172 protein-coding genes and 3 tRNA genes (1 of these 175 only partly in view) are annotated in these 214,316 nt (G+C 62.8%); 90 read left to right on the top strand and 85 right to left on the bottom strand.

Translation table 11 applies throughout. From position 1 onward, the window contains the following. The 5 genes from IG627_RS08625 to can all read right to left on the bottom strand — a co-directional run. Positions 1–413: the start of a TonB-dependent receptor gene (locus tag IG627_RS08625; protein WP_193191948.1), read on the bottom strand. 1,924 nt of this gene lie to the left of the window's left edge; 413 of the gene's 2,337 nt are visible here — the first part of the coding sequence; its start codon is at positions 411–413; its stop codon lies off the left edge, out of view. 370 nt (positions 414–783) lie between these two features. Further along, on the bottom strand, positions 784–1,557 hold the full coding sequence (locus IG627_RS08630; RefSeq protein WP_193191949.1) for a glycerophosphodiester phosphodiesterase: 774 nt from the start codon (positions 1,555–1,557) through the stop codon (positions 784–786). A gap of 134 nt (positions 1,558–1,691) precedes the next feature. Then, entirely contained in the window at positions 1,692–2,204 is a 513-nt protein-coding gene (locus IG627_RS08635; RefSeq protein ID WP_193191950.1) for a flavin reductase family protein, read from the bottom strand. Between the two features lie 224 nt (positions 2,205–2,428). Beyond that, complete coding sequence (locus IG627_RS08640) at positions 2,429–4,087, bottom strand: FAD-dependent oxidoreductase (protein ID WP_193191951.1); 1,659 nt, start codon at positions 4,085–4,087, stop codon at positions 2,429–2,431. 92 nt (positions 4,088–4,179) lie between these two features. After that, on the bottom strand, positions 4,180–4,836 hold the full coding sequence (can, locus tag IG627_RS08645; RefSeq protein WP_193191952.1) for a carbonate dehydratase: 657 nt from the start codon (positions 4,834–4,836) through the stop codon (positions 4,180–4,182). Positions 4,837–4,974: 138 nt separating this feature from the next. Between can and IG627_RS08650 the strand changes: the two genes are divergently transcribed. Next, positions 4,975–5,154 carry a hypothetical protein gene (locus IG627_RS08650; RefSeq protein WP_193191953.1) on the top strand — a complete coding sequence of 60 codons (180 nt, stop codon included), beginning with the start codon at positions 4,975–4,977 and terminating at the stop codon, positions 5,152–5,154. A 190-nt stretch (positions 5,155–5,344) separates the two neighbouring features. After that, positions 5,345–5,842 carry a GNAT family N-acetyltransferase gene (locus tag IG627_RS08655; RefSeq protein WP_193191954.1) on the top strand — a complete coding sequence of 166 codons (498 nt, stop codon included), beginning with the start codon at positions 5,345–5,347 and terminating at the stop codon, positions 5,840–5,842. Positions 5,843–5,967: 125 nt separating this feature from the next. Here the strand turns inward: IG627_RS08655 and IG627_RS08660 are convergent, their stop codons facing one another. The 6 genes from IG627_RS08660 to IG627_RS08685 form a co-directional block, all read right to left on the bottom strand. Further along, entirely contained in the window at positions 5,968–6,753 is a 786-nt protein-coding gene (locus IG627_RS08660; RefSeq protein WP_193191955.1) for an energy transducer TonB, read from the bottom strand. 92 nt (positions 6,754–6,845) lie between these two features. Beyond that, positions 6,846–7,265, bottom strand: coding sequence for a TonB system transport protein ExbD (gene exbD / locus IG627_RS08665; RefSeq protein ID WP_193191956.1), 420 nt, complete (start codon positions 7,263–7,265; stop codon positions 6,846–6,848). Positions 7,266–7,268: 3 nt separating this feature from the next. Further along, positions 7,269–8,006: a tonB-system energizer ExbB gene (gene exbB, locus IG627_RS08670; RefSeq protein WP_226864861.1), complete on the bottom strand. Its 738-nt coding sequence runs from the start codon at positions 8,004–8,006 to the stop codon at positions 7,269–7,271. Positions 8,007–8,102: 96 nt separating this feature from the next. Then, a complete protein-coding gene (locus IG627_RS08675) occupies positions 8,103–8,450 on the bottom strand; it encodes a DUF3325 domain-containing protein (RefSeq protein WP_193191958.1) in 348 nt (115 codons plus the stop codon). After that, entirely contained in the window at positions 8,447–10,069 is a 1,623-nt protein-coding gene (locus IG627_RS08680; RefSeq protein ID WP_226864862.1) for a PepSY-associated TM helix domain-containing protein, read from the bottom strand. The genes IG627_RS08675 and IG627_RS08680 overlap by 4 nt, the downstream gene beginning before the upstream one ends. Continuing rightward, complete coding sequence (locus IG627_RS08685; protein WP_193191959.1) at positions 10,066–10,344, bottom strand: hypothetical protein; 279 nt, start codon at positions 10,342–10,344, stop codon at positions 10,066–10,068. The genes IG627_RS08680 and IG627_RS08685 overlap by 4 nt, the downstream gene beginning before the upstream one ends. A 258-nt stretch (positions 10,345–10,602) precedes the next feature. Here IG627_RS08685 and IG627_RS08690 point away from each other — a divergent pair, with 258 nt between their 5' ends. The 11 genes from IG627_RS08690 to IG627_RS08740 all read left to right on the top strand — a co-directional run bounded on the left by IG627_RS08690 (position 10,603) and on the right by IG627_RS08740 (position 40,486). Then, positions 10,603–11,118 carry an RNA polymerase sigma factor gene (locus IG627_RS08690; protein WP_193191960.1) on the top strand — a complete coding sequence of 172 codons (516 nt, stop codon included), beginning with the start codon at positions 10,603–10,605 and terminating at the stop codon, positions 11,116–11,118. Positions 11,119–11,280: 162 nt separating this feature from the next. Beyond that, positions 11,281–12,309, top strand: coding sequence for a FecR family protein (locus IG627_RS08695; RefSeq protein ID WP_193191961.1), 1,029 nt, complete (start codon positions 11,281–11,283; stop codon positions 12,307–12,309). A 295-nt stretch (positions 12,310–12,604) separates the two neighbouring features. Beyond that, on the top strand, positions 12,605–13,120 hold the full coding sequence (locus IG627_RS08700) for an RNA polymerase factor sigma-70 (protein WP_319024530.1): 516 nt from the start codon (positions 12,605–12,607) through the stop codon (positions 13,118–13,120). 133 nt (positions 13,121–13,253) lie between these two features. Continuing rightward, positions 13,254–13,478 (top strand): FecR/PupR family sigma factor regulator, encoded by a 225-nt coding sequence (locus IG627_RS08705; protein ID WP_193191963.1) that lies wholly within the window; start codon positions 13,254–13,256, stop codon positions 13,476–13,478. Positions 13,479–13,780: 302 nt separating this feature from the next. Further along, entirely contained in the window at positions 13,781–14,047 is a 267-nt protein-coding gene (locus IG627_RS08710) for an MbtH family protein (RefSeq protein WP_193191964.1), read from the top strand. Further along, complete coding sequence (locus tag IG627_RS08715; RefSeq protein ID WP_193191965.1) at positions 14,044–14,793, top strand: thioesterase II family protein; 750 nt, start codon at positions 14,044–14,046, stop codon at positions 14,791–14,793. The genes IG627_RS08710 and IG627_RS08715 overlap by 4 nt, the downstream gene beginning before the upstream one ends. Next, the gene (locus IG627_RS08720) at positions 14,771–15,472 is read left to right on the top strand and encodes a 4'-phosphopantetheinyl transferase family protein (protein ID WP_193191966.1); all 702 of its coding nucleotides are present in this window, start codon (positions 14,771–14,773) and stop codon (positions 15,470–15,472) included. The genes IG627_RS08715 and IG627_RS08720 overlap by 23 nt, the downstream gene beginning before the upstream one ends. Before the next feature lie 92 nt (positions 15,473–15,564). Next, on the top strand, positions 15,565–23,313 hold the full coding sequence (locus tag IG627_RS08725; protein ID WP_193191967.1) for a non-ribosomal peptide synthetase: 7,749 nt from the start codon (positions 15,565–15,567) through the stop codon (positions 23,311–23,313). 3 nt (positions 23,314–23,316) lie between these two features. Then, positions 23,317–26,415: a non-ribosomal peptide synthetase gene (locus IG627_RS08730; RefSeq protein ID WP_193191968.1), complete on the top strand. Its 3,099-nt coding sequence runs from the start codon at positions 23,317–23,319 to the stop codon at positions 26,413–26,415. A 128-nt stretch (positions 26,416–26,543) separates the two neighbouring features. Further along, the gene (locus tag IG627_RS08735) at positions 26,544–33,083 is read left to right on the top strand and encodes a non-ribosomal peptide synthetase (RefSeq protein ID WP_193191969.1); all 6,540 of its coding nucleotides are present in this window, start codon (positions 26,544–26,546) and stop codon (positions 33,081–33,083) included. Then, positions 33,083–40,486, top strand: coding sequence for a non-ribosomal peptide synthetase (locus IG627_RS08740; protein ID WP_193191970.1), 7,404 nt, complete (start codon positions 33,083–33,085; stop codon positions 40,484–40,486). Before IG627_RS08735 ends, IG627_RS08740 begins: the two co-directional genes overlap by 1 nt. A gap of 191 nt (positions 40,487–40,677) precedes the next feature. On the opposite strand, the gene IG627_RS08745 is transcribed toward IG627_RS08740, so the two are convergent. Together IG627_RS08745 and IG627_RS08750 are read right to left on the bottom strand one after the other, a co-directional pair. Then, the gene (locus IG627_RS08745) at positions 40,678–43,113 is read right to left on the bottom strand and encodes a TonB-dependent siderophore receptor (RefSeq protein ID WP_193191971.1); all 2,436 of its coding nucleotides are present in this window, start codon (positions 43,111–43,113) and stop codon (positions 40,678–40,680) included. Between the two features lie 210 nt (positions 43,114–43,323). Then, positions 43,324–44,616, bottom strand: a complete 1,293-nt coding sequence (locus tag IG627_RS08750; RefSeq protein ID WP_193191972.1) for a lysine N(6)-hydroxylase/L-ornithine N(5)-oxygenase family protein — start codon at positions 44,614–44,616, stop codon at positions 43,324–43,326. Between the two features lie 130 nt (positions 44,617–44,746). Between IG627_RS08750 and IG627_RS08755 the strand changes: the two genes are divergently transcribed. Next, entirely contained in the window at positions 44,747–45,625 is an 879-nt protein-coding gene (locus tag IG627_RS08755) for a hypothetical protein (RefSeq protein WP_226864863.1), read from the top strand. Positions 45,626–45,711: 86 nt separating this feature from the next. On the opposite strand, the gene fhuF is transcribed toward IG627_RS08755, so the two are convergent. Beyond that, positions 45,712–46,485 carry a siderophore-iron reductase FhuF gene (gene fhuF / locus IG627_RS08760; RefSeq protein WP_193191973.1) on the bottom strand — a complete coding sequence of 258 codons (774 nt, stop codon included), beginning with the start codon at positions 46,483–46,485 and terminating at the stop codon, positions 45,712–45,714. Between the two features lie 126 nt (positions 46,486–46,611). Between fhuF and IG627_RS08765 the strand changes: the two genes are divergently transcribed. From IG627_RS08765 to IG627_RS08790, 6 genes are all read left to right on the top strand, one after another. Next, a complete protein-coding gene (locus tag IG627_RS08765) occupies positions 46,612–48,285 on the top strand; it encodes a cyclic peptide export ABC transporter (protein WP_193191974.1) in 1,674 nt (557 codons plus the stop codon). 348 nt (positions 48,286–48,633) lie between these two features. After that, on the top strand, positions 48,634–49,356 hold the full coding sequence (locus IG627_RS08770) for a hypothetical protein (protein WP_193191975.1): 723 nt from the start codon (positions 48,634–48,636) through the stop codon (positions 49,354–49,356). An 82-nt stretch (positions 49,357–49,438) separates the two neighbouring features. Further along, complete coding sequence (locus IG627_RS08775; RefSeq protein WP_193191976.1) at positions 49,439–50,380, top strand: phospholipase A; 942 nt, start codon at positions 49,439–49,441, stop codon at positions 50,378–50,380. 199 nt (positions 50,381–50,579) lie between these two features. Then, a complete protein-coding gene (locus IG627_RS08780; RefSeq protein WP_193191977.1) occupies positions 50,580–51,623 on the top strand; it encodes a phospholipase A in 1,044 nt (347 codons plus the stop codon). 176 nt (positions 51,624–51,799) lie between these two features. Continuing rightward, positions 51,800–52,204, top strand: a complete 405-nt coding sequence (locus tag IG627_RS08785) for an NUDIX hydrolase (protein ID WP_193191978.1) — start codon at positions 51,800–51,802, stop codon at positions 52,202–52,204. A gap of 265 nt (positions 52,205–52,469) precedes the next feature. Next, positions 52,470–54,488 carry an aminotransferase class I/II-fold pyridoxal phosphate-dependent enzyme gene (locus tag IG627_RS08790; protein WP_226864864.1) on the top strand — a complete coding sequence of 673 codons (2,019 nt, stop codon included), beginning with the start codon at positions 52,470–52,472 and terminating at the stop codon, positions 54,486–54,488. A gap of 171 nt (positions 54,489–54,659) precedes the next feature. Here the strand turns inward: IG627_RS08790 and IG627_RS08795 are convergent, their stop codons facing one another. After that, on the bottom strand, positions 54,660–56,123 hold the full coding sequence (locus IG627_RS08795) for a M23/M56 family metallopeptidase (RefSeq protein ID WP_193191980.1): 1,464 nt from the start codon (positions 56,121–56,123) through the stop codon (positions 54,660–54,662). Then, entirely contained in the window at positions 56,116–56,517 is a 402-nt protein-coding gene (locus IG627_RS08800; RefSeq protein WP_193191981.1) for a BlaI/MecI/CopY family transcriptional regulator, read from the bottom strand. The genes IG627_RS08795 and IG627_RS08800 overlap by 8 nt, the downstream gene beginning before the upstream one ends. 296 nt (positions 56,518–56,813) lie before the next feature. Here IG627_RS08800 and IG627_RS08805 point away from each other — a divergent pair, with 296 nt between their 5' ends. Beyond that, the gene (locus tag IG627_RS08805; RefSeq protein ID WP_193191982.1) at positions 56,814–57,188 is read left to right on the top strand and encodes a YbaN family protein; all 375 of its coding nucleotides are present in this window, start codon (positions 56,814–56,816) and stop codon (positions 57,186–57,188) included. Here the strand turns inward: IG627_RS08805 and IG627_RS21175 are convergent. From IG627_RS21175 to IG627_RS08830, 5 genes are all read right to left on the bottom strand, one after another. Beyond that, positions 57,185–57,886 carry a UTRA domain-containing protein gene (locus IG627_RS21175; protein ID WP_193191983.1) on the bottom strand — a complete coding sequence of 234 codons (702 nt, stop codon included), beginning with the start codon at positions 57,884–57,886 and terminating at the stop codon, positions 57,185–57,187. The genes IG627_RS08805 and IG627_RS21175 overlap by 4 nt on opposite strands. Before the next feature lie 177 nt (positions 57,887–58,063). Beyond that, a complete protein-coding gene (gene phnX / locus IG627_RS08815) occupies positions 58,064–58,873 on the bottom strand; it encodes a phosphonoacetaldehyde hydrolase (RefSeq protein ID WP_193191984.1) in 810 nt (269 codons plus the stop codon). 13 nt (positions 58,874–58,886) lie between these two features. After that, the gene (locus IG627_RS08820; RefSeq protein WP_193191985.1) at positions 58,887–59,471 is read right to left on the bottom strand and encodes an HD domain-containing protein; all 585 of its coding nucleotides are present in this window, start codon (positions 59,469–59,471) and stop codon (positions 58,887–58,889) included. Next, entirely contained in the window at positions 59,455–60,639 is a 1,185-nt protein-coding gene (locus IG627_RS08825; protein WP_193191986.1) for a TIGR03364 family FAD-dependent oxidoreductase, read from the bottom strand. Before IG627_RS08825 ends, IG627_RS08820 begins: the two co-directional genes overlap by 17 nt. Positions 60,640–60,667: 28 nt before the next feature. Further along, the gene (locus tag IG627_RS08830; protein ID WP_226864865.1) at positions 60,668–61,993 is read right to left on the bottom strand and encodes a DUF5690 family protein; all 1,326 of its coding nucleotides are present in this window, start codon (positions 61,991–61,993) and stop codon (positions 60,668–60,670) included. 242 nt (positions 61,994–62,235) lie between these two features. Here IG627_RS08830 and IG627_RS08835 point away from each other — a divergent pair, with 242 nt between their 5' ends. Continuing rightward, entirely contained in the window at positions 62,236–64,824 is a 2,589-nt protein-coding gene (locus tag IG627_RS08835) for a TonB-dependent receptor (RefSeq protein WP_193191987.1), read from the top strand. A 171-nt stretch (positions 64,825–64,995) separates the two neighbouring features. Here IG627_RS08835 and IG627_RS08840 read toward each other — a convergent pair whose 3' ends face one another. Then, positions 64,996–66,654: an acyl-CoA dehydrogenase family protein gene (locus IG627_RS08840; protein WP_193191988.1), complete on the bottom strand. Its 1,659-nt coding sequence runs from the start codon at positions 66,652–66,654 to the stop codon at positions 64,996–64,998. 390 nt (positions 66,655–67,044) lie between these two features. Here IG627_RS08840 and IG627_RS08845 point away from each other — a divergent pair, with 390 nt between their 5' ends. Together IG627_RS08845 and IG627_RS08850 are read left to right on the top strand one after the other, a co-directional pair. Next, a complete protein-coding gene (locus tag IG627_RS08845) occupies positions 67,045–67,938 on the top strand; it encodes a Kelch repeat-containing protein (RefSeq protein ID WP_193191989.1) in 894 nt (297 codons plus the stop codon). Positions 67,939–67,964: 26 nt separating this feature from the next. Continuing rightward, positions 67,965–69,122, top strand: coding sequence for a glycoside hydrolase family 18 protein (locus IG627_RS08850; protein WP_226864866.1), 1,158 nt, complete (start codon positions 67,965–67,967; stop codon positions 69,120–69,122). Positions 69,123–69,176: 54 nt separating this feature from the next. On the opposite strand, the gene holA is transcribed toward IG627_RS08850, so the two are convergent. The 3 genes from holA to leuS form a co-directional block, all read right to left on the bottom strand. Continuing rightward, positions 69,177–70,178, bottom strand: coding sequence for a DNA polymerase III subunit delta (gene holA / locus IG627_RS08855; protein WP_193191990.1), 1,002 nt, complete (start codon positions 70,176–70,178; stop codon positions 69,177–69,179). Positions 70,179–70,184: 6 nt separating this feature from the next. Beyond that, a complete protein-coding gene (locus IG627_RS08860; RefSeq protein WP_193191991.1) occupies positions 70,185–70,709 on the bottom strand; it encodes an LPS-assembly lipoprotein LptE in 525 nt (174 codons plus the stop codon). A 98-nt stretch (positions 70,710–70,807) separates the two neighbouring features. Then, entirely contained in the window at positions 70,808–73,405 is a 2,598-nt protein-coding gene (leuS, locus tag IG627_RS08865; RefSeq protein ID WP_193191992.1) for a leucine--tRNA ligase, read from the bottom strand. A 185-nt stretch (positions 73,406–73,590) separates the two neighbouring features. On the opposite strand from leuS, the gene IG627_RS08870 reads away from it, so the two are divergent. The 3 genes from IG627_RS08870 to IG627_RS08880 all read left to right on the top strand — a co-directional run bounded on the left by IG627_RS08870 (position 73,591) and on the right by IG627_RS08880 (position 75,372). Next, complete coding sequence (locus tag IG627_RS08870) at positions 73,591–74,040, top strand: zinc ribbon-containing protein (protein ID WP_193191993.1); 450 nt, start codon at positions 73,591–73,593, stop codon at positions 74,038–74,040. Further along, a complete protein-coding gene (locus tag IG627_RS08875; RefSeq protein WP_226864867.1) occupies positions 74,040–74,819 on the top strand; it encodes a YdcF family protein in 780 nt (259 codons plus the stop codon). The genes IG627_RS08870 and IG627_RS08875 overlap by 1 nt, the downstream gene beginning before the upstream one ends. Before the next feature lie 139 nt (positions 74,820–74,958). Continuing rightward, positions 74,959–75,372, top strand: a complete 414-nt coding sequence (locus tag IG627_RS08880; protein ID WP_319024531.1) for a hypothetical protein — start codon at positions 74,959–74,961, stop codon at positions 75,370–75,372. Between the two features lie 91 nt (positions 75,373–75,463). Here IG627_RS08880 and IG627_RS08885 read toward each other — a convergent pair whose 3' ends face one another. The 6 genes from IG627_RS08885 to miaB form a co-directional block, all read right to left on the bottom strand. Continuing rightward, entirely contained in the window at positions 75,464–76,381 is a 918-nt protein-coding gene (locus IG627_RS08885; protein WP_193191994.1) for a TIGR01777 family oxidoreductase, read from the bottom strand. Positions 76,382–76,574: 193 nt separating this feature from the next. Next, positions 76,575–78,167 carry an apolipoprotein N-acyltransferase gene (gene lnt / locus IG627_RS08890; protein ID WP_193191995.1) on the bottom strand — a complete coding sequence of 531 codons (1,593 nt, stop codon included), beginning with the start codon at positions 78,165–78,167 and terminating at the stop codon, positions 76,575–76,577. A 118-nt stretch (positions 78,168–78,285) separates the two neighbouring features. Beyond that, positions 78,286–79,185 carry an HlyC/CorC family transporter gene (locus IG627_RS08895; RefSeq protein WP_226864868.1) on the bottom strand — a complete coding sequence of 300 codons (900 nt, stop codon included), beginning with the start codon at positions 79,183–79,185 and terminating at the stop codon, positions 78,286–78,288. 37 nt (positions 79,186–79,222) lie between these two features. Beyond that, the gene (ybeY, locus tag IG627_RS08900; RefSeq protein WP_319024532.1) at positions 79,223–79,723 is read right to left on the bottom strand and encodes an rRNA maturation RNase YbeY; all 501 of its coding nucleotides are present in this window, start codon (positions 79,721–79,723) and stop codon (positions 79,223–79,225) included. A 10-nt stretch (positions 79,724–79,733) separates the two neighbouring features. Next, complete coding sequence (locus IG627_RS08905; RefSeq protein WP_193191997.1) at positions 79,734–80,753, bottom strand: PhoH family protein; 1,020 nt, start codon at positions 80,751–80,753, stop codon at positions 79,734–79,736. A 551-nt stretch (positions 80,754–81,304) separates the two neighbouring features. Continuing rightward, on the bottom strand, positions 81,305–82,696 hold the full coding sequence (gene miaB, locus IG627_RS08910; protein ID WP_193191998.1) for a tRNA (N6-isopentenyl adenosine(37)-C2)-methylthiotransferase MiaB: 1,392 nt from the start codon (positions 82,694–82,696) through the stop codon (positions 81,305–81,307). Positions 82,697–82,865: 169 nt separating this feature from the next. Between miaB and IG627_RS08915 the strand changes: the two genes are divergently transcribed. After that, positions 82,866–83,198 (top strand): DUF1820 family protein, encoded by a 333-nt coding sequence (locus IG627_RS08915; protein WP_193191999.1) that lies wholly within the window; start codon positions 82,866–82,868, stop codon positions 83,196–83,198. 145 nt (positions 83,199–83,343) lie between these two features. On the opposite strand, the gene IG627_RS08920 is transcribed toward IG627_RS08915, so the two are convergent. Beyond that, the gene (locus tag IG627_RS08920) at positions 83,344–83,769 is read right to left on the bottom strand and encodes a VOC family protein (RefSeq protein WP_193192000.1); all 426 of its coding nucleotides are present in this window, start codon (positions 83,767–83,769) and stop codon (positions 83,344–83,346) included. A gap of 124 nt (positions 83,770–83,893) precedes the next feature. Between IG627_RS08920 and IG627_RS08925 the strand changes: the two genes are divergently transcribed. The 5 genes from IG627_RS08925 to IG627_RS08945 all read left to right on the top strand — a co-directional run bounded on the left by IG627_RS08925 (position 83,894) and on the right by IG627_RS08945 (position 89,083). Next, a complete protein-coding gene (locus IG627_RS08925) occupies positions 83,894–84,196 on the top strand; it encodes a putative quinol monooxygenase (protein ID WP_193192001.1) in 303 nt (100 codons plus the stop codon). Positions 84,197–84,321: 125 nt separating this feature from the next. Then, positions 84,322–85,695, top strand: a complete 1,374-nt coding sequence (locus IG627_RS08930) for a hypothetical protein (RefSeq protein WP_193192002.1) — start codon at positions 84,322–84,324, stop codon at positions 85,693–85,695. Further along, complete coding sequence (locus IG627_RS08935) at positions 85,692–86,480, top strand: hypothetical protein (RefSeq protein WP_193192003.1); 789 nt, start codon at positions 85,692–85,694, stop codon at positions 86,478–86,480. The genes IG627_RS08930 and IG627_RS08935 overlap by 4 nt, the downstream gene beginning before the upstream one ends. Positions 86,481–86,621: 141 nt before the next feature. After that, positions 86,622–87,413 carry a UDP-2,3-diacylglucosamine diphosphatase gene (locus tag IG627_RS08940; protein ID WP_193192004.1) on the top strand — a complete coding sequence of 264 codons (792 nt, stop codon included), beginning with the start codon at positions 86,622–86,624 and terminating at the stop codon, positions 87,411–87,413. Beyond that, a complete protein-coding gene (locus IG627_RS08945; protein ID WP_193192005.1) occupies positions 87,410–89,083 on the top strand; it encodes a lysophospholipid acyltransferase family protein in 1,674 nt (557 codons plus the stop codon). The genes IG627_RS08940 and IG627_RS08945 overlap by 4 nt, the downstream gene beginning before the upstream one ends. Positions 89,084–89,174: 91 nt before the next feature. On the opposite strand, the gene IG627_RS08950 is transcribed toward IG627_RS08945, so the two are convergent. The 4 genes from IG627_RS08950 to IG627_RS08965 form a co-directional block, all read right to left on the bottom strand. Beyond that, on the bottom strand, positions 89,175–90,464 hold the full coding sequence (locus tag IG627_RS08950) for an aminotransferase class I/II-fold pyridoxal phosphate-dependent enzyme (RefSeq protein ID WP_193192006.1): 1,290 nt from the start codon (positions 90,462–90,464) through the stop codon (positions 89,175–89,177). Positions 90,465–90,572: 108 nt separating this feature from the next. Continuing rightward, complete coding sequence (locus IG627_RS08955) at positions 90,573–91,433, bottom strand: DUF6279 family lipoprotein (protein WP_193192007.1); 861 nt, start codon at positions 91,431–91,433, stop codon at positions 90,573–90,575. Positions 91,434–91,505: 72 nt separating this feature from the next. Beyond that, positions 91,506–92,729 (bottom strand): substrate-binding domain-containing protein, encoded by a 1,224-nt coding sequence (locus IG627_RS08960; protein WP_226864869.1) that lies wholly within the window; start codon positions 92,727–92,729, stop codon positions 91,506–91,508. Between the two features lie 369 nt (positions 92,730–93,098). Continuing rightward, the gene (locus IG627_RS08965) at positions 93,099–94,367 is read right to left on the bottom strand and encodes a substrate-binding domain-containing protein (RefSeq protein ID WP_193192009.1); all 1,269 of its coding nucleotides are present in this window, start codon (positions 94,365–94,367) and stop codon (positions 93,099–93,101) included. A gap of 444 nt (positions 94,368–94,811) precedes the next feature. Here IG627_RS08965 and nagK point away from each other — a divergent pair, with 444 nt between their 5' ends. The 4 genes from nagK to IG627_RS08985 are packed head-to-tail and all read left to right on the top strand — an operon-like array spanning position 94,812 to position 99,395. Beyond that, positions 94,812–95,759 (top strand): N-acetylglucosamine kinase, encoded by a 948-nt coding sequence (gene nagK, locus IG627_RS08970; RefSeq protein ID WP_193192010.1) that lies wholly within the window; start codon positions 94,812–94,814, stop codon positions 95,757–95,759. A gap of 53 nt (positions 95,760–95,812) precedes the next feature. After that, positions 95,813–96,856 carry a glucosamine-6-phosphate deaminase NagB-II gene (gene nagB-II / locus IG627_RS08975; protein ID WP_226864870.1) on the top strand — a complete coding sequence of 348 codons (1,044 nt, stop codon included), beginning with the start codon at positions 95,813–95,815 and terminating at the stop codon, positions 96,854–96,856. Between the two features lie 24 nt (positions 96,857–96,880). Beyond that, positions 96,881–98,005 carry an N-acetylglucosamine-6-phosphate deacetylase gene (gene nagA, locus IG627_RS08980; RefSeq protein WP_319024533.1) on the top strand — a complete coding sequence of 375 codons (1,125 nt, stop codon included), beginning with the start codon at positions 96,881–96,883 and terminating at the stop codon, positions 98,003–98,005. 49 nt (positions 98,006–98,054) lie between these two features. Next, positions 98,055–99,395, top strand: a complete 1,341-nt coding sequence (locus tag IG627_RS08985) for a sugar MFS transporter (protein WP_193192012.1) — start codon at positions 98,055–98,057, stop codon at positions 99,393–99,395. 479 nt (positions 99,396–99,874) lie between these two features. Here IG627_RS08985 and IG627_RS08990 read toward each other — a convergent pair whose 3' ends face one another. Then, positions 99,875–100,921 carry a LacI family DNA-binding transcriptional regulator gene (locus IG627_RS08990; protein WP_193192013.1) on the bottom strand — a complete coding sequence of 349 codons (1,047 nt, stop codon included), beginning with the start codon at positions 100,919–100,921 and terminating at the stop codon, positions 99,875–99,877. A gap of 346 nt (positions 100,922–101,267) precedes the next feature. On the opposite strand from IG627_RS08990, the gene pgi reads away from it, so the two are divergent. From pgi to IG627_RS09050, 12 genes are all read left to right on the top strand, one after another. Beyond that, positions 101,268–102,932: a glucose-6-phosphate isomerase gene (gene pgi / locus IG627_RS08995; protein WP_193192014.1), complete on the top strand. Its 1,665-nt coding sequence runs from the start codon at positions 101,268–101,270 to the stop codon at positions 102,930–102,932. Between the two features lie 23 nt (positions 102,933–102,955). Beyond that, positions 102,956–104,773 carry a phosphogluconate dehydratase gene (gene edd, locus IG627_RS09000; protein ID WP_193192015.1) on the top strand — a complete coding sequence of 606 codons (1,818 nt, stop codon included), beginning with the start codon at positions 102,956–102,958 and terminating at the stop codon, positions 104,771–104,773. 51 nt (positions 104,774–104,824) lie between these two features. Beyond that, on the top strand, positions 104,825–106,285 hold the full coding sequence (gene zwf / locus IG627_RS09005) for a glucose-6-phosphate dehydrogenase (protein WP_193192016.1): 1,461 nt from the start codon (positions 104,825–104,827) through the stop codon (positions 106,283–106,285). Between the two features lie 16 nt (positions 106,286–106,301). Then, positions 106,302–107,012, top strand: a complete 711-nt coding sequence (gene pgl, locus IG627_RS09010; RefSeq protein ID WP_193192017.1) for a 6-phosphogluconolactonase — start codon at positions 106,302–106,304, stop codon at positions 107,010–107,012. Between the two features lie 54 nt (positions 107,013–107,066). Next, a complete protein-coding gene (locus IG627_RS09015) occupies positions 107,067–107,690 on the top strand; it encodes a bifunctional 4-hydroxy-2-oxoglutarate aldolase/2-dehydro-3-deoxy-phosphogluconate aldolase (protein WP_193192018.1) in 624 nt (207 codons plus the stop codon). Positions 107,691–107,771: 81 nt separating this feature from the next. Then, complete coding sequence (gap, locus tag IG627_RS09020; protein WP_193192019.1) at positions 107,772–108,806, top strand: type I glyceraldehyde-3-phosphate dehydrogenase; 1,035 nt, start codon at positions 107,772–107,774, stop codon at positions 108,804–108,806. Positions 108,807–108,887: 81 nt separating this feature from the next. Then, positions 108,888–110,324 carry a pyruvate kinase gene (gene pyk, locus IG627_RS09025; protein WP_193192020.1) on the top strand — a complete coding sequence of 479 codons (1,437 nt, stop codon included), beginning with the start codon at positions 108,888–108,890 and terminating at the stop codon, positions 110,322–110,324. A gap of 430 nt (positions 110,325–110,754) precedes the next feature. Then, positions 110,755–113,415 carry a TonB-dependent receptor gene (locus tag IG627_RS09030; protein ID WP_193192021.1) on the top strand — a complete coding sequence of 887 codons (2,661 nt, stop codon included), beginning with the start codon at positions 110,755–110,757 and terminating at the stop codon, positions 113,413–113,415. 64 nt (positions 113,416–113,479) lie between these two features. Next, positions 113,480–115,018 carry a tryptophan halogenase family protein gene (locus IG627_RS09035; protein WP_193192022.1) on the top strand — a complete coding sequence of 513 codons (1,539 nt, stop codon included), beginning with the start codon at positions 113,480–113,482 and terminating at the stop codon, positions 115,016–115,018. A gap of 54 nt (positions 115,019–115,072) precedes the next feature. Then, on the top strand, positions 115,073–115,753 hold the full coding sequence (locus IG627_RS09040) for a DUF6445 family protein (protein ID WP_193192023.1): 681 nt from the start codon (positions 115,073–115,075) through the stop codon (positions 115,751–115,753). 225 nt (positions 115,754–115,978) lie between these two features. After that, on the top strand, positions 115,979–116,695 hold the full coding sequence (locus IG627_RS09045) for a SapC family protein (RefSeq protein ID WP_193192024.1): 717 nt from the start codon (positions 115,979–115,981) through the stop codon (positions 116,693–116,695). Positions 116,696–116,819: 124 nt separating this feature from the next. Further along, entirely contained in the window at positions 116,820–117,851 is a 1,032-nt protein-coding gene (locus IG627_RS09050; RefSeq protein ID WP_193192025.1) for a sulfite exporter TauE/SafE family protein, read from the top strand. Between the two features lie 178 nt (positions 117,852–118,029). On the opposite strand, the gene IG627_RS09055 is transcribed toward IG627_RS09050, so the two are convergent. The 11 genes from IG627_RS09055 to IG627_RS09105 form a co-directional block, all read right to left on the bottom strand. Further along, positions 118,030–118,104, bottom strand: a tRNA-Gln gene (locus IG627_RS09055). Between the two features lie 38 nt (positions 118,105–118,142). After that, positions 118,143–118,219: transfer RNA gene (locus IG627_RS09060), tRNA-Met, on the bottom strand. 148 nt (positions 118,220–118,367) lie between these two features. Next, a complete protein-coding gene (locus tag IG627_RS09065; protein WP_193192026.1) occupies positions 118,368–119,282 on the bottom strand; it encodes a DMT family transporter in 915 nt (304 codons plus the stop codon). Positions 119,283–119,409: 127 nt separating this feature from the next. Beyond that, complete coding sequence (gene ychF, locus IG627_RS09070; RefSeq protein WP_193192027.1) at positions 119,410–120,501, bottom strand: redox-regulated ATPase YchF; 1,092 nt, start codon at positions 120,499–120,501, stop codon at positions 119,410–119,412. A 66-nt stretch (positions 120,502–120,567) separates the two neighbouring features. Then, positions 120,568–121,167, bottom strand: a complete 600-nt coding sequence (pth, locus tag IG627_RS09075; protein ID WP_193192028.1) for an aminoacyl-tRNA hydrolase — start codon at positions 121,165–121,167, stop codon at positions 120,568–120,570. Between the two features lie 5 nt (positions 121,168–121,172). Then, positions 121,173–121,805 carry a 50S ribosomal protein L25/general stress protein Ctc gene (locus tag IG627_RS09080; protein WP_193192029.1) on the bottom strand — a complete coding sequence of 211 codons (633 nt, stop codon included), beginning with the start codon at positions 121,803–121,805 and terminating at the stop codon, positions 121,173–121,175. A 389-nt stretch (positions 121,806–122,194) separates the two neighbouring features. Further along, positions 122,195–123,124, bottom strand: a complete 930-nt coding sequence (locus IG627_RS09085; RefSeq protein ID WP_226864891.1) for a ribose-phosphate pyrophosphokinase — start codon at positions 123,122–123,124, stop codon at positions 122,195–122,197. A gap of 290 nt (positions 123,125–123,414) precedes the next feature. Then, positions 123,415–123,489 (bottom strand) — tRNA-Gln (locus IG627_RS09090). 14 nt (positions 123,490–123,503) lie between these two features. Then, positions 123,504–124,382: a 4-(cytidine 5'-diphospho)-2-C-methyl-D-erythritol kinase gene (gene ispE, locus IG627_RS09095; protein WP_193192031.1), complete on the bottom strand. Its 879-nt coding sequence runs from the start codon at positions 124,380–124,382 to the stop codon at positions 123,504–123,506. A 56-nt stretch (positions 124,383–124,438) separates the two neighbouring features. Beyond that, positions 124,439–125,065 (bottom strand): lipoprotein insertase outer membrane protein LolB, encoded by a 627-nt coding sequence (gene lolB / locus IG627_RS09100; RefSeq protein WP_193192032.1) that lies wholly within the window; start codon positions 125,063–125,065, stop codon positions 124,439–124,441. Continuing rightward, a complete protein-coding gene (locus tag IG627_RS09105) occupies positions 125,049–126,848 on the bottom strand; it encodes a tetratricopeptide repeat protein (protein WP_193192033.1) in 1,800 nt (599 codons plus the stop codon). Before IG627_RS09105 ends, lolB begins: the two co-directional genes overlap by 17 nt. Before the next feature lie 275 nt (positions 126,849–127,123). On the opposite strand from IG627_RS09105, the gene hemA reads away from it, so the two are divergent. The 3 genes from hemA (at position 127,124) to prmC (ending at position 130,440) form a co-directional block, all read left to right on the top strand. Then, a complete protein-coding gene (gene hemA, locus IG627_RS09110) occupies positions 127,124–128,401 on the top strand; it encodes a glutamyl-tRNA reductase (protein WP_193192034.1) in 1,278 nt (425 codons plus the stop codon). Beyond that, a complete protein-coding gene (gene prfA / locus IG627_RS09115) occupies positions 128,398–129,480 on the top strand; it encodes a peptide chain release factor 1 (RefSeq protein ID WP_193192035.1) in 1,083 nt (360 codons plus the stop codon). Before hemA ends, prfA begins: the two co-directional genes overlap by 4 nt. Positions 129,481–129,612: 132 nt before the next feature. Further along, complete coding sequence (gene prmC, locus IG627_RS09120) at positions 129,613–130,440, top strand: peptide chain release factor N(5)-glutamine methyltransferase (RefSeq protein ID WP_193192036.1); 828 nt, start codon at positions 129,613–129,615, stop codon at positions 130,438–130,440. A gap of 43 nt (positions 130,441–130,483) precedes the next feature. Here the strand turns inward: prmC and IG627_RS09125 are convergent, their stop codons facing one another. Together IG627_RS09125 and IG627_RS09130 are read right to left on the bottom strand one after the other, a co-directional pair. After that, entirely contained in the window at positions 130,484–132,079 is a 1,596-nt protein-coding gene (locus tag IG627_RS09125) for a succinylglutamate desuccinylase/aspartoacylase family protein (protein WP_193192037.1), read from the bottom strand. A gap of 140 nt (positions 132,080–132,219) precedes the next feature. Then, positions 132,220–133,590: an MATE family efflux transporter gene (locus IG627_RS09130; RefSeq protein ID WP_193192038.1), complete on the bottom strand. Its 1,371-nt coding sequence runs from the start codon at positions 133,588–133,590 to the stop codon at positions 132,220–132,222. A gap of 71 nt (positions 133,591–133,661) precedes the next feature. On the opposite strand from IG627_RS09130, the gene IG627_RS09135 reads away from it, so the two are divergent. The 3 genes from IG627_RS09135 (at position 133,662) to IG627_RS09145 (ending at position 137,316) form a co-directional block, all read left to right on the top strand. Further along, the gene (locus IG627_RS09135) at positions 133,662–134,291 is read left to right on the top strand and encodes an HvfX family Cu-binding RiPP maturation protein (RefSeq protein ID WP_193192039.1); all 630 of its coding nucleotides are present in this window, start codon (positions 133,662–133,664) and stop codon (positions 134,289–134,291) included. Positions 134,292–134,409: 118 nt separating this feature from the next. Then, on the top strand, positions 134,410–135,975 hold the full coding sequence (rhlB, locus tag IG627_RS09140) for an ATP-dependent RNA helicase RhlB (protein WP_226864871.1): 1,566 nt from the start codon (positions 134,410–134,412) through the stop codon (positions 135,973–135,975). A gap of 183 nt (positions 135,976–136,158) precedes the next feature. Continuing rightward, positions 136,159–137,316 carry a hypothetical protein gene (locus IG627_RS09145; RefSeq protein WP_193192040.1) on the top strand — a complete coding sequence of 386 codons (1,158 nt, stop codon included), beginning with the start codon at positions 136,159–136,161 and terminating at the stop codon, positions 137,314–137,316. 73 nt (positions 137,317–137,389) lie between these two features. Here the strand turns inward: IG627_RS09145 and cysZ are convergent, their stop codons facing one another. From cysZ to gatC, 5 genes are all read right to left on the bottom strand, one after another. Beyond that, entirely contained in the window at positions 137,390–138,223 is an 834-nt protein-coding gene (cysZ, locus tag IG627_RS09150) for a sulfate transporter CysZ (protein ID WP_193192041.1), read from the bottom strand. A 31-nt stretch (positions 138,224–138,254) separates the two neighbouring features. Further along, a complete protein-coding gene (locus IG627_RS09155; RefSeq protein ID WP_193192042.1) occupies positions 138,255–138,554 on the bottom strand; it encodes a PA4642 family protein in 300 nt (99 codons plus the stop codon). Positions 138,555–138,643: 89 nt separating this feature from the next. Further along, positions 138,644–140,107: an Asp-tRNA(Asn)/Glu-tRNA(Gln) amidotransferase subunit GatB gene (gene gatB, locus IG627_RS09160; protein WP_193192043.1), complete on the bottom strand. Its 1,464-nt coding sequence runs from the start codon at positions 140,105–140,107 to the stop codon at positions 138,644–138,646. 2 nt (positions 140,108–140,109) lie between these two features. After that, on the bottom strand, positions 140,110–141,588 hold the full coding sequence (gene gatA, locus IG627_RS09165; protein WP_193192044.1) for an Asp-tRNA(Asn)/Glu-tRNA(Gln) amidotransferase subunit GatA: 1,479 nt from the start codon (positions 141,586–141,588) through the stop codon (positions 140,110–140,112). 31 nt (positions 141,589–141,619) lie between these two features. Then, a complete protein-coding gene (gene gatC / locus IG627_RS09170) occupies positions 141,620–141,907 on the bottom strand; it encodes an Asp-tRNA(Asn)/Glu-tRNA(Gln) amidotransferase subunit GatC (RefSeq protein WP_193192045.1) in 288 nt (95 codons plus the stop codon). Positions 141,908–142,275: 368 nt separating this feature from the next. Here gatC and IG627_RS09175 point away from each other — a divergent pair, with 368 nt between their 5' ends. From IG627_RS09175 to IG627_RS09210, 8 genes are all read left to right on the top strand, one after another. Beyond that, complete coding sequence (locus IG627_RS09175; RefSeq protein ID WP_091386284.1) at positions 142,276–143,310, top strand: rod shape-determining protein; 1,035 nt, start codon at positions 142,276–142,278, stop codon at positions 143,308–143,310. A gap of 506 nt (positions 143,311–143,816) precedes the next feature. Then, positions 143,817–144,611 carry a rod shape-determining protein MreC gene (gene mreC, locus IG627_RS09180; protein WP_319024534.1) on the top strand — a complete coding sequence of 265 codons (795 nt, stop codon included), beginning with the start codon at positions 143,817–143,819 and terminating at the stop codon, positions 144,609–144,611. Next, on the top strand, positions 144,598–145,077 hold the full coding sequence (gene mreD / locus IG627_RS09185; RefSeq protein ID WP_193192046.1) for a rod shape-determining protein MreD: 480 nt from the start codon (positions 144,598–144,600) through the stop codon (positions 145,075–145,077). Before mreC ends, mreD begins: the two co-directional genes overlap by 14 nt. Positions 145,078–145,176: 99 nt before the next feature. Further along, positions 145,177–145,800: a Maf family protein gene (locus IG627_RS09190; RefSeq protein WP_193192047.1), complete on the top strand. Its 624-nt coding sequence runs from the start codon at positions 145,177–145,179 to the stop codon at positions 145,798–145,800. Continuing rightward, positions 145,797–147,287: a ribonuclease G gene (rng, locus tag IG627_RS09195; protein ID WP_193192048.1), complete on the top strand. Its 1,491-nt coding sequence runs from the start codon at positions 145,797–145,799 to the stop codon at positions 147,285–147,287. Before IG627_RS09190 ends, rng begins: the two co-directional genes overlap by 4 nt. Positions 147,288–147,365: 78 nt before the next feature. Further along, complete coding sequence (locus IG627_RS09200; protein WP_319024535.1) at positions 147,366–151,517, top strand: YhdP family protein; 4,152 nt, start codon at positions 147,366–147,368, stop codon at positions 151,515–151,517. A 68-nt stretch (positions 151,518–151,585) separates the two neighbouring features. Continuing rightward, the gene (gene msrB / locus IG627_RS09205; RefSeq protein ID WP_319024536.1) at positions 151,586–152,122 is read left to right on the top strand and encodes a peptide-methionine (R)-S-oxide reductase MsrB; all 537 of its coding nucleotides are present in this window, start codon (positions 151,586–151,588) and stop codon (positions 152,120–152,122) included. 77 nt (positions 152,123–152,199) lie between these two features. Then, a complete protein-coding gene (locus IG627_RS09210) occupies positions 152,200–153,036 on the top strand; it encodes a hypothetical protein (protein ID WP_193192049.1) in 837 nt (278 codons plus the stop codon). A gap of 137 nt (positions 153,037–153,173) precedes the next feature. On the opposite strand, the gene yjgA is transcribed toward IG627_RS09210, so the two are convergent. From yjgA to IG627_RS09270, 12 genes are all read right to left on the bottom strand, one after another. Next, positions 153,174–153,686 carry a ribosome biogenesis factor YjgA gene (gene yjgA, locus IG627_RS09215; protein ID WP_193192050.1) on the bottom strand — a complete coding sequence of 171 codons (513 nt, stop codon included), beginning with the start codon at positions 153,684–153,686 and terminating at the stop codon, positions 153,174–153,176. Positions 153,687–153,766: 80 nt separating this feature from the next. Then, a complete protein-coding gene (gene mgtE / locus IG627_RS09220) occupies positions 153,767–155,134 on the bottom strand; it encodes a magnesium transporter (RefSeq protein WP_226864872.1) in 1,368 nt (455 codons plus the stop codon). Between the two features lie 325 nt (positions 155,135–155,459). Beyond that, positions 155,460–155,729 (bottom strand): HPr family phosphocarrier protein, encoded by a 270-nt coding sequence (locus IG627_RS09225; RefSeq protein ID WP_193192051.1) that lies wholly within the window; start codon positions 155,727–155,729, stop codon positions 155,460–155,462. A 22-nt stretch (positions 155,730–155,751) separates the two neighbouring features. Then, positions 155,752–156,654, bottom strand: coding sequence for an RNase adapter RapZ (gene rapZ / locus IG627_RS09230; protein WP_193192052.1), 903 nt, complete (start codon positions 156,652–156,654; stop codon positions 155,752–155,754). Positions 156,655–156,766: 112 nt separating this feature from the next. After that, positions 156,767–157,228, bottom strand: a complete 462-nt coding sequence (ptsN, locus tag IG627_RS09235) for a PTS IIA-like nitrogen regulatory protein PtsN (RefSeq protein ID WP_193192053.1) — start codon at positions 157,226–157,228, stop codon at positions 156,767–156,769. A gap of 3 nt (positions 157,229–157,231) precedes the next feature. Beyond that, positions 157,232–157,522, bottom strand: coding sequence for a ribosome hibernation-promoting factor, HPF/YfiA family (hpf, locus tag IG627_RS09240; protein ID WP_193192054.1), 291 nt, complete (start codon positions 157,520–157,522; stop codon positions 157,232–157,234). 324 nt (positions 157,523–157,846) lie between these two features. Then, complete coding sequence (locus tag IG627_RS09245; RefSeq protein WP_193192055.1) at positions 157,847–159,295, bottom strand: RNA polymerase factor sigma-54; 1,449 nt, start codon at positions 159,293–159,295, stop codon at positions 157,847–157,849. Positions 159,296–159,636: 341 nt separating this feature from the next. Then, on the bottom strand, positions 159,637–160,362 hold the full coding sequence (gene lptB / locus IG627_RS09250; RefSeq protein ID WP_193192056.1) for an LPS export ABC transporter ATP-binding protein: 726 nt from the start codon (positions 160,360–160,362) through the stop codon (positions 159,637–159,639). 85 nt (positions 160,363–160,447) lie between these two features. Then, positions 160,448–161,008, bottom strand: a complete 561-nt coding sequence (gene lptA / locus IG627_RS09255) for a lipopolysaccharide transport periplasmic protein LptA (RefSeq protein WP_193192057.1) — start codon at positions 161,006–161,008, stop codon at positions 160,448–160,450. Next, entirely contained in the window at positions 160,995–161,561 is a 567-nt protein-coding gene (gene lptC / locus IG627_RS09260) for an LPS export ABC transporter periplasmic protein LptC (RefSeq protein WP_193192058.1), read from the bottom strand. The genes lptA and lptC overlap by 14 nt, the downstream gene beginning before the upstream one ends. Beyond that, positions 161,561–162,115 (bottom strand): KdsC family phosphatase, encoded by a 555-nt coding sequence (locus IG627_RS09265; RefSeq protein WP_319024537.1) that lies wholly within the window; start codon positions 162,113–162,115, stop codon positions 161,561–161,563. Before IG627_RS09265 ends, lptC begins: the two co-directional genes overlap by 1 nt. A 266-nt stretch (positions 162,116–162,381) precedes the next feature. Further along, a complete protein-coding gene (locus IG627_RS09270) occupies positions 162,382–163,353 on the bottom strand; it encodes a KpsF/GutQ family sugar-phosphate isomerase (RefSeq protein WP_193192060.1) in 972 nt (323 codons plus the stop codon). 386 nt (positions 163,354–163,739) lie between these two features. Here IG627_RS09270 and IG627_RS09275 point away from each other — a divergent pair, with 386 nt between their 5' ends. The 5 genes from IG627_RS09275 (at position 163,740) to hisD (ending at position 168,296) form a co-directional block, all read left to right on the top strand. Next, positions 163,740–164,378 carry an MlaC/ttg2D family ABC transporter substrate-binding protein gene (locus tag IG627_RS09275; RefSeq protein ID WP_193192061.1) on the top strand — a complete coding sequence of 213 codons (639 nt, stop codon included), beginning with the start codon at positions 163,740–163,742 and terminating at the stop codon, positions 164,376–164,378. A 257-nt stretch (positions 164,379–164,635) separates the two neighbouring features. Continuing rightward, positions 164,636–164,869, top strand: a complete 234-nt coding sequence (locus IG627_RS09280; protein WP_193192062.1) for a BolA family protein — start codon at positions 164,636–164,638, stop codon at positions 164,867–164,869. Positions 164,870–164,897: 28 nt separating this feature from the next. Then, complete coding sequence (gene murA / locus IG627_RS09285; RefSeq protein ID WP_193192063.1) at positions 164,898–166,160, top strand: UDP-N-acetylglucosamine 1-carboxyvinyltransferase; 1,263 nt, start codon at positions 164,898–164,900, stop codon at positions 166,158–166,160. A 175-nt stretch (positions 166,161–166,335) separates the two neighbouring features. Further along, positions 166,336–166,965 (top strand): ATP phosphoribosyltransferase, encoded by a 630-nt coding sequence (gene hisG / locus IG627_RS09290; protein WP_193192064.1) that lies wholly within the window; start codon positions 166,336–166,338, stop codon positions 166,963–166,965. 23 nt (positions 166,966–166,988) lie between these two features. Next, a complete protein-coding gene (gene hisD, locus IG627_RS09295) occupies positions 166,989–168,296 on the top strand; it encodes a histidinol dehydrogenase (protein ID WP_193192065.1) in 1,308 nt (435 codons plus the stop codon). Between the two features lie 17 nt (positions 168,297–168,313). Here hisD and IG627_RS09300 read toward each other — a convergent pair whose 3' ends face one another. Beyond that, entirely contained in the window at positions 168,314–168,748 is a 435-nt protein-coding gene (locus IG627_RS09300) for a nuclear transport factor 2 family protein (RefSeq protein WP_193192066.1), read from the bottom strand. A 29-nt stretch (positions 168,749–168,777) separates the two neighbouring features. Next, positions 168,778–169,926, bottom strand: coding sequence for a S1C family serine protease (locus IG627_RS09305; RefSeq protein ID WP_193192067.1), 1,149 nt, complete (start codon positions 169,924–169,926; stop codon positions 168,778–168,780). A 137-nt stretch (positions 169,927–170,063) separates the two neighbouring features. On the opposite strand from IG627_RS09305, the gene sat reads away from it, so the two are divergent. Beyond that, on the top strand, positions 170,064–171,254 hold the full coding sequence (sat, locus tag IG627_RS09310) for a sulfate adenylyltransferase (RefSeq protein ID WP_226864873.1): 1,191 nt from the start codon (positions 170,064–170,066) through the stop codon (positions 171,252–171,254). 85 nt (positions 171,255–171,339) lie between these two features. Here the strand turns inward: sat and IG627_RS09315 are convergent, their stop codons facing one another. Beyond that, the gene (locus IG627_RS09315) at positions 171,340–171,798 is read right to left on the bottom strand and encodes a YhcB family protein (RefSeq protein ID WP_193192068.1); all 459 of its coding nucleotides are present in this window, start codon (positions 171,796–171,798) and stop codon (positions 171,340–171,342) included. A gap of 180 nt (positions 171,799–171,978) precedes the next feature. On the opposite strand from IG627_RS09315, the gene zapE reads away from it, so the two are divergent. The 14 genes from zapE (at position 171,979) to IG627_RS09385 (ending at position 186,838) form a co-directional block, all read left to right on the top strand. Then, entirely contained in the window at positions 171,979–173,103 is a 1,125-nt protein-coding gene (zapE, locus tag IG627_RS09320; protein WP_193192069.1) for a cell division protein ZapE, read from the top strand. Positions 173,104–173,199: 96 nt separating this feature from the next. After that, a complete protein-coding gene (locus IG627_RS09325; protein ID WP_193192070.1) occupies positions 173,200–173,871 on the top strand; it encodes an ABC transporter ATP-binding protein in 672 nt (223 codons plus the stop codon). Further along, positions 173,868–176,387, top strand: coding sequence for an ABC transporter permease (locus IG627_RS09330; RefSeq protein ID WP_193192071.1), 2,520 nt, complete (start codon positions 173,868–173,870; stop codon positions 176,385–176,387). The genes IG627_RS09325 and IG627_RS09330 overlap by 4 nt, the downstream gene beginning before the upstream one ends. Positions 176,388–176,454: 67 nt before the next feature. Further along, on the top strand, positions 176,455–177,558 hold the full coding sequence (locus tag IG627_RS09335) for a type 1 glutamine amidotransferase domain-containing protein (protein WP_193192072.1): 1,104 nt from the start codon (positions 176,455–176,457) through the stop codon (positions 177,556–177,558). Positions 177,559–177,577: 19 nt separating this feature from the next. Next, entirely contained in the window at positions 177,578–178,258 is a 681-nt protein-coding gene (locus IG627_RS09340) for a response regulator transcription factor (RefSeq protein ID WP_193192073.1), read from the top strand. Then, complete coding sequence (locus IG627_RS09345) at positions 178,259–179,518, top strand: sensor histidine kinase (RefSeq protein ID WP_193192074.1); 1,260 nt, start codon at positions 178,259–178,261, stop codon at positions 179,516–179,518. It begins immediately after the preceding gene. Positions 179,519–179,621: 103 nt separating this feature from the next. After that, the gene (rplM, locus tag IG627_RS09350; RefSeq protein WP_193192075.1) at positions 179,622–180,050 is read left to right on the top strand and encodes a 50S ribosomal protein L13; all 429 of its coding nucleotides are present in this window, start codon (positions 179,622–179,624) and stop codon (positions 180,048–180,050) included. 14 nt (positions 180,051–180,064) lie between these two features. Further along, positions 180,065–180,457 carry a 30S ribosomal protein S9 gene (gene rpsI / locus IG627_RS09355; RefSeq protein ID WP_193192076.1) on the top strand — a complete coding sequence of 131 codons (393 nt, stop codon included), beginning with the start codon at positions 180,065–180,067 and terminating at the stop codon, positions 180,455–180,457. Between the two features lie 304 nt (positions 180,458–180,761). Continuing rightward, the gene (gene petA / locus IG627_RS09360; RefSeq protein WP_193192077.1) at positions 180,762–181,361 is read left to right on the top strand and encodes a ubiquinol-cytochrome c reductase iron-sulfur subunit; all 600 of its coding nucleotides are present in this window, start codon (positions 180,762–180,764) and stop codon (positions 181,359–181,361) included. After that, a complete protein-coding gene (locus IG627_RS09365; RefSeq protein WP_193192078.1) occupies positions 181,358–183,559 on the top strand; it encodes a ubiquinol-cytochrome c reductase in 2,202 nt (733 codons plus the stop codon). The genes petA and IG627_RS09365 overlap by 4 nt, the downstream gene beginning before the upstream one ends. Before the next feature lie 113 nt (positions 183,560–183,672). Beyond that, entirely contained in the window at positions 183,673–184,299 is a 627-nt protein-coding gene (locus IG627_RS09370) for a glutathione S-transferase N-terminal domain-containing protein (RefSeq protein ID WP_193192079.1), read from the top strand. A gap of 75 nt (positions 184,300–184,374) precedes the next feature. Continuing rightward, positions 184,375–184,770, top strand: coding sequence for a ClpXP protease specificity-enhancing factor (locus IG627_RS09375; RefSeq protein WP_193192121.1), 396 nt, complete (start codon positions 184,375–184,377; stop codon positions 184,768–184,770). 136 nt (positions 184,771–184,906) lie between these two features. Then, positions 184,907–186,106, top strand: a complete 1,200-nt coding sequence (locus tag IG627_RS09380; protein WP_193192080.1) for a GGDEF domain-containing protein — start codon at positions 184,907–184,909, stop codon at positions 186,104–186,106. A gap of 117 nt (positions 186,107–186,223) precedes the next feature. After that, positions 186,224–186,838: a Yip1 family protein gene (locus IG627_RS09385; protein ID WP_193192081.1), complete on the top strand. Its 615-nt coding sequence runs from the start codon at positions 186,224–186,226 to the stop codon at positions 186,836–186,838. On the opposite strand, the gene IG627_RS09390 is transcribed toward IG627_RS09385, so the two are convergent. The 13 genes from IG627_RS09390 to IG627_RS09450 form a co-directional block, all read right to left on the bottom strand. Continuing rightward, positions 186,835–187,464: a TetR/AcrR family transcriptional regulator gene (locus IG627_RS09390; RefSeq protein WP_193192082.1), complete on the bottom strand. Its 630-nt coding sequence runs from the start codon at positions 187,462–187,464 to the stop codon at positions 186,835–186,837. The genes IG627_RS09385 and IG627_RS09390 overlap by 4 nt on opposite strands. 87 nt (positions 187,465–187,551) lie before the next feature. Beyond that, positions 187,552–188,850, bottom strand: a complete 1,299-nt coding sequence (locus IG627_RS09395; RefSeq protein ID WP_193192083.1) for a serine hydrolase domain-containing protein — start codon at positions 188,848–188,850, stop codon at positions 187,552–187,554. Positions 188,851–188,879: 29 nt separating this feature from the next. After that, positions 188,880–190,868, bottom strand: a complete 1,989-nt coding sequence (locus tag IG627_RS09400; RefSeq protein ID WP_193192084.1) for an amidohydrolase — start codon at positions 190,866–190,868, stop codon at positions 188,880–188,882. Between the two features lie 14 nt (positions 190,869–190,882). Beyond that, positions 190,883–193,243, bottom strand: a complete 2,361-nt coding sequence (locus IG627_RS09405; protein WP_226864874.1) for a TonB-dependent receptor — start codon at positions 193,241–193,243, stop codon at positions 190,883–190,885. 229 nt (positions 193,244–193,472) lie between these two features. Further along, positions 193,473–194,798 carry a 3-carboxy-cis,cis-muconate cycloisomerase gene (gene pcaB / locus IG627_RS09410; protein ID WP_193192085.1) on the bottom strand — a complete coding sequence of 442 codons (1,326 nt, stop codon included), beginning with the start codon at positions 194,796–194,798 and terminating at the stop codon, positions 193,473–193,475. Positions 194,799–194,801: 3 nt separating this feature from the next. Then, complete coding sequence (pcaF, locus tag IG627_RS09415) at positions 194,802–196,019, bottom strand: 3-oxoadipyl-CoA thiolase (protein WP_193192086.1); 1,218 nt, start codon at positions 196,017–196,019, stop codon at positions 194,802–194,804. 239 nt (positions 196,020–196,258) lie between these two features. Beyond that, a complete protein-coding gene (locus IG627_RS09420) occupies positions 196,259–197,713 on the bottom strand; it encodes a 3-oxoacid CoA-transferase (protein WP_193192087.1) in 1,455 nt (484 codons plus the stop codon). Positions 197,714–197,741: 28 nt separating this feature from the next. Beyond that, a complete protein-coding gene (gene pcaG, locus IG627_RS09425) occupies positions 197,742–198,290 on the bottom strand; it encodes a protocatechuate 3,4-dioxygenase subunit alpha (RefSeq protein ID WP_226864875.1) in 549 nt (182 codons plus the stop codon). Then, a complete protein-coding gene (pcaH, locus tag IG627_RS09430; protein ID WP_193192088.1) occupies positions 198,280–199,017 on the bottom strand; it encodes a protocatechuate 3,4-dioxygenase subunit beta in 738 nt (245 codons plus the stop codon). Before pcaH ends, pcaG begins: the two co-directional genes overlap by 11 nt. Before the next feature lie 51 nt (positions 199,018–199,068). Beyond that, positions 199,069–199,563 carry a 4-carboxymuconolactone decarboxylase gene (gene pcaC, locus IG627_RS09435; RefSeq protein WP_193192089.1) on the bottom strand — a complete coding sequence of 165 codons (495 nt, stop codon included), beginning with the start codon at positions 199,561–199,563 and terminating at the stop codon, positions 199,069–199,071. After that, positions 199,466–200,275, bottom strand: coding sequence for a 3-oxoadipate enol-lactonase (gene pcaD / locus IG627_RS09440; RefSeq protein ID WP_193192090.1), 810 nt, complete (start codon positions 200,273–200,275; stop codon positions 199,466–199,468). The genes pcaC and pcaD overlap by 98 nt, the downstream gene beginning before the upstream one ends. 108 nt (positions 200,276–200,383) lie before the next feature. After that, positions 200,384–201,301: a pca operon transcription factor PcaQ gene (gene pcaQ, locus IG627_RS09445; protein WP_193192091.1), complete on the bottom strand. Its 918-nt coding sequence runs from the start codon at positions 201,299–201,301 to the stop codon at positions 200,384–200,386. Continuing rightward, the gene (locus IG627_RS09450) at positions 201,294–202,193 is read right to left on the bottom strand and encodes a helix-turn-helix domain-containing protein (RefSeq protein WP_193192092.1); all 900 of its coding nucleotides are present in this window, start codon (positions 202,191–202,193) and stop codon (positions 201,294–201,296) included. Before IG627_RS09450 ends, pcaQ begins: the two co-directional genes overlap by 8 nt. 167 nt (positions 202,194–202,360) lie before the next feature. On the opposite strand from IG627_RS09450, the gene pobA reads away from it, so the two are divergent. The 6 genes from pobA to IG627_RS09480 all read left to right on the top strand — a co-directional run bounded on the left by pobA (position 202,361) and on the right by IG627_RS09480 (position 209,915). Further along, a complete protein-coding gene (gene pobA / locus IG627_RS09455; RefSeq protein WP_193192093.1) occupies positions 202,361–203,530 on the top strand; it encodes a 4-hydroxybenzoate 3-monooxygenase in 1,170 nt (389 codons plus the stop codon). A gap of 382 nt (positions 203,531–203,912) precedes the next feature. Beyond that, on the top strand, positions 203,913–205,310 hold the full coding sequence (locus tag IG627_RS09460; protein ID WP_193192094.1) for an aldehyde dehydrogenase: 1,398 nt from the start codon (positions 203,913–203,915) through the stop codon (positions 205,308–205,310). 61 nt (positions 205,311–205,371) lie between these two features. Next, complete coding sequence (locus IG627_RS09465; protein WP_193192095.1) at positions 205,372–206,205, top strand: p-hydroxycinnamoyl CoA hydratase/lyase; 834 nt, start codon at positions 205,372–205,374, stop codon at positions 206,203–206,205. 108 nt (positions 206,206–206,313) lie between these two features. After that, positions 206,314–207,816, top strand: a complete 1,503-nt coding sequence (locus IG627_RS09470) for an AMP-binding protein (RefSeq protein WP_193192124.1) — start codon at positions 206,314–206,316, stop codon at positions 207,814–207,816. A 78-nt stretch (positions 207,817–207,894) separates the two neighbouring features. Further along, positions 207,895–208,371, top strand: coding sequence for a MarR family winged helix-turn-helix transcriptional regulator (locus IG627_RS09475; protein ID WP_193192096.1), 477 nt, complete (start codon positions 207,895–207,897; stop codon positions 208,369–208,371). Between the two features lie 209 nt (positions 208,372–208,580). After that, entirely contained in the window at positions 208,581–209,915 is a 1,335-nt protein-coding gene (locus IG627_RS09480) for an MFS transporter (protein ID WP_226864876.1), read from the top strand. Positions 209,916–209,977: 62 nt separating this feature from the next. Here the strand turns inward: IG627_RS09480 and IG627_RS09485 are convergent, their stop codons facing one another. Continuing rightward, positions 209,978–211,954, bottom strand: coding sequence for a M48 family metallopeptidase (locus IG627_RS09485; RefSeq protein ID WP_193192097.1), 1,977 nt, complete (start codon positions 211,952–211,954; stop codon positions 209,978–209,980). Positions 211,955–211,957: 3 nt separating this feature from the next. Next, positions 211,958–212,554, bottom strand: coding sequence for a LemA family protein (locus IG627_RS09490; protein WP_193192098.1), 597 nt, complete (start codon positions 212,552–212,554; stop codon positions 211,958–211,960). 350 nt (positions 212,555–212,904) lie between these two features. On the opposite strand from IG627_RS09490, the gene IG627_RS09495 reads away from it, so the two are divergent. Then, complete coding sequence (locus IG627_RS09495) at positions 212,905–214,095, top strand: acetyl-CoA C-acyltransferase (protein ID WP_193192099.1); 1,191 nt, start codon at positions 212,905–212,907, stop codon at positions 214,093–214,095. The last annotated feature ends 221 nt before the right edge of the window (positions 214,096–214,316 follow it).

Raw genomic sequence — 214,316 nt, forward strand, 5'->3', positions numbered from 1 at the left:
GCGAAGGAAGTGGAAGAACCGGAGGAAATGGTCGATATGGGCATTTCGTCGATGTAGTAACTCACCGTGGGCGCCACGCCGGTAACCGAGGAGATGCCGCGGATATTGAGCTTGGTGCGCCCGGGGCCGGAGGACTTGAACGAGAGTGACGGCACCGATGCGGCGACATCTTCAAAGTCCTGGATACCGGCCGCCTGCAGTTTCTCCCCGGAGACGGCGCTGATACTCAGCGGTATCTCCTGCAGTGAGGCCTCGCGCTTGGTCGAAGTGACGACGACTTCTTCCAGTACGGCCTCTTCCGCCGCAGCGCCGGCCGGCAGCCACAGGCCTATCGCCAGGCCGGGAGCAGCCACGGCAGCGGCGAGCGGTTTCAGGGGGAATCGCAGGGAACTTCCGTTTTGATGATCTTTCATGATTTCTCCGGGCGTCTTTTTATCTTTCTGATTTTTGAAGATGTTTCCCCGAATGGAATCGTTCATACCACAGCTTCCATTTTGGGTATGTCCTGACTTTTCAGTATTTTTTGAAATGGCCCTCCGGTGCGTCCGTTGTTCGAGAATATTGGAGTTTATGGATGCGGGCAATTGGCGATGGCATCGTTCCGCCATATGACGTTTATTGCTTTACTTGTGACACTGAAATAAACCGGGCGCCCCAGTGGAAAGGAGTGACGGAGTCGAAGGGGGGTGCTAATTCAAAGTTGCGCCTGCAAACTTATACCGGCCTATAAATGCCGGTATCTTGTGTCGTTCTTTTTTTGGGGATCAGGGCTGCCGATTTCTATTACGGTGCCTGCGAAATATCGCTGTCACCCGTCTGCAGCTGCTGCACCAGCGCATCGGTGGTAATACACGCATTGTATTCCATGACCAAGTGCGGTTCGTCGGTAAAGACGCCGTCCGCGCCCATGGCGGCGACCAGGGCCAGGTCATCGGAGTTGTTGACGGTAAACACATAGCTCTTCAGGCCGCGTTTTTTCGCGTCGGCGATCAGGTTCGCGTCGGCGAAGTCCAGGCTCAGGTGCATCGAGTAGGCCTTGAGCGGTTCGGCACAGGCGGCCAGATCCAGGGGAATACCGGCCAGCAGTACACCGCGGCGGACTTCCGGCAGCAGTTGCAGGCTCTCGTAGACCTGGCGGTGATCGAAGGAGGAGATCAGGTACTGTTCGAAGGAGGCGCCGCTGTCGCAGACGTAGGATTCCAGCTCCGAGGCCACCAGTGCCGCGCAGTTGTTGCCCTTGATCTCTATATTCAGCTGCGCATTGTTGCCCACCAGTTCCAGCACTTCGCGCAGTGTCGGCACCCGGCCGCCGCAGGGCAGCAGCTTCTCGCGCAGGGCTTGGGGACACATGTCGGTGAGCAGCTCGCTGCCGGCAATCAGGCGCCCCAGGCGGCGGTCGTGCTTGACCAGCAGCTGGCCGCCAACATTCCAGATATCGATCTCGATACCGTCGACATCGAATTCCAGCGCGTGCGCTATGGCCTGCAGGGTATTCTCCGTGGCCCGCTGGCGGTAGCCGCGGTGGGCGAAACAGAAGAGGGTGCCGGGTGTCTGCATGAATCTCTGCCCCGATAGCTTGATCGGCTTCAGCCTGCCTATGAAGTATGACGCCGGGATTACAGTGCGACCAGTGAGCTGGTTGTTTTTAGATCAATTGGCACTAAAAGTGGCCTTCAGGTGTGCTGGGGGGGTCAGTCACCGGCCAGGGCGCGGTAGCGGCCGCGGTGGAATACCAGCGGTTCGCCGCCGCCGGCGGTGAACTCCAGCACCTCGCCGAGCAGTATCGTGTGGTCACCGCCGTCGATGCACTGCACCCGGCGGCAGTGGAAGTAGGCCGCGCAACCTTCCAGTTGCGGTATCCCGTCCGGGCCCGTGCGCCAGTGCACCTGGCCGAACTTGTCGGCGCCGCGGCCGGCGAAGAGGTTGGAGATATGCTGCTGGTCGGCCTTCAGCACATGCACCGCGAAGTGCTCCTGGCCGGTGAAGGCCTGGTAGCCGAGTGCCTGTTTGTCGATGCTCCACAGCACCATGGCCGGATCCAGGGATACGGAGTTGAAGCTGTTGACGGTCATACCCGCCGGCTGGCCGGCCGCATCCCGGGTGGTGACTACGGTGACACCGGTCGCGAAGTGGCCCAGGGTGTCGCGCAGGGCGCGACCCTGATCGGCCGAGGGAGTGAGGACTTGGCTGCTTTCTGTGGTCATACCGTCGTTTAATTTTTGTGCAAAATCTGTGCTGGCGGCCATTCTACGGCAAAAGTGCCCTTATTGCGCGTTTTGCCTCCGGGTTTGCGCGTGGTCTCCGGGCTTGTGTGTTGTCTCCGGGATCGCGCTTGGTCTCCGGAATTGTGTGCTGTCTACGTAGGGGGCGCCGTGCGCACCACCTAAGGACCGAAGTGGACTGCGGGCCCGCGGCGCTCCCTACGGCATTATTCGGCCATCAGGGGCGCACACTCGGCGGTCAGCTGGTCCCGAGCGGCAATGCCGGCGCCGGTCAGGGCGAAGCCCAGCAGGCGGCCGTCGGCACCGCGGAATTCCGCCCGCACGCCGCTCTCGGCGCTGTCGATATGCCAGCTGCCTTCGGCGCCGGGGCGCGGCGGGCAGACGGTGGTGGGGCGCAGGGTGGTCTTGACCGCTACCGGTATGGCGCCGTAGTGCACCGGCGTCGGGGTGCCGGCCAGGGTTTTGGCCAGGGCGCGGGCGCAGGCCATCAGCGGCGCGACAAAGTAGAGGAGATGGCCATCCACCTCGGCGCAGTCGCCGAGGGCGTAGATATGGGCATCGCTGGTCCGCAGCTGGCGGTCGACCGCGATACCGCGCTCGACCTTCAGGCCGGCCGCCTCGGCGAGGCCGGTATTGGCCTGCAGGCCCAGGGCGGCCAGGGCGATATCCGCCTCTATACACTCGCCGTTGTCCAGCTGTGCGCGAATGCCGCTGTCACTGCGCTCCAGGCGCGTGACCCGGGCATTACCGTGAAAGCGCACGCCGTGGCTTTCCAGCGTGCGCTGGATATCGCGGCCGGCGGCTTCCGGCAGCAGGCTGGCCAGGGGCCAGTCGAGCGGATCCACCATCTGCACCGCGAAGCCGGCCTGGGTCAGGTCGTTGGCGAACTCACAGCCGATCAGGCCTGCGCCCAGCAGCAGCACGCGCTTGCGCCCTACCATGGCGGTGCGGAAGCGGTGGTAGTCGCCGAGACTGTTGATGCGGAACAGGCGCGAGTGGCCGTCGCCGTCGATGGCGGGCAGGGCCCGACAGCCGGCGCCGGTGGCCAAGACCAGCTTGCGGTAACGCAGTTCCGCGCTGTGGCTGCCGTTCTCTGGCACCAGGGTCAGGACTTTCGACTCGGCGTCTATATCGGTCACGTGGGTGTGTACCAGAATCTCCGCATTCAGCTCCCGCGCCATCTCCTCGGCGGAGGCGCTGGCCAGCTGCTGCGGTGTCTTGCCGTGGGCAAGGGAGGCCGACAGCAGCGGCTTGGAGTAGAGGGTGCCGTCGTCGCCGGTGATCAGCAGCAGCGGTGTCGACTGGTCCAGTTTGCGGAACTCGCGGGCCAGGTTGTAGCCGGCGAGACCGGTGCCGACGATCACCACCGGCTCGCCGCCGGAGGGAATTTCACCGTCGGCGGGCACGGTGGGTGCCGGTGCCGGCTCGGCCCCGGACACCAGCACCATATCGAACTCCTCCTTGCCCACGCCGCACTGGGGGCAGTTCCAGTCCTCGGGGATATCCTCCCAGCGGGTGCCCGGGGCAATGCCGTCCTCCGGCCAGCCCTTGGATTCGTCGTAGACCCAGCCGCAAACCATGCACTCCCAGATGCGGTAGCCGTCGCCCTCAGCGGGCGCGCTCGGTGCTGTGGCAGTGGAATCCCGTTCGCGCGCGGCGAGAGGAGCCGTCTCCTGCGGCTGTTGATCCGGCGTTGCCGCGACCATGTCGAAGTCCTGTTTGGCCGCACCGCACTCGGGGCAGCACCAGTCGTCGGGGATGTCCTCCCAGCGGGTGCCGGGCGCTATACCGTCCTCGGGCCAACCCTTGGCTTCGTCGTAAACCCAGCCACAGATCTGGCATTCCCAAACGCGGTAATCGGCCATTGTTCCCCCGGTCATCTATAGAAAACCCGGCGGCGGCCGGGTTGACGAAAAATCTGGACGGGGAATATTAAGGAAAATATTCGGGGAAGTCGCTACTCGTTGTCGCGCTGGGCGATATTGGTCAGCGCACTGTGATAGACCTCGGCGATCTCCCCGGGATGGGTCATGGAGATACCCAGGTCCGTCACCAGGCCGTCCTTGAGGCCGTAGACCCAGCCGTTGACCGACAGCTTCTGTCCCGAGCGCCAGGCATCGCGCACTATGGTGGTCTGGCACACGTGGATCACCTGCTCCAGCACGTTCAGTTCGCACAGCAGGTCGGTGCGCTCCTGCTGCTGGAAGAGGTCGATCAGCGTGTGGTGCTTGTCGCGCACATCCTGGATATGGCGCAGCCAGTTGTCGATCAGCCCCAGCTGCTGGTTGTGCAGCGCCGCCTGCACACCGCCGCAGCCATAGTGGCCGCAGACGATGATGTGTTTGACCTTGAGGATTTCCACCGCGTACTGCAATACCGACAGGCAGTTGAGATCCGTGTGCACCACCACGTTGGCCACGTTGCGGTGTACGAACAGTTCTCCCGGCAGCAGGCCGACGATTTCGTTGGCCGGCACCCGGCTGTCGGCGCAGCCGATCCACAGATATTCGGGGGATTGCTGTTCGGAGAGTTTGAGGAAGAAGTCCGGTTTCTGTTCGCGGGTGGCGAGAGACCAGTGTCTATTGTTTTGTAAGAGATGCTTGAGCGGGCGCAAGTTGGGATTCCTAATGTGACTGTTTGTCCATTAGGCTTGCAGCATAGCGACTTTGTTGGCGGTGGCCAAGCGACTTGTTCGTGAATTCGGGCACGGCAATCTGTTAGTCTGGGAGCTTAACCTCGCAGGGTGGAAGCCATGGGTAGAAGAAGAGTTCGCGCAGCCGGTAAGCGCCGGCGTATTTCCTACCGCGCCAGCCCGCTGTGCCGGCATAGGATTCGCGTGCGCTGGTTGCTGGCGCAGCGCACCCGCCTGCGCAACTACCTGCACCGCTTTGACGAGAATGTTGTAGCGGATGAGTCTGAAACCGGGGACTAGTGGGCCGTGCGGAAAGTTGTGTAACAGTTCGCGTCGCCAAAGCGCCCAGCTCTGCGTTGAGAAAGCTTGAAATAACGCTGCTATTCCTGCGCTTTCTCGCCTTGATCTGAACGCTTTGGCTGTGCTCTTTTGTTAGCGAACTTCCCGCACGGCCCACTAGCAGGAAACTACACAAAAATTGGAAATACCGATGACCGACACAGTAGCGGCAACCACCACCCTGATTGCGGACTACCGCAATGATCGGCACGCACGGGATATCCTGGCGCTGATGGAGGAGTATGCGCGCGATCCCTTCGGTGGCGGCGAGCCGCTGTCCGATTATTGTCGCGAGCAGTTGCTGCAGAAACTGGCCGACATTCCCGGCGCCTTCAGCGTGCTGGCCTACCGCGGCGGCCGGCCAATGGGACTGGTCAACTGCTTTATGGGTTTTTCCACCTTTGTGTGCAAACCACTGGTGAATATTCACGATGTGATTGTCAGCGAGAGTGCGCGCGGCAGCGGCGTCTGCACGGATATGCTGGACCTGGTCGCGCGCGAGGCGAAAAATCGCGGCTGTTGCAAGCTGACCCTGGAAGTGCTGGAGAAAAACCTGCCGGCGCAGATCGCCTATCGCAAATGTGGGTTCAGGCCCTACGCGCTGGATGAGGAATATGGCCAGGCGGAGTTCTGGCAGCGCTATCTGTAGCTTCATGAAAGGCGCTGCCAGTTTTCAATCCCGGGATGGCGGGCGGTGTATCCGGCCATTCGGCCGACATTTATCAATCTCTTCACCAGCCGGTATGTTCTGAACCGGTGTCGGAAAGGTTGGCATCAACGGTTCAAAAAGAATTCCACCGGCACGACAAATTCCAGCGTATCCCCCTTTAACGCTTCTGGCGGCTTGGGCAGGGGTTGGGCCCGCTCTATCAGCGCCAGGGCCTCCCTGTCCAGCAACCGGTACCCGGAGCCCTGATCAATGCTTTTCTCCAGCACCCTGCCATCCCGGTCCATGGTGAAGCGCAGATAGGTAACGCCCTCCTGGCGGTAGCGGCGGGCGCGGGTCGGGTAGCGCTTGGCCTCGTTGAGCCTGAGCATCAGCTGGTTCTGCCAGCTCGGTATGCGGCTTGCATCGAGGCCGGGGGACGGCACCCCCCTGACTGGCGCCGCGGCTACATCGTCTACCTGTGGAGCCTCCTGGGATGCGCTGGGTGGAGGGGGCGACTCTTCCGGCGGTTGCGGATCCTCCTCTTCCGGGGGGGCCTCTTTGGGCGGAATGACTGCCTCCGCTTTTTCGACTTCGGGCACCGGTTCCGGTTCGGGCTCCGCCTTCTGAGGTTCCGGCTCTGGCGGCGGGGTTTCTTCGGGCCGCTCATTATCTACGGGGATTTCTGCCGGTTGTGGCGGAGCCGCGGGGAGAGGCGCCAGCTCCACCACCATGGCCGCTGCCGGCGGTGCGCTGACTTCAGGTGCCGGTGAGGATCTCAACCACCAGGCGAAGGGTACGGCGTAGACGGCCAGCACTATCAACAGGGATGACAGCCAGCGCGCCGTTTCTTCGCCGATGAAAGGTTTTTTCGCAGTGGGGCCAGTCCGTCGGCCGGTGTAAATAGCGGGCACTATCGACAGCGGAATGGGAGAGGTTGGCGCGCTTCCGTCTACCGGGCGCGGGCCTGTCAGCGGGGGGCGCGATCTGTGCGCCGGGCGTCCCTTCACGAACTGCTTCCTTCCCGGGCCACCAGGGCCACTTTCAGGTAGCCCACTTCACGCAGCCGGTTCATGGTCTGTATCAGGGTGTCGTAATCCACCGTCTTGTCGGCGCGCAGGAAAATACGCCGCTCGGTATTGCCGTCGGCGGCCGCCTGCAGGGCTGCAGGCAATTCCTCCAGAGTCACGGGCTCATTGCCCAGGGCCAGGCTGTGGTCGGCGTTGATGGTCAGGTACAGAGGTTTGTCCGGCTCGTGTCGGGGTTCCGCCGTGGCGGCGGGCAGGTCGACTTTGATGTCCACCGTGGCCAGGGGGGCGGCCACCATGAAAATGATCAGCAGAACCAGCATCACGTCGATAAACGGTGTCACGTTGATCTCGTGGTTTTCTACCAGTTCGTCGTCGTGGCGTATCCGGGCGGGCATCTTCTAGTCTCCGCTCAAGGCTGACTGGCCGCCCGTCGCGTGGCGGCTCAGGTCCCGGGATACCAACCGCAATACGGCGGCGGAGGTGTCGCCCACCAGTGCCTTGTAAGCGGCGATGCGGCGCGCGAAGTGGTTGTAGATCACCACTGCGGGGATGGCCGCCACCAGGCCCAGCGCCGTGGCCAGCAGCGCTTCCGCGATACCGGGCGCCACCACGGCGAGGTTGGTGGTCTGGGTTTTGGAAATACCGATAAAGCTGTTCATGATGCCCCAGACGGTGCCGAACAATCCCACAAAGGGTGCGGTGGCGCCGATGGTGGCGAGAATGCTGGTCCCCCGGGTAATCTTCCTCCCGCTGGCCGCTTCAAGACGTTCGAGGCTGGAGGCCACCCGCTCCTTGACCCCGTCCGCATCTGCCAGGGTGTCGGTGGACAGGTGCAACTCGTCGGCAGCGGCGCGGGTCAGTTCTGTATTGCCCTCGCCTCCCTCCAGTTGCGCATGCGCTGCCTGCAGGCTCCGGGCACTGGAGACCACCGCCAGGGTCTGAAACTGTCGCCTGAGTAAAAACCGCAGTTCCCGGGTCTTGGCCACCAGTACCGTCCAGGTGGCGATGGATGCCAGTGCCAGGCCGATCATCACCGCCTTCACCACCCAGTCTGCCTGCTGGAACATGCCCCAGGGACTCAGGTCGTGGGGCAGGGTGGCCTGTGCCTGGGCCGCAGCGCTGGAGGAAAACAGCAAGGCCGTCAGGGAAAACAACAGACAAGTTTTAGAAAAGCCTGGCCGTGAATTGCGACAGGTCATTCGCACTCCTTCGAGTTGGTTACAGAACATCGTTTAAATGCCGGGCCAGATTACCGGCCCTGACATCAGCAGGCCGGCAATTCCGCAGGCGCCAGTGGAATAAATAAGCCAGCGGGGGCGGTAGGTCATCAGGCCGATAACCGCCAGTGTAACGGCGCTGAGAGAACCCAGCAGGGCCACCAGTCCGAAGCCCCAACCCCCGGTGATCACCGATACCATTGTCGCCAGGGCCAGCAGCAACCACCCGCTCCGGCGCAGCCAATTGCGCTTTTGTACAAGCCGGGAGTTGGCGCCCAGTTGCAGGGCGTGGCGCTCCATGGCCAGGCACAGGCAGCCCACGGCGGCGAAAGCCAATGTAATGAGGGGCAGTGCCGGGATCACAGGCTTTCTCCCATGGCCGTTCGCGGGCTGTATTGCCTCGCGGTTTCCGGTGCCTGCCACAGCCGCCGGGCGGCCCAGGCAAACGCCAATCCGAATCCGAGTGTGGTCAGGTCGAAGCCGGCGAAAGTCCAGTCCCCGGCGGCCAGGCTCTGGCCCAGGTGGCTGTCGCTGGTGAACAGGTTGAGCAGCGGCAACAGGCCGAATGCGCCGGCGGCGATGGCGAACTGCTCCGCCCAGCTGCGTGCCGGCGGGCGCAGGGCGGCGTGGATCAGCATCGCCAGCCAGGCGAGAAACATCGCGTGCACTTCCCAGCCGGCGCGGTCGGCCAGGTCCAGGGGCAGCAGGCGATTGGCCCAGAAGTAGGCGGCGATGCCGATCGGCAGGCCGGCCACCACGCCGGCATTGAGTCTTTCCACCAGCAGCAGCCCGGCGCCCGGTCCGCCGGCCCTGCGCGCCGTCTGCTGGCGTCGCTTGATCGTCCACAGTACCAGTCCGCTTGCGGCCATGGCCGAGCCCAGCAAACCGGAAAAAAAGTAGAGCCAGCGCAGCAATGGGGGTGCGAACAGGCCCTCGTGCAGGCCGATCAGCAGGTCGCGGGCGCCCTTGGCGGCGGAGTTCGCGGTCGCCGTGGCGGAGGGGGGCTGTGTGTGCAGCAGCGCGCCGCTGGCGCCATCGAAGACCAGCTGTTCGCGCCCGGTGCTCACGGAGTCGTCGGTATTCTCGTGAAACAGCACCCGCGCATTGCGGTCCCCGGGATGGCGGATATCGATAAAGAGGATGCGGCCTTCACCCCAGCGGCGCTCCGCAGTCGCGATCATCGGGCCGAGGGGCGCGAGCGGGGCGGCAACGCCCGCCGGTTCGAGTAGCCCGGGTGGGTCGAAGGCGTCGGCGATAAACTGCTGCCGCCCTTTGGGATCGGTGCCGTAATATGCCGCCACTACTAATGGCATCAGGGAGAAGCCCAGAAGGATAAGGCCGGAGTAGGTGATCATCAGGTGAAAGGGCAGGGCGACTACGCCCAGCGCGGTATGGGCATCCTGCCAGGCGCGCCGGCCCTTCCCCGGACGGAAGGTAAAGAAATCCCTGAAAATCTTTTTGTGGATGATCACACCGGTGATCAGCGCCACCAGCATAAACAGAGTGGCAAAACCGACGACGGGATTCGACAGGCTGCGGGGCAGGTAATGCAGCCGCCAGTGCATCTGGTAGAGCAACTGGCCGCCGCCGGTGTCCCGGGCGGTGAATGCTTCCCCACTGGTGGCGTCCACCGTCAGCCGGCTGCTGGAGCTGCTGGCGCCCTGCCAGAAGAACTGCGGGTAGGGGGTATTGCGATCCGCGGGCAGGGTGATGAACCAGCGCTCTGCCGCCGGTGCCTCCCGCTGCAGCCGCGCCAGTAGTACTGTGACGGTATCCGCCGCGGGCAGGTCGATCTGGGGAGCGGGCAGTTCCGGCTGCATCCAGCGATCGATCTCGGTGTCGAAATAGCCCGCGGTGCCGGTCAGGAATATGAAATAGAGCACCCAGCCCAGCGCCAGCCCCGCCCAGGTGTGCAGGCCGGTCATCGACTGGCGGAAGCCCAGTGCGGGGACGGCGACTTGCGAATTCTCGGTACCCTTCAAAGCAGTTGCCCCCGCAGCAATAATCCGCTGGCGGCCAGTATTCCGCTGGCCAGCAGCAGTTGCAGCCAGGCCCGCACCGGCCGGCGCAGGGCGAAGACCCAGATTACCGCTACCGCGTAACAGGCGAAGCCGAGCAGGTTACCCGCCAGTACGGCTTCGCCGAGCGGGACAGGCAGCAGGCCCACCAGGAAGATGCCCGACGCCGTCGCCAGCGCATAGCCCCCGAGCAGGGCGGGCGCAGCCAGGGCGAGCAGTCGCCATCCAGTCAATTCCATCAGTTGCCAATCCGTATTTCCAACAGCTTGTTGGGGCTTTCAGATAATTGAGCCTTCATCTGGAAGCTCAGGTGTTTCTGTCACGCCAAAACAACGAATGAGCTGCAGAAAATTACAAAATTTTTTCGAGAAACCCGACCACGTCGGTGACCAGTTAGTATTGCAACGATACGAAGTCGTCTATAAAATGAAAATCATTATCATTTGTGGTGGGCGAGATGCCCTCCTGGCAATTGGACAATTTGGCGGCAACCCACCATGCAGGATGCACAGATACTCAACCTGTACACGACACACCAGCGGGACCTGCTCAGCTACGCCAGCAGTATTGTGGGTGACGACGGGCGCGCTGAGGATATCGCCCAGGATGCCTATATGCGCTTCAGCACAGCCATGTCGGACGAATGGCGGAGCAACCCGGTGGGTTACCTCTTCCGCATAGTGCGCAACCTGGCGCTGGATTGCCGTCGTCGCGCGCAGTTTGAAAAGGCGCTTTTTTCACACAATGTGGACGATATTGTCGAGGCCATACCGGCGGAGAAATCGGCGCCGGAGCAGGAAGTCATGGCCCGCAATGAACTGGAGCTATTGCAGGAGGCGATGGATGAGCTCCCGGAGCGCACCCGAATGGCGGTGGAGATGCACCGCCTGGGGGGCTACAAACTGCGCGAAATAGCCGCCCACATGAATATCTCTGTCTCCATGGCACAGTACCTGGTCAAGGAAGGTATCAAACACTGCCAGCGGCGCCTTTCCTCCACTGCTTCCGCCTGATTTCCCCGAACTGCCCGCTATGGCCTTTGGAAAAAAGGCCTGATGGTACGTCCTTAAAATGACAAGCCTGTTTCTGGTGCCGAAACATCCGTATGGTATGCGGGCCCGGTATGTCGAGAGCGGCGAGTGCGGGCGGGGCAAAGTGGCAGAGTGAAAAGACCTATGACTGATCAATCCGAGCTGGCCAAAGCTGAAGATGAGGCCGCCAACTGGGCCGTGTTGCTGGCGGATGATCCGGAAGATGCTGAACTGGTGAGGGCGTTCAGTGCCTGGCTCGATTCCAGCGCCCTGAATGCCGAAGTCTGGGCGCGCACTCTGCGTGTCCACAGGGGGATGGCCGCACTCTCCCCGGCCACGCGGGATCGGTGGCCCGAGACCGCATCGGTGGGGCAGCGAAAAAAAATACCTGTCGATTCCGATGCAATGCGACGCGACGCAAAAGGAATCGCCCATTTCTGGCGGGCCCTGTCCCGCAAAGCGAACTGGCTGCCTCTCGCGAGCCTGGCGGTGGCCGCCTGCCTGACCCTGGCGCTTTTGCCGCAGCTCACCCTGAGATTATCCGCCGACTTTTTCACAGGTACCGGTGAACAGCGGAGCCTGTTGCTGTCTGACGGCAGCAGGCTGTTTCTCGCCCCCGAAAGCGCCGTGGATATAGCCTACTCCGACGGCGGGCGTTCCGTGCGGCTGCTCGAGGGCAGCGCCTTCTTCGAGGTGCAGCCCGATCCCGGCCGCCCCTTTTCCGTGGATGCGGGAGGAACGCGCACCACGGTTCTCGGAACAGCCTTCGGTGTCGATAGAACCGATGCTGGTGCGGTTGTCAGCGTGGTCCACGGGTGCGTGCGGGTGGAGGACAGGAGTGTTTCCCCTGAAGTCTCGGATAACCTCGGCGCCGGCGACCGGCTGGCGGTCACCCGCGGGCGGGGTGCCAGCCTGACTCGGGCCCTGCCGGGGGAGATGGCGCTGTGGCGCAGAGGGGAGCTGATTGCGCGCAACCTGACGATCAGCGAAGTTGTGGAATCCTTTCGCCGTTATTACAGCGGTGTGATTTGGGTGGCGGAGCCCCTCGCCAGCCAGCGTGTCACAGGCTTGTACCGTCTCGATGATCCCATCAATACCCTCGCCGAAATGGCCGAGGCCCACGGCGCGACCGCGCGGCAACTGAGTCCCTGGCTGCTGGTGCTCAGTCACTAATACCCACATAGAAATGTAATCTGGAGTTTGTGACGAACTCCACTTCTCCGCTTGGAAAATTGATTTCCCCGTTCGTCTATCGAGGTGGAAGCGGATATCGGACGTCAATTTTTCAGCTGTCCGAATAAAATGTTTCCATTCGCAGAGAGTGTGTTCGAGCACGCATGCTTTTCCCGAGCTGCCAATAAAAAAGCGCGAGCCATTGATTCGGCGCGGGGAGCTGTTTACAATGAGAATGATTATCATTTCTAAAGCGCCCTCGTGCGATCCGAGCATGAGGCAGGAGGACCTAACGGTGCGCAAAGACGAGCAGTTCCCGGATCTCGCGGATACCTTTGTCGCTCATCGCAGTCAGTTGTGCCAGGCCGCGGCCAGAATACTGGGGAGCCGGGACAGGGCCGAGGATGTGGTGCAGGACGCCTACCTGAAGGTCATGGAGGCGAAGACGGTTTTTTCGGTCAAGGAGCCTGCGGCCTATGTTTTCCGGATGGTGCGAAACCTGGCCATAGACCACTACCGGCGCAGTACGCTGGAGTCCAATGTGTTCGCGGTGGAAGAGGCCGGCCAGGGAGTGCCCTCACCCGCGGGAACCCCCGAAGCCATTTCCATCGGCCGCCAGGAATTGAACCTGGTTGCCCGCGCGCTGGGGGAGCTGCCGGAGCGCACCCGGCGGGTCTTCGAGTTGTACCGCATGGGTGGCCATACCCAGCGGGAAATTGCCAAAATGCTGGGCGTTTCTCCCACGCTGGTCAATTTCATGATCCGGGATGCCCTGAATCACTGTCGCAGTGCACTGGAATCCGCTTCCTGAATCAGGAGCGGCGATGTCTCCGCCGGTTGCACCTGTTGCTATAATCACCCGCACCTGTTTGTGAGCGCCTTAACAGGGGCGATGCTGAATCGTCGAACAGGTATAGCTTGATTGACCAGACGGTGGGTGCGGTATGACAGATATTGAATGCGGCGATGCGGCGTGGAACCAGGCCGTGGACTGGCTTATGCGCGAGCATGAGGAATCCCTGGATGATGCAGCTCGCGAAGCCTTGATCGACTGGCTGGCGTCGCCGGCACACCGGAAAGCCTATGAGCAGGCCCGCACCCTGTGGCTGGTGACCGGACTGGTGCCGACCAGCGATGAGCAGAGTGATCCGCCTTCCGATGACGATTGAGTAGTATTTAACGCTCAGTATCGATCCGCGCGCCGGTTTGCAGCCGGCAGTGGTACCTTTCTTCGACCTTCCCCTGTCTTCAGTTTTTCACCCGAATACAGATTCCGGCTTTGTATCCGCATCCCTGTGCCCGCTGCGACGAAAAAATGTCGTGATGCCGCTTTGGATGCGGAGAGCGGATCTCATCATTTCTCCCGATAATTATCTTCTCCCCTAAATTCTCATCGGCCTCGCTCGTCATCTGATTCAGATACCGACAGGGCGGCACAGGGGTGCCGACCCGCTCAGAGTGAGGAATAGCGATGACATCCACCAGTTGTTTCGACCGTGAAGACGAAACCTTCATCCTACTGGTCAACGGCGAGGAGCAGTACTCCATCTGGCCCCACTGGAAGCCCGTGCCGGGCGGCTGGACTGCCGTCGAGGGCGTGCAGGGTGACAAGGAATCCGTACTCGCCCATGTGCGGGAAACCTGGACGGATATGCGCCCCCTGTCGCTGCGCCAATGGATGGACGAACAGGCTGAATCCGCCGGCGCAAATGAAAGCGCTGCCGGGGCGGCCCAGTGAGTTCAGCGCGCCCCGCGCTGGATCTCTTCTGCCTGCCCTGTGCGGGTGCCAGCGCCACCATGTACCTGCGCTGGCGGCGCCAGTTGCCGGCCTGGATCCGCGTATTGCCGCTGGAGCTGCCGGGCCGTGGCAGTCGCCTGGGTGAGCCCTTTGTGGAGGATTTCCGCGCGCTGGTGAGTCTGCTCTGCGAGGAGATCTATCTCCGCGCACCCGGCCGCTGGGCCATTTTCGGACACAGCATGGGTGCGCTGCTGGCCTTCGGCGTCGCCGCGCGCCTGCAGCGGTTGCGGGCCACTGCGCCGGAGATGCTGATCGTATCCGCGAGCCCGGCGCCGGCGCACCGGGATCCGCAGCGCTACCCCGACACCCTCGACGAAGCCGCGCTGATCGCCGACCTGCGCCGACAGGGCGGCACGCCGCCAGCGGTATTCGACAGCCCGGAATTGCTGCGCATGACGCTGGATACCCTGGCTGCGGATTACCGGGTTTGCGAAAGCCTCGACAGCCGGCCGGGCGCGCCGCTGCAGATCCCGGTACAGGTATTTGCCGGGCGCGACGATGCGATAGCGCCGGCCGCGGTGGAGGCCTGGCGGGAGGAGACCGAGAGCGAATTTTCCCTGCAGTGGTTCGACGGGGGACATTTTTTTATTCGCCAGCAGGAGGCCCAGTTGCTGCAGGCGCTCGAGCGGCGCCTGCGCAGGCTGGTGCGGGAGGAGGATCGCCTTGCGGCCCCTGTGTCTGCCTGATGCCCTTCCCGGAAGCATCGAGGCCTGGCTGTTGCCACTGGACCTGGCAGCGCCGGTCGCCGCCGAGGACTGGCAGCTGCTCGACCAGGGCGAGCGGGCGCGGGCACAGAAGCTCGCGCGGCACGAGGACCGCGTGCGCGCCGTCGCCACCCGCGCCTCGTTGAAAAGGTTGCTGGCCGCGCGCCTGCAGTGGGAGCCTGCTTCGCTGCAATTTGAAGCGGGCCCGAATGGCAAGCCGCGACTCGCGGAGCCGCGCGCGCCGGTCTTCAACGTATCCCATTCAGGCAGCTACGCCCTGATCGCGATCGGCGCGTCGGAGGCTATCGCCACCCTGGGGGTGGATATCGAATGGCACAACGGCGATCTGCGCCTGGACGCGCTGGCCGACTACGCCTTTACCGCGTCGGAGCGGGCATTCCTGCACGCTTGTCGCGAACCCGGTGGAGACATCCCGGCGCCGTTTTTTTTCCGAAGCTGGGTGGCGAAGGAGGCCGTGCTGAAGGCCGTGGGAGTCGGTATCCCTGAGCACCTGCACAGGGTATCCGTGCACAGCTGCACGGGCGGCGAGCTGCGGGTGCGACACGACATGGAAGGCTGGCTGCCATTGTGCGGGCACGGCCTGGAGGCGCCGGACAATTATTCCGCCGCTATTGCCTGGCAGCTGGCAGAAGCCGCATGAACTGAAAACCTCACTCTCCCGACAGGCGCGATTTCGGAATCGCCGCGACGCGATAACCGGGCAACAAAAAACTTTTCCGCTGAGAGTTAAAGATGGATATGAAAACCGAAGCGCAGACAGATTTTTCCGCGGCTGCCGAGCCGGGCGACTTTCACGATTTGCGCAACATCGTCGATCACCTGCGCAGCCTGGCGGCGACGCGGCCGCGGGATATTGCCCTGGTGGTGGCCGCCGAGCGCGATGGTGTGGCGGTCGATACGCCGGTTACCTATGCAGAGCTGGATGCGCGGGCGCGCGCCCTGGCCGCGCGCTTGCAGCGAAATTTTGCACCGCAGGATAGGGCGCTGCTGTTGTTGGATAATGACGACCATTATGCGGTGGCCTTTTTTGCCTGCCTCTACGCGGGCCTGATCGCCGTACCGGTATTTCCGCCGGAGTCGGCGCGCCGGCAGCATATCGCGCGCCTGAGCGGCATTGCGGACGACGCCGGCGCTCGCTGCATTCTCACCAGCGGCGACCTGCTGGCGCTGGTCGGCCCGGCGATGGCGGCCTTCGGCGATGCGGACATCATCGCCGTCGACCGGGTGGATACCGCCGATGCAGATCAATGGAGCACCCATTCCCCCGGCGGTGAGCAGATTGCCTTTCTGCAGTACACCTCCGGATCCACCTCGGCCCCCAAGGGGGTGATGGTGAGCCACGACAACCTGATCGCCAACGAGCGGGCCATGGCCCGGGCCATGGCGACTTCCGCCGATGACGTTTTCGTCTCCTGGCTGCCCCTGTTCCACGATATGGGCCTGATCGGCGGGCTGCTGCAGCCCATCTACCGCGGCGGCAAACTGGTATTGATGTCGCCGCAGTTTTTCCTGCAGCGCCCGGCCCGCTGGCTGGAGGCGATATCCCGCCACCGCGGCACCGTCAGTGGCGGGCCGGATTTCGCCTATCGCCTCTGTGTCGACCGCCTCAAGGAGGCGCAGATAGCGCGCCTGGATCTCTCCAGCTGGCGCGTCGCCTTCTCCGGCGCCGAACCGGTGCGCCACCAGACCCTGGACGCCTTTATCTCGCGCTTCTCTGCGGCGGGCTTTGCCGCCTCTGCGGCGAATCCCTGCTACGGCCTGGCGGAGGCCACCCTGATGGTGAGCGCCAGTGAACCGGGTTCGGGTATGGGCACGGTCAATTTCGACGAGCGCAGCCTGCAGCAGGGAAAGGCACTGCCGGATGCCAATGGGCAGACGCTGGTGGCCTGTGGCCGCGTGGTGGAGGATCACCTGGTCAGCATCCGCGACCGGAGCAGCGGGGAGGCCTGCGCCGACGGCACCCTGGGGGAAATCTGGGCCGGCGGCCCCAGCATTGCACAGGGCTACTGGAACAGTCCCGCCCAGACCGCGGAAACCTTCGTCGAGCGCGACGGCGGGCGCTGGCTGAAAACCGGCGACCTGGGGTTTATCCACCGGGACCAGCTCTATGTGGCCGGTCGGGTGAAAGACCTGATCATAGTGCGCGGCCACAACCTCTACCCGCAGGATATCGAATCCGCCGTCGAGGCCAGGGTGTCCTCGGTGCGCAGGGGCCGCGTCGCCGCCTTCGCGGTGGCGGGGCCGGATGGCGAGGGCATAGGCCTGGCCGCGGAGGTTTCCCGCGGCGTGCAGAAGCGGGAATCGGTACAGGCGCTGGTGCAGGCCCTGGGCGAGGCGGTGAGCGAGACCTGCGGCGAGCCGCTGACGGTGGCGGTGTTGCTGAACCCGGGCGGCCTGCCGAAAACTTCCAGCGGCAAGCTGCAGCGCAGCAGCTGCCGCCAGGGCTGGGAAGGGAAAAGCCTGGATGCCTTCGGAATCTATGAGTTCGGGAAGTTTGCGCTGGGCGGCGAAGCGAGCGCGGATGGCGACCGCCCCCGGGACCGGGAAGAAATCGCACTGGCCGAAATCTGGGCCGGGTGCCTGGGGTTCACCGACAGCGCTGCTGTCCGCCGCGACACACACTTTTTTGCCGCCGGCGGCAGCTCCCTGACGGCGGTGCAGGTCGCCGCCGCCATAGAGGCGCGCTGGCAGATCGCCTTTTCGCCGCGCGCCCTGTTCGAGTGCCCGCGTCTCGGTGACTGCGCGGCGGAAATCCGCCGCCGCTCCGGTGGAGCCGCGGCCGAAGCTGTGCGAATACCGGCGCGGGATAGCGGCGGGCAGTCGCAACCGCTGTCGCCGGCGCAGCTGCGCCAGTGGTTCCTGTGGAAGCTGGACCCATCCGGCAGCGCCTACCACATACGCGGTGCCCTGCACCTCGCCGGAGCCCTCGATGCCGATGCCATGGCCGAGGCCGTGTCTGTCCTGGGTGGGCGGCACCCATCCCTGCGCACGGAATTCATCGAGGGTGAGGACGGCGAGGTGCGCCAGCGGGCCAGATCCGGGGCCGGGCCGGCGCTGCAATTTGTCGATCTGTGCGGCGCCGCCGATGCGGAGGCGCGGGCCGGGGAACTGCTGCACCAGCTCGACGGCGAGGCCTTCGACCTCTGCCGCGGCCCCCTGGCCCGCATGCTGCTGATCCGCCTCGATGGCGACGCGCATATCCTGGCCCTGGTGATGCACCACATAGTGTCCGACGGCGTGTCGACGCAGATTCTCCTGGATGAGTTGGCACTCTGTTACCGCGCGGCCCTGGATAGGGCTGAACCGGCGCTGCCGCCAGTGGACCTGGAATACACCGATTACGCCCACTGGCAGCGGGAGTGGCAGGGTAGCGACACGCGCGAGCGCCAGCTGGATTACTGGCGTACTCAGCTGGGCAGTGAACACCCGCCGCTGCTGCTGCCCGTCGACCACGCGCGCCGGTCTTCGGCCGCTTCCAGCGGTGAAGGGGGCTACCGCGCCGCACGGCACCATTTCCTGATTCCCGACAGCCTGCAGGCGGGCCTGCGGCGCCTGGCGGAGAGCACCGATACCACCCTGTTTATGGCGCTGCTGGCCGCCCTGCAGGCGCTGCTCCACCGCCATAGCGGCGAGGGCGATATCCGCGTCGGCGTGCCGGTCGCCAACCGCCCCCGCCCCGAGCTGCGCCAACTGGTGGGACTCTTCGTCAACACCCTGGTGTTGCGCAGCCGCATCGACGGGCGCACCAGCCTGCAACAGCTGCTGGCACAGGTGCGGGAAAGTGCCCTGGGTGCGCAGGAAAACCAGGACCTGCCCTTCGACCAATTGGTGGAGGCGTTGCGCCCGGAGCGCAGCGCCGCCCGCAACCCCCTGTTCCAGGTGATGTTCAACCACCTGCGCGAAGACCGCGGGGCCTTCAGTCGCCACACCGGCCTGGCCGCCACGGACTGGCAGATGCCCGCCGGGGACGCCCAGTTCGAACTGGCACTGGACACCCGCGAAGGCGCCGACGGCCACCTCAGTGTCACCTTTACCTATGCCGCCGAGCTGTTTGAGCCGGCCACCATCGCGCGTCTGGCGGATCACTACCTGCTGTTGCTGGGAGCCCTCAGTGCGCAGCCGCAAGCCGCGCTCGGCGATATCGACCTGCTGGGCGAGGCCGGGCGGCGGCAGCTGCGCGAGTGGGGCCGCGGCGAAGCGCGTTGCGCGGACGTGCAGCCGGTGCAGCGACTGGTCGAACGGCAGGCGCGGCAGACTCCCGATGCGGTGGCGGTGGAGTTCGGCAGTGAACAGTGGAGTTATGACCAGCTCAATCGCCGCGCCAACCGCCTGGCGCACCAACTGATCGAGCTGGGTGTCGGGCCCGAAGTGCGGGTGGGTATCGCCGCGCAGCGCTCGCTGGAAATGGTGCTGGGCCTGCTGGCGATCCTGAAGGCGGGCGGCGCCTATGTGCCGCTGGAACCCGAGTATCCGCTCGAGCGGCTGACGCGAATGATCGAGGGCAGCGGCATAGAACTGCTGCTTACCCAGAGTCATCTGGTCGCACAGATGCCGGAGAGAGAGGGGCTGCAGTTGCTGGCGCTGGACACCCTGGACCTGGGTGGCGCGCCCGATGGCAATCCGCAGGTGGCGCTGCACGGGGAAAACCTCGCCTATGTGATCTACACCTCCGGCTCCACCGGTGAGCCCAAGGGCGCGGCCAACCGCCACAGTGCGCTGCACAACCGCTTGCAGTGGATGCAGGACGCCTATGCCCTCGACGGTGCGGACCGGGTGCTGCAGAAAACCCCGTTCAGTTTCGATGTCTCCGTGTGGGAATTTTTCTGGCCGCTGGTGACCGGGGCGCGCCTGGTGATGGCGCGACCGGGGGAGCACCGCGAACCGGCGCGACTGGTGGAGCTGATCAGGGAGCGGGGTATCACCACCGTCCACTTCGTCCCCTCCATGCTGCAGGCCTTCCTGGAGGAGAGCGGCGTGGAAAGCTGCGGCAGCCTGCGGCATATCGTCTGCAGCGGCGAGGCGCTGCCGGCACAGGCGCAGGAAGCGGTGTTTGCGCGCCTGCCCCGGGCGGCACTGCACAACCTCTACGGCCCCACCGAGGCGGCCATCGATGTCACCCACTGGACCTGTCGCCGGGGGGCTGCCGGCACCCCGCCCATCGGCCGTCCGATCGCGGGGCTCGAGACCTGGGTGCTGGATGCCGATCTCAACCCGGTGTTGCCGGGGGTGACCGGTGAACTCTACCTGGGCGGCGCGGGGCTGGCCCGCGGCTATCTTGGGCGCGCGGACCTGACCGCCGAGCGCTTCGTGGCGGCGCCCGGTGCCGGTGTCGGCGAGCGCCTGTACCGCACCGGTGACCTGGTGCGCTGGAACGGCGACGGACAGCTGGAGTACCTGGGCCGCGTCGATCACCAGGTGAAAATCCGCGGCCTGCGCATCGAGCTCGGCGAAATCGAGGCGCAGCTGCTGGCGCAGGCGCCGGTGCGCGAGGCGGCGGTGGTGGCCGCTGGCGAGCGGCTGCTGGCCTATGTGTCGACCAGGTCCGGGCAGGCGATCGACAGCGCGCAACTGCTCGCCCGACTCGGCGAACAGCTGCCGGATTACATGGTGCCCGCCGCCCTGCTGGAGCTGGAGGCGCTGCCGCTGAATGCCAATGGCAAGCTGGACCGCAAGGCGCTGCCGCCGATAGAGCCTGTGCGCCGCGCCGCTGCCGAAGCGCCGCAGGGGGAAACCGAGCTGGCCCTGGCGGCCCTGTGGCAGCAGCTGCTCGGCGCCGGGCCCGTCGGCCGGCAGGACCACTTCTTCGAGTTGGGCGGTCACTCGCTGCTGGCCGCGATGCTGGCCTCGCGGGTGCGCCAGTCCATGGGTCGGGAGCTGGCCCTGCGCAACATCTTCGAATACCCGACCCTGCAACGCCAGGCGGAACACCTGCAGACCCTGGTGCCGCTGGCGCCGGGCGATGAGCCGCCGTTGGCGCCGCTGGAACGCGGGGCGACAGTGCCGCTGGCCCCGGCCCAACAGCGGCTGTGGCTGGTGGAGCGCATGGCCGCGGCCGGGCAGGCGCCGGCGTACAACATGGCCGGGGCCCTGCGCCTCCATGGCGGCCTGGACCTGTCCATACTGCGGGCCGCGCTCGACACCCTGGTGGCGCGCCACCAGGCACTGCGCACCGTTTACCCGGAAGACGACGAGGGCAACCCGGTGGCCGTGATCCGGGATGCGGCGCCGGTGGCGCTGCCGGTGGCGGACCTGTCCGGCGCGCTGAAAGGGGACCTTTTTGCCCGGGGGGGCGCTCAGGCAGATGCCGTGGAGCGCGCGCTGGCAGAGGAGGCCGCGCGCCCCTTCGACCTGGCCCGCGGCCCCCTGCTGCGCTGCCGCCTGCTCCGGTTCGGCCCCGAGCGCCACGCGCTGTTGCTGTGCGTGCACCATATCGCCTTCGACGGCTGGTCCGAGGGCGTGTTCGCGCGGGAATTCGCCACCATCTACCGCGACCTGAGTGGAGGTGCGGCGCCGGCGCTGCCCGCGCTGGCGGTGCAGTACGCGGACTACGCCCTGTGGCAGCGGCGCAGGCTCGAGGCCTCGGCCGGGCGGGATGCGCACTTCTGGCGCGACTATCTCGACGGCGCCCCGGCGCTGTCCACCCTGCCGCCGGAGCTGCCGGAGGATACGGCGGGCGCCGGTGGCGGCGCCGCCCCGGAGGTGGATATCCCCGGCGGGGCGGGCGCGGCCCCGCCACGCCTGGGGCGGGCCAAAGACAGTTCCGAATTCACGCTGCTGCTGGCCGCTTTCTCCGCCCTGCTGCACCGGCGCGCCGGTGCGGACGACCTGGTGATCGGCACCGACCTGGCCGGGCGCGACCATCCCCACCTGGAAGACCTGATCGGCTTCTTCGTCAATGTGGTGCCGCTGCGCTCGCACCTGCAGCCGGGCCTGAGCTTCGCCCAGTGGCTGGACAGGACCCGCGAGAGCAGCCTGGCCGCCTTCGACTACCGCCATGTGCCCTTCGACCAGATAGTGGAGCACGCCGGCGCGCCGCGCAGCCGCGGCAGCAATCCGCTGGTACAGGTGCTGTTCGTCATGCAGAACACGCCGCGCAGTCACTTCGAGATTCCCGGCCTTTCCATCGAACTGGTGCCGGCGGCTGTCGCCACGTCCAAATTCGATCTCGCGGTGTTTGTCCGCGGGGACGCCGGCGGATTCCGCGCCCCGTGGGTCTACGCGACGGCTCGCTACCGGCGCGAGACCATCGGGCGCGTCGCCGAAGACTGGTACCAGTTGCTGCTGCGCGTCGCCGCCGAACCGGAGGCGCCGCTGGAACAACTGCTGCCCGCCGCGGTGCAGCCGCCGCCAAGTGGCGCTCCCGCATCTCCCGGTGACAAGACGGGCAAGGGCGGCAGGAGCGCCAAGCTGGACAAACTCCGCAGGATCGCCGGCGGCGGGGTCTGCGAGGCCGCCGCTGCGCCGGCGCAGATAGCGACTTCATTCCTGCAGCCGGGGCGGGAATTTCCGCTGGTAGTCGAGGCCGGCGGCCCGGATATCGACGCCGTCGCCTGGGCCGGGCAGCAGCGCGCCTTTATCGAGACGGCGCTGCGTCGCCACGCCGGCATCCTGTTCCGTAATTTCGGCCTGGAGACGCCGCAGCAGTTCGAGGCCTTTGCCGAAGCCATGGAACCGGGGTTGCACGGCAGCTACGGCGACCTGCCGAAAAAGAAGGGCGGCCGCAACATCTACCGCTCCACCCCTTATCCCGAGCGGCAGATGATCCTCTACCACAACGAGAGCTCGCACCTGGAGCGCTGGCCGCGCAAGCAGTGGTTTTTCTGCGAATTGCCGTCGCGGGTCGGCGGCGCCACTCCCATCGTCGACTGCCGCGAAATGCTGCGCCGACTGCCGCCGCCGCTGGTGGAGGAGTTCGCGCGGCGCGAACTGCTGTACGTGCGCACTTTCCTGCCGGGGCTGGATGTCAGCTGGCAGGACTTCTTCAAGACAGACAGCCGCGCGGAAGTGGAGGCGCGACTCGCCGCCGCGGGCACCGATTGGCGCTGGCTGGACGAGCGCACGCTGCAGACGCGCAGCCGCTGCCCGGCGGTGATAGTGCACCCGCTTACCGGCGAGCGGGTCTTCTTCAACCAGGTGCAACTGCACCACGTGAGCTGCCTGCTGCCCGAGGTGCGCGAGGACCTGCTCGACCTGGTCGGGGCGGAGCGCATGCCGCGCCAGGTGTACTTCGGTGATGGCGGCGCCATCGATGACGAGACCATGGCCGTCATCGGCCGCGCCTACGAGGACTGCGCGGTGCGCTTCGACTGGCGCCGGGGCGATGTGGTGATGCTCGACAACATGCTCGCCGCCCACGCCCGCGATCCCTACGAAGAGCCGCGCAGGATCGTTGTCGCCATGGGGGACATGGTCGAGCGCGAAATGCTGGCCGGTACCCGCCCGGCCGCCCGAAAAGATAAAGAAAAGTCAGTGGAGGTCTGAGGCGTGGAAGCCGCAATCGAAAATTTATCCCATAGCAGCCCGCTCGGTCCCGAACAGCGCGCACGGCTCGCCTGCTGGGGCGGGGAGGCGCGCGCGGAGCGCGCAATCCTGGTCATGGAAATCGAACTGGAGGCCGGCTTGCCGGCGGCGCGACTGCGCAGTGCCGTGGAGCAGGCGGTGCGCGAGCACCGGATACTGGCCGCGACCCTCTGCCGCCAGCCCGGTTTCCGCGGTCTGCGCCTGCGCGCGGGGGGGGCGTCGGCGCCCCTGCACTGGTGCGAGGTCGGCTCGTTGCAGGCGGCGCGGGCAAGGGCCGTCGAGCCGCTGGACCTGGACGGCGGGCAGCTGCTGCGCGCCCTCTTCGCAGCGGAGGAGGGCGGCGGTGCAAGACTGCTGCTGGCCGTCAGCGCGCTGGTGGCCGACAGCGGCAGCCTGGCGGCGTTGGCCGCACAGATCGGCGAGTGCCTGGACGGTGCCGACCGCGGGGACAGCCGCGCGCGCTTCCAGTACGGGCAATACCTGCAGTGGCGGGCCGAACTGGAGGCGGATGCCGATGCGCCCGCCGGGCGCGACTACTGGGCGCGGCGGTTGCGGGATCTCGACGCCCTGGCCGCGCCGCGACTGGTCTACCGGCGCGACTGCCCGCCGGCGGGAACCTATCTGCACCTGCGCGGCCAGCTGGACGCCGCCGCGATGGCGCGCATCCATCAGCAGGCCGAGCGGGCCGGGACCACGGCGGAAGTGCTGCTGCAGACCGCCTGGTGGCTGCTGCTGGCCCGCTTGAGCGGCAACTTCCGCTTCACTGCCGGCTGGCTGCACGACTGCCGGCAGGACTACGAGCTGATGCAGGGCGCCGTCGGCGTCTTCGAGAAGCTGCTGCCGGTCTCCGTCGCCGGCGGCGAGGAGGAATCCTTCGCCCAGTGGCTGGCGCGTGCCGCGACCATGGCCGCCGCCCATATCGAGGCGCAGGAATACTGCCCGCTGGAGCCGACGGAAACCGGCGGGCATAACGCGGTCGGCTTTGCCTATCGGGAGGCGCCGTCACGGGCGGGATCGGAGTGGGGGCAAAGCGGCCTGCGCTCGGTTGCGCTGCCCGGTGCAGCGCCCGGCTTCGAGCTGGCGCTGGAGCTGGAAGTCACCGCGGAAGGTGCCGGGCTCTGCCTCTGTGCCGACAGCGCCCTCTACCCGCAAGCGGCGATCGAACATCTGCTGGAACAGTACATCACCCAGTTGCTGGGTGCGCTGGAAAGACCCCACAGCGCCGTCGCCGACCTGCCTTGGATGGGCGAGGCGGAACTGCGCCGGCGGGGTCCCGGATGGTGCGGCGCGGAACTGGATCTTGGGCCGCGCAGTATCGGCGGGCATATCGCCCGCTGGGCGCGGCAGACACCCGATGCCCCGGCGGTGGCCTGCGGCGACCTGTGCCTCAGCTACCGGGAACTGGATGCCCGCGCCAGCCGGCTGGCCCACTGGATGCGGGCGCGGGGCGTGACCCCAGGGGCCCTGGTGGCCCTGGAGTTGCCGCGCTCGCCGGACCTGGTGGCTGCCATGCTGGCGACCTGGCGGGTCGGCGCCGCCTACCTGCCCCTGGATCCCGGCTGGCCGCAGGCCCGCCGTGAGCAGGTGCTGGCCGATGCCGAGCCCGCCTTGGTGGTGGCGGCGGCGCCGGTGCACCTCGACACCTTTCCGAACCGGCCCCTGGGTCACCGGCCGCAACCGCAGGACCCGGCCTATGTGCTCTACACCTCCGGTTCCACCGGGCGCCCCAAGGGCGTGGAGATCGGCCAGCGGCAACTGCTGAACTATGCCGCGGCGGCATCCGCGGAGATGGCGCTGGCCGACTGCCGGCGCTGGGGGCTGGTGACACCGCCGACCACCGACCTGGGCAATACCGCGCTGTTCGGCGCCTTGTTCAACGGCGCCTGCCTTGCGATCGCCACCGAGGAAGAGGTGCGGGATGGGGCGGCCTTCGCCGGTTTTGTGGCCCGCCACCAGATCGATGCGCTGAAGATGGTGCCCTCGCACCTGGAGGCACTGCTGGAGTGCGATGCCCCGAAGCTGCCGCGCACCCTGGTGCTGGGGGGCGAGGCCGCGCCGCGCGGCCTGCTGGCGCGAATCGCCCAGCTGGCGCCGGAGTGCGTCATCTACAACCACTATGGCCCCACGGAGACCACCGTGGGTGTCGTGGTGCACCGCGTCTATCCCAGCGACTACCCCGGCGAGCCGCTGCCCGAAGCGCAGCCGCTGTCGCGGGTGCTGGGCAACAACCGCGTCTACCTGCTCGACAGAAAGCTGCGCCCGGTGCCCACCGGCGCCCAGGGAGAGGTGTATATCGGCGGCGCGCAATTGTGCCGCGGCTACCTGAACGGAGCGGGTGATGACAGCGCCTTTGTCGGCGATCCCTGGCGGGCCGGGCAGCGACTGTACCGCAGTGGCGACCTGGCCTGGGCCCTGCCCCGGGGGCTGCGCCTGGCCGGCCGCGCCGACCACCAGGTGAAGATCCGCGGTTTCCGCGTGGAACCCGCGGAAGTGGAAGCCGCACTGCTCGACCTGCCCGGCGTGCGCCAGGCGGCGGTGATCGCGCGCGACGCCGCCGGTGCCGCGGAACTGGCCGCCTTTGTGGTGACCGACGGGGGCGAGATGCCCCGGCGGGAACAGCTCGCCGACCGGCTGCCGGCGCAGATGCTGCCGGCACAGCTGGTCGCCGTCGCCGACCTGCCGCGCCTGCCCAGCGGCAAGATCGACCGACGCGCCCTAGCGGAACTGGCGGCAGCCGGGCAGGGGGCAGCGGCAGAAATGTCCCCGGCCGAGGCCGGCGGCGCCGAACCAGCCACCGAACTGGAAGCGGCCCTGTGCGCCTTTATGGCCGCGCTGCTGGGACGCGAACGCCTGGCCGCAGACGCAGACTTTTTCGAGTCCGGCGGCCACTCCCTGCTGGTGATCCGGCTGGTGGCGCGCATTCGCAAGGTCTTCCTGATCGAGGTGGAGCCGGGACTGGTGTTCGAACACGCCAGCCCCCAGGCGCTTGCACGGGCCCTCTGCGCCGCGGGCGACGCCGCGGCGCTGGAGCAGCTGGCCGCGGCGCAGGGCGCGCAAATCTGAATCGTAACTACCTATCCCCCGGTGCCAGTAAGAGAGGCCTGGGCGGCAGCGCCTTCGCATCAGGCTTCGCATTTTTTCTGAGCCCGAGGGATAGATAGTCACCCTGAATCATTTTCAAGGAATCGGTAATGAAAAATAACGCCGCAATCAGAACACTGGCAGACAGCGGTGAGACCGCGCACAGCGATGTGCCCGCGCGGCGGGTGGTCGAGGGAGATCCGGTGGCACTCTCCTTTTCCCAGGAGCAGCTCTGGTTCCTGCAGCGCCTGGAACCGGAACTCACCGCCTATAACCTGCCGCGGGTGTTCCGCCTGCGCGGCGCCCTGGATAGCGACGCGTTGGAGCGCGCCTTTGCGGCGGTGATCGAACGGCACGGCGTGCTGCGCACGCGCTTCTTCGAGCGCGACGGTGTGCCGCTGCAGCAGCTGGAAACGACCGCGCCCTTTGCGCTGGAGACCCTCGACCTGTCGCACTGCGCGGCCGACGAGCGCCGCACCCGGCTCGACGCGGCGGTGGAGCAGGTGGTGTCCCGGGTCTTCGACCTGGGGCGGGCCCCGGCGCTGGCGGCGCGCCTGATCAAACTGGGTGACCGGGAGCATGTGCTGGCGCTGTGCCTGCACCACATCGTCTCCGATGCCTGGTCGAACCCGATACTGGCCCGGGACCTGGGCCAGGCCTACCGGCGCGCGCTGGACAGCAGCGGCGCGGTGCATTTCGATCCCTTGCCGCTGCAATACGCGGATTGCGCCCTGTGGCAGCGGGCCCGCGCCGAGGCCGGGGAACTGGAGCGGCATATCGACTACTGGAACGGCTACCTGGGCGAGGAGGTGGCGCCGCTGGCGCTGCCGCTGGACTTCCCGCGCCCGCTGGAGCAGCGCTTCGACGGCGCCGCGGTCCCGGTCGAACTGCCCCCGTCCCTCGCGGCGGCGCTGCTCGAGTTCTGTCGCGCCGAGCGCTGCACACCCTTCGTGGTTCTGCTGGCCGCTTGGCAGGCACTGTTGGCCCGCTACACCGGGCAGGGCGACTTTGCCGTCGGCGTCCCCTCGGCGGGGCGGCAGCGCGAGGAGATGCAGGACCTGATGGGATTCTTTGTCACCACCCAGGTGTACCGCGCGCGATTGCCGGCGGGCATGACCCTGCGGCAGCTGTGCCGGCAGGTGCGGGGGGATGCGATCGCGGCGCTCAACCACGGTGAGGTGCCGCTGGATACACTGCTCGCCAACCGCAAGGACCGGCGCGAGCCCGGCCGCAGCCCGCTGTTCCAGGTGCTGTTCAGTGCGCAGATGGCCGACGGCGCGGCGACTCTGGACCTGCGGGGACTGGCGGCGGAAGCGCTGCCGCTGCCCCACACCAGTGCCAAATACGAACTGTCCCTGGATCTCAATATCGGCGCCGATGGCGTGCGCGGACAGCTGGAATATGCCACGCACCTCTTCTCGGAGGCGACCGCGCAGCGACTGGCGGGCTACTACCGGCGCCTGCTGGAAGCCCTGGCCGCCGATGCGGACCAGCCCCTGGACCGGCAGGAGTTGCCGGGCGCGGGGGAGCGCACACAGCTGCGGCAGTGGGGGGCGGCCGGGGCGCAGTTCCCCGAGGCGATGCCGGTGCAGCGGCAGATAGAGCGGCGGGCGCGGGAAAACCCCGATGCGGTCGCACTGGTATTCGGCGAGGAAACACTGACCTACGGGCAGCTGAACCGGCGAGCCAACCGCCTGGCCCACCACCTGATTTCGCTGGGGGTAAAACCGGAGGTGAAGGTGGGCCTGGCGGTGGAGCGCTCCTTCGAGATGCTGGTGGGCCTGCTGGCAATCCTCAAGGCGGGCGGTGCCTATGTACCGCTGGACCCGGACTATCCGCCCGAGCGACTGGCCTACACGATCGGGGACAGCGGTATCGAACTGCTGTTGACCCAGAGCCACCTGCGCGAACGCCTGCCGCTGCAAGAAGGGCTGCAGCTGCTGGAACTGGATACGCTGTCGCTGCAATCCGGGCCGGACAGCAATCCGGACATCGAGGTGCGCGGCGACAACCTCGCCTATGTGATCTACACGTCGGGTTCCACCGGCAGGCCCAAGGGGGCGCAGCTGTGCCACCGCAATATCGCGCGCCTGCTCAGTGCCACCGATCACTGGTTCCATTTCGGCAGCGGCGATGTGTGGACGCTGTTTCACTCCTACGCCTTCGATTTCTCCGTCTGGGAAATCTTCGGCGCCCTCTGCACCGGTGGCCGGCTGGTGATAGTGCCGCACTGGGTCAGCCGCTCGCCGGAGGACTTGCTGCAACTGCTGCGCCGCCAGCGGGTGACGGTGCTCAACCAGACACCCTCCGCCTTCGGCCAGTTGATGAGTGTGGCGGGTCTCTACGATGCACCGCTGGCCCTGCGCGCGGTGATTTTCGGCGGCGAGGCCCTGGAGCCGGAGATGCTGCGGCCGTGGATCGAGCAATGGGGCGATGGCGACGCCGGGGCGGGCGGTCCGCGCCTGATCAATATGTACGGCATTACCGAGACCACCGTGCACGTGACCTTCCGGCCGATCACCCGTCGGGACCTGGGGGCGCGGCGCAGCCCCCTGGGCGCGGCCATCCCCGACCTGGGCCTGCGGGTACTGGACGGCGCCATGAACCTGGTCGCCACCGGAGTGCCCGGCGAGCTGTACGTTTGCGGCGACGGGCTGGCGCGGGGCTATCTGCAGCGCCCGGACCTGACCGCGGAGCGCTTTGTGGCGGATCCCCAGGGGACGGCGGGCCAGCGCCTGTACCGCACCGGCGACCTGGTGCGCTGGAACGGCGACGGACAACTGGAATACCTGGGGCGCATCGACCAGCAGGTGAAAATCCGCGGCTTCCGCATCGAACTGGGGGAAATCGAAACCCGGCTGCTCGCCTGCCCGGGTGTGTGCGATGCGGTGGTCATCGCCGCGGACGACCGGCTGGTGGCCTATGTCTGCGCCGGCGCAGGGGAGGCGGTCGACCCGGCGCAGCTGCGCGCGCGGCTCGGCGAGGCACTGCCGGACTATATGGTGCCCGGCGCCATCGCGCAGCTTGAGCGGCTGCCGCTCAATGCCAACGGCAAGGTGGACAGGAAGGCGCTGCCGGCGGTGGCCATCGCATCCGGCGCCAGCTACGAGGCGCCGCGGGGAACGACCGAGGAAACCCTGGCGCGCATCTGGGCGACACTGCTCGGCGTGGAGCGGGTGGGGCGCGCGGACAATTTCTTCGAACTGGGCGGCCACTCGCTGCTGGCCCTGAAGCTGCTCGAGCGCATGCGTGCCGAGGGCATGACCGCCCAGGTGCGCCACCTGTTCCAGCACCCGCAGTTGGCGGATTTTGCCGCCGCGGTGACCCGGGGTAACAAGCACAGTGAAATTGCGGTGCCGCCGAACCGGATTCCCGACGGCTGCAGCGCCATTGCGCCGGAGATGCTGACACTGGTCGAGCTGGATGCGGACGAGATTGCGCGCATCGAGGCGGCGGTGCCGGGGGGCGCCGCCAATATCCGGGATATCTACCCGCTGGCGCCGCTGCAGGAGGGCATGCTGTTCCACCACCTGCTGGACAGCGAGGCGGACGCCTATGTCACCGCGCACACCCTGGCCTTCGACAGCCGCGAGTGGCTGGAGCGGTTTATGGCCTGCTTCAATCGGGTGATAGAGCGCCACGATATCCTGCGCACCGCCGTGCTCTGGGAGGGACTGGGCGGACCTGTACAGGTGGTCTGCCGCCAGGCGCCCCTGCAACTGGAGTGGCTGTCGAATGATGCCGGCGACAGCGCCGTCGCGCAGCTGGATGCCCGCGCACACCCGCGCCGCCACAGGATCGATGTGCGGCGCGCGCCCCTGTTCCACGGGGTGGCGGTTTTCGATGCGGCCAGTGAGCGCTGGCTGCTGCGCCTGCTCGGCCACCACCTGGTGCGCGATCACACCACCATGGAGTGCATTATCGAGGAGATTGCGCTGATCCAGCGCGGGCGGGACGCGCAGTTGCCACAGCCGCTGCCCTTCCGCGATTTTGTCGCGCGCTCGCGCCAGCGGGGCGGCGACGCGGCGCAGCGGGCCTTCTTCACGCGCATGCTGGCGGATGTGGAAGAGCCGACGGCGCCCTTCGGCCTGGTCGATATCCAGGGCGATGGCAGCGATATCGAAGAGTTGCAGCTGCCACTGGAGCGCGGCCTGGCACAGCGCATCCGGCAGCAGGCGCAGCGCTGCGGCGTCAGTGCCGCCAGCCTGTTCCACCTGGCCTGGGCCCTGGTGCTGGGCAGGACCGCCGGCCGCGACGACCTGGTCTTCGGCACCGTACTGTTCGGTCGCCTGCAGGGCGATGCCGGTGCCGAGCGGGCCTTGGGCATGTTGATCAACACCCTGCCGATCCGCATTCGCCTGCGCAACCGCGATGCCCGGCAGGCGCTGCGGCAGACCCAGGAGGCGCTGACCGAGCTGATGCAGCACGAGCACGCCAGCCTGGTGCAGGCGCAGCGTTGCAGTGGCCTGCCCGGCGGCACGCCGCTCTTCTCCAGCCTGCTCAACTACCGCTACAACCAACGGGAGGAGGTGCGCGGCGCGCACTTCTGGGACGGCATGGAATTGCTGCAGAGTGAAGACCGCACCAACTACCCGGTGCTGATCAACGTCGACGACCTGGGGGACGGCTTCCAGCTGGTGGCGCAAGTGGCCGCCAGCGCCGGCGCCGGGCGCCTGTGCGGCTACCTGGTGGCGGCTCTCGGCGGCCTGGTGCAGGCACTGGAGTCGGATTCCGGGCACAGAATCTCCGAACTCGAGCTGATGGACGGCCCGGAGCTGCAACAGCAGCAACGCTGGGGCCGCCCCGCCGTTGGCGAGGTGGCAACGGACACGGTACAGGGGCTGATCGGGCAACAAGTGCGGGAGACCCCGGAGGCGCCGGCGCTGATCGTCGGCGACAAGGTCTACAGCTATCGCGAACTGGACACCCGCGCCAACCGCCTGGCGCGGCGCCTGATCAGAATGGGGGTGGGTCCGGAGGTGCGGGTCGGGCTCTCGGTGGAGCGATCCGCCGACTCGGTCGTCGGGCTGCTGGCCATCCTGAAGGCGGGCGGTGTCTATGTGCCGCTGGATGCGGAATTTCCCCGGGACAGGCTCAAGTACATCGCCGAGAGCAGCGATATCCGCGTGCTGCTGACCCACAGCCACCTGCAGGCGCGCTTCCCGACCTGTGCCGGCCTCGCGCTGCTGTCGCTGGACGGGCTGGACCTGAGCGGCGAATCCGCCGCTGACCCGGGCATCGCGGTGCATGCCGACAATCTCGCCTATGTGCTCTACACCTCAGGCTCCACCGGCCTTCCCAAGGGCATAGAGATGTCCCACCGGGTGCTGTCGCAGTTGACGCAGTGGCAGATGCAGCGGCTGCCGGGTGCGCCGCGGACACTGATGTTTGCCTCCCCCTGTTTCGATGTGGCCTTCCAGGAGCTGGCCAGCTGCCTGGCGGCCGGCGGCGCACTGGTGCAGACCCGCGAGGAGGAGCGGCGTGACTTCGGTCTGCTGCTCGAGCTGATTGCCCGCCACTCGGTGGAGCGGATCTTCCTCCCGTTTGCGGTGCTGCAGCTGTTTGCCGAGGCGGCGCTGGCCTCGGGTGCGTGCCTGCCGCAACTGAAAGAGGTCATCACCGCGGGTGAGCAGCTCAAGCTCACCCGCCCCCTGCGCGACTGGCTGCAGCGGGAGGGGCAGATCCAGCTGGTCAACCAGTACGGCCCCACCGAATCCCACGTGGTCAGCGATTTCCCCCTGCCGCGGGATTATGTACAGGACCCGGCGCGGGAGCTGCCGCCCATCGGGCGGCCGGCCTCGGGCGCCTGCCTGCGCGTGCTCGACGGGTCGCTGCGCCCGGTGCCCCAGGGGGTGCCGGGGGAGCTGTATATCGGCGCTGCGGCGCTGGCGCGCGGCTACCTCGATCGCCCGGCCCTGACCTGCGAGCGCTTCGTGGCGGACCCCTTCGATGACAGGGGCGGCCGCCTCTACCGCACCGGTGACCTGGTGCGCTGGAATAGCGACGGGCAGCTGGAGTACCTGCAACGTATCGACCACCAGGTGAAGGTCCGCGGCTTCCGCATCGAGCTCAGTGAAATCGAGACCCAGCTCCTCTCCCAGACAGAGGTGCGCGAGGCGGTCGTCGTCGCCCAGGGCGATCCCGGCGCCGCGCGCCTGGTGGCCTATGTTTCGCCGGTGGCGGGGCAGTGCATAGACACGGTGCAACTGCGCCAGCGCCTCGGCCGCACTCTGCCGGATTACATGGTGCCGGGCGTGATGCTGGTGCTGGACAACCTGCCGCTCAACGCCAATGGCAAGGTGGATCGCAGGGCGCTGCCGGAACCGGAACTGGCCCCGGTCGCCAGCTACGAGGCGCCGCGGGGCGAAGCGGAGGAAACCCTCGCGGCTATATGGACCGAAGTATTGGACGTGCAGCGGGTGGGGCGCCAGGACAACTTCTTCGAGTTGGGCGGGCACTCGCTGCTGGCGGTGCAGTTGGCGGCCCGCGTACAGGCCTCGCTGCGTATGAAGCTGACCATTCGCGACATCTTCACCCATCCATCCCTGGCCGATATGGCGGCCCTGGTTGCGGACAGTGCGCAGCCGGAAAAAATCGACGAATCCCTGTCGGAAATCGATGCTTTTATCGACAACCTGGAAGCAGTTTGATGAGCAGTTCCATCACCCAACGTATTGCCGAGCGTTTTGCCGGGCTCAGCCCCGAACAGCGGCGCGCGGTTTACCGCAAGATCAGCCAGGAGGGGCTGGTAATCGGCCAGTTCCCGATTCTCGAACGGGACGCGTCGTCGCGGAACCCTTGTCCCGCCTCCTATGCCCAGGTGCGCCAGTGGTTCCTGTGGCAGCTGGACCCGGACAGCAGCGCCTACCATATCAGCGGCGCACTGTGGCTCAGGGGTGCGCTGGATGGAGAGGCGCTGCGGGCCAGCTTCGACGCGCTGGTGGTACGACACGAGGCACTGCGCACCCTGTTCCGCTCGGGAGACGACGGGCAGGTCGAACAGGTGATTCTTGCCGAAGCCCGCGCGCATATCGAACAGGTCGACCTGCGCCAGGTGGACGCGGAGGCCCGCGACCAGCGGCTGCGCGCGGAAATCCGGCGACTGCAGCAGACTCCCTTCGACCTCGAAGCGGGACCGCTCCTGCGGCTGGGGCTGATCCGCGAGTCGGCGGATGCACAGCTGCTGGTGGTGGTGATGCACCACAGTATTTCCGACGGCTGGTCGATACCGGTGATCGTCAGCGAGTTTTCCGAAGAGTACAGGGCGCGGGTACAGGGGCGGGAAGCGGCGCACCGCCCCCTGCCGGTCCAGTACGCCGACTACGCGCTGTGGCAGCGCAACTGGCTGGAGGCGGGGGAGAAGGAGCGCCAGCTGGAATACTGGCGCGCGCATCTGGGCGGCGAATTCCCGGTACTGCAACTGCCCGCGGACCACCCGCGCAGCGCCGACGGCCGCTACCGCGCGGCGCGCCACAGGGCGGCCGTGCCCACTGCCCTGGCGGAGGGCCTGCGCGCGCGCGCGGCCGCCGCGGGGACCACTCTGTTTACGGTGTTGCTGACTGGATTCCAGGCGCTGCTGCACCGGTACAGCGGCCTGGGCGATATCCGTGTCGGTGTGCCCATCGCCAACCGCCACCGGGTGGAGATCGAGGGTCTGGTGGGCTTCTTCGTCAACACCCAGGTGCTGCGCAATATCGTCGACCCGCGCACCAGCCTGCAGCAGCTGCTGGAGCGCGCCGGGGAGGCGGCACTGGGTGCCCAGGGCCACCAGGACCTGCCCTTCGAGCAGCTGGTGGAAGCGCTGGCGCCGGAGCGCAACCTGAACGCCAATCCCCTGTTCCAGGTGATGTTCAATCACCAGAGACAGGGGCGGCAGACACTGGATTCGCTGCCGGGACTGGCGCTGGAAAGTTGCGAGCTGGAGGCGGGGGCGGCACAGTTCGAACTGACCCTGGATACCCGCGAGGATGCCGAAGGAAAGCTGAGCGCCACTTTCACTTATGCGGCGGAATTGTTCGAACCCGCAACCGTCGAGCGCATGGCCAGCCATTACCTGCTGCTGCTCGAGGCGCTGGCCGAAGGGCCCGAATCCGCGCTGGGCGATATACCGCTGCTCGGTGAAGTCGAGCAAAAGCAGCTGGCGCAGTGGGGCGTCATGGAAAATTCCCACGGCGAACTGCCACCGGTGCACCGCCTGATCGAGTGGCAAGCGCGGGAAAATCCCGATGCCGAGGCGCTGGTTTTCGGCGGTGAAACACTGAGTTTTTCCGCACTCAATACCCGCGCCAATCGCCTGGCGCACCAGCTGATTTCCCTGGGCGTAAAACCGGAAGTGAAGGTGGGTATCGCCACCGAGCGCTCGCTGGAAATGATCGTCGGCCTGCTGGCGATACTGAAGGCGGGCGGTGCCTATGTGCCGCTGGAAACGGATTACCCGCGCGAGCGCCTGGCCTGGATTATCGAGGACAGCGGTATCGAACTGCTGCTGACCCAAACCCATGTACGGGCGCGTCTGCCGGTATGCGAAGGACTGCGGCTGCTGGACCTGCAGCCTCTTGTAGGAGCCTGCCTGCAGGCGCATATTCCCGGAGCCAGCCAGTCATCCCATTGGCCCGAAAACAATCCTGCGGTGGCCGTCCACGGCGAAAACCTCGCCTATGTGATCTATACATCGGGCTCCACCGGCCGCCCCAAGGGCGCGGCCATACGCCACAGCGCCCTGGCCAGCTGTATGGTCTGGATGCAGGAGAAATACCAGCTGACCCGCGCAGACACGGTGCTGCACAAGGCCCCCTTCGGCTTCGACGTCTCCGCCTGGGAAATCTTCTGGCCGCTGACCGCGGGCGTGCGCCTGGTGGTGGCCAACCCCGGCGACCACCGCGATCCCGAGCGCATCATCGACCTGATCCGCCGGCACAAGGTCACTGCGCTCAACTTCGTGCCGGCCATGCTGCAGGCCTTCCTCGCCCACCCGGGTATCGAAGAGGAAACAAAACTCCGCTACGTCATCTGCGGCGGCGAAGCCATGCCCGCCGCGACCCAGCGCGAGGCGCTCGAGCGGTTAAAAGGCGTCAGCCTGCAGAACCTCTACGGCCCCACGGAAACCACCATCCACGTCACCCAGTGGACCTGCAGGAACGACGGCCGGGGCCAGGTGCCCATAGGGCGCCCCATCTCCGCCACCAACGCCCATGTGCTGGATGAATCCCTGAACCGGGTACCCCAGGGCGTGGCCGGCGAACTCTATATCGGCGGCGAACTGCTCGGCCGCGGCTACCTGAACAGGCCCGACCTGAGCGCGGAAAGATTCGTGGCCAATCCGTTCGGCGAGGGCGAACGCCTCTACCGCACCGGCGACCTGGTGCGCTGGAACGGCGAGGGCCAGCTGGAATACCTGGGGCGCATAGACCACCAGGTAAAAATCCGCGGCCTGCGCATCGAGCTGGGCGAAATCGAGGCGCAGCTGCTGGCGCAGCCGGAAGTGTGCGAGGCGGTGGCGGTGGCGAAAGACAACCACCTGCTGGCCTATGTCTCCGCCAAGGCGGGAAGGGAGATCGACAGTGCGCAACTGCGCGAACGCCTCGGCCAGACCCTGCCGGACTATATGCTGCCGGCCGCCATCGTCGAGCTGGGGCGGCTGCCGCTGAATGCCAACGGCAAGGTGGACCGCAAGGCGCTGCCGGATGCGGAACTGCAATCCGCGCGCTACGAAGCGCCGCGGGGCGAAACCGAGCAGACCCTGGCCGGCATCTGGGCGGAACTGTTGAATGTGCAGCGCGTCGGGCGCAACGACAATTTCTTCGAGCTGGGCGGGCATTCGCTGCTGGCGCTGACACTGCTGGAGCGCATGCGCGCAGCGGGCCTGGCGGCGCAGGTGCGCAGCCTGTTCCAGCGGCCGCGGCTGGCCGATTTTGCCGCGGCAATCGGGCGCGACGGGCGCGGCGAAGTGGCGGTACCGCCCAACCGAATTCCGCGGGCGTGCGATGCCATCGCGCCGGAGATGCTGACATTGGTGGCACTGGATGCGCAGGAGATAGCGCGCATCGAGGCGGCGATACCGGGGGGCGCCGCCAATATCCAGGATATCTACCCGCTGGCACCGCTGCAGGAGGGCATGCTGTTTCACCATATGCTGGATGGCGAAGCGGACGCTTACGTCACCGCGCATATCCTTGCCTTCGATCGCCGCGAACGGCTGGAAGCGTTTATGGCCAGTTTCAACCGCGTGATCGAGCGCCACGATATTCTGCGCACCGCGGTGCTCTGGGAGGGGCTGCGCACTCCGGTGCAGGTGGTCTGCCGCGAGGCGCCACTGCAGACGCAGTGGCTGCCGGGGGATAGCAGCGCCGGGCAACTGAAAGCCCATATTGAATCCGAGTACTGCCGCATCGACGTGCGCAGGGCGCCGATGATGCGCGCGCTGGCCGCGCCAGAGGCGGACGGCAGCCGCTGGCTGCTGGGTCTGCCGGGCCACCACCTGGTGATGGATCACACCACACTGGAGCGTATCGTCGAAGAGGTTGGGGCCATTCAGCGGGGCGATGGCGGCGATCTGCCGGAGCCGCTGCCCTTCCGCGATTTTGTCGCCCGGACGCGCCTGGGTGTCAGCGAGGCGGAACACGAGGCTTTCTTCAGTGAAATGCTGGGCGATGTGGGGGAACCCACGGTGCCCTTCGGCCTGCTGGATGTGCGCGGCGATGGCCGCGATATCCTGGAGGCATCCCTGCCAATTTCCGCAGACCTGGCCGCGCGGCTGCGCGAACAGGCGCAGCGCCGCGGCGTCGGTGCGGCCAGCCTGTTCCACCTGGCCTGGGCCCTGGTTCTGGGCACTATTTCCGGCAGGGATGATGTGGTGTTCGGCACTGTGCTGTTCGGGCGCATGCAGGGGGGCGAGGGCGCAGAGCGGGCCCTGGGCATGTTTATCAACACGCTGCCGATTCGCGTCCGCCTGGGCGCACGCCCCGTGGCGGAGGCCCTGCGCCTGACCCACGCGGCGCTGAGCGGGCTGCTGGAGCACGAGCACGCGAGTCTCGCGCAGGCACAGCGCTGCAGCGGACTGCCCGGCAGCGCGCCGCTCTTTTCGGCTCTGCTCAATTATCGTTACAACGAGCGCTACAACGAGGGCAAAGACGGTGCGGGCGGCGGGGAGATCTGGGAGGGGGTGGAGTCCCTGGGCAGCCAGGAGCGCACCAACTATCCCCTCGCTATGTCGGTCAACGATCTCGGCTCGGGATTTGAGCTGGTGGCGCAGGCGCACAGCTCCGTGGGGGGGCAGCGGCTGTGCGAGTACCTGTGTGCGGCGCTCAGCGGTATCGTCGCGGTGCTGGAGCGGGACCCGCAGCGGGCACTGGCGGAAATCCAGCTGCTCGGCGAAGTCGAGCAAAAGCAGCTGGCTCAGTGGGGCGTCATGGAAAATTCCCACGGCGAACTGCCACCGGTGCACCGCCTGATCGAGTGGCAAGCGCGGGAAAATCCCGATGCCGAGGCGCTGGTTTTCGGCGGTGAAACACTGAGTTTTTCCGCACTCAATACCCGCGCCAATCGCCTGGCGCACCAGCTGATTTCCCTGGGCGTAAAACCGGAAGTGAAGGTGGGTATCGCCACCGAGCGCTCGCTGGAAATGATCGTCGGCCTGCTGGCGATACTGAAGGCGGGCGGTGCCTATGTGCCGCTGGAAACGGATTACCCGCGCGAGCGCCTGGCCTGGATTATCGAGGACAGCGGTATCGAACTGCTGCTGACCCAAACCCATGTACGGGCGCGTCTGCCGGTATGCGAAGGACTGCGGCTGCTGGACCTGCAGCCTCTTGTAGGAGCCTGCCTGCAGGCGCATATTCCCGGAGCCAGCCAGTCATCCCATTGGCCCGAAAACAATCCTGCGGTGGCCGTCCACGGCGAAAACCTCGCCTATGTGATCTATACATCGGGCTCCACCGGCCGCCCCAAGGGCGCGGCCATACGCCACAGCGCCCTGGCCAGCTGTATGGTCTGGATGCAGGAGAAATACCAGCTGACCCGCGCAGACACGGTGCTGCACAAGGCCCCCTTCGGCTTCGACGTCTCCGCCTGGGAAATCTTCTGGCCGCTGACCGCGGGCGTGCGCCTGGTGGTGGCCAACCCCGGCGACCACCGCGATCCCGAGCGCATCATCGACCTGATCCGCCGGCACAAGGTCACTGCGCTCAACTTCGTGCCGGCCATGCTGCAGGCCTTCCTCGCCCACCCGGGTATCGAAGAGGAAACAAAACTCCGCTACGTCATCTGCGGCGGCGAAGCCATGCCCGCCGCGACCCAGCGCGAGGCGCTCGAGCGGTTAAAAGGCGTCAGCCTGCAGAACCTCTACGGCCCCACGGAAACCACCATCCACGTCACCCAGTGGACCTGCAGGAACGACGGCCGGGGCCAGGTGCCCATAGGGCGCCCCATCTCCGCCACCAACGCCCATGTGCTGGATGAATCCCTGAACCGGGTACCCCAGGGCGTGGCCGGCGAACTCTATATCGGCGGCGAACTGCTCGGCCGCGGCTACCTGAACAGGCCCGACCTGAGCGCGGAAAGATTCGTGGCCAATCCGTTCGGCGAGGGCGAACGCCTCTACCGCACCGGCGACCTGGTGCGCTGGAACGGCGAGGGCCAGCTGGAATACCTGGGGCGCATAGACCACCAGGTAAAAATCCGCGGCCTGCGCATCGAGCTGGGCGAAATCGAGGCGCAGCTGCTGGCGCAGCCGGAAGTGTGCGAGGCGGTGGCGGTGGCGAAAGACAACCACCTGCTGGCCTATGTCTCCGCCAAGGCGGGAAGGGAGATCGACAGTGCGCAACTGCGCGAACGCCTCGGCCAGACCCTGCCGGACTATATGCTGCCGGCCGCCATCGTCGAGCTGGGGCGGCTGCCGCTGAATGCCAACGGCAAGGTGGACCGCAAGGCGCTGCCGGATGCGGAACTGCAATCCGCGCGCTACGAAGCGCCGCGGGGCGAAACCGAGCAGACCCTGGCCGGCATCTGGGCGGAACTGTTGAATGTGCAGCGCGTCGGGCGCAACGACAATTTCTTCGAGCTGGGCGGGCACTCGCTGCTGGCCATCCGTCTCGTCGAGGCGGTGCGCAGGCAGGGCGCTCCACTCGCGCCGCTGGGGCTGGCCGATCTCTATGGGCGACCGACACTGAAGGAAATGGCCGCAGCACCAGGGCAGATGTCGGGGGAGTCGTCGGGGACAAAGGGCGGGATTGTCCGCCTCAACAGCGGTGGCTCCGGCAAAGCACCACCGCTGATCCTGATCCACGACGGCTTCGGCAATATCCTCGATTACCTGGACCTGGCCCGCAAGCTGGATCACTGGTGTGACGTTATCGCGCTGCCCTTCGAGCAGAAACCCGGGACCAGTTGTTGTGAATCGCTGCTGGATCTGGCCGGGATACATGCGCAGACCATTCTCGACAGGGACCTGAAACCGCCCTACAGAATCTGCGGTTGGTCCCTGGGTGGCGCACTGGCACCGCTGGTTGCGGGCATTCTGGAACAGCGTGGCCAGCCGGTGGAGTTTGTCGGCGCTATAGATCCCTATGTGCAACCATCCACCCCGATCGGAAAAGATGGTGGCCAACCGGACCTGCCGGGTTTTCTCGCCTCCCTGGTGCGCAACCCCGGGCAGCTGGCACAGTGGGACAGCGCAGAAATTCGCGCGCGCGTCGCCGAGAGCGGAGACTCGAGTGCGGAGATTGCCGATCTGTGCGAGGCGCTGCTGGCGGAAATCGACCCGTCACAACTGCGGGAGCCGGCGAAGCTGGGCGGCGAATCGCTGGCGCAACTGTTTATTACCGGGCGCGCGCTGGCAGATCCCGCCCGGGTGACTATAGAGCCGGTACCACTCGGCGTTCCGGTGACCGTCTGGTGGGCGCAGGATCGTCCGTCGCGGGACCGTGTCCGTTTTGCCGAGTGGCTGCAGTTGACGGTCGACAACCGCGAGGTTGCGGGGGATCACTTCGAGGCAGTGCGGTTGCCGCAAACCCTGGATGGTATTGCGAAGGTGTTGAGGGAACTGTCCGGTAATTAACTCGCCAATCCACATAGGGGGCGCGGCGCGACACGACTGTGTCGCCCGACCCGATTCCATCGCGCGCAATTTTTCCGGTATTTCAGCAACGACATCCATACAGACCGGGGAGATCTGTATGGATGTCGATTTATTGAATTGATGGGGGAGGCCCCGGCGGGAAATTGCCGGGGCCTGGGGGAGAGGGGAGTTTAGAAGTCGACCTGTGCACCCACCTTGAGGGTACGCGGTGCACCCTGCTGCAGGTAGCTGCTCTCCGGTGTGGTTACCCAGTAGGCCTCGTCTGCGACATTGTCCAGATTCATACGCAGCGTGAGCGCGTTGCCGGCCAGCTGTGTCTCGTAGCGCGCGCCGAGGTCGAACAGGGATACAGAATCCAGGTCCCACTGATTCAACTGGTCGAGCGGACGCTGGCCCACAAAACGTGTACCCGCGGTAATGGTGAGGGGCAGGTCCGCAAAGCGGTACTCGCCGTACAGGCTGGCCTGCTGGTCGGCCACGCCCGGAATGTCATTGCCATCAAGGAAGCCGCCGGTGGTTTTCTCGGCCTTGGCATCCAGCCAGATGGCGCTGGCGTTCAACAGCCACTGGGGGCTCAGGCGGAATTTGCCGGAAAGCTCCAGACCCTCGTAGCGCAGTTCGCCATCCTGGGTGAAGACATTGTTCGCGTTGGTGTAAGTGAGCCCCCGCTGCAGTCGGAAGAAGGAGGCGTTGGCCGACCAGTTTTCCCCTTCTGCCTTGGCACCTATTTCGCGCTGCTGGGTTTCGAGCGGGTCGAACACCTCAAAGGCATTGGCGGCGCTTGCGGGGGCGGTCGCGCCCTGTTGCAGGGATTCTATGTAGCTGGCGTAGGTGGACAGCCAGGCCACCGGGCGGTAGACGACGGCCGCCGTCGGAGTGGTGGCATCGCGATCGTAGTCGTCGCCGCCACTGAGGTTGTGGACCAGCAGGTTGCCGCGGCGCAGGCCGAGTACGATATCCAGGTCGGTGCCGAAGTGCAGCGTATCGGAAAGGAAGGTCTCTGTTCGTGTCACGCGGCTGTATTCCGTGGCGGCTTTCTTGTAATCCACCTCGTAAAACGGATTGGAGAATTCCTGCGGATTGTCGAGATTGCCTGAGCCTATATCGGCGCGCTGGTAATCGTCGCCGGACCAGAAGTTGCGGGTTTTGGTATAGGCCAGGCCCGCAGTCACTTCGTGCTGAATTGACCCGGTTTCAAACTCGCCGCTCAACTGCAGCTGGCTGTCCGAGCTCTTGAAGCGGTTGGAATAGCTGATCAGGCGCGCCGAGTAGTCGCCCGCCGTATTGGCATAGAGGGTGGGCGTCATATATTCGCGGCCGTTGTCCGAGGTGCGGTGGGAGAGTGAAAGATCCCAGGTCTCGGCAAACTGCCAGCTCAGGTCGGTACCGACGGTTTCATGTACTGAACCGTAGCGCGAGTAGCTGGGTGCCAGGCGCTTGCCGCCATCGATCGGCGACAGGGGCGCTCCCACCACTGTGTCGACCGCGCCGCTGGCGTTTGGCAGCAGGGCCCAGTAGCCCCCCTCGCGGCTGTGCTCGCCAACCAATGCGTCCACCTGCCAGACCAGCCCGGGCGCTATGTGCCAGTCCAGGGCCAGGGATCCGGAATGGCGCTCCGATTCGCCATCGTCGATATAGGTGTCCCCACTTTCCCCAACCAGGTTGACCCGGTAACCGAAATCGCCGTCGGCACCCAGGCGCCCACCGATGTCGCCGTGAATCAGGAAGAGACCGCTGTCCATCGCCTGGGTGTTCAGGCTGAGTGTCTGCTCCTCGGTGGGGCGCTTCAGCACATAATTGATGATGCCGCCGGGCTGCCCGAAACCCGAGAGGAAGCCACTGGCGCCCTTGAGAATTTCCACCCGCTCCAGGTGTTCGAGGGGCAGGTCGCTGGCGCGCAGGCGGACATTGGAACCGTCGAGTTTCTGCCCGGTATCGCCGTCCACCATAAGGCCGCGAATGGCCAGGTTGTTGTTTTCGGTAACACTGTTGTCGGGCATCAGGCTGATGGAGGCATCGCCCTTGGTGACATCGGCCAGTGAGCGCGCCTGTTTGTTTTTGATCAGTTCCCCGGAAAACACCTCGATGCTGTAGGGAGTGTCCTTGAGGGATTTCTCGCCCAGGGCGCCGGCGCTCGCACTCTCCACGCGGTAGGCGGTCGCCGCGGCACCCTGACCATTATCTTGCGCCACCGAGGCATTAACCTTGATCGGGGGCAGGGCGGTGGCGTCATCGGCAGCTGTCAGGCTGACCATGTTGCCGTTGATCCGATAGCGAAGTGCCGTGCCGGCCAGCAACCGGTTCAATGCCTGTTCTGCAGACAGGTTTCCGCGCACAGCCGAAGCCCGCTTGCCACTGACCAGGCCACTGCTGGCTGATACCTGCAGGCCGGACTGTTGTCCGAACTGAATCAGAGCCTCACCGAGTGCTTGTGCCGGGATCTTGTAGGCGTGGGATTGGCTGCCGGCACCGGCCGTGGAACTGGCGGTTGTATCTTGCGCCAGCGCACCCGGAGCAGCAATGCCCAGGGCGGCGGAAATACACAGTGCCAGTAGGGTCGGCTGTGTATGCAGGCGTGATTTGGCGAATGGCGTTTTCTGGTTCATGTCTTGCGAGTGGCCTTGTTGGTGAGTCGAACTATCAGGTGATAACGATACTTATTGTCATCCCTCCAGCTGTATCAACGAACGGCTCTCCCGCTTTTCCAATATCTTTCATTAAAAATGCATTGAGCGATACGGGGTGCCGCGAGCAGTAACGAGGAGGGGCTTCCCCGCGTCGTTCATGACGGCGCGGGGGCAGGAGTTGAGAAACAGTCAGGCGTTAACCGCTTTTTTAGTGGGGGGTTCCTGGTTGATCCCGATCTCCTTGATAAGGGCTGCGCCAATTTCCCGCGAGCGCACGGCCAGAATCGACAGCAGTGTGTCACTGATACCGTGGCTGGTTTCGCTGGCACCCTGGACAAATACGGCGGGTTTGAATTCCGACGTACTCTGCAGGCGGTAGTGACGGTCTACCGTGAAATCCGCGAGGTAGGGAGCCAGGGGGGCGAGCAGATCCCGGTGTTGGTTGCGGGTGTAACCAGTGGCCAGGATGACCGCATCGTAGCTCGCGCTCTGCACTTCGCCCGTATCCCTGTTGAGCAGCTGGAGCTGGATGCCGTCATCGTTGGCGAGAACGGCACGGGTCTCAGTGTGGGTAAGCAGGCGGTGGCGCGCATTGCCCGTCACTTTCTGGGTATAGAGGATGTCGAAGATCTGGTCTATCTGGTCGATATCCGGCGCGGCATAGTTGGTGTGCCGGAACTCGTCGAGCAGGCTGGCCCGCTCCTCGGGGGTGCGGCTGTAGATGTAGTCGGTAAATTCGCTATTGAAGATCTCGTTGACAGAGGGGCTATCGTCCGAGGGGTGCATGGCGCGCCCGCGCATGATCAGGTCCACCTGGGCTGCGTTGGGGCGGCCGTGCAGGTCCAGGAAGATTTCCGCCGCGCTCTGCCCCGCGCCGATCACGGCAATCCGCTGCGCCCGGTCCAGTTTTTCGATACGGCCCAGGTAGCGGCTGGAGTGGAATACCCGCTGGTCGCTCTTGAGGGGCCGGAAGCAGTCGGGGATATTGGGTGCGCCGCCGATACCGAGTACCAGGTTCTGGGTCAGGCGCTCGTGCGTACTGCCGTCCGCGTCGCGGCTGGTGACGCGCAACAGGGATACCTGGTTGCGGAACATTTCCGGCGCTATCTCCACCACCTCTTCGCCGTAGGCGCACTGGTTGTCGAAGTGACTCGCGGCCCAGGCGAGATAGTCATTGAATTCATAGCGGCTGGGGAAGAAGGTTTTCAGGTTGATGAAATCCTGCAGTCGACCCTTTTCAAACAGGTAATTGACGAAAGTAAAGCGACTGCTCGGATTGCGCAGTGTGGCCAGGTCCTTCAGAAAGGATATCTGCATATCCGTGCCTTCCAGCAGCATATCCTTGTGCCAGGCGAAATTTGGTTGCTTCTCGAGGAACAGGGTATCCAACTGACGCCCCATTTGCCGTTGCTCTTCCAGGGCAATGGCAAGGGCAACATTGGAGGGCCCGAATCCGATGCCGATCAGGTCATGTACGTTCATTCATTGGTCCTTTCTGATTTCGCGATCCCGTTTCCACAAGCTGACGAAGCGGAGTCCTGAATGTTTAGGCTAAACACGCAAGTCCTTTGTTCGTCTACGCAGGCATCACCCATGGCGAGAAAATCTGGCAATGCCTATATCGAAAAAGAAACTGGTTTACGTCTGGTCACTGAGGAACGCGGCCGCCGACAGGGCCGGACAATTTATTGAGTACAAGCAGGGGACGCGCTACATGATGTCCCCGCTGGAGTACCTGGTGGACCAGCTCAACACGACGGAGCTCGGGGATCGCTACTCCCTGGAGGCGGTGATCCACGATGACGACGAGCAGTCACCCAGGGACAGGGCGGCGCTCGCGGACTATGGGTTTGCGCCGGGCGAGGGCACTTCGTCGGGCGGACAATGGTTTTTCCCCGGGGAAATGGCCGTGCGCGGCCGGCGGGTGACCGAGTTGATGATCTCCATTCCCTCTGCATATCGAAAGCTGCCCCTGAATGACCCGGGACGGCCAGCGGCCAAGAGTGCTTTCGAGAAGTCGCTGCAGGACAGGCTGTTGGATCTGGATGCCGACCTGGTGCTGCTCGATGGCCTGCTGGTGATCCTGGATGAGCTGGTGCGCCCCGGGAGCCTTTACCACCGCAGGGTTGCCAATATCCACCCGGGTATTACCCGTCTCGAGTCGCCCTACGAGCGCCGCGGCGCCTGGGCGACCCTGGATGCGCTCTACGGTGCGCGCGGGCAGAAAGTGCTCGACTGGCAGACGATGGAAACAGCGGAAGTCTCGCCGCTGCTGAAGACGGGGGCCTCCTTCCACTATGTGGATAACGGCATCGACTCCGGCGAGGTGATTGCCGATGTGCTCAGTACCGACATAGATCCGCAGGACACCATCCTCGAACTGCGCTGGAACAACTTCCACAACAGCCTGTTTCCCGCGCTTGTCCGGGGGCTGGAGATTATGGCGCAGGGCGCAACCACCGGGGCGAGCCTGGAAGAGCTGGCGAGCTGACCTGAGTACTGCTGTTTCGGCAGGAAAAAACTGAGTCCGGATGGCTGGCCCGCTGCATTGGTATCGGCGCCTTCCCGGCAGCTGGCTCAGCCGGTAGAACACTGCTCCATCTGTCGCAAACGGGGGGATAAAGGGCAGGCGCTGCAGTGCTCTTTGCCGGGCAGCAGATGGTGGAGGCAGCATTGGCGGTGGAGCCTGGTGACGCTCTGGCGGCCATCGGCCAGTGTCATCTGCGCGGTTTTCCGCTGGCCAAACAGCGGGTTGCGCTGCCCCAGGGACCAGGTCCGCTGTTGCAGCAGATAGTCTCTGTCTTCCTCGATCCGTGTCGCCAGCCCGATGGTTGGAGCCATTGCCGCCGCCTGCTCCAGGGTTGCATCCAGGCGGCGGGCTACGCTGCCCCATAAGATCTTGCCGGGCAGGCCGGCGGCCTGTGACAGGCGGAGGACCAAGGGGGTCAGGTGAGCGGCGAACAGGGTGGCATAGCGGCAGGCTGTATTCTGCCCGACCGCGCTGCGCCCTGAATGGGGAACGATGATACGTCGGGGTAGCCCCCGCCCATCGATATCGACGGCGGCGTCCCGGTATCCCACCGGGAAAACATGCCCCAGGACTGTCGCCGCAACCGCTACCGGCGGCACCAGCAGCGCGGTGTATTGCAGCATCCAGGCGGAGGCAACCGGGCGCAGGTCCCCAGTTCCGAGGAAATCCGCCTGGCGGTAAAGCAGTGTTTCGAGGGCATCGGTGGTGCCGAGCAGTTCCTGCAGGCGGATCGTGCCGGGTGGCTGGGCTTCGCTGCAGGCCAGTCCCTGCCCGTAAGTGGCGAGAGGGCCGCGGAATATGGGTTTCAATATCTCGATCATGGGGCTTCCACCGCTCGTCTGACTCGCTTGCATCAGTGACGGTTGGATAGGGTGGGCGTTTAGTGGCTAAATTATTGGGGCACCTGTTCGTCAGTTGGATAGTTCATTGCCAATTGCGAGGTCGCCGTGTTTTCTTTCCTTATTCGCCGCTCCCGCGGCCTGTTGCTGGCCGCGGCCACTGCCAGTGTGGTCTCCGGTATCTGCGGCGTGTTGCTGGTATCGCGTATCAATGCGGCGCTGGCGGTAGACAATTCCACCGCTACCATGGCCTGGATATTTGCCGGTCTGGCGGTGGCGGTGATGCTGAGCCGGACCCTTTCCTCTGTTTTGTTCGAGCGCCTCGGCCAGCATGCACTGGCGGAGTTGCGCCGCTATATTTCCTCCCGCGTTATCGCCGCGGATTTCCGGCGCCTGGAAATTCTGGGTGGTCCCAAGGTGCAGTCCGCCCTGTCGGAGCACAGTACCAACGTGGCGCAGTTTTTTGTCAGCATGCCGGCCATTCTGACCAATTCCGTGATCGTCATCGGGTGTATGGTCTACATGGCCATATTGTCCTGGCAGATATTCCTGGCTGCAGTGGCGATGATCGGTCTCGGCTCCGTGGGATATCACCTGGCGCACCTGCGCGCGATCCGCCACTTGAGCGTGGCGTCCAGGGAGCAGGATCGCCTCTTCAGCCACTTCCGTTCCCTGGTGGAGGGTGCCAAGGAGCTGCGTCTGCACGCGGGCAAGCGGCGGGCCTTCAGCGAGGATCTGCTGGGGCGCTCCGTCGAAGCGGTTCGGCGCAGCCGCTCGCTGGGTATGTCGATATTCGTCGCCTCCGCCAGCTGGGGTAATTTCCTGGTCTACGCCTTTATCGGCCTGGTGCTGTTCGTACTGGTGGGGGATGTGCCGGAGCGCAACCGGGTGATGACCGGTTTCGTACTGGTTTTCCTCTATATGGTGATACCGCTGGAGGCCCTGCTGCTGAATATTCCCCGCGCCAACCTGGCCAGGGTGGCGGCGGCGCGCATCGAGGAGATCACGCGGGATATTCCCGGAGCTGACGCAGACGATAAGCCGGACTCCTCCCGACTTCCCGCCGAACTCGGCAGCCTGGAGATTCGGGGTGTCACACATCGCTACTATCACGAACAGAGCGATGAAGTCTTCGAGCTGGGACCGCTCGATCTGGAGTTCCGTCCCGGCGAAGTGACTTTCCTGGTGGGGGGCAATGGCAGCGGCAAGACCACCCTGGCAAAACTGCTGGTGGGGCTCTACGCACCGGAATCGGGTGAATTGGTGCTGGACGGCAAGCCCATCGACGATATCAACCGGGACAGGTACCGGCAGATTTTTTCCGCCGTATTTTCAGATTTTCACCTGTTTGAACGGTTGCTGGACCTGGAGGGCGGAGACCTGGACGAGCGCGGGAATCGCCTGTTGCGTCGCCTGCATTTGCAGCACAAGGTACAGGTCTGCGATGGCGCTTTCACCACCCAGGCGCTGTCCCAGGGCCAGCGCAAGCGCCTCGCCCTGGTGGCCGCCTACCTGGAAGATCGTCCCTTCCTGGTTTTCGATGAGTGGGCTGCGGACCAGGACCCGGTTTTCAAGGACGTCTTCTATCGGGAGCTGCTGCCGGAGCTGAAAGCAGAGGGAAAGGCCGTTCTGGTGATATCCCACGACGACCGGTATTTCCACCTCGGCGACCGCCTGCTCAAACTGGAGCACGGGCAGCTCTCTGTTGCGGAGAAGTCTGTATCCTGCGAGTCGCCAAATCCCGAAACCGGTGGCCAGGCATCGGTCGGCTCCGTTGGCTGACCCACTGTAAACTTTTTCTGCCGCGAGCAGGGTTCGACATCTGCAGTAAAGCGGCGAATATGTCTCGATACTTCTTCTGGCTTTTGACAAGCAGATGGCGGAATTCATGAGATAGAGAACTGTGGCTGCAATTCGGGTCGCGGCGGACTGATTTAATATTTCGATGCCCGCTAGAAAAATATTTCACTTTATCGGTAGTGGCTGTAAAGCTGGCGCCAAACGCGGCGCAAATTTTCCCCCCTTGTGCAATACTTTTTGCTGAGGTGAGTTCGGTGTTACGCACTGCCAATCGGTGCATCGAAAAATGCATTAAATTGGTGCGCGCAGTGAACAGGGAGGAAGTCTGCAATGCGATTGAACTCGACACTGGCGCAGGGACGCTACCAGTACAGCTGCGACGGTCGCGAAATGCCGGTGAGGGACAGCTGGCAGTTGGGCGAGGACGACGAGGGTCGGCGCACCCTGGTCAGTCAGCGCCTGGTGGGCGACCAGGGTTTCGGTATGGAGGTGCGAGCACTCTTGTGCGAGGGCCTGGTGCGTGAGTTCCGGGTCAACTGGCGCGATGAGGTGGACGAAGTGAATGCCCACTATCGCCTGTGCAGCGCCGACGGCGAAATGCCGCAACTGGGTGACACCATCGAAGCCAACTGGACAGGCCCCAATGGCCCGCAGCAGTCCTACGTCGAGGGGCGCGGCCGCTTGCTGTTCCCGCTGATGCGCATCTTTATGGGGCCGCTGCTGCTGAAGCTGGAGCAATTCCGCGAGGGGCTGGAAGTGGTCACTCCGGATATTGTCGATCCCTCCCAGCGCGGCAAGTTGCTGGCGCCGCGCGTCAGCCACCGCAGCGCCAGGCCCATGGCCGGTGATGCCGCCTCCCAGGGGACCCAGGAACTGGGTGCCGACATCAGCGCCTATATCTACCAGGGTGATGAGGCCGAGCGCGACGCCCACTGCTATGTGGACCGCCGTGGTCTCCTGGTCGGCTACGACTGGCCTTCCAGCACCGGCCGTCTGTGGCAGGTGCGACTGCGGGATCTGGAGTGGTCACCGCAATTGGCAGGTCTCGCATAAAACCCTTAGTGCAAAGGCAGGAAAATCGGACTCAGTAAGTCTAATATTTTTGGGTAGTTGGCTTTAACAGGGAGTAAAAGCCATGCCTTCTGCCTATCAGTTGGGGCGCTGGATTTGCCTGCTTACTCTGTTCCTGCTGCCGATGATTGGCTATGGACGCGATCTGTTGCAGGAGGAAGTGGCGGAACCGGAGCCGGAAGCGAGCGATACCCGGTCAGGTCAAAGCGAGGCACCGGGCGCGGGTATTCCTGTCAGCGACCGGGTCCAGGCAGTCCACGAGGCCTCAAGCAATCCCTTCTCTTTGGCTTCCCACAAAACCAATTACGTATTGCCGGCATCCTATAACGATACCCTTGGTGAGGGGGAAACTCCGGACGCTGCTCCCACAGATTGGAATTCGCTCGAAATAGAATTTCAGTTGTCGGTTCAGGTACCCGTTTGGAGTGGCGTTCTGGGTGAGGCCTCCTTTGTCAGTCTCGCCTATACGAACCGCAGTTTCTGGCAGGCCTATTCAAGTTCCGCTCCGTTTCGAGAATCCAGTCATGAGCCTGAAATCCTGGTGACCTGGCTCAGCGACTGGGAGCTGCTCGGCTTTCAGTGCGTGGCCAGCCAACTGGCCATCAGCCATCAATCCAACGGCCGTGGGGATCGCCTGTCGCGGGGTTGGAATCGCGTCTACGCCAACTTCATCTTCGAACGAGACGATTTTTTCCTGTCCTTTAAACCCTGGTATCGGATTCCAGAAAGTGCGCCCGGAGACGACAACCCGGATATGGAATTCTATATGGGCAACTTTGAGCTGGAGGGCGGATATCGAAGTGGCGGCTTTGGCGCGTCTCTGATGCTGCGCAACAATCTGCGCGAGGAAAACCGGGGTGCCGTCGAGCTGCGCTGGACCTTCCCCGTCGGGCAGAGAATACGGGGATACCTGAAGTATTTTAACGGCTACGGTGAAAATATGATGAATTACGATCAGTACCAGCAGTCATTCGGAATCGGGGTCGAGCTGGCACAGGGATTTTAGCTTCGGCGCCAAAGAAGGCGCCGTGCAATAACGACAGCCAGCAGCCCCATTTATCTTGATCCCTGACGGGCATTCCCCGCTTCGGCAGTGTAAGCTTGCGGCGAATTGATCAGAACTGCTGGGAGATCGCCCTTTGTCGCGTCGCAGGTCATTTCACGGACTTACTCTCTTACTATTTTGTATTTTCCCGTTTGCCGCAATGGCACAGGAGGAAGAGCCGTCTGCGCATACCGACGGGGTTGAGGCGCCGCCTTCTGAGTTGAGCCCGGAAAGGCGGGAGGAGATCTGCCTGCGCGAGCAGCTGCTGGTAGCGCCCGCCAGCATTACGCTGGAAGAGATGCGCCGTTTCTGTGCGGAGGAGGCGCATCTCGCCCCGGAGGAACAGGTGCCCAAGCCGGTATTCGCCACAGTGCCGGAGCCGGAGGAGCCTCCCGTCGACGAGCTGCGGGTGAGCGAGCGCGCCCAGGCCATCCGCGATGCGGCCAACAACCCCTTTACCCTCGCTTCCCACAAGACCAATTACCTGTTGCCGCTGGTCTACAACCCGTCGCCGAACGAGGCCGGCCTGGAAGATATTGACTTGCCGGATGGCGAGTCCATTGACCTGGACAAGGTCGAGGTGCAGTTCCAGCTGTCGGTACAGGTGCCGGTGTGGCGCGGATTCCTGGGCCAGGCGTCCTTTATGAGTGTCGCCTACACCAACCGCAGTTTCTGGCAGGCCTACAACTCCGACGACTCCGCACCCTTTCGCGAGACCAACCACGAGCCGGAGTTGATCATGACCTGGCTGAACGACTGGAGCCTGTTCGGCTGGGAGAATGTGGCCAACCAGCTGGCGATCAACCACCAGTCCAACGGCCGCAGCGAGCCCCTGTCGCGCAGCTGGAACCGCATCTACGCCAACCTGATCTTCGAGCGCGACTGCTACTCCATCGGTTTCAAGCCCTGGTACCGGATTCCGGAAAAACGCGAGGAGGACGACAACCCGGATATCGATGACTATATGGGGCACTTCGAGCTGACCGGTCGCTACCGCAGCGGCGGCCACAGCCTGTCGCTGATGTTGCGCAACAACCTGCGCTCGGACAATCACGGCGCGGTGCAATTGTCCTGGGGTTTCCCGATCGGCAACCGGGTGCGCGGCTACATTCAGTATTTCAACGGCTACGGCGAGAGCCTGATCGACTACGATGAGTCGGTACAGACGTTGGGGTTCGGTTTCGAATTAGCCCAGGGGTTTTGAGGTGAATGCGGAATGCGGAATGCGGAATGCGGAACGATGAATACTGATAAACCTGCCTGTGCGACTTGCTCTGTTCCCGCGACTCCAAAGTGCGAGCGCGGCCTGCTCTCGGGCGGTACCCTCGATCTCCGAGCGCGTATTCCGCATTCCGCATTCATCATTTCGCATTCTGCACAATGAGCTTCGAAGATACCTATCGCCTCAGCGCCCACGCGGTAATCACCAACGAAATGGGAGAGGTGCTGCAGCTGCGCGCCACCTATGCGGACAGGAGCTGGGGCCTGCCCGGCGGCGCCCTGGATCCCGGCGAGACGGTGCACGAGGCGCTGTTGCGCGAGTGCCGCGAGGAGCTGGGGCGGCAGGTGAATATCGACTACCTGAGCGGCGTCTACTACCACCGCGTCTACAGCTCCCACGTGTTTATCTTTCGCGCCCACTTTGCCGATTCGGCGCCCATTACCCTGTCCGACGAGCACTCGGAAATGGGCTATTTCCCGCTGGAGCAGTTGTCGCCGGTACAGCTGCAGCGGGTGCGGGACTGCCTGGACTTCGATGGCCGGGTGCGCAGCGCAAAGTTCTAATTTTGTCTGCTTCAGTGGCAGCAGATCTGGTCTGTTTGTCACCTTTTGGCAAATAACGCTAAATCCCACCGCTTCGCGGAATTCCCCCGCGGCCTCCTTTAGACTTTCCTCCCCTGGCTCGCGAGTCACTCATTTCCGGTGCTCCGTTGGCGGCCGGTGAAAAATGAAAAAGCAAATAAAATCAAAAGGTTAACAGGACGAGACAGCAGCCCGTGGGAAGATTCGGGCTATGCTGATGGATAAGACTATGGGTTTGGAACTGAAAATGCCTGATCTGGGCAACCTGAGTGAGAGCGCACAGCCGCTGGAGTGCCGCGTGGCCCTGATCAGCGCCGATCGCCAGCTGGCGGGCGACTGGGTCAATGCGTTGAATGCCACCGCCGCGCAACACGAGAATCCCTTTGGCCTGCGCTTCGAGGCGGTCACGCCCGCCGGCGCCGAGCGCCTGGTGCGGGAAGAGGGCAAGCTGCAGGCACTGATCGTCGACGGCGGCAGCGACGTCCAGGGGCTGCAGGCCGCCGACGATCTGGCGGACAAGGTGCACGGCCTGCGTTCCCAGATCAATATCTTCCTGGTGGCGCACGGTGCGCTTGCCGGCGCCGGCGCCGAGTCCCAGGCGGATAGCCCCAGCCCCCAGTCCCTGGCCAACCTGCGCCAGCGCTTCGACGAGCTGTTCGACCGCCGCGAGGGCAACTTCAACCATATGTTTCGCCTGGTGCAGGCGTTTATCGCCCGTCGCGCCTCCACGCCCTTTGCCGACACCCTGAAGGAATATGTCTTCAGCGCCCGCGACGCCTGGCATACCCCCGGCCACTCCGGCGGCGACAGCCTGCGCAACAGCCCCTGGGTCGGCGATTTCTACCGCTTTATGGGCGAGCATGTGTTCAACACCGATCTGTCCGTATCGGTGCAGGTGCTCGACAGCCTGCTGGAGCCCCACTCGGTGATCCAGGAGGCCCAGGACCTGGCGGCCCAGGCCTTCGGCGCCCGCCACACCTTCTTCCTGACCAACGGCACCTCCACTGCCAACAAGGTGGTGATACAGCAGATACTCGGCGGCGGTGGCAAGATCATCGTCGATCAGGCCTGCCACAAGTCGGTGCACCACGCGATCGTCATGAACCGCTGCGAGCCGGTGTACCTGAAGTCGGTGCTGCACCCGGAGTTCGGCATTTACGGTCCGGTCAAGCGCGCCGATATCGAGGCGGCCCTGGACGAGCACGGCGATGCGCGCCTGCTGGTGATCACTTCCTGCACCTACGACGGCCTGCGCTACGACCTCAAGCCGATCATCGATTACGCCCACGAGCGCGGCGTCAAGGTGCTGGTGGATGAGGCCTGGTATGCCCACGGCTATTTCCACCCGGCCCTGCGCCCGACGGCGCTGGAGTGCGGCGCCGACTATGTGACCCAGAGCACCCACAAGATGCTGTCGGCCTTCTCCCAGGCCAGCATGATCCATGTGCAGGATCCGGATTTCGACGACCACCGCTTCCGCGAAAACCTGAACATGCACGCCTCCACCAGCCCGCAATACGCGATGATTGCCAGCCTGGATGTAGCGCGCAAGCAGATGGCGATGGAGGGCTATGGTCGCCTGGAGCAGTGCCTGCAGATGGTGGAGACGCTGCGCCGCGCCGTGGACGAGACCGGCGTCTTCCGCGCCCTGACGCGCGAGGACCTGATCGCCGAGCCGCTGGCCGGTGACAATATCCGCCTGGACCCGACCAAGGTCACCATCGATATCTCCGCCAGTGGTTACTCCGGCAAGGAGATGCAGATCAAGCTGTTCGACCAGTACGGCATCCAGGTGGAGAAGACCACCTACAACACGGTGACGGTACTGGTGACCCTGGGCAGTACCGAGAGCAAGTTACTGCGTCTGATTCACGCCTTGAAACAGCTGGCGCGCAACGCGCGCAAGCGCGCTCATATAGCGTCGCCGCGGCGACTGCCGGAATTCACGCATTTCAACTGCCTGCCGGCGGATGCCTATTTCGCAGATACGGAAGAGCTGCCGCTGATGGACAACGGTGCCGAGGCGACCAAGAACCTGGTCGGCCGCACCAGTGCGGACGAGATAGTGCCCTATCCGCCGGGTATTCCGGTGCTGGTACCGGGCCAGGAGATATCCGCACCCATAGTGCAGTATCTGCAGCAGCTGCTGCAGGGCCAGAACGCCACCGAGATTCACGGGATGATCTTCCGCTCCGACGAGCCGCTGCTGCGGGTGGTCAGGGAGGAGGGCAAGAAGAAGCCGGGTAAGAAGTCCGCGGCGAAATAAATTTACTGCTGTCCCCCTTGTAGGTAGGGCTTATAGGTAGGGCCGACGGCGCCGTGAATACCTGGAGCGGCTGGTGCGGCCCATGGCCGCGATCGATGGTGGTTTATTTCCACACCGATCGCGGTCATGGGCGGATGGCCGCCCCGCCGCTCCTACAAAAACCGAAAACCTCTACTGCTTGGAAATTCGCAGTAACCCGCGTTTTGCCAGCACCGGCACCAGGCCGGCCGGATCCACCACCTCGCCGTCCTTGTGCAATTCCCAGTGCAGGTGCGGGCCAGTGGCCTTGCCGGTGCTGCCCACCAGGCCGAGAACTTGACCCTGCTCGACCCTGTCGCCTTTCTTCACCAGGCGCTTGTCCAGGTGTGCATAGAGCGTTTCTACACCCTCGCCGTGGTCGATGATTACCACCTCGCCACTGCCCCCCCTGGTACCGGAGAAGGTGACCACGCCGGCCTTGGGAACCTGCACTCGAGTGCCCCTGGGGGCACCCAGGTCGACTCCCCTGTGCAGGCGTTTTTTCTTATGCTCCGCGTCCTTGATGGGCCAGGGCCTCATGCCGAAGCCGGAGGTGACCCTGGCCTCGGGCAGTGGGCTGATAAAGGCTTCTGTGACCCTGTCGGCTATCGCCAACTGGGGTTGCAGGCCCAATAGCAGGGCGCCACCGGCCAGGGTCAGGGACCACAGTGCCCTGTTGGAACCCTTGCGGGCACTTTGTTTGCCGTTCAGAATATGACGGATTCTCAAGGTAAAGCTCCTTTGGTTTTGTGAGAGAGGGTTTTGCGTTGAGAAGGCCGCGACAGGATCATTGCCGTGAGCTGTCGCGGTTTGGCGAAGGGTCTTCAGCATTGCCTCTGCGTAGGCCCTTCGCCGACTTTGGTTTTCTTTTCTGAGTACCTCTTCGTCACAGCTCTGTTCCAGGGCGTCCACCGCCCGTTTCGCCAGCGCCTTCAGCGGCCAGTTGAACCACAGCAGCGCCGCCATCCACTGCAGGCCCAATACCGCCAGGGGGTCGCGCCGCGCCAGGTGCTCCAGCTCGTGGCGCACTACCAGGCGGATCTGTTCGAGGGAGAGGTTGTCGAGTGCCCACTGGCTGAGTACCAGGGTCGGTCTTGGCAGGGTCATGGCAAAGGGAGAGATCCGGGTTCCCACCAGTACCAGCCTTAGCCCCTTTGGTGCATCCACTACCCCCAGGTGCCTGGCCAGCTCGCTCTGTACCGGCAAGGTCCTGCCCCGACTCACCAGCCTGGCCAGCCGTCGTTGGCCCTGCAGCAGGCGACCCAATCCGATGGCGGCGCCCAGGATCCAGATGGTGCCCCAGGCCATTAGTGCCCACTGCCATGGGAGGACCGCGCCATCCGTATTCGCCGGGAGTTCAGCCGCATGGGGAGCGGCCAGGGACTGCATCGTCAACTCCGGCAGGCTCAGTTCTATGGCCGGAGCCTTCTCCGCAGCGGGCAGGAAGCCCAGACAGAAGCTGGCGAAAGTCAGCACGGCCGCGGCCAGCCAGGGCTCGCGCCAGCCGTCCAGCCAGCCCAGGCGGCGGGCCGCCAATGCCAGTACGCCCATCGCTGCGGCACCGACGGCCAGGGAGATCAGGCTGGACAGGGCCAGCTGGGCGAGCCACTCAATCATCCCCGCCTCCCTTTTCGTCTCCTTTCTGTTCCTCACTCCGAGCCAGCAGCGCTTCCAGCGCCTTCAGCTCGGTTTCACTGAGCAGCTCACTACCGGCAAAGAAGGAAGCCGGCACCGGTCCCTTGATCTCCAGCACCCGCTCGGCGAAATCCCTCGTGTAGGCGGCCAGGGTTGCGACCTTGTCCGCCCTGGCTTCGAATACCTTGAGCCCATGCACTTCGAAGGCCTGCAGCAGCCCCTTGTCCTGCATGCGGTCCAGGGTCTTGCGGGTGGAGGAATAGGACCAGCCCAGGTGCTCTTCAACCTGTTGGTGAATCTCGCGGGCACTCAGCGGAGACTGCTGCCAGAGGGCCTTGAGGATGGCCAGTTCCGACGTCGAGGGTTGTTGTTTCATGGCGGTCTGCCTTGTGACTGATGGGGTTAGTGTGCGACATGTGTCGCATGCTTGCAACCTCTGTCGTCAGCGGTATTGCCAGATCCGTATTTTCTCCCGCGCCGGCGCGCGGCTGCTGTGGGTAGTTGGGGAGGCGGGCAGGAAGTGACAGGGCGGGGAGTCCGCTGCGAAATAATCTGTTGCGCTGTCCCTGTAAGGCCAAAGGCTGCTCCTACACTGGGGAAATCTAAGCAGCAGCTTGAACTGCTGCGGCGTAAAGGGGTAGGTTTGAAGTCTCTCTAGCCGTTGGTCGCACTATGAGCCGCAAATCCCTGCAGTATTTTTTCTGGCTGCCGCTCGCATGGATATCCCTCGGTCTGGCGATTGCCGGTGTCGTATTGCCCCTGTTGCCCACCACACCTTTTCTGCTGCTGTCGGCCTGGGCCGCGGCCAAGGGCTCTCCGCGGCTGGCCCTGTGGCTCGAGGAGCACCCGCGATTCGGTCCAATACTAGAAGCGTGGCGCACGCAGGGCGCGGTGCCGCTTTCGGCCAAGATAACCGCGCTCGGATTGATGGCGTGCAGCTGGCTGACCCTGTTCTGGCTGGGGGCGGGCTGGAAACTGCTGGCAACGCTCGGCCTGCTGTTTGCCGTCGTCGGTACCTGGCTCGCGACCCGCCCGCTACCGCGCTAACGGGTAGCCACTTCCATCTCGATGGCGTGGGGCAGCCAGTGTTCAATGTTGTAGTCGATCAGTTGCCCGTTCGGGCCGTAGCGCAGGCGCACGATTTTCAGCCCCAGGGTGCCGGCGTGAATACCCAGGGGCTCGGCGTGGACGCGCTCGAGGTTGGCGATCTGGATATTGCAGTGTTCGGACGCGACTTCCACACCGTAGTGCTGCTGCAATATCTCGGTAACGGATTCGGACAGGTCGAAATCGTTCAGGCCGGTGTAGCGCTCCACCGGCATATAACTGTCCTCCACCATGACCGCGCGATTGTCGAGGCTGCGCACGCGGCGCAGTTCAAAATAGCGGCTGTTTTTTCCTGCTTCAAAAGCGGTGTAGATATCCCGGCGTACCGCCTGCCTGCGCAGATGGAGCACCTCGGTGCCGGGTTGGAAGCCCTGCTCGCCGGCCATCCGATTGAAATTCACTTTTTGCGCGGGCTTCATCACGAAGCGGTTTGGTGCGACGAACCAGCCGCGGCGGTTCTGCCGGTAGACCAGTCCCTCGCCCTCCAGGCGGGTCAGACCGTCGCGCAGGGTGATGCGCGTGACCGGCAGCTGTTCCACCAGCTCGCGCTCCGAGGGCAGCTTGTGGTTGGCCCCCAGGCGGCCGTCGCTGATCAGGTGCTGGATATGGGCTTTGATATCGTCGTAGGCGCTGGACACGGGAACTCTCTGTAGGGGAAATGCTAGCGATTATCGCTTAGTGGGGCGGGCTTTCGAATTGTCCGCAAAGGACGTTCCCTTGTAGGAGCGGCCCATGGCCGCGATCGGACTTTCCATTTGACAGAGAGCTATCGCGGCCATGGGCGGACGGCCGCCCCGCTCCGACTAAAGCTCCGACTAGGGTCTTTCACCCAGCGCCAGGCGCCGGTTGATATCCACCAGCACCGGTTCCAGCCGGGTGATATCGTCGATCAGGTAGTGGGCGCCGCAGCCCTCGAGGGCGCGATAGGCGGCGGCCTTGCGCCTGGCCGCTTCATCTACTTCCAGCGCCTGCCAGGCTTCCAGCGACAGTCCCAGCGCATTGCCGGACAGGACCACCGCGACTGTCCACATACCGGCATTGCGCCCCTCCATAATGCCCGCCGCGGTGTCGTCCACCTTGACGCATTGGGCCACGGAGGGAATCTCCAGCTCGATCACGTTTTTCAGCGCCGCGGCCGGGCCCGGGCGGGCACCGGCGGCCTCGTCGGCGGCCACGGCGAAGTCGGGTTCGACCCCCTGGTCCGCGGCGCTCTTCAGCAAGCCCTCGATCATGCTGCGGCTGTAGCCGGTGGTGCTGCCGATCTTGAAACCGCGCTGGCGCAGTTCGACGAACAGTTCGGCGGCGCCGGGCACGGCGCGACTGTGCCTGTCGATTTCCTGCAGCTGCACGGGCGCCAGCTGCCGATAGAGCTCCTCCACATCCGACTCGTTAGAGGGGCGGCCGTGTTTCTCTTGCCAGCAGTTCTGGGTGCGGCTGTCCCGCAGCATACGGCGAATATGTTCTTTCTTCTCAGTGCCCATGGGCGCGCGGGTTTCCGACTCGGTGACGGCTATGCCGGCGTCGGCAAATACCTGCATAAAGGCAGATAGCGGCGCGCGCGAGCCGAAATCCACCAATGTGCCGGCCCAGTCGAAGATGGCCGCATTCAGTTGAATCTGTGTCATAAAAATTTCTCCATCAATGCTTTACGGCATATAGTTCGCTGGTTTCGAGCACGCGGGCGCAGCAGTCCAGCCAGTGTTTGAGATTCTGCGGGTTTAGACCCTCGGCCTTGCCGGTGTCGTCCCAACGCCGCAGGGCCAGAGACTGGCGGGCGTAGGGTTTGCCGAGGAATTCCTGTTGCTCTTCCCAGCGCATGGCGGTGCCCTGCAATACCAGGCTGTGGCGACTGGCGTCGGACAGCTGCGCGCCGTAGTTTCTGTCGGCTGCGACCAGGAAGCGCTTGGCCTCCACGTGTAGTGCAATGGGCGCGGTCACCGACTGGGGAAAGCCCCATCTCTGCAGCAGTTCCGCGCCTATGCGGTCGTGCTCGCTGTGGCCCCGATCGTCACAGCCGGGCAATCGATTTTCCATCGCGTACAGATGACCGATATCGTGCAGGAAGGCCGCGCAAATCAGGGCATCGGAACAGCCCTCGCGCTCCGCCAGTGCCGCGCACTGGGAAGCGTGTTGCAACTGACTGCAGTGCTCGCCGAGTTGCCGGTCACCGTGGGCGAGAAATAGTTGCTCTATCGCCGCCAGGGGCTCACTGGATCTGTTCAAGGCATTCCTCCAGCGGGCGTCCCGCGAGCAGGCTGTCCACGGCGCGCTCCATCAGCGCCGGTCCCGTGCTCATACCCTTGCCGCCGATACCTGTGGCCAGGTGAACGGCGGGTGAAATGGACTTGAGCAGCACGCCGCGCTGGTTTTCCTGGCTGTAGAAACCATTCCAGGCGCGGGTAATTTTCCACTGCGGCAGGGCCAGGATGCGCTGCGCTTCCGCCAGCATCAGATCGTTGATGTCCTGGCGAATTTCGTAATCGAGGGAATCGACGCCCTGCGCGGAAAAATATTCATGGGAGTCGCCGACAATCAGGCTGCCATCCGCGGACTGGCGGAACAGCATGTGGATGCCCAGCTCACCATAGCGCGGATCCAGGCCGCTGTCCGGCAGGCTGCGGTAACTGGGGCAGCTCTTGAAGGCGTCGTAGCGGCGGATGGACAGGCCGGTGAGCAGGTTGCCGGGGATTTTTACCGGCTTCAGCGGCTCGGTGCGCAGCATTTGCAGTTTGCTGATCTGCACAGTGTCGATCTGCAAATGTTGCGGGAAGAGGCGGTTCAACAGGTGGCCGCAGCAGACCAGTACCTGCCGACAGGAAAACCTCTCGCCCACCGCAGTGGTGACAGTGGCGCCGTCACCGGATTCCTCGACGCCGGCAACGGCGGTGGCGGGTTTCAGGGTCAGGTTCGGATCCGCCGCCAGCAGTTGCCAAAGGCGCGGCATCAGCAGGCCGCTCTCGGCACTCATTTCCCGCGGATAGAAGAGTCCGCCGCAGCAGTAGCCCGGCTGCAACGCGGGAATCCGCGCGAGACATTGCGCGGGCGTCAGCAGCTCGGATTCGACACCGGTATCGCGGTTGATATCCTGCATCTCCTCCAGCAGCGTCGCTTCCTCCGGTGATGAAGCGATATAGAGAGAGCCCTGCTGCCACAGGGCTCCGTCCATTTTCGGCTCCAGTGAGCGGTAGATTTCCAGCGAGCGCAGTCCCAGCCCGCGCCAGGTTCCGGGGGCCATACCGGAGGGTATTATCTGGCCGAAATTGCGCACTGTGGCGCCGCGGGCGCGCTCGCCGGCTTCCAGCAGCAGTACTTTCTTTCCGGAATGCAGCGCGCGCAGGGCGGCGAAGCTGCCGAGCACGCCGGCGCCGACGATGGCGAGATCAAACTTCATAAAAACAGCTCCTGATTACAGTGTCTGGTTACAGCGCTGGGGCCGCCAGTTGCGGCTGCGCGGGAGTTGTTCTGCGCAGGCGGCGGAAATAGAGGGTGGATAGCAGCATCAGCAGCACGCAGGCGAAGCCGACGGCGTAGGTGAACTGCAGCGTGAAGTCCAGCCAGTCGAGATTCGGTTGGCCGAAGGTCTTGTACAGCATCACACCGATAGAGCCGAGATAGCCGGCGCTGTCCGCCAGGTAGATGACGAAGCCGGCATTGCCGAGGGAGCGGGTGCAGGCCACCAGGCGCTCGAACAGCAGGCAGTTAAAGGGCACATAACCGATATAGAGGCCGACGTTGACCGCGATCATCCACAGGGCGCCGCCGATGGCGCCGCCTTCAAACGCCAGCGAGGCGATCACGCAGGTGGCTCCACCGAGACCGACCAGGACTTGATTCAAAAGTAATGCCCTGTAGTTGTCGCGCAGGTACATCAGTAGTGCGAGGGAACCGAGCACCACCAGCGCCACCGGCAGGCTGCTGGTCAGGAATATCTGCGGCGCCTCGCCGTAGCCCAGCGCCTGCCACAGTTCCGCGGCAAAGTTGTCGGTGAAATCGCGAAACGACGTGAGAAAAACGTAGGTGAGGACCAGTGCGGCGAGTCCCAGGCCCGTCTCGTGCAGGAAAGCGCTGCGCATGGCAGCGTCCATCGGCACCCGTTGCTTGCGCGCATCCCGATCAGCGCTATCCGGCTGCGGCGTGCGCGCCAGGGCCAGGGTGGAGAGAATCAGGCCGGGCACAAAAATAAGCCCGACCAGCGCCGGCATCCACAGCTCCGGCACCTGCCACTCGATCAGAAGGTAGGCGGCGACGGCCTTTACTGCGCCGGAGGAGACGATCAGGCTGGCACAGAGAATGGCGCCCAGTGCCTCGGTGACCCGACGCCCCTCCAGGTAGCTGAATACCAGTCCCCAGACCATGCCCAGCGGCAGTCCGTTCAGGAACAGCATGGCCACATTGTACGGCGCCGGAATCAGGGCGAAACCCACCAGTGCCAGGTGACTCGCCAGCACCAGCGCGATCAGGATACGCGCGCGATCGGTGGCGCGCATCTCCGAAATTACCTTGATGCCGATGACTTTGGACAGCGCGTAGCCAAGCACCTGGGCGATGATCAGTGCCGTCTTGTAGTCGAGCGCAAAGTCCCAACCGGCCACCTGCTCGAAGGTGGCCGCGGTGAAGGGTTTGCGGAAGGCGTACATGCAGAAATAGGTAAAGAAGGCGGCGAGCCCGGCGAACAAAACCAGTGCAAAGCGGTGGGGCACCTGGGGTGCGGCACTGCCGGGGTGAGCGTGATGATTGTCGGCCATGGTTGTCGTCACTGCATACTTGGTCTAGACCAAATCCTATGGCGCAGTTGTTTCAATCTTGTGACTGAAAGGTGACGGTTTCTTGAGCTTAATTGGTAATTAAAAGCAAGTTTCACACTCCTGTTATGCGGTTGTCATATTGCCTGTCTAGCATTCTGGTCTAGTCCAGATCGGTTGGGCTGAATAAAAATTTCTTAACAGCTACGAAGAGCGGCAATTCAATTCACAACAGGGGGCAGACGATGAATCGTCTCAAATTACTGCCTGCGGCCATAGCACTGGCGGTGAGTCAGGGAGCCTACGCGCAGGGGCAGACGCAACAGGTCGACGAAGCGGGTGTACAGGAAAACAATGGTATCGAGGAAATCGTCGTGCTCGGGCGTATGTTCGATACCGAGCTGCGCTCCCTCGAACTGCAGCGGGAATCCAACCGCATCATCAATGTGGTTTCCGCGGACGGTATCGGCAAGTTGCCGGATCGCAACGCGGCGGAAGCGGTACAGCGCGTCTCCGGCGTTTCCATCGAGCGCGACCAGGGCGAGGGTCGCTTCGTGGCCGTGCGCGGCCTGCCTTCCCAGTGGAGCTCTTCCAGCCTGAATGGCCACCGCCTGCCATCCGCGGAAGAGGAGACCACCAGCCGTGCTGCGGCCTTTGACTTCTTCCCGTCCGAGCTGATCGAACGCATCGAGGTTTCCAAGGCGGTGACTGCGGACCAGGAGGGCGACTCCATCGGCGGCAACGTCAACTTCGTGACCCGCACCGCGCCGGAAGAGCGCACCCTGGATATCTCCGTTGCTGGCGGCTACGCCGACAAGGCAGAGGGGGATATTTCCTCCTTCAGTGTGCTCTGGGGCGATCGCAGTGCGGACGGCAAGTTCGGCTACATGGTCAATGCCACCCAGTGGAGCCGCGACTGGGCCACTGACAACTACGAGCCGCGCCGCAACGGCAACGGCATCTACCGCCTGGAACTGCGCGACTACACCGGTAACCGCCAGACCCAGGGTCTGAATCTCGGCGCCGAATATGTGTTCGACAATGGCGACAAGATTTTTGCCCGCGGCCTCTACGGCACCCTCGAAGACGAGGAGACCCATTACAAGCACCGCCTGCGCTTCGACAAGGATCGCCTGGAGCTGCAGCATATCCACAATATGCTGGTCACCCGTATGCACGGCTTCGAATTCGGCGGCGAGCACGGCCTGAGCGATACGAACAAACTGGACTGGAGCCTGGCCAGCTACGAAAACGAATTCCACTACGGCGCCATCCCCAACAAGGAAGACCGCGCTTATTTCGTGATGCGCTTCGACCAGAAGGATGTCGGTTACGAAGGCCTTGAAGATGGTCTGGTCTACAACACCATCGACGGCGGCAGCGATCCGGCGGATGCTATCTCCACCCACCTGCCCGGCGATTTTGTCATGGACCCGACCCGGTCGGCTCTGTCCTGGGTGGAACTGTACAAGGTCTACCTGAACGAGAAAGACAAGATCGTTGCCTCCTTCGATTTCACCAGCGAGCTGTCCAGCGAACTGGAATTGAAATTCGGTATGAAATACCGCGACAAGGAACGCGTATCCGAGTTTGCCGATGAGTTCTACGCCTGGGATGCCGACAACTACGGCCCGGCGCCACTGCTGTCCGATTTTGCCCTGTCCGACCAGCCCGGCCGCAGCGACTTCCTGCCGGAAGTGGATGTGGACTATGAATCCCAGTTCTCCCAGGTGGCCGATATGTCCGACCTGGAGAGCTTCTGGAACCAGAATCGCGACAAGTTTGTGCTGGTGGAAGGGGATTCCGCGCTGGTCAGCAACGGCCTGGCCCTGGGGCGCAACTTCGACCTGGCCGAGCAGCATCTGTCCGGCTACGGCATGGCCACTTACCAGTACAACGACCGCACCACCCTGGTCGCCGGCCTGCGCCTGACCCAGACCACCACCGAGGTGGACAGCCAGGTATTCGTCACCGACGAGTCCGGCGAGGGTCACCTGGAACCCTTCAAGGGCGAAAAGGACTACCTGTCGGTACTGCCCTCTGCGCACCTGAAATATGCCCTGACCGAGGACAGCAACCTGCGCCTGGCGCTGACCCGCACCTTCGCGCGTCCCGACTTCGGCGACCTGAACCCGGGCGGATACTACGCGGAACACGACAACGAATTCCTCGGCGGTAACGCCGAGCTGGATCCGACCTACTCCTGGAATCTCGACGCCATCTACGAGCACTACTTCAGTGATGCCGGTGTCGTTTCCACGGGCCTCTTCTACAAGGACATTACCGACCCGATTTTCACCGATGTGAGCGAGGGCGAGTACAACGGCAATGCCGGAGTGGATATCTACCGCCCTGAGAATGGCGACGATGCCTGGCTGCGCGGTGCGGAACTGAACCTGATCCGCAAGCTGGACTTCCTGCCCGGCCCGCTGGCCAATCTGGGTGTCTCCGCCAACGTCACCCTGATGGACTCGGAGATGAGCATTCCCGGCCGTAGCGGCGGTGTGCCGATTCCGCGCCAGGCGGACCTGCTGCACAACTTCTCCGTCTACTACGACGACGGCGCCTTCTCCCTGCGCCTGGCCCAGAATCACAAGGGTGAGTATGTGGAGGAGCACGGCGGCAGCAGGGACGAGGATCAGTTCTACGGTGCCTACACCAGCCTTGACCTGAGTGCCAACTACACGGTCAACGACCAGCTGGTGATCTTTGCCGAGGCCATCAACCTCAGCGACGAACCGCTGACCTATTACATCGGCGACGAGGACAGACCCAAGCAGGTGGAGTACTACGGTATCCGCGGCCAGCTGGGTGTGCGTTACAGCTTCTACTAACTTCCCCCCGTTAGTTAGCGAAGCGTTTTTACCCCGGTTTTTGCCGGGGTTTTTTAATTGGGGAATTTACTTGTAGGAGTGGCGGGGCGGCCATCCGCCCATGGCCGCGATTGATCTCACTTCGTTGTGCAAATCGATCGCGGCCATGGGCCGCTCCTACAGGAAATGGGATTAAACGACGAGCGGATTGCCGCGCTCGATCAGGGTTTTTATATCCAACCCGGTGGGCAGGCAGCCGGTGTTGTGGGCGCCCTCGGCGCCCAGGCGCGAGGCGATAAAGGCCTCCGCCACGGCACTGTTGCCACCCTGCACCAGCAGGTGCGATTGCATGGTGAGCGCCAGCTGGTCTACCAGACGCCGCGCCCTGTATTCCACCTGATCCATATCCGCCAATTGTTTTTTCAGCCTGTCGATGGCCCTGTCCAGTTGTGCATCTGCGCCCCTGCTCTGTTCGATTTCGTCGAGCCAGTTGGTCAGTACCGCCGGGGTCTTGGCCACTGCGCGCAGCACGTCCAGTGCCTGGATATTGCCGGAGCCCTCCCAGATCGCATTGATCGGCGCATCGCGGTAGAGGCGCGCGGTGATGAAGTTCTCGATCACACCGTTGCCGCCCAGGCATTCCATCGCCTCGTAGGCGTGGTGCGGGGTGCGCTTGCAGATCCAGTATTTGCCCACTGCGGTGCCGAGGCGCATCAGCAGTTTCTCGTGTTCATTTTCCGGACGGTCGAAGGCCCGGGCCATGCGCAGGGTCATGGCTATCGAGCCCTCCACTTCCAGTTGCAGGTCGGCGAGCACATTCTGCATCAGCGGCTGGTCGATCAGGGTTTTACCGAAGGCGCTGCGCCGTGATGCATTGTAGATGGCCTGCACCACCGCCTGGCGCTGGCCACCGGAGGAACCGATCATGCAGTCGAAGCGGGTTACCGCCACCATCTCGATGATCGCGTTGACGCCGCGGCCCTCTTCGTCCACCAGCCAGCCGAGGGCGCCGCGCAATTCGATTTCCGAGGAGGCGTTGGAGACATTGCCGGCCTTGTTTTTCAGGCGCTGCACCTGGATCGGGTTCTTGGAGCCATCGGGCCGCCAGCGGGGTACCAGGAAACAGCTGAGTCCGGCGTCTGTCTGCGCCAGCATCAGGAAGGCATCGCACATGGGGGCGGAGGTGAACCACTTGTGTCCCACCAGTTCGTAGCTGCCGTCGCCCAGGGGTATGGCGGTGGTGGTGTTGGCGCGCACGTCGGAGCCGCCCTGCTTCTCCGTCATACCCATGCCGATGGTGACGCTGGTTTTTTCCGTGTGCGGGCGGTTGCTGGGGTCGTAGCCGCGGTCGGTGATCTTCGGCAGCCACTCCCCGGCCAGCGCTGGCGCCAGGCGGATGGAGGGCACAGAAGCAAAGGTCATGGTCACCGGGCAGCCGTGGCCCGCTTCCAGCTGGCTGTGCAGGTAGTACTTGGCTGCACGCACTACGTGGGCGCCGGGTTTCGGGTCCGTCCAGGGGCTGCTGTGCAGGCCCTCGCTCAGCGCCAGCTGCATCAGCTGGTGATAAGCCGGGTGATAGCGCACCAGGTCGACGCGATTGCCTACGCGGTCGTCGGGCTCGAAGCTGGGTTTGAACTCGTTGGCGTCGAAACCGCGCTGGATCATCTCCGGGCGCCCGCAGACCTCTCCGTAGCGCTGCAGGTCGTCCTCGGCCCAGTGGCCGCCGTTGTGCTGCACTGCCTCGCGCAGCGCCGCGTCGCCAGCGTAGAGATTGTGGCCGGTCAGGGGCGGCGTCTGATTCAGGACTTCGTGGGTGCTGGCGAGCTCAGACGGGGGCGTTTTTTTGCTCATTGATTTTCTCTCTGGCCTCTTCGCGCGGATCCGTTGTGGGAAAGATTAGCTGTTGTCGAACATCCTAGTGGCAAGAGCGCCGCGGGTCTTGCCCATTTGTGACGGTGTTATATGCCGCGCCGGTCAGCGGCGCCAGAGTGCAATGGTTTGGCATGTTGTGAACGCCAGCAAGATCTGACAGCGCTGTCAAAGTATCGGCTGAGCGGGTAGCATTGGTGATCAGACAATAGGGACGATAAGGAGAGGGAGCCGGTGCAGAGACGCAAATTTCTTCAGCTACTCGCATTGGGTGCACTCGCGCCCGCCTGGCCGCGATTGACGGACGCTGGTCCGGCAGAAGCGGCGAGCGGGAGACAGGATTGGCGGCGGGGGGCTGCACTGCCGCTGCCAATGCAGGAAATCTACCCGGCCGTCTATCGCGGGCAGATCTATGTGGGCGGGGGGCTCGGGGCGGCGCCAGCGGGGAAGGGAGTAATGGGCTCGCTGGCGCCAATGGAGCAGGTGTTCCGTTTCGATCCACACGGTGACCGCTGGTCGCCGATTGCGGCACTGCCGGTGGCGCGTCACCACCTGGGATTGGTGTCCGATGAAAAATCTCTCTTTGGTATTGGCGGTTTCTCCGCGGTGGCGGGCAACGCCTGGCAGTTTGAGGCGACGGTGTTTCGATGGAGTTATGGCGATCCTGTCTGGCAGCGGGGGCCGGATCTGCCTCGGCCCCAGGCGGAATCCTGTTACGCCTGCGCAAATGGGGATATCCATGTAATCGGCGGACGCACTGCCGACGGCGATACGGCCCACCACTGGCGGCTGCGCGACGATGACCGCTGGGAAAAGGCGGCGCCCCTGTCTCTCGCGAGAAATTCCGCTGCCTGCGTGTTGCTTGATGGCGAACTCTATGTGATGGGCGGGCGGATTTACGACCGTGGGCACGAAAACCAGTCCCTGGTGGAGCGCTATGATCCGGTGGCGGATCGCTGGCAGATGATGGCGCCGCTACCGGTGGCCACGGCGGGAACTGCCGCGGCGGTGATGGACGGGGAAATCTACCTGTTTGGCGGTGAGGCGCTGGTGGACCGCGAAACTGCGAGTGAGCGCTGGAGTACCTACCGGGATGTGTGGCGATACGATCCCAGGCGGGACAGTTGGAGCAGGGCAGGTGTGATGCCCGGTAGGCGTCACGGCATGGGCGCAGTGGCGCTCCACAATCATATCTACCTGATGGGTGGCGCCAGCGGAGCTGGTATCGATGGCACTCTGGCGTCGGTGGATATTCTATCCACCTGAACGAGAGAATTAATATGGAGAAAAAAATGATAAGTGGAAAATTGAGTTTGGTGGGTCTGCTGGTAGGCCTCCTCGCGGTCTGCAGTAGTGCAGAGGCCAAGGTTGAAAATAACAGGGGAGAGCGCAGCGCCGAATCCGCGGAGGCTCAGGTTATCAGCTCGTCGGAGTTGGCCGTGATCGCCTACTACACCGGCGATGGCCACGATCTCGATCGCTACGATTTCAGCAAGATCACCCATGTGATTTACAGCTTTATTTTTCTCGACGGCAATCAAATGGCCTTTGCCGGTCCCGAAGCGATTGACGCCTACAGACGGCTACTGGACCTGAAAGCACAGTACCCCCACCTGAAAATCATGCTCGCACTGGGCGGTTGGGGTGGTTGCGAGAGCTGCTCGCCGATTTTTGCCGACGCTGAAAATCGCCGCGCTTTTGCGCAGTCGGTGGTGCAGGCATTGGAGACCTACGGTGGCGACGGTATTGACCTGGACTGGGAGTATCCGGCCATAGAGGGGCATCCCGGCCATCCATACAATGCGGGCGATCGAGATAATTTCACCGGGCTGGTGCGAGCGTTGCGTCGTGAACTCGGCCAAGACTATCTGCTGAGCATCGCCGCCGGTGGCTTCGACGAGTTTCTGCAGAAATCTGTCGACTGGCAACTAGTGATACCGCTGGTCAATAACGTCAACCTGATGTCCTATGACCTGGTGAACGGCTTCAGTACCACTACCGGTCACCACAGCCCGCTGTATTCAACTGCAGCGCAGAAGCAGTCCACCGACAATGCGGTGCGCTACCTGCTGGCGCAAGGGGTGCCGCCAGGAAAAATAGTGATAGGAGCGGCCTTCTATTCCCGTGTTTGGGAAAATGTAGAGGCACAGAATAACGGCCGCTATCAACAGGGCAGACATGTGGCGGGATTGCCCTTTGGCAAACTGGCGGAGGCCTACGCAGAAAACACTGGATATAAACTTTTCTGGGACCAGAGCGCTCAGGCGCCCTATGCCTATCACCCAGAAGAAAAGCGCTATGCGACTTTCGACAATCGCCGCTCGGTTTCGCTGAAAGTCCGCTACGCAATCGAGCAGAAGCTGGGTGGCATTATGTTCTGGGAGTTGCCCGGGGACAGTGATGGGGAAGGGCTGGTGGACGCAATTTACGCGGCGAAACTGGCGAAATAATCGATTGCGGCGGACCTGGTCCCGCTGCCGAGCTGGAGCTCGGCCTTCCCGGATCTAGATACTGCGCTTGCCGGACAGGTTCAGGGTCAGCTCCAGCAATCCTGTCCAGGGATCCTGGTCTCTGCCGCCCTTGATGGCGGAGTCCACCGCGCGGGCGCGCAGCAGCAGGCCTTCCAGCTGTCGCGGGCGCAGGCGGGCCAGGGCGGCCTGTACCAGCGGCTGGCGCTTCTGGATGCGCACCAGGCGCGCCAGTGGCTGGCCCTGTTCCAATTTCTCGCCGATCTCCAGCAGGCTGCGGATCTCGCGGGCCAGGGCCCAGAGCACCACAGGCGCTTCGATGCCTTCCGCGCGCAGGCCGTGCAGTGTCTTGATCGCATTTTCGGCATCACCGGCCAGGGCCCTGTCGATCAGGCCGAAGACATCGTAGCGGGCGGAGCTGGCCACGGCGTCGTTCATCATTTCCGCGGTGATCAGGTTGTCCTGGCTCAACAGTTTGAGCTTTTCGATTTCTTGGCTGGCGGCGAGCAGGTTGCCCTCGACCCGCTCGGCCAGTATCTGGATTGCCTCTGGCTCCGCATTCAGGTCCGCTGCGCGCAGTCGCTGGTGGATCCAGCGCGGCATTTCCCCGGCATCCACCGGCCACACCTGGATCAGCACGCCTTTCTGGTCCAGTGCCTTGATCCACTTGCTGTTGAGCTGGGATCTATCCAGTTTTGGCAGCACCAGCAACAGCAGCAGATCGTCGCCGGCGAGCGCGGCGAACTCCTGCAATGCCTTGCTGCCCTTGTCCCCGGGTTTGCCGCCAGGCAAGCGCAGTTCGACGACTTTCTTTTCCGCAAACAGGGACATACTGCCGGCGGAGGCCAGCAGCTGGCCCCAGTCGAAGTTGTGCTCTCCGTGCAGCAGTTCGCGCTCGCTGAATCCACATTTGCGCGCGGCTGCGCGGATGCTGTCGCAGCACTCCTGCACCAGTAGCGGTTCATCACCGGAGACGACGTAAATCGGGACCAGGCCCTTGTTCAGGCTCTGCGATAATTGGCGGGGGTTGATACGCACAGGGAATCAGTAACTCCGGTCTTCCGCAGTGGCGCTGACATCGATGCGGCGCAGGCGGTCGATAATGCGGCCGATCAGCTCGCGGCGCATTTCCTCGCGCAGCAGCAGTTCTTCCTCGCCCTTGCTCACCACTTCGTTCTCGTCCCACTCGAGAGTCCGGTAGACGTCCGCCTCGGCGTTGTTGAGCAGGGTGCGGCCACTGCTGTCGCGCACGCTGTAGAGGGCGCTGGTGATCAGCTCGTATTCCGACGCGCGGCCCCGCGCATCCACGGAGACGGTGCGCTTGCGCTCGGTTTCCTTGTGAATGGTCAGCGCGTAGTCCGCCTCCAGCGGTGATTCCGCCATCGGCAGGCCGGCGTTCTGCAGCAGGCGTGTCAGCTCCTGGGCGATATCACTGCGCGGATCCTCGGCAGAAATGTACAGCTGGCTGCCGGGTGGGAAGTTTTTTGGCGCGCCGCGCAGGTGCCAGCCGCAGCTGACGGTAGTGATTACCACGAGCAGGAGCAGGGTGCGGTTGAATATTTTTTTCATAATGTTTTTTGTGCTTCGTAGGGTGCGCCGAACGCACCTTTGACCCCGGCGGTGCGCACGGCGCACCCTACCGGGAGGCTGGTTATTTGGCGACGCGGTTATTTGGCAACGATATTGACCAGCTTGCCCGGCACCACAATCACCTTGCGCACCGTGGCATCGCCGATAAATTTCTGCACGTTATCGTCGGCCAGTGCCATTTTTTCCAGCGTTTCCTTGTCGGCTTCCGCCGGCGCTTCCAGCTTGGCGCGCACCTTGCCATTGACCTGCACCACCAGGGTGATACTTGAGCGCACCAGGGCGTTCTCATCCACCAGCGGCCACTGTGCGTCCACCAGCGGTGCAGTATTACCCAGCGCCTGCCACAGCTGGTGGCAGATATGCGGGGTGATCGGTGCCAGCAGCAGTACCGCGGCCTGCAGCGCCTCGCGCTCGACCGCCAGGCCCTGGGCGCTGTCGCGCTCGGCCAGCTTGCCCACTTCGTTCAGCAGTTCCATCACCGCGGCCACGGCGGTATTGAAGGTCTGGCGGCGGCCGTAGTCGTCGCCGACCTTCTGGATGGTCTCGTGGGTCTTGCGGCGCAGCTGCTGCTGTTTGTCGGAGAGTTCAGCCTGGTCGATATCGACACTGCTGCCGCCGGCGGCCATATGGCCGTGCACGGTTTTCCAGAGTTTGCGCAGGAAGCGGCTGGCGCCCTCGACACCGGCGTCGTGCCATTCCAGAGTCTGCTCCGGCGGTGCGGCGAACATGGTGAACAGGCGCACGGTATCGGCGCCGTACTGCTCCACCGCGGCGTGGGGATCTATGCCGTTGTTCTTGGACTTGGACATCTTGACCACACCGCCGGCGATGACTTCTTCACCGCTGGCGCGCTCGATCGCCTTGATCGGCTTGCCCTTGTCGTCACGCTCGACATCGACGTCGGCGGGATTGATCCAGGTCTTGTGGCCCTTCTCTTCCTTGTAGAAGGATTCCGCCAGCACCATGCCCTGGCACAGCAGCTGCTTGAAGGGCTCGTCGCTATCTACCAGACCCTCGTCGCGCATCAGCTTGTGGAAAAAGCGCGCGTACAGCAGATGCAGAATGGCGTGCTCGATACCGCCCACATACTGGTCTACCGGCAGCCAGTAGTTGGCGCGCTCCGGATCCAGCATGCCCTGCTCGAAGTCCGGGCAGGTGTAGCGGGCGTAGTACCAGCTGGATTCCATAAAGGTATCGAAGGTGTCCGTCTCGCGCTGCACCGGCTCGCCGTTCAATTCGTCTTTGCGCCATTCGGGATCGGCCTTGATCGGTGACTGGACGCCGTCCAGCTCCACGTCCTCCGGCAGCAGTACCGGCAGCCTGTCAGCCGGTACCGGTATCTCGCCGCCGTCGGGCAGGTTGAACATCGGGATGGGCGCGCCCCAGTAGCGTTGGCGGGATACACCCCAGTCGCGCAACCGGTAGTTGGTGGTCACCCGGCCCTTGCCGGCGGCTTCCAGCGCGTCGGCGATGGCGTTGAAGGCGGCATCAAAGTCGAGGCCGTCGAAACCGCCGGAATTCACCAGCACACCCTTGTCGGTAAAGGGCTCTTTGCCCGGGTCGATGGCGTCATCGTTCGCGGGTGCCACCACCTGCGTGATCGGCAGGTCGTACTTGTGTGCGAATTCCCAGTCGCGCTGATCGTGGGCCGGCACGGCCATCACGGCGCCGGAGCCGTAGTCCATCAGCACATAGTTGGCGATCCACACCGGCACTTCCTCGCCGGTGATCGGATGAATCGCTTTGATGCCTGTGTCCATACCCTTCTTGTCCATGGTGGCCATATCGGCCTCGGACAGGGACTGCTTCTTGCACTCGGCAATAAAGGCCTTTAGTTCGGCATTGCCTTCCGCCAGCGCCAGGGAAATCGGGTGCTCCGCGGCCAGGGACACATAAGTCACGCCCATCAATGTATCCGGGCGGGTGGTGTAGACATCGAAGTGGTCGACACCGGCGATGGTTTGCGGCAGCGCAAAGGACAGTTCCACCCCCTTGCTCTTGCCGATCCAGTTTCGCTGCATGGTGCGCACCTGCTCCGGCCAGAGGGGCAGCTTATCCAGGTCGCCCAGCAGCTCCTCGGCGTAGTCGGTGATCTTGATAAACCACTGTGCCAGCTCGCGGCGCTCCACGGTAGTGCCGCAGCGCCAGCAGCAGCCGTCCTCCACCTGTTCGTTGGCGAGTACCGTCTGGTCGTGGGGGCACCAGTTCACCGCGGAGTTTTTCTTGTAGACCAGGCCCTTTTCGTACAGGCGGGTGAAGAACCACTGCTCCCAGCGGTAATAGGAGGGCTGGCAGGTGGCCAGCTCGCGGGACCAGTCGAAGCCGAAGCCGAGGGCCTTCAGCTGGCCTTTCATGTAGTCGATATTGGTGTAGGTCCACTTGGCCGGCGCCGTCTTGTTCTGGATGGCGGCGTTCTCCGCCGGCAGGCCAAAGGCGTCCCAGCCCATCGGGTGCAGCACATTCTTGCCCTGCATGCGCTGGTAGCGGGAAATCACATCGGTAATCGTGTAGTTGCGCACATGCCCCATATGCAGTTTGCCGCTGGGGTAGGGGAACATGGACAGGCAGTAGAATTTTTCCTTGCTGGCGTCCTCGGTCACTTCAAAGCTCTGTTGTTCCTCCCAGAACTGCTGGGCGGCGGCTTCGACTGCGGAGGGGTTGTACTGCTCTTCCATCGATTGGGGACCTATACTCTGTGATCTGAATTTGCGGGAAAACCGTTCAATTGCCCTGAAGTGCGGCGCCGGGCCGCGATACTGTCGCGCTATCGCCCTGCTGCGGGGCGCGATCGATCTCGATCAGGGAGTGCTCCGGTAGCACCGGTTAGGATGCACAAACGCGGGATTATATGAGGGATGCCATGACGAAGGAACCGAAGTTGCCGCCGGAGGACAATATGGCGGAGGCGATGCGCCGGGACCTGGAGGACCTGGTGGAGGGGGAACTGGCGGTGGAGGACCTGACCGCCAACAAGGTGGCCTTTCTGCGCGCCTGGCTGAAGGACGACCTGCACCGTGCGGGGGACTATCTGCGCGGCCTCGGCGGCGAGCTGCAGACCCTGGAGGAGCGCGGCGGCAGTTGGCTGCTGGATGCCGCTGACCCCACCGAGACAGCCTGGCCGAATCTGATGCGCTGCATCAAGCAGGGCAAACCCTGGGCGCTGGCCGGGGAGCGCACCGTCGCCGGCGAGGAGTTGCAGTGCCTGGGGTGCGGATACCGGGCCATGCCAGAGGCGGGAGCCCAGATCACACCCTGCCACCGCTGCGGCTACGGTTGCTTCCGGCAGATCGAGGGTGGACTCGAAGACTGATGGAGTGGCACGCCATAATGGCCAGCCTGGTGATGCCCCCGCTTGCGCCGCTATTGGGCCTGTTGCTGGCCCTGGTGTTGTGGTTTTTCCCGGCCACATCCCCTTTCGCGAAACTGTCATTGCCCCTGGCTATCCTTTCTTTCACTGCCATGTGGATTTGTGCGACACCGGCATTTTCCGCCTGGCTGGGTGAGCGCCTGGGCAGAATGCCGGCCGCGCCGGATGCCGTGCCCCAGACCGTGGTGGTGCTGGGCGGCGGCCGTTACCGGGATGAGAATTCCGGTAACGAACGACTCTCTGCCACCAGCCTGGAGCGGGTGGCCTGGGCCGCACAGAGGGCGCCGGTGCAGATGCCGCTCTTGGTGAGTGGCGGGCGGGTTTACGAGCAGGAGCGGGCCCCAGAGGCGGAACTGATGGCGGGCCTGCTACAGGATCTGTTCCAGCGCCCGGTGACCTGGCGCGAGAATTGCAGTCGTACTACCGCCGAGAACGCGGTCAACACGGCCGCCATATTGCACGACTCCGGTGTGGAGAGTGTGGTCCTTGTGACACACTGGTGGCATATGCCCCGTGCCGCAGAGGTGTTTGCCCGCGCCGGACTGCAGGTGCAGCCAGAGCCGGTGGGCAGCCCAGCGGAGCTGTTGCCGAGAGCGCAGAGCGGACTGTTGCGCTGGCTGCCCAGCGCCGCAGCGCTGCTACGCACCCAGGTCTACTGGCGCGAAATGCTGGCGCGTCGCTGGTATCACTGGATGCCATTGCCGCCGGTCAGAAACTGTTGAGGAACCATTGCCGCGACATCGGTTCTTAGTGCTGACAGACCCTGACGGGTCACAATTCGGCCTTGCCCGATACGGGCACCGGGCATAAGATGGCTCGCCTCACCGCGGCCACTTTTTAGACAGATAAAGAGTAGTGGCTGTGGATAGCAACCATAACAATAAAAGAGGTATCACCGAGATGAAGGGCCTTCCCGCATCCTTTTCCCCCATTCAACTGCACAATCGCCTCAACCGGGCGGTGTGGATTGGTTTCAAACGCGCAGAGCAGGACGGACGCGAGCTGGTATTCCTCTGCGGCGGCAGCGACGGGGCCGCCCAGGTCAGCAAGAATTTCGAGACTTTTGCCGGGCAGATAGTGCGGGAGTTCCGTCTCAATCCGGCCGAGGTGGATTTTGTCGAGTTGCGTAGTGACGGGGACCATCACCAGTGGTATCGCTGGCATGCCCAGTGGGTGGGATCTGCGCCGATGGAGTGCCGGGTGGAAGAGGTGGCGGGCGAGTCGGGCCGTCGCTATCTGGACCAGGCGCTCAGCCGCAGTGTAGAGGCCGCGTAGCAGCCGCTACGCCGTAGGGCGAACACAAGGCTCTTTCCACCGCTCCAGGTATTCGCGGCGCCTGCAGCCCCTACATATCCCAATTAACTTGTTAGGCTCGCGCCTTCCTGGCGTGGCCGTTCTTCTGCAGCAGGTCCGCCAGGGCCTGCTCCAGTGTCGGAAACTGGAAGCTGTAGCCACTGTCCAGTGCGGTGCGCGGTTCCATCTTCTGGCTGGCCAGCAACAGCTCCTCCGCCATTTCCCCAAATATCATCTTCAATACCCAGGCCGGTGTGCGCATCAGGCAGGGGCGGTGCAGCTGTTTGGCGAGCAGGCGGGAAAAGCTGTTGTTGGTCACCGCTTCCGGTGCGCAGGCATTGAACGGTAGGCACAGGTGGCGGTCGATGGCGTGCAGCATCAGCCCGACGATATCCTCCTCGTGAATCCAGCTCATCCACTGTTCGCCGGAGCCCATGGGGCCGCCGAGGCCGAGGCGGAAGGGTGGCAGCATCTGTGCCAGGGCTCCGCCGCGGGTGGAGAGCACTATGGCGGTGCGCATGGTGCCGACGCAGATTCCGGCCTGCTGCAGTGGCAGGGTGGCCGCCTCCCAGTCCCGGCACAGCTGTGCGGCGAAGCCGCCGCCGGGGGGACTGTTCTCCCGCAGCAGGTCGCCGCCACGATCGCCGTAATAGCCCACTGCGGATCCGGACAGGAAGTAACGCGGGCGCTGGGCCTGGGACAGAGACCAGCGCACCAGCTTTTCGGTCATTTTCAGGCGTGAGTCGCGGATTTCGGCGCGGCGCTTATCCGTCCAGCGGTGGGTGATCGGCTCTCCGGCCAGATTGACCACCACATCGACCGGCGCCTCTACTTCCTGGAGTTCGCGGCAGCCGTGCGCGGTCTCTCCACACAGCTTGCGCACCTTGTCCGGGCGCCGGCTCAGCACCGTCAGCTGGTCGCCGCGGGCCAGCCACTGCTGGCAAAACAGTCGGCCTATCAGGCCTGTGCCGCCGCTGATTAAACAATGCATAGGGAAGGCATCCTTGCCGCCGATTCATTAGTAATTTGCTTGCAGCATAGCAGCCGCAGCCAGGTGTGGCGGGCTCAGGGTAATTGCAGCGCATTTTAGGTGAAACATCGGGGCGCAGCGGTAATATTTGGCGCCCCGGAGGAAACGGGTGTCACCTGGTTTCGCCCTCAATCCATTGTTCGGGGCGGCCTCGTTAGTCGGATAATTCGCCAGCGAGAGGTGAATCGGCATCGGGGGTTGCCCTGCGTCGCAGCAGCATGGCCGCGACCAGCATCGGCAGGGCCAGGGCGAATACCAGGGAGATGCCCGCAAACATGAACGGGGTACCGCCGCGCATGGCCTTTACCTGCCCAATCATATTGGCGCGCTCGAACTGGGGCAGTTTCTCCAGGATCCGGCCGCGGGGGTCGACGATGGCGGTGACACCGGTGTTGGTGCCGCGCACCAGGTAGCGGCGTGTCTCCAGGGCGCGCATCTGAGCCATCTGCATATGTTGCAGAGGCCCTATGGAGTCGCCGAACCAGGCATCATTGCTGATCGTCAGCAGCACCTGTGCCGACAGGGCGCTGTCGGCCACAAGGCGCGGGTAGACGATCTCGTAGCAGATCAGCGGCGCCCAGCTGGCCCCGCCGGCATTCAGGGGCTGTTGTCCCTCCGCTCCCGGACGAATAAAGGAAGTGGGCAGATCGAAAAACTCGATGGTGCCGCGAATCCAGTCTTCCAGGGGTACATACTCGCCGAAGGGCACCAGGTGGCGTTTGTGGTAAACGCTGGGGCTGCGACCGAAGACGGCGGCGGAGTTGTGGATCACGCGGCTGCCCTCTGCGCCCGCTTCCCGCCGGTCGTAGAGCACACCACTGATGAGGTCTATCTGCGTCTGTTCGGCGTTGCGCTGCAGTGCCTGCATCAGGTTCGGAGCCTGGCCATAGAGCAGTGGCAGCGCCGCCTCGGGCCAGACGATCACGTCGACGCCCTGTTCACTGAGCACCCGGGTGCCGTCCTGGTAGCGGCTGATGGTCTCGCCGCGGAATTCCGGCAGCCATTTTTTGTCCTGGGGAATATTGGCCTGCACCAGGCCAACGGTGATTTCCTCACTCTCGGGTTGGGTCCAGTCTACCTGTGCCAGCAGGGCACCCAGCGGCCAGGGGGCAAGCGCTGCGGCGATCAGCGCAATGGAGACGTGTTGTTTAATCGGGGTTAAGCGCCCCGCGGCAGCCAGGGCGACCACTGCGGCGGACATGGCCAGCAACAGGCCTATGCCGTAAACGCTCAGCACCGGCGCCCAGCCGGACAGCCAGGTTTCGATATGGCCGTAGCCGGCGAACAGCCAGGGGAAACCGGTGAAAACCCAGCTGCGCAGCCACTCGCTGATAAACCAGAGGGCGGGGAAGGCGAGGGCGAAACTGATCCTGTTGTCTGTGAAGCGGCCGAGGAAGTAGAAGGGCAATGCCAGCAGCAGTGCCAGAATGCTGACAAAGGCGGCGGTGAGCAGCAGGCCCAGTGGTACAGAGGAATTGCCGAATTCGGTGATGGAGACGTAGACCCAGGAGCCACCGCTGCCGAACAGTCCCAGGCCGAAGCAGAATGCCAGCCACAGGCTGCTGCGCCCCGGAAACGGTTTCCGGTTGGATGCGCGCAGGTACAGCCAGGCCAGCAGGGATAGCGACAGCAGGCCGCAGATCCAGACGTCGTAGGGGGCGAAGGAGAGCGTCAGCAGTCCGCCGGCGGCCGCTGCCAGTACCGAGAATGCGGAATGTGGAATGCGGAGTGCGGAGTTCTTACTCATTCAATTCATTCAGTTCGTAGGGTGCGCCGCGCGCACCATTGGCCCGGTAGTGCGCACGGCGCACCCTGCCCGAGTCCCGAGTCCCGAGTCCCGAGTCCCGAGTCCCGAGTCCCGAAAGTCAGCCGTCTTCCTCAACCGGCTTTTCCATCCGGCTCACCCGCAGCAGGTGTATCTGCCGGTTGTCCGCATAGAGTACCCGGAACATGAAGTCTCCCAATCGCGTGACCTCATCGCGCCCCGGCAAATGGCCAAAGGACTGCATGATCAGGCCGCCGACGGTGTCGAACTCCTCGTCGCTGAGTTCGCTTTCGAAATATTCGTTGAAATCCTCGATGGGGGTGAGCGCCTTGACGATAAAGTCGTTGTCGCCCACCTTGCGGATAAAGCTGTCCGCCTCTTCCTCGTCGGTTTCGTCCTCGATCTCGCCGACTATCTCTTCGAGGATGTCTTCAATGGTGACCACGCCGGATACGCCGCCGTACTCGTCGATCACCACCGCCATATGGTAGCGGTTCTCGCGGAACTCCCGCAGCAGGATATTCAGGCGCTTGCTCTCGGGAATGATATTGGCCGGGCGGATGATGTCTTCCAACTGGAAGTCTTCCACGCCCTTCAGTACCAGCGGCAACAGGTCCTTGGCCAGCAGTATGCCGCGGATATCGTCGACGCTGTCACCGATCACCGGGAAGCGGGAGTGGCCGGACTCGATGATCTTGGGAAGGAATTCCTCGGGCTTGTCCTGCAGGCTGACCACGACCATCTGTGAGCGGGGGATCATGATCTCGCGCACCTGCTGGCTGGATACGTCAAGCGCGCCCTCGATAATGGATAGCGCCTCTGCGTCCACCAGTTGGTTTTCCGCGGCATCCTTGATGATATCCAGCAGTTCGTCGCGGGATTTGGGTTCTGCGGAAAAGGCGCCGAAGAGCTTCTCCAGCCAGTTCTTTTCACCCGCTCGTTTTTCACCCGATCGGGGGCGGCTGGATGACTGACTACTTGGGGGTTCGTCTGTGGTCATGGAAGTGGCCATGCTCCGGATTTCTCTCGTCTCTACTTTAGTCTGTTGCTGTTCGCGGGGCCGAGTGATCCACTGGAGCATAGGGGTCGGCAAAGCCGAGCCCGGCCAGCAGCCCTGTCTCCAGTTTTTCCATCACTTCGGCGTCCGAGTCCTCTATATGGTCGTAGCCCAGGAGGTGCAGTGTGCCATGGACCACCATATGTGCCCAGTGCGCAGGGAGCGCTTTGTGCTGCTCTTCCGTCTCCTGTGCCACAACCGGCGCGCAGATCACAAGATCTCCCAAAAGTGGGAGATCCAGGTCATCGGGAAGCTCTGCGGGGAAGGACAGCACATTGGTGGGGCTGTCCTTGCCGCGGTACTGGCTGTTGAGCTGGCGACTCTCGTCCTCGTCGACGATGCGCACCGTCAGCTCCGCGACTTCGCGGCGGCCTGTCAGGGCGGCGCTGACCCAGTTGCGAATACTGTCATCGGAGGGTAAGTCGGTGCAGCGGCTGGCCCGCTGCACGTCTAGATGCAGGCTGATCAAAGTATGAGACACCACAGCAGCCTCAGGCCGCATCCTCATCCGGCTTGCCGGACATGGCGTCCCGCTCGGCCTCGTGGATGTCATAGGCCTCGACGATGCGTTGAACCAGCGGGTGGCGCACCACGTCCTTGGCGCCGAAGTGGGTGAAGCTGATGCCGTTGACCTTGCCCAGTACCTCGATCGCGTGCCTCAAACCCGAGGCCTGGCCGCGGGGCAGGTCTACCTGGCTGGGGTCGCCGGTGATCACTGCGGTGGAGCCGAAGCCAATGCGGGTCAGGAACATCTTCATCTGCTCGCGGGTGGTGTTCTGGCTCTCGTCCAGGATCACGAAGGCGTTGTTCAGGGTGCGGCCGCGCATATAGGCGAGCGGCGCCACCTCGATCACATTGCGCTCGATCAATTTGCCCACTGTCTCGAAGCCGAGCATCTCGTAGAGGGCGTCATAGAGGGGGCGCAGGTAGGGATCTACTTTCTGGCTCAGGTCGCCGGGCAGGAAGCCGAGTTTCTCGCCGGCTTCCACCGCCGGGCGCACCAGCAATATACGTTCTACTTCGTCCTTCAGCAGAGCCTCTACCGCACAGGCCACCGCCAGGTAGGTCTTGCCGGTGCCGGCCGGGCCTATGCCGAAGTTGATATCGTTGGTCTGCACGGCCCGCACATACTTGCGCTGGTTCAGGCCGCGGGGGCGCACGGAACACTTCTTGGTGCGGATCAGCACCACCTGTTCCGCCTCGGCGCCCTCGCTGCTGCCGTTCTGGAGTTCCTCGACTCCCGACTGCTGCAGGGCCAGGTGGATCTCTTCCGGCGTCAGGTGATCGCGGTTGCCGGTCTCCTTGTACAGGAAGCTCAATACCTCGCCGGCGGCGCGGGCAGACTTGGGTTCTCCGTAGAAGGCAAACTGATTGCCGCGATTGCGGATCTCGATATCCAGTCGCTGTTCAATCTGGCGCAGGTGTTGATCGAATTGGCCACAGAGGTTGGCCAGGCGGCGGGCGTCGTTGGGCTCCAGTGTGATGCTGTGAGCGAGGGCTTGTGTTTCCAAATTGGTTTCCGGCACCTTTTATCTGGGGAGTTCACTGCTAGGGTATACCCATTTTCCCGGTAGGGGAAAGGGCAGAGTGTGACGAATGGGTTCTAATTGGTCTTGGGGCTTATAACACTGTGGTATTACAGAGTTGCGACTGTCGCTTCCTGGGTGGTTCCGTTTTGGCGCTTCGTAAGTGGACTGAGGGGGCGACCCTGCTACCGATGGCTTTTCGCGGGACACGCCATGAATACATCCCTGTAGGCTTGGCGGCCGGGTTCCTCCGGCCGACAGTCCCGCGAAAAGCCATCGGTATCAGGGCCTTCGCATTTGATTTCAGTGTTCTTTTCCCTCCGACGCACTGGTGGGCAGAAACCAGAATTTGATGCGAAGACGCTGATGCCGGGATTCGTTTGCGGGACTGTTGGCGAGAGGGACCTCGCCGACAAGCCTCCAGGGATGGATTCTCCGGGGGGGCGCCTAGCCCGCGTCCCGCAAACGAATCCCGGCAGCAGTGTCGCCTCGAAGCTCTCTTAGTGTCACTTGGGGGGGCTGCCCGGAGCCCAAAATCAGTCTAAAGGCCCATCCAACTCCGAGGCCACCAATATCCCGCGCAGTGAGTTCGGCAGCGCCTCCTCGATCAGCACATCGGCAAACTTGCCGATCAGCGCCAGCTCGTCGCAGCGGAAGTTGACCACGCGGTTGTTCTCGGTCCGGCCCTGCAGCTGCCCCGGGTCTTTCTTGGACACGCCGGTCACCAGTACCCGCTCGGTGTTGCCGACCATGCGCCGGGCGATTTCTGCCGCCTGCTGGTTGATACGGTGCTGCAGCAGCTGCAGGCGCTGTTTCTTAATGGCTTCCGGGGTGTCGTCCGGCAGGTCCGCCGCCGGCGTACCCGGGCGGGCGGAGTAGATAAAGCTGAAGGAGATATCGAAGCCCACATCCTGGATCAGCTTCATGGTGGCCTCGAAGTCGCGCTCCGTCTCGCCGGGGAAACCGACGATAAAGTCGGACGACAGGCAGATATCCGGGCGTACCGCTTTCAGGCGACGGATCTTGGACTTGTACTCCAGCGCCGTGTGGCCGCGTTTCATCGCCATCAGAATGCGGTCGGAGCCGCTCTGCACCGGCAGGTGCAGGTGGTTTACCAGCTCCGGCACCTCGGCGTAGACGTCGATCAGCGCGTCGGAGAACTCCACCGGGTGAGAGGTGGTGTAGCGGATGCGGTCAATACCGTCGATGGCCGCCACATAGGTGATCAGCTCGGCGAAATCGACGATCTGGCCGTCGTCACCCTCTTCACCATGATAGGCGCGATAGGCATTGACGTTCTGCCCCAGCAGGTTCACCTCGCGCACGCCCTGGTCCGCCAGGTGCGCGACTTCTTCCAGCACGTCCGCTACCGGGCGGCTGACTTCCTCTCCGCGGGTGTAGGGCACCACGCAGAAGGTGCAATACTTGGAGCAGCCCTCCATGATGGAGACGAAGGCGGTGGCGCCTTCAGCCTCCGGCTGCGGCAGCCGGTCGAATTTCTCGATTTCCGGGAAGGAGACGTCCACCACTACGGCGCCGCTCTTCTGCTGTTTGGTCTCCATCATCTCCGGCAACCGGTGCAGTGTCTGCGGGCCGAAAATCAGGTCCACGTAGGGGGCGCGCTTGGCAATGGCCTCGCCCTCCTGGCTGGCCACACAGCCGCCGACACCGATCACCAGGCTGGGATTTTTTTCCTTCAGGTGCTTCCAGCGGCCCAACTGGTGGAACAGTTTTTCCTGGGCCTTCTCGCGAATGGAACAGGTGTTGACCAGCAGTACGTCCGCGTCTTCCGGATCGTCAGTGGGCACCATGGCGTGGGACTCGCCGAGCAGGTCCCGCATGCGCGCGGAGTCGTACTCGTTCATCTGGCAGCCGTGGGTCTTGATATAGAGCTTTTTCACCGCGGTTTTGGGCGTGGTTTCGGACATATCGCGCCTGGTTAAAAACTGGTCAGTTAAAAATGGTGGGGCATTATAGCGACCCGGCCCGGGACTGCATAGACGGGCCTCCTGTAGAGTGCTAACCTTCCGCGCTTTTTCGGGCAAAGCCCGTATCGAGACTAGAATCCACGGGGGCTGCCCCCGCTCAGAGAGTCCTATGGCCAACCCTATCTACAAAGTCATTTTCCACAACCAGAACCAGGTGTACGAACTCTACGCCCGGGCCATCTACCAGAGCGATATGTATGGCTTTATCGAGGTGGAGGAGTTTGTGTTTGGCGAGAAGGCCCAGCTGGTAGTGGACCCCAGCGAGGAGAAACTGAAGAATGAATTCGCCTCGGTGACCCGCTCCTATATCCCGATGCACAGCATTGTGCGCATCGATGAAGTGGAAAAAGAGGGGACCGGCAAGATCGTCGAGGTGAAAGGCGACAAGGTCACCAAGTTTCCCTTCCCGCCCCCGATGCGCCACCCGTCGGATTCCGAATAGGCTATCGCGAGTTACCCACCACAGCGCGCTGCCGCGCTGTGCCCTTTCCCCTGGCACCTTTTCCGCTGCCGGCCCCTTTTTCCACTGATGGCTCCTTACCCCGGGAGCGACACTCCGATCCGGCCGAATTCCACAGCTGAACCTACTACTCGATTACAGCGGCGCTGAAGCGCTGTCCGGAAATTGCCGGGTGGTAGAGGGGTTGCAGGGTATTTCCCGCCGGGTCCAGACAGTAGAAGCTGCGCGCGCCATCGCTGTGATCGTGCGGAGTGCCGCGCATGGGAACGTCGGCGGCCTTCAGGTAGGCGTACCACTGGTCCAGCTCTTCACGGCTGTCCACGACAATTCCGAAGTGATCCAGATTGCCCCCATCGCCGGCGGAGTCTCCGTCGGCGGCGCGGGCCAGGGAGAGGTTGTCGTTGCCCAGCGTCAGGTACACCAGGTCGCCGTGGGGGCGGGAGAGTACCTGCATACCGAGCAGCTCGACATAGAAGCGCTCACATTCCTCCAGGTTCGGAACCCGAAAGGCAATGTGGCGCATGCCATTGAGGGGGTGAGGGGGTCTGTCCATGGGGGCTCCTTACGGTCTTTCTGTCGTTACTCGATACAGGCTTGAATGGAATGTGTATACATATATGTATACCATGGGGCTGAATATATTGGCCAGCACCTGAAGCGACAGAGAGGAGGGCGGGATGTACTGCATTTTCATCAAGGTTCAGCTGAAAGAGGGGGCCAGGGAGGAGTACCTGCAGGTGATTCGACAGAATGCTGTCGCCTCAGTGCGCGACGAACCCGGTTGTCACGTATTCGACGTACTGGAAGATTGCGAGCAAGAACAGCTGCTCTATCTCTACGAGGTCTACGACAGCCCCGAGGCCCTGGCACTGCACAAGCAGACTCCGCACTATCTCCGCGATCGCCCGCGGATCAATCAACTGATTGAACAGCAGGAGGTAATTCGCGCCAATGTGGTGCTTCCCACACCGCGCCTCTGAGTCGGGACCGCGGTGATTCCTGCGCCGCGGCCCACTGTCATTCGTCGCCTTGGCGCCGCCAGGTGCTTCTCGCCGGCTATTCTCTATTAATAGGGAAAGCACTGGTTGTGCCTGAGGTGAAGTCTATGGCCTCTATACCGGCGATTAAGGCCGCCATCTCCGATCTGGATATTGAGCAGCGCGTAGAGCGCGACGTGAAGGCTGGTATCCCGGAAGTCGACCGCAACAGCCACACGGAGAGCGAGGAGAGCCTGCGCGCCTACGTGGTGCGGGAGATTATCGGCAAGGTGCACCAGGGGCGCCAGGCTGAAATTGACCAGCAGGCGAACACGCGCGGGGAAGTCGAAATCCGCCAGCTGTATCAGCAGATCAGGAATACGGAGGCCGCGCTCGACAAAAAGGTTTCCGCAAAAATTTCCGCCGTGGTCCAGATGCTTCAGCGAATGGCGCGCGAGTTTTCCGCGGCCCGCATGGACCTGGAAAGTTTCCGGCACAGGAACGGCCTGACCAGGGAGGCTGTTTATCGCGAGTCGCGGATTCTCCACTACTCGATCGTATTCTTTATCGTTATTGCAGAGACGGGCCTGAATTCCTTTTTCCTGGCCAAGGGCAGTGAATTGGGGCTCGCCGGTGGATTCTTCCAGGCACTGATCATCAGCCTGGTCAACCTGGGGCTTGCCGCCTTTGCCGCCTTCGCCCTCCGGCAGGTCTTTCATATCAGCGCGATGCGCAAACTTCTATTCCTGGGCCTGTTTGCACTGATCGCCTCACTGTGCGTATTTTTCATACTCGGCGTCGGCCATTACCGCGAGGCGCTGGAGCTGCACCCGTTCACGGCTTCCAAGATTGCGGTGATGAACCTGTGGGGCGCGCCCCTGGGAATCCACGACTTCAACTCCTGGATCATGGTTATCGTCAGTGGTATGGCGTTGATACTGCTGACGGCCAAGTTTTTCATCGTCGATGACCGCTATCCGGGATATACGTCGGCCGCCCGCAGGGCTAAGGTTCGGCAGGAGCGGTGGATGCGGGGCTGTTCTGCGGCCTATGAAGAAGTCAGTGCACTGGTCGAGGAGGCCCAGCGGGAGCTGGCGGAGCGGGAAAAAGAGATCCGGGCACAGCATATCGGCTTCAAGTCGAGTATCGATCGCAGTGAGGATATCCGGCGGGAATACGAAGAGGACATCCACAAGGCCCAGGGGCTTCTGGACGAGCTGGTGAGGTATTACCAATCATACTCGGCCAGGATGATGAACAGGCGCGCAGCCTATTTCGGCGAGTTGTTGCGCTTTGAACTGGACAAGCTGCCGAAGCTGAACACCGCCGGGCTGGAGCAGCACCGGCAGGATCTCGCTTACTTCGATCGGGTCATCGAAGAACTCGACGGGGAGTTTGCAGACTCGATGGACCTGATCAGCAGGAAGTGCGGGGAATACCAGCGCGAAATCAGTTCTGCAATTCAGAGAATCGAGCGGGAAAACGGGTTGAACGGGCTGTGAAGAAGTCTCCGCTCGGCGCCCTGTCAACTGAAGACAGACGGGGAATCGGAATATTCATTGCTGGGGCTATTGCGCTGTTGGGCCTGATCGCCTTCTTCGCAGTGAGGCTCCAGGCACCGGAAAATGACTATGACCGCATGTCGCTTTGCAACGAGAGCCTGCCCCGCTATTCCCACAACATTTTTCTTATCGATGTGTCGGACACCCTGTCCGAATACCAGCGCAGGTTTCTGCACAGCCGTATCTCCAGCCTGCTGGAAGTCTCGAAAGAGAATGACCGCTTTACGATCTTTGTGCTGGATGAGAAATTTCACGGCCTGTCCGAACCTGTTGTCGACCTGTGCAAACCGAAATCCGCCGATGACGCCGATGCACTGACCTCCAACCGCCTTTTCGTCGAAAAACTGTATCGGGACAGATTCCAGAAACCGTTCGAGCAGGCCATTGCGTCCGTCGTTGCCGCCGGTGAGCAGGAGGTGTCTCCAATCTACGAGGCGCTCTCCGATGTGGCATCGCTCAACCGGTTCGACCTGCATGCGCAGGAGGTCAACCTGACGATTGTGAGCGACATGATCCAGAATTCCAGGTCCGCCTCCGTATTCAGCAGCGGCTCTGCCGCGATAGAGCGACTGCCGGCAATCGACCTGCGCCGTGCGCGAACGAAGGTGTTCTGGTTGGACCGGGAGAAATACAAGCGCTACCAGACCCCGGAACTGGCCAATAGCTGGGAAGACTACCTGGCGAGCGTATCCCGCTTCGAGCAGATCGAGAGAGTCAGGCATTAGCCTTTGGCTTCATTGGCTGTCCGCGGTCTGAGCCGCCGGGCAATATCACCGGCCGGTTTGAAATAAATTCTTCACACAATTGGCCAATTTTTGTAAGGAATCTCCAGCAAGGTATCCCAAACCGCTACTTGGGACCTTGAAATGAGCAACCGCTATCGCGCACTGTGGATTTCCGATGTTCACCTGGGCAGCAGGGACAGCGAGCCGCAACGGCTGGCGGATTTCCTCGCCCAGAACCGCGCCGATACCGTCTACCTGGTCGGCGATATCTTCGATATGAAGGCGTTGTCCCAGGGCAAGGGCAGCTGGTGCCAGGCCTCATCGCTGCTGCTGGGTATGCTGTCTGAACTGAGCAGCCAGACCCCCGAAGTCATCTATGTCCCGGGTAATCACGATGCACCCATGCGCAGCTGGGCCGGCAAGCGCCTGGGCAATATCCGCATAGAGCGGGAGTGGATCCACACCGCTGGTGACGGCAGGCGCTACTGGGTCACCCACGGCGACCAGTTCGAGCACCAGATCAATATCAATCCCATCAGCTACCACATCGGTGATCACAGCTACTACCTGATGCTGCGCATGAACCGCTGGATCAACTATTGGCGCAGTCGCTTCGACAAGCCCTGGTGGTCCCTGGCCAATCACGTGAAGAACCGCGTGCAGGCGGCCAAACGCATGATGAACAACTTCGAGGAAATCGCCCTTCGCGAGACGGGTCGTCGCGGCCTCGACGGTGTTATCTGCGGCCATATTCACCGCGCCGCCCTCCATCACAGGAGCGCTGATAAAAGCAGGGTGACTTACGCCAACTGTGGCGACTGGGTGGATTCGATGAGCGCCGTGGTGGAGCAACACGATGGCAGCCTGGACCTTCTGCACTGGCACCGGGCGCCCAAAATTGCCAGCATAATGACCGAAGCGGTAGCCGCATGATTCAACTGGAAAACCTGTTACAGAAAAATGCCTGGTACAGCGCTGCGCCGCAGAGGCCGACGCGCAAGCTGGTTTCCGCAACACTGAAGAAAATCTGCTGCGAACAGCAGGTGCAGGAGTTCGGCCGCCTCTACCCGCACCTGGGTGGTCTCGACTTTATTCGCCAAGTATTTGCCCACTTTGATTTTCGCTACGACCTGAACCCGTCGGAGCTTGAACGGATACCGCGCAGCGGACCGCTGGTGATTGTCTCCAACCACCCGTTGGGCAGTCTAGATGGCCTGGCGTTGATCGATATGGTGGCGCGAGTGCGCAAAGACGTGCGCGCCATAGCCAGCCAGCTGTTGTGGAATATCGAGCCGCTGCGCCCCTACCTGCTGCCGGTGGACAACTTCAACGGCCGCACCCGCCGGGTTGATGTGGAGGGTATATACCGCCACCTGCAGGAGGGCGGTGTCATCATCGTTTTCCCGGCCGGCGAGGTTTCCCGCCTGACGCCCCAGGGCGTGCGCGATGGCCGCTGGAATCCGGGCTTTGCCCGCTTCGCGGAAAAATCCAGTGCACCCATATTGCCGGTGCAGGTACGTGGTCGCAATTCCTGGTGGTTTTACGGCCTGTCGATGGTCAACAAGCCGCTGTCGACCCTGTGGCTGATCCGCGAGATGTTCAAGCAGACCAGGCGCAGCATCGATATCCGCATCGGCAACCCGGTGGAGGCCGAGCACTTCCGCAGCTGGCCGCTGGCCCCGCGCGCCCAGGCCGCCCTGTGGCGCAAGCATGTGCACAGGCTGCACAAGTCCCCGCGACCGCTGGGCCCGGAGCCCATTGCGGCCGCGGAATCGGTGGAAGATGTGACACGGGTGATGGACGTCTGCACGACGCTGGTCGAGCAGGGCGATTTCTCGGTCAAACTCTACCAGCGGCAGGCGGACTGCCCGGTGATGCGCGAGCTGTCGCGCATTCGTGAAATTGCCTTCCGCGCGGTGGGTGAGGGCACGGGCCAGAGCCGCGACTGGGATGCCTTCGATGCCCACTATGACCACCTGTTGCTGTGGGATGGGCAGCGGCAGCAGATCGCCGGCGCCTACCGCCTGGCCAAGACCGCGGGTCTGGAGCCGGAACAGATCTACAGCAGCACACTGTTCAATTATCCGCGCCCGCCACAGCAGTGCCTGCCGGGTTCGGCGGAACTGGGGCGCAGTTTTCTGCTGCCGGAATACTGGCGCGGTCGCGGCCTGGACCTGCTCTGGTGTGGTATCGGTCAGTGGGTTGCACGCAACAATGTGCGCTACCTGTTCGGCCCGGTGTCCATGCCGGGCACTTTCTCCGCGCGCGCCAAATCGGCAATTGCGCGCTACTTCCTGCATCACTTCGCCACCGAAACCCCCCTCGGCGACGCCCGCCTGCCGTTTGCAGAGACGCGGGAGGACCTGCCGCAACTGGCGGGAGACGCGAGCGCTGATATGGTGCAGTTGAAGCAGCTTCTGAAGGAGGAGGGCGTGATGCTGCCGCCGCTGTTCAAGAAATACACCGCGGTGACCAGGCCCGGCGGCACCAGCTTCCATGCGTTCAATGTGGACCCGGACTTCTGCGATTCGGTGGATGGCCTGGTGGTGGTGGATCTGCAGCAGGCGGATCCGAAGTTCGCCAAACGTTATCTCGGTGGCTGATGTATTTTGCTTTGTAGGAGCGGATGGCCGCCCCGCCGCTCCTACAAGAATAAAAAGGCTCCCCGCAGGGTGCGTTGCGACAACTGTTTAATTACAGTATTTCCAGCTTCTTGCGCACACTCGCCAGCTTTACACACAGGATAAACACCGACATGGCCGTATCCAGCTCCTCCAGTGGCGGGAAGCTCGGCGCTATGCGGATATTGCGATCCTCAGGGTCTTTGCCATAGGGGAAGGTGGCGCCGGCCGGTGTCAGCTTGACGCCCGCGTCCGCGGCCAGCTGCACCACCGCTGTGGCGCAGCCCGGGCGGGTGTTGAAGGAGACAAAGTAGCCGCCTTTCGGCTTTTCCCACTCGCCCAGGTCCGAATCGCCGAAGGCACTCTCCAGCTGGCTCAGTACACACGCAAACTTCGGTTTCAGAATCTGCGCATGCTTCTGCATATGTTTCTTCAGCAGGGTGAACTCGGCGAAGAAGCGCGAGTGACGCAGCTGGTTCACCTTGTCCGGACCTATGGTCATGGCATGCATCTGCTTTTTCAGCGACGCCAGGTTGGCGGTGCTGGCGCTGACAAAGGCCACACCGGCGCCGGCGTGTGTCACCTTGGAGGTGGAGGCGAACTGCAGCACCGAGTCCGCGGTGTCGTTTTCCAGGCTCGCGGCGCGGATACCCGGGAGATTGATCTGCTGTTCCAGGTCGTGGATCGCATAGGCGTTATCCCAGAAAATACGGAAACCCGGATTGGCGATCTGCGCCAGTTGCGCGAGGCGGACGACAGTCTCCTGGCTGTAGGTAACCCCGGTCGGGTTGGAAAACTTGGGAACACACCAGATACCGATGATGCCCTGATCCTTTTTGATCTCTTCCTCGATCGCATCCATATCCGGGCCGGTTTCGGTCATGGGCACGTTGACCATACCGATACCCAGTTGCTCACAGATGGAAAAGTGGCGGTCGTAGCCGGGCACGGGACACAGGAATTTCGGCGACTGCAGTTCCCGCCAGGGTTTGTTGCCGGCGAAGCCGAACAGGTAGCCTGTCAGTACCGCGTGGTACATCAGGGTGAGGGAGCTGTTGCCGCCGGCGAGCACTTCCTCGGTGGGTACCTGCAGGATGTCCGCACCCAGTTCGCGCGCGCAGAGCAATCCCTCGAGGCCGCCCCCATTCCTGCCACCATAGTTGCGCGTATCGGTGCCGTCGGCCGCGCGGTAGTCGCCGTTCAGTATGCCGTCCAGGCCGTCCGACTGATGCAGCTGGTCCGCCGCGGGTTTGCCCCGGGTGATATCCAGGCTCAATTCGTGCTGGCAGATACGCTGGTAATGCGTGCTCAGTTCCTTTTCCCATTCCTGTAACTGGTCGCGTGTGGCGGAGTCGATACGCACGGGGATCCCTCTGGCTGGTGGATGGAAGCGGCGAGCTTAGCAGCTGGAGGAGGGATTCGTCAGCTACCTAGTGTGGTGTAAGGTAATAGTGGTGGGTTTAGGGGCCCTTCACTGGCTGGCGAGGGTGCGGAAGTCCCGCGCGTATTCGCGCAGGGCCCCGGTCAGGTGCCGGCGCTGCACTTCGGTGGTGCTGGCGAGAATCTGCTCGCTCAGTTGGCGCGCCTGGCGGTGTCGCTGTTCCTGCAGCTGCTTGTAGTCTTCCGACCACAGCTGTTCGGGGTTCAGCATCAGGTCGCGCATCCTGGCCAGATAGCCAACCGGCTTGCGGCGCAGCAGGTCGATAAAGTGCGACTGCCATATCTGCCGCTGCTGGTCGCGCAGCAGGGGGTTGTATTCCACCTGGGCCACCCAGGCGGCGATCAGCTGTTCCTGCTCTTCGCTCAGGGAGCCGAGCCAGCGCTCGCTCTGCTTGCGAATCTGCTTCTTTCTGCGGCGCTGGATTTTCTCCGGCGACTTCTGCCACTTCTCCAGCGACTCCTCGCGCTTTTCACGCAGCTTCTGTTCCAGTTCGTCGACCTGGTCCGCGTCCAGTTCCGCGGCGAGCGGCAGCAACAGATCGTAAAGCTGGGTGCTGGCAGTATCCCAGAACAGGCGCACCTGCTCTTCCACCGACGCCAGCTGTAGCGCCTGCAGTTGGCCTTCTTCGACCCGATCGGCGAGCCGTGACAGGAATTCCGCGTAGCGGGGCAATTGGGTTTGGCGGTGCCAGCTGTGAAAGCTGCCGAGGGCGCCTTTCAGCTGGCCTTTCTGTTTGGGTGTGAAGTCGACATAGTCGTCGATCTGCCAGCGCATCCAGAGGTCCAGCTGGTTGTAGGCGAACTGGATGCTGGAACAGCTGCCGAGCAGCAGCGCGGTGACCAGCAACGCCGCTGTGCGCGATATTCGGGCCAGTATTGCCGGTGCTGCCATTCGCTCCTTCCGTGAAAACTATCCCTGCAGAATTGCCGGGCCAGTGTTCAATATAGTCGAGCTGGAAGCGGGTTAATTAAGCCACACCTCGACGCGGCTGTTCTTGACTGGCGCCTGTCCGCGGTCTGCGGTCAGTGGCGCGAAGGCCCCCAGTGCAAGGATTCTGCTGTCGCCCAACTGGTGATCCCGCAGCAGGGCGCCCTGGACTTTCAGGGCGCGAAAACGGGAGATGATGTCGGCAATATTGTTATTGGACTTCTGGTCGGAAAAACCCACCAGGGTGAGGCTCAATTCGCGGTCGGCCTGCTCCATATAGGATTCCAGGCGGCGCAGATCCTTGAGCGCACGGCTGTCCAGTTCCGAGCTGCCGTTGGCAAAGCGGAAGGAAATACTCAGGCGTTCGCCACTTGTCATCAGTGCCCGGTAGGCTTCCGGCGCATTGGGGTAGGGCGTCATTTTCAGCGCTACCGGCGTCAGGTTGATAAAGCCGATGTCGGCCACCAGCTTCTGCCCTTCGGGGGATTCGGCAAAATGCAGGAAGCTGTCCACATGGAGTTTGTACTGGCCGGGTTTTTTGTACAGGAAGAGGCGCCGGGTCAGGGGGAAGTCCTCGGTGGCGATGATGCCCCGGTCCGGTACTATTGCCGCCAGATCCCCCACTTTCAACGCAACCTTCTTAATGCCTTGGGTGTGCGCAAAGGGCAGGTAGCCGATGGCGCCCAGGTCCCTCAGCACAATCTGGCGGGTTTCGGCATTGCCGGAGACCTCGTAGACTCCCGGCTCTGCCGGGCGGCTTTCACCAAACACATCCTCGTCAAAAGTGGTGCGAGTACCGGATTCGATATCCCTGTGCAGGGGGCGGATTGGCAGGTCGGGGCCGCCGAGCTCCTGCCAGTTGCTGATTTTACGCTCGTAGATCTGGCGGACCTGGTCCATGGTCAGGTGGGCGATCGGGTTGCTCGGATGCACGCCGATGGTGAGGGTGTCGAGGCCAACGACGTGTTCCGCTTCGGCGCCTGCGAGGTCGCCGAAGCGCGCCAGCATTTGCATTTCCTTCCGCTTGATCCGGCGTGAGGCCATACCGATATCCGCACTGTCCTCGTTCAGGGCCTTGAAGCTGGTGCTCGAGCCCAGTGCGAGAATTGGGACTTCAACACGGCGCCCTTCCAGTTGTGCACTGATCCAGTGGCGTACGCCCTCGCTGCGCTGCTCTATGTCGGTGGCGCCGAGGCTCTGCAGGTAGCCTTTGACCAGCAGCGGCGCCAGCTCCGCTCCAACAGTGTTGGAACCGGTCATGCGGAACAGTGTTTTCGTTTCAGTCGCCTGGGCCGCTACGGCCAACAGTTGACAGCACAGAAGCGCGGTCAAAAAAGCGCGCATGGACAGGCCCCCCATCTGGATAATCTCTCGCTTGCAGTTCTTGCTTGGGATTTTTTTGGAACGAAACTGCCGTTGTCTTTGTTGGGATTCAGCAGGTAAGGCCTGCCGATGGCGTCTTCGTGTGGTGCGGAAGGCGTGTCTGGTGCCTGTCCGGGCGTGGGCTTTATCGCAGAATAATGTGACAAAAATATTTCAGCGGCGTGTTAACCGATTCGCATTCTTTATGTGATCACAAGAGTGGGTGGCAAGTGGCGAGCGCATGGATAATCACTCGCCAGATCGCTGTCAAAGTAACCAGACTTCGACCCTGGCATTGCGTTGCTCGGAGGTATTTTCGTCGCGGGTAAGTGGGGCGCTGGCACCGAGAGCCAGGGTGTGTTCCGCGGCAATGTCGACGCCGCGCAGGTGGCGATTGACAATCACGGTGCGAAAGCGGGATATGGTCAGAGCCATGGCATCGCGCCGCTGTCGGTCGCTGAAGCCCACCAGGGCGATTTTCCTGCCGCGGTTTTCCGCCTGCCCCAGAAAGGCTGCCAGCCGGGAGATATCCTGCTGCGCGCGCACATCGAGTTCGCTGCCGCCATTATCGAAACGAAAAGCGATGCTGATTCTCTGCCCCTCGGAGGCCAGCTTGCGGTAGGGGGCCGGCATATCGCCCCGCGGTGTTATATCCAGCGGGCGCGGCTTCAGGCTGACCAGGTTGTTGGCATCGACCAGGGCCTGGCCAGCGTCGCTCAGCACGAATTCGACAAATTCGTCCAGGAGAGGATTCTGCCGTCCATCTCGCGCATAGAGATACAAACGCCGGGACAGGGGGTAGTCCTCACTGGCGATCAGGGCCGGCAGCGGCTGCAGGGACGTGCTTCCAGTGGTGACCGCCAGCTTGCTGTAGTTGTCGGCCTGTTGCAGGGGAAGCAGGGCCAGTGCCAGGGGATTCTGCTGCAGTATCAGCTCCAGGCTGGCCTCATCCCGGCGATCAGTGACGGCGGGAGCCAGGGCCTGTAGAAGCGGTTCTGCCAGCTGGTCGCTGGCAGTCAGGGCGATGGGGGCATCCTCGCCGCCGAAGTCGCGCCAGTTGCCGTTGCCGGTGCGCAGCAGCTGGCGCAGGCTGCTTTCGTCAATGGCACCGACAGGATTATCCGGGTGTACTGCCAGGACCAGAGCCTGCAGTCCTGCCACCTCTTCCAGCAGGCCGCCACTGCCCGCGAGTCGCTGGCGCTGGTCGGCAGCGGCGCGACCCGAGGTCAGGGCCAGGTCGAGACCGCCGTCTGCCAGCCTAATGAGGGCGGTTTCACGGCGCGGACTGCTGATGGCGAATCTGAGACTGGTGCCGTCTATTCGTCCCGAAACCCGCATTTGGCTGCCGCGGCGGATGACCTGTATGTCGCTGCCGCCGCGGGACTGCAGGTAGCCGCGGGCAAGTTCCGCCGCGAGTCCACGGTCGCCACCGCTGCTGTCGCCGATTTTAAGCTGGGTACTAGTTCGGGGAGTGCTGTCCGCATGGGTCAGGGCCGCAGCGGATAGGAGCAGGGCGCCGAGGATACGCATATACATGGGATCTTCCTTAATTGTGTCTGGCTCGCGAGCCGGTCGCGGCTTAATGCCGCCCGCGCGTTAATCTGAGGCGGAAAAAAGTATATGAAGGGGGTCGAATTTCGCCGCCGCAGAGGCGCCTGTCCTCTCCTGTGGCGGGAGAAAGCGGCAGTGGATCACATCTACGCCAAGTGGCGGGCGCCAGTGGGCGAGGGGGCGTCGAGCACTTATACTCTGGGCCTGTAACAAGAGTGTTGGATAGATTTTGAGCGGCAGGAAGCCCCGCACAGGTCCTTCGATCGACTTTTTTACAAAAATGAGATGACAACGCTGTCATTTCTCGTGTAGTATCCCTCCTATATTGGCACTGGCGCCTTTTGTGCGCCGGCCGCGCTTCCCGGGGGAAATGTATTGGGAAGCCTGGTGAAGACACATAACAATACAAAATCTTAGAGGCCGGTTCAGATGGTTGCTTTGAGAGACAGGGACACCCTTTTTATTGGTATCGACGGCGGCGGCAGCAAGTGCCGCGCCTCCATAGTGGATGCCGACAATCGCGTCCTCGGTACCGGTGTCGCCGGACCTGCAAACCCGCTGCACGGTTATGCCCAGACCATTGATTCCATAGTGCGCTCCGCCGCGCTCGCCCTGGCGGACGCCAAACTGCCCCCGGAAATGCTCGACCAGCTGGTAGCCGGCGTCGGCCTGGCCGGCGTCAATATGCCGCGGCTCTACAACGAGATGGCCTCCTGGGCGCACCCCTTCAAGAAGATGTATCTCACCACCGATCAGCACTCGGCCTGCCTCGGCGCCCACCGCGGTGGCGACGGTGCCGTGATCATTGCCGGTACCGGGTCCGTTGGTTATGCCTGGGTCAATGGTCGCAGTAAGCTGATTGGCGGTCACGGCTTTCCCCACGGTGACAAGGGCAGCGGTGCCTGGATGGGCATGGAGGCGGTCAAATACCTGCTGATGGCGCTGGACGGCCTGGCCGAGGACTCCAGCCTGAAAGGTGAATTGCTGCAGGCGCTCGATGCGAAGGATGCCAACGAGGTGTTCGAGAAGATCGGCGGCAAGTCCTCCAGTCACTACGCGCGCCTGGCGGTACCGGTGATCGGTTGCGCCGAGGCCGGCGATCCGGTGGCGGAGGCCATAGTCCGCGACGGTGCCTCCTATATCAGCGACCTGGCCGACAAGCTGCTGGAGCTGAAGCCGCCGCGCCTGTCGATGATCGGCGGCCTGGCGCCGCGCCTGCGCCCCTGGCTGGCACCCCACGTGGTGGAACGCCTGGCGGCGCCCCTGGATGCACCGGAAATCGGTTGTGTCTATTTCGCCCAGCAGTCCCTGGCGAAAGAGGCCGTCGGAGCCGAATCGGCGGCGCGGGAAAATGACACCAAGGCCCTGTACGGATAGTGGAACCAGAGAGTGACATGGGGCCAGAGATTGAAGGGAAACCAGAGATTGATATGACTGCAGTAAATTCCGCTGAGGCAACACAGGTAGACAGCGCCATGGCCACCACCGTGATGGAAACCGAGGCCCGCGAGGCGCCGGCGCGCATCGCCGAGCAATTGCAGAACAACGCCGCTACCATGGCGGAACTGGGCGAGCGTCTGCGCCGCGAACCGCCCAGGTTTGTGATGATCGTCGGCCGCGGCTCCTCAGACCACGCCGGCGTCTTCGCCAAGTACCTGATCGAAATCGAAACCGGTACGCCCACTTTCGCCGCGGCGCCCTCCGTATCCAGCGTCTACGGCCGCAAGCTCAAGTTGGAAGGCGCGCTGGTGCTGGTGATCTCCCAGTCCGGCCGCAGCCCGGACATCCTCGCCCAGGCGAAGATGGCCAGAGAGCAGGGCGCCTATACGGTGGCGCTGGTGAACGACGAGAGCGCGCCGATCAAGGATATTGTCGATCTGACGGTGCCGCTGAAAGCCGGCCCGGAGAAGGCCGTCGCCGCCACCAAGAGTTATCTCGCCACCCTGTCTGCCATTTTGCAGCTGGTGGCCAACTGGACCGAAAGTGGGGAACTGCTCGAAGCGGTCGAAGCGCTGCCGCAGACATTGCAGGAAGCGGTCGACGCCGATATCCAGCTGCGCCCGGAAGACCTGGCAGCGGTGAAAAACCTGGTGGTACTGGGGCGCGGTCCCGGCTACGGCATCACCCGCGAGCTGGCGCTGAAACTGAAGGAAGTCTGCAATATTCACGCGGAGTCCTTTTCCAGTGCGGAGTTCCTGCACGGCCCTGTGACCCTGGTGGAGCAGAAGCTCACCGTGGTTAATGTGCCCATCGAGGATGAGTCCTATCAGGCCCACAGCGAGCAGATCGCCGATATCATCCGCCGCGGCGGCACCCTGGTAAACCTGCACGTGCCGAGTCGGGGCGTGCATCCGCGCGTGGCCCCGCTGGCGCTGCTGCAGCGCTTCTATATCGATGTCGCCCATGTGGCGGTCAGCCGCGGTATCAATCCGGACGAACCGGCCGGTCTGAAGAAAGTGACCCAGACCGTTTAAGCGGCGAGATTGGAGGCTTCTGTGGTGCGCACACTGATAGCGGAACAGCTTTTCGACGGCGAGCGGATTCGCTGCGATATTCCGCTGGCCATCGGCGAGGACGGCCGCATCATCTCAGTTGGCGGCGAAGCGCCGGCGGAGGCGGAGCGGCTCGACGGCCTGTTGGCACCGGGACTTGTGGATGTGCAGGTCAACGGTGGTGGCGGTGTACTGTTCAACAACGACCCCAGCGTCAATGCGCTGGGCAAAATGAGTGGAGCCCACGCGCGCTTCGGCACCACCGGCTTTGTGCCCACCCTGATCACCGACGAGCTGGACGTGATGCGGCGGGCCGCCGATGCGGTCAGCGCCGCGCTGCGCGAGGGTGTGCCCGGGGTGGTCGGCGTGCACTTCGAGGGGCCGCACCTGAGTGCGCCCAAGAAAGGTACCCACGAGGAAAAGTTTATTCGCCCGCTCAGTGACGAGGAGCTGGCGATCTACGCCCGCGATGACCTGGGTATCAAGGTGGTGACGCTGGCGCCGGAAAATGTGTCGCTAGAGGATATCCGCAAACTGGTATCCCTGGGCGTCAAGGTGTGCCTCGGGCATTCCAATGCAGACGGTGCCACCGCCGCGGCGGCGGTGCAGGCCGGTGCGACGGGCTTTACCCACCTGTACAACGCCATGTCGCCGCTGCAATCCCGCGAGCCGGGTATGGTGGGCACGGCGCTGATCAGCGACGATGCCTGGTGCGGCCTGATCGCCGACGGTCACCATGTATGCGCCGAGGCCATGCAGCTGGCCCTGAAGGCCAAGCCGCGCGGCAAGGTTATGCTGGTGACCGACGCCATGTCCCTGGTGGGCAGCGACGAAAACAGTTTCCCGCTCTTTGACCGGGTGGTGACGAAAGTGGGCGACAAATTGACATCCACCACCGGTGAGCTGGCCGGCTCGCACCTGGATATGATTGGCGCAGTGCGCAATATTCGCGACTGGTGTGGTATGGATCTCGAAGAGGCGCTGCGTATGGGTGGACTTTACCCGGCGCAGTTTCTGGGCTCAGCCGCCGGCAGGATAGAAGCCGGTGCGCCCGCAGACCTGATTTTATTGGACGAGAATTTACAGGTTCAGAAAACCTGGATAGGTGGCAGGGAAGTTTTTCCAAAATAAGTTTGCAACAAGTTTCGAAAAACGAACATAACGATAAAAAGGTGCTCCTATGGAAACCGCAGTTGTCAATGAAAGTGCTCGGAGTGAGTCGAGAAGCAGTCTGGTGCCGATGGCGATTATCGGCATGCTGTTCTTTATCTTCGGCTTCGTCACCTGGCTGAACGGTGCCCTGATACCCTTCCTGCAGACCATTTGTGATCTGACGGCTTTTCAGGCCATGCTGGTGGCCTCTTCGTTCTATATTGCCTATACCGTAATGGCCTTGCCCATGGCGGCGATCATCGAGCGCACCGGTTACAAGAGCGGTATGGCGCTCGGCCTGGCGCTGGTGGGTGTGGGCGCACTGATTTTTATTCCCGCCGCTTATAGCCGCATGTTCGGTATCTTCCTGCTGGCGCAGTTTGTGGTGGGTTCTGGCCTGACAGTGCTGCAGACCGCCTCCAACCCGTACATTGTCAAGATCGGTTCCCCGGATACCGCCGCTGTGCGTATCTGTATCATGGGGCTGTTGAACAAGGGCGCCGGAATCGTAGCTCCACTGGTGTTTGCGGCGCTTGTAATGGGTGGCATCAGCGGAATTTCCGACGCCGAGCTGGCGGCGCTGACGGCAACCGCCAAGGATGCCAAGCTGGATGAGCTGGCGGGCCAGTTGGTCAACCCCTATATTGGCATGGCGATTCTGGCCGCTATTCTCGCGGTGGCGATGACCTTCGCCCCGCTGCCGAATATTGAAGACGAGGAGGTGGCCGGTCAGGAAGATGCGGCGGTGACACTTACCGGGCTGATGAAGTTTCCGCAGTTGATCCTCGGCTCTGTGGCGCTCTTCTTCTACGTCGGTGTCGAGGTGATTGCCGGGGACGCCATCGGCCTGCTGGGCCGGCAGGCGGGCCTGGATACCGCGACCGCGTCGGTGCTGACTTCCTACACGATGGTCTTTATGGTGCTGGGATATATCTACGGCACCATCGCGATTCCGCGCTTTATCAGCCAGCAGACTGCGCTGCTGATCTCCGCCGTACTGGGGCTGGTTTTCACTGCGCTGGTGATGACCGGTTCCCTGCAGAGCACGGCCCTGTCCGCCGCAACCCTGTCCCTGTTCGGCCTGCCGGAAATACCTAATGCGGTGTACTTTGTCGCCCTGCTGGGATTCGCCAATGCCATGTGCTGGCCGGCGATCTGGCCGCTGGCGCTGGAAGGCCTGGGCAAGTTCACTTCCAAGGGTGCTGCATTGCTGATCATGGGCATTTCCGGCGGTGCCATACTGCCGCCGCTGTACGGCCACTTTGCCGATACCGGCGACGGCCAGATGGCCTACCTGATCGCGGTCCCCGCTTACCTGTTTATTCTCTTCTATGCGCTCAAGGGCCACAAGCTGCGCAGCTGGAAGTAACGCATTTGAGTTGACGTTTTTCTGTTGTTTTTCTCTTTGGTTCTCGTCATCTTGGCCCTCCTAGTGAGGGCCTTTTTTTAATGATGAATGATGAACAGATGGCCTGAAAGCTTGTGCTTACTATCGGACTTTGCGTTGTTCGATGGTTGTTGCGCTGATTACCGGGATTGAGAGTAGGGCGGAATGGTTCTAAGTCTGCCTATAAAACCGCAATCCTAGGGTGCGCCGTGCGCACCATCCAGGTTAGGGGCGGTCCGCTGGCCTCATGGTGCGCACGGCGCACCCTACGGCAGGAAGTGGATTCGCAATTTCGAGAGCTTCCCCTGGGTTAGGGCGGCGTCACCCTGTGGGAGCCAGCCCCCGGATCGAGTCCGGGGCAGGCTCTGCTGGCGAAGCAGCTGCAGTCGATAGCGCAGCTTCAATCGCCTGCAGAGCAGACTTCCACAGTGCAGATCCCTGCCGGCTGGCTGCAGAAGCCCTTAACTTGGTGCCGGGCCGCTGGAGTCGCGAACGACCAGCTCCGGTGTGAATTCGCGCTTGATGCCAGCCTCCTTGCTCGCCGTACCACTCTCCGCTGCGCCCTTGCCGCGAGCCTTGCTCAGTACCAGGGCGGCGGCGCACTTGGCGATTTCGTTGTTGGGTTGGTGGGCGGTGGTCAGCTTGGGCCAGGTCTGGCGGGAGAAGGGGCTGTCCTCGAAGCCGACGATGGAGAGCTGTTGCGGTATTTCGATATGCATCAGTCGCGCGGCGAAGAGCGCACCCGCTGCCATTTCATCGTTGCTGGCAAAAATTGCCGTCGGAGGCTTGGCGGAACCGAGCAGTTTCTTGGCGCCTTCCACGCCGGAATCGAAAGAGTATTCCCCTTTCAGTATCAGGTCTTCCTCGATTGGCAGGCCGGCGTCCCGCAATGCGCGGCGGTAGCCGTCCAGGCGGCCATGGGTGGACACGTGCTCCTCGCCGCCGCACAGGAAGCCGATACGCTTGTGGTCGAGTTGCAGCAGGTGTCGGGTGAGATCGTAGGCGGCTGCGCTGTCGTCCACCTGGATACAGTTTTCCTCGTCTTCCAGGGAGGCGTCTGCGGAGACGATGCGCACATGATCCAGGTTAAGCGATTTGACCGTGTCAATGACCGCCTGGGATTCGGAGAAGGGCGGCGTCAGTACCAGGCCGGCAATTCTCGAATGCTCCACCAGGTTTTTCAGTTCGTCGTGCACTGCCTCCGACTTGGAATTGCTGGGGTGGATCAGCAACTCGTATCCCCGCGCCTTGCAGGCCTCGAGAATACCGTTCTGCATGTCGATCACATAGTAGGCGTTAGGGTTGTCGTAAATAAAGGCGATGGTGTAGGAGCGGGTACCGGCCAGGTTGCGCGCGGCCAAGTTGGGCTGGTAATTGAGCGCCGCCACCGCCTCCATCACTTTCTTCCTGGTCGCCGGGCGCACCGAGGGTTCGTTATTGATCACCCGGGAAACGGTTTTTATGGAGACGCCGGCCTGTGCGGCGACATCGTTGATCGTGACTTTCATCTGGGGCGCTTGTCCTTATTGTGAAAGCCCCTGGCTGCTGACCCGATTGTTTCGCAATCTGTCCAGCGCAGAGGTCTTTTCGGCCGAAGGCGGCATTTTAGCAGCAATTGTCACCCTTTTTCCCTTGTGCCCATTCGCCTGCCGGCCTGAGCTGAATTGGCAGTGCGGGGCGGGGCAGATTGTGAAAATTTACTACAATCCTGATTGACAGCGTTATCCGGCTGTGGGAGTCTTTGAGTTAATGACAACGCTGTCATTTCGCCAGAATCCGGCGGGGCAGGGTTAGAAGAACAATAACTGGTGTCGGCTCAACACTGTCGGTACCCGCATTCAAAGGGGGCACTTCATGGATATCACCCAATTTCCCAGCTGGCAGCAACTCAACTCCCTGACGGAGAAGATGCACGACCGGCACCTGCGCGAGCTCTTCGCCGAGGATCCGCAGCGTGCGGCGCGTTTCTCCCTCGAGCTGCCGGAATTCCTGCTCGACTATTCCAAGAATCTGATCGATGACGAAGTTTTTGTAAATTTATTACAGCTGGCTCGGGATGCGGATCTGGAGGGATGGCGTCGGCGGATGTTTGCCGGCGAGTCCGTCAATTGTACCGAGGGGCGCCCGGTTCTACATGCCGCCTTGCGCGGCGGCCTGCCTGGCCCGGTGAGTGTCGGGGGTGTGTCGGCGGATGCCCTGGTGGAAGGTGAGCTGAGCCGCTTGAAAGAGTTTGTAAATTTACTACATAATGGCGCCCTGACGGGTTGTACCGGCAAGCGTATTACCGATGTGGTCAATCTGGGGGTTGGCGGTTCCCATCTGGGGCCGGAGATGGTGATCGAGGCTCTGCGCGCCCACCGGTGCCAGGAGGTGCAGCTGCACTTTGTCTCCAACGTGGACGGCGCCCAGCTCGCCGACATCCTGGCGCAGCTGGACATGGAATCCACCCTGTTCGTGGTTTCGTCGAAGACCTTTACCACCAGCGAGACGATGACCAATGCGCGCAGCGCCCTGAACTGGTTTGGGGGTCTGGCGCCGCAGGCGGAGTTGCTGCGGCAGCACTTCGTCGCAGTCACTGCCAGTCCGGAAAAGGCGCGCGCGTTCGGCATAGAGCCGCAGCGCGTTTTTCAGTTCTGGGACTGGGTCGGTGGGCGCTTCTCCCTCTGGTCGGCGATAGGGTTGCCCATCGCCATCGCCATCGGCTTCGAGGGTTTTCGCGCACTGCTCGACGGCGCCGCCAGCATGGATCGGCATTTTCAGCAGGCGCCACTGGAGAAAAATGCGCCGGTGCTGATGGCGCTGGTCAGTCTCTGGTACTGCACATTCATGGGGTATCCGGCGCATGCGATCCTGCCCTACGAGCAGGCGCTGCATATGCTGCCGGCCTACCTGCAGCAGGCGGAGATGGAGAGCAACGGCAAATCTACCACCAGGGCAGGGGAGGAGGCGGGCTACGCAACCGGCCCCCTAATATGGGGCATGCTCGGTATCAACGGCCAGCACGCCTTCTACCAGTACCTGCACCAGAGCCCGCAGGTGGTGCCGGCGGATTTTATCGGCAGTGTCACTCCCGGCCACCAACTGCCGGGGCACCACGAGATACTGTTGGCGAACATGTTTGCCCAGAGCCAGGCGCTGATGAACGGTGTCAGTCGGGAGCAAGTGGAGACTGATCTGGCGGTCAGGGGGCTGGGTGCAGAAGAGGTGGATAGGCTGGCACCCTACAAGGTGCATCGCGGCAACAGGCCGAGCAACACCATACTGTTGCGCAAGCTGGATCCGCACTCGCTGGGTGCGCTGATCGCACTTTATGAGCACAAGATCTTTGCCCAGGGTGTGATCTTGCAAATTTATTCTTTCGACCAGTGGGGTGTGGAACTGGGCAAGGGGTTGGCCGCGGCACTACAACCACAATTGGAAAGTGGCGATTCGCACAACCAGGACGCCTCCACCGCCGGACTGATCGACTATTACCAGCGGGTAACGGCTGGTTCCGCGGCGCTGGATTTCGCCGGTTAGCAAATAATTGATATGGAAGGGTTATGGTACACAGCAAGATCCAGGCAGTAACCGAACGGATCATCGAGCGCAGCGAGGAAACCCGCGCGCAATATCTCGCGCAAGTGGACAGAGCGCATATAGATGGCCGCGCGAGCAGCCATCTGTCCTGTGGCAATCTGGCACACGCGATCGCCGCTTCCAGCGAGGAGGACAAGAACCTGATCGCCTCCGGGCGCGGCCCCAACCTGGGGATTGTCACCGCCTACAACGATATGCTGTCGGCGCACCAGCCCTACGGTACCTATCCGCAACTGCTGAAAGAGGCCGCCGCGCGCAACGGCGCCACCGCCCAGGTGGCCGGCGGTGTGCCGGCCATGTGCGACGGGGTGACCCAGGGCCGCGCGGGCATGGAGCTGAGCCTCTTTTCCCGCGACGTGATCGCCATGTCCACGGCCATCGCCCTGTCCCACGACGTATTCGAAGGTGCCCTCTATCTCGGTATCTGCGACAAGATTGTCCCCGGTCTGGTGATCGGTGCCCTGGCCTTCGGCCACCTGCCGGCGATGTTCGTGCCGGCGGGCCCCATGCCCACCGGGCTCTCCAATTCGGAGAAAGTGCGTGTGCGCCAGCTCTATGCCGAGGGCAAGGTGGGCCGCAAGGAGTTGCTGGAGGCGGAGAGTGCCTCCTACCACAGTCCCGGAACCTGCACCTTCTACGGCACCGCCAACTCGAACCAGATGCTGGTGGAAATCATGGGCCTGCAGCTGCCTGGCAGTTCCTTCGTCAATCCGGGTACCGAGCTGCGCAACGCGCTCACCGAGGCTGCGGTGAAGCAGCTGGTACAGATCACCGAGCCCAGCCTGCACACGCCCATTGCCAAAATCCTGACCGAGAAAACTTTTGTCAACGGCATCGTCGGCCTGCTCGCCACCGGTGGCTCCACCAATCACACCCTGCACCTGGTGGCCATGGCCCGCGCCGCGGGTATCCAGCTCACCTGGCAGGATATGGCGGAACTCTCCGAAGTAGTGCCGCTGCTGTGCCACGTCTATCCGAACGGCACCGCCGATATCAACCACTTCGCCGCTGCGGGCGGTATGCAGTACCTGATTCGCGAACTGCTGAATGCGGGGCTGCTGCACGATGACGTGCACACGGTGCTCGGCAATTCCGGTATGCAGCCCTACTGTTGCGACCCCTTCCTGGATGCAGACCGGAGCGGCGTAGTCTGGCGCCCCACGGCGGAAGAAAGCGGCGACCCGGAGGTGATCCGCCCGGTGAGTGATCCCTTTTCCCACCACGGTGGCCTGCAGCTGCTGGATGGCAACCTCGGCCGCAGCGTGATCAAGGTGTCTGCGCTCAAGCCCGAACACCTGCACGTAAAGGCGCCGGCCATAGTGTTCAACAGCCAGGATGAATTGATGGCGCGCTTCAAGGCCGGCGAACTGGAAAAAGACTTTATTGCGGTGGTGCGTTTCCAGGGCCCGCAGGCCATTGGCATGCCTGAATTGCACAAGCTGACCCCGCCTTTGGGCGTGCTGCAGGATCGCGGCTTCAAGGTGGCGCTGATCACCGACGGGCGCATGTCCGGTGCCTCCGGCAAGGTGCCGGCGGCCATCCATTTGTCACCGGAGGCGGTCGAGGGCGGCCCCATCGCCAGGCTCCGTGACGGCGACCTGATCGAGCTGGACTCCAATGCGGGAGTTCTGCGCGTACACCTGGACGACGCCGAACTGGCGGCCCGCGAGCCTTTGCAAGTGGACCTGTCGGAAAGCGCCCGCGGCATGGGGCGCGAGTTGTTCGCCAATATGCGCGCCCTGGCCAGCGGTGCCGAGAGCGGTGCCAGCATTCTCTACTGATGGATAGCGGTGCGCCCTGCGCACCAGTAACAGGAATTTCAGAGCAAAATTATGGCTAACCCTTTTGACATGGTGTTGTTTGGCGGCGGCGGCGACCTGGCCCTGCGCAAGCTGATTCCGGCCCTGTACCGCGCGCATATGGAAGGCAGCCTGGAGGAGGGCTGCCGGATACTGCCGGTTTGCCGGCGCCAGGAAGATGCAGACAAGTACCTGGGCACTGCGCAGGAAGCGCTGAAAAAACACCTGCGCGATGGCGAGTACAGCGATGCAGTCTGGAAGGAATTCAGCCAGTTGCTGCGCGCGGTGGCCCTGGATATTGCCGAGCCCAACGAGCAGTGGGACCAGCTGGCGGATATCCTCGGTGCCGATCCGGAGCGGGTGCGCATCTTCTACCTGGCGATTCCGCCAGCGGTATTCGGCCCCTGTTGTGAAAACCTGTCGTTGAAGGGACTGATTCACGAACAGTCGCGCGTGGTGGTGGAAAAACCCCTGGGTTACAACGCCCAGACCTCCGACGAGATCAACAGCAAGATAGCGTCCTACTTCCCCGAACAGAGCATTTTCCGCATCGACCACTACCTGGGTAAGGAAACGGTGCAGAACCTGCTGGCGCTGCGCTTCAGCAATGTGCTGTTCGAACACCTGTGGGATGCCAGCACTATAGATCATATCCAGATCAGTATTTCCGAGACTGTCGGCCTCGAGGGTAGGGCGGGTTTCTACGACGAGACGGGCGCACTGCGGGATATGGTGCAGAACCACCTGCTGCAGCTGCTATGCCTGATCGCGATGGAATCCCCCAACAGCCTGTCGGCAAAAAATATCCGCGCCGAGAAAATCAAGGTGCTGGAAGCGCTGCGCCCGCTGTTCGGCGATGCCGTGGATGAAAACATTGTTCGCGGTCAGTATGTTGCCGGTGGCCTCGACACCCAGCTGGTGCCCGGCTACCTGGAAGAGCTGGAGGCGGCCTCCAGCAGCACCGAGACCTTCGTCGCGATACGCGCGCATATCGATAACTGGCGCTGGGCGGGCGTGCCCTTCTATCTGCGCACCGGTAAGCGCATGGAGAAGCGCTGTGCGGAAATCGTGATCCAATACAAGAAGGTCTCCCACCGTGTGTACCAGGAGTCCGCCGGCGAGGTAACCCCCAATCGCCTGGTGATCCGCCTGCAACCGGAAGAGAGCATCAAGCTGGTGCTGATGGCGAAGAAGATGGACAGCCTGACCATGGAACTGCAGCCGGCGGAACTGAACCTGACCCTGTCCGATACCTACGACAGCTTCCGCAGCGACGCCTACAAGCGCCTGATGCTGGATGCTGCGGCCAACAACCCGGCGCTGTTTATCCACCGCGACGAAGTCGCCGCGGCCTGGGCCTGGGTGGATCCGATCATCGACCACTGGCGCGAGACCAACAACCAGCCGCAACTGTATCGCGCCGGCAGCTGGGGGCCCCAGGCCGCCAACGAACTGCTGGCCCGCGACGGGCGCCACTGGTTCAACGCCCAGTAAAAGGAAGAAGAGCGCAATGGTAGAAGAAAAATTTTATTCGGATCGCGAACGGCTGGTACAGGCCCTGGCCCACGACTGTGCCTGTGAACTGCAGAAGGGTATCAAGGAGCGCGGCCAGGCGAGTTTCCTGGTGTCCGGTGGCAGCACGCCGGAGCCGGTGTATCGCGAGCTGTCGAAGAGGCCGCTGCCCTGGCCGCAGATTACCGTCGGCCTGGTCGACGAGCGCTGGGTGGACAGGACTGAAAGCGGCAGCAACCAGGCCTTTATCGAAAACTGCCTGCTACAGAACTGCGCCGCAGAGGCGCCTTTTCTTGGCATGAAGACTCCGCACGCCACCGCCGCCGAGGGCGAGGCAGATTGTGAGCGCGCCTACGGCGAACTGCCCAAACCCTTCGACGTCTGTGTGCTGGGCATGGGCAGCGACGGCCACACGGCGTCGCTCTTTCCCCACGCCGACGGTTTGGCAGCGGCACTGGGTCCGAAGTCGCAAAAACTGTGCAGCGCCATCACCGCCGTGCAGAGTGAAGTCACCGGCAGTCACACCGAACGCATGACTCTGACCCTGGCGGCGATTTTGCAGGCCCGGGATATCAAGCTGCTGATCACCGGTGATGAAAAACTGAAGGTCTACCGCGAGGCACTGCTCGGCAGCGATGAGCTGGAGATGCCGGTGCGCAGCATTCTGAAACAGGGGCTGAAGCCGGTCACCGTCTACTGGGCGCCCTGAAACGGGCCCGGCGGTGCGCCGTGCGCACCGTTGAAATGAATCTGGAATTTGATGATGCAAAAAAATCTTGCCGAAGTACTGGAGCAGGCCGGCGTAGTCCCGGTACTGGTTATCGAAAAAGTTGAGGACGCGCTGCCGCTCGCCGAGGCGCTGGTAGAGGGCGGCCTGAATGTACTCGAAATCACCCTGCGCACCGAGGCGGCGCTGGACGCGGTTGAGCAGATTGCCAAACACCTGCCGGATGCCCACGTCGGCACTGGCACTGTCCTGAACGTAGAGGATATTCGCCGCTCAGTGGACGCCGGTGCGACCTTTATGGTCAGCCCCGGTGCCACCGAACAGCTACTGGACGCTGCGGACAGTGTCGAAGTGCCGCTGCTCCCGGGCGCCGCCGATCCGTCCGAGGTGATGCGCCTGTTGGAGCGCGGCTACCGCTACCAGAAATTCTTTCCAGCCCAGGCTGCCGGTGGCGTGCCCATGTTGAAATCCATCGGCGGTCCGCTGCCGCAGGTGAAGTTCTGTCCCACTGGTGGCATAGGTCCGAACAATGCCAAGGATTTTCTCGCGCTGTCCAATGTGGTCTGCGTGGGCGGCTCCTGGATGGCGGCTGCGAACCTGATTCGGGAAAACAGATGGGCGGATATCACCCGCCTGGCCAAAGAGGCCTTCTCTCTGTAGGCGAAGGTGATTGGGAAAAGCGGCTGCTGGTCGCGACCGGGAAATGGAATTAGCTAATTCAAATAATGAAGGTAATGTGAGATGAAAATTAAAATTGCCATCAACGGCTATGGCCGCATCGGCCGCAATGTCACCCGCGCAATCTATGAGTCCGGCTACGGCGACCGCGTACAGCTGGTCGCGATCAACGACCTGGCGCCGGTGGAATCCAATGCGCACCTGACCCGTTTCGATACCATCCACGGTCGTTTCAATACCGAAGTCAAGGTGGACGGCGACGCGCTGCTGATCGGCGGCGACCGCGTACAGGTGTGCCAGGAGCGCGATCCGGCCCAGCTGCCGTGGGCGCAGCTGGGTGTGGACCTGGTGCTGGAGTGCACCGGCCGCTTTACCGACAAGGCCTCGGCCTCCGCACACATTGCCGCGGGCGCCAAGGCGGTGCTGATCTCGGCTCCGTCCAAGGATGCCGACCTCACCGTCGTCTACGGTGTAAACGACGACAAGCTGACCGCCGACCACAAGGTGGTTTCCAACGCTTCCTGCACCACCAACTGCTTATCTCCAGTAGCCCAGGCGCTGCACCGCGCGCTCGGTATCGAGCGCGGCTTCATGACCACGGTGCACGCTTACACCAATGACCAGAATACCCAGGATGCGGTACACGCGGATATCTACCGCGCCCGCGCCGCCGCCGATAATATGATTCCCACCAAGACCGGTGCCGCCGCCGCGGTGGGCCTGGTGCTGCCGGAACTGAAAGGACTGCTGGATGGCATGGCCGTGCGGGTACCGGTGAACAATGTGTCGCTGGTGGACTGCCAGTTTATTGCCGGTCGCGAGACCACTGCAGAAGAGGTCAACAGCATCATGCAGGCCGCCGCCGAGGCCAGCGGTGGAGTACTGACCTACTGCGACCAGCCGCTGGTCTCCGTAGACTTCAACCACACCACCGCGTCCAGCCACTTCGACGCCAATCACACCCGCGTCAACGGCAACCTGGTAAAAGTGATGGCCTGGTACGACAACGAGTGGGGCTTCTCCCACCGTATGCTCGACACCAGCCTGGCCATGGCGGAAGCGCTGCAGCTTAACCTGGTTGTCGCCGAAACCGCATAAGATTTGTGACTTCTGCTGCCCTCTCCATTTTGGAGGGGGCGACTCCTGTAATTTCCCCAAAATAAATTTCAACTGGTCCCTATGATTCGCCACACCAAAATCGTCGCCACCCTCGGTCCCGGCACCGACAAGCCGCACGTCATCGAGGAAATGGTCCGCGCCGGCGTCAATATTGTGCGCCTGAACTTCTCCCACGGTTCCGCTGAAGATCACCGCCGCCGAGTGGAGGAGGTGCGCCGCGCTGCAGCCGCGCAGAACAAACTGGTCGCGGTACTCGGCGACCTGCAGGGGCCCAAGATTCGCATCGCCCGCTTCGCCGGGGGCAGCATCTGGCTGGAAAACAACAGCGAATTTGCCCTGGATCTGGACTGCCCGACGGACGGCGGCGACCAGCAACGGGTGAATGTTGACTACCCGAGCCTGATCAGCGACTGCAAGGCCGGCAATATTCTGCTGCTGGACGACGGCAAGGTACGCCTGGAGGTGACCGGCACCACGCCGAGCAAGCTGTACTGTCGCGTGCTGCAGGGTGGCAAACTGTCCAACAACAAGGGTATCAACCTGCTGGGTGGCGGCCTGTCCGCACCTGCCCTGACGGAAAAGGATTACCGCGATATCAAATTGGCCGCGGAGCTGGAAGTGGACTTTCTCGCGGTCAGCTTTCCACGCTGTGCGGAGGATCTGGAGACAGCCCGCCGCGCCATGCAGGAGGCCGGCAGCCAGGCAGCCATCGTCGCCAAGGTGGAGCGCGCCGAAGCCGTCGCCGACGACACGCAGATGGACAACCTGATCCTCGCCGCCGATGTCATCATGGTCGCCCGCGGTGACCTGGGCGTGGAGATCGGCGATCCGGCCCTGATCGGTGTGCAGAAGAAGCTGATCAACCGCGCCAATGCCCTGAACCGCGGCGTCATCACCGCGACCCAGATGATGGAGTCGATGATCACCAGTCCGACCCCGACCCGCGCCGAGGTGATGGACGTGGCCAATGCCGTGCTTGACGGCACCGACGCGGTAATGCTGTCGGCGGAAACCGCTGCCGGCGACTTCCCGGTAGCCGCGGTCGAGTCCATGGGTGAGGTGATCGTCGGCGCCGAGCAGTATCTCGGCAGTGTGCCGCGCCCGGCCGCAAACCAGAGTGCGTCTGATCGCATCGATACGGTGATTGCCCAGGCGGCCATCGATGTGGCCGCACGGGTCGAGAACCTGTGCGCAGTGGCGGCCCTGACCGAATCCGGGCGCACACCGCGTATTATGTCCCGCGCCACCACCCAGTTGCCCATCTACGCCTTGACCCGCCACCCGCGTGTCGCGCGCCAGCTGGTCCTGTTGCGCGGGGTGGAACCGGTGGAATTCGACCCGGCCTCTGTGCCCCTGGGGCACCTGACCGAGTCGATCATCGAGGTACTGGGCTCCCGCCTGGACCTGCAGAAGGGCCAGCGCATCCTGATCACCCAGGGCGAGCGCCTGAACGTCGGTGGCCACACCAGCTCGATGCGCATCAAGGAAATCGAGTAAATTCTGCCCAACCTGTTCTGTCTCCGCGCCTCGTAGGAGACAGAACAAACGTTCTAATTGACCCTCCCCAGAGTTCCGCGCCCGGGTTGCCGGTCATTTGGCCGGCCACTCACCCTAAGCGGTTCACATCCTGCCATTTGTGACTATTTACTGGTGGTCGCTAAGCTCACTCACATTTTTATAACTTATTGATTAATAAGATTTTTTTTGACTTTCTGGTCCGCTGCCAAGCACGCTTGCGTTGAATTCGGTCAATTGCGGGTTAAATTGCCTTCCCAGCAGTAGCTTTTTAATTTTTTTCTGTGTATTGTTTTTCGTGAGAATGACAGCGCTATCATAAAAACGAATGACAGCGCTATCATTTGGCGGTACAAGGTGAAAAAAATTTCTAACCAAACCTTTATATCAATAAAAAAGGAAGGGGAAATCGATGCTTAAGCGCAACAAACTCGCACTCTCCATCAGTGCGGCTGTCCTGACCGGTGGCCTTGTGGCTCCGCTGGCAGTAGCTCAATCCGGCGAGGCCCTCGAAGAAGTTACCGTGACCGGTATTCGCGGTGCTCTGCAGGATGCCGTGAACATCAAGCGTGACGCTACGGATCTGGTTGATGCCGTCTCTGCGGAAGATGTCGGTAAGTTCCCGGATTCAGACGTTGGTGAAGCTCTGGGACGTATCCCGGGCATCACCGTTGGCCGCGCATTTGGCCAGGGCGCGTCGGTGTCCATTCGCGGTGCGGCTCCAACAATGACTTTGACCCAGTTGAATGGACAGAATGTCGCGTCTACCGGCTGGTTCGACCAGATTCCTGTTGACCGTAGCTTCAACTACTCCCTGCTGCCCTCCGAACTGATCGGTGGCATTGAGGTGTACAAGTCTTCCCGCGCAGACCTCAACGAGGGTGGCATTGGCGGTACGGTGATCGTCAAGACCCGCAAGCCCCTGGACCTGGATGCGAATACAGCATGGCTGGGTACGAAAGCCAAAGTAGGTACTGTCAGTGACGAAACGTCTCCAGAGTTTTCCGGCTTGTACAGCTGGAAAAACGATGAAGAAACATTTGGTGTTTTAGTTTCCGCAGCTGCTGAAGATAGCGAATATGTACGCCGCGGTACTGAGTCCGATTACCGTTGGTGGGGTGATGTCGCTCCGACTACCTTCCTGCAAGAGCGCGAGCGCAAGGCACTGGACGTAACGCTGCAGTATGCCCCGAGCGAAGACCTCTCCTTTACTCTGCATTCCATGTCGCTGGACCTGGAAGCAAACAACACCAACACCAGCCTGTACCTGTTTTCACTGTACGACAACGGTGGTCTGACTTGCCACACTACCAACGCCGCGGGCCTGTGTACTTCCAGCACCACCGAAAACGCTCAGGCAGGCGACCTCACTCCGGGCTGGGCAAGCGGCGCGTTGGGTAACGAAACCTTCAACCAGACCTGGGGCCGTCAGTCTGCAATGAGCTCCGACACCTTCGATTTCAGTACTGAATACGAAGGTGAAGGTTTCCGTGTGAGCGGCAATGTGGGCTCCAGTAAGGCCGAAGGTGGAACTGACTTTACCACCAACTTCTCTCATTTCCCGAGCATTCGTTCCGGGGACACAATGTCTCTGTGGGAGGGCTCAATCGACGCAACCGGGAAAGAAATCAAAATTTCGCCCACCATGGATCCGAGCCTGACGCTTGATGATTACGACTCAACCCTGACTCCAGAGGGATGGGCTGTTGGTAGCGGCCCGGCGGAAGATGAGGAAGTCTACGCTCAGTTGGATGTCGAGTTTGATTTGAATGTTGGCATCCTTACTTCATTTAAAACGGGTGTTCGCTGGACCGATCACGACGTAAGCCGCCGTTCGTTCCGCGGTGTAGTGACTAACCCTCAACAGGTTGCGGCATCCGATGTCTATGACGGAACCTTTGAAGTCGGTCAGCAGGGCTTTACCGCGCCCAAGCCGGATCTCGACGCTATGGTTGCAGCCACTCGCGCCAGTATTGATGAGTGGGTCGAGAAGCGTGCTGGACATTCTGACTTGAACGAGGAAAACACCGCTCTGTACGGTATGTTTACTTTCGAGTCCGGTGCCCTGAGCGGTAACTTTGGTCTGCGTTATATTTCTACCGACGTAACCCGTACCCAGTATGAGCTCGACGGAACCACCGCTCAAGCGGGCGATATCGCGGACAACGCTGGCTACAGCTATTCATTGTCTTCGCACAATGCGGACTACAGCGATGTATTGCCAAGTGCGACTGTTCGCTATGAATTGTCTGACGATATGGTTCTGCGTGCGTCGGCTTCCCAGACTATCAGCCGTCCGAACTATGACGATATGCTGGTGACATTCTCTGGTTTTAATGACGACAACGATTTCAACCAGGCTTGGCGAATTGGTGACGAAGGTTTGTCACCGATGAAGGCTACTAATGCTGACATTGCCATTGAGTACTATTACGGCGATGGTAATCTGGTGTCCGCAACATACTTCGTTAAATCAATTGACGACTTTGTCACTTCCGATATCTTAACTGAGCAGTCTATCGGTGTCGTAGATCCCAATGCCGGTGACAGCTGGAGCATAGAAACCCTGCGGAATTCCGGTGGGGCGGACATTCAGGGTATTGAGCTGCAAATTCAACATGCGTTTGATAACGGCTTTGGCGTAGCTGCCAACTACACTTACACCGATGCCGAGACACCGGATGATGCCTTTATGGATCAGTTGCCGCTCTTTACCGAGTCTTCAGAGCATGCCTACAACCTGGTTGGTTACTGGGAGAATGATGTCTTCTCCGCTCGCGCAGCCTACAACTATCGTTCCGAGTATATGATACGGGAAGGTGGTTTCTGGTATGGTAACCGTATGCACGACGATTACGGTTCACTGGACCTCAGCTTTAACTGGTATGCTACCGAAAATCTGGACGTGACACTTGAGGCGATAAACGTTCTGGAAGAAGATGATATTCAGTACGGTGGCGCCAGCGCAGATGCTACGGCTACCGGAATGAAAGGTCCTCTGCTGGAGGGATTCCCGGCCTGGTCCTTCCAGGGTGAAGCTGTCTATCAGTTGGGTGCCAGCTACAAGTTCTAGTAGGTTGGAACTAGGAAAAAGCCCAGCTATCTGCTGGGCTTTTTTTTGTCTGTAGGTAAGTGATATGAAAATAAGAAAAATTGCGATTGTCGGTGGTGGAACTGCGGGATGGATGACGGCCAACCATCTTGGTGTGGAGTTATGTCGGGATCCGGATATCGAAATCACGCTTATCGAATCTAAAGATGTCCCTGTGATTGGAGTAGGTGAGGGCACCGTACCCAGAATCAAAGAAACCCTGAAAAAGTTCGGCATCTCGGAAGTGGATCTGTTGTCTAGCTGTGATACGACCTTCAAGACGGGAATTAAGTTCTCCAATTGGATGTCAGGAAAGTCAAGCGCGAAGGGAAACTACTACTACCATCCCTTCAGTTCCCCCTATCCTCAGGGATTCGATATTACTGACTACTGGTTGCAGGCAGAGAAGGCATCCGGATTTTCCAGATTATCCGAAATCTTTTCGATTGCCGAGAGTGACAGGTGTCCCAAGCACAAATCCTCTCCGCCCTATGTTGGTGCCGTCGACTATGCCTATCACTTCAACGCCGGAAAGTTCTCCGACCTGATTGCCTCAAATGCAAAAAGTCGGTTCGGAGTAAAGCACAAGTTTGAAACAGTAGAAGATGTCCGTTTGAACGCTGACGGTGATATTGAATCGCTCATTTATGCTTCCGGTCTGGAAGAGGCGTTTGATTTCTATCTTGACTGCAGTGGCTTCAGTGCAGTCTTGCTAGGTAAGGCATTGCAGACGCCGTATGAGGACAAATCATCACAGATACTGACGGATACGGCGCTGGTTCTCCAGGAGCCCACTTCCGAATCCAGCACTATTCAACCCTATACGACTGCAGTAGCACACAAGGCCGGTTGGATTTGGGATATTCCATTGACAACGAGAAGAGGGTTGGGCTGTGTCTATTCCAGTGCACACTTACCTGAAGCTGAAGCGCTGGGTGAGTTCTCAAGCTACCTCGGCCGGCCGCTGGAAATGGATGATGTCAGGAAGATACCCATGAAGATCGGCTATCGCCGGGATTTCTGGAAGAAGAACTGTGTCGCTTTGGGGTTGTCTCAGGGGTTTGTGGAGCCATTGGAGGCGACATCTATCCTGGTTACGGATTTTTCTGCCAATTTGCTGGCGAAGAGCTTTCCAAGATTCTCGCAAGATATAGAGGTGTTGTCGGGGTATTACAACCGGTCTGTGAAATACACATGGGATCGTGTTATAGACTTTGTCCAGCTACACTACTGCATTTCAGATCGCAGGGATACGGACTTCTGGGTGGACTGTACGGAGGGGGCACCGATGTCCGATGTGCTTGAGGAGCGGCTGGAGCGCTGGTCAATTACTACACCGAAGAGTTCAGATTTTTTCAGTACTTTTGATATTTTCGGGGTGGAAAACTATCTTTTCGTCCTGTATGGCATGGGCTACTCGACCAAAAGCATAGTTATAGGTGAAAAGGAAAGGGTTGAAGCCGAGAAAATTTTGCGCGATCTCCAGGGGCGATCCGAAAGAATGGCAGAAGAGCTTATACCACATCGATCCTGGTTGTCAGAGCTGCAAAAGCAACTGAGTAAAATGGGTGCGCACTCTCAATAAGATTATAGAAGTTACTCTTTCAATGGGTTGTCTTCCTTATAGGGCTGTTTATATATGCAAATTATTGAGATGGGCGAGGAGAGAAACCGGGTTATCGTTCTTGATGATTTTCTTGAATACCCGAAAGTGCTCGTTGATTTTGCGAGGAGAGCGGAATTTACACCGTACCCCATTGCCGTCGAGCGCAAAGGATATCCTGGTGTAAGGGCAGCAGCCCCGCCGAATTACGGTGAGCTGGTGCGGTCTCGCGTAGATTCTATAGTGCGCTCACAGTTTCAGATCTCCGCTCAGGATGAGCTGAAAACCTACCAGGAAGCTCTCAATTTAATCTCTGTGCCAGAGGAGAGACTCGGCCCCCTGCAAAGAATTCCGCACTTTGATGCGAGTGACCCACAATTCTTTGCCGTTTTGCTGTATCTATGTGATGACAGTCATGGAGGTACCGGTTTCTACAGGCATAACAGTACAGGGTTCGAGTCGATAACCCCCGAGCGATGCGACCGATACCTGGACTGCTGCTTCGAAGAGTTGAACAGTAACAGGCGGCCAAAAAAGTACTTTTCAGAATCTGATGATCTCTTTACCAAGGTGGGGTTTGTGTCTGCGCGCTTTAACCGATTGGTCATATACCGGGGCGGAATGTTGCACAGTGCCAATATCAGCGGCAATCATAGCATCAGCCGCAGTCCCGATAGCGGGCGTCTGACCGCAAATGTCTTTATAGGGTACGTGTGACGATGCATTGCCAGCCCCGGCTCGCCAGCTCTCAGCTTAACCTGTGACGGCAAGGCTAGGAGCTATACGCTTGTATTCAACCGGCACAGGCGCGCAGTCTCTGTTTATTGAGTCGGAACCCTGGAATCCTGCCGCCTACTGGTGTAACTTTTTGCTTCCCTTTTCGAGTATAAAAAATATACTAAGCGGGTTTTTTAGAATAACTTCAAATCAATAAGGTGTTGTATGGCCTCTGTAGAAGCCCCCAAAGTGGTCCCCTTGCGCAGCGATGCCCACGGCAAGCTGAAGATTCGCGAACTCGGCTCTTTCGAGCATGTCAAGAGCGCTCATATGGTGCCCGTGACTGCCCATGAGTTCTCCCGCCTGGGTGCCGAGTATCCGATCGTTTTTGTCAAGAACTCCGAGACCGATCAGTTTCAGTCCGTGGCCCTGCTGGGCCTGAAAGTCGGTGAGAACCTGTTTGTCGATGGTGACAAGTGGAAAGGGGTCTTTGTGCCGGGCAGTATCCGCAACCACCCCTTTGTGCTGGCTCCCGCCGGTAAGGACAGCGATCAGCTGATGGTCGGTTTGATCGAGAACAGCCCTCTGGTCAGCGAAGAGGAGGGGAATGCCCTGTTCTCCGACGCCGGTGAGGAGACCGACTATCTGAAAGCCAAGAAAGAGAATCTGGTGGGTTTCCTGGAGAGCGACCAGATGACCAAGGCTTTCGTCAATGTCCTGGTGGAAAAGGAATTGCTGACCTCCCAGAGCGTGACAGTCAACGCCGGTGAGGAAAAGATCAACCTGAACGGCCTGTACATCGTCGACGAGAAGAAACTGGGTGAGTTGAGCGAGGAAGACTTCGCCGATTTCCGCAAGCGTGGTTTCCTGCCGCCGCTGTATGCGCAGCTGGGCTCGCTGCACCAGTTCTCCAAGCTGGCGAAGATGCAGGCCGGCGCCTGATCTGAATCTGCCTGCCCCGTATTCCCAGCGGAGCATGGCGCGTCTGCCCGGAGCTGAATTGCTCTGGGCAGAGCTCACTACCTTCCCATCTATGATGCTCTTCTTTCGCTTCCCGGGTTCGCCTATGCGCAATTCTCTGTGGGTGTGGCTGCTTTTCCTGGCTGCATTTTACTGTGCCTGGCTGATCCTGGTGGCTGGCTTCGGGTATTGGGATGCTGCCAGGGAAAACTGGCCCATGGCTCTCGCCATGGCCATCGGCAGCTATGCTGCCGGTTCCACGCCCATGGGTGGTGGGACAGTGGGTTTTCCCGTGCTCGTTCTGCTGTTCGACACCCCGGCCAGTCTCGGCCGCGATTTCAGCTTTGCCGTTCAGTCCATCGGCATGGTCAGTGCCAGTATCTTTATCCTCTGCCGTCGGCAGCCGCTGGCCTGGTCCATGTTGCGCGGCGCCATGCTCGGGGCCCTGGTGGGAACGCCGCTCGGGATTCTGTTCGTGGCACCGGCGATCCCGGAGTTGTGGGTAAAGCTGGCGTTTGCGGTGATCTGGGGGAGTTTTGGGGTCTTGCACCTGTATCGCCTCCGTGAAATCACGTCGCACGGCGAGATCGCGGGATCGAGTCCGCGACGGGACTTCCGCGTCGGTTTGCTGTTGGGGGCGCTGGCGGGCGGCTTGGCAGCTGCGGTGACCGGTGTGGGTATCGATATGGTGATCTATGCGGCGCTTGTGCTGTTGTGCCGGGTGGATTTGAAAGTGGCTATTCCCACTTCGGTAGTGATTATGGCGTTCACCTCTCTGGTCGGCGTTGCGGTCAAGAGCCTGGCCGGTGACTGGCAGCCGCAGGTGTTCGGTAACTGGCTGGCCGCCGCACCGGTTGTGGCCCTGGGGGCGCCGCTGGGCGTGTTTATCGTCGGCCTGATAGGGCGTCGGCCGACACTTCTGGTGGTGGCGATTCTCTGTGTGGTGCAGTTTGTGTGGACCTGTAGCGCCGAGTGGGATGCGATGGGCCAGTTGGGCCTGCTGATGGCCCTGATCGCGGTGGGTGCCTGCCTGCTGGTATTCGAGTGGCTGCGGCGCTTGGGGTTGCGCATGACCGCCGGCAATACGCTGAATCGGAAAATACCCGCAGTGCACACGGAACTTTCCGGAGCTGCCTGATTCGGGTAGCTGTGGGGTAGCTGGAAGTGGGCTGCTTTCAGGAGCCGGGAGAAAATGGCTGGGGCGGTAGGATTAGCTTCGCCCTTCGGGCTCGCTGGTCTCCGACGGCTTCGCCGTCTCCGGCTCGAACCTTGCCGAACTCTGGATTTCCGTTCAAAGTTGTTACTTGCTGGGAAAATGGCTGGGGCGGTAGGATTCGAACCTACGCATGACGGGATCAAAACCCGCTGCCTTACCGCTTGGCTACGCCCCAGTTTCAGGACTGCGAAACGATCGCTCGCAGTTTGAAAATGGTAGCAAGGGGGAGACTTGAACTCCCGACCTCAGCATTATGAGTGCTGCGCTCTAACCAGCTGAGCTACCTTGCCACTGAAGTTCCCGGTAATTGTTGGCCGATGGCCTTACCGAGGGCGCGCATTATCGGGCGCCGGGGCGGGGCTGTCAACCCCTGTTTTCGCTGAATTTTCAGTAAGTTAGCGATTTTCTCAGGTCGTCTGCAGAGCCTTCACACTGCCGCTATCGGCCCTTGCCAATAGCGGCAAACAGGGAGCCGCAGACCACTGCCGCGGCTCCCAGCCAGCTGATCCAGTTGAGGGGCTCCACTTCAATATAGCCGGGCCAGAGGATACCTATCAGGGCGCCCAGGGCCAGGGTCATCAGCGGTACCAGGGCCAGAGTTGCGCTGACACGGGAGGCCTCCCAGCAGGCCAGGGCCTTGCTGAAGGCGCCGTAGGCAATCAGGGTGTTGGCGGTCAGAAATACCAGCAGTGCCCAGCCCAGCCAATCCAGATTGACCACACTCAGCGGCTCGGCCATCGGCAGGAAGCAGAGGGTGCCGGCCAGGTAGATCAGTACCAGCAGGTCCTGAGGTGTTGCACGACTGAGGATCTTCTTCTGGAAGAAGCCGTACACGGCCCAACCGACGGCGGCAATGACGATAAAGCCGAGCCCCAGCAGGTAGTCGGCGTTGGCGCCACTGGCCAGCTCCGGCAGGCGCTGGTTGAAAAACAGCGGCAGGCCCGCTGCGACCATGGCCACGCCCAGCCACTGGCGCGGGGAGAAGTGTTCGCCGAGCCAGAGTACGCTGGAGACCAGCAGCATCAGCGGTGCCAGTTGGATAACAATCTGCGCCGCACCGGCGGTGATGAAGTTGAGGCCGGTGGCGTAGGTCAAATAGTTGGTAAGCAGGCCGGTGACTGCGCAGAGGGTAAAGGGCAGCAGGGCGCGCCCGAACAGTTGGCGCAGGTTCAGCTGGCGCGACCAGCCGTAGTAGCCCCCGGCCAGAACGGCAGCGCCAACAAAGCGATACCAGGTGGCAGTAGTGGCCGAGATGTTGTCCAGGAGACCCTTGAGGGCGATGGGCAGCAGGGCCCACATAAAGGCGGTGATCAGGGCCAGGGGGAGGCCGACTTTCCAGTTGGATTGGGTCATTACTGTACCGCGGAAATAGTGGGCGCTTGAGAATGGGGCGCCATCTGGCGCTGATCGCGGCCGTCGGCCGCTCCTGCAGGCCCGCAGGGTTATTATGGGCCGATGCAGGAGTGTGTCGCGATCCGGGTCAGACGTTGAAGCGGAAGTGGATAACGTCGCCGTCGGCGACCACGTAATCCTTGCCTTCCAGGCGCCACTTGCCCGCTTCCTTGGCGCCGGCCTCGCCCTTGTGGGTGACGAAGTCCGTGTAGCTGACCACCTCGGCGCGGATAAAGCCCTTCTCGAAATCCGTGTGGATCTTGCCCGCTGCCTGCGGTGCCGTGGCGCCCAGCGGAATGGTCCAGGCACGCACCTCTTTGACACCGGCGGTGAAGTAGGTGTGCAGGCCCAGCAGCTGGTAGCCGGCGCGGATGACCCGGTTCAGGCCAGGCTCTTCCATGCCCAGTCCCTCGAGGAATTCCTGTTTCTCGTCGTCGTCCAGCTCGGCGATCTCCGATTCCAGCTTGTTGCAGATGGGCACCAGCACCGCGTTTTCCTCGGCGGCGATGGCGGCCACTGCGTCCAGGTGCGGGTTGTTCTCGAAGCCGTCCTCGTCAACGTTGGCGATATACATGGTGGGCTTGACGGTGAGCAGGCTCAGCTCGCGGAGACTCTCGAGTTCATCCTCGGGCAGGCCGAAGGAGCGCAGCGGCTTGGCCTCGTCCAGGTGTGGCAGGATTTTTTCCAGCAGTGCCTTCATCTTAATGGCGTGCTTGTCCTGGCCCTTGGCGGCGCGGCTGTAGCGCTGCAGTGCCTTGTCCACGGTATCCAGGTCGGCCAGGGCCAGCTCGGTGTTGATCACCTCTATATCGGCCACCGGGTGCACTTGGTTGGCGACGTGAATGACGTTTTCGTCCTCGAAGCAGCGCACCACATGGGCGATGGCATCGGTCTCGCGGATATTGGCCAGGAATTTGTTGCCCAGCCCCTCTCCCTTGGAGGCGCCGGCGACCAGGCCGGCGATATCGGTGAATTCCATGGTGGTGGGCAGCACCTTCTGCGGCTTGACGATTTCCGCCAGCTTGTCGAGGCGCGGGTCCGGTACCGGTACCACGCCGGCGTTGGGTTCAATGGTACAGAAGGGGAAGTTCTCGGCGTCGATGCCCGCTTTGGTCAGGGCGTTGAAAAGGGTGGATTTGCCCACATTGGGCAGGCCGACGATACCGCAAGTAAAACCCATGGTCTGGTTCCTGTGTGCTTTCCGGGATTGGGCGAACTGGCGCCCGATCTGTGTTTGGTGCCCGGCTTATTTGCCGTTGGTGTGGAGTTCTTTCATGGCCGCGCCCCAGTCGCCGGCAGTGGCGGTGGGCATCACATCGACGGCGCGGTCTATGGCGTCAGCCAGTTGTTCCTGTTCCGCTCTGGGGGCGCGCTGCAGCACGAAGTTGACGACTTCACGGGCGCTGCCCGGATGGCCAATGCCGAGGCGCAGGCGCATAAAGTCGCGGTTGTTACCCAGGGCGGAGATGATATCCCGCAGTCCATTGTGGCCACCGTGGCCGCCGCCGGCTTTCAGGCGCGCGGTGCCGGGGGGCAGGTCCAGCTCGTCGTGAGCGACCAGTATGGCTTCGGCGGGAATCTTGAAGAAGTTTGCCAGTGGGCCTACAGACTGGCCACTGCGGTTCATATAGGTGGTGGGAATCAGCAGGCGTATATCCTGTCCGCCGATCCGTACGCGGCTGCTGAGGCCGCGGTACTTGGTGTCGGGCGCGAGCTGGGCGCCGTAGTGGCGGGCCAGCTCGGCGACAAAGTCGGCACCGGCATTGTGGCGCGTCCGGTCGTATTCGGGGCCTGGATTGCCCAGGCCCACGATCAACTGGGTTGGCGTGTCCGGTGCCTTCGACAAAGTGCTTACTCTTCGCCTTCGCCTTCAGCGGCTTCGCCTTCGGCTTCCGCTTCGATGGCGCCGCGGGGCTTGTGCACGGAAGCGACAACCAGGTCGTGGTCAGTACCGTGGCTCAGGTCCACAGACTCAACGCCGGCCGGCAGTTTGATGTCGGAGATGTGCAGTACGCCGTCCATATCCAGGTTGGCCAGGTCCACTTCGATGAACTCGGGCAGCTTGGAGGCGGGAGCGCTGATTTCCAGCTCGGTCAGGGTGTGGGACACGATGCCGCCGGCCTTGACGCCCTTGCAGCTGTCTTCGTTGAGGAAGTGCAGCGGTACTTTGACGTGAACCTTGGTGTTGGCGGAAACGCGCTGGAAGTCGACGTGCAGCAGCTGTTGCTTGGCCGGGTGACGCTGCAGATCGCGCAGGATCACTTTGTCTTCCTTGCCGTCGATGTCCAGGGTCAGTACAGAGGAGAAGAAAGCTTCGTTCTCCAGGGCCTTGAACAGGTCTTTCTGCAGTACGGATACAGACTGCGGTTCGGCCTTGCCGCCGTAGATGATGCCGGGGACACGGCCTTCCAGGCGACGCAGGCGGCGGCTCGCACCTTTCCCTTCGTCGCTGCGGACGTTGGCGTTCAGTTTGATGTCAGACATGGGATAAACCTCGAGTTGTCTGCCCAGAGCGACCTGCGACCGGACCGCCCTGGCGTTGTTGTAAATCGGATTGCTTCAATCCAATAGTAAACGCCCGGCAGTGCCGGGCGGGCGCGTATTCTACGGGATGTGGCGGGCTGGCGCCAGTAGGGGCGAACCTTGAGTTCGTCCGGGGTGGGATTGCTTCGTAGCCGGTTCCGTGGCGGCCCTGCTACCGGTATTCGCTTGCGGGACACGCCACAAGTACATCCCTGTAGGCTCGTCGGCGGCCAACCCTGGCCGCCGACGGTCCCGCAAACGAATCCCGGCAGCAGGGCCGCCACAGAATCCGCTACGGCGTAGTCCCGCCCCGGGCGAACTCAAGGTTCGACCCTGCAGATAGCTGGGGGTCAGCGGAACATCGCCGACAGGGATTCCTCGTTGCTTATACGGCGCATGGATTCGGCCAGCATGGCGGACAGGGTCAGCTGGCGGATCTTCGGGGCCTTTTCCATCTTGTCGCCCAGCGGGATCGAGTCGGTGACCACCAGTTCATCCAGGACCGAATTGTTCAGATTGTCCATCGCCTTGCCGGACAGTACCGGGTGAGTACAGTAGGCGATCACTTTCACGGCGCCGTGCTCCTTAAGTGCGTTGGCGGCGTTGCACAGGGTGCCGGCGGTATCGACCATGTCGTCCACCAGCAGGCAGGTGCGGCCGTCGACCTCGCCGATGATGTTCATCACCTCGGCCACATTGGCGGCAGGGCGGCGTTTGTCGATGATGGCCAGGTCGCAGTCCAGGCTCTTGGCCACGGCGCGGGCGCGCACTACGCCGCCGATATCCGGGGAGACCACCACCAGGTTTTCATAGCTCTGGCGCTCGATGTCGTCCAGCAGCACCGAGGAGCCGTAGACGTTGTCCACCGGCACGTCGAAGAAGCCCTGGATCTGTTCGGCGTGCAGGTCCACGGTCAGTACCCGATCGATGCCCACGCTGACCATCATGTCGGCGACCACCTTGGCGGAGATGGGCACCCGCTGGGAGCGCACCCGGCGGTCCTGGCGGGCGTAGCCGAAGTAGGGCACCACCGCGGTGATACGGCCGGCGGAGGCACGGCGCAGTGCGTCCACCAACAGGATCAGTTCCATCAGGTTGCGATTGGTGGGCTGACAGGTGGATTGCACCACGAAGACGTCGCGGCCGCGCACGTTATCGGTGATTTCCACTGCGATCTCGCCGTCGGAGAAGCGCTTGACCACCGCTTCGCCCAGGGGGATCGCCATATGGTCGACAATTTTCTGTGCCAGTTCCGGGTTTGCGTTGCCGGTAAAGACCATTAAGTCAGCCACTATAAGAGTCCCTTTGATTCTGTCTGGATGTGAAAAAGTGTAGATGCCTGCGATTGTGAAAGCTGTTAGCGCGCGATTGCGTCACCTTTATGCTGGCGGCACAGGCGGCCGCGAAGGAAAACAGGAAATTGCTGCTTCAGCGCTCCCGGCGACACACGGAAGTGTCGCTCACAATTCAGCAGCAAGGCTGCTGAATTGGCGGGAGCCGATTGCGGACATGTGCCGCGATCGGCGTTTTTTCAGGATTCAGGGGTGAATCCTGAAAAACTTAAAGAGTATGGCTGGGGCGGTAGGATTCGAACCTACGCATGACGGGATCAAAACCCGCTGCCTTACCGCTTGGCTACGCCCCAGTAAAATTTGCGCCTTATATGGTGGACGCTATCTTCGCGAGCTGGCTGTGTGTCGGGGATTGCTGAACCCCCGCAGCGACAAAGCCGTGCCAGTTTGCCGGCAGTTCGGCGAGTGCTTCATTGGCTGCCGCTGCCGACTCAAAAGCTGCGAATACGCAGGCTCCGGTTCCGGTCAGTTGCGCTCTGGCAAACTGCTGCAGCCATTCTCTGGCCGCGCGGATTTCCGGGTAGAGGTGCTCGACCAGTGCCTGGCAGTCGTTGCCGGAGTATTGCTCCAGCCAGCTGTCGTCCAGCTGCCCCTCACGAAGGTGCGCTAATGTAATTGCGGCAGAATCTCTTGTCAAACGCGGGTCGCCAAAAACTGCCGCCGTACTGACCGTGCAGTTGGGGATCAGCACCAGGTAGTGGCGGGGCTCGGTGATCACCGGGGTCAGTTTCTCGCCGACGCCCTCGGCCCAGGCGGTGCGGCCGCGCACAAATACCGGGACATCCGCGCCCAACTGCCGGCCCAGTTCCGCCAGTTCGCCCAGAGGCAGATCGCATTGCCACAGGTGGTTGAGTCCGAGTAGCGCCGTAGCCGCGTCCGAACTGCCGCCGCCGATACCGCCGCCCTGGGGCAGTTTTTTGTGCAGGCGAATATGCGCCCCTTTTGTGCAGCCGGATTTCTGCTGCAGCAATCGCGCGGCACGGTAGATCAGGTTGTCCTGCAGTGGGATATCCAGATTGTCGGCATCCACGCCGATCTCCGCATCCTTGAGTAGTTCAAACTCGAGCGAGTCGCCGAAGTCCAGTAGCTGAAACAGGGTCTGCAGTTCGTGGTAGCCGTCGGGTCGGCGGCCGAGAATGCGCAGTATCAGGTTGAGTTTGGCGGGGGCGGGCAGTTCAAATGACATAGATAAATGCAGATGGTGACAAATTTGCAGGAGGCAAATTTATCACCATTCTGCACTTAAAAAAGCCACTCCTTGATCACCAGCTTCACCGTCACCGGTCCCGCGGCACCGCGGGTCGATGCGTTGATACGCGTGGGGAGGACATAGGAGCCGCGATTCTGGTAGTCACTGAAATTCAGCTGCCAGCCGGACTGCTGCAGGCTCTGCAGTTGCCCCTGGGCGTTGCGCTGCTGTTGGCCTGTGGGGCCGGGCGCGGGGATGCCGCGTACCCAGTAAAACATTTCGTTGATCGGCAGCGGCCAGCCGAGCGTCTGCATGGTGAGCTCGGCCGGGTTGCGCGCCTGCAGCGGCGGGTCGTCTCCACGCTGCAGGCTGACGCCGCCGGGAGAGCCGCTGATCACCGTGGCGCCGGCGCCCAGGGGGCCGCTCAGGTGGATGCGGTAGTTGGGGGCGGCCTGCTGCTGCCAGGTCAGGTTGGCACTGCCGTTGTCACTGGGGGATCGCACACCCAGCTTGCCCTTGATGGTCCAGTGCTGCAGCTGCGCCGCCGGGGAATCCGCCGCTGTGGGTGGCTGTGGTTGCCGCTGCTGGCCGGCGCAGGCGGCGAGTAATACCGTTGCCAGTACCAGGCAAACGCCAAGGTATCGTCTGGTGGCGCGGGAAATTTCAGCTATCGGATGCATGCTGTTCCAGTGATTCGTTGATTTGCAGGCGCTTCATGGCGGCAGGGATTATCTTGCTCTGCGGGTTTTTCTTCAGGCCATCCTGCCAGACTTCCATGGCCTGTTCGCGATGCCCCTGCACCCACAGCACTTCGCCCAGGTGCGCGGCGATTTCGTGATCGGGCAGTTTTTCCAGGGCCTGGCGCAGGTATTTCTCCGCCTCGCTGTGGTTGCCGAGACGGTACTGTATCCAGCCCATGCTGTCGATAATGGCCGGGTCGTCGGGGCGCAGTTCCAGTGCTTTGCTGATCAACCGCAGGGCTTCTTCGCGGCGGGATTCATCCTCGATCAGTTTATAGCCCAGTGCGTTGAGTATGGTGGCATTGTCCGGATCCCGCTCCAGCAGCTGGCGCATTCCCCGCTCGAAAGCCACGGTATTGCCCATTTGCTCGTTGAGCAGTGCCTGGGTGTAGACCAGGCGGCCGCTTTCGCTGTCTTTTTCCCGGGCCCGATCGATCAGCTCCAGTGCCAGCCGGTGCTCTTCGTTCTTGCGCAGCAACTCGGCCTCCATCAGGTAAAAGTGCTCGGCCTGCTGCGGGTGTCGCTGGCGCAGCTCGGCAAACCACTCGCGGTTGTCGACGAACTGTCCCGCGTCGGCGAGCAGCTCGGTGCCGCGGGTAATGGCCTCGACATAGTCGTTGCCGGGCTCCACCTGGCGGTAGTGGGCAACGGCGCCGGCGACGTCGTTTTCGCGCTCGGCGATGCCGGCCAGGTAGAAGTGCGCTGCTGATTTGTGCTGGCCCAGCTTCAGCAGCCGTTCGAACAGCGGCCTCGCCTCGTCGAGGCTGTCGGTTTCATAGCGTATCAGTCCCAGGGACAGAATCAGGTTGCCGTCCTCGGGGTTCTGTTTCACCAGTTCCGCGAACTGTTGCTGGGCCAGGGTCAGGTCCTCGCGAATCAGCAGGCGGGCATACTGGAGGCGCAGGCGGCTCTCGCGTGGATAGATGGCGACCAGCTTCTCCAGCAGCTGTATGGCTTCCCCGCGCCTGTCCTGATCGACGAGCAGGTGCGTCTCCAGCAGCGGCGCGTCCAACAGGTCCGGGTGCTGTTCCTGCACCCGGCGTACCAGCGAGAGTGCCTCGGGGTACTGCTCGGTGGCGCGCAGCATCATCGCGTAGGCCAGCACTACCTCGCCGTTGTCCGGGTACTGCTGGGCGAGGCGCTGGAATTCGGGCATTACCTGCTCGGTCAGCTCGCGATTGGACACGGCGGTGGCCGCCAGGGATTGCAGCGGCGCGTCGCCGCCCAGCTTCAGCGCCTTGGTCGCGTGCAGCAGGGCGGTCTCCAGGTCCCCGGCCAGGGTCAGTTCGGCGGTGGCGGCCAGCTGTGCCTCGGCCTCATCCGGCTCCAGCTCCGCCCACAGCTTCGCCGAGCGCAGGGCCGCTCGCCGCGCGTTGAGGAAGCGCGCTATGCGAGTGGCGCGGGCAGCCACACCGGCATCCTGGGTGCGCTCCGCCTGGTGGTAGTAATTGGCCAGCGCCACGTCGTACTGCTCCCGGTTACCCGCCACCTCGGCGACCAGCAGGGTATAAAAGGTATCGATCGGGAAGGGGCGCTTGGTCATCTCTTCTTCTGCAGGGACCTGTGGCGTGCCGGCCAGCTGCGGGGCTGGGGCTGGCGCCTCCATTTGTTGTTGTGGTGCACAGGCACTGAGCCACAGGCTGAGCGCTGCCGCCAGCAGGCTGCTGGGCGCCGATCGCGGCGGGAACTTGTCGAATGGGAACGGGCGAGGTGCTGGGAGCATAGAGGCGTGTCCGTACGTTGGCGCTGCGCGGGGCCTTTGCGCGGGTTTTTGGCGTTTATCGCCGTATAATTCTAGTCGCGATCCGCGCATCGGGCCGCTTTGGGGCCTCCCATTCGTCGAGTCTGCGCCAAATTAAACTGGCGCCCGACCTTGCAAGCGGAGCGGCCGCCCGGGAAAATGCGCCCCCGACGTTGCCCCGCAATGTCCACGAGCTGGCGCAGCGGCCGGCTCGAGTGCAACGGGGCCGCCTCCAGAGTTAACGCCGACGGAAATCTATGCCAATCCTCGCCCTGGGTATCAATCACGACAGCGCACCGATAGAGGTGCGCGAGCGGGTGGCCTTTGCCCCCGAGGTGATGCCCGGTGCCCTGGCAGATGCGCGCAAGGCCCTGAATTGCCCGGAGCTGGCCATCCTGTCCACCTGCAACCGTACCGAGATCTACGGTGCGGTGGAGCGCGGGCAGTTGCTGGATTGGCTGGCCGACTACCACCGGGTGCCGCGCGCGCAGTTGGAGGGTTGCAGTTACAGCTACAGTGACGAAGCCGCCGTGGGTCATATGATGCGGGTGGCCTGCGGGCTCGACTCGCTGGTACTCGGTGAACCGCAGATTCTGGGCCAGATCAAGTCCGCCTACGCGGTGGCGCGGGAGAGCGGCAGCGTCGGCAGCCTGCTGCACAGCGTCTTCCAGCAGGTGTTTGCGGTGGCGAAGAAGGTGCGTACCGAGACCGCCATTGGCGAGAACCCGGTGTCCGTGGCCTATGCCGCCGTATCCCTGGCATCGCGAATCTTCACCGACCTGGGCGAGCAGACGGCGCTGCTGATCGGCGCCGGCGAAACCATAGAGCTGGTCGCCCGCCACCTGCTGGAGCAGGGAGTCAAGCAACTGATCGTCGCCAACCGCACCCTGAACCGGGCCCAGCAGCTTGCGGAGAACTTCGGTGCCGAGGCGATACTGCTGGCGGATATACCGGAGTATCTGCCGCGGGCGGACATCGTCATCAGCTCCACCGCCAGCCAGCTGCCGATCCTCGGCAAGGGTGCGGTGGAGTCGGCGCTGAAACAGCGCCGCCACCGGCCGGTTTTTATGGTGGATATCGCCGTGCCGCGGGATATCGAGTCGCAGGTGGGCCAGTTGGACGACGTCTATCTCTACACGGTGGACGACCTGCGCGGGGTGATCGATGAGGGCCGGCGCTCGCGGGAGAAGGCCGCCGAGGCAGCGCACGCCATCGTCGAGACAGCCGCAGCTGAATTCATGCGCGAGCGCCGCTCGCTGGGCGCCGTCGATACCATTCGCAGCTTCCGGCAGCGCGCCCAGGAGATTGGCGGCGCGGAGCTGGAGCGGGCGCTCACGCAGCTGGACAAGGGCGAGGACCCGCGGCGGCTGCTGGAGCAGCTGACCCGCTCGCTGACCAATAAACTGATACATGCGCCCACGGTCAGCCTCAAGCGCGCCACTGCCGAGGGCGACCTGGAGCGGCTGCGGCTGGCGCGGGAAATTGTCGGGCTGGAACCGCTGCCCGGGACTGAATTTGAGAAGAAAAACGGATGAAAGACTCGCTTCTGAACAAACTGGACAACCTGGTGGAGCGCCACGAGGAGGTGTCCGCGCTGCTAGGCGACGCCGGTGTCATCTCCGACCAGGAGCAGTTTCGCGACCTGTCCCGCGAATATTCCGAGCTGGAGGAAGTGGTCAAGTGCTACAACCGCTACCGGCAGCTGCAGGAGGATATGGCCGCGGCGCGGGAGATGCTCGACGAGAGCGACGCCGAGATGCGCGAGATGGCACAGGAGGAGTTGCGCGAGGCCGGGACTCAGCTGGAGCCCCTGGAGCGGGAACTGCAGACGCTGTTGCTGCCCAAGGACCCGAATGACCGCAAGAACGTCTTCCTGGAAATTCGCGCCGGTACCGGTGGCGACGAGGCGGCCATTTTTTCCGGCGATCTTTTCCGCATGTACTCCCGTTACGCGGAGAAACAGGGCTGGCGCATCGAGATCATCAGCGAGAACCCCGGTGAGCACGGCGGCTACAAGGAGATCATCACCCGCGTGGCCGGTGAGGACGTCTACGCCAAACTGAAATTCGAATCCGGCGCCCACCGGGTGCAGCGGGTGCCGGAGACCGAGTCCCAGGGTCGCATTCACACCTCCGCCTGTACCGTGGCGGTGATGCCGGAGCCGGACGAGCGCGACGCGGTGGAAGTCAACAAGGCGGACCTGCGCGTGGATACCTACCGCGCGTCGGGCGCCGGCGGCCAGCACGTGAACAAGACCGACTCGGCGGTGCGCCTGACACACCTGCCCACCGGTATCGTGGTCGAGTGCCAGGATGAGCGCTCCCAGCACAAGAATCGCGCCAAGGCCATGGCGCTGCTGCAGGCCAAGCTCTCCAGTGAGCAGGAGGCCGCCGCGGCCCGGGAAATCTCCGACGCGCGCCGCAACCTCGTCGGCAGCGGCGATCGATCCGAGCGCATTCGCACCTACAATTACCCCCAGGGCCGTGTCACCGATCACCGCATCGGCCTGACCCTGTACAAGCTCGACGAGATAATGCAGGGCGCGCTGGAGGAAGTCATAGAGCCGTTGCGCACCGAGCACCAGGCGGACCAGCTGGCGGCGCTCGGGCAGTGATGAGTGGGCCGTGGACGGTGGTGGGTGATCCCTGTAGGAGCGGCGGGGCGGCCATCCGCCCATGGCCGCGATCGGACTTTGGGTAAATAACAGGCACAGATCGCGGCCATGGGCCGCTCCTGCAGATTCGATATGGCCAGCGTTAAAGAAAACCTCTCCCGCAGCACCGAGCTGACCGCCAGCGACAGTGCCCGCCTGGATACCGAAATCCTCCTCGGCCATATCCTCGGCCGCCCGCGCACCTGGCTCTACACCTGGCCCGAATACGAACTCACGGAAACCGAGCAGCGGCAACTCGACGCATTGCTGCAGCGCCGCATAAACGGTGAGCCGGTGGCGCACCTGACCGGCGAGCGGGAATTCTGGTCGCTGTCGCTGAAGGTCAACGCCTCCACCCTGATACCGCGCCCGGAAACCGAACTGCTGGTGGAAACCGCACTGGCCCTGTGCCCGCAGGAGAAACTGCGCGCGCTGGACCTGGGCACCGGCAGCGGCGCCATAGCCCTGGCGCTGGCCTCGGAAAAGCCCGGCTGGCAGATAGTCGCCGCGGAGAAATCCGCGGATGCCGCGACACTGGCGGGGGAGAACCGCCGTGCGCTCGGTTTCGAAAATGTACAGATTGTGCAGAGCGACTGGTTCACAGAGATTGCGCCGCAGAAATTCGACCTGATCGTCAGCAACCCGCCCTATATCGACGCCGCCGATCCGCACTTGGGCGAGGGCGACGTGCGTTTCGAACCGCGCTCGGCGCTGGTGGCGCAGGGGGAGGGGCTCGCGGATATAGAGTTGATTGCCCGGGAGGGAATTGCTTACCTGGAAGCGGGTGGCTGGCTGCTGGTGGAGCATGGCTGGCAGCAGGCGGGGGCGGTGCGGGAAATTTTCGCCGCCGCCGGCTTCAACAGTATCGAAAGCCGCAGAGACTACACTGGCTGGGAGCGCATTACCCTGGGGCGCAGGTAAAGGTAGAATTCCCGCTGCTTTTCAGCAACCAGCAACCACAACCCTAATCCTCGTCGCTCTCCAGCGTTTCCGCCTCCTGAACCTTATCCGCCGGCTCGTCGGTTGCGGGTTCCTCCTCGGCCGGCACCGCGGCTTCCGCATCGGCCTGCTCGCTCTCCGCGGTCACCTCTTCGGGAGGGCTTATCTGCTCCTGTGGCGCCTGAATCCCGATGTGGTAGGCGGCGAAGCCCGGCTGTACCACCTGGTTCAGGGCCATGCCGAGGATACGGCCGTTGTGTTCCGAGCGGATCTCGGTGCGCACATTGGTGATCGGGTTGGTCACTGTGCCGAGCAGGTCGCCCTTGCGCACGAACTCGCCCAGCTCCACTTCACTGAAGATGATGCCGCCGTTGGTGGCGCGCTGCCAGGTTGAATTGTAATAAACAGGTTCCGGATCGCCCCAGAGGCGGAACTTGGCCAGCATGCCCAGCTGGTTCAACAGGGTGCGGATACCCTTGACGCTGTGACTGACGGAAAGCTCGTCCAGCACCATGGGCGCGCCCGCCTCCAGGGTGACCGTCGGTATGCCGGCCTCGACAGCGGCGCGGCGCAGAGTGCCCTTGGCGCCGTCACTGTGCAGCACCACGGTGGAGCCGAAACCCTTGGTCATCTTGACGATCTTGGGGTTGCTCAGGTCACCGCGCAGCTGCGGCAGGTTGGTGCGGTAGAAGGAGCCGGTGTGCAGGTCCACCACTGCGTTGCAGTGGCTGATGATCTCGTGGAAAAACGAGTATGCGATGCGCGATGCCGAGGAACCGTGGGGGTCGCCGGGAAAGTGCCGGTTCAGGTCGCGGCGGTCGGTCAGGTAGCGGGAGCCGCGGTGGAATCCCTGCAGATTTACGATGGGTACGCCAATGACAGCGCCGCTCAACTTGTCTGCGTCCAGGTTGTACATCACCCGGCGCACCGTCTCTATACCGTTTAGTTCGTCGCCGTGCACGGCGGCGGTCAGGCACAGGGTCGGGCCCGGCTTGGCGCCGTTGACCACCAGCACTGCGGTGGAGCTGTAAACGCCCTCGAAATGCTGGGAGGGGGACCAGGCCAGGCGGGTGGAAGTGGCCGGCGCTACCTCGGCACCGAGCAGACGCAGGGGCCTGGCCTGCTCCTCTGCCGGCGCTGCGTCTGTCTGTCGCTCCTCGCTCTCCGGGGTTGCCGCTTCTTCCTGTATTGCCGGGCTCTCCGGTTGCGCCGTGTCAGGCGACGCCGGCGCCGGTTCTTCCAGTTCCTCTATCGGCTGGTCCAGCTGCAGGTTTTCCGCCTGGGGCAGAGGTTCTTTGTCGGTCTCCGGGGTCCCGGCTTCCGCTTCTGTCGTCGGGCTCTGTTCTTCTTTCTCGACTGGTTGGTCCAGCTGTAGGTTTTCCGCCTGGGGCAGGGGCTCTTTGTCGGTCTCCGGGGTCCCGGCTTCCGCCTCTGCCGGCGGGCTTTGATCCTCCTTCTCGACTGGCTGGTCCAGTTGCAGTATCTCCGCCTGGGGCGCGCTCTCGTCCTGCGGATCCTCCGCCTCGGTCAGGGCCAGAGACTGTGCCGACAACAACAGGGCAGCGGGTACCAGCAGGGCGAGGTTAGTTGCGCGGCGGCTCAGGGGAGAGCTCAGGAACATTCAGTGACTCCGGTGAAGTAGGTGGGCGGTCGATGGGGGCGCCAGTCAAGCGCAGGACTTGGAGCGCGATTATAGCGAAAGCGTTCCCCGCGGCGTCGATGAAATTTGACGGCCAGGTTCCCGGGGGCGGGCTGTTCGCGCTAGTAGGCGGCCCTGATCGCCTTGCGACTGGTGCGCCACAGGCGCAGCCCCAGCAGTATAGAAGCGACACCGAGGCCGATACAGATGCCCGCCCAATAGCCGTAGACGCCCCAGAAACTTTCCCCCAGCCAGTAGGCGGCGGTGAGCCCCACCAGCCAGTAGGAGAATAGCTGCAGGTACATGGGCACACGGGTGTCCTTGTAGCCGCGCAGGGCGCCCCAGGCCATGGCCTGGGCCACATCCACCAGCTGGAAGGCGGCGCACAGAAGCAGCAGGTTGGTGGCCACGGCGATGATGTCGGTGTTACTGGTATAGGCGAGCACAAACAGGTAGCGCAGGGAGATCAGCAGCACGCCGGTGCCCAGTGCATACACCAGGCCGCTGCCGACGCCGACCACACTGGCAAAGCGCGCCCGCTTTGGTCGCCCCTGGCCCAGCAGTTGCGCGGTGCGGATACTCAGCGCCTGCGCCAGGGCCAGGGCCACCAGGTAGAAGATGGAGCCGATATTCAGGCCTATCTGGTGCGCCGCGACGATGGTGGCGCCGTAGGAGGCCAGCAGTACCGTCAGGCTGGCGAAAAAGGTCACCTCGCTGGCGGCACCGATACAGATTGGCAGGCCCACTGCCAGCAGATGGCGCTGGGTCGGCCAGTGGGGTCTGGGCGGCAGTGCCTTCAGTTTCAGCATCCGGTAGGCGGGATCGTTGCCCGCGTGCCAGAAGAGCGCTGCGGCGATGGACCAGCTCACCAGGGCAGTGGCCCAGCCGCAGCCGGCGCCGCCCATGGCCGGGATGGGTCCGGCGCCGAACACAAAGAGGATATCCAGCGGAATATTCAGTACCGCTGCGGCCAGGTAGATACGCATCACCGGGCGCACCTGGCCCATACCCTCGCAATAGCCCCGCGCCGCCGTGCCCATCGCAAAGGGCAGGGTGCCGGTGGCCAGCGCCAGCAGATACTGCTGCATGACCTGGCGCACCGGTTCCTCTGTGTCTATCCACTGGCTCCACACGGGCACTGCCAGCAGTGCCCCCACGATGATCAGGCCGCCGATCAGCGCTATCCACAGCGCCTGCTGCAGTTGCTGCGCACAACCCCGCTCATCCCTCGCGCCGCGCAGGTGCGCCACTATCGGCGACACCGCGGCCAGCAGCCCCATCAGGGTCACGGCGCACACCGCCCAGATGCTCGAGCCCAGGGCCAAACCGGCCAGGTCCACCTCGCCGGCGCGACCGGCAACTATGGTGTCGGTCACACTCATGCTGATCACGGCCAGGTTGCTCACCACCAGCGGTCCGCCGAGGGTGGTCAGGTGCGAGAGTTCGGTAGCGGTTGTACGCCGGTAAAAGGCGCGCCGGTAGAGTCTGGGCATAAGAGGATGTGTAACAGCTGGAGGAGCTCGTCGACTAAAGTGAAAACGAGCGCAAGCAAAGAGGCGGAATTATGGATGGCGCATTGGCGGGTATCAATCGGCTTTACGGAGTTTTTCTGCGTTGCCTGCGCGGGCTGGACTGGCTGGGTCCACTGGCCCTGCGCATCTACCTGGCACCGATATTCATCCTCTCCGGCATGAACAAGGTAGGGAGTATCGACGATGTGGCCGCCTGGTTCGGCAATCCCGACTGGGGCCTTGGCCTGCCGGCGCCGATGCTGATGGCCTGGCTGGCCACTCTCACCGAGCTGCTTGGTGGCATAGCGCTGCTGGTTGGTCTGGGGGTGCGCCTGGTGGCGATTCCGCTGATGATTGTGATGGCCGTGGCTGCAATTGCGGTGCACTGGCAGTACGGCTGGTCCGCGCTGCCGGACCAGACGCTGGAGATGCCCTGGGAATGGCGCAGAGACCTGATTGCCGAGGCGGTTGTACGCAAGGAGAAAGCGGTGGAGCTGTTGAAGGAGTACGGTCACTATGACTGGCTGACCGAGGCCGGCAACTTCACGGTGCTGAAGAACGGCATAGAGTTCGCCGCCACCTACTTCATTATGCTGCTGTCGCTGCTGTTTACCGGCGCCGGCCGGTTTGCCAGCCTGGACTATTGGGTCTGCCGCCACTGTGGCGGGCGAGATTCCCACTAGCTATAGATGGTATACTCGCCGATTAATTAACCGACGCCGTATATGACGCCCCAGCGGGTGCCTGCGGCGATCAAGTTCGCATCCTGCGAATTTGTGCACATATGAGCGAGTAATCCACTTGATAGGAAAGTTGTTCCGCCGTTCCGGGTCCAAAGACGAGAAGAGCCTTCAGCGCGAAGAGAAGAGCTCTCAGCGCGCAGAGAAGAGCCCTCAGCGCAATGAAGCGGACCCCCAGCGCGAAAAAGCCAGCCAGAAACCGGAGAGAGGCCCCGAGTCCAAGGGGGAGAAGGGATCCCGGGGCAAGTCGGCCGGCGCTGACAGGGGCAGGTCCCGCCGGGACGATGGCAGGGGCTCCCGCCGCGGCGGCAAGAGCCCGAAAGCCAGGGGCGCCGGGAGTGCGCCCTGGTCCCTGGACGATTTCCCGGTGCCGGAGCAGGAGGGCAAGGTGCGCTTTCACGACCTGGGCCTGCCACTGGAAGTGATGCACGCGGTCCACGATCTGGGCTTCCAGTACTGCTCGCCGATCCAGGGCCGCTCCCTGCCGCACACCCTCAACGGCCACGACCTGGTGGGCAAGGCCCAGACAGGCACCGGCAAGACCGCCGCTTTCCTGATCACCATCATCGACGACCTGCTCAAGAACCCCTTCGAGGGTGAGCGCTACGCCGGGGAGGCGCGCACGCTGATCATAGCGCCGACGCGCGAGCTGGTAATGCAGATCGCCGACGACGCCAAGGCCCTGTGCAAATACACCGATCTGGAAATCCACACCCTGGTGGGGGGCATGGACTACCAGAAGCAGCAGCGCAACCTGAACGAGCGCCTGGTGGATATCCTCGTCGCCACCCCTGGCCGCCTGCTGGATTTCGCCAGCAACCGCGACTGCTACCTGGACCAGGTGGAGGTGCTGGTGATCGATGAGGCCGACCGCATGCTGGATATGGGCTTTATTCCCCAGGTGCGCCGCATCGTCCGCCAGACGCCGCGCAAGACCCACCGCCAGACCATGTTCTTCTCGGCCACCTTCACCCCGGAAGTGGATTCCCTGGTGGAGCAGTGGACCGACGACCCGACCATCGTCGAGATAGAGCCGGAGCGGGTGGCCACCGACACGGTGGAGCAGCATGTGTACCTGGCGGCCAGCGAGGAAAAGTACACGCTTCTGTACAATATCCTGCAGAGCGAGGAAGTGGACAGCCTGATCGTCTTCGCCAACCGCCGCGACCAGTGCCGCCGCCTGCACGAAAACCTGCTCGCCCACGGTATCTCCGCCGGCCTGCTGTCCGGTGAAATCGCACAGAATAAGCGCGTGCGCACCCTGGAGGACTTCAAGTCCGGTGCGACCAAGGTGCTGGTGGCCACCGACGTGGCCGGCCGCGGTATCCATATCGACGGTATCAGTCACGTGGTCAATTTCACCCTGCCGGAAGAGCCGGAGGATTATGTGCACCGCATTGGGCGCACCGGCCGCGCCGGTAAAACCGGCACCTCCATCAGCTTTGCCTGTGAAGACGATGCCATGCGCCTGGAACCCATACAGCAGCTGCTGGGGCAGAAACTGAAATGCGAAGTGCCACCGGAGGAACTGCTGGTTGAGCCGCCGAAAGTCAGGGTGCAACGCAGCAGTGGCGACAGGGACAGCCGCGGCGGTCGCCGCGGAGGCGGGCGCAGGCCACGCCACTAAGATCGTGTAAAGAGAGCGCGGGCAATTGCCCGCGTTTTTTTGCCGTGCCTGAACGCGGAAGAAGATGTTTGAAATGGAAGTTCTCGGGACACAAAAAAGATACTAATAAACGAATAAATACCAACAGCGGTTTACTGCGGCCGTTTTCTCCAGTTGGTGTTGGTTCAAAATGATACAGACATCATGCGCACTCTCTTCCTGCATATAGGATTCCACAAAACGGGCTCCAGCTCGCTGCAGCTGGCCCTGAAAAGCCACAGTGATCGCCTGCTGGAAAAAGGGTTTGAGTTTGTTTCGCTGGGCAAGAAAGGCAACTCTTCGTCGTCGATAAAAGTCAGTAAGCGCGATGGTCGGCTCGCATTCAGAATAAGCCCACGATACGAACAGCTATTGGCTGCCAGCCGCGAAGAGCGTGTGATCGTCTCGGGCGAGCACTTCGCTTTCCTGCACTCGGCGACGGATATAGAGCAGTTGCGGACCCTGTGCGGCAAATATTTCGACGAAACCGTCATTGTCGCCTATCTGCGCCGGCAGGACCGACAGGCGATGTCCTTCAAGCAGCAGGCAGCCCGGGCCTGCGAGCGCGACTGGAGCTCCTCCAGCAAATTGATGGGCCACAGCGATGGCGCCTTCCCAGCCCTCAGCGAGGATGTCAAAACCTACTACGACTACTTCGCCAAGTTGCAGTTGTGGGAGCGGTACTTTGGTCGGCACGCCCTCAGGGTACGGGAGTTTGAGCCCGGAAGCCTCGACGGCAGCGATATAGTGACGGACTTCGCCCACCTGCTTGGCGGGAGCGTTGAGATACCACCTTGCCGTATCAATGAGAGTATTTGCCGCAAGCAGTTTCTGTTGACGCACAAGTTGATAGATCTGGGGGTGGCGCGGCGCGAGATCGAAAAACTCAGGCCGCTGATGGCAACAGACAGTGCCCGCCTGATGCCGAGCCGCTCATCTGCGCTGGCGTTTTTCCTCCAGTTCGAGGACTCCAACCGCCAGCTGAACGATCGCTATCTGCCCCGCGAATCCGGGCTGGCATTCAGCGATGACTTCAGTGTCTATCCCGACGAGGGCAACGACCGGATTTCCGTGTCAGACCTGGTGCGCTGGGCACCGGACCTGTTCACCGCCGGGTTGACTGGCCCGGCCGGGCTCAGGGATGCGCTGCTGGTCGACAGGCTCGAGGCCCTGCTGGCAGAGCAGTCGGAGGGCGGTGAAGACAATAGCCTGTTGGGAGAGCTCGGAGCGCTCAGGCAGTGCCTTTTGCGAACGGCCACTACAGTCCCGCAGCGGCGGCCCTGGTATCGGCGGTTGGGGATAGGAAAGAGTTCGGGCCGGTAACTATTTGCTGGTTCCGCTGGTCCTGCGGGTAAAGGATTCTGTGACGAAAACGCGGGCCCGGGGCCCGCGTTTGCTATTGCTCGGAGGGTAAATTTTCCGTACCCGGATCGCCGTCCTGACGCAGGCGCTCTATCCACAGTGCGGTACCGCCGGCCACTGCCGCCGGCATCACGAAGATATTCAGGATCGGCACCATCTTCGCGAGCATTACCGTGCCGCCAAAGCTAAGCGAAGTCAGTTTGCGCCGCAGCAGTACACTTTTCAATTCATCGAAGGGGCGCTGGTGGTTGTCCAGCGGATAGTCGACATACTGGATTGCCATGCACCAGGCACCCCAGAGCGCGCCCAGTACTGCGGGCACAAACACTGTCCAGCTGGTAAACAGGGCGATAACCAGAATCACCAGGCCCCAGCCGATAAAATATCCGAGCTTGCGCAGTTCGCGCCCGAGGGTGCGCCAGACCATTTTGCCGAGGGGTTCCGACGGCGGTGCCCTGCCGGTCAGCATCTCCTCGACCTTTTCCGCGAGAAAACCGTTAAAGGGCGCGGCGATGATATTGGTGATAATGCCGAACAGATAGCCGTAGACAAAAAAGAAGAGCAGCAGCACCGCCAGCGCAATGATCCAGGCGAGCCAGCGGAAGGCGTCGGCGGCCCAGGCGGCACCCTTGGCCATGACGGCCTCCCACCAGGACATGTTTTCCGTATTTACCGGTGTATGCGAGAGGAGGCTGCCGAGATAATCGGCGAGGCCGCCGAGCTGTGTCAGCATCACCGCCGTAACGGCGAAAAACAGCACCAGGTTGATCAGCAGCGGGATGATGATAAAAGGTCGCAGCTCGCGCCGGGTCAGCAGGCGGGCGCCGCGCATCAGGGCATCGACGCCGTGCATCGGGTTGGAGGTCATGGGCTGTTCTCTTAAACGGGGCTGGCAGTTGTCAGGACTTTGCGCCCGCCGCCTTTAGAATCCCGGCATAGTCTTCGCTCTGGCGGTGCTCCTGGATGCGCGCGAGCAGGGTTTTGCCGTCGGGGCCGGGGCTGTCCAGATCCAGTTTCTGAGCCTGAAACAGGCGCACGAAGGTTTCGAAGTTTTCCGCCTTCATGCTACGGTAGGCGCGCTCCAGCAGGTGGAAGTCGCGCTCAACGCCCTCCGGTGCCTCGCCGATCAGGAAGCCGGCGATGCGCTCCTCGTCGAAGGTTTCACCGAGGACTTTCTGTTTGTCTTTTTTCAGGCTCACATTTTTTTCCTTTACTCGTTGTCGCCTGTAGGAACGGCAGGGCGGCCCTCCGCTCCTACAGGGTAGTGTTCAGCGGTGCATAAGCCCGGTTACAGCAATGCGTCCAGCTTTTCCTTCAGGATCTTGTTGATCATCTGCGGATTGGCCTGGCCTTTGGACGCCTTCATGATCTGGCCGACGAAGTAGCCCATCATTTTCGGCCGCTTGGACTCGTCGGCATTGCGGTAGTTTTCCACCTGGGCACCGCTCGCGGCAATGACCTCGTCGACCATCTTCTCGATGGAGCCTGTGTCGGAGACCTGTTTCAGGCCGCGCTTCTCGATCACCTGGTCCGCGTCACCCTCGCCCATGGCCATGGCCTCGAACACCTGTTTGGCGATTTTGCTGGATATGGTGTTGTCTACGACGCGCGCAATCAGGCCGGCCAGTTGTTCGGCGGAGACCGGCGACTCTCCTATGGACAGTTCCTCGCGGTTCAGCAGGGCGGCCAGTTCACCGCCTATCCAGTTGGCAGCCAGCTTGGGCTCCCCGGACTGTTTCGCCACCGTCTCGAAAAAGTCGGCGGAGGCGCGCTCCTGGGTCAGTAGATCGGCGTCGTAGGCGGACAGCTTGTAGTCGCTCTGGAAGCGCGCCGCTTTGGCATCCGGCAGTTCCGGAAGTGCACTGCGCAGCTGCTCCACATAGTCGTCGTCCAGTATCACCGGCAGCAGGTCCGGGCAGGGGAAGTAGCGGTAGTCGTTGGCCACTTCCTTGCTGCGCATGGAGCGGGTTTCGTTCTTGTCGGAATCGTATAGGCGCGTCTCCTGCACTATGCTGCCGCCGTCTTCGAGGATATCGATCTGGCGCTCGGCCTCTACCTTGATGGCGCGCTCGACGAAGCGAAAGGAGTTGATGTTTTTCAGCTCGGTGCGGGTGCCGAGTTTCTGCTCGCCCTTCAGGCGCACCGAGACGTTGGCATCGCAGCGCAGGGAACCCTGGGACATATCGCCGTCGGAAATACCCAGGTAGGTCACTATGCTGTGGATCTTCTTCAGGTAGGCCACCGCCTCGGCGGCGCTGCGCATATCCGGCTCGGAAACGATTTCGATCAGCGGCGTGCCGGCGCGGTTCAGGTCTATGCCGGACATGCCGTGGCCACTTTCAAAAACAGCTTCGTGCAGTGACTTGCCGGCATCCTCTTCCAGGTGTGCGTGGTGCAGGCGCACCTTTTTGCTGCTGCCGTCCTCCAGGTGTATTTCTATTTCACCGGAGCCGACGATGGGCTCCGCCAGCTGGGTGGTCTGGTAGCCCTTGGGCAGGTCCGGGTAGAAGTAGTTCTTGCGCTCAAATACAGAGCGCCGGCCGATTTCGGCGTTCATCGCCAGGCCGAACATGGTCGCGTAGCGGAAGGCTTCCTCATTGGGCACCGGCAGTGTACCCGGCATGGCCAGATCAATGGCGCAGGCCTGGGTGTTGGGGGGCGCACCGAAGCGGGTGCTGGCGCCGGAGAAGAGTTTCGACTTGGTGGAGAGTTGGACGTGTACTTCCAGCCCGATAACGATTTCCCATTCCACGGTTATTCTCCTTCCGTCGCGGCAGCTTCTGCAATAGAGGGCGCGCTGACTTTGTGCCAGTCGGTGACCTGCTGATACCGATGCGCGATATTGAGCATGCGCGCCTCTTCCAGGTAGTTGCCGATAATCTGCAGGCCCACCGGCATATGGTTTACGAGGCCGCAGGGCAGGGACATACCGGGCAGTCCCGCCAGGTTGGTGGCAATCGTAAAGATATCTTCCAGGTACATGGCCACCGGGTCGGACTTTTTCTCCCCCAGCCCGAATGCCGGCGACGGTGCCGTGGGGCCCATGATCACGTCGACTTTCTCGAAGGCCTGCACGAAATCCTGCTTGATCAGGCGGCGCACCTGCTGCGCCTTGTTGTAATAGGCATCGTAATAGCCGGCGGACAGCGCATAGGTGCCGACGAGTATGCGGCGCTGCACTTCATCGCCGAAGCCCTCGCCGCGGGAGCGCATATAAAGATCGCGCAGGTCTTTGGGATCGTCGCAGCGGTGGCCGTAGCGCACGCCGTCGAAGCGGGACAGGTTGGCCGAGGCCTCCGCCGGTGCGATCACGTAATAGGCCGGCACTGCCAGATCCGTGTGGGGCAGGGTGATGTCCACCAGCTCGGCACCCAGCTTCTCGAATTCGTTCAGTGCATCCTGCACCCGCGCGGCCACATCAGTGCTCAGTCCCTCACCGAAGTACTCCTTGGGTACGCCTATCTTCAGGCCGGTGATGGAGTCGTTCAGGTTCAGGGTATAGTCCTGCTCCGGGCGATTCAGGCTGGTGGAGTCCCTGTCATCGTGGCCCGCCATGGCAGACAACAGGTAGGCACAGTCCTCGGCATTGCGGGCGATGGGACCGGCCTGGTCCAGGCTGGATGCAAAGGCGATCATGCCCCAACGGGAAACGCGCCCGTAGGTGGGTTTGAGGCCAGTGGTGTTGGTCATCGCCGCCGGCTGGCGGATGGAGCCGCCGGTGTCGGTGGCGGTGGTGCCGGGGGCCAGCAGTGCGGCCACCGCGGCGGCGGAGCCACCGGAGGAGCCGCCGGGCACGCAATCGGTATTCCAGGGGTTTTTCACCGGGCCGTAGTAGCTGCTCTCGTTGGAGGAGCCCATGGCGAACTCGTCCATATTGGTCTTGCCCAGGGTCACTGAGCCGGCACTATTGAATTTCTCCACCACGGTGGCGTCGTAGGGCGGCACGAAGTTGTCGAGCATCCTGGAGCCACAACTGGTGCGCACGCCGCTGGTGCAAAAGATGTCTTTGTGCGCTATGGGCACACCGCAGAGTGCCGGGGCCTCGCCCGCGGCCAGGCGCTGGTCCGCCGCGGCGGCCTGGGCCAGGGCCATTTCACCGGTGACGGTAATAAAACTGTTGTAGTTGCTGTCGAGCTGCTGGATACGGTCGAGCAGGTGGCGGGTGATCTCGACGCTGGAGAACTGCTTGTCGCGCAGCCCGCGGATAATCTCGGCGATGGTGAACTGATGCATTTTCTTCCCTTAGAGCTTCCTGCGACCGCGGTCAGTCAATTACTTTTGGAACCAGGTAGAGGCCGGCTTCCGACTGGGGCGCCAGCTGCAGGAATTCCTCGCGGCGATCGGCTTCGGTGACCTGGTCTGCGCGCAGCACCTGTACCTCGTCGAGCGGGTGGGCCATGGGGGCCACGCCCTCTGTGTGAACCGCCTGCAGCTGGTCCACCAGTTGCAGGACATCGCCCAGGCGATTGCTGACTTCGTCGATGGTCTCTGCAGAGATGGCGATGCGGGCCAGCTCCGCCAGTTTTTCTACGGTTTGCGAATCCACGGCCATGGCGATTGGGGCTCCAGCTTGAGTGGCGAATGGAAGGCTGCCTCGCGTCGAATGGGAGGCAGGGGGACGCAAATTTAGCACATAAGACTGCTATTCTCACCGGTCAGCCGGGTGGGCGACCGGCAGTGTGGCCGCCGGTCCGCAATTGACTGTTTTTCATCCTTGCCCTGAACCCCCGCCGTTGTTAGAGTTTGCCGATTCTGGCCGGGGTCTGCGCGTTCCCGGCAAATTGGCAGAAGATCGGGCCGGAAATGCGGCCCGGAACTCAGAATTTTTCGCGTGGACTAACTAGGCTTTAACGGCGCTCGAGTCCGCGCCTGCGGTGCCCGCCCTGGGTGCTGATAATTAGTACAAGGTAACCGAATTCCATGTTTAAACGTTTGCGGGGTATGTTCTCCAGTGATCTGTCCATTGACCTGGGAACAGCCAACACGCTGATCTACGTGCGCGATCGCGGCGTAGTCCTCGATGAGCCCTCCGTCGTCGCCATCCGTCACTACAATGGCCAGAAGATTGTCGAGGCCGTCGGCGTCGAGGCCAAGCGCATGCTCGGCCGCACCCCCGGCAACATCACCGCCATACGCCCGCTGAAGGATGGCGTCATCGCCGACTTCCAGGTGACCGAGAAGATGCTGCAGCACTTTATCAAGAAAGTGCACGAGAACAGCTGGATGCGCCCGAGCCCGCGGGTGCTGGTGTGTGTGCCCTGCCAATCCACTGAAGTGGAGCGCCGCGCGATTCGCGAGTCCGCCATGGGTGCCGGTGCGCGCGAGGTGTGGCTGATCGAGGAGCCCATGGCCGCGGCCATAGGTGCTGGCCTGAAGGTGGAAGAGGCAAGCGGCTCCATGGTGGTGGATATCGGTGGCGGTACCACCGAGATTGCCATCATCTCCCTGAACGGCGTCGTCTACTCGGATTCCGTGCGCATCGGTGGCGACCGCTTCGACGAGGCCATCGTCAACTATGTGCGCCGCAACTACGGCAGTGTCATCGGCGATGCCACCGCAGAAAGGATCAAAGAAGAGATCGGCTGCGCCTATGCCGGCAGCGAAGTGCGCGAAATCGACGTGCGCGGCCGCAACCTGGCGGAAGGGGTGCCGCGCAGTTTCACCCTCAATTCGGATGAAATCCTCGAGGCCCTGCAGGAGCCGTTGACCGGTATCGTGCAGGCGGTCAAGAGCGCCTTGGAACAGTCCCCGCCGGAACTGGCCTCCGATATCGCTGAGCGCGGCATGGTGCTGACCGGTGGCGGCGCGCTGCTGCGCGACCTGGACCGGCTGCTGATGGAGGAGTCCGGCCTGCCGGTAATCGTCGCCGACGATCCGCTGACCTGCGTGGCCCGCGGCGGAGGCAAGGCGCTGGATATGATGGACAAGAGCCGGTTGTATCTGGTGTCCAACTGAGAATTTGCTTTGTTGGTGCCCTCGGTGGTTCCGGGGTGCTAGTAGATAGTCCGTGGCGGCCCTGCTGCCGGTACTCCCTTGCGAGACACGCCGTGAATACATCCCTGTAGGCTTGTCCGCGAGGTCCCTCTCGCAGACAGTCTCGCAAGGGAGTACCGGCATCAGGGCCTTCGCATTTGACCCTGGCTTTTTTTCCCATCAACCTCTCATGCGGAGGTGGGTAGAATTCATGGGCTAAATACGAAGGCGCTGATACCGGTGGCCCTTTGCGGGACCGTATGAGACAGGGATGTCGATTACGAGCGTACAGGGATGTATTCACAGCGTGTCCCGCAAAGGGCCACCGGTAGCAGCGCCGCCACGGAGCTAACTACGTAGCTCCCATGGAGGCGCCATGAACCGGCCACGGGACCCGATAACAACAACACACTGACTGACCTGTAGACGGGGGTCTACCCATCAAACCGCTATTTACCCGCGGCCCCTCGCCTGAGTCCCGCATTCTCGTGCTGGGCCTGGTGGCGGCGGCGCTGATCGCGATCAGCCTCTACACCGACTGGCTGCAGCCGCTGCGCGAGCGTGTCGCCGGTTTTGTGGCCCCCTTCTACTGGATTACCGGTGCCCCCGAGCGCGTCGGCGACTGGGCCGGCGAACAGTTGCGCACCCGCGAGGAGCTGCTGGAAGAGAACAGCCGCCTCAAGCGCCAACTGCTGCTGCTGGAGCAGCGCAGCCAGTTGCTGGCAGCGGTCAAGGCCGAGAACACCCAGCTCAAGGAACTGATGAACTCCGCCGAAATGGTGGATGAGCGGGTATTGGTGGCACAGATTATCGGCGTATCGCCGGATCCTCTCGAACACGTTCTGCTGATCGACAAGGGCCGCGACGACGGTGTCGACCTGGGCACGCCGATCATGGATGCCAGCGGCCTGCTGGGTCAGGTGATCGAGGCCGGCGACTCCTCCAGTCGCGTATTGCTGATCACCGACGCCAGTCACGCCATCCCGGTACAGGTGCTGCGCAACAGCGTGCGCGCCGTGGCCGAGGGTACCGGCGATCTCTACCGTCTCAAGCTGCGTCACCTGGCCAATACCAGCGATATTCGCGAGGGGGACCTGCTGCTCAGCTCCGGCCTTGGCGGCCGTTTCCCGGCGGGCTACCCGGTCGGAGAGGTGATCTCGGTGCAGCGCGACCCGGGTCGGGCCTTCGCCGAAGCCGAGGTGCAGCCCCGTGGACGCATGAACCGCAGCCGCTTTGTGCTGGCGGTCATCGCTGAAAGGGACGACGGCCTTGGAACCGAATAATCGCTGGTTTATCGCGGCAACCGTCGCGGTGGCACTGTTGTTGGCGGTGATGCCACTGCCACACCAGTGGCTGTGGTTCCGCCCCGCCTTTACCGCGCTGCTGGTCATTTTCTGGATCACCCGCATGCCGCAGAGCCTGGGGGTCGGTTTCGCCTGGATGGTGGGCTTCCTGGAGGACCTGGTGACCGGCGCCACCCTCGGCACCCACGCGCTGGCACTGGCGGTGCTGGCCTATTTCAGCCTGCTGACCTACCAGCGCACCCGCGCTTTCAACCCGGCGCAGCAGCTGATGTGGGTGTTTATTCTGGTGGGTATCAACCAGGTGGTGGGCAACTGGGTGCACAGTCTGGCGGGCAAGCCGGTGCCGGGCCTGACTTTCCTGTGGCCGGCGCTGACCAGCGCATTGCTGTGGCCCTGGGTAGCGCCCTGGTTGAGTGTGGTGGCCGGGCGCTTGCAGGTGCGCTGAATCGCCGGTCACTAAAAGGTTAAACACTGTAAAATGCCGATCATTTTTCGAGCGATACGGCTATAATCAGCCGCTGATTCACTAACAATAAGTAGTAGAGTGTCAAATACCTCCGCCGACAGCCGACTCCTTCTCGCCTCCGGCTCCCCGCGCCGCGCTGAGCTGCTGGCACAGATCGCCGTGCCCTTCTCACAGATCACTCCCTCCGTGCCGGAACAGCAGCAACCCGGCGAGAGCCCGCAGGACTATATCCGGCGCCTGGCCCACGACAAGGCGGAGGCCGGACTGCGTCTGGCCGGTGATGCGGACACCAATCTCTGGGCCCTGGGGGCCGACACAATTGTGTTGGCCGGTGATCGGGTGCTGGAGAAACCGCGGGACTTTGCCGATTTCGAAACCATGATGCACGCCCTGTCGGGCTGCGAGCACTCGGTGTTCACCGCCCTGTGCCTGCGTTCCAGCGAGCGCCAGTTTGAGCGCCTGGTGGAAACCCGGGTGCGCTTCCGCCATCTGAACAACAAAATCATCGAGGCCTATTGGCGCACCGGCGAGCCCGCCGACAAGGCAGGCGGCTACGGCATCCAGGGGCTGGGAGCGGCACTGGTGGAGACCATCAGTGGCAGCTACAGCAACGTGGTGGGGTTGCCACTGGAGGCGCTGGTACCGATGCTGGAGCACGCCGCCATTCCCTACTGGAATGAACTGTCGAAGGAGCGCCCGTGAGCGAGGAACTGCTGATCAATGTCGCCCCCACCGAGACCCGCGTGGCGTTGGTGGAGAACGGCGTGCTGCAGGAAGTCTACCTGGAGCGCAGCGCCCGCCGCGGAATCGTCGGCAATATCTACAAGGGCAAGGTGGTGCGGGTACTGCCGGGCATGCAGGCGGCCTTCGTGGATATCGGCCTCGAGCGAGCCGGTTTTATCCACGCCTCGGATATAGCGCCGCTGGACGAGGAGGGTATGGAATCCCGCGATTCCACTGAAGTCGCGGATATCCGCGCCTTGGTGCGCGAGGGCCAGTCGCTGGTGGTGCAGGTGGTCAAGGATCCCATCAGCAGCAAGGGTGCGCGCCTGACCACTCACCTGTCGGTGTCGGCGCGCTACCTGGTGTATATGCCCCAGACCCGCCATATCGGCATCTCCAACCGTATTGAGGATGAGAGTGAGCGCGAACGCTTGCGCGAGCTGGTGGACCTGGCGTCGACCAAGCTGGCGGAAGAGGGCCTGTCCGGCGACGGCGGCTTTATCCTGCGCACCGTGGCCGAGGGGGTCAGCGAGGAGGACCTTCTGCGCGACATCCCCTTCCTGTACAAGTTGTGGCGGGAGCTGGAGCAGCGTATCAAGGATCGCCCCGTACCCTCGGTCATCTACGAAGACCTGCCGCTGTTTATGCGCGCGCTGCGCGACCTGGCGCGCCCCTATACGGAAAAAATTCGCATCGATTCCCGCGAGGCCCACGGCCGCGCGGCGGAGTTTGCCGGCAAGTACGCGCCGGAGATCGCCGGGCGCCTGGAGCACTATCCGGGGGAGAGACCCCTGTTCGACCTCTACGGTGTCGAGGAGGAAATCCGCAAGGCGCTGCAGAACAAGGTGACACTCAAGTCCGGCGGCTACCTGATCATCGAGCAGACGGAGGCGATGAGCACCATCGACGTCAATACCGGTGCTTTCGTCGGCCACCGCAATCTGGAAGAGACCATCTTCAAGACCAACCTGGAGGCGGCCACCGCCATAGCACGGCAGCTGCGCCTGCGCAATCTGGGCGGCATCATCATCATCGACTTTATCGATATGAAGGATCCGGAACACCAGCGCCAGGTGCTGCGCACCCTGGAGAAGACCCTGGAGCGGGATCACGCCAAGTCCAGCATCACCGGTGTATCCGAGCTGGGCCTGGTGGAGATGACACGCAAGCGCACCCGCGAGTCCTTGGGCCAGATACTCTGCGAATCCTGCCCGGTGTGTGAGGGGCGCGGTAGCCTGAAGAGTGCCGAGACGGTGTGCTACGAGATTTTCCGCGAGATTATCCGCGAAGCCCGCGCCTACGACAGCGAGAAGATTATGGTGCTGGCGAGCCAGATGGTCATCGATCTGCTGCTGGACGAGGAGTCCGCCAACGTCGCCGACCTGGAGGAGTTTATCCGCCGCCCGATACAGTTCCAGGTGGAGCCCATATACAACCAGGAGCAGTACGACATTGTTCTGGTCTGATCCGCGCCTTTCCGCTCAGCGAATCCTCCGCGCCCCGATGGCGCGGAGCGCATCGCCGTGCGCGCGAGGGGGCGAATCGTGATCATCCTGCTGCGCTGGCTGGCGCGCAAGTTCTGGCTGCTGAGCGTCAGCCTGGTGATAGCACTGGCGATACTGGTGCAGACCGGGCGCATTCTGTCGCCGCAGGTGGAGGAGTATCGGCCGCAGATCAGCGCCTGGCTGTCCGACAGTCTCGGCGTGCCGGTGCAGTTGGAGCGGATGTCCCTGCGCTGGCAGGCACTGGAAGTGGCCCTGCAGCTGGACGGCCTGCGATTGGGGGAAAAGGGCGAGGTGCAGATGGGCTACGGCCTCTTCCACCTGGACCTGTTGGCCAGTCTGTGGAACCGCGAGCTGGTGTGGAAGAACCTGCAGGTACACGACTTCAATGCGGGGCTCAGCCGTGGCGACGATGGCCGCTGGCATATCGACGGCTTTCCAGCGGCACCGGCGGAGCCGGGTGAGGATGCCGGGGAAGCGGCCATGCGCCTCGGTGACCCGGCGCGCATCTTCCAACTGGGGCCGAAGGTGGAGGTGCGCAACGCCAGCATCACCCTGCGCCTGGCGGACGGCCAGCTGGCACAGATGCAACTGCCGCAGATACAGCTGGAAAACAGCGGTTACTTCCACCGCCTCAGCGCCAGGGCCCATGTATCAAGGGGAGGCACCGGCGAAGGCGATGCCCAGCTGGATGGGGAAACCCTGCGCCTGGTTCTCGAGGGCCGCGGCAAGCCGCGCGACAGGGCCAGTTTTTCCCTCAGCGGCTATGTACAGCTGAATGAACTTTTGCTGGACGAAGATATTGTCACGTTGCTGCACCAGCTGACGCCGCTGCCGCAAGAGTACCACTGGAATGGGCGCAAGCTGGCGCGGGGCAAACTCTGGCTGCAGAGTGATGCCCAAAGCGGCTATCGCCTGCTGGGTCGTCTCAGCCTCGAGCAGCTGGCCTCAGAAGATTCCGCACCGCTGGATAGCGCCGTTGCCAATCCCGAAGGCGGAGCTCAATTGCCGGTACTGGCGCCGCTGCAATCCCTGTCCGGCGATATTTCCGGGCGCTGGCTGCCCGGTCAGGAGTGGCGCCTGGCGCTGCAGGATATCCAACTGGGCTGGCGCGATCTGCAGATGCCGCCGCTGAACCTGCAGGCGAGCAGCAGTGGGCAGGAGGGACTGCGGCTGGCCGCAGATGTGGTCGACCTGCGCGGCTGGAGCCTTATCCTCAAACAGCTGCAGTTGCTGCGGGGGCCGGCGGACGAGTGGCTGCACGCCCTCGAGCCCAGCGGCCAGCTGCAGAATATCCAGCTCTCCCGCGCCGTAGACGGGCAGATAGCGCTGAGCGCCAACCTGCGCGACGTCAGTGCCGAGGCCCACCGGGGTGCGCCGGCGGTGCAAGGGTTGAACGGCTACCTGCACCTTCAGGGCACAGACGGCCGTGTGGAGCTGGACGGCGGCGCCTTCAGTGTCCACTTTCCGAACCTGTACGGCCAGGCTTTCCAGTTCGAGCAGGCCAGCGGCACCGTCACCTGGGCGGTGGATCGGGAGGCCAATTCGGTGCAGGTACTGTCCGGCCCGTTGCAGCTGGACGGCGCCCTGGGTGATATCAGTGGCCAGTTCCTGCTTGAATTACCCTACTTTGCCCACACCCGCGCGGCGGAATTCACCCTGGCACTGGGACTGCGCGACGCGCCTGTCTCGGCCCAGGAGCAGCTGGTGCCCATCACCGTCAGCGACGACCTGCGCAGCTGGCTGAATGCTGGATTGGGCGGGAAAAATCCCGGTCGCGTCGCCAGCGCCGGATTTGTCTACCGCGGTAGCAGTTACCGGGACGGCGAGGACGCGCAGCTGCTGGCGCTGGGGGATCACCCGCAGCGGCAGACGGTGCAACTGGCCGCGGATCTGCTGGATGCCGACCTGGATTATGCCCCCGGCTGGCCGGCCGCCCGCGACGTGGCCGCCCGGTTGCTGGTCGATGACGGCAATGTGCTGGTCAATGCCAGTGCGGCGAAACTCTGGAATATCGACGCGCGGAATATCGAGGTGGGCGTGAGCCCGAATCCGGCCGGGCGCGGCTCCCTGCTCGGGGTGCGCGCGCAGTTGTCCGGCCCGGCGGCGGATGGCCTCAAGCTGCTGCAGCGGTCGCCACTGCGTCGGCAGCTGGGCAGTGCCTTTGACGACTGGCGACTGAGCGGCCAGATGCGCGGCGACCTGACCCTGTCCCAGCCCCTGGGCGGTGCCGATCTGCCCGCGCGCCAGACGGTGCAGCTGGATCTGCAGGGCGGCGCATTGCAGCTGCAGGACCTGCGCCTGCAGATCGACGGACTTAACGGCAAGGTGGACTACGACAGCGAGCGGGGTCTCGCCGGAACCCGCCTCGAGGGCAGCCTCTGGGGTCAGCCCCTGCAGGCGCAGATCCGACACCTCGGTGAAGGGAAAGAGCGGGATACCCAGGTGGTTGTGGACGGCAGCGCCAGAACTGAATCGGTGCATAGTTGGAGCGGTCGCCCCGAGCTGCAGTGGCTGGATGGTATCTTCGATTACCGGGCCCTGGTCACCATCCCCGCGAAAGCCAAGGAAAAACCCTATTCGGCGATTTTCGAGCTGACATCGGAGTTGGCCGGCGTCGCGGTAAATCTGCCGGCACCGCTGGGCAAGCTGGCCGAGGACAAGGCTGATCTCGTGCTGCGGGTGCCCATCGGTGAGCAGGGCAGTCTCTTCCACCTGAATTACGGCGAGCACCTGCAGGGCCAGTTCTGGAAGGTGCAGGGGGAGCTGGAGCGCGCCGTGCTGGCGCTGAATGCCGAGGCCAGGCTGCCCTCCGAGCGCGGCCTGGCGATCACCGGTGACCTGTCGCAGATAGACCTGTCGCGCTGGCTGGAGCTGCTGGAGGTGTACGACACAGAGCAGCCGGGTGACGACAATACCGGTAAAAGCCAGAGTCCGCTGCCCGTCGCACTGGACCTGAGTACTGACCGCCTGCTGCTGGGCGCGACGGAAATCGAGCATATCCATGTGCGCGGCCGCGGCCTGGGGGCCGACTGGCGACTGCAATTCGACAGCGAGACGGCCGCGGGTGTATTGAGTGGCGTGATGAATGGCGAAACGCCACTGCAGCTGGACCTGAGCCACCTGCGGCTGCCGGCGCCGGCACAGCCCGAAAATGGTACGGAAGCCGAAGAGGCGCGGGAAGTGCCGGATCCCTGGGCCGGATACGACTTCACCAAGCTGCCCCGGGTGGACTTCAGCACTGAGCAGCTGCGCATTGGCGACGAGGATCTGGGCCGCTGGTCATTCCAGTTGCGGCCATCCAGGGACCGGCTGGTGTTGAGCGATATCCACGGCGCTGCGCGCGGCGTGCGACTCGAGGGGCGCGGCGAGGGTGAACAGAAGCTGGGTGCGCAGCTGATGTGGCTGCGCGATGCCGACGGGAGCGAGTCGTCACAGTTTATCGGCCGCCTGGTGGCGGGCGATCTGGCGGATGTGCAGCGGGCCTGGGGCCAGGAGCCGTTGATCGAGAGCAGGTCCGCCATCTTCGCAACGGCACTGCGCTGGGACGGATCGCCGGCGCGGGTCGCCGGTAATCTCTTGTCCGGCGAACTGACGATCGATATCCGCGACGGCCGCTTCCTGCGCGCCACCGACAGCGCCGGTCCGGCGCTGCTGCGCCTCCTGTCCCTGTTCAACTTCGATACCTGGGCGCGGCGCCTGCGGCTGGACTTCTCCGATCTCTACCAGAGCGGCATGGCCTTCGATCGTGTGCGCGGTGAAGTGGTGTTCGAGGGAGATGGGCAACTGCTGATTGCGGTGCCCATTCAGGTGGAGGGGCCGACCAGCGAACTGCAGATGGCCGGGCGGGTCAACCTGGAGCGCGAGGACCTGAACCTGACCCTGGTGGCGACACTGCCGGTGGGTAACAACCTGGCCCTGGTGGCGGCGCTGGCGGGTGGCCTGCCGGCGGCGGCGGGGGTCTACCTGATCAGCAAGGCGTTCAAGAAGCAGGTCAACAAGATGGCCAGCGTCAGCTACCGCATCAGCGGTGACTGGGATGAGCCTGACGTTCGCTTTGACAAGCTATTTGACGGCGACGGTGCCCAACGCCAGGGTGCGGCTGTGGAATACGAGGAGCGACGTCGCCAGGAGGTCGGGGGGGAGGAAGCGCCCGCGCCGGCAACCCCGTCACCACTGGCTCCGGCTATTTGAACCGCGGCGCCCACCGGGACTCTAATATCAGAGTGACAGGAAAATACACCGGTGGGAGGCGGTTCGAAGTGAAAAAATCCCTGTGTCTGGTTTCCCTGCTGCTGGCGGTATTTGCGTTGCCCGCCTGTACCGAGGCGGAGGATCCGGGCCGCGACCAGTCCATGACAGTCGCGGAGGCGAAGGCCCATATTGCCGCCGGTACTGACTTGTCGGCCATCCCGAAATCCGTGTGGAAGCAGTTGCTGCCTGAGGACCAGTACCGTGTCCTGTGGGAGGCGGACACCGAGCGCGCCTTCAGCGGCAAGTGGCTGCACAACGAGGCCGAGGGCGTCTATGTGACTGCCGGTTGTCGCCTTCCAGTGTTCAGTTCCGAGCACAAGTTCGAGTCCGGCACCGGCTGGCCCAGCTTCTGGGAAGTCGCCTACCCGGAAAACGTGGTGCTGAAAGAGGACTACAGCTGGGGTATGAAGCGCACCGAGGTACTGTCCGCCTGCGGCGAGCATCTCGGCCATGTGTTCAAAGATGGCCCCGAGCCCACAGGCCTGCGCTACTGTCTCAATTCCCTCGCCCTGGATTTTGTACCGGGTATTGCAAAAACCGAATAATTATTCGATATTATCACCTGCGGCCGTCCGCGGCCGCAGTGAAGAGGTAAAACAATAATCAATAGAGGTTGGAGCTGATGTCCGAGGTGGCCACGGTGCGTTTACCGAATAACCGCTACACGCTTTTCCGGGTGTTCAAATACACCGTCTACCTGCTACTCGCCTATAACGTCTACGCCTTCTTCCTGGAAAACCACGCCGCCGCCGGCGCCGTCTTCGCCGATGGCCTGCAGCTGGGCAAGGTGATCGAGGCCTACAACGACTCCATCGATACCCTGGCCTGGGTGCTGTTGCTACTGGTCTTTGAACTGGAGACCTATGTACTGGCGGACGAAAAAATCCGTGGTTGGGTCAAGTGGTCATTGAATGCGGTTTCGTCCTGCTGTTATCTCTTCATCGTCTACTCCTTCTACGGCTATGTAGCGGAATTGGCCTATCTGACCGATCTGTTGCCAGTGGCAGCGTCGGCCTGTGAACTGGCCCAGCAGGGCGGTTGGCAGTTGGTGCTGGAGCAGGACGAGTATGTGCAATTGGGTGCGGCCAACTGCGGAGCGCTGGCGGATGGGCAGCTGCTGCGTCTGCCGGATGTGCAGATTGTAGGCAGTGCGGCGACCTGGAGTGGGATCGAGTGGCTGGCCTGGACCGATGTGGTCAACGCCGGCGCCTGGCTGCTGGTGGTCGGTATTCTCGGGTTCGAGGTGTGGCTGCAACTGCGCCACGAGCTCTCCGGCCGGATAATGCGTTACTCGCAGTGGATCAAGGGAATCCTGTATTCAACCCTGTTCCTGTGCGCCATTTACTGGGGTTATTCCGGCAGCCTGCTGGAATTCTGGGACGCCTTCCTGTGGCTGGTGGCCTTCTTCTTTATCGAGATGAACCTGTTCCAGTGGCAGGCTGAAACTAATGCGGAATGATGAATGTGGAATGCGCGATTTGATGTCGTGCTGGCTGGCAGTGCGTATGGGCCGCGCCTAAGCTCTTGGGATAGGCGGTTTGACGATTAAGCGTTGCAGGCCGTACATCCTGTTGCGCATTCCGCATTCCGCATTCATCATTCCGCATTCATAAAGAAATCCCGCAGATAGCGGAACAGTTTGCGCTGGTTGGTCGGCGGTTTGCTGTTCTTGATTTCCCGGTTCGAGTCGCGCACCAGCTGGCGCAGCTGCTGGTGATCCGCCTGCGGATAGCGGTCGAAGAATTCGCTCTGCGCGGTATTACCCTCCTCGAGCAGGCGCTTGCGCCAGTCCTCGGCCATCTTGTCGAAGCGCAGGTGTTGCTGGTCGCGCTCCTTGAATCGGTTCAGCACTTCCTCGATAGCCTCGGCGTCGGCGCTGCGCATCAGCTTGCCGATGTACTGCAACTGGCGACGGCGCGCCTCGTTGGACTTGATACGGTGCAGCGTATCGATGGCCTCGCGCAGGTCCTCGTCCAGTGGCACCTCCGCCAGTTGGGCCTTGCCCAGTTCGGTCAGCTGCTTGCCCAGGTCCTGCAGTTCGTGCATCTCCTGCTTGACCCTGGTCTTGCTCTTCGGCAGCTCGTCTTCGTAGTCGTCGAATTCCTGCATTCTGTGTTTCCGTATCTTTTCCTGTAGGAGCGGCGGAGGCCGCCCCGCCGCTCCTGCAAAGTGCATATTAATCTTAGCGGTCAGCCAAAATACCAGGTGGCCAGGCCGAGAAAGGACATAAAGCCCACCACGTCGGTGACAGTGGTCAGTGCCACGCCGCCGGCCAGGGCCGGGTCTATACGCATGGCGCGCAATGCGACCGGCAGTATGGCGCCGGCGAAGGCGGCGGTGACCAGGTTGATCACCATGGCGGCGACGATAATCAGCGCTATGCGGTCGTCGCCGAACCAGAGGCCGGCGATCAGGCCCATGACCATGGACCAGAGCAGCGCATTCAAAATACCGGAGCCCAACTCACGGGAGAGCAGCCAGCTCAGGTTGCTCCTGCCTATCTGGCCGAGTGCCATACCGCGGATGACCACCGTCAGTGTCTGGCTGCCGGCGACGCCGCCCATGCTGGCGACAATCGGCATCAGTACCGCCAGCGCCACCACCTTGTCCAGGGTACCCTGGAACAGGCTGATGACCCAGGAGGCCAGCAGGGCGGTGAGCAGGTTGATGCCGAGCCACAGGGCGCGGCGGCGCGCGGTGCGCCTTACCGGCGCGAAGGTGTCTTCTTCTTCGTCCAGGCCGGCCAGGCTCATCAGTGAGTGGTCGGCGTCCTCGCGGATCACGTCCACCACGTCATCGATGGTGATGCGGCCCAGCAGCCGGTTGTTCTCGTCCACCACCGGCGCGGTGATCCAGTCGTACTTCTGGAACAGGCGCGCGACCTCGGTGTCGGGCATATCCGCGGGAATCGGTTCCACGTCGGTGTTCACCACCTCGCGCACCGTTACCGACGGGTCGGTGGTGAGCAGCTTGGACAGCGGCAGCAGGCCTATGTACTGGCCCTTGCGGTTGACCACAAAGAGGCTGTCAGTGGATTCGGGCAGCTGTTCGTGGCGGCGCAGGTAGCGCAGTACCACGTCCAGGCTCAGGTTGGGGCGCACGGAGATGGTGTCCGTGTCCATCAGGCCGCCGGCGGTCTCCTCGTCGTAGGCGAGGACGCCCTCCACCCTGGAGCGGTCCGTTTCGCTCATGGCAGAGAGGACTTCCGCCATCACCCGCTCGGGCAGGTCCTGGAGTATGTCGGCGACGTCGTCGGCGTCGAGCCCCTCCATCACGGCCACCATCTCCTCGGTGTCCATGGTGGCGAGTATCTGGCTGCGCACCTCGTCGGTGAGTTCCTGCAGTACCTCTCCCTCGACCTCTTTGTCGATCAGGTTCCACAGCACCTGGCGGATGCGCGGCGGCGAGCTCTCCAGCAGCTGGGCGATACTCTGCGGTGTCAGGGTGCTGAGCATGCGCCGGACTTCGCGCCCGGTACCGCTGTCGAGCGCGGCAAAGAGTTCACCCAGCTGATTCTGTGTGCGGAACTTGATCTCGGCTGGGGGCGGGTTGGGCAAGGGGGCCTCTCTCAATGCGGAATGCGGACAAATTTGGCTGGAAAAAATCTGGACGCCAAAGGCGCCCGTAGGGCAAGCGCCATGGACGGCGCGAGTCAATCGCGATCCGGCTTCTCAGCCGCAGTAGCGGCGGGGCGGCCATTCGTCGGTGGTCGCGATCATACTATCAGCCGGCTCCGAAATCGATTGTGGTTGAAGGTGGCTGACGTGATACTGCGAGGTATTCCGCATTGATGAGGCACATCCCTGTGCCTCACCCGCTTCGCGGGCAGCCTTCGGCTGTCCAAATTTGTTCCAGCCAAATTTGTCCGCATTCCGCATTATGTTATTCCGCTTCGCCAAAGCGATCCGCCATCAGTTCGCTGATGGCGGCGAGGGCGGCGTCCTCATCGCGGCCGTCGACTTCCAGTTCCAGTTCGGTGCCCTTGCCGGCGGCGAGCAGCATCAGTGACATGACGCTCTTGCCGTCCACGCATTTACCGTTGCAGTGCACCTTGATATTCGCGGAGAAGCGCGCCGAAGTCTGCGCGAACTTGCTCGCCGCGCGGGCGTGAAGGCCGAGCTTGTTGATGATCAGGAGGCGGCTTTTCTGCATGGTGCGTCGTTTGTGTGTAGGCCTATTTCTGCTGTTCGCGGTGGCGAATCTGCACATTGTCGAACTGGCTGGCGAAGGTTTTCGCCAGCTGCTCCACCATATACACGGAGCGATGGCGGCCGCCGGTACAGCCTACCGAAATACAGGTATAGCTGCGGTTGCTCTTCTGGTAAGAGGGCAGCCAGCGCTCGAGGAATTGGGTGATGTCCCGCTCCATATCGTCGGTCTCGGGGTGGGTGCGCAGGAACTCGACTACCTCCGGATCCAGGCCGGTCTTCTGGCGCAATTCCGCGACCCAGTAGGGGTTGGGCAGGCAGCGCAGGTCGAACACCAGGTCCGCATCCACCGGCACGCCGTGCTTGAATCCGAAAGACTGGAAGAGTATCGCCATGCCGTCGGAGCTGTTGCCAACCACACGGGTTTTCACCAGGTCGCGCAACTGGTGCAGGCTGAGGCTGCTGGTATCAATCACCAGGTCGGCCATGGCGGACAGGGGGGCCAGCAGTTCTTTCTCCCGGTTCAGGGCCTCGAGCAGGTGGGTGCGGTTGTCGCTGAGCGGGTGCTTGCGGCGTGTCTCGCTGAAGCGCTGCACCAGCACCGGCGAGCGCGCATCCAAGTAGATCACATCGCACTTTACGCCGCTGGCACGCAGGGATTCGATCACCCGCGGCGCCTGCTGCACGTCCTGCCAAAGATTGCGCGCGTCAATGCCCAGCGCCAGGCGGGGACCGCCCAGAGCGGATTGAGAGCTGCCCAGCGCGTTTTGGGAATTGTCGACTGGTGGCTGTTCGCGCACACGGCGGACCAGCTCGGGCAGCAGGCTGGCGGGCAGGTTGTCGATGCAGTTGTAGCCGACATCCTCCAGCAATTGCAGGGCAGAGCTTTTTCCGGAGCCGGAACGACCGCTGATTATCACCAGGCGCATGGGGAGATCCTTTCGTCTTCAGCGCTTTATATTCGGACAGTGACAGGTCACCCTGGTGAAACGCGGCCCCCGGGGGCGGCCCCATCCGGATAACTTGTTGATCTAGTGCAGATTATGCAGCGGCGGCACTGTCTATGGCCAGTGCGTAAAGTTCGTCTCCGCTCCGGGCCTGGCGCAGTTTTTCCCTTACCCGGCTGTCGGAGAAGAGCGCGGCGATTTCCGCCAGGGTTTCCAGGTGTTCCTGCTCGGCATCTTCCGGTACCAGCAGGGCAAACAGCAGGTCTACCGGCTGTCGGTCTGCGGCGTCAAAGTCAATGGCGGGCTCGGTGGTGCAGAGCACACCAATGGGGCGTTCGCAGCCGGGCAGTCGACAGTGGGGAATCGCCACGCCATCACCGATGCCGGTTGAGCCGAGGCGCTCGCGGGCGATCAGTTGGTTGAAGATGGTGTCGGCGTCGTGTTGTGGATACTGTTCGGCGATGGCCTGGGCAATATTGAGCAGCAATTTTTTTTTGCTGCTCCCCGCCAGGTGGCAAAGGCTCAGGCGGGGAGAGAGTAAAGCTTCCAATGTCATAGTTCAGCGGTGATTCTGCAGCTTCTCTTTGTGTTTTTTCAGTTGGCGATCCAGCTTGTCGGTCAGTGCGTCTATGGCAGCGTACATGTCTTTGTCTTCGGAGCCGGCGCAGAGGTCGTGCCCATTGATATGCACCCTGGCTTCGGCTTTCTGGATCAGTTTTTCGACGGATAGGATTACCTGGGCATTGGTAATGTTGTCGTAGTGTCGGGAGAGTTTTTCCAGCTTGGTTTCGCAGTAATCGCGGATGGGCGGAGTTACATCTACGTGGTGACCACTAATGTTGATCTGCATGGATTTCTCCTTATCGAGTGCATCGCATACTGGCGCTACCCCCCGTCTGGGCGGCAACCCTACTAGGAAGTTAGCCAGAATGGAAGGATACACTCAAAGTTTGGCCGTTGGTCGCGGTCTGGGTGGTCTGGGGCGCCTGCCGATTTGTGACCAGTTGGTCTCGGGTGGTCGGGAATTGATGTGGCCGCGGGGCATTCGGTATTCCTCTGTGCCCCGATCGTAGGGTGCGCCGTGCGCTCCGTAGAGCGGTTGGTGCGCACGGCGTACCCTACCGGGAGTCCCGAGTGGTTTGCGGGTACCTTCGGCGTCGAAACTTGTTCCGGGTCAGACCAGCCGCTTGCGCTCGCTGGAAGAGGGGATGCCCATGGACTCGCGGTACTTGGCCACGGTGCGCCGCGCCACCTTGATGCCCTGCTGGTCCAATTCCTGGGTGATCTTGTTGTCCGACAGCGGCTTGCGCGGTAGCTCGGCGTCGATCAGTTTGCGAATCATGGCGCGGATGGCAGTGGAGGAGGCGTCCTCGCCGGAGTCGGTGCTGACGTGGCTGGAGAAGAAGTACTTGAGTTCGAAGACGCCGCGCGGGGTGAACATGTACTTCTGGGTGGTTACCCGGGAGATGGTGGATTCGTGCATGCCTATGGTCTCGGCGATATCCGCCAGCACCATGGGTTTCATCGCCTCGGGTCCCTGTTCGAAGAAGCCCTGCTGCTTCTCGACGATACTGGAGGCCACCTTGAGCAGGGTTTCGTTGCGGCTCTGCAGGCTTTTCAGGAACCAGCGTGCTTCCTGTAGATTATCGCGCAGGAAATTGTTATCGCCGGAGTTGTCGGCGCGCCTGATCAGCGAGGCGTAGTCGCTGTTGATGCGCAATTTGGGTGTCGTCTCCGGATTCAGTTCGACGACCCAGCGCTGCTCCCGGCGCCGGACGATGATATCCGGCACCACGTATTGCGGCTCCTCGCCACCGAACGCCTCGCCGGGGTAGGGGGTCAGGGTCTGGATCAGGCGCACGACTTCGCCCAGTTGCGCCTCGTTCAGGCGGGTGCGGCGGCTGAGGCTGCGGAAATCGCGTTTGCCGAGCAGGTCCAGGTGGTGCTCTACCACCGTCTTTGCCTGCTCCAGCCATGGGGTGCCGGCCGGCAGCTGACGGAGCTGCAGCATCAGGCACTCGCGCAGGTCGCGGGCGCCGCAGCCGGCCGGTTCGAACTGCTGGATAGTCTTGAGTACGGCGAGAACCTCGTCTTCATCCGTCTCCAGCGCTGTGGCGACCTCGCACAGTGGCGTTTCCAGAAAGCCGCTCGGGGTTATGCCGTCGATCAGGTTCTCGCCGATCTGCTTGTCGTGTTCGGACAGAGTGGTCAGGTTGAGTTGCCACAGCAGGTGGTCCTGCAGGCTGTCCGGCGCTGAGTTGCGCTGCTCCAGGGCGAGTTCATCGCCGTCGCCAGCGCTGTAGCTGCCACCGCTGTAGATATCGTCCCAGTGGGTATCGACCGGCAGTTCATCGGGGATATCCTGGCTCCATTCGCTCTCGCTGTCCCGCTCGCCGGCGCTCGCACTCTCTTCGCTGGCCAGCTCCGGTGATTGCTGGTTCTGGGGTGTCTCGGTCGGAGGGAGTTCCTCGCCGTCCATTTCCAGCAGCGGGTTGCTGTCCAGCGCCGACTGCACTTCCTGTTGCAGGTCCAGTGTCGACAGTTGCAGCAGGCGGATGGCCTGCTGCAGTTGTGGCGTCATGGTCAGCTGGGTGCCGAGCTTTATCTGGAGAGACTGCTTCATAGTGGGGAACTGCAGACCGATGCGGCGGATGATTCGTCTAAATATCCAAGACGCAGCAGACTAACCCTCTGATCGGCGGATTACAAGCAATAACTGTGCCGGTTTTGAATGGTGAATGCGGAATGATGAATGATGAATGCGCGGTCGGGGTCCCCGCAGGCGGAGAATGATCCGGCCGCACCGGGGTCTGGGGGGATCGAGCAGGCTAATTTCATGATGATTTCAAAATTGCGGGATGACTCTGTTCATCATTCCGCATTGATGAGGCACGTCCCTGTGCCTCACCCGCTTCGCGGGCAGCCTTCGGTCGTCCAAATTTGCTCCCGGCAAATTTGTCCGCATTAGATAGTGAACTCGTGTCCCAAATAGACCTCGCGCACCTGCTGGTTGGCGAGCACTTCCGCCGGTGTGCCGGCGGCGATAATGTGGCCCTCGCTGACGATATAGGCTGTCTCGCAGATGGACAGTGTTTCGCGCACATTGTGGTCGGTGATCAGTACGCCGATGCCGCGGTCGCGCAGGTGACGGATGATCTGCTTGATGTCGTTGACCGATATCGGGTCGACGCCGGCGAAGGGTTCGTCCAGCAGCACGAAGTCCGGGTCCGTGGCCAGGGCGCGGGCTATCTCCACGCGGCGGCGCTCGCCGCCGGACAGGGCCATGCCGAGGCTGTTCTCTATGTGGGTGATGTTGAACTCTTTCAGCAGTTCCTGCGCCTGCTGCAGTCGTTCGGCGCGGGACAGGTCCTTGCGGGTTTCGAGGATGGCGAGGATGTTGTCGCGCACCGACAGGCGGCGGAACACCGAGGCTTCCTGGGGCAGGTAGCCGATACCCTTGCGCGCGCGCCCGTGCATGGACAGGCGGGTGATATCCTCGTCGTCGATCTGCACCTGGCCGGCATCCGCCTGTACCAGACCGGCAATCATGTAGAAGCAGGTGGTCTTGCCGGCGCCGTTGGGGCCGAGCAGGCCTACGATCTGGCCGCTGGTCACGCTGACGGAAACGTCCTGGACCACTTTTCTCTTCTTGTACTGTTTGGCGAGGTGTAACGCTTTCAGCGTTGGCATAGGGGTGTTCCGAATTCTGTCAGTGCGGCCGCGGTGAATCTGCGGGGTACCGCTTTAGCTTTTGTCTGCAGTGATCTGCCCGGCGCTATTGATTCTGTGTTTCGTCAGGCTGCTGGCCGTCCGGTTTTTTCTCCGGCTTCCAGATCATTTCCACGCGGCCATCGCCGGACTGACCCTGGGCCTGCATCTGCTCGCTGTTCAGGTCGTAGTCGATTTTTTCGGCGGTCAGGGTATTGCCGTCGCGGTCCACGTGGGCGTCGCCGGTCAGGTGCAGTTCGTCGGAGCTGACGGTGAATTCGATGCGCCGGGCGCGGGCCTTGACCGGGTTCTGGCTCTGCTGCACCTGCTGCTGGAAGTGGGCGGGCTTGCCGGTGGCCACCACGCGGCTGATCTCGCCGCTGGCGTTGCCGTGCACTTCCACGCGATCGGCGCGAATCTGCAGCGAGCCCTGGGTGATGACGACGTTGCCGCTGTAGACAGACAGGTTCTTGCCGCGGTCGGCTTTGAGGTTCTTGGCCTGCACCTTGATCGGCTGTTCGCGGTCGTCCGGCAGCGCCAGGGCCTGGGTTCCCAGCAGCAGTAGGACAGTGGCGGCGATGGGCTGCAGGAGGCGGCTCAGTTGGCCGCTTGAGTTACTCGGTTTCATAGCTGCTCTTTACGTCAGAGAGGATTTCCACCCGGTCTTCTTTCAGGTAGGCGCGCAGGCCTTTGCCGGTGGTGCTGTTGGGGCCGGCGGTAATCTTAACAACTTTGTCCGTCTCGGCGTATTCCTCGCGGGGCTTGATGGAAATGGCCTGGGTGTCCAGTTGGATGCCGCCAGGGCCCGGCAGTTCATTGATCTGCACGTCGCCGCGCAGCACCACCCGCTCGCCGTTGTTGTGGGCGACTCCGTTTCTGGATTCGGTGCGCCACTTGGGCTGGTGTTCCTGGTAGAAGAGTATACGCGGCTCTGTCAGGTCGGCGCGGTCGCGGCGCTCGAACTGGAAGAAGGTGATCTGTTCGGCGTCTACGCGATAGGCGAGGGTGCCTTCCCGATTGAAATGCCGGGTCCTGGCGTCGCGGATCACCAGGTCGGCGGCCTTCCGTTTCTGCTGCGGTGTGGGCTTTTTGCCGAGCAGCTGCGGCGGCGGACTCTCGGCGAACCAGAGCCCGGCGCTGATCAGCAGTACGACGATAACCAGGGGCAGCCAGGTGCGCATCAATCTTCTCCCGAGCTGGGGGGAAGGTAGGGGGCCAGGGCCGTGTCGAAGGTGCCCTGGGCCTGCATGATGCGATCGCAGACTTCGCGCACCGCGCCCTCGCCGCCGCGGGCTTCGGTAATCCACAGGGCGCGCTCACGCACCGGCGGCGCGGCGTTGGGGACGGATATGGGGCAACCGATACGGGTCATTACCAGCAGGTCCGGGTAGTCGTCGCCGACATAGGCGATGTCCTCGAGGCGGCAGGGTTCGTCGGCGAACAGTTCCTGCAGCGCGGCGAACTTGTCCTCGCGCCCCTGGATCAGCTTGCTGATTCCCAGGTCGTGGGTGCGGCGCTCCACCACGGCGCTGCGCCGGCCGGTGATGATGGCCACGCGCACGCCGGACTTCTGCAGCATCTTGATGCCGTGGCCGTCCAGGGTGTTGAAGGTCTTGAGCTCGTTGCCGTTGTTGTCAAAGTAAAGCTTGCCGTCGGTCAGTACGCCGTCCACGTCCAGTAGCAGCCAGCGGACTTTTTTCAGGGCTTCGTTGAGTTGATCTTCTGTTGGGGGCACAGGTATTCCTTCAATATTCATTCGGGGCTCGGGCGCCGCTAAGCGGGCACCTGGACGGCACTGCTGCCGGGGGCTTTTTACGGGACGCGGGCTAGGCGCCCCCCTTAATCCATCCTTGGAGGCTTGTCTGCGAGGTGGCCCGGCCGCTCCAGGTATTCACGGCGCCTTCGGCCCCTCTCGCAGACAGTCCCGTAAAAAGCCCCCGGCATCAGCGCCTTCGCATCAAAACTCGGTGTACTTTTCGGGTCCGCAGTCCAGGTCTCGAATCAGATCACCCCGGCGCGAAGTATATCGTGCATATGCAGTACGCCGACCGGGTGGTGCGCCTCGTCCTCCACCACCAGGGCGGTGATCTTGTGGTCCTCCATGATGCGCAGTGCCTCGGCGGCCAGGGTCTCGGAGGAGACGGTCTTGGGGCGACGGCTCATCACTTCTTCCATGGTGGCCCTGTCCAGTTCCACCTTGTGGTCGATCACGCGGCGCAGGTCGCCGTCGGTGAAGACGCCCAGCAGGGTGCCCTTGTGGTCGACGACAGTGGTCATGCCGAAGCCTTTGCTGGTCATTTCCAGCAGTGCCTTGGACAGGAGGGTTTCCGGGAAGACCTGTGGCAGCTCATCGCCGGCGTGCATCACGTCCTCGACCTTGAGTAACAGTCGTCGGCCGAGGGCGCCGCCGGGGTGGGAAAAGGCGAAGTCCTCGGCGGTAAAGCCGCGCGCTTCCAGCAGTGCCACCGCCAGGGCGTCGCCCATTACCAGGGTCACGGTGGTGGAGGAGGTGGGGGCCAGGTTCAGCGGGCAGGCCTCGGTGTCCACGGCGATATCCAGGTTTACGTCCGCCGCCTGGGCCAGTGGCGAATCCGCCTTGCCGGCCATGCTGATCATCGGGATGCCGAGGCGTTTCAGCAGTGGCAGCAGTGTCAGCACTTCCGCGGAGGAGCCGGAGTTGGAGATGGCGATGACCAGGTCGTCGCGGGTGATCATGCCCAGGTCGCCGTGACTGGCCTCACCCGGGTGCACAAAGAAGCTGGGGGTGCCGGTGCTGGCCAGAGTGGCGGCGATCTTGCGGCCGATATGTCCGGATTTGCCCATGCCGGTGACGATGGCGCGGCCGCGACACTGCAGGATCAGCTCGCAGGCGCGCTTGAATTCGTCATTGATTCTGTTCTCCAGCGCGGCCACGGCCTCTGTTTCCATCAGTACGGTGCGGCGCCCCGCTTGCAAAATCAGGTCCTGAGTCATTGGGTATCTCTGGTTTTCGCTTCTGTTGAGTGTAGGAATTTCCCAAAAAGTGCCGCCGGGGGGCTACATGGCGCCAGCGATGGCTGGCAGGCGCGCTTGAGAGCGGGCCCGGCCGTAAATCCGGCGTGCTAACCTTTATATAGGTCGAATAATGCGGTGGTCGGCGCGATGAATCACAGTGCGATTGCGACGCTTGGCCACATCATTGGGCGCGGCCATGGTATAGTTTGCCGCCGTTTCTGTCAGCTATGCCGCTCAGTGGATGATCGGAATGCCGCGGAAAACCGGCGGGAAGCCAGAAAACGGCGTCGCAATGGCACTAAATTGCACCATATGCGTCCAAGGATCGATTTGCCAACGGGAGATATTTTGTGAACGTATCGTCAATGAATGTTTGGGCAGGTTTCGCCACCTGGGTGAAAGTCGCCCTCTGCGCCCTGCTGGTGTCCGCCTGGGCCCCCGCTGCCAGCGCTGCCCAGAACCCCTACACCATGATCGAGGGGGTTTCCCAGAACCTTCTGGGAGTGATTCGCGCCAATTCCCAGTACATGAATTCGGACCCGCAGCGCTACTACAGCGCCGTGGACAGCGTGCTCACCCCGGTGGTGGATTTTGACTTTATCGCCCGCGGCGTCATGGGCCGCTATGCCAAGCAGGCCACCGCCGCGCAGCGTTCGCGATTCGCCAGCGCCTTCCGTCGCGACCTGGTGGCGACCTTCGCCCGCGGCGTGGCTACGTTTGGCGACATGGATGTGCGGGTGGTCAACCCGGGCTCCACGCCCAGCGGCAATCGCGTCAATGTGCTGCAGGAAGTGCGCAGTAAAGAGGGCATCACCAAGGTCTCCTACACGCTGGTGCGCAATCGCGCCGGGCAGTGGAAGCTGATCAACGTGATTCTGAATGGTGTCAATCTGGGCAAGACTTTCCGCAGCCAATTTGCCCAGTCCATGCAGACCCACGGCGATATCGACAAGGTGATCGCCAATTGGTCTGCGGCCGAGGATGTCGCCGACAAGGTGAGCTGACAGCTCCCGACCCGGATCGCGCAGCTGCGGCTGCGCGACCGGCCGGTTTCCAGTACACTTGCGCGCTGGCCAACCTGAATCCGTGACTTCAGGGCGGATGCAGAGCACAAGGTATTGGCGTCACAGTGGATTTTCCGAAGAAGTGACGTATCCGCGATTACGGCCGACTGAGAAAAATTCGCTGTGGCGTCAAGAGCTTGTGCTCGGCGCCGCCATGGAGTCACGGATTCAGCTTCAAATCAACGCAATTCCCGCCTATGCAACCCGAAGAAATCAAGGCCCTGATCGAAGGGCAAATTCCCGACAGCCGCGCCGATGTCGCTTTCGAGGGCAGCCACGTGATGGTTACCGTCGTCAGTCCGGCCTTTGACGGCCTCAGCCGGCTGAAGAAACAGCAACTGGTCTACGCGGCGCTGGGCGAGAAGATCGCCGACGGCACCCTGCACGCGGTACAGATGCAGACGCTCACCCCGGAAGAAGCCGGCCAATAAGGCTGCGCCTATCACTACGCGAGACTGAATGGACAAGTTAATCATCGAGGGCGGCAGCCCCATATCCGGAACCCTGAAGATTTCCGGGGCCAAGAACGCCGCGCTGCCGATCCTCGCCGCCGCGCTGCTGGCGGATGGACCGGTGCATATCCACAACCTGCCGCACCTCAATGACATCACCACCATGATCACCCTGCTGCGGTGCATGGGTTGCGATGTCACTATCGACGAGAAACTGGGGGTGGAAATCGACCCGCGCTCAGTCAACGAACTCACAGCGCCCTATGAGCTGGTGAAGACCATGCGCGCCTCTATCCTGGTGCTCGGTCCTCTGCTGGCCCGCCACGGTGTCGCCAATGTGTCCTTCCCCGGCGGCTGTGCCATCGGCAGCCGCCCGGTGGATATCCACCTCAAGGGCCTCGAGGCCATGGGGGCCGAGATCACCATCGACGAGGGCTTTATCCGCGCCCGCTCCCACGGCCGCCTGAAGGGCGCCAATATCGTGATGGAAAAGGTCACCGTCGGCGGCACCGAGAACCTGCTGATGGCCGCAGTACTGGCCGAGGGCACTACGGTACTGCACAACGCCGCGCGGGAACCGGAAATCGTCGACCTGGCGGAATTCCTGATCGCCATGGGCGCCCAGATCGAAGGTGTCGGCACAGACACGCTTCGTGTACACGGCGTATCGCGCCTGAATCCCTGCACCTTTTCCGTGATGCCGGACCGCATCGAGACAGGCACCTTCCTCGCTGCAGCGGCGGCCGCGCGCGGCAAGGTGCGGCTGACCCATACCCGCGCCGATATCCTCGACGCGGTGATGGTCAAGTTCGAGGAGGCAGGCGCGCACATCTCTACCGGCGACGACTGGATAGAACTGGATATGAAGGGCAACCGCCCCAAGGCGGTCAGCTTCCGCACTGCCCCCTATCCGGCTTTCCCCACCGATATGCAGTCCCAGTTCACCGCCATGAACGCCGTGGCCGAGGGCAAGGGCGCAGTGGTGGAGACCATCTTCGAGAATCGCCTGATCCAGGTACACGAACTCAACCGCATGGGTGCCAATATCCTGCTGGAGGGCAACACCGCGATTGTCACCGGTGTGGAGAAGCTGAAGGGCGCCCCGGTGATGGCCTCGGACCTGCGTGCCTCCGCCAGCCTGGTGATCGCGGGCATGGTCGCCGAGGGCACCACCATCGTGGACCGCATCTACCATATCGATCGCGGTTACGAGTGTATCGAGGAAAAACTGCAACAGCTGGGTGCGAATATTCGTCGGGTGCCGGGCTAACGGGACTCGGAAAAGAACACCGAAGGTCAAAGCGAAGGCCCTGATGCCGGTAGCCGTTTGAGAAACGATTGCCGATGAGGCTGTTGAACAAACGGCTACCGGCAGCAGGGCCGCCACCGGCTCTGCCTACAGAGCCTTGGCATTGGCCAACCAAAGCGATAAAACGATAACCGCCATGCAAATCACCATCGCCCTCACCAAAGGAAGAATCCTGCAGGAGACCCTGCCGCTGCTCGAATCTGCCGGGCTCGAGCCGCTGGAGGATATTTCCAAAAGCCGCAAACTGATTTTCCCCACCAACCAGGAGGGCGTGCGCCTGCTGATATTGCGCGGTGTGGACGTGCCCACCTATGTGCAGCACGGCGCAGCGGATATAGGGGTCGCCGGCAAGGACACGCTGCTCGAGCACGGCAGTGAGGGCATTTACGAACCCCTGGACCTGGGTATCGCCCGCTGTCGGCTGATGACCGCCGGTATCAAGGGCGCGGAGCTGCCGCGCGGGCGCATCAAGGTGGCGACCAAATTTGTGCAGAGCGCCAAGCGCTACTATGCCGCTCAGGGTCGCCAGGCGGATATCATCAAGCTGTACGGGGCCATGGAACTGGCGCCGCTGATGGACCTGGCCGATGAGATTGTCGATATCGTCGATACCGGCAACACCCTGAAAGCCAACGGCCTCGAGGCCCGCGACAGTATCGCGCATATCAGCAGCCGCCTGATCGTCAACAAGGCGTCGATGAAAATGAAGTACCAGCCCATCAGCGCTCTGATCGAAAAGCTCGCCGCCGCCGTAAAGACAGACTGAACCAACTTCTGCATTGGAACACCATGATCACCGACAGCATTCGCCGGCTGAACGCCGCAGACAGGGATTTCGACGCGCAACTGGAACAGCTGCTGGCATGGGAATCGGTTGCTGATAACCAGGTTGAGGCCACCGTCGCGGAAATTCTGCAACAGGTGCGTGAGCGCGGCGATGCCGCAGTGATCGAATACACCAATCGCTTCGATCGACGCCAGCTCGGAAGTGGGGGCGATTTCTGCCTGCCGCAGGCGGACCTGGCCGCAGCACTGGAGCGTATCCCTGTCGCGGAGCGCGAAGCCCTCGAGCAGGCCGCCGAGCGGGTACGCGACTACCACCGCCGCCAGCTGCAGGAATCCTGGCGCTACACGGAGGCCGACGGCACTGTACTCGGCCAGCAGATAACGCCGATGGAGCGCGTCGGTATCTATGTGCCCGGCGGCAAGGCCAGCTACCCCTCTTCGGTGCTGATGAATGCGATTCCGGCCAAAGTGGCCGGCGTCGACTGCGTGAGCATGGTGGTGCCGGCGCCGGACGACCAGCTGAATGACCTGGTGCTGGCCGCAGCGGCCATCGCCGGTGTGGACCAGCTCTACACCATCGGCGGCGCCCAGGCGGTGGCGGCACTGGCCTACGGAACGGAATCCATTGGCAAGGTGGACAAGATTGTCGGGCCCGGCAATATCTTTGTCGCCGCCGCCAAGCGTGCCGTATTCGGCCGCGTCGCCATCGATATGATTGCCGGACCGTCGGAAATCCTGGTGATCTGCGACGGCAAAACGGATCCGGACTGGATTGCCATGGACCTGCTGTCCCAGGCCGAGCACGACCAGCAGGCGCAGTCGATACTGCTGAGTCCGGATGCGGATTTCTTGAGTGCGGTGCAAAATTCCCTGCAGAAACTGCTGGCGGAACTGCCGCGCCGGGATATCGCCGCCCAGTCCCTGGCGGATCGGGGTGCGCTGATTCGGGTGGCTTCCATCGACGAGGCCATCGCCTTGTCCAACCGCATAGCACCGGAGCACCTGGAAGTCTCGGTGGAGGACCCGGAGCAGTACCTGCCGCAGATCCGCCACGCCGGCGCCATTTTCCTCGGTCGATACACCGCCGAAGCCCTGGGTGACTACTGTGCCGGCCCCAATCACGTGCTGCCTACCAGTGGCACGGCCCGCTTCTCGTCTCCGCTCGGCGTCTACGATTTCCAGAAGCGCAGCTCGATTATTTACTGCTCACCCGAGGGGGCCGACAAGCTCGGTCGCGTCGCCAGCACCCTGGCGCGCGGCGAGGGGCTGGAGGCGCATGCGCGCTCGGCCGAATACCGAGTCGAGGATTGAGGCAGCAGAGCTGGCGATTATTCGTCTTCCGGGATTTTCGTCGCCTGCCAGGCGACTGCACGCCACTCGCCGTCGCGCTTCACGAAGGTGCCGGTGTTGAAGTAATGACTGACCACCGGCGCCTCGCCGGCCCTGTCTTCCCCCACCAGTTTGAAGACGACTACCGCGCTGTCACCGTACAGGCGAATGTCGACGTCCTCCGCACTGTAGCTTGAAGTGACCGGCTGCGCCTGGGACTCTTGCAGTCCCCGCATGATCACCTCTTTGCCGAAGCGCTTGCCCGAGGAACTGGTATAGACCAGGTCGTCTGCCCAGAAGCGTGAGTGTACTTTCGCATCACCGGCGGCACCCTCGAGGAAGTCATTCAGCAAGTTGCGCAGATCTTCCCTGTCGCCGGCAATCGCCGGCGCGCTCGACAGGGCAATGATGAAGGCAAGGGTCAGGGCGCGCATGGGATTATCCTCTTCTCATTCTGCCTATTTCAGCTGCGGCGCTGGGTCTTGGGCTTTTCCGAAACCGTGGCCTCGACGGTATTGATGGCGCCATTGCGGATAAAGGTGATGGATACGGTGTCGCCGGGGCGCAGTGTCGCCATAGCGGCAATGCCGCGACGGCCGTCATTGATTGGCTGGCCGTCGATATGGGTGATGACATCGCCGGGCTTGAGGCCCGCTTCATGTGCCGGGCCCTGGTTGTAGATGGCGGTGATGATGACACCGTTGGTGGAATTCAATTTGAACGCGCGGGCGAGTTGCGGTGTCACCGCGCTTGCTTCAATACCCAGCCAGCCGGGTACCACGCGGCCGTACTCGATGATGTCCTGCATCACCTTGAAGGCGATATTGGCCGGAATCGCAAAGCTGATACCGCCGGAATAGCCGGACTGGTTCAATATGGACGTGTTGATGCCCAGCAGGCGCCCGCGCGCGTCGACCAGGGCGCCGCCGGAATTGCCGGGGTTTACCGCCGCGTCTGTCTGCAGGAAATTCTGCAGGTAGCCGCCGGCGCCGGTGGCGGCCAGGTTGAGGTTGCGCTCGCCGGTGGCGCTGATGATGCCCTGGGTGACCGTCTGCCCGACGCCAAAGGGGTTGCCGATGGCCAGCACTACATCGCCCACCTGGGCCTTCTCCGGCTCGCCCACTTCGATGGAAGTGAGCTTGCCCAGCTCGACCTTCAGCACCGCCAGATCGAAATCCGCATCGCTGCCCACCAGCTGCGCCTGGGCCTCGCGGCCGTCTGCGAGCAGGACCACAATCGCATCTGCCTGGTCGACCACGTGGTGATTGGTGAGGATATAGCCGTCGTCGCTGACGATCACGCCGGAACCCAGGTTGGACTGCATGCGCTCGCGCTGCGGCAGGTTCATGCTGTCGAACAGGCGGCGGAACAGCGGGTCGTTGAACAGCGGGTGCTGTCGCTGGGGGACCGCCTTGCGCGTGTAGATATTGACCACCGCCGGGCCCGCCAGGCTGACCGCCCGCGAGTAGGAAACCGGGCCCTGCCATTCGTCCGCGGCGGGCGTGGGCGCACCGTCGCGCAGTTGTGGGAAAAGTAGCAGCAGAGCCGCCGCCACGGCCAGGCCGATACCGGTGGGCACTGCCCACTCCTGTAGAAAACGTTGTAGGGACACTCTCGACTCCTCGATTTGCGGCCATTATACGCGTGATACGCGCCTGGCGCGCCCACCGCCGCCCATTGGTTAGCCGTCATAGATCCGTATAATGGCGGCTCCAAAATTCCGAGAATCACCATAATCTGGAGATCTAAATGTCCCTGGTTCGCCCTCACGGCAGCGTCGAGCTGCAGCCCCGTTTTGTGTACGACAGTGAAAGGCATCACCAGCTGATGCACGAAGCGGAGTCCCTGCCTTCGATTGTGGTCAGTTCCGCCGCCGCGGCCAACGCGGTAATGCTGGGCGCCGGCTACTTCAACCCGCTGCACGGCTATATGAAGCTGGCGGACGCGCTGAGTGTGGCCGAGTCCCTGCGCACCGTTGACGGTCTCTTCTGGCCGGTGCCGGTACTGAATATGGTGAAGGACACCAGTGCCATCGAGGGTGCCTCCCGCATCGCCCTGCGCGACCCCAATGTCGAGGGCAACCCGGTGCTGGCGATCATGGACGTGGAGGCGATCGAGACTGTCTCCGACGAACAGGTCGACACCATGGCCGGGCATGTGTTCGGTACCCTGGACGAGAAGCACCCGGGCGTGGCCACCTTCAAATCCGCCGGCCGCCAGCTGATCTCCGGCTCTATCGAGGTACTGAACTTCAGCTACTTCCAGAACGACTTCCCGGATACCTTCCGCACCGCGGTGGAAATCCGCAACGAGTTCACCGAACGCGGCTGGAACAAGGTGGTGGCCTTCCAGACCCGCAACCCGATGCACCGAGCCCACGAGGAATTGTGCAAAATGGCGCTGGACGGCGTCGACGCGGACGGCGTGCTGATTCATATGCTGCTGGGCCAGCTGAAGCCGGGCGATATCCCCGCGCCGGTGCGCGATGCCTCCATCCGCAAGATGGTGGAGCTCTACTTCCCGGCCAATACCGTGATGGTGACCGGCTACGGTTTCGATATGCTTTACGCCGGCCCGCGCGAGGCCGTACTGCACGCGGTCTTCCGCCAGAATTGCGGCTGCAGCCACCTGATCGTCGGCCGCGACCACGCTGGGGTAGGGGACTACTACGGTGCCTTTGATGCGCAGACCGTCTTCGACGACAAGGTGCCGGAGGGAGCCCTGGAGATCGAGATATTCCGCGCCGACCACACGGCCTACTCAAAAAAGCTGAATAAGGTGGTGATGATGCGCGATGTGCCGGATCACTCCAAAGAGGACTTTATCCTGCTGTCCGGCACCAAGGTGCGCGAGATGCTGGGCGACGGCATTGCACCGCCGCCGGAATTCTCCCGCCCAGAGGTGGCGCAGATCCTGATGGATTACTACCAGAATCTGTGATCTGGCGTAGGTGGGCGCAGCCCACCTATCCGGAATTAAAAAGGGCGGGTTGAATCCCGCCCTTTCTGTCTGTGCCCGCTGCCGGTCAGCGACTGGCGGCGCTCTCGGTGCCGCCGTGGGGCTCCTTCTCCAGGCCGAAGTCCTCGTCCAGGGTGCCCTTGGCGCCCGGCTCTTTCGGCGCCCAATCCCGCGGCGGCGCGACACTCTGCAGGTTTTCGTCGTTTTCGCTCAGTTTGCCGCTGCCGGCTTCCAGCATCTGCCGGCCTATATCCTGGCTGGACAGGCGCAGGGCGCTGTTGGCCAGGTACTCGTGCACTTCCCTATAGCTTTCGGTGAGGTTGTGAACCAGCTGGGAGGTCTGGTCAAAATGTTCGTTTACCTGCAGCTGGAAGTCCTCCAGCTTGCTGTTGGCCTCGCGCAGGCGTAGCTCCAGCTCCTGGGTGCGGTCCAGGCTGCCGCGGCCGCGCACGGCGAGAAACGCCAGCAGGGCGCCCAGGGCCAGACCTAGGATACCTACCAGAATCAATACCGATGTAGAGTGCACTAATACTTCCTCCTCAAATAAATGACAGCTGTAGCCATCCTTGACTTAGAGCACCGGCCGAAAGCCGGCGCTGGGTTTAGAGTATACGCGAATAGTGCCGTTCCGTCGGCTAGGCGGTCACTCGGAGAATTTGGTAGAGTGGCGCCCCTCGCAACAAGGCAGTCCATTCCCACATCAGCCATGTCCCCAGCCAGCTCATCACTTCTGTCGCCGCTCGAGCGCTACCAGCGCGACCTACAGCGCCCCGATTTCGTCGCCGACCCGGCGCAGGCCGCCGCGGTGCAGGAACTGCAGCATCTCTATTCGCGCCTGCTCGAGAAAGAAGGGCGGGGCGGCCTGTTCGGGCGTTTGCGCAAGCTGTGGCGGGATCAGTCGGAGCCGGAACGCGGCCTCTACTTTTGGGGTGGGGTGGGCCGCGGTAAGACCTACCTGATGGACGCCTTCTTCGAGTCGCTGCCCTTTGCACAGAAGCAGCGCACCCACTTCCACCGCTTTATGCGCGAGGCGCACCGGGAGCTGAAGGCGCTGGCGGGGGAGAAGAATCCGCTGGAGAAGGTCGCTGACAGGGTGGCGGCGCGGGCGCGGGTGCTGTGTTTCGACGAATTCTTCGTCTCCGATATCGCCGATGCGATGATCCTCGCCGGCCTGCTCGACGCGCTCTTCCGCCGCGGCGTGACCCTGGTGGCCACGTCCAATATCGAACCCGAGGGGCTGTACAGGGATGGGCTGCAGCGGGCGCGCTTCCTGCCTGCCATAGCCCTGTTGAAGCAGTACACCAGGGTGGTCAATGTGGATGGCGGCACCGATTACCGGCTGCGGGCGCTGGAGGTGGCCGAGTTGTACCACTCGCCGCTGGACTCTGCGGCGGATGCCAGCCTGGCGCGCAGCTTCGCCAGCCTGAGCGTCGAGGGCTGCGAGGTGCGCGAGAAGGTGGACCTGGATATAGAGGGGAGGCGAATTCGCGCGCTGAAAGTGGCGGACGACGTGGCCTGGTTCGATTTCAGCGATCTCTGCGACGGCCCGCGCTCGCAGAACGACTATATAGAGCTGGCGCGGGAGTTCCACACGGTGCTGTTGGCGGAGGTACCGCGTTTCAACGAGCGCACCGAGGCCCAGGCGCGGCGCTTTATCAACCTGGTAGACGAGTTCTACGACCGCTGCGTCAAACTGGTAATCTCCGCCGAGGTGCCGGCGGAACGGCTCTACGGCGGCAAGCACCTGGTGTTCGAGTTTGAGCGGACGGTCAGCCGGCTGCTGGAGATGCAGTCCCACGATTACCTGGCGCGGCCGCACCGGCCGGATTGAGTTGCCCCACAGTCGACCCGCACCGTTTCACATCCGCTTGACGCCCGCCGATCCACACTGGCGCAGATTCCCTGTTGACTGCCACGGAAATCTGCCATGGATCATATTGAACTTCGCGCCCTCGGACACTGGTTCGAGGGCCGCTCGCAGGGCGGTGAGCCCGAGACCATTTACCTGTTCGACAACCTGAACCTGACCGTCCGCGCCGGGCGCAGCCACGCCATACTGGGGCCATCCGGCGCGGGCAAGTCCAGCCTGCTGTCGCTGATCGCCGCGCTGGAGCGGCCCAGGTCCGGCGAGGTGGCGATTCACCTGGACGGAAGAGCGGCGGATGCTCCGTCCCTGCGTCGCCGCTCCGGCTTCGTGTTCCAGCAGTTTCACCTGCTGCCGGAGCTGGACGCCCTGGGCAATGTCGCCCTGCCGCTGCGCCTGCGCGGCGACGGCCAAGCCCGCGAGAAGGCGCGCCACTGGCTCGAGCGCGTGGGGTTGTCCGCGCGCGCCGCCCACAAGCCCAATCAGTTGAGTGGGGGCGAGCAGCAGCGCCTGGCCATAGCCCGCGCCTTTGTCGCCGAGCCGGCCTTTGTGTTCGCCGATGAGCCCACCGGCAACCTGGATCAGCACACCGCCGCCTATATCGGCGAACTGCTGTTCGGCTGTGTACAGGAGCAGGGCAGTGCCCTGGTGCTGGTGACCCACAGCGACACCTTAAGTCGTATGGCGGATTGCCGCTATCGACTCTCCGGTGGTCATCTGGAGCTGCTGGCATGAACTTTCTCACACTGGCCTGGCAGGAGTTCCGCAGCGACCTGGGGCAGGCGGATACCCGGCTGCAATTGCTCGCCCAGATACTGCTGGCTTTTTTCCTGCTGCTGCTGAGCCTGAGCGGCGCCTCCCTGCAGAGTGCCCTGCAGCAAAACCTGAGCGACATGCTGGGGGCGGACCTGGTGCTCGAGCGCCACCGGCCGCTGAGCGAGGCACAGAGGTCCGCGCTGGCCGAACTGAGCGCGGACCTGAGCGAAACCCGATTGCTGGATATCACCTTGAGCCACGCCGGGCGACACCAGCAGGTGCAGCTGAAACTGGTGGATCGCCACTATCCGCTGCAGGGGCAGCTGGCCGTGGGTCGCTCGCGGGCCTCGGAACACGAGTCCGCCGGGCGCGGCCCCGGCGCCGGGGAGATCTGGCTGGACACCCGGGCTTTAGTGGGACTCGGGCTGGCCACCGGCGAGTCGCTGCATCTGGGCGGCAGAGAATACCTTGTCAGCCGCGCGCTCTTTCACGAGCCGGACCGGCTGCTGGAAGGCCATTCGGTGGCGGTGCGGGCCATGGCGGCGCTGCCGGCGGGAGCGGCTGGACCGCCCCTTGCCGGCGACACCCGCTATCGCTACCTGCTGAATGCGGACGCCTCCCAGGAGGCCGTGATTGTCGCCTGGGTGCAGCGAGAACTGCCGGACGCGCGTCTGGTCCGCAAGCGCGGCGGGCAGCACCCGCTGGCCGGTTTCTGGCAGCGGGTGGAAAATTTCTTCGGCCTGAGCGCCTTGGTACTGTTTGTGCTGGGCGGCGTGGCCATGGACCTGATCGGCCGTCGCCTGCTGCGCCGCGAGGCCTATCGCCAGGCGGTGTACCAGAGCCTGGGGCTGTCGCCGGCGCGGGGCCTGTGCCTCTACGGCGCAAAGTGGATGCTCGGGATCGCGCTGTCGTTCCTGCTGGCCGGGCTGCTGGCGCTGGCCGGGCAGCAATGGGTGCTGAAGTTGTTGCAGGGCCATCTCGCCGGTGCCCTCGGTGCAGACATCGGCGCGGAGATCGGTGCGGAATTGGAAGCCGCCTGGCATCCGGGCGTGCTGGCGAGGACCTTGGGTCTCCTGTGGCTGCTGTTACTCTGCCTGCAGTTGCCGACCCTGATCGGCGTCGGGCGCGCCAGCGTGCTCGAACTGTTGCGGCCGCAGCAGCGCTTGCCGGCGTTGGCGCTACGCCTGGCCTGGATGTTGACCTGCTTCAGCCTGCTGGTGGCGGCCTATTCGGACAATAGCCGCCTGACCCTGCTGATGATCGGCACCCTGCTGGTCACACTGCTGCTGATAGCATCCCTGACCTTTGCGCTGCTGACACTGGTCGAGCGCCTCACCCGGCGGCGGGGTGGCCTGCTGGCTTTCTGCCTCTTCACCATGCGGCAGCGGCTGCTGGGCAAATCCGCCCAGGTGATGGGGCTGGGCCTGTGCGCCACCCTGTTGCTCTTCACCTTTATGCTGCTGCGGGACCTGGGCCAGGCCATGGAGGCGAATAGCCGCGCGGTGGACGGCAACCTGCTGATCGTCCGCGCCACCTCGGCGCAAATGGCGGATATCGAAGCCTGGAACCGGCGCACCGGCAGCGTCCTGCGCCAGTCGCGGCCCTATGTGCGCGCGCAGCTGGTGCGCATCAACGGCCTGGCGCCAGAGGCGTTCAGCGGCCAGCCCAGCGAGAGCCTGAGCCGCATCGCCAGGCCCATCCGGTTGAGCTGGTCCGCGGAGCTGCCGGCCAACAACCGTTTGGCGGCGGGGCGCTGGTGGCAGGCGGGGGATGAGAACAGGCGACAGATCTCCGTCGAGGACGAGGTGATGGCGGACCTGGGCCTGTCCCTGGGGGATGCCCTGGCGTTCGCCATCGGCGGGCAGCTGGTGGAATTTACCCTGGTCGCCGGGCACGCCTATCGGCCCGGCGCGGGTTCCATCACCTTCTGGTTCCAGGTGCCGCCCGGGGCAGTGGAATCGCTCGGTGTGGAGCTGCTGCAGATGGGTAGCATGGAGCTGCCCCAGCGCGCCTGGTCCCAGCTGGGTGAACTCTGGCGGCGACATCCGGGGCTGGAACTCCTGCCGGTAAAACAGCTGAGCGAGCGCTTCGACGCCACCCTGGCCCTGGTGACCCGGGTGGTGGCCGGCTACAGCCTGCTGCTGGGCCTGATGGCCCTGTTGCTGGTGGCGGCCTGCGTGCGCGGATTCGAGCGGGACGACCGGCGCAAGAACGGCCTGCTGCTGAGCCTGGGGCTGAGGCGGCGCCACTGCCTGCGGTTGAATCTCTACGAGTGGCTGATCACCGCGGCCATTGCCGGTGGCGGCGCCGTCGCCGGCACCAGCCTGGCGGGGCAGCTTATCTACCGCTCCCAGTTCCACCTCAATTACCGTCCGGACGCGCTCTATCTGTTGGGCACGCTGGCGATCATGGCCGCCGTGCTCTGCCTGCTGGGGCTCTGGTGCTGCCGGCACAGCCTCAAGGCGTCGGTGGGCGAATTGATGGCCGAATCCTGATTCACATCCATTTCACAGCGGCGGCGATAGCCTGGCAGCGCCCATTAATGAAAAGGAGTCAATTTCCATGAAGCGACTGATCGCAGTGCTGAGTCTGTGTCTGTGCACCCTGTCACCGGCACTGGCCGGCGAGGCCCCGCGGGTGCTGATGGTTCTGAGCGGCTACGGCCTGGACCGGGGCGAGGAGCGGCCGGGTTACGAGTTCGATGAATTCGCCCAGGCCTACCTGATCTTCAGGCAAAACGGCCTGGCGGTAGATATCGCCAGTCCCCGGGGCGGCGCCGTGGAGGCGGATCAATACAACCCGGACAAGCCTTTCGTAAAGGTCGTCACCGAGGATGCGGCGGCTGTAGCCAAACTCGAAAACACCCTGGCCCTGGACGGGCTGAAGGCCGAGGATTACGCGGCCGTGTTTGTGGTGGGTGGCAAGGGCGCCATGTTTGATCTGCCCGGGGACCGGAACCTGCAGCGCCTGATCGCCGGCGTCTATGAAAACGGCGGTGTGGTGGCGGCCGTGTGCCACGGCCCGGCGGCGCTGGTGAACGTAAAACTCAGCGATGGCAGCTACCTGGTGTCGGGCAGGGCGGTGAACGGTTTTACCAATGCCGAGGAGCGGGCGTTTGGCAAAAAGTGGATAGAGCACTTTCCCTTTCTGCTGCAGGACAAGCTGATCGAGCGCGGTGGCCGCTTCCAGCACAGCGACCTGATGCTGGGCCATGTGGCCGCAGACGGGCGCCTGCTCACCGGCCAGAACCCGTCGTCCACACCGAAGCTGGCCGAAGCCCTGGTCGAGTCCCTGGGTATTGTGCCCAAACCCCGCGAGCCCTTTGTGGAGGAGCGCACCATGGATATGATCGCCCAGGTGTGGGATGGCAACGTGGAGGCCGGCGAGTCTTTCCGCCGGAATGCCGCGGGCTATGAGCCCAAGTTGGTGTCGCTCTATGGCTTCTATCAGCTGCAATTCAGTCGGGATGACCGGCAGTGGCAAAAGGCGGTGGCCCTGATGGAGTTGGGCAGCGTTCACTTCCAGCACCCCACTGTCGAACTGGCCATGGCCCGCGGCCACGCGCAGTTGGGTAATCGGGACAAGGCCAGGGCACTGCTGATCCGCCTGCTGGAGGAGCACCCGGATATGCAGGAGGCCCGGGCCGTGTTAAAAGAACTTCAGTGACGGGTGACGGTAATTCGGCATGACGAACGCCTTGCACATACTGGTGGTTGAAGACCAGGCGGCTATCCGGGCGAATATCGCCACTTACCTGGAGGGACGCGGCCATGTGCTGGATTTTGCCGGCGACGGCGCCCAGGGGTTGGCACTGGCCCTGGCGCAGCCCTACGACCTGGTGGTGCTGGACCTGATGTTGCCGGGCATGGATGGCCTGTCGGTGTGCCGCGCGCTGCGCGCCAGGGCCAGCCGGCATATCCCGGTCCTGATGCTGACTGCCCGGGACAGCCTGGCGGACAAGGTGGAGGGATTCGGCACCGGCGCCGACGACTACCTGACCAAACCCTTCGCCCTGGAGGAGTTGGAACTGCGCGCCCTGGCGCTGGCCCGCCGCCATCTGCTCAACACCGAGCAGGTGTTGGAATTGGGGGCGCTGCAGGTCGACCGCCAGCGTAGGGAGGTCAGGCGCGACGATCGCTCCATCAAACTTAATGCCATCGACTACCGCATCGTCGAGGCCCTGGCCGAGGCCTACCCGCAGGTGATGACCCGCAGCGAACTGGTGTGGAAGATCTGGGGCGATGAGCCCACCGAATCCGACGCGCTGCGCACCCATATCTACCAGATACGCCGCGTGCTGGATAAACCCTTCGACCGCCCGCTGCTGAAGACGGTGCACGGCGTCGGCTTCGTGCTGGAGGTTTGATTGACGCTCAGGTTCCGCTTCGTCGTATTTTTCTGCGCCTTCGCTCTGCTGCTCGGCGCCCTGTTCAGTGCCGTGAACTTCCTGCTGGCCTACACCCTGGAAGACCGGGTGTTCGAGCGCGAGCTGGCGCGGGAGGCGGACTACCTGGCGGCGCACTTCCGGCGTCACGGGCAGTGGCCGGAACCGCGCCGCGAAAACTACAGCCTGCACCTGACCACGGCATCCCTGCCGGTATTGGTGCGGGAAACGCTGGCGGCCGAAACCGGGCGCACCGAGTTTTTCGGTGAAGGCGGCCGGCACTATCATCTGCGCCGCCTGGCCGACCGGGACGCCGTGCTGCTGGCGGAAGTCAGCGCCGACCTGCTGGTGCGCCCCCGCGCCAGGGCCATGCTGGTCGCCCTCGGGCTGCTCACGCTGGCGATGATGGCGGTGGGCTGCGTCCTCGCCTATGCCTTTGCCCGCGGGGCGCTCGCACCCCTGTCCAGGCTGACCCGGCAGGTGGAGCTGCGGGCCCCGGAAGCTATCCCCGGGGGATTCGCTTCCGGCTGTCCCGACAATGAGATAGGCGTGCTGGCGCGGGCGCTGGACGACGCCTTCGGCCAGGTTGGGGAGTATGTGGAGCGCGAAGTGCAGTTCACCCGCGACGCCAGCCACGAGTTGCGCACGCCCATCTCCGCGGTGAGCGGCGCCGCGGAACTGCTGGCGGGCAGGGGCGACCTGGATCCCGAGGCGCGGATACTGGTGGAGCGCATACGGCGCGCCAACCGCGATATGGTGCAAACGGTGCAGACCCTGCTGACCCTGGCCCGGGATGAGGGCGATCAGTTGCCGGTGGAGCGCCTGTCCCTGTTGGCGGCGGTGGAAAAGGTGGTGGTGAGCCAGGCCCGGTTGCTGGAAGGCAAGGATGTGGCGGTGAGGATAGATATCGACCCGGGCCAGACCATCGAGATGCCCGCGGCCGTGCTGGACATACTCCTGACCAACCTGATCGCCAATGCGTTCCAGTACACCGCCGAGGGCGAGGTATCCATTGCCTCCGGCGCAGATACCCTGGTGATCGCCGATACGGGCGGGGGCATAGCGCCGGAATTGCAGCCGTATGTCACCCGGCCCCTGGTCAAGGGGCACGCCAGTCGGGGCTTCGGCATCGGGCTGTCCATAGTGCAGCGGCTGTGCGACAGGTATCGGCTGAAGCTCGCGATCGATGACTGCGGTCAGGGGTGTCGGGTGCGTGTTTTCTGGTCTGGCGGGGCGGAATAGATCCCACTCAAAATCGCTTGAAAAGCATACACTCCTTATGTACTATCCGCGCTCTTTCGTGGGATGGCCCCATTTTCGGGGTCTTATTACAGGTGTTTATAACATGAAGACATACAGTGCCAAGCCGGAAGCGGTCAAACGCGACTGGTACATTGTCGACGCTGCGGACAAGACTCTCGGCCGTATTTCCGCCGAGATCGCTCACCGTCTGCGCGGCAAGCACAAGCCTGAGTATACGCCCCACGTGGACACTGGCGATTACATCGTTGTAATCAATGCCGAGAAGGTCCGCGTGACCGGCAACAAGGCCAAAGACAAGATCTACCACAGCCACTCCGGCTACCCCGGTGGTCTCAAGTCCATCAGCTTCGAGAAGCTGATCGAGAAAGCGCCCGAGCGCACCATTCAAAGCGCCGTAAAAGGTATGCTGCCGAAGGGTCCGTTGGGTCGCGCCATGTTCAAGAAGCTGAAAGTGTACAGCGGCAGCGAACATCCTCACGCGGCACAACAGCCGATTGAACTGGCGATCTAAGGGGGAAGACTCAGATGGCAACTACGCAATATTACGGCACTGGCCGCCGCAAGACCTCCACCGCTCGCGTATTCATCGAGCAGGGTGAAGGCAAAATCACCGTGAATGGCCGCACTCTGGACGAATACTTCGGCCGCGAAGTGGCGCGCATGATCGTGCGTCAGCCGCTCGAGCAGGTCGACATGGTGGAAAAATTCGATATCAACGTCACTGTTAAAGGTGGTGGTTCTTTCGGTCAGGCGGGTGCTATCCGTCACGGCCTGACCCGCGCCCTGATGCAGTATGACGAAGCGCTGCGCCAGCCGCTGCGCGCCGCGGGCTATGTAACCCGCGACGCCCGTGCGGTGGAGCGGAAGAAAGTGGGTCTGCGCAAAGCGCGCAAGAAGCCGCAATTCTCCAAGCGTTAAGCTACTTTCAAGCCCGGCCATTGCCGGGCTTTTTTCTGTCTCCCGATTCGTCTGGCGCCGAACGCTTCTTGTCATTTCTGGTTATTTTCTCGCCAGTTCGCTGCGGTATTCCCGACGTTCCCCGCCGCATCGCCTTGTATCAAATTGGCATTTTCTTTAACATTGCGCGAATTTGTATCCGCTCGATTTATGGGGTTTATTCGCACCGGCACAACCGGGGGCGAAATTTCCTTTAAGGATTTTTTTGGGTTTGGGCCAGCCGATCTCGCATAGATGGGAGACGCTGTGATGGGAGAACTACGTCATGAGTGATGACGGTGTAAATGTAGGACGGCGCCGCTTCCTGACCGCCGCTACCTCGGTTGTTGGTGGCGCGGGTGCGGTGGGTGTAGCCGTACCTTTCGTCGCATCCTGGAATCCGAGTGCCAAGGCCAAGGCCGCCGGCGCGCCGGTCAAATACAATATCAGCAAGCTCGAACCGGGCCAGATGGTCACCGTGGAGTGGCGTGGCAAGCCGGTTTACGTGGTGCGACGCACCGAGCAGGTACTGCAGGACCTGGAGAAAGTAGAGCCGCTGCTGCGCGACCCCAACTCCGAAGAGTCCATTCAACCACCCTACGTGGATCCGGAAAACCGCTCCATCAAACCGCAGATGCTGGTGCTGGTCGGTCTCTGTACCCACCTGGGCTGCGCGCCCATGTACCGCCCGGAGGTGGGCGCCGCCGATCTCGGTGGCAGTGAGTGGATGGGCGGCTTCTTCTGCCCCTGCCACGGTTCCAAGTACGATATGGCCGGCCGCGTGTACAAGGGGGTTCCCGCACCCACCAATCTGGATGTGCCGTCTTATTCCTATGAGAGCGATGACGTGATTGTGATTGGCGTGGATCAGGAGGGCAGCGCATGAACTGGTTAACCGCACTGGGTGACTGGGTGGATCAGCGTCTGCCGATCTACCAGGCCTGGGACAAGCACATGGGCAAGTACTACGCGCCCAAGAATTTCAATGTCTGGTACTTCTTCGGCGTATTGTCGCTGCTGGTACTGGTCAACCAGCTGCTCACCGGTATCTGGCTGGTGATGAGCTACAACCCCTCCGCCGAGGGCGCCTTTGCCTCAGTCGAGTACATCATGCGCGATGTGGAATGGGGCTGGCTGATCCGCTACCTGCATTCCACCGGCGCCTCGGCGTTCTTTGTGGTGGTCTACCTGCATATGTTCCGCGGCCTGATGTACGGCTCCTACAAGCCGCCGCGCGAGCTGGTGTGGATCTTCGGTATGTGCATCTACCTGGTGCTGATGGCCGAGGCCTTTATGGGCTATGTACTGCCCTGGGGCCAGATGTCCTACTGGGGTGCGCAGGTAATCGTGTCGCTGTTCGGCGCGATACCCGGTATCGGCGAGGACCTGGTGCAGTGGATTCGCGGTGACTACCTGATCTCCGGCATCACCCTGACGCGCTTCTTCTCCCTGCACGTGATCGCACTGCCGCTGGTACTGGTGCTGCTGGTGGTGCTGCATATCCTGGCACTGCACGAAGTGGGCTCCAACAACCCCGACGGCATCGAGATCAAGAAGAACAAGGACGAGAACGGTATTCCCAAAGACGGCGTGCCCTTCCACCCCTACTACACGGTGCACGACCTGGTGGGCGTGGCGGTGTTCCTGTTCATCTTCTGCGTAGTGGTGTTCTTCTTCCCGGAAATGGGCGGTTTCTTCCTTGAGTACGCCAACTTTGAAGAGGCGAACCCACTGAAGACGCCGGAACATATCGCGCCGGTCTGGTACTTCACGCCCTTCTATGCGGTGCTGCGTGCGGTGACCATCGACATTGGCCCGCTGACCGCCAAGTTCCTCGGCCTGGTGGCCATGGGTGCGGCCATCGCGATACTGTTTGTCCTGCCCTGGCTGGACAAGAGCCCGGTGCGCTCCATCCGCTACAAGGGATTCCTGCCCAAGGCCCTGCTGCTGCTGTTCGCCGCGGTATTCATCATCCTCGGCTACCTGGGCGTGAAGTCCCCGACTCCGGGCCGCAACTTCCTGGCCCAGGTGGCGACCCTGTTCTACTTCGCCTACTTCGTGACCATGCCCATCTGGAGCAACCCGAAGGAGCGCAAGGGCATGGCCTCCTGGATTGTCAGCGGCGTCTTCGGGGTGTTCTTCCTGTGGATGGCGGTTACCAACTTCAAGGCGAGCCTGTTTGTCGGTATTGCCTCCCTGCTGCTGGCGGCCTTCTTCGCCGCACTGCCGTGGCTGACAAGCCGCGACGCCGTGCACCCGGAGCCAGAGCGGGTGACCAGCCCCTCCGGCGAGAAGACCTTCGGCGTACTCTTCTTCGGTATTATCATTGTCGGCTTGTTGGCATTCGTGCCGATCAAGGCGGTGGGCGCCGAGAGCAGTGTTGAACTGGACCACATCAACATCGATCTGCAGGACAAGCCGTCCCTGCAGCGCGGTGCCAAGTATTACGTCAACTACTGCATGGGCTGTCACAGTGCCAACTTCTCCCGCTGGGAGCGGGTGGCCACCGACCTGGGTATTCCCAACGAGCTGATGATGCAGAACCTGGTGCTGGGCGACGCCAAGATCGGTCAGTTGATGCAGATCTCCATGCGCCCGGACGACTCCAAAGTATGGTTCGGCGCCGCGCCGCCGGACCTGACGCTGGTTGCCCGCGCCCGCTCCCCGGAATGGCTCTACACTTACCTGCGCAGTTTTTACAAGGATGACAGCCGCCCCACCGGTGTGAACAACAAGGTTTTCCCGAGCGTGGCCATGCCCCACGTGCTGCTGGAGCTGCAGGGCCTGCCCGAGTGTGCGCCCGGTCCGAAGCGCGAGCACGGCCATATAGTGCGCGATGAGCTGGGTAACCCGATCATGGACGCCGACTGCGGCAGCCTGAAAGTTGGCAATATCAAAGGCACTATGGATGAGGCGCAGTTCGACCAGGCCATGTACGACCTGGTGAACTTCATGGAATACATCGCCGAGCCGATGGCGGAAGATCGCAAGCGTGTCGGCTTCTATGTACTGGCGTTTATCCTGGTGTTCTTTGTCTTCGCCTGGTTGCTGAACCGCGAATACTGGAAAGACGTGCAGCACTGAGATCTTGGCCGATTTTCCTTTACTGGGTGGTGGAGTTACTCCGCCACCCTTTTTATGTTTTTGGATCCATGGTCGGCGCAACAGCCGACCAACTAGTTTGAGGTAGTTAGAAGATGGGTGTGCCGACCAACAAGCGCTCCTCCATGACCTTCTTTTCCGATGGTCGCAGTCATTACAGCCACCGGGTGCGTATAGTGCTCGCGGAGAAGGGGGTCTCTGTCGATATCATCGATGTGGATCCGGACGATAAGCCTGCGGAGCTCGCCGACCTCAATCCGTACAACTCGCTGCCCACCCTGGTGGACCGCGACCTGGTGCTGTTCGAGACCAAGGTGATGATGGAGTACCTGGACGAGCGCTTCCCGCACCCGCCGCTGTTGCCGGTCTACCCAGTGGCGCGGGCCCAGAGCCGCCAGATCATGCACCGCATCGAGCGCGACTGGTGTCCGCTGGTGGACAAGATACTGGCCGGTGGTAAAGACGCCGCTGCGGCGCGCAAGGACCTGCGCGACAGCTTCGTCGGCATAGCGCCGATGTTCACTGATCTGCCGTACTTCTTCAACGAAGAGTTCTCACTGGTAGACTGCTGTATGGCCCCGCTGCTGTGGCGCCTGGAGCAGTTCGAGATCAGCCTGCCGAAGACCAAGCAGGCCAAGCCGCTGCTGGACTATATGGACCGGCTCTTCTCCCGCGAGGCCTTCCAGCAGAGCCTGACCGAATTCGAACGGGAGATGCGCTGACAGCGCGAGCCTTGAGAGGCCTTTTTTGGGGGAGACAGCCTTGAGCCAGGGGAGAAATAGGTGAGTAAACCGGCCATGACATCCAATCGCCCGTATATCCTGCGGGCTTTCTATGAGTGGATAACCGATAACCGGTGTACGCCCTACATCCTCGTCGATACCCATCTGCCCGGCGTGCTGGTACCGCAGCAGCACGTCAACGAAGATGGGCAGATAGTGCTGAATATCTCCGAGAGCGCGGTAGCCGGCCTTAACATGGACAACTACGCCATCCGCTTCAATGCGCGTTTCGGCGGCGTGCCCACCGATATCCAGGTGCCGGTGGGGGCGGTAGTCGGTATCTACGCGCGTGAAAACGGCCAGGGCATGGTATTCGAGGCGGAGGAAACCCCGGAGCCACCGGAGCCGACACCGCCCACCAGCCTGGGGCGCAAGACCGCGAAGAAGCCGGCCCTGCGCGTCGTCAAATAGTGGCGAGTGGTCGGTGTTCAGTGGCGAGTGCAAAGCGCCCAAGAGCACCGATCACTTGCAAGATCTGGGATCCATTTCCCCTGCAATCCCCACCTAGCACGTATAATCTGCGGCAAATTCCACATTTCGCCTTCGTATGCCGCCCTATATACAGTGGCTGCGTTACAGCTGGCTGCCACTGGTCCTGCTGGCATGTCTCGCGGCGCAGTATCTCTCCTGGTTTGATTTCCTGTCCCTGCTGACGCCGCGGCTGCCGGCAGTGCTGTTGGGCATATCCCTGGCTCTGGGGATTTCCTTCAAGTCCAGTCGAATCGCATTTACTTCGGCGCTGCTGCTGGCCGTGTACCTGTCTGCGGAAACCGCGTCCTGGTTACACCGGGGACAATGGTTTTCGCTCGCCCTGGGCCTGGTCGCCTGCAATTTGGCCGCGATCGCCTTCAGTCGCGACCGCAGTCTGCTGAGCGGTTCTGGCCTGCTATTACTGCTGGCGGTGTTCGCGCAGATCGGCGCTCTCTACGCACTGCAAACCTGTTGCGAACAGCCGCTAATCGACGCCTGGTCGGCGACAGTGGTGGCAATACCGCTACCTGGCAACGAAGTACAGTTCAGTCTGGAAATGGTGGTGTTTCTCGCCGCAGCCCTGTTGACGTTGCTCCAATCGATTTTCCGGCCAGAGCCCACCGGCTTCGGCTTGCTACTGTGTATCCTGCTGCTCGCCGCCACGGACAGATTCGGGTTGCCTATACAGCAGGCGGCCGCCGCGGCGGGTTTGCTGTTGAACCTGCTGGTATTGCGCAGCGCCTACGATCTGGCGTTTCGCGATGAATTGACCGGAATCCCCTCGCGCAGGGCATACAGCCGCTATCTGCTGACCCTGGGGCGTCATTTCTGTATCGCCGTGGTCGATATCGACCACTTCAAGAAACTCAACGACCGCCATGGCCACCAGGTTGGCGACCAGGGGCTGCGCATGGTGGCGGGCAAGATTGCCCGCTTCGGTGGCGGCCGCGCCTTCCGTTACGGCGGTGAGGAGTTTGTGGTGGTATTTCGCGGCCGCGACAGGGACAGGGCGCTGCATTCGCTGGAGCAGATGCGCGAAAAGATAGCCGGCTATCCGCTGCGCCTGCGCTCCAGTGCGCGCGATCCGGCCAATAGCGCCAGGTCCCGCAGTCGGCGCGGACAGGGCGGCGGCAATGCAATCAAAACCACCGTGAGTGTCGGTGTCGCCAGCAGCGGTGGCAAGTTGAGGTCACCGGAAGAGGTGTTGCGGGCCGCGGATAGCGCGCTCTACAGGGCCAAGCGCGGCGGGCGAAATCGCGTCTGTGTCCACAGCTGATATGAACCATTCGCCTATAAAATTGGCGCCTTATTCCTGATTTACATTGGTTAATCTTCCGCCGGACCCCGATACTGCTAAGCAATGCCATGAAGGGAACAACAAGGGAGAAGGCGCGTGCGACTACTCAGCCACACCATCGGAATTTTCACCCACCCCGACAAAGAGTGGGAGGCCATTCGCGCCGACCGCCACTCCTTCGTTCAGGTATTCCTCAGCCATGTGCCGATACTTGCGCTGATTCCCGCCATCGCCGGCTATATCGGTGTCACCCGTGTCGGCTTCGAACTGGGCGGGCACCTGACCAGGCTGACGCCCGAGAGCGCCGCGGTGCTGGCGGTAGTGATCTATTTCGCGATACTGGCCGGTGTCTATCTACTCGGCGAGTTCATCAACTGGATGGCCAAGTCCTACGGCGTCGAGGACGACGAATCCACGCGCCACTACGAGGGTACGGCATTGGCGGTATTCGTCACCACGCCGATTTTTCTCGCCAGTGTTGTCCTGCTGTATCCGCACCTGTGGCTGGCGGTTGCGGTTATCGGTCTCGCGGGGATCTATTCGGTCTACCTGCTGTTTGAAGGTATCCCGATCCTGATGAATATGAACAAGGAGCGCGCCTTCCTCTATGCTTGCGCGGTGGTCACGGTGGCGCTGGTGATGATGGTCACGGTGATGATCGGTTCGGTGATTCTGTGGAGTATGGGGGTGGGGCCCGTCTACCAGAGCTAGCTCGTCTCGGGTTGTCGGTGTTTTTGCAACAGGCTGACCTGCATCGTCTGCAGGTCGCCCAGGGTGCGCTTGGCGAGGCGCGGGCCCTGGGTCATTACCAAGGTCAGGCCGTAGTGGCCCTGGTTGAGCAGTAACTCGCTGAGCCGCAGTCTTTCCACCCGCGAAGCGCCCACCCCGAGCCGTTTCAGCATCCGCGCCTGAAAAGTCACCACAAAACGGTCGTGTTCCTCGTCCAGCGCCCTGAGTTCCGGGACCTCCAGAATCGTCTGCAACAACAGCGCCAGCCCGCCCTGGGCCCGGTAGACGCCCGCCATTTTTTCCAGGAAGCGCTCGACAAAGACCTCCAGTGCCATGGATTCCAGCGTCCAGCGCGCTATCTCTTCCAGCGCCGTGCGATTGGCGGCCAGCCACTGCTCGGCGAGGGTGTAGAGAATCGACTGTTTGTTGGGGAAATAGCGATACAGGGAGCCGACGGAAATGCCCAGTTTCTCGCTGATATAGGCGGTGTTGAGTTTTTCCAGTCCCTCTTCCTGCAGTATCTCGATACTGGTATCCAGAATCTGCTGGCGGCGCTGGCGGGCTCTCTCCTGCTGCGGCTGGTTTCTGCGCTTGACGGCTGCGCTCATGTTGCGGCGTCTCGTTGTTGAGTGCGCCGCATTCAAGCAAGTGTGCATCGATTTATCAACTCGGGAGCGGAGAATCCCGGCGCCGGTCTACCCCGACCGGCCCATCAACTGCTCCGCGATCGCGTGCATTATCTGTGGCCCGTCCACTTCGTTGCTCTCACTCTCCGCCTGCGGATGTGAGGACTGCTTGACGATGACCACCCTGGCGACCGGATCGATATAGATAAACTGCCCGTGCACGCCGATGGCGCTGACCGCCTTGTGCGGATTGTTAAAGGTCCACCACTGGTCGTGGTAGGCATAGCCGATCTGCTCGTACCAGGGATCCCGGTAGAGACGATTGAAGGGTTCCGGATCGCCCTTGTCGAGGAGGCGCTCGGCCACCGCCGCAGGCATGACCTGCTCGCCGTTGAATCGACCGCGCTGCAGTATCATCTGCCCCAGCCGCCCGCCGTCGCGCAGGGTGAGATTGAGCCCGCCGCCGGCCATTTCGGTGGCCGAGCGGTCCAGCCAGAAAAAGGCATCCCGCTCTGCGCCCAGCCGGGACCAGATGCGCTCGGCAAAAAACTCGGAGAGGTTTTGCCCCGATTGCCGCCGGACTACCCAGCCCAGTACATCGGTATCCGGCGTCACATAGTGAAATGCCTTCCCGTGCTGGCCGCGCTTTTGCAGGGTGCCGAGATAGTCGTGGATATTCAGCGGCCCGGCGTAATCGCGCGGCTTATTGCCGATGCCAAACACATAGCCGTACTTCCAGATATCCGCATCGGGATCCGTGTAGTCCTCGCTGTAGCGGATGCCGACGGTCATATCCAGCACCTGCTGCACACTGGCGTCGGCAAAGGCGCTGCCCTTCAGTTCCGGCAGGTAGAAGTCCACGCTCTTTTCCAGATCCACCATGCCCTCATCGGCGAGCATCAGCAGCATGGCGCCGGTAAGGGACTTGGTGGCGGAGAACATCTGGTGATGGGTGTCGGCGGTCTGGCCGTTGAAGTAGCGCTCGTACACCAGCTTGCCGTCGCGCAGCACCAGGAAGCCGTCGGTGTAGGATTCCTGCAGCCAGCGGGATACGCTGAGACGTTTGCCGCTGGCCAGGGCAACCTCCAGATCGCCCAGCTCTACGTTGTCGCCTTCCAGCGGCGAGACGGCACCCTGCCCGCGGCTTACGGCGCGGGTGGGCACCAGCTCGCGCATATGCTGCAGGGCCCAGCGGTTGTAGGGCGCCTGCATAAAATTGCCCTGGTCGACGCGCTTGTCAGCCGGGGGCGGGCTGCCCTGCATCAGCCCCAGTTCGGCGGCCGTCTTCGGCGCCTCGGTGGCAGCGGCGGCGCAGGCCAGGGCCAGGCAGCCGGCACCCAGGGTCAGGGCGGTTAGTTTGCGCAACATGATTTGCTCCAATCGATATCTCGCTGTTTTTATTCCGCCCGGTAGACGGTCTCGCCGTCAAACCAGGTCTGCAACACCCGGGTTTCGCCGATGCGATCCGCCTGGCCCTTCTGCGCCAGCGCCACTATATCCCGGTCGACGACGATAAAGTCCGCCTTCTTGCCCGGTTCCAGCGAGCCGGTCAGCGCCTGCTGGTTGAGCAGGCGGGCGCCGTTGATGGTGTAGCTGTCTATGGCATCCAGGATCGACAGACCCTGATCCGGGTTGAAGGCGCCGGCACCGGCATCGCGGGTCACCGCGCGCTGGATATTGAGGAAGGGGCGCGGATCGTCCGTCTCCACTGGTGCATCGGAGCCGGCGGCGACTATGCCGCCCGCCTTCATCAGGGCGCCTGCCGGGTAGACGTTGCGATAGTAGTAGCTGTCCTTTCGGTACAGTTCTTCAGACGACGCCAGTTTTTCGATAAAGGGCACCACCGTCATGTCGTACCCGGGGCTCTTTACCGCCCAGGCGAAAGTGAAGGCGACCGGAATTTTCAATTCCGACAGCCGCGCAATATCTTCGTCCGTGGCCAGTTGCAGATGGGAGATGCTGTGGCGATTGACCGGCTTTTTACCGTCGGATACCGTGGCTACGGCATCGACGGCGGTGCGCACGGCCCGGTCGCCTATCGCGTGGAAATGTACCGCGAAACCGTCTTTATCAGCCCGTTGCACGAATTCGTTGACCACCGCCCCATCGGCCAATAGTGCACCGCGGCTGCGCTGGCACTGTGACGGATGGAAGCCGTTGTCGCGAATAAACGCCTGCACCCGAGTGTCATCGGCTGCGGCCTTTTGTTCGGCACGCGCCTGTACACAGGCTTTTGAATCCAGATCCACGTAACCCTGGATTTCCAGGCGCTCATCGCCCAACTTGTAGATCGGCTGATGGAAGTCGTGCAGCATGGCCGAATTGGGCAGCGTCGGCGGCGATGCCAGCGGATCGCCCTCGAGCACGCCGTCGACAAACAGCTTGAGCGCATCCGCCTTGACGTTGGGTATGGAGCGGTATTTTTCCCGCGTTGCGCGCGCGTCGGCAAACAGCGCCTTGAAGTTCACTGCACCGCTTTGATCGCGGTAGTGTTCCGGCTTCAATAGCTGCGCCAGGGTGATGCGCAGGGGCACCGAGGGCTGCTTGAACAGCTCGTCGTAAAGCGGCTGCAGTTCCGGTGCCACGGCCGCGTCCTGGATCGACGTGATGCCGAGGCTGGACAGTTGCGCCGGTATCTGCCCCGCGTGTTTCATATACAGGGGCAGGTCGGCGGTCAGTATCCAGGGGCCGCCGAGCACTTCGATCACATGCTCATTGATGGCGCCGTTGGGTTCGCCCTGGGCGTCGACACCGACAAACGGCTGCAGGTCGGCGAAGTCGGACTGCAGTGTCTTGGCGGAAAGCCCGAGCCTGCGCTTGTCGCGCGTAGCAGCGCGAGCCAGGCCCGCGCTGTTGGTCGCATTGTGGTGACCGTCGTTGCCGAGCAGCACTATCGGGTGCTTAGTAGAGGCGGCGTCCAGCGCCTCGCGCAGGGTCCGCATCTGGGCGCTAGGTAAATTGTTCTCGCTGAAATTCCACTGCCGCACCGCCAGCCACTCGCCTTCCGCGGGCTTGAAGCGCTCAACGCAACCGCGCACAAACGCGGCGATCTGCGCGAGGTTTTTTCCTTCGCTGTGCAGGTTACAGCCCTCGTAGGAAATAATCCCCGCCGGGTGCACATGGGTGTCGTGCAGCCCTGGCAGTACCAGCTTGCCGTCCAGGTCGACAACCTCTGTCTGCGGTCCAATCCATTTCCTGGCGGCATCGCTGCCGCCGGTAAATACCACCCTGTCGCCGCGCACGGCCATGGCCTGCACCAGTGTCTGTTCGGCGTCGGCGGTGTAGATTTTTCCGTCCAGCAGTACCTTGTCCGCGGGTTCGGCAGCGGACGCCAGGCCGCTCAGCAGGCCGGATACGATTAACCCGGCAATCAGTTTCCGTTGCATAGTCTGTTTCCTCCTTATTCCCAGCGGTAGCTGGCTTCTATGGCCCAGCTCAGCGGGCGGGTGGGGATTTCGGTAAAGCTGCCCAGGTCGTCGCCGGTGACTGTGGCGAAATAGGTCTCGTCGGTGAGGTTCTTGCCTACCAGTGCCAGCTCCCAGCGCTCATCTCCAGGCAACAGGGACAGGCGCGCATTGACCACCTGGTAACCGTCGTGGCCGTAGGCGGCGAAGTCGAGATCGCTGTTGTAGGAATCCCGCGAGGAGAGTTCATCCCTCCATGAATAGTTCAGCTGCAGTGCCGCCAGCAGGTCATTGCCGACGGAAAATTCGTAGCGCGCCTGGGCTGAGCTGCTCCACTCCGGGGCGAAGTTGCGCGGCAGCCCCTCGATGGCGCCGGGCTGCCCGGCCGGGTCCAGGGCGATGGTGTCGGAGTCGGCGATGGTGGCGTCCAGCCAGGCGGCGCCCAGCTGCAGACTGAGGCCGTCGATCGCCTGCGGCAGCCAGATCATCTCCAGTTCCGCGCCCAGGTGTTCGGCGTCGCCGAGGTTGCCGAGGCGGGTGATCGGCAGGCCGGTGGTCTCGCTGATGGTCTGGGTAAAGCCCTGCACATCGCGGTAGTCGTAGTAGAAGAGGGCGCCGTTCAGGCGCAGGCTGCGCGCCATCCAATCCGTCTTGAAGCCCAGTTCGTAGGCGTGCACCGTCTCCTCGCCGTAGGCCTCCAGCTCGTCGGCGGAGAAGGCGAAGCCGCCGAAGAAGCCGCCGGATTTGAAGCCGCGGGTGGCTTTGGCGTAGATCAGCGCGCTGTCGCTGGGCTGCCAGTCGAGGCCGACATGCCCGGAAAAGTTGGCATCGAGGGCGTAGTCCTTGTCGACGCCGGCGATATAGAAGAACTCGCCCATGCGGTCGTAGTGGAAGGCATCGCGCAGTGTTTTGTCCTCGGCGGTGTAGCGCAGGGAGCTGCTGAAGCGCCAGGCGTCGGAGAGATACTGCTCCCACTGGCCGTAGACGGCCCAGGATTCACTCTCCTGGGTAAAGCCGCGCTCGGTCATGCCGGGGAACACCAGCAGGTTGTCGCGCAGGTCGACGACGCGGTACTCGTCGACAGTGTCCCCGGCGACGGTGGCGCCGAGCAGCCAGCTGCTGTCGTCGCTGCCGTTGGATACCAGGCGGAATTCCTGCGACCAGGATTCCAGTTTGGCACTGCCGTCCTCGTGCATCAGGCGCAGCGGCTGGCCGTCGAAGTCGAACACCTGATCGTTCTGGTATTCCAGGAAGGCGCTGATGGAGGAGAAGGTGGCGAAACCCAGGTCCCAGTTGATCTGGCCATTGAAGCCGCTCCAGTCGTTGTCGAGGGCGTTGATCGGGTTGGCGAGTACTGTGCTGCCGTCGCGGTCCTGCTCGGATGGCAGTCGGCCGGGATCTCCCGGGGTCAGTATCCAGGCGTTGGTCAGGTTGGCGAGGGTTGCGCACTGGTCGGAATCGGCGCGGCCGGCTCGGGCGGAAGCGCAGAAGTCGCCGGTTTCCGGGTCGTAGAGGGCGCGGGTCAGGCTCAGGGTGGTCTCCGACTGGTCGCGGCCGGCCTCTGCCTTCAAGAGTATTTCCAGCTCCTCCGTCGGTGCCCAGAGCCACTGGGCGCGCAGGGCGCTGAAATCGCGGTCACCGTATTCGTCATCCCCTTCGGTGGCGAGGCTGTCCTGCCAGCCGCCGCCCTGGTCGGTCATGGCGGCGATGCGAAAGGCACTGGACTCGCCGATGGAGGCGCCCGCGGCCGCTTCCAGGGTGGATCTGCCCCAGCTGCCGTAGGAGGTGGAAATGGACGCATTGAGGTCGCCGCCCAGCTCGGGGCGCGCCGAGACCACGCGCACAGCACCGCCGCTGGTGTTGCGACCGTAGAGGCCGCCCTGGGGGCCCTTCAGTACTTCCACCCGCTCGATATCGAACATACCGATACCGCCGAATACGTTGGAGGACAGGTACTGCTCGTCGTAGTAGATGGCGGCAGTGGGGGTGTTGTTGGAGTTGAAGTCCGCCAGGCCGACACCGCGGATCACCCAGGTGGGCTGGCCGGCGCCGCGGTCGTCGTACAGTTCGGCGCCGGCGACATGTTCGGTCAGTTCCTGCAGGTTGGCACCGCCGAGGGATTTCAATTGCTCGCCGCTGAAGGCGGAGATGGCGATGGGAACTTCCTGCAGGCTCTCCGTGCGCTTCTGCGCGGTAACCGTGACCTCTTCAATCTGCTCGGCGCGGGCGCCGCCGGCTATTGCCGTGGCAACCGCCGCGCCCAGCACCGTTTTGGATAGTACCGTCCTGGAAAGTACCGCCCTGGAAAGTACCGCCCTGGAAAGTACCGCCCTGGAAAAATTTGTGGCGCGCATCATCTTGGCCCTCTCTGGTGGTTGTGATTATTGGATTTATGACAACTGCAGATAAACCGAATTTTTATTCGGTTATTCCACGATAAGAGCTGACTCGAGGTTAAGTCAACATTAAAAATTTGTGAATCTGTATCTATCTGTTTTTACAGTATTTTTTATTTTTAAAAAGTGAAATTTTATTCACTTTCCGTGTCTGAGGCCGGCGCGGCGGCGGAACCTGAGGCCCTCACCATCAGGCCATCGTTCTCCAATAATCGAGGGTGGCGCGAATAAAATGCCGCGCCGCGCCGAGATAGCATTGCGGTTGTGCCAGGTGTTCCCAATCCAGTGGAAGCTCGGTGAGGGATCGCAACTGCTCCACCAGGGGCAGGCCCTTCTGCCCGGCGAGTTCGCGGGCCCGCGCAACCAGTTGCTGCGCGCTGTTGCGGTCGCTGTGTTCGGCGAGGGCGAAGACCAGCGCCTCCGCCATGATGTCGTCCCGGCAGGTCTCCAGGTTTGCCTGAATACGGGCTCTGTCGAACGTCAATGCGGCGACTGTTTCCGCTGCCCGAGTCAGTGCGCCGGAAGTGGCGCAGACCAGCTGCGGCAGGTTCAGCCACTCGAGTGTCCAGGCAGCGCCGTCGCGCTCGTTGGCGTGGATTGTGGCGCTGTGCAGGTTGGCGAGCAGTCCCGCGCTGTGGCGCGCCAGGGCGACCAGATGCTCGGGGCTTACGGGATTGGCTTTCTGCGGCATGGTGGAGGAGCCGCCGCTGCCGCGCAGCTTTATTTCCCCGACATCGGACTGGGTGAGCAGTATCAGGTCCTGCCCCATCTTGCCCAGGGCGCCGCAGGTCATCGCCAGCCAGTTGCCCTGTTCGATGAGACTGTCGCGCTGGGTGTGCCAGGGCGCCGGCGGCAGCGCCAGGCCGAGTTCGGCGGCGAGCGCCGCAGAGACAGCGGGGCCCCTGTCGCCGAGGGCAGCCAGGGTGCCGGCGGCGCCGCCGAACTGCAGTACGAGTAAACGCGGCCTCAGCTGTTGCAGCCGCTGCCGCTGGCGGGCGAGGGGAGCCAGCCAGTTGGCCACCTTGAGCCCGCCGAGGGTGGGCACCGCCCACTGGGCGCGCGTGCGCGCCACCATGACCGTGTCCATTTCCCGCTCGGCCAGGTCCGCCAGGGCGTCGCCCAGGGTTGCGAGAAGTTGTTCGAGCCTGTCGCAGGCGCTGCCGAGGCGCAGTACCAGGGCGGTATCGACAATATCCTGGCTGGTGGCGCCCCAGTGCAGGTGGGAGGCCGCGTGTTCGGGCAGGGCCGCTCGCAGTTGCTTTACCAGCGCGGGCACCACTACGCCGTCCTTGCGGCAGGCCGCCGCCAGCGCGGCTGGTGCGGGTGTCAGCTCGCCCAGTGTCCGGTCTATTGCCCCGGCGGCAGCGGCGGGAATCAAGCCGAGCCCGCCCTGTACTCTTGCCAGTGCGCGCTCGACGCGAATCATCGCACGCAGTTCGGCGCCGTCACTGAACAGGTCGGCCACCTCGGTATCGGCAAAGGCGGCGCCGTAAAGTTCCGAATCGAAACCGAGCATGGTTTAGGCCCTTTCCAGCGCGATGGCGATGCCCTGGCCGACGCCGATACACATGGTGGCTAGGGCGTATCTGGCGTTGCGCTGGCCCAGTTCCAAGGCCGCAGTGCCGGTGATACGGGCGCCGGAGGCGCCGAGGGGATGGCCCAGGGCGATGGCACCGCCGTTGGGATTTACGTGTGCGGCATCGTCCTCGAGACCCAGCTGGCGCAGACAGGCGAGGGCCTGACTGGCGAAGGCTTCGTTGAGTTCGACAATATCGAAATCCGCTACGCGCATATCCAGCTGCCGGCACAGTTTTCTCGTGGCGTTGGCCGGTCCCATGCCCATGATGCGCGGTTCGACGCCGGCGCTGGCGCCGCCGACTATTCGCGCTATGGGCGTCAGCCCGTAGCGGCGCACGGCATCGTCGGAGGCGACGATCAGCGCGGCGGCGCCGTCGTTGACGCCGGAGGCATTGCCGGCGGTGACTGTGCCACTTTCCCGGCCATTTCCCAGAAAGGGAGTGGGCAGTTTCGCCAGGGCTTCCAGTGTGGTGGCGGGGCGCGGGTGTTCATCCCGTTCTACTAGCAGCGGTTCGCCCTTCCTGCGCGCTATAGAGACAGGGGTGATTTCCCGCGCGAGGCGCCCGCTGTCGATGGCGCCGGCGGCGCGCAGCTGGGAGCGCAGGGCGAAGGCGTCCTGGTCGGCCCGGGATATGGAAAACTGTTCGGCGACATTCTCGCCGGTCTCCGGCATGGCATCGACGCCGTACTGTTTTTCCATCAGTGGATTCACGAAGCGCCAGCCGATGGTGGTGTCGTGTATCTCGGCCCGGCGCGAATAGGCGATGTCCGCCTTGGGCATCACCAGCGGTGCGCGGGACATGCTCTCGACGCCGCCGGCCAGGATCAGCTCCGCCTCGCCGCAGCGGATGGCGCGCGCGGCGCTGATCAGCGCGTCCATACCGGAGCCGCACAGGCGGTTGATGGTGGTGCCGGGCACGGAGGTGGGATAGCCGGCGAGCAGCAGCGACATCCTGGCCACATTGCGGTTGTCCTCCCCGGCCTGGTTGGCGCAACCGAAAATAACGTCGTCGATGGCTTCCAGGTCCAGTCGCGGATTGCGCTCGGCCAGGGCGCGCAGCGGTACCGCGCCCAGGTCGTCGGCGCGGACCTGGGCCAGGGCGCCGGCAAAGCGGCCGATCGGGGTGCGGATATAGTCGCAGATCCAGGCGGATTTCATCGTTGTAACCTTTCTCTTTATGTTCTTGCTTTGCTATTGCTTGCTCATCGGCGGCCAGAAAAGAACGCCGGGGCTAGATGCGAAAGCCCTACTGCCGGGGGAAGTTTGCGGGACTGTCTGCGAGAGGGACCTCGCAGACAAGCCTCCAGGGATGGATTCACGGCGTGTCCCGCAAACTTCCCCCGGCAGTAGGGCTGCCACCGCACTCGCTTACAAGGATGAGCGTGCCCCTGTTTAATTCAGCCTTCCGCCGCGACGGTTTCCTCAAGCGCCACGGTAAATTCGGCCGCGGTTTTTTCTTTTACCTGTTCCAGAGTCGCGCCGGGCATCAGCTTGACCAGCTGCATACCGGATTCCCCGAAGCGGAAAACCGCCAGCTCGGTAATCAGCACGTCCACGACCCCGGCGGCCGTCAGCGGCAGGTCGCAGCGGGGCACCACCTTGGAGCTGCCGTCCCTGTTGCAGTGGGTCATGGTGATGATCAGCCGGTCGGCGCCGGAGGCGAGATCCATGGCACCGCCGACGCCGAGCAGCGGTTTGCCGGGCACGGCCCAGTTTGCCAGGTTGCCCCACTCGTCCACCTGCAGGCCGCCCATGATTGCCACGTCCACATGGCCGCCGCGGATCATGGCGAAGGAGGTGGCGCTGTCGAAATAGCTGGCGCCGGGCAGGGCGGTCACCGGGATCTTGCCCGCGTTAACCGGGTAGTCCATGGCGCCGCCGGATTCGGGTTCCGGGCCGACACCGAGCATGCCGTTCTCGGTGTGCATGATGATGCCGCTGGAGGCATCGAGCAGGTCTGCGACCAGGGTGGGAATGCCGATACCCAGGTTGACGATATCGCCGCGGCGCAGTTCGGTCAGTGCCGCCCGCGCCATATTCAGGCGTTGCGCATCGACTTTTTTCAGGCTCGCGGAGACCGAGGCCGAGGAGCCCAGGTTTTCCTCGCAGAGGTTGGCCTGCACCAGGAAGTCGACGAAGCAGCCGGGGGTGTGCACCTGGTTGGGATCCAGCGCACCGACGGGGACGATTTCCTCGACTTCGGCGATCACCAGGTCGGCGGCTGTGGCCGCGGCCTGGTTGAAGTTGTTTTCGGTCATCCGGTATTGGAGATTGCCGGCGGTGTCGGCGCGCCAGGCGCGCACCAGTGCGACATTGCCGCGCAGAGCCGGGATATAGACCATCTCGGTGCCGTCGATGGTGCGGGTCTCGCGACCCTCTGCCAGCGGCGTGCCAGCGCTGGTCGGCGTGAAGAATCCACCGATGCCGGCGCCGCCGGCGCGGATGGCCTCGGCCAGGGTGCCCTGGGGCAGCAGCTCCACGTCCATGGCGCCGCTCTGGGCGGCGGCGGGCGCCCCCCGGTGGGTGGTGGGGGGGGGGGCGGGGGCGCCCGGGGCCGCCCCCCCCCCGTCCACGGCGCCGCGCGGGGCGGCGGCGCCCGCTTCGCGGTTGCGGGTGAAGTAGGAGCCGATTGCCTTTTTGAGCTGGCCGTTGCGCAGCAGGCGCCCGCCGCCGAGACCCGTCTCGCCGACATTGTTGCCGATATAGGTGAGGTCGGTGGTGTCGGTTTCGGCGATGGCGTGCAGCAGGTGCACCGGGGTGCCGGTCATGCCGAAACCGCCGACGATCAGCACATCGCCGCTGTTGATCTTCTGCGCGGCCTGCTGCGCGGAAATCTGTGGAGCAGTTTTCATAGAGACTCTTCCCAAAAAAATGCCGGCGTTAGACGTCGAAGAAAACTGTTTCCCGCTCGCCCTGCATATGGATATCGAAGCGGTAGGCGGGGCCGTCGGGTGTGTCGCTGCGCTCCGCGATCAGTGTGCCGCGGCGCTCGGCCGGCACGCTGTTCAGGACCGGATCGCGCTCGTTCGCCGCGGCCTCGTCGGAGAAATAGATGCGGGTATAGTTGTGCAGCAGCAGACCGCGCATAAATACCAGCACGCAGATATGCGGCGCCTGTTCATTGTCTATTGAGCCGGGCCTGATGGTGTCGAAATGGAAGCGGCACTGCGAGTCTGTGCCGGTGCCGAAGCGCGCAAAACCATTGCCCTGATATTGCCCGCGGGCGTCGGCCTGCCAGATTTCGATCATGGCATCGTTGACAGCTTCTCCGTTGCCGTCAAAAACGCGGCCGCTCAGTGCGATGCGCTCGCCGTCGCCGTCGATGCGGTTACTGAAGATGCTGCGAAAATCGTAGCCGTACTGCTGGGGTGTCAGGCCGTAGGCGAAGTAGGGGCCCACCGTCTGTGACGCTGTCTGTTTAAGCTTCATGATTGACCCTCTCTTTTTTCGCGTCCCCTTTTTTTTGGTCCATGGGGGTGGCGGCCGCGCCGCGCAGGACTATGTCGAATCGGTAGCCGAGGGCGAAATTCGCTTCGGTGGCCTCGATATCGAAACGCGCGACCAATCGCTCGCGGGCGGCGGTGGGTACACCCTGGTAGATGGGGTCCAGTTCCAGCAGCGGGTCGCCGGGAAAATACATCTGCGTGACCAGCCGCGTCGCGATAGACGGGCCGAACAGGGAAAAATGTATATGGTTGGGACGCCAGGCGTTGTGATGGTTGCCCCAGGGATAGGCCCCGGGCTTGATCGTGTAAAAGCGGTAGCGCCCATCGGCATCGGTGACGGCCCGACCGGCGCCGAGAAAGTTGGGGTCTATCGGTGCATCGTGCTGGTCCAGCTTGTGGATATAGCGCCCCGCGGCATTCGCCTGCCAGATCTCGATCAGGGTGTGGGGAAGGGGATTGCGGTTTTCGTCCAGTACCCGCCCGTGCACCACCATGCGCTCGCCGAGCGGCTCGCCGTTCTTGCGGCCGTTTTTGGTCAGGTCGCTGTCGAATTCCCCGAGCATGTCTTGATTGAATAACGGGCCGGTCAGCTCCGATGTCAGCGGCGCAATGGCGAGCGGCTCGCGGGTCGGGCCGCGCAGCAGGCTCGATTTGTAGTCCGGGTGAATCTGCGCCGGGTGCTGTTCCCGGTCGCGGCGGTTGTAGGCCATTTTTGCAACTCCCAATTATTTCTACGGATTTTTCCGTGCGCATTTTTCTGCTCAGGCAGTTTCCGTCGTTTCCGCACGCCTGATTTCTTGTCCGAGCACTTCCTTGGCAATCTTGAAGGCGGTGTTGGCGTGGGGAACGCCGCAATAGACACCCACCTGCAACAGCACTTCGCGGATATCGTCCAGCGAGGTGCCGGTATTGTCGATGGCGGCGCGCAGGTGCATCGCCAGTTCTTCCTCGTGGCCGAGGCCGGCCAGCATGGCGATGGTGATCAGGCTGCGCTCGCGCCGGCTGAGGCCCTCGCGGGACCACACGGAACCCCAGGCCGCCTCGGCGATATAGCGCTGGAAATCCCGGTCCAGGCTGGTGGCCCTAGCAGTCGCTTTGTTGACATGGGCATCGCCCAATACGGCGCGGCGAACTTTCATTCCCGCTCGATAGCGTGTTTCAGACAAGTTGATTTCCTTCGAAAAAGGTTTGCAGTTGTTCGACAAAGCGCCGGGGTTGTTCCACACAGGGAATATGTCCGGCGTCCTCGATGACATTGAAAGTGGCGCCGGGAACCAGCGCTGCCAGGGATTGCACCAGGGCCGGCGGCGTAGCGCCGTCCTCGTCACCGCAGAGACACAGCGTCGGCGCGGCGATTTCACTGGCGGCACGGCTGAGGTCCGCATCGCGGATTGCCGCGCAGGTGCCGAGATAGCCCGCCAGCGGCGTGCGGCAGAGCATGTTGCGCCAGGCGGCCAGTGCCGGCTGTTGTTGCTGTCGGTAGGCGCGGGTAAACCAGCGCTCCAGAATCGGGTCGGCGACGCTCTCGAGTCCGCCGGCGGCAATAGCGTCTATGCGTTCCTGCCACATTTCCGCCGTGCCGATTTTGTGCGCCGTATCCGCCAGTATCAGCGCCCTGGCCCTGTCGGGGTGTCGCTGTGCAAATTCCATCGCGATCATGCCGCCGACGGAGAGGCCGCACAGAATGGCCGTGTCCACCTGCAGTGCATCCAGCAGTGCGCTCAGATCGTCGGCGTGGTCGCCGATGCTGTAGGGCGCGTCCGGCGCAGCGGACAGTCCGTGCCCGCGTTTGTCGTAGCGGATGCAACGCAAGTGCTGTGCCAGCTGAACTACGACTCTGTCCCAGCTGCGCAGGTCGGTGCCGAGGGAGTTGATAAACACCAGTGTTGGCGTCTCTCCCGGAACTCTATTTCCGGGGCCTTCGTCACGGTAGTGAATAGCTAGTCCGCCCGCGTCGACAACCTGCATGGGATTACTCCTGTCCGCCGCTACTTCGAGTTAGTGACAAGCTAAGCAACGGCAATTTTTATGTAAAATGAATTCTTTGGGCCTACCCATAAATTTTCGTTATGCCTGTCAGATTTTTTCCATCGCCACATGGCGCACCGAACTCATAAACAGCTGCGCCGCAGCGGGCAGGTCTGCACCGGCACGGGTCGTCAGGCCGACGGCGCCGCTGGTGTCCGACATATCTGCGGGGAGCTCCGCCAGGTTGCCCTCGTCGATATCCATTTCAACCACGCCCCGTGAAATCACCCAGATGGCGTCGCTCCTGCGCACATAGGATCGACCGAAGGACGAGGACACGGTTTCTATGCGATCGGGGATTTCCGCAATGCCGTGGGCGATCAGCCACTGGTCGAAACTGTTGCGGGTGATGGAGTCCGCCGTCGGTACCAGCAGCGGGTAGGCGGCGATTCTTTCCATATCGAAGTCAGCCAGTTTCAGGAGGGGGTGGCCGGGGCGCACGACCCAGGTCATTTTCTCCGAGTAGAGCTGGGTAAAGCTCAAGCCGGTCATCTTGCGCGGCTCCGCCAGGCGGCCGATCACCAGGTCCAGGTCGCCGACGCGCAACTGTTCCAGCAGGTGTGTGTTGGGGCCGGAAATCAGGCGCAGGCTGGCGCGCGCGCCCGATGCGCGGAAATGGGCAACGGCCTGCGGCATGATATTGGCGGCCACCGTCGGCAGTGCGCCTATGGCGAGACTCTCGGCGGTATAGGCGCGGGCCTGGACGATACTGTCGACACCCTGCCGCAGTGCGGCCAGGCTCTGCTTGGCGTAATTGCGGAACACTTCCCCAAAACTGGTCAGCGCCACGCCATTCTTGCCGCGGGTCATCAGCCGGGTGCCGAGAATATCCTCCAGCTCGCGGATGGATTTGGAAACCGCCGGCTGCGTCAGTGCCAGCTTTTCCGCCGCCCTGGCGATACCCCTCTGCCGGTCGGCCTCGAGAAAGCACTGCAGGTGGCGAAACTTGATGCGGTGATCAATCATTTTCTCTCTGCTCCGTTTGCAGCTGTTGACCGCGGAACACTCGCGGCGAGAGGCCGGTGAGTCGTTTGAAAAAGCGGGTGAAATAGGCCGGTTCGGAAAATCCGAGGCTGTCCGAAACCTGGTTGATGGTCATTGCGGTGTAGATAAGCGCGCGCTTTGCTTCCAGCAGCAGGCGTTCGTGAATGATCTGCAGGGCCGAGCGGCCGCTCAGGCGCCGGCAAAGGGCATTGAGATGTGCCGGCGTAATACCGATCCGCTCCGCATAAAAGTCGATGGGGCGGTGCGCCCGGTATTCCCGTTCGACCAGGCGCGAAAAACGCAGCAGGTGCTGGCCGCCGCGGTCCGCCGGCTGCCCGCCGGTCGCCGCCGGTTCGGTATTCAGGCGAGCTATCCATGTCAACAAAATACCGGCGAGGGATTCGAGCACCAGTTCGCGTCCCGGAGCGGGTCGCGCATACTCCGCGGCAATTTCGCCGATCAGCGTCTCGAATCTCTGGCGCAGGTTCTCGAGTGGGAAAAGCGCGACCTCGCGCAGCAGCGGCCGCAGCAGAGGCTGGCGCGTGGCCAGCTGCCCAACCAGGGGCGTTGCCAGGGAAATGACCTCCCCGCTGACATCCCGCGAAAACTGAAAACCGTGAATACACATGGCCGGAACCAATAACAGGGTGGCCGGCTGCAGGAGATGGGCGCTGCCGTCCAGTTCGGCGTCGGCCCGCCCCGCGCGCAAGAAAAGCAGCTGCACCAGATCGCTGTGCCGGTGAGGCTTTATTTTCCAGTCGTGCAATTGGCTGCGGCTGGAAATGGATTCACAGTGAATCAGGTCCGGCGTGGGCCAGCTGTGATTTTCCCCATACAGGTGAAATACCGGTGCGCTCAACTGGGGCTGAATCACTGGCGGAATCCCCCGCTCGAAAGGGATCCCGTTTCTCTTCGGATCATCGAAAAGTCCAATTTTTCCAATCGAACGTGCCTTAAGTTCGCGGGCCGGCTGCGGAAAATAGGCTGCCTCAGCGGCGGAAAGAATATTTCCGCGCAATGAAAATAAAAGCGGAGGCAGTCATGAAAACCCAGGTCGCAATTATCGGTTCCGGTCCCGCGGGCCTGATGCTCGGTCATCTGTTGCGCCGGGCGGGCATTGACTGCGTTATTCTGGAGCGGCAGTCCCGCGCCCATGTGGAGGGCCGTATCCGCGCCGGTGTGCTGGAGCGCACCACTACGGATATTCTCGACCGACTCGGTATCAACAGCCGCATGCACGCCGAGGGCCTGCCCCACGACGGTTTCTGCCTAGCCGACGGCGAGCGCCTGATTCATATCGATATCGCGGAGCTGACCGGAAAACAGGTGATGGTTTACGGGCAGACGGAAATGACCCGGGACCTGATTGCCGCAGCGGCGGAGCGCGAGTTGGAAATTCTCTGGTCCGTTGAGAACGTCGAACTGCACGGCGTCGACTCCGAAAAGCCCCATATCACTTTTACCAAAGGGGGCGAGTGCGAGCGCCTGGACGCGCGCTTTATCGTCGGTTGTGACGGTTTTCACGGGCCGTCCCGCCGGGCCATACCCAAGGGCGTGGGGCGCGAGTTCGAGCGCGTCTATCCCTTTGGCTGGTTGGGTATTCTCGCCGATGTACCCCCCTGTCACGACGAGCTGATCTACGCCAATCACGCGCGCGGCTTCGCCCTGGCTTCGATGCGCTCCAATACCCGCAGCCGCTACTACATTCAGGTACCCCTCGATCAGAGCGTCGAGGACTGGCCGGACGAGCGCCTGTGGGATGAGCTGGCGCTGCGCCTGGGACCCGAAGTGGCCGCCAGGATCACCCGCGGGCCGGCGCTGGAAAAATCCATCGCGCCACTGCGCTCCTATGTGTTCGAGCCCATGCGCCACGGCAGCCTTTTTCTGGCCGGGGATGCGGCGCATATAGTGCCGCCCACCGGCGCCAAGGGGTTGAACCTGGCCGCATCGGATATCTCCTACCTTTCCGACGGGCTGATCGATTTTTTCAATCGCGGCGACGAGCGCGGAATCGACCAGTACTCCGAGCGGGCCCTCGCCCGGGTGTGGAAATCGGAGCGCTTTTCCTGGTCGCTGACGCGACTGATGCACCGCTTCCCGGACGACACGCCCTTCGACCGGCGCATGCAGGTCGCGGAGCTGGATTACATTGCCTCGTCCCGCGCCGCACGGCGTGCCATTGCGGAAAATTATGTGGGGCTGCCGCTCTAGCGGCGCTGGGTGGCGGTGGCGACGCCGGGTTGCTATTCGCCCTTTGCCGGTAAGGGAGAGCGGGGCGGCACCGCTGCCGGTGGCCGTTTGCGCAACAGCCTCATCGGCAATCGTTTTACAAACGGCCCCCGGCAGCGGCGCCTTCGCTTCGGGTGCCGGCAATCTTGCCCGGGCGCCGTGGGATGGGTCGCTGCGACGTCGGTATTGATTTCCGCTCGTTTGTGCAAATAGTATGTGTAACATACTATATAAGATACATACTTAATGCGGCGGTGCAAATAGCGCCCTGCTGCCTGAAACCGGAGAGGCAGTTGTAGTCAGAGCGCCAGTCGCTATCGAGTCCGGATTGGCAACCAATAAAAGCGATAAGGGGAGAGTCACTATGAAATTCGAGCGAATCAATCCGCTGACTGGCGCCGTCGCCAGCAGCGCGCCGGCGATGCAGGTGGACGAGGCCGTGGCAGTGGCCGAGCGCGCCCAGGCGGCCTTTCCGGCCTGGGCGGCGCTGGGGCCCAACGCCCGGCGCAGTGTGCTGATGCAGGCGGCCGCGCAGCTGGAGGCGCGACGCGAGGCCTTTGTCGAGGCCATGATGAACGAGATTGGGGCCACCGAGGGCTGGGCGCTGTTCAACCTGCAGCTGGCCGTAGGTATGGTGCGCGAGGCGGCGGCGCTGACCACCCAGGTGGGCGGCGAGGTGATTCCGTCGGACAAGCCCGGCTGCCTGTCCATGGCGGTGCGCCAGCCGGTCGGCGTGGTGCTGGGCATTGCGCCCTGGAATGCGCCGATCATTCTCGCGGTGCGCGCCATCGCCGTGGCCCTGGCCTGCGGCAACAGTGTGATCCTCAAGGCGTCGGAAATCTGTCCGCGCACCCAGGGGCTGATTGTCGAGGCCTTTGCCGAGGCGGATTTCCCCGAGGGTGTGGTCAATGTGGTGACCAATGCGCCGGAGGATGCCGCCGATGTGGTCGGCGCCCTGATCGATCACCCGGCGGTAAAACGCATCAACTTTACCGGCTCCACCGAGGTGGGGCGCATTATCGCCAGGCGCGCGGCGGAGCAGTTGAAACCCTGCCTGCTGGAGCTGGGCGGCAAGGCGCCGCTGCTGGTGCTGGAAGACGCCGACCTGGACCAGGCAGTGGCGGCGGCGGCCTTCGGGGCCTTTTTGAATCAGGGGCAGATCTGCATGTCCACCGAGCGCCTGATTGTGGTGGAGTCGGTGGCCGACGAGTTTATGTCCAGATTTGCCACCAAGGTCAAGACGATGGCGGCGGGGGATCCGCGCGAGGGGCGGACTCCCCTGGGCGCCGTGGTGGACAGCAAAACCGTCGACCATGTGAACGGCCTGATCGACGACGCCCTGGCCAAGGGCGCCGCCCTGGCCGCCGGCGGCAAAGCCGACAGCGTCATCATGCCGGCCACGGTGATCGACGGTGTGACGGCGGATATGCGCCTCTACCGGGACGAGAGCTTCGGCCCGGTGGTGGCGGTGATCCGCGCGGAGGATGAAGCGGATGCGATCCGCATCGCCAACGACAGCGACTTCGGCCTGTCCTCTTCGGTCTTCACCCGCGATACCGCCCGCGGCCTGAAGGTGGCGCGGCAGATCCGCGCGGGTATGTGCCATATCAACGGACCCACGGTACACGACGAGGCGCAGATGCCCTTCGGCGGAATGGGCGCATCCGGCTACGGGCGCTTCGGTGGCAGGACGGGTATCGACCAGTTCACCGAACTGCGCTGGATTACCGCCGAGACGGAGCCGGGGCGATATCCAATCTGAGCCCGCGCGGGCAGATGAATTTCAGAAAATTTTTAGCCCTTTTCGGGTAGTTGGAGTAGATATGACCACAGTGAGAGCAGAACAGGACACGGTCGCCTGGACCGTTGAAGAGGGTATCGCCTGGGTGAGCCTGAACCGCCCGGAAAAACGCAACTGCATGAGCCCGGCACTGAACCGGCAGATGATGCGGGTGCTGGACGAACTGGAGTTCCGCGACGATGTCGGCGTACTGGTCCTCGGCGGCGAGGGCAGCGCCTGGTCCGCGGGTATGGACCTGAAGGAATATTTCCGCGAGACCGAGGCACGCGGCCTGGGCGCGGTGCGCCAGGCACAGCGCGAATCCTACGGCTGGTGGCGGCGCCTGCGCTGGTACCAGAAGCCGACCATCGCCATGGTCAACGGCTGGTGTTTTGGCGGTGCCTACGGCCCGCTGTTCGGCTGCGATCTCGCCTTTGCCGCCGAGGAGGCCCAGTTCGGTCTCAGCGAAATCAACTGGGGCATACTGCCGGGCGGCGGCGCCAGCAAGATAGCGGTGGAACTGCTCAGCTTCCGCAATGCCATGTACCACGCCATGATGGGAGAGAATATCGACGGTCGCAAGGCCGCCGAGTGGGGCCTGGTCAATGAGGCGCTGCCGCTGGCGGAGCTGAAGAAACGCGTTACCGAAGTCGCCTGTGTGCTGATGGAGAAAAACCCCATCGCCCTGAAGGCGACCAAGGATGCCGTGCGCCGCGTGCGCGAGATGACCTTCGACAACGCCGAGGACTATCTCGTGCGCGCCCAGGAGGCGGCCAACAGTTTCGACAACGACGGCCGCAAGGAGGGTATCCGCCAGTTTATCGACGAGAAGCGCTACAAGCCGGGACTGGGCGCCTACGATAAGTCGAAGGCCTGACACTTTCGGCGGGGGGAGAGTCCCCCTCCCCCGGCCCCTCCCCCGCAAGCGGGGGAGGGGAGAGCGGTTACGCACACAGCATAAAGATAAACGGAGACTAGTGTGGCGATGACATTACTGGATGCCGTTCGGACCCACGCCCGTGCCTGTCCCGATGTGCTGGCCTGCGTGGATCTGGACAGCGGTCGGCGCTGGAGCTACGGCGAGCTGGATCTTGCGGTAGACAGGGCGGCGACCTGGCTGGTGGCGCGCCTCGGCGCGGCCAGCGGTGCGCGAGTGGCCACGCTGGCGCGCAACAGGGCGGAAATACTGCTGCTGAACCTGGCCTGTGTCCGCGCCGGTGCGATTTTCACGCCTTTCAACTGGCGTCTCTCCGGACCGGAGGTGGCGGTGTTGCTGGCGGATGCCGAGCCGTCCATCCTGTTTCGTGACAGCGAATTCGCACTGCCGGATTTCGGCGGCGAGGTGTATGAATTGTGCGATCTGGTGGCGCTGACACGGAAGTGCCTTCCGCTGGCCGGTGACAGTGCGCGGCGGACCTTCGACGACATCTCCACCCTGCTGTACACCTCGGGCACCAGCGGCGCGCCCAAGGGCGTCATGCTCAGCGAGGCGAATGTCTTCTGGAGCAACCTGAATTTCAATCTCGGCAACGGCGTCAGCGCACAGAGTGTTTTCCTGTGCGATATGCCCCTGTTCCACACCGCCGGATTGGTCACCAATGCGCGGGCACCGCTGCTGGCGGGTGCCTGTGTTCTTATTGCCGGCAGCTTTAATGCCGGCACAACATTGCAGCGGCTGGCGGATCCCCAGCTGGGGGTCAGTCATTATTTTTCCGTGCCGCAGATGGCGCAGATGCTGTGGCATCACCCGGACTTTGCCCCGCAGAAACTGCAGGGCCTGCAGGTCTACGCCACCGGCGGCGCCCCCAATCCCCCCGCGCAGATAGCGCGCTTCGTCAGTGCCGGTATTCCCATGTCCGACGGTTTCGGGATGACCGAAACCGGCTCGAATTTCGGTATGCCGGTCGGCGATCGCCAGCGGATTATCGACAAGGCCGGCTCCTGCGGTCTGCCCTATATCGGCCTCGAGGTGCGCATCGCCGATGCCGCCGGCGAGCCAGTCGCCGCGGGAGAGGGGGGTGAGCTGTGGCTGCGCGGGCCGGGTATTGCCCGCGGCTACTGGAATCGCCCGGAACTTACGGCAGAGGTCTTTGCGGACGGCTGGTTCAGGACCGGCGATATAGCGCGTATCGACGACGAGGGATTCTGCTATATCGTCGACCGCAAGAAAGATATGTTTATTTCCGGCGGCGAGAACGTCTATCCAGCTGAAGTGGAGGCGGCAATTCTGCAGCTGCCGGCCGTGGCGGAGGCCGCGGTGGTGGGGGTGCCCGATACCACCTGGGGCGAGAGTGGTGTGGCGTTTGTCGTGGCTGCGGGTGCGCAAATCAGCGAGGAGGAAATCCGCTCTCACTGCCGGGAAAAACTGGCCCGATACAAGGTGCCGAGGGATTTCATTGTTGTCGACAGGATTCCGCGAACCGGCTCTGGCAAGGCGTTGAAGTCGCAACTGATTGAGCTGGCGCGGGCCCTCGGACTCGGCGGATAGATAATGCCTGGTCGGCGAGACTCTCCGAATTGTGGAGGGTATAGTCTGGCGCGGAGTACACAGCAATAGGAAGTACACATGGCACAGACCGCAGCAAAACGGGCATCGGGGCAGGAACCTGTTGTGGACCCGGACGGTCCGGTGGATCGCAGCACACTGGAGGACAAACTGGGATTCCGCATTCGCATGGCGGAGCGCAGGATTTACCGCGATTTCGTCCAGAGCGTCGATATGACACCGGTGCAGTACAGTGTTTTTGCCCTGGTAGCAGAGAATGAGGGCATGTCCCAGGGCGTTATCGGCGAGGCGCTGAATATGGACCGCGCTTCCACTATGGCCATTATGGACAAGCTGGAGAAGGCGGGATTGATCGAGCGGAAAAAATCGCCGATAGATCGCCGTCGCCACGCCCTGTACCTGACCGCCAAGGGCAGGAAGGAAATCACCGCGGTCGAGAAAAAGGTGAGGAAAACCGACGACGCTTTCAAGCAACGCCTGAGCGACAGGCAGCTGCGGGACCTGGTCCGGTACCTGGATATCCTGGGCTCCGGCTGATTCCAGACAGGATAGTGGAAAGCTCCGCGAAGGGCGGGAATAAGAGCAAATGACCGTGGCCGGTGTTCCGTAATAGGTATGTATTTGATACATACAGATTATAGTGGAACGGTCAAATGCCGAGCATTCAGAAAAACCGCTTGTATCGCACTGCCTGAAAAGAGGTGGGGCAAGGTGATGCCAGTTGCAAACAATAAGAGAGAAAATAAATGAATACCGCTGACCCCCGCGAACTTATTGCTGAGTCCCCGATGAGCCGCCTGCAGATAGTCGCGGTTACCCTGTGTGTTTTACTCACTGCCCTGGACGGCTTCGATGTGCTGGCCATCAGTTTTGCCGCGCCCGGTATTGCCGGGGACTGGGGCATAGACAGGGCGGCACTGGGCGTAGTGCTGTCGATGGAGCTTATCGGCATGGCCCTGGGCTCCCTGCTGCTCGGCAACCTGGCGGATCGCATGGGGCGCAGGCGCGCCATCATCGGCTGCCTGGTGCTGATGAGCGGCGGCATGTACCTGGCGGCCATTGCGGGCGATGTGGTGACCCTATCCGCAATCCGCATGCTGACCGGCATCGGCATCGGCGGCATGCTCGCCGCCACCAATGCCATGGCTGCGGAATTCTCCAACCGGCGCCGGCGACACCTGGCGGTTACCCTGATGGCGAGCGGTTATCCGCTGGGGGCCATTGCCGGCGGGACCATCGCCTCCATGCTGCTGGCGCACTTCGACTGGCGATCGGTGTTTCTGTTCGGGGCCCTGGCAACCGCACTGTTTCTGCCCCTGGTGTGGTTGTGGCTGCCGGAATCCGTCGATTACCTGGTGCAGAAGAGACCCGCCCGCGCGCTGGAAAAGGTCAACGCGGTCCTGGTCCGGATGGGGCGCGATAGGGTCGCGGCGCTGCCGGCCGTGTCGAAATTACAGGCCGGCAGTGGTTTCCGCGAACTGCTGTCGCCGGCATTAATGCGCAGCACTCTGTTGCTGACTCTGGCCTACTTCGCCCACATCATGACCTTCTACTTCATGCTCAAGTGGATCCCGAAAATCGTCGTGGATATGGGGTTTGCCGCCTCCGCGGCCGGGGGGGTGCTGGTGTGGGCCAACGTCGGCGGTGCCGCCGGGGCGCTGGCCCTGAGTCTGCTGACACAGAGGTTTGATGTGCGCGCCCTGGTGATCGGCGCTCTGCTGTTGGCCTTTGCCACGGTAACGTTGTTCGGATTCTCTCCGGCGGATCTGCAGCAGTTGTCCCTGCTTGCCGCCCTGGCCGGTTTCTTTACCAACTCCGCCATCGTCGGTCTCTACGCGATCTTGGCGCAGTCTTTCCCGGCGCGGGTCCGTGCCGGCGGCACCGGCCTGGTTATCGGGATTGGGCGCGGCGGTGCGGCGCTGGGGCCGATAGTCGCCGGCCTGTTGTTTGCCGGCGGCCAATCGCTACCGTTGGTGGCGCTGGTCATGGCTTCGGGGGCGCTGCTGGCAGCGGCGGCCCTGTTGTTATTGGGAGCGCCGGCTGCGGACAAATCGCAGTTGAAGACCTGCGCTGAGGCGTGACTGGTCCGCGCACTAGTGCCGCCCGCAGTTCGCGAAGAACGCGGGCGGCCCGCGGTGGGATTTTATGAAGTGACCACGGGCTCGCCGCGGGAGGTCGCCGCGATTTGCCCCGGTGCTTCCACCATCAGTGGCGGCATGGGGCAGTCGAGGCTGTCGGCCACAGCGCGCAGCAGTTCGATTTCCTCTGCCTCCACGACACCGTCGTGGGCCATGGTGGCCGCCATGGCCTTCAGCAGTCCGGGCTTCTGCAGTGGCTTGATGGTGGCGGCGATGGCCAGGGCCTTGTCCAGCCGCGGAAGGGTGATATCCGTCGCCGCAGGCAGAGGGATGATTCCGAGTTGCATCGCCTTCAGGCCTGTCTCGAAGGCGCGCTTGGCCGGCAGGTAATCCGGGTTGCCCGCGTGGGCCAGCGCGGCGAGGATAAAGCGGGCCGCGTCTTTTTCCGCACCGCTTTTTGGCGACAGCCGCTGGCGATCCGGCGTACCCTCGAGGGCGTGCATCAGCACCCGATACAGGGCCCATTCCCACAGTTCCACCTTGCCATCGCTACGCAGCAGTTTGATCAGGTTGCGCTTGAATACCTGGTACTGCTGCGGCACCAGCGCTTTCAATGCCGGTACGCAGAGATCCAGCAACGGCAGGCGTGCACTGGTCGGCAGGCTCCGTACCAGGGGTTCCAGTTTTTGCATTTCCCGCACCACCGCCGGGTGGGCAATCTGTTGCAGTAACCGGCGCTGCTGCTGCCGGTGTTTTGCGTCGCCGTGCATCAGCAGCTTGTAGACCAGCGCGCGGGCGGCGAAAGGATCGTGGGCCGCCTGTCGCAGTGCCGCGGGCACCGACTGCAGCAGCTGCCGGCCGTAGTCCATCTGTTGCTGGCTGGGGTTGCCGATGCTGTTGTCGACAGCGTCCAGCACTTTCTCAAAAGGGGCTGCCTCGCCCGAGGGTGCCGCCGCGGCAATGCCCATCACCTGGGCGTCCTGCTGTTGGGTGACAGAAACGCCCTGCGGCTCTGCGGCAGTGTGCGGGAAGCGGCCGTTCCACTGCGGGTCCAGGCGGGAGATACGATCCGCCAGCGGCGGGTGGGTGGCGAAGAGGTTGGCGAAGGATTTCTTCAGGCCGCTGGCAAAATACATATGACTGAATTCTGCCGCGTTGCTCGACGCCAGCTGCGAGCCGCCACTGTAGCCGCCGATTTTCTTCAGCGCGCCGGCGATACCGCTGTTGCTGCGGGTGAACTGCACCGCTGAGGCGTCGGCGAGAAATTCCCGTTGGCGGCTGACGGCGGATTTGATCAGGTTGCCGAAAAAAGTACCCGTATAGCCGATCACCATCAGCCCGGCGCCGATACCGAACAGGGCCGCGCGGCCGCGGTTGTCGCGTCCGGAGCTGAAGTGGGAGCCGCGCAGCAGCCAGTAACCGAGCATGCCGATAATCAGTATGCCGTTCAGCAGGCCGACGATACGGATATTCAGGCGCATATCGCCGTTGAAGATATGGCTGAACTCGTGCGCCACCACGCCCTGCAGCTCGTCGCGGTTGAGCTTTTCGATTGAGCCGCGGGTCAGGCCTATGACCGCGTCGGTGGGCTTGTAGCCGGCGGCGAAGGCGTTGATGGCGTCGTCCTCGATCAGGTAGACGTCGGGCACCGGCGTGCCCGAGGCGATGGCCATTTCCTCGACTACGTTGAGCGCGCGTTTCTCGGCATCGCTTTGCGGGGCGATATTGATCTTGCGCCCGCCGAGGGATTCGGCCACGGCGCGACCGCCGGCGGCCAGCTGGCGTAGCTTGTACAGGCTGCCCAGGGCTATCACCGCGGCGATACTAAACGCGATGGTGGCGACGGTATCCCAACCCAGCAGCTGGCCGCCTGTATTGCTGACGATAGCGGACAGCGAAAATGCCTGGCCGCGCGACCAGGCCAGCAGCAGGGCGGCGAGCAGGGTGGTGATGGCGATCAGCAGCACCACCGCCAGCGCGAAGAGGCCCACCAGCAGGCCGGTTTTGCGCCTGGCTCTGTCCTGGTATTCGAAGAAGTTCATGGATTAAAACTCGACCCGCGGTGCCGCCTGGATGGTTTCTGAATCGGCGAATTCGAGCAGTTTGCCGTCGTCGCGGTGGCCGAAGAAGCCGGCGAAGAAGACCGGCGGGAAGCTCTGCTTGTAGATGTTGTAGGCCATCACCGAGTCGTTGAAGGCCTGGCGGGAGAAAGCGACCTTGTTCTCGGTACTGGTCAGCTCCTCGTTGAGCTGCAGCATATTCTGGTTGGCCTTCAGGTCCGGGTAGGCCTCCATCACGACATTGAGGCGACCCAGGGCATTGGCCAGGGCGCCCTCGGCGTGGCCCAGGTCGGCGATGGCGCCGGCATTGCCGGGGTTGGCCGCGGCGGCCTTGAGGCCGGCCATGGCGACGTTGCGCGCCTCAACCACCGCCTGCAGTGTCTCGCGCTCGTGTTTCAGGTAGCCCTTGGCGGTCTCCACCAGGTTGGGGATCAGGTCGTAGCGTCGTTTCAGCTGCACCTCGATCTGCGCAAAGGCGTTTTCATAGCGGTTCTTCAGTGAAACCAGTTTGTTGTAAATGCCGACTACGTAGAACAGCAGTGCGGCAATGGCCACCAGCCAGACGATGCTTGAGATTTCCATATGACTTCTCGCCGTTGTTTTGAATTGTTGGCGCGGATAGTAACACGGTGTTTTTTTTAGGACTCTGAACTGGTTCAGTGGCGGCGCCAAAGCCGGCGGGCACTTTCTGCACCTGTGGGAGCCTGCCCCGCAGGCGATTGGGGTGTGGCCCCGACGATTTCGCCTGCAGGGCAGGCTCCCACAGGGGGAGGGGGTGCTCGGCAAGTTTGGTTGGGTGGATATTCAGTCCCCAAATCATGCCAAGGGCGTATGGCGGCGCTGCGCCCCGGATCGGTTATAATGCCGCCGCAATAAAACTATCGCCGCCGTCCAGAAAGTGAGATGGCGGCACAGATTCGGGAGCAGCCAGTATGAGCGATGTAACTTCAGATCCGGTAGTCATAGTCGGTATGGCGCGCACGCCGATGGGCGCCATGCAGGGCGGCCTGTCCGCGGTCAGCGCGCCGGAACTGGGCGCCGCGGCCATCCGCGCGGCCCTCGAGGACGCGGGCGTAACGCCGGCGGACGTGGACGAGGTGCTGATGGGCTGCGTGCTGCCCGCCGGTGTCGGCCAGGCGCCGGCGCGCCAGGCGTCCATCGGTGCCGGTATTCCCGAGGGCACGCCCTGCAGCACCGTGAACAAGGTGTGCGGCTCTGGCATGAAGACGGTGATGATGGCTCGCGACGCGCTGCTGCTGGGCGAGGGCAAGGTGATCGTTGCCGGCGGTATGGAGAGCATGACCAATGCCCCCTATATCCTGCCCAAGGCCCGCGGCGGCATGCGCCTGGGGCACGGCGAGGTGAAGGACCATATGTTCCTGGACGGCCTGGAAAACGCCTATGACGGCAAGCTGATGGGCACCTTTGCCGAGAGCACCGCGGACAAGTACAGCTTCACCCGCGAGGAGCAGGACGCCTTTGCACTGGAGTCCCTGGCCCGCGCGCAGAAGGCCATCGAGAGTGGTGCCTTCGAGCGCGAGATTGCGCCGGTGACCGTTTCCTCCCGCCGTGGCGATGTGGAAGTCAGTGTCGACGAGGGCCCGGGCGCGGCGCGTCCGGACAAGATCCCGCAATTGAAGCCGGCCTTCCGCAAGGACGGCACCGTGACTGCCGCCAACGCCAGTTCCATCTCCGACGGTGCCGCGGCCCTGGTGCTGATGCGCCGGAGCGAGGCCGAGAAGCGCGGCCTGAAGGTGCTGGCGGTATTGCGCGGCCAGGCGCAGTTCGCCCAGCAGCCGGAGTGGTTTACCACCGCGCCGGTGGGCGCCATGCAGAAGTTGCTGGAGAATACTGGCTGGTCTGCGGATGACGTCGACCTGTTCGAGATCAACGAGGCCTTCGCCGTAGTTACCCTGGCGGCGATGCGCGAGTTGAACCTGCCCCACGACAAGGTCAACGTAAACGGCGGCGCCTGCGCCCTGGGTCACCCGCTGGGAGCCAGCGGTGCGCGCATCCTGGTGACGCTATTGGCGGCGATGGAAAAGCGCGATGCCAAGAAGGGCATGGCCAGCCTGTGTATCGGTGGCGGCGAGGCCACGGCGGTGGCCATAGAGCGAGTTTAATTAAATGCGGAATGCGGAATAATGAATGCGGAATACGCGATTGAACATCGTGTATTCCGCTGGAGCACAGCTCGCGACTAAGCCTCCGTTAACAGGCGGTTTGACCGTTAGGTCCGGGCCTCACATGCTTTTCCGCATTCCGCATTCCGCATTCCGCATTCCGCATTCCGCATTCCGCATTCCGCATTCCGCATTCCGCATTCCGCATTCCGCATTCCGCA

Source organism: Microbulbifer taiwanensis, assembly GCF_014904815.1.
In the GTDB taxonomy this organism is placed as follows: Bacteria; Pseudomonadota; Gammaproteobacteria; order Pseudomonadales; family Cellvibrionaceae; genus Microbulbifer; species Microbulbifer taiwanensis.

What these genes read in the sequence shown, in the direction of transcription:
- IG627_RS09495 (WP_193192099.1), top strand. Translation starts at nt 212,905, where the DNA reads ATGAGCGATGTAACTTCAGATCCGGTAGTCATAGTCGGTATGGCGCGC.
- IG627_RS09335 (WP_193192072.1), top strand. Translation starts at nt 176,455, where the DNA reads ATGAAGCGACTGATCGCAGTGCTGAGTCTGTGTCTGTGCACCCTGTCA.
- lnt (WP_193191995.1), bottom strand. Translation starts at nt 78,167, where the DNA reads ATGAGTAAGAACTCCGCACTCCGCATTCCACATTCCGCATTCTCGGTA.
- IG627_RS09405 (WP_226864874.1), bottom strand. Translation starts at nt 193,243, where the DNA reads ATGATGCGCGCCACAAATTTTTCCAGGGCGGTACTTTCCAGGGCGGTA.
- IG627_RS08690 (WP_193191960.1), top strand. Translation starts at nt 10,603, where the DNA reads ATGCAGGATGCACAGATACTCAACCTGTACACGACACACCAGCGGGAC.
- IG627_RS09365 (WP_193192078.1), top strand. Translation starts at nt 181,358, where the DNA reads ATGAACTGGTTAACCGCACTGGGTGACTGGGTGGATCAGCGTCTGCCG.
- pgl (WP_193192017.1), top strand. Translation starts at nt 106,302, where the DNA reads ATGGTAGAAGAAAAATTTTATTCGGATCGCGAACGGCTGGTACAGGCC.
- hisD (WP_193192065.1), top strand. Translation starts at nt 166,989, where the DNA reads ATGATCACCGACAGCATTCGCCGGCTGAACGCCGCAGACAGGGATTTC.
- IG627_RS09370 (WP_193192079.1), top strand. Translation starts at nt 183,673, where the DNA reads ATGGGTGTGCCGACCAACAAGCGCTCCTCCATGACCTTCTTTTCCGAT.
- pobA (WP_193192093.1), top strand. Translation starts at nt 202,361, where the DNA reads ATGAAAACCCAGGTCGCAATTATCGGTTCCGGTCCCGCGGGCCTGATG.
- yjgA (WP_193192050.1), bottom strand. Translation starts at nt 153,686, where the DNA reads ATGCAGGAATTCGACGACTACGAAGACGAGCTGCCGAAGAGCAAGACC.
- pcaB (WP_193192085.1), bottom strand. Translation starts at nt 194,798, where the DNA reads ATGCTCGGTTTCGATTCGGAACTTTACGGCGCCGCCTTTGCCGATACC.
- IG627_RS09245 (WP_193192055.1), bottom strand. Translation starts at nt 159,295, where the DNA reads ATGAAGCAGTCTCTCCAGATAAAGCTCGGCACCCAGCTGACCATGACG.
- prmC (WP_193192036.1), top strand. Translation starts at nt 129,613, where the DNA reads ATGGCCAGCGTTAAAGAAAACCTCTCCCGCAGCACCGAGCTGACCGCC.
- IG627_RS08805 (WP_193191982.1), top strand. Translation starts at nt 56,814, where the DNA reads ATGAGCCGCAAATCCCTGCAGTATTTTTTCTGGCTGCCGCTCGCATGG.
- IG627_RS08635 (WP_193191950.1), bottom strand. Translation starts at nt 2,204, where the DNA reads ATGACCACAGAAAGCAGCCAAGTCCTCACTCCCTCGGCCGATCAGGGT.
- IG627_RS09485 (WP_193192097.1), bottom strand. Translation starts at nt 211,954, where the DNA reads ATGAACTTCTTCGAATACCAGGACAGAGCCAGGCGCAAAACCGGCCTG.
- IG627_RS08930 (WP_193192002.1), top strand. Translation starts at nt 84,322, where the DNA reads ATGGCCTCTATACCGGCGATTAAGGCCGCCATCTCCGATCTGGATATT.
- pcaF (WP_193192086.1), bottom strand. Translation starts at nt 196,019, where the DNA reads ATGAAATCCGCCTGGATCTGCGACTATATCCGCACCCCGATCGGCCGC.
- nagK (WP_193192010.1), top strand. Translation starts at nt 94,812, where the DNA reads ATGGTTGCTTTGAGAGACAGGGACACCCTTTTTATTGGTATCGACGGC.
- IG627_RS08840 (WP_193191988.1), bottom strand. Translation starts at nt 66,654, where the DNA reads ATGAGCAAAAAAACGCCCCCGTCTGAGCTCGCCAGCACCCACGAAGTC.
- petA (WP_193192077.1), top strand. Translation starts at nt 180,762, where the DNA reads ATGAGTGATGACGGTGTAAATGTAGGACGGCGCCGCTTCCTGACCGCC.
- IG627_RS09490 (WP_193192098.1), bottom strand. Translation starts at nt 212,554, where the DNA reads ATGGAAATCTCAAGCATCGTCTGGCTGGTGGCCATTGCCGCACTGCTG.
- pcaC (WP_193192089.1), bottom strand. Translation starts at nt 199,563, where the DNA reads ATGTCATCGAGGACGCCGGACATATTCCCTGTGTGGAACAACCCCGGC.
- IG627_RS09400 (WP_193192084.1), bottom strand. Translation starts at nt 190,868, where the DNA reads ATGCAACGGAAACTGATTGCCGGGTTAATCGTATCCGGCCTGCTGAGC.
- IG627_RS08940 (WP_193192004.1), top strand. Translation starts at nt 86,622, where the DNA reads ATGAGCAACCGCTATCGCGCACTGTGGATTTCCGATGTTCACCTGGGC.
- sat (WP_226864873.1), top strand. Translation starts at nt 170,064, where the DNA reads ATGTCCCTGGTTCGCCCTCACGGCAGCGTCGAGCTGCAGCCCCGTTTT.
- lptC (WP_193192058.1), bottom strand. Translation starts at nt 161,561, where the DNA reads ATGCGCACCTGGCTGCCCCTGGTTATCGTCGTACTGCTGATCAGCGCC.
- IG627_RS09300 (WP_193192066.1), bottom strand. Translation starts at nt 168,748, where the DNA reads ATGCGCGCCCTGACCCTTGCCTTCATCATTGCCCTGTCGAGCGCGCCG.
- ispE (WP_193192031.1), bottom strand. Translation starts at nt 124,382, where the DNA reads ATGTCATTTGAACTGCCCGCCCCCGCCAAACTCAACCTGATACTGCGC.
- IG627_RS09210 (WP_193192049.1), top strand. Translation starts at nt 152,200, where the DNA reads ATGTCCGAGGTGGCCACGGTGCGTTTACCGAATAACCGCTACACGCTT.
- IG627_RS08985 (WP_193192012.1), top strand. Translation starts at nt 98,055, where the DNA reads ATGGAAACCGCAGTTGTCAATGAAAGTGCTCGGAGTGAGTCGAGAAGC.
- rapZ (WP_193192052.1), bottom strand. Translation starts at nt 156,654, where the DNA reads ATGCGCCTGGTGATAATCAGCGGTCGTTCCGGCTCCGGAAAAAGCTCT.
- murA (WP_193192063.1), top strand. Translation starts at nt 164,898, where the DNA reads ATGGACAAGTTAATCATCGAGGGCGGCAGCCCCATATCCGGAACCCTG.
- IG627_RS08895 (WP_226864868.1), bottom strand. Translation starts at nt 79,185, where the DNA reads ATGACCACAGACGAACCCCCAAGTAGTCAGTCATCCAGCCGCCCCCGA.
- IG627_RS08990 (WP_193192013.1), bottom strand. Translation starts at nt 100,921, where the DNA reads ATGAAAGTCACGATCAACGATGTCGCCGCACAGGCCGGCGTCTCCATA.
- pyk (WP_193192020.1), top strand. Translation starts at nt 108,888, where the DNA reads ATGATTCGCCACACCAAAATCGTCGCCACCCTCGGTCCCGGCACCGAC.
- ptsN (WP_193192053.1), bottom strand. Translation starts at nt 157,228, where the DNA reads ATGACATTGGAAGCTTTACTCTCTCCCCGCCTGAGCCTTTGCCACCTG.
- IG627_RS09135 (WP_193192039.1), top strand. Translation starts at nt 133,662, where the DNA reads ATGGATGGCGCATTGGCGGGTATCAATCGGCTTTACGGAGTTTTTCTG.
- IG627_RS08885 (WP_193191994.1), bottom strand. Translation starts at nt 76,381, where the DNA reads ATGCATTGTTTAATCAGCGGCGGCACAGGCCTGATAGGCCGACTGTTT.
- lptB (WP_193192056.1), bottom strand. Translation starts at nt 160,362, where the DNA reads ATGCCAACGCTGAAAGCGTTACACCTCGCCAAACAGTACAAGAAGAGA.
- IG627_RS09270 (WP_193192060.1), bottom strand. Translation starts at nt 163,353, where the DNA reads ATGACTCAGGACCTGATTTTGCAAGCGGGGCGCCGCACCGTACTGATG.
- pgi (WP_193192014.1), top strand. Translation starts at nt 101,268, where the DNA reads ATGGATATCACCCAATTTCCCAGCTGGCAGCAACTCAACTCCCTGACG.
- IG627_RS09280 (WP_193192062.1), top strand. Translation starts at nt 164,636, where the DNA reads ATGCAACCCGAAGAAATCAAGGCCCTGATCGAAGGGCAAATTCCCGAC.
- IG627_RS08850 (WP_226864866.1), top strand. Translation starts at nt 67,965, where the DNA reads ATGATAAGTGGAAAATTGAGTTTGGTGGGTCTGCTGGTAGGCCTCCTC.
- IG627_RS09470 (WP_193192124.1), top strand. Translation starts at nt 206,314, where the DNA reads ATGACATTACTGGATGCCGTTCGGACCCACGCCCGTGCCTGTCCCGAT.
- prfA (WP_193192035.1), top strand. Translation starts at nt 128,398, where the DNA reads ATGAAAGACTCGCTTCTGAACAAACTGGACAACCTGGTGGAGCGCCAC.
- IG627_RS08640 (WP_193191951.1), bottom strand. Translation starts at nt 4,087, where the DNA reads ATGGCCGATTACCGCGTTTGGGAATGCCAGATCTGTGGCTGGGTTTAC.
- IG627_RS09050 (WP_193192025.1), top strand. Translation starts at nt 116,820, where the DNA reads ATGCGCAATTCTCTGTGGGTGTGGCTGCTTTTCCTGGCTGCATTTTAC.
- IG627_RS08750 (WP_193191972.1), bottom strand. Translation starts at nt 44,616, where the DNA reads ATGAACGTACATGACCTGATCGGCATCGGATTCGGGCCCTCCAATGTT.
- IG627_RS08705 (WP_193191963.1), top strand. Translation starts at nt 13,254, where the DNA reads ATGACAGATATTGAATGCGGCGATGCGGCGTGGAACCAGGCCGTGGAC.
- IG627_RS09395 (WP_193192083.1), bottom strand. Translation starts at nt 188,850, where the DNA reads ATGTTGCGCAAACTAACCGCCCTGACCCTGGGTGCCGGCTGCCTGGCC.
- IG627_RS09045 (WP_193192024.1), top strand. Translation starts at nt 115,979, where the DNA reads ATGGCCTCTGTAGAAGCCCCCAAAGTGGTCCCCTTGCGCAGCGATGCC.
- IG627_RS09065 (WP_193192026.1), bottom strand. Translation starts at nt 119,282, where the DNA reads ATGACCCAATCCAACTGGAAAGTCGGCCTCCCCCTGGCCCTGATCACC.
- edd (WP_193192015.1), top strand. Translation starts at nt 102,956, where the DNA reads ATGGTACACAGCAAGATCCAGGCAGTAACCGAACGGATCATCGAGCGC.
- IG627_RS08965 (WP_193192009.1), bottom strand. Translation starts at nt 94,367, where the DNA reads ATGTATATGCGTATCCTCGGCGCCCTGCTCCTATCCGCTGCGGCCCTG.
- IG627_RS08875 (WP_226864867.1), top strand. Translation starts at nt 74,040, where the DNA reads ATGGAGTGGCACGCCATAATGGCCAGCCTGGTGATGCCCCCGCTTGCG.
- IG627_RS09175 (WP_091386284.1), top strand. Translation starts at nt 142,276, where the DNA reads ATGTTTAAACGTTTGCGGGGTATGTTCTCCAGTGATCTGTCCATTGAC.
- pcaG (WP_226864875.1), bottom strand. Translation starts at nt 198,290, where the DNA reads ATGAAGCTTAAACAGACAGCGTCACAGACGGTGGGCCCCTACTTCGCC.
- IG627_RS08655 (WP_193191954.1), top strand. Translation starts at nt 5,345, where the DNA reads ATGACCGACACAGTAGCGGCAACCACCACCCTGATTGCGGACTACCGC.
- phnX (WP_193191984.1), bottom strand. Translation starts at nt 58,873, where the DNA reads ATGACACAGATTCAACTGAATGCGGCCATCTTCGACTGGGCCGGCACA.
- IG627_RS08785 (WP_193191978.1), top strand. Translation starts at nt 51,800, where the DNA reads ATGAGCTTCGAAGATACCTATCGCCTCAGCGCCCACGCGGTAATCACC.
- IG627_RS08945 (WP_193192005.1), top strand. Translation starts at nt 87,410, where the DNA reads ATGATTCAACTGGAAAACCTGTTACAGAAAAATGCCTGGTACAGCGCT.
- IG627_RS08845 (WP_193191989.1), top strand. Translation starts at nt 67,045, where the DNA reads ATGCAGGAAATCTACCCGGCCGTCTATCGCGGGCAGATCTATGTGGGC.
- IG627_RS08795 (WP_193191980.1), bottom strand. Translation starts at nt 56,123, where the DNA reads ATGATTGAGTGGCTCGCCCAGCTGGCCCTGTCCAGCCTGATCTCCCTG.
- IG627_RS08870 (WP_193191993.1), top strand. Translation starts at nt 73,591, where the DNA reads ATGACGAAGGAACCGAAGTTGCCGCCGGAGGACAATATGGCGGAGGCG.
- zwf (WP_193192016.1), top strand. Translation starts at nt 104,825, where the DNA reads ATGGCTAACCCTTTTGACATGGTGTTGTTTGGCGGCGGCGGCGACCTG.
- IG627_RS09145 (WP_193192040.1), top strand. Translation starts at nt 136,159, where the DNA reads ATGCGCACTCTCTTCCTGCATATAGGATTCCACAAAACGGGCTCCAGC.
- IG627_RS09040 (WP_193192023.1), top strand. Translation starts at nt 115,073, where the DNA reads ATGCAAATTATTGAGATGGGCGAGGAGAGAAACCGGGTTATCGTTCTT.
- exbD (WP_193191956.1), bottom strand. Translation starts at nt 7,265, where the DNA reads ATGCCCGCCCGGATACGCCACGACGACGAACTGGTAGAAAACCACGAG.
- pcaD (WP_193192090.1), bottom strand. Translation starts at nt 200,275, where the DNA reads ATGCAGGTTGTCGACGCGGGCGGACTAGCTATTCACTACCGTGACGAA.
- IG627_RS08825 (WP_193191986.1), bottom strand. Translation starts at nt 60,639, where the DNA reads ATGAAGTTTGATCTCGCCATCGTCGGCGCCGGCGTGCTCGGCAGCTTC.
- nagB-II (WP_226864870.1), top strand. Translation starts at nt 95,813, where the DNA reads ATGACTGCAGTAAATTCCGCTGAGGCAACACAGGTAGACAGCGCCATG.
- IG627_RS09275 (WP_193192061.1), top strand. Translation starts at nt 163,740, where the DNA reads ATGAATGTTTGGGCAGGTTTCGCCACCTGGGTGAAAGTCGCCCTCTGC.
- IG627_RS09035 (WP_193192022.1), top strand. Translation starts at nt 113,480, where the DNA reads ATGAAAATAAGAAAAATTGCGATTGTCGGTGGTGGAACTGCGGGATGG.
- IG627_RS08830 (WP_226864865.1), bottom strand. Translation starts at nt 61,993, where the DNA reads ATGGCCGACAATCATCACGCTCACCCCGGCAGTGCCGCACCCCAGGTG.
- IG627_RS08775 (WP_193191976.1), top strand. Translation starts at nt 49,439, where the DNA reads ATGCCTTCTGCCTATCAGTTGGGGCGCTGGATTTGCCTGCTTACTCTG.
- IG627_RS09130 (WP_193192038.1), bottom strand. Translation starts at nt 133,590, where the DNA reads ATGCCCAGACTCTACCGGCGCGCCTTTTACCGGCGTACAACCGCTACC.
- IG627_RS08800 (WP_193191981.1), bottom strand. Translation starts at nt 56,517, where the DNA reads ATGAAACAACAACCCTCGACGTCGGAACTGGCCATCCTCAAGGCCCTC.
- hemA (WP_193192034.1), top strand. Translation starts at nt 127,124, where the DNA reads ATGCCAATCCTCGCCCTGGGTATCAATCACGACAGCGCACCGATAGAG.
- IG627_RS08835 (WP_193191987.1), top strand. Translation starts at nt 62,236, where the DNA reads ATGAATCGTCTCAAATTACTGCCTGCGGCCATAGCACTGGCGGTGAGT.
- IG627_RS08685 (WP_193191959.1), bottom strand. Translation starts at nt 10,344, where the DNA reads ATGGAATTGACTGGATGGCGACTGCTCGCCCTGGCTGCGCCCGCCCTG.
- IG627_RS08695 (WP_193191961.1), top strand. Translation starts at nt 11,281, where the DNA reads ATGACTGATCAATCCGAGCTGGCCAAAGCTGAAGATGAGGCCGCCAAC.
- hisG (WP_193192064.1), top strand. Translation starts at nt 166,336, where the DNA reads ATGCAAATCACCATCGCCCTCACCAAAGGAAGAATCCTGCAGGAGACC.
- IG627_RS09125 (WP_193192037.1), bottom strand. Translation starts at nt 132,079, where the DNA reads ATGTTCCTGAGCTCTCCCCTGAGCCGCCGCGCAACTAACCTCGCCCTG.
- zapE (WP_193192069.1), top strand. Translation starts at nt 171,979, where the DNA reads ATGTCCCCAGCCAGCTCATCACTTCTGTCGCCGCTCGAGCGCTACCAG.
- IG627_RS09340 (WP_193192073.1), top strand. Translation starts at nt 177,578, where the DNA reads ATGACGAACGCCTTGCACATACTGGTGGTTGAAGACCAGGCGGCTATC.
- IG627_RS09015 (WP_193192018.1), top strand. Translation starts at nt 107,067, where the DNA reads ATGCAAAAAAATCTTGCCGAAGTACTGGAGCAGGCCGGCGTAGTCCCG.
- IG627_RS09085 (WP_226864891.1), bottom strand. Translation starts at nt 123,124, where the DNA reads ATGGTCTTTACCGGCAACGCAAACCCGGAACTGGCACAGAAAATTGTC.
- IG627_RS09465 (WP_193192095.1), top strand. Translation starts at nt 205,372, where the DNA reads ATGACCACAGTGAGAGCAGAACAGGACACGGTCGCCTGGACCGTTGAA.
- gatA (WP_193192044.1), bottom strand. Translation starts at nt 141,588, where the DNA reads ATGCATCAGTTCACCATCGCCGAGATTATCCGCGGGCTGCGCGACAAG.
- IG627_RS08735 (WP_193191969.1), top strand. Translation starts at nt 26,544, where the DNA reads ATGAAAAATAACGCCGCAATCAGAACACTGGCAGACAGCGGTGAGACC.
- pcaQ (WP_193192091.1), bottom strand. Translation starts at nt 201,301, where the DNA reads ATGATTGATCACCGCATCAAGTTTCGCCACCTGCAGTGCTTTCTCGAG.
- IG627_RS08780 (WP_193191977.1), top strand. Translation starts at nt 50,580, where the DNA reads ATGGCACAGGAGGAAGAGCCGTCTGCGCATACCGACGGGGTTGAGGCG.
- IG627_RS09105 (WP_193192033.1), bottom strand. Translation starts at nt 126,848, where the DNA reads ATGCTCCCAGCACCTCGCCCGTTCCCATTCGACAAGTTCCCGCCGCGA.
- IG627_RS09375 (WP_193192121.1), top strand. Translation starts at nt 184,375, where the DNA reads ATGACATCCAATCGCCCGTATATCCTGCGGGCTTTCTATGAGTGGATA.
- IG627_RS08650 (WP_193191953.1), top strand. Translation starts at nt 4,975, where the DNA reads ATGGGTAGAAGAAGAGTTCGCGCAGCCGGTAAGCGCCGGCGTATTTCC.
- ychF (WP_193192027.1), bottom strand. Translation starts at nt 120,501, where the DNA reads ATGGGTTTTACTTGCGGTATCGTCGGCCTGCCCAATGTGGGCAAATCC.
- cysZ (WP_193192041.1), bottom strand. Translation starts at nt 138,223, where the DNA reads ATGACCTCCAACCCGATGCACGGCGTCGATGCCCTGATGCGCGGCGCC.
- IG627_RS09330 (WP_193192071.1), top strand. Translation starts at nt 173,868, where the DNA reads ATGAACTTTCTCACACTGGCCTGGCAGGAGTTCCGCAGCGACCTGGGG.
- IG627_RS09030 (WP_193192021.1), top strand. Translation starts at nt 110,755, where the DNA reads ATGCTTAAGCGCAACAAACTCGCACTCTCCATCAGTGCGGCTGTCCTG.
- leuS (WP_193191992.1), bottom strand. Translation starts at nt 73,405, where the DNA reads ATGGAAGAGCAGTACAACCCCTCCGCAGTCGAAGCCGCCGCCCAGCAG.
- IG627_RS08790 (WP_226864864.1), top strand. Translation starts at nt 52,470, where the DNA reads ATGCCTGATCTGGGCAACCTGAGTGAGAGCGCACAGCCGCTGGAGTGC.
- IG627_RS08740 (WP_193191970.1), top strand. Translation starts at nt 33,083, where the DNA reads ATGAGCAGTTCCATCACCCAACGTATTGCCGAGCGTTTTGCCGGGCTC.
- rpsI (WP_193192076.1), top strand. Translation starts at nt 180,065, where the DNA reads ATGGCAACTACGCAATATTACGGCACTGGCCGCCGCAAGACCTCCACC.
- lptA (WP_193192057.1), bottom strand. Translation starts at nt 161,008, where the DNA reads ATGAAACCGAGTAACTCAAGCGGCCAACTGAGCCGCCTCCTGCAGCCC.
- IG627_RS09420 (WP_193192087.1), bottom strand. Translation starts at nt 197,713, where the DNA reads ATGAAAACTGCTCCACAGATTTCCGCGCAGCAGGCCGCGCAGAAGATC.
- IG627_RS08915 (WP_193191999.1), top strand. Translation starts at nt 82,866, where the DNA reads ATGGCCAACCCTATCTACAAAGTCATTTTCCACAACCAGAACCAGGTG.
- IG627_RS09480 (WP_226864876.1), top strand. Translation starts at nt 208,581, where the DNA reads ATGAATACCGCTGACCCCCGCGAACTTATTGCTGAGTCCCCGATGAGC.
- IG627_RS09460 (WP_193192094.1), top strand. Translation starts at nt 203,913, where the DNA reads ATGAAATTCGAGCGAATCAATCCGCTGACTGGCGCCGTCGCCAGCAGC.
- IG627_RS08925 (WP_193192001.1), top strand. Translation starts at nt 83,894, where the DNA reads ATGTACTGCATTTTCATCAAGGTTCAGCTGAAAGAGGGGGCCAGGGAG.
- lolB (WP_193192032.1), bottom strand. Translation starts at nt 125,065, where the DNA reads ATGCATCCGATAGCTGAAATTTCCCGCGCCACCAGACGATACCTTGGC.
- IG627_RS09325 (WP_193192070.1), top strand. Translation starts at nt 173,200, where the DNA reads ATGGATCATATTGAACTTCGCGCCCTCGGACACTGGTTCGAGGGCCGC.
- gatC (WP_193192045.1), bottom strand. Translation starts at nt 141,907, where the DNA reads ATGGCCGTGGATTCGCAAACCGTAGAAAAACTGGCGGAGCTGGCCCGC.
- IG627_RS09380 (WP_193192080.1), top strand. Translation starts at nt 184,907, where the DNA reads ATGCCGCCCTATATACAGTGGCTGCGTTACAGCTGGCTGCCACTGGTC.
- IG627_RS09475 (WP_193192096.1), top strand. Translation starts at nt 207,895, where the DNA reads ATGGCACAGACCGCAGCAAAACGGGCATCGGGGCAGGAACCTGTTGTG.
- rplM (WP_193192075.1), top strand. Translation starts at nt 179,622, where the DNA reads ATGAAGACATACAGTGCCAAGCCGGAAGCGGTCAAACGCGACTGGTAC.
- IG627_RS08745 (WP_193191971.1), bottom strand. Translation starts at nt 43,113, where the DNA reads ATGAACCAGAAAACGCCATTCGCCAAATCACGCCTGCATACACAGCCG.
- IG627_RS08725 (WP_193191967.1), top strand. Translation starts at nt 15,565, where the DNA reads ATGGATATGAAAACCGAAGCGCAGACAGATTTTTCCGCGGCTGCCGAG.
- IG627_RS09225 (WP_193192051.1), bottom strand. Translation starts at nt 155,729, where the DNA reads ATGCAGAAAAGCCGCCTCCTGATCATCAACAAGCTCGGCCTTCACGCC.
- IG627_RS08955 (WP_193192007.1), bottom strand. Translation starts at nt 91,433, where the DNA reads ATGGCAGCACCGGCAATACTGGCCCGAATATCGCGCACAGCGGCGTTG.
- IG627_RS08710 (WP_193191964.1), top strand. Translation starts at nt 13,781, where the DNA reads ATGACATCCACCAGTTGTTTCGACCGTGAAGACGAAACCTTCATCCTA.
- gap (WP_193192019.1), top strand. Translation starts at nt 107,772, where the DNA reads ATGAAAATTAAAATTGCCATCAACGGCTATGGCCGCATCGGCCGCAAT.
- IG627_RS08630 (WP_193191949.1), bottom strand. Translation starts at nt 1,557, where the DNA reads ATGCAGACACCCGGCACCCTCTTCTGTTTCGCCCACCGCGGCTACCGC.
- pcaH (WP_193192088.1), bottom strand. Translation starts at nt 199,017, where the DNA reads ATGGCCTACAACCGCCGCGACCGGGAACAGCACCCGGCGCAGATTCAC.
- IG627_RS08755 (WP_226864863.1), top strand. Translation starts at nt 44,747, where the DNA reads ATGCCTATATCGAAAAAGAAACTGGTTTACGTCTGGTCACTGAGGAAC.
- IG627_RS08860 (WP_193191991.1), bottom strand. Translation starts at nt 70,709, where the DNA reads ATGAAAAAAATATTCAACCGCACCCTGCTCCTGCTCGTGGTAATCACT.
- IG627_RS08960 (WP_226864869.1), bottom strand. Translation starts at nt 92,729, where the DNA reads ATGACCGGTTCCAACACTGTTGGAGCGGAGCTGGCGCCGCTGCTGGTC.
- IG627_RS09390 (WP_193192082.1), bottom strand. Translation starts at nt 187,464, where the DNA reads ATGAGCGCAGCCGTCAAGCGCAGAAACCAGCCGCAGCAGGAGAGAGCC.
- hpf (WP_193192054.1), bottom strand. Translation starts at nt 157,522, where the DNA reads ATGCAGATCAACATTAGTGGTCACCACGTAGATGTAACTCCGCCCATC.
- IG627_RS08920 (WP_193192000.1), bottom strand. Translation starts at nt 83,769, where the DNA reads ATGGACAGACCCCCTCACCCCCTCAATGGCATGCGCCACATTGCCTTT.
- IG627_RS09080 (WP_193192029.1), bottom strand. Translation starts at nt 121,805, where the DNA reads ATGTCTGACATCAAACTGAACGCCAACGTCCGCAGCGACGAAGGGAAA.
- fhuF (WP_193191973.1), bottom strand. Translation starts at nt 46,485, where the DNA reads ATGATCGAGATATTGAAACCCATATTCCGCGGCCCTCTCGCCACTTAC.
- miaB (WP_193191998.1), bottom strand. Translation starts at nt 82,696, where the DNA reads ATGTCCGAAACCACGCCCAAAACCGCGGTGAAAAAGCTCTATATCAAG.
- IG627_RS08770 (WP_193191975.1), top strand. Translation starts at nt 48,634, where the DNA reads ATGCGATTGAACTCGACACTGGCGCAGGGACGCTACCAGTACAGCTGC.